We start from the raw sequence: 230,686 nt of genomic DNA, 5'->3' as shown, positions 1-230,686 counted from the left end.
TTTCACGGGCTATGCTAGGCGTGACGCTTGGTCGTGCTGATTTTGGTTTGCCCGCCATCCGTAATAATGCCGCGTTAGATGCCTTACCTTACCGTTTTAGTTCTGTTTCATTTGGGCAAGTCACCCACGTGCTTTATACCAATGTGGATAAGCCGATAACGAAGGCCATGTTATTTGATCAGCAGCAAACGGGGCGCGTATTTACCGTGGAGGCGATCCCAGATTACATGCCTATCCCTGCGGAACCTTCGATAACCATTAAACGTTCTTTGCTAAAACTTTCCCATGGCCGTATCGATGCTTTCGTTTGGGCGCAGGAAGAGGCCGATATGATGCTGAAACAGTTGAAGTTGCATAATATCCACCGTGAAGACTTTGGCGATTTTGAAGATGTGTTTGTGATTGCCAAGGGCCCCGAAGGGGATGCCGTAGATGCATATTTGACTCGCATGGTTGAATTACTGCGGCAGACTGGAGAGTTAAGCCAGATTTATCAAACTATCCATCTGTCCTACAATGACTGGCAACCTTAGTTTTAAAATCAAATAGTTAACCTGATTAACTCCCGCCGATAATGAGATATTCATAAACTTCACTTGCTAGGAGTGAAGACTGAGAATAATATATCTTCACATCAAGATACTTTTTAAAGAGTTATTATGCCTTTTGTAATCGCCTTACTCGCCCCTGTGTTTTGGGGGACGACCTATGCGTTAGTGAGTCTCTACTTACATGATATGTCGCCCTATTGGGTGGCGGTGTGGCGCGCGCTGCCTGCGGGGATACTGATGTTGATGCTGCGTCCTCGCTTGCCAACGCTGGTGTGGTCAAAGCTTGGTTTGCTGGCTTTCTGTAATATCGGCGCCTTCTTCACCTTGTTATTTATCGGCGCGTATCGTTTACCGGGCGCAGTGGCAGGGACCTTAGGGGCGACGCTGCCGTTAATTTTCTTAATTTTAGCTTGGGTGATTGATAAAAAACGTCCTGGAATGAAGTGGTTACTATTAGGCTTAATGGGCCTTGGCGGGGTGATTTTACTGCTTAACCCGTCGGCGGATCTCGATCCTATCGGCGTGTTGTGCATGTTGAGTGCCACGACGTTAATTGCTTTCTCTTCTCGCTGGATGCAAAAGTGGGATGTGGGTGACTTTTTAGTGCTCACAGCATGGCAACTGTTTTTGGGCGGCTTGATGTTAATCCCGCTGGCGTGGTTAATGGCGGGTCCACCGCAGTTACCGAGCCTGACTGTGATGCCATCGTTAATATGGTTAGTGATAGCCAACACCGCCATCGCTTATTGGGCTTGGTTGTGGTCGATGCGAAATTTAGGGCCAGAAATCATGGGCATGGTCGCTTTAGTCAATCCCGTGGTTGCCGTATCATTAGGGGTTATGATCGTGGGTGAGACCTTAGACATGCGTCAGTGGGCGGGGATAGGTGTGATATTACTGTCGCTGTTATTGATGAAATTGCCACAGAATTTAAGGTTAAACCCATTTAAAAAAGTGCAGCCCTAGTCAGTATTTTGGGGTAAATGAGGGATAGATGCTAAAACGTTTGGATCTGAATTTACTGCCCGTACTGGAAATCCTGCTTGAGGAACAAAGTGTGACCGCCGCTGCGGCGCGGTTGCATTTGAGCCAGTCGGCGGTGAGTAAACAACTGACGCGATTGAGAGAAGTGTTTGATGATCCTCTGTTTGAGCGCACCGCCTACGGCCTAAAACCGACGCCTAAAGCCTTGTCGCTCGCGCCTGAGTTGCGCCAATGTTTACAGCAATTAGCGCAATTTACCCGGCCCGATACCTTTGAGCCCGCCTTAAGTCAGCGGCAGTTTAGAATGCATTTGGTTGAGACCACATACTCGCTGACTTTTCCGCATTTTATGCCCTCGCTGCTCGCCCAAGCGCCCGGTGTGAGTCTCAATTGCCAAACTTGGCGGCTCGATACTATGGACAGATTACTGCGCTGCGACATCGACTTAGCCATAGGTTGCCGCGAGTGGGACGAGCGTTCGCCTATGCATGTGAATCATATTCCCGACGACTTGTGCCATGTCGAGTTAGTGCAGGATTATACTGTGTGCTTGATGCGCCGCGATCATCCGGCGTTAGCACAAGAGTGGAATTTAGACACCTTCTTGAGCTATCGCCATCTGCAAGTGGCTTTTGGTGGAATAGAGCATTGGTTGCTGGATGATGTGCTGCAACTTGAGGGCCGTCAGCGCGATATCGCCGTGAACATGACCGACTTTCAGAGCGCTCTGGCCCTGTGTGAACAAAGCGATTTAATTCTTTGCGCGCCGTCCCGTTATGCCTTTGCTGTGATGAAATCCTTCGAGCTTCATTCTTTACCATCTCCTATCAAGCTGATCCCCGGCGCGTATTTATTGATGTGGCATAAACACTTCGAGCACGACTTGAGCCATAAATGGCTGCGTGAACTGATCATCAGCCAAGTGCTGCAGTCGATTACGCCTCGGGTTTAGGCTCTTTTGGGGCTGCTAACCAAGCCGTTAATGCGGGTAAGACTGTTTTCCCATCCGCTAGCCCTTGTTGATAGACGGCGGTCACCTTATCGATATTGCGATCGAGCCTTGATAAATTAAGTGGCTGCGCTGGGCGGATCACAAAGGCGTTATCAGCTGCAACGGCTTGGTCTAACTCGGTTAATGCTTGATTGTAAACTCGGTGGCGTTCACTTAACGCATGGGCAACCGCGGGGTAGCGTTTGTAGGCTTTGCGGGCTAACCAATTCATTTTCATCGCGGATTTTTGGTAATACTGATCTTGAGTCAAGATCACCACTTGGCGCGCATAACCATCTTTGCGTGATTGCGCTAACGGTATCGGTTCGCCGATGCCGCCATCGAGGTAATGATGTTGGTTAATCACGCTGGGTTTAGACATAAAAGGCAGGCTAGAGGAGGCGATGAGCACGTCGAGTAATTTATCGTGGTCATTAAAATCGGCCATACCGAAGTAATCGGTTTTCCCTGTATTGCAGTTAAAGGCGCCGACCTTAAATTCGGTATGACTATTTAAAAATGTATCAAAATCAAATGGCAGTAACTCATAGACCATGCGGCGATAGGTAAAGTCTGTGTTGACATAGTTGCCTGTCGCCAGCCAGTGGCGCAGGCCCATATAGCGTTTATCGTTGAGATATTGCTGCTGAATTTGAAGATTACGACCGAATTGACGGGACACATAGGACGCGGGGTAAATGGCGCCCGCAGACACCCCAATCACATAGTTGAAGTTGAGCGACTGCTGCAAAAACGCGTCTAACACACCTGCGGTATAAATGGCTCTGAGGCCGCCACCTTCCAACACTAAGGCCACATCTTTCATCGAGTTACATCTTTTTATCGGTTCATCCCAGCAGAATACCCCAGCTTAGCGCAGAAATGAATGCGCACAGGACACGTTTAAGAAGCGTGGTTGACGTCGGCGTGATGGGACGCTTGCTTGGGCTTTATGGGTAAGATATTGGTTACGCTACCCTTTGTGCCGTCTTTTTTAACACACTGTTTAAAGTGATAGGTAGGGTTAAAATTCGCCTGACTAAAGTATTGGCTAAGCGTATTGAGTGCTTCTTTCACTTTCGCGGGCTGCTTATCCCGCGCTGAAGTGACGCTATAAACGCTGTAGGTATTGAGTGACCACTCGGGTAAGAGGGGGACAAGCTGGCCGCTTTCGAGATATTTGTGCACTTCAGGTTCGGGCAGGGCGGCAAACCCGAGACCATCGAGAGTGAGTTGGATTAATGCCTGCATATTGTTGACCGTAATGCGCTGACTTGTCAGCTCGAAGCACTCTTGGCTGCGGGTGTGGGTCAAGGTTTCACTGTTAGCGCAGGGGTGATTAATGCGATTAAAGGCAGCCAATTCAGCGGGATGCTTAAAAATTTTATGCATTGGCAAATAATCGGGTGAGGCGCACAGCAACATGCGCCAATCGGCTAAGTGGCGGGCAATTAAGTTGGAGTCTGATAAAGGACCGATGCAAATCGCCAGATCTATGCCCTCGTTGACTATATCTATCGGGCCATCCTGCAGCAGTAAATTCAAACTTATCTGCGGATGCGCCGCCAACAGGTAGTTAAAGGGCTCGCTCAACAGACCACCGCCAAAACCTATGGGCGCGGCAATCTTTAATTCCCCCGAAGGAATCCCTTTCAAGTTATTGAGTTTTTGCTCTGTGCTTTCGACTATCGCGATGACTTTTCGGCAATTCTCATAGAACAAGCTGCCCGCTTCTGTGAGGGTAAGATTGCGAGTATTGCGGTGGAATAGACTGATCCCCATGTCCATTTCGAGCTTAGTCACTTGTTGACTCACCGCCGAGGAGCTGAGGTTTAACTGCTGCGCTGCGGCGCTCATTGAGCCCTTTTCTGCGATTGCCGCAAAAACGATCATGCCTTTGATCATGTTTTTATTCATTTTTAAGTAACTCTTACAAGTGAATACCTAAAGTCTAACTTGAGCTGATTGTAACATAGAGATACATTGCCGTATTGAAAATTGTTCTCATTTACAATCTGTACCCAATGGAGACTTGTCGGTTATGTTGTTAAGTCGTAAGAAGTACCTCGCTCAAGTGATCACCGCTTTATGTTTGTTGCCCGCAGTACCTGTGACAAATGTCCTTGCGGATACCGCGCCTGATAAAGAAAAGATGATGGAAAGAATCGTAGTGACCGCATCTGGATTTGAACAACAAATTCGCGACGCACCCGCATCTATCAGTGTGATCACCCGTGAGGATCTGGATAACCGCTTCTATCGCGACTTAACCGATGCCATGTTAGAAGTCCCGGGTGTGGTGATTACCGGCGGCGCCGACCGTCAGGACATCAGCCTGCGGGGTATGGGCAGCCAATACACGTTAATTTTAGTGGATGGTAAACGCCAATCTTCGCGCGAGACACGCACTAACAGCGACGGTCCAGGTGTTGAAGGTGCTTGGACTCCACCATTAGCGGCCATTGATAGAATTGAAATCGTTCGCGGGCCTATGTCATCACTTTATGGTTCGGATGCCATTGGCGGCGTGATCAACATTATCACCCGTAAAGTGCCGAATGAGTGGCAGGGTGAAGTGCGACTCGACACGACATTGCAGGAAAAATCGACCTCGGGAAATGTGTACCAGAGTAACTTTTTCGTTAACGGTGGCTTGATTAAAGATCTGCTGGGGATGCAACTTTACGGTCAATATACTCAGCGTGAAGAAGATAATATCTATGGCGGTTACCGTGGCCGTGATGCGACGAATCTGACCGCGCGATTTGCGCTCACCCCCAATGAAAACCACGACATCATGCTCGAAGTTGGGGTGTCAAACCAAGAACTCGACAGCAGCTTAGGCAAAACCGTTACACCGCTGGCGCCGGGCGAAGCCTGCGGTCGTCGCGGTTGTCCTCAATCTTCAACGACAGAATACGAAAACAGCACCATTTCGCTGTCACACACAGGGCGTTGGGACTTTGGTACCTCGGATTCTTATATCAAGCATGAGGTTTTTGATAACAAAACCCGCAAGATGAAGATCACTAACACGGATGTGCAATCTAGCCTGATCACCACCTTAGGCCAAAGCCATACGGCGACTTTTGGTGCGGCATTTAACCATCAAGATTTAACCGACGAAACCGGCAATCAGGTTAGCGACTTAACCGATATCAGTCGCAGACAATGGTCGGTATTTTCTGAGGATGAATGGCACATAGTCGATAACTTTGCCCTGACCATGGGGCTGCGTTTGGATGACGATGAAAACTTTGGTCACCATGTCAGCCCGCGTGTTTACGGCGTGTGGGGATTAACCGACAGCACCACCTTAAAGGGCGGCGTGTCGACGGGCTTTAGGGCGCCGAGTTTGCGCCAGACAGTGCCCGATTGGGGACAAGTCAGCCGTGGCGGCAACATGTACGGTAATCCAGATTTACAACCCGAAACCTCTGTGAACTATGAGTTAGGTGTGTATTCGGATCTGACCGAGAGCATTACCGCCAGTGCGGGTGTGTTCTATAACGAGTTTAAAGATAAGATCACCCGCGTGGCCTGTCCTGCGACTCAATGTACCGATGGTCCCAATCAATTTGGTTCCGACCCAACCACTTACGTGAATATCGACGATGCTGTGACTCAAGGGATTGAGCTGAGTATCGATTATCGGATTCGCTCCAACCTGAGCTTTACGGGTAACTATACTTATACGGATTCAGAGCAAAAGACGGGTGCTTACAAAGGCAGTCCATTGAATCAATTGCCTAAGCATTTGATCCAAGCGTCGTTCAACTACGAGCCTATTGATAATTTAAGCACTTGGTTGAGAGTGAACTACCGTGGCGAAGAGAGCCAACCGACGACGGGACCGTCATCGAGCAGTTTAATCGCTCCTTCTTATACTCTGCTGGATTTAGGGGCTAACTATCAGTTGAACGATAGCCTGAAATTTAGCGCGGGCATTTACAACGCCTTCGATAAGGACATTACCCAAGAGGAATACGGTTATCTTGAAGATGGTCGCCGTTATTGGTTAGGTATGACCTACAGTTTTTAAGCCGATACCTTATTGCTAACATTTAAACGAAAGCCAGAGCATTGACTCTGGCTTTTTGTTAGTTGTATTCATCAATAGGAATGACTATTCGTTTGCTAGCGGGTGGGCGCGGGCGAGTTCGATGGCCGCACCTATGGCGTTTCGCGCTTGGGGACTGTTTTTCCAGCACGTGGTGCGCAGCATGCTGGCGACTAAGTTTGCGATATCATCCACTTCGTGTTGTGCCAGTTGTTGCAGTGAACTGATACCAATTTCTTCGAAGCGTTTAATCACAGTGGGGCCAACGCCTTTGAGTGCCAATAAGGCGTGTTTTTCTTGTTCATTAAAACCCATAACCCATACTCCTTTATGACTGGGATCGCGCTCAAGCTAGCATTAAGGCAAGACTACCTTTAAACCAAGTTAACAAAAAGGCCCTCGAAGGGCCTGTTTAGTCTTTATGGATCAACAATCATCCGTAAGTGTTACATATCACAGGGTTTGAGCGGTTTACGCAACTGGGCGCGCACGTTGTCCATGCCTGAATAAAACTCTTTCATCATCAAGAGACCCATCATCTTGCCGTTGTCGGTCACGATCAGATTGTCGGGATCCCTTGGGTCATTCTTGATCGCGCCAATTAACTTCATCGACGTCATTTCTTTAAACAAGGCGGTATCTAAGTTGACGCCAAAGGTGTCGCGGAAATATTTACGTGATAAACGGCCTGAGAACATGCCCAGCAAGAAGCGGTATTGCATCACGTCTTTTTTGCTGTAGTTCTTTTGCTGCTCGACACCCATGTGGCCGGCTGCAATGCGTTCTTGGTACTTGCGCAGCGAGAAAGTGTTCACATATAGGGTGTCATTCAAGAAGCTGAATGAGCCTGAACCTACGCCTAAATACTCGTCGTAATCGATAACGTATTCGTCAAATCCTTCGTCATCGGTTTTACCAAATGCCCATGCAGATAATTGATTATATTGGCCATTCAGGCTGTTTAAGATCTGGCGATATTGGTTAGCCATATCCGCCTGCGGCGCCGCTAACTTGCCTTTCACGCTTTTGCGAGTCTGGTGGGTGATCATCAGCGGATAAGTAGTAATTTGTCTTGGATCTAAACGCGATGCCATGTCGAGATCGTGTTGGATCACTTCATCGGTTTGGCCGCGGAAACCAAAAATAAGATCGACATTGATAATGGGGAACAGCTCTTTGGCGCCCATGATCTTGTCGAAGGTTTGTTGACCCGTACCGAACTTATCGAGTCGGTCGGTCATTTTTAAAATATCGTCATTAAAGCTTTGCACGCCGATAGACATGCGATCCACTAGGCCTTTGAGTTGCTTAAAGCCAGGGCTGTCTAAATGCTGCGGATCGGACTCGCAGGAGACTTCTTTAATGCTCGGGAATAGGGTTTTCGCGTGTTCGATAGTACGAGCTAATTCATCTTCTAATACTGTGGTGGTGCCGCCGCCAATGTACATAGATTCAAAGTCATAGCCGAGGGCTTTGACCATTTCCATTTCTTTACGCAATGAGATGAAATAGGCGCGTGCCTTGTCTTCCTTGAACATAAAACGGTGGAAGGTGCAGTAAGAACACAGGGTATGGCAGAAGGGGATATGCGCGTACAGCATATACTTTTTGCCTTCTACGGGCGCTGGCATCATTTCTGCGGAAAGGGTATCGAGGCGAAGATTCTTATCGACGTAGTACTGCATGACTCGTTCCATCGAGCCGAGCATCCAGTTAGGGACGGTAATATTCGCTTGATAAGGCGTTGCGATAGCGCCGCTGAGCGTTTGGATAACTGAAGACATAACGATTCCTATCTGTGAGTGCTAACCGTAAACACCGAAATTGCTTTAGGTAATTCACGACCACCTAGCGCAATAAGACTACATCGTATGTAATTGTTAAAACGTGAACTGGTTATAAGTTACGGTTTCCTAACAAGGAAATCACGGGCTTTTTGTTAAGCAGATCATGTTTTAGCGATCAAGAATGCATTTTTATCATACATTTTTTAGCGGAATTTATTGTAGATTTGCGGGGTTAGCTTACCGCGTCAGTCTAAATGCTGAGATTGAAAATCACCATTCTAGGCATTTTGTTGCTGGCGGATTAGCGCTTGTCTATCCAAGGGACGGCTGTCATCATCCGAACGATAAAAATAACCTCTTGATGTAAAGGGCCCGCTATGTTGGTAAACGTAAACCGCTTCTTCCCGCTGTTGGCACTCATAGGCGCGGTGACCGCTTATTTGATGCCGAGTTGGTTTACTGAGCTTAAATCCGCCATAGTGCCGCTGTTAGTGATCATCATGCTCTCTATGGGACTCACCTTAGATCTGCAGGATTTTGCTAATGCATTCAAACAAAAACGCGCTGTGCTGACTGGACTGATACTGCAATTTTCGGTCATGCCGCTCAGCGCATTATTGATCAGCCAGTTATTAGGATTAGATAGAGATCTCACCATAGGCATGGTGTTGGTGGGCAGTGTTGCAGGCGGCACCGCCTCAAACGTGGTCTGTTATTTGGCAAAAGGCGACGTGGCTTTATCGATAACCATGACGGCACTGTCGACCTTAGCGGGCGTAGTATTAACACCACTGATTATTAAGCTGTTGATTGGCGAAATGATCGATATCCCCTTCGTTGACATGCTACTGAGCTTAGTGAAAATCGTGCTGTTCCCTGTCAGCGCAGGCGTGATCATCAATCATTTCTTTAAATCGCTGGTGGCCAAAGTCGCTCCCGCATTGCCGTTGATTTCAATCTTGGCAATCGTGATGGCGATTACCATTATCGTGGCATTAAATGCCAATCAGTTTGATAAAGTTGGCCCCATTATTTTGCTGGCAGTGTTCTTACATAATGGTTTCGGCCTCGCTTTAGGCTACTTTTGCTGCCGTTTATTAGGCTTTAACCATACCGTCTGCAAAACCATTTCCATCGAAGTCGGCCTACAAAACTCTGGCCTCGCTACGGGTTTGTGCATCAAGTTTTTTAGCCCTATTTCTGCCATTCCCAGCGCGATATTCTCGATATGGCATAACCTATCAGGCGCCATCTTGGCGGGATATTGGGCGAGGGAAGCGCAAGATTAATAAGATGTTGCTATCGAAAATAGACAATACCTGTGACCCGAGCAAGCGCGGCCACAGGGTTAAATTGCTGTGACTAATTAACCGGTAATGGGGTCTCGACGGGCATGAGTGTTAGCTGCAAGATATTTTCTTGCCGGCTTAATGCCAGTGGCAGGGTGTAGTTGGGAAAGCGCAATCCGAATATGGCACCTTGTTGTAACAAGCGATACAGCTGATCTGTCATGGCAATCGTTAAGCTGGCACAGCCATGTTCGTCGACTCTGCCTTCAAGTGGTAAAGCGATTTTGTCGGCTAAGGTCAGATACGCCGCCATACGCCAGTGCGAGTTTTCTCCAATATTGTATGTGCTGCCATGCAATTGGTTGTAGCCTAAACCACAGGCCTGCAAGCTTAATTGGGTTTTGGCCGCTGTGGGTAGCGAAAGAGTCTGTTGCCGCTGCTGTGCCAGAAACGTGCCCCATGCCAGCCGATTTATAACTGAGTCCAGTGAGATGGGAACATACTGATCTTGCTGTTTTAGCGCATTAAAGCGGGCAATGCCTTGTTTCAATTTAGTGAGATCGTCTTCATATTCCAGTTGTGCCTTAAGCAGCTCATAAGCGGGAGCCTTCGCTTGTTCCATGCCCGCTAACGCCGCTTTCTCGTAGTATGCCAGTGCTTGCACTTTATTGGCCTCTGCGCCCAAACCACGCTCTTCCATGCTGCCTAAATGATAGTTAGCGATGGCAACTTGACGTTTAGCACCTTGTAAAAATGCGGCTTTCGCACCGCTGTAGTCATTTTCGTTCAACAGTAGGGCGCCGTAGTTTGTCCACGCCGTACCGTCATCTGCTGCCATACCCAATTCCAGCCACTTTATGGCTTGCTGGCGTAACTGCGGGAGGTCGAGACTTTCTCTTTCGCTGCCGACACTTTGCATCGCTATTAAGTAAGCGCGCAGATACTCGCGTGAGGCATTATCCAGATAGAGGTTATCGAGTTGAAGTTCAAAGGCTTGCCCAAAGTAACTCCCCGCTCGCTGCGCCGCTGCGATTGCTTTCGTTAGATAGAACCTTGAACTGGGATCTGCCGGACTGTGTGCTCGCCCTAGGTTATATAAGGTCGGTAGTTTAAGACCCCGCGCCAGTGCTTCTTCTAACAAGGGGATGGCCTGCGTTTTTCGATCATTATCCAGCGCCATGCTGCCTAGATTATGGCTGGCACGGGCCGAACCTAAGGCTCTGGCTTGTTCATAGTATTGGCTGGCGGTGGCATTGTCTTGCGTGACGCCACGGCCGAGATGGTAGGCTTTACCCAGTAGAAATAACGCATCAGCATTGTTTTCTGCGGCTTGCTGCTGCGCTTGTTGTAAGAAAGCGTCGTATTGTTGTTGCTCAAATAACTGTTCCAGCGCGGATTTTTCCGCTGTTGCTGCAAAGCTTAGGGTCAACAGTAATAGGAGAGTCGCAATCGTGAATATCTTCATAACATCCTTGTAGTTAAGCTGGGTACTTGCAAGTGGTAGTGCTAGTGAAGTTGGCTAACATAGTGGCTTGTTATGCTACAAGCAAGTCTTGCTGTTTGCCACTGTGTTATGACTGGCGGATGAGTTGCAGCGATAGCACTGCCGTGACTATTGTGTGGCATTGCCAGTTTGAAGGGGCTACCGACATTTTCCTTGTTACCTAGTTTACCTACCAAAATAGCCGTTTTGCGGCTTTATGCCTCAACGCTGATTTGTGTCACTATTGACTGCAAAAATTGGGTGTTGCTGCATAGATAAAAGCAGTTTTAGTCAGTGAACTCGTTGAGTTCCACGCACTCATTTGCGCCATAGCGTCTAAAGCCAGCTTAGCTCTTTGCACGACTTTGGCAGTGTAATTGCCAGTGGGATCTTTATACTTAAAGGACACTTCGGCAATCACGGGTTGCTGCGAGGCACTTGGGGAGCTGGTGTACCACAGCGTGAGTTCGAGTGAGGCATCTATGCTACCTAAATCGATTTCACAGCCTTCAAACACATATTCGTTAATCGTAAGGCCACCGACTTTGGCGAGTGTGAGATTGCTACTTAAACCGTAAGCGTCGGCAAAGCCTGAAAAGTGACTATTTACATCGGCCATATCATTTAAGGTGCGAGTGTTTGGCGTGGTGGTTGAATGGCTATATACAATGCGGATGCCATTATTGATATCGGTACTGATGTCGGCTTCGAGTTTAGTGTCGGCTTGATTATCGGGTGAGCTGAGATCTTCAAAGTCAGCAATAAATCGATCAGGGCTGCGAAATTTCAGGGTTACTTCACTTTTGCCATCGCTCGTTCGGTCACGAAAGATATAACCTAACTGCTTTAGCTGACAACTGGTTGGGGTGTCATAGAAGGCTACTTGACGTGTTTTGGTTAATGCCCAAGAGCCTGTGACATTGCGACTAATTGCGTTGCTAATGGTTTGTTTAGCATCCGTTAGATAGCTATTGGCGGTTGTACTTTGAGTGGCGTAATTAAAGTGGCTTGGGTCGAGCAGTAACTTATATTCCCTTGATGTTTCAACAGGATTTGCTTGTGCTGCATATGAGGCGAGCAGGGCACTTGAGACTAACGTGAATGACATCATCGCCTGTGAAGCAGTTTTCATCGGTTAATCCTTAAGTGATGTGCTGATGCAAGGTTGTTTATGTTTTCGCGATAACGACTTCTATTACAACTTGAGTGTGTTATGAGCCACCACTATAAGACAGTGATGGCTCATGTGGCTGAATACTTAATGGTTATTTATCAGCCGATAAGGATAAGTCGTCAACTATATACAAAGTGTTGCCGTCGATATCACTTTGCGCACTATCGAGATATTTCTGTTCTAAGGTGTTGTTATTGCTCCAAGTGGCAAAGTCATCGTCATTTAGCACACCCAAACGCTTATTATCAATGAGCCACAAACCTTCCATTTTGTCATGGGGATATTGTGTTTTGGCGGCCATATCTAGCACCAGTGATTTTGTCGCGGGTATGATGCCATTGGCTGCAAGTGCCTCCCAGCCATCGCTTAGAGCTACCTGTTCTAAGGTTTTACCTTTAAGGGTTAAACCTAACGCCGCATCTTGGGCGATATCAGCTTGTGCAGCGACGGTCTCTAGATCTGTCGCGCCGCTTATATCTATCTTGTATACATGCTTCATCACATCAGTGTCGATATTAAAAAACTTGCCATCACGTTCTAACACTAAAAATTGGCTGTTACTTAAGGCAACGATCGCTGAGTTAGAGTTCTGGGCAATTTCTTGCTGATACAAATATTGGCCAATAGCGCCGGTCGCTAAGTTGATCGTCACGATTCGAGTGAGGGTATTGTTGTTAACACTCTTATCGGGATTGGAAATGGTCGATTGCATTATGCCCACAAGTGTCGACTGATCGGGCGTGATAGTCAGGCCTTCCATTCCTCGGTTGGCGCGGCGATGAGCAAACTCTGCTGGTAGGCTATATAAGTTGCGTGCATCGTCTGCGAAAGGATTAATACGCGCTATTTCTACGCCTTCAGCCGAGTAATGCACTATATGTGGACCATACTCGTCGCTGACCCAAAAACTGCCATCATCCATGGCGGCAAGACCTTCGGAATCTAACCCATAATCATCGAGTTTGATGGGGTTGGTCTGTGCATTGTAAGGTTGGCTCATGTTTTGACGAATGACTTCACCTGCTGCGTCATAGGGGATTTCTCCTGTGCCGCCAAGGCTGCTGCTATTGGGAAGTCCGGTGATCAAGCTGCCATCTGGGCGTTTAAATAAGATGTCTTTGACTTTAGTGATGGTGCCATTGGTTTGGAGTTCAAACAAACCGATACGTGGTGTGTAGTCCGGCGTTGGAAACATCTTACCTTTGCCTAAACTACCGGTGTAATCCGCATTCGGGCCGCGATCGGTGAGGGCATAAAATTGAATAGGATTATTGGGATTGGGCGCAGCATCAGAGCCATAACCGCCGTTACGAATTTCAAATTTAGTACCAGGCATAGCGCCATTGTCTAAATCATCGCGCAGCACAGTGAAAGGTAGATGCACCGCTTTATTCGTAAACAGGTCGGCATTACATGAATAGCTGCTATCAACCACTTCATTACTGTCGAGCTTGCCGTTATCGTTGCTATCAAGACCTGAATCCGTGCGAGTGCCGCCCATCCAGCAGTGGCTATCACCGCCAATTAAGGTGGTTTGTGTGGTCAGGCTACTGATGTCTGTATCATCCGAATTACAAGCACTCAGTAGCAAAACTGACAGGCACAAGCCTGAGGTGACGAGCACATTTTTCATCTTAATATATCCCGATTCTTAAAGTGATTAGCTATGTTGTTGGCAGGTAATATAAAGTTAGGCTGTGAACTAAATGTGACAAGTGTGCCGCTTTACGTATCGAGTACGAATACGGTGCTCACGAGTAATACAGTGTGTTGGTTTTGGATGGAAGCCGACGATGGCGTGGTTGATTGGCTGAGTCCGCAGTTTTTTAGTGGTATTTAATATTGTGGGAGTGAGTGGTGGACAAACTTCATTTCTGAACTATAGGCTTCACGCTCTTATTATTGGTTTAGTACTTTTGGCACTAAATCAATTTAATCATTTTTGGTAAATAATTTTTATAGAAATACAGTATGAATAATAGGTTAGTTTTCTTGGCTGCGATTTATATTGCAGGTACGTGACTCGCTTTATATCTGATCTAAAAATCTGCGGCCTAATAATTTTTGTTCTTAGGCCGCAGATTTAAAAGCTTTTTTCAGTGAACCTAAACTTAAAGCTTAAAATGCGATACCACGCCGACGAGTTGTTCCTTCGTCGCGGCTAAAGCTGTAGCGCTGTTAAGGGTGGCTTTACCGCTTTGATTCAGTTCATCGACCATTTCACGAATGGTGGTCAGATTACGGTTTATTTCTTCGGTCACGGCGCTTTGCTCTTCGGCGGCGGTGGCGATTTGAGTGCTGAGCCCATTAATATCGAACACATAAGCGGTCAGGGTATCGAGGTTTTCCGTTACCAGAGTGGTTGTGTCGGCGGCTTGTTGGCAACTGTGTTTGGTTTGCTCCATTGCGGTCACGGCTGCATCGGCACCGCGGCGTAAACGTTCAAGCATCTGATTAATCTCGGATGTACTGGCTTGAGTACGAGCGGCCAGTGTACGCACTTCATCGGCGACAACAGCAAAGCCTCGACCTTGTTCACCTGCACGGGCGGCTTCGATGGCTGCATTAAGCGCGAGCAGATTGGTCTGATCGGCAATTTCACCTATTACATTCAAAATCGCGGCGATATGACGAGTGTTTTCGTTCATATCATTAATCGCATCGGCTGCTACATCGACTTTAGTCACCAAGGCAATCACAGTGTTGGCGGCCTGTTCAACGGCTTTCTTCGATTTATCAGCTTGTTCATTGGCTTGCTGAGTAAACTGGGCTGCAGACGCGGCATCACCTGCAACGTTATGGGCAGTCGCGCTCATTTCTGTCATGGCCGTTACGACTTGGTCGGTTTCAACTGCGTGAGTTTGTAGCGCACCACTATTAGTATTGGATTGCACATTCAGTTGGCCAATTTGGTCAGACATGTGATCTGAGGCTTGGGTAATATCTGAGATGATATGGCGTAGATTATCGATAACGCGATCGAGATCTGTGGCGAGTGAGCAGAGTTCGTTGTCACCCTTTATGTTTGTCTTATGTGTCAGGTCGCCATTGGCTAGGCGTTCCATTACCAGCTTAATGTCATTGACGATTCGGACTAAGCGTTTGCTCATAAAGAGCGCGCTGAGAAGTGAGGCGACGATGGCAAATAAGATCAGGCCTAGTAACAAGCTTTCTGCGATAGCAATCTTACTTCCTGCCTGAGTTCCTAACTCATGGTTACGGATAGTGATTAGTGAAACGAGTTGATTAATTTGATCGCTGACTTTAGGACCAAGTTCACGACGTTCCTCAGTTAATTCCGCTTCTGTGGCGGTGCGCTCAGCAAGCGTAACTTCTTGTCGGTAAAGACGGACATATTGCTCTATCTGTGGCTGTAAAGTCTGAATGTTACGCGCATTTTGGCCCATGAAATTGGTATCAAACTCAGAGAGTTTAGCGACTAGCTGGCCAATGTTCTGTTGATGTTCGGTAATGCCTTTCTCATTATGGACTAGCGTCGCTAAACGAATTTCAAAGAATTCAGCACGTATATTGGTAAAGGTTTCTGCCAGTTGGGTATTGTTGACTAAGCGACGGCTAGTTTCACCGAGATCGGTAAAGCTACGATAGGATGAGATACCTATGATGATGAGGAGAATACTCGCGATCACCGAGGGCAAAGCCGTCAGAGTGCTGGTTTTAGCATTATTAAACATAGTGACCTTAAGGATGTAGAACGGATAGAAGAGGTGATGTAATAAAATTACACAATATGGTCATTTTACAGCCCGAAATAAGAGGGTGCAAATTGATGGTTGTTTAAATTACGCCGTAAGGCATTGTTTATTAATACTTGTTTTCATATTGTTGCATGTAATCAAACGCTGGGTTGATTATATATTGAGTTGCAAAATAACGTTGAATTCTAACTTATTGTTTTTAATTTATAATTTGTCAAATCTCCTAAATTTCGAAACATAGAAACAACACAGGTATTGCCGCTTGTGAGCGACATCACAGATTGAGTAAATGTTTTAAAATGTATCAATATTGGCATGAAGAAAAACACCTCGACGCTGCGAGGTGTTTTTAGTTAAACCGACGGTTTCTTTTATGCGTTGAGACGAGTCAATGGCAGTTAGTCTTTGTATTTCAAGGTGCCGTTAGCTTTGATTTCGTCAAACCACAGGTTGTGATGTTGGCTTGCCCAGTTTTCATCGCAGTAGCCAGATATCATACATTCCATACCGCCTTCTGACATTACGGTTGCCATGAAGATGTGTACGATAGAAAAAGCACAGATCACGATAGCGCTCACTGAGTGCAGCACGAGTGCGATCAAGCTTAATGTACGGCTTGGTTCGAATAGGTTAGGGAAGAGTAACAACATGCCTGAGGCCGAAATCACTAATCCAAATAGGGCAAAGGCCCAGAACCACATTTTCTCACCGGCGTTCGCAAAACCTGCGTCTGGGTGCTTACCTTTAAACGGGCCAAAGTTAATGTAACCGCCCACGACTAAGAACCACTTTACGTCGTACATTTTTGGCAGCTGGTTTTTCGCCCAGAGGGTGGTCATTAATGCCCAACCTATCATGAAGGGAATCGCCATCACGTCATGGATTTGCTTCGCACCGTAGACGATGGCTTCCCAGATACCTTCGCCCAACCAAGGTTGGAAGAAGAAGCGACCTGCCAGCAAGGTTAAGCCGGTTAAAATCAACAGTAAGCACGGGATCGCGCCTAACCAGTGGATTGAAACATCAAACTTAGACCAGCGATGCACTAACTTGCCTGAAAAACCATGGTGCAGCTTAGAGATGCCGTTCACCTTGATAAATAAAACAAAGATAATGATCATGCCGAATAGTGCTGCCATTAAGGCCGGCGCTAACCAGTCGCTACGTAGCTCTAATACCCGTAAATCATAGGTATTGATGGGTTGAGCATGAAACTTACTTTGGGAGGTAGTGTATCCCGTGGCACCATCCTTCAGTTGTGCCCAAATTTGGGCATCAGACTGTTGAACTTGATTCGCCAGTTCATCACCACCATTGGCTATACACACGGCACTAAATAACAGTGCTATGGCTAAACCTATGTGTTTGAACCATTTGTTCATCATACATCCTCTCTCACCTAGTCGCGCCTACCTAGATAGGCGCTAAGCTAAGTCTGTGGACAGATCCTGTTGACCTGAATTAATTCCAAGCCGCGTTTTTAGCACCACGATAAGCCACACGCTCACGGAAGATGCTTGAAACCACTTCGGCATCACCCGCTAACAGGGCCTTTGTCGCACACAGTTCTGCACACATAGGCAGTTTGCCTTCGGCAATACGGTTTGAACCGTATTTTTGGCGCTCTGCCTCTGAGTGGTTTTCTTCTGGGCCGCCGGCGCAGAAGGTACATTTGTCCATCTTGCCACGGCTACCAAAGGCACCTTTTTTCGGGAACTGTGGTGCGCCAAACGGACAGGCGTACAAGCAGTAACCGCAACCAATACAGGCATCTTTGTCGTGTAGCACTATGCCGTCGTCGGTTCTGTAGAAGCAGTTTGCTGGGCAAACTGCCATACAAGGTGCATCTGAGCAATGCATACAGGCGACAGAGATAGAGGCTTCTCCACGTTGACCATCGTTAATGGTCACTACGCGGCGGCGTTGGATCCCCCACTCGAGAGCGGAGTCGTTTTCGTTTTTACAGGCAGTGACACAACCGTTACATTCGATGCAGCGCTTGGTATCACACAAAAATTTCATTGTAGCCATAATGGCAATTCTCCTAGCTTAAGCTGCACTTACGCTTTAACGATCTGACACAGTGATGCCTTGGTTTCCTGCATTTGTGTCACAGGGTCATAACCATAGGTCAGCGCAGTGTTAGCGGATTCACCGATAACGTAAGGTACTGTGCCCTCTGGATAATTAGGCGCTAAACTTTCACCGTGCATCACACCCGCAAAGTGATATGGCATAAAAGTCACGCCAGGTTTAACGCGTGGCGTCACCATAGCTTGTACCTTAATACGGCCACCTTCGGCGCCTTCTAGCCAGACGTCTTCACCGTTACGAATGCCGCGATCGGCAGCATCGGCAGGGCTTATCTCAACAAACATTTCCTGTTGAAGTTCAGCTAGCCAAGGGTTACAACGAGATTCTTCACCACCACCTTCGTATTCAACCAGACGGCCTGAGGTCAGTACCAGTGGGTACTTGCCGCTCATGTCTTTATCTTGGATTGACTTATACAGCGTAGGCAGACGGTGCACTTGCATGTCGGCATAGGTGGGGTATTTGGCCACTAAGTCACGACGCGGCGTGTATAAAGGTTCGCGGTGAACTGGCGCTTGGTCTGGGAAAGTCCAAACAATACAACGGGCTTTAGCGTTACCGAAAGGAATACAGCCATGCTTGATTGCTACGCGCACTATGCCGCCTGACAAGTCTGTCTTCCAGTTTCTGCCTTCGGCTTCGGCTTTTTCTGCCGCCGTCAGATCATCCCACCAACCGAGTTGCTTGAGCAGCTTGTCGGAGAACTCTGGATAACCGTCTTGGATTTCAGCACCTTTAGAGAAAGAGCCTTCGGCCAATAGATTTTTGCCATTGTATTCAACGCCGTAACGGGCACGGAAGTTACCGCCACCGTCTTTAACGTGTTTGGATTGATCGTACAGAATTTGGGTGCCGGGGTGTTTCGCTTCTGGCGTGCCCCAACATGGCCAAGGTAAACCGTAGGTTTCGCCTTTCGCTGGGCCGCCTGCGGCTTCCAGCGTCTTGTTGCTGAAGGTGCCCCAGTTTTGGGTGTGTAGTTTCAGGCGTTCAGGGCTTTGGCCCGTCATACCTATGGTCCACATACCGCGGTTGATTTCGCGGGTGATGTCTTCAATCACAGGCAAATCATTTTCTTTAGCGATGCGTTTAGTGTACTGCTCAGCAAACCCGAGTTTTTGCGCTAAGCGATACATGATTTCGATATCGGTTTTAGATTCAAACAATGGCTCTATGACTTTTTCGCGCCATTGCTGACTGCGGCCAGAGTTAGAAACTGAGCCTTCAGTTTCAAACTGTGTCGCTGCTGGTAGCAAGTAAACACCATTCTTACGGCGATGCATCACACCCGCCATAGTTGGGAATGGATCGACTACCACCACAGTGTCCATCTTGTCTAAAGCATCACGTACATCACGTTGGCGGGTTTCGGTGTTCACCGATTGTCCCCAGAAAAACGCCATGCGAATGTTATCTTGCTGCGCGAGTTTGCCTTTTTCTTCTAACACACCATCGTGCCAGCGAGAGCAAGGGATACCCGGTGTAGTCATAGGTTCACGGCCAAGATAAGTGCCTTGATCGAAACGGCCTTTCATCCATTCCATGTCTAGATCCCACACGTGGGTCCAGTGGGTCCAAGCACCTGTTGTTAAGCCGTAGTAACCCGGTAAGTTATCGAACAACAAACCTAAGTCAGTCGCGCCTTGTACGTTATCGTGACCACGGAAAATGTTCGTTCCGCCGCCTGACACGCCCATGTTACCTAGCGCTAATTGCAGAATACAGTAAGCGCGGGTGTTGGCATTACCTACGTGGTGTTGAGTACCACCCATACACCAGATCACAGTACCTGGGCGGTTATCAGCCATGAGTTTCGCGGCTTGATAAACCTCGGCTTCGCTCACGCCTGTGATGTTTTCCACTTCTTTAGGTGGGAACTTTTTCGCTTCGGCGCGAATGGTGTCCATCTCGAAAACACGTTGTTGGATAAAGGTTTTATCTTCCCAACCGTTTTCAAAAATGTGCCATAACATACCGTAGATAAAAGGAATATCAGTACCTGGACGCAATGCACAGTGCAGATCTGAATGCGCCGCGGTACGAGAGAAGCGTGGATCAACTACGATCAACTTAGCGTTGTTTCTTTCTTTAGCGATCAGAATATGTTGCATCGCCACTGGGTGGGCTTCTGCAGGGTTAGCACCGATAAAGAAAATCGCATTCGCGTTTTGGATATCGTTAAAGGAGTTAGTTTGCGCACCGTAGCCCCAAGTGTTAGCAACACCGGCTACCGTGGTAGAGTGACAAATACGAGCTGAATGGTCGACGTTGTTTGTGCCCCACATGGCCGCCAGTTTGCGGTACATGTAGCAACCTTCGTTTGAGAATTTAGCGCTACCCATGAAGTACACTGAGTCTGGGCCGGATTCTTTACGAATGTTGAGCATTTGGTCGCCCACTTCGTTAATCGCATCTTCCCAAGAGATTTTTTTCCACTTGCCATCAACCAATTTCATTGGGTATTTCAGGCGTTTTTCGCCATGGCCATGCTCACGCAGTGCCGCACCTTTAGCGCAGTGACCACCGGCGTTGAAGGGATGATCGAATGCAGGTTCTTGACCCGTCCATACGCCATTTTGTACTTCGGCATACAGACCACAACCGACGGCGCAGGCACTACAAATAGTACGTTTGACTTCGATAGGGGCATCATGTGGCACTTCTTTGGCTTCGACGCGACGCATCATGCCTGTGCCCATTAGTGATGCCGCCGCAATACCACCGGTGGCGATACCTGCGTGCTTCATAAATTGACGACGGCTAATGCCTAACGCTGGTTTGTCTGCCACTGGGGCGACACTAGACTTGCGAGTTAACTTCATCGCTGACTTCTCCTAGATTAGCTGCGCAAGCTATTGTAATAGCTGCTGATGTGCGCAGTTTCGTGGTAACCCTTTGACGCTTTGGTGGTTACCTTGCTGCTCTCGCTGGCCTGTGCCACGCTCATGCCGGTTGCGGCAATCGTGGCACCCGCTACGCTGCCGACGGTGAGCGCTTTGAGCAAAGATCGGCGAGATAAATCGCTGGGTTGCTGCTTCATGCTGACTCCTGAAATTAGGGTTTAGTTTTGAGATCGCACGGCTTTTTGTGGGGTTTATCTTGTTATCAAAAAGTGAAGATTAGCGGTGGGAAAGATAATGAAATCATCTTGTTTGCCATCAATCATCGCGCGTGACGGCAATATAGTAGGAAAGGGTTGAGTAGGAATTGATCTAGGACAGTTTGCAGTGTTGAAATCGGCTGCCGTTCTCTTAAAGCGTTAACTCGCTCATAGTTTCGCAACTCCCTTGGGAGCAGGGAGTTGGCGGCTTTTTGTATCACTGAGTTTCAGGTGTTAAGTTTTTGTATTATCTAATGAAGTGCTGATAAAAGAACACCCCGCATGGCGGGGTGTTTTAAGGACCTAAAAGCTGCGGTTTAACTTAGTCTTTATACTTTAAGTTGCCGTTGGCTTTGATTTCGTCATACCAGAGATTGTGGTGCTGGATTGCCCAGTTTTCATCACAATAGCCTGACTTCATACACTCCATACCGCCTTCGCTGAGTACGGTCGCCATCCAAATATGCACTATGGTAAAGGCAATCAGAATAATGGCGCTGATAGAGTGGATCAGTAGCGCGCCCATGGAGGCTTCACGCGGCAAGTCTAAGCCAGGTAATACCAACATGATGCCTGAAACACTGATGAATAAACCAAATAACATCAGGGTCCAGAACCACATTTTTTCACCAGCGTTAGCAAAACCACTGTCAGGGTGTTTACCTTTGAATGGACCAAAGTTGATATAACCACCGACCACTAAAAACCATTTCAAATCATACATCTTGAAGGTTTGTAGCGGCATCCATTTCACCACACAGACAGCCCAAGCCGCGATAAAGATGGGACCTGCCCAATCGTGGATGGTTTTGCTGCCGTAGATCAATGGTGCCCACAGATCAGGCCCTAACATTGGCTGAACAACATGCTTACCTAACATTATGGTTAAACCGGTAAACATCAGTGTCAGGCAGCTGCTCGCCATGATCCAGTGGATCCACAGATCCGCCTTAGACCAACGCGCCACTAACTTGCCTGAAAAGCCCTTGCTGAGTTTTGATGGACCATTCACCAGATAAAACAATAAAAAAGCCCCGAACACACCGACAACGGCCAACGCCATAATCGGGGTTAGATATTGGTTTCTCAGTTCTTTACCTTGGTTACCGGCAACGTTAATCAACACCCCAGTATCTATCCCTTTGGCAGTGGTATAGCCGGCATCGCCTGCTTTTACCGCCCGCCAAAGATCGGCATCGCTGGTTTGCGCTTTCGCCTGTTGTTGACTCGATTGCTGATCACTTGCGTGTACTGGGCTTGCGCTCATTACTGAACCTAATCCCAATCCCATGACGAGCACCAACAGAGCAAACAGACTGCGCAGTGATTTGTTTAACTGTTTGTTTAACATTTTCACTCCTTGCCAGAGGTTAGGGATGACTCCCTAACCCTCGCTCTGCTTAGTTAATCTCACCTGTCTTGGGGTTGTAACCCCAAATCACGTTAGGATTGCCACGAGAGGCCATACGTTGACGGTAGATATTGGATACTACTTCCGCATCACCCGCGAGCAGGGCTTTTGTCGAACAAAGCTCAGCACACATAGGTAACTTGCCTTCAGCAATACGGTTGGCGCCGTATTTTTTACGCTCGGCTTCGGAGAAGGTTTCTTCTGGGCCACCGGCGCAGAAAGTACACTTGTCCATCTTGCCACGACTACCAAAGGCAGTCTTTTTCGGGAATTGCGGTGCACCAAATGGACAAGCATAGAAGCAATAACCACAACCGATACAGGTATCTTTGTTGTGTAGCACTATGCCGTCTTCGGTACGGTAGAAACAATCTGCCGGACATACGGCCATGCAGGGAGCGTCAGTACAGTGCATACATGCCACTGAAATAGAGGCTTCGCCAGGTAGACCATCGTTAATCGTCACCACGCGGCGACGTTGGATTCCCCACTCGAGAGCGGAGTCGTTTTCGTTCTTACATGCAGTGACACAACCGTTACACTCGATGCAGCGCTTGGTGTCACACAGAAATTTCATGACTGCCATAATGGCTTATCTCCTCATCAAGTAGGTTAGGCTTTGCTGATCTGGCACAAGCTGGACTTAGTTTCTTGCATCTGAGTCACAACGTCGTAGCCATAAGTTAAAATGGTGTTTGCCGATTCGCCTATCACGTAAGGCACTGTGCCTTCAGGATAGTTTTTCGCTAGGCTTTCGCCTTCAAACACACCAGCAAAGTGGTATGGCATAAAACATTCACCGGCAATAACGCGCGGTGTCACCATAGCCTTAACCGTGATCTTGGCGCCTTCTGGGCCATGTACAAAGACATTGTCACCGTCACGCACGCCGCGATCCGCAGCATCCGCAGGGTTCATCTCGATGAACATTTCTTGTTGCAGCTCAGCAAGCCAAGGGTTAGAACGGGATTCTTCACCGCCGCCTTCGTATTCCACTAGACGACCAGAGGTCAGCGTCAGCGGGAAGCCTTGGGTAAAGTCCTTATCTTGGATTGACTTATACAAGGTCGGCAGACGCGCAACCATACGGTCTTCGTAGGTTGGGTACTTGGCGACTAAGTCACGACGAGGAGTGTAAAGTGGTTCGCGATGTTTCGGGATATCATCTGGGAAAGTCCAAACGATACAACGGGCTTTAGCGTTGCCATAGGGAATACAGCCATGCTTGATCGCAACACGTTGGATGCCACCAGAAATGTCAGTCTTCCAGTTTTTGCCTTCGGCGCGTTTTTTCTCTGCATCTGTGAGTTCATCCCACCAACCCAATTGCTTGAGCATGTCGGCGGAGAATTCAGGATAACCATCTTGAATTTCACTGCCTTTAGAGAAAGAACCTTCGGCAAGAATGTTGACGCCATCGTGCTCAACACCGTAACGGGCACGGAAGTTACCGCCACCGTCTTTCACGTGTTTTGATTGATCGTACAGGATCTGGGTACCAGGATGTTTCATCTCTGGTGTACCCCAACATGGCCAAGGTAAACCGTAGACTTCACCCTTAGCTGGGCCGCCGGGTGCTGTTAGATTATTGACATCGAAAGTGCCCCAGTTTTCTTGGTGCATTTTCAAACGCTCAGGGCTTTGACCTGTATAACCCACAGTCCACATACCGGTATTGAATTCGCGGGTCACATCTTCAATCAAAGGCTCTTCGCCATTCACTTGAATGTGCTTACAGAATTCTTTTTCAACGCCCCATTTTTTAGCGAACTTATACATGATGATGTGATCGGGCAGAGACTCAAACAGTGGCTCGATGACTTTAGTACGCCATTGGAGCGAACGGTTTGAGGCCGATACTGAACCATAGGTTTCGAATTGCGTCGCCGCAGGCAATAGATACACACCGTCTTTACGTTGGTGCATAACACCTGCCATGGTTGGAAAAGGATCGACCACAACCACAGTATCCATCTTGTTCAATGCTTCACGCACTTCACGACCACGGGTTTCAGTGTTAACCGATTGTCCCCAGAAGAACGCCAGACGGATATTGTCTTTCTGCGCAATTTTGGTTTTATCTTCTAACACCCCATCGTGCCAGCGAGAGCAAGGAATACCGGCTGAGGTTTGTGGTGTTTGGCCTAGGTATTCACCTTGGTCGAAACGGCTGGCAATCCATTTAGGATCGAGATCCCATACATTTGACCAGTGAGCCCACGCGCCAGTCGTTAAGCCGTAGTAACCGGGTAAGTTGTCGAATAACAAACCAAAGTCAGTCGCGCCTTGCACGTTATCGTGACCACGGAAGATGTTAGTACCGCCACCAGAAACACCCATGTTGCCAAGGGCTAACTGTAAAATACAGTATGAACGGGTGTTGGCATTACCGACGTGGTGCTGAGTACCGCCCATACACCAAACGATAGTGCCGGGTTTCGTTTCGGCCAGCATTTTAGCCACACGGTACATTTGCGCCTTAGGCACGCCTGCAACCAGTTCAACTTCTTCTGGGGTGTATTTTTTGGCTTCTTCACGGATACGCTCGATGCCGTATACGCGTTGTTTGATAAACTCTTTATCTTCCCAGCCGTTTTCAAAAATGTGCCATAACAGGCCATAAATGAAGGGGATATCTGTACCTGGGCGGATATGCACGTACTCGTCAGATTTCGCTGCAGTACGGGTGAAACGTGGATCAACAACAATCACTTTCGCGCCGCGTTCTTTGGCGACTAGAATATGTTGCATTGCCACTGGGTGCGCTTCACTTGGGTTTGAACCCACAAACATGATGCACTTAGTGTGGCGGATATCGTTAATCGAGTTGGTTTGCGCACCGTAGCCCCAAGTGTTAGCAACACCGGCTACCGTGGTAGAGTGACAAATACGGGCTGAATGGTCGACGTTGTTCGTGCCCCACAGTGCCGCTAATTTGCGATATAAATAAGCTTGTTCGTTCGAAAACTTGGCGCTGCCCATAAAGTAAACGGAATCTGGACCTGACTCTTGACGAATCGCTTCCATCTTGTCGCCGACTTCATTAATCGCTTGATCCCAAGAGATCTTTTTCCACTTGCCGCCTTCTAACTTCATTGGGTATTTCAGGCGTTTTTCACCGTGGCCGTGCTCACGCAGTGCCGCACCTTTCGCGCAGTGTCCGCCTTGGTTAAAGGGATGGTCAAATGCCGGTTCTTGACCTGTCCACACGCCGTTTTGTACTTCTGCATATACACCACAACCGACGGCACAGTGAGAACAGATGGTACGTTTAACTTCGGTGGGAACATTGTGGCCTATGTCTTCTTGGGCTTGTGCTTTACGCATCATGCCTGTGCCCAGCATGGACGCCGCAGCGATGCCACCTGTGGCAAGACCTGCCGATTTTAAGAACTGACGACGATTGAGACCCAGTGCTGGCGCTTTAGATTCGACAACCTGGTCTGTTTTGCGGGTTAATCGCATCACACACTCTCCTCTGGTTAGTTGTTCAACGACGCATAATAGTTACGGATATGGTCGGTTTCGCGGTAGTTCTCACTCTTAGGCTCTGTGGTTGCTGCCGTTTTTGTCGAGGCTAACGCCTGACTGCTCACGGTTACCACTGCGCCTGCCGCACTGCCGAGTGCCAATGCTTTGAGCAATTGACGACGGCCCATGTCGGAAGCTGGCTTCTTCATAGTGTCTCCTTGTGTTGCGGGATAAGGTGGCACAAACGGCGACCACCTCGGTTATTGTGAAAGCCTAAGCTTTCGTTATTGTTGCTAAGGTGCGTGTGATTTCACCTTCGCTGTTTCAATCCATTTAGCACTGATATCTAGCGCGCACATGTCGCGCTATTATTAAGCTTAGTCTTAGTTCATTAATTCCACTGGTTTTGCTAAATCGCTGGTGGCCGGTTGTAGGTCGGCGCTGCCTGGGCAATTGACAGGAATATCTAAGCTCAATTGTTCAAAGGCACTGGCTTCCATTTCAAAGAAGGCTTTTGCTAGCTGGGCGACAGTCGCGTAAAACGCAGCGCTGGGCGCCTTAGCTAAGTTGTCGCAGAAGCGGCCAATCCAACTGCCGATATGGCGTTGGTAAAAAGCCAGTTGGCGATAGCTCGGCGCTTCTAGAATCAGGGTTCCCATCACTTCACACAGGGCGGCTACATGATCTTCGGGTTCTTTGACGTTGTCTTCGCGTTCAAATCCAAGTTGCATTAGGTCTTGGCGCAGTAATGCCAGCGGTTTGTCCATTAAGGAGCCTGTCATAAACCAGCTGCCATAGGGCAGGATTTCACCAGAGCCTACGCCGAGGAATAGCGCAAAATACTCGTCTTCAAGCTGTTCATCGCTGAACTGCTGGGCGGCAAGTTGGAGTGATAACCAAGCTTTGGTCATCTCGTTGTCTTCATTGGCATCGATTTCAAGATTGGCCAAAAATTGCAGCAGTTCAGGACTCGGCTGACGGCGCAATAGGGCGGCTAACAGTTGATAGATATCGGCTCTCAACTGATCGTTTTCTGAAACTTGTCTTACTGATTCGGTCATAGCGGATCTCTTATCGCAGTTGCTTTTCAGGATCTTGAAGAATGTCTTCAAACATGTCTTTTACCCGGCAGTCGCCACACATTTTCAAGCGCTCAATATTGGCAGAAAATGCGCTGTGCGCGCCGACCATATCCAGCATCCGATGCACCATAGATTGGGTCGCAAAAGGAGAGCCGCAGCGAATACATTCGAAGGGAGCTTCTTCTTTCAGGGTGTGTTGTTGCTGACGAGCAGCTTTATCAAAATTAATTTGTGGCGTTAGGCTTATCACTTTTTCAGGACAGGCCGCTTCACATAAGCCGCATTGCACGCAGTTTTGCTCAATAAAGTGTAGTGCAGGTTTGTCGCCGCCATCTTGCAATGCCACGGTTGGACAAATCGCCACGCAGGACATACACATAGTGCACTTTTCGACATTCACGCTGACTTTGCCAAAGGGAATGTTGTTGAGGCTAAGGCAAGTATCGATTTCACCCGCTTGGCTATTGAGATGATCTATCGCTTCAAATAGTGTGTTGCGTTTAGTGGTCGAGGCAAATGCAGCGGGCACGATCACGGGCCAATCTAAGCTGATATCGAGCATCGCATCTAAATCGGCAAGCATGCTTGGGTCGATGAGGCTGATACGTTGCGGCTGACCCATCTCATCTAAAATACTGTTGGCTAAAGAAAGTTCGCCTTTAAGCATTTGCGTAAGAGTTGGCGCCGTGGCGTCGGTATTAAGGAGCAGCACTTGGCGCGCGCCCCATGCGAGTACCGACAGCCAGTGATCTAAGCTGGCAACGGTAATTTCTTCTAAGGCGACGGGGATAATATCACCCGCTAGATCGTCGGTAATAAAGTCGGCGCCGACGGCATTATCGTGGAACAATATCACCGGTGCGGTTTGGGCTTGCTCGCGGAAACGACTAACGACTTTGTTCAGATATGAATGTAAGGCCTGCGGCGTCGGTAAATCGTAACTGATGGCACCCGTTGGACAAGCGCTGGTACAACTGCCCGCGCCGTGGCAAAGGTATGGGTCGATTTCAATTTTCTTCGCCACGCTACTAATCGCATCGGCTGGGCAAAAGTTAAGGCAACGATTACAACCATTGATGCCATTGCGGTCATGGGCACAAATATCTGGGTTGATTTTGACGTAGCGAGGCTTATCGAATTGGCCGACGAGATCGGGAATTTGCGCGAGGGCATCTTCGAGTTTCTCAGTGTCTTGGCCGACATAGAAATAACCGGGTGGCAGCATTTCTAAGTTCAAACAAGCTGTGCTGCTCAAATCGAGCACGATATCGAAATGGGGTTTACGAATCGACACTAAACTGAGTTCGGCCGCGCCATCTTGATGTTCAACACTGACTTGAAATTGGCCTAAAAAGCCTTTTACGCCAATGAGTTTGTTGTAGTAACTTTCGACATCGGTTGCCGCCGCCATCACGCGCTCAAGATGCGCTTCATCTTGGCTGGTAATGGCTTCATTGGCTAAAATCACGCGATGAGCCATAGTGGACAATTTGTCTGCGGCAAGGCGAGCCAGATCTTCTGGGCCGATAATGAGGACATTGCCTTCGGTGGTGTAGCTGACGGTCGGCGGGATCAGATTCTGCAGCATCTGAGTTTGCGCTAACACCTGTTGCCGCGCTTGTTTTAACGCTTCTTGGGTTTGATTGGTCATCAAATGAGTGCTCACATTGCGTTCCTGAACAGTACTTTGGCTGTTTCTTGTTTTACTGTATCTGGGCAGATTTAGGCGGCTGGTGATAAGTAAGTCATTGCCTTTTCTGCTTTTATCTAAGCTTTTTTATGTCTTAGTACAGCAATTCACATACCAAAGTTACGGACATTAAAATTAGCTAAACTGACGTTAAACAACTCGGGTTTGAACCTGAGCCGAGGGCTCTGGTGCATTTTGGGGTAGGTCATCAGTCTCCCCATCCAAATTGTCCGCTATCGGCTCTGCTGCCAATTCGGTTTCGACTGCTTGAGTCGTGGTTTCGCTTACATCAAGACTAGCGGATGGATTAGTTTCTGCAGCTTGTTTGGCTAAGGCTGACTCTTCATCCGGCGTTTCGCTGTCTTTGGTGATGTAGCGGAAGACTTTTTGCGCTAATTCTGCTGAAACTTCGGCGCTGAGTTTGGGCTGATTACTGTAATCGAGCGCATATTCTAAAAGCCCATCTATCTCGTTGAAATGTGGTTGTTTCCACAGTGCTCGCAGCGCCGCAGATTTCGCCGCCGGATCGACATTCGCGCCCATAAAACTCGCAAAGCTGCCGCCAATTTCAATTTCGTCGGGATTGGGTAAATCCGCCGCCGTGAGCATGCGATTCGGATCGTCATGTTCGGCAGTATTGGACTCTACTGCGGGTTCTGTGGGATTAAGCGACTCAACTGCCACAGTGGCTTCGGTCGCGATCGGCGCTTGAGGCGCGGCTTCTTCTTGAGTTTCTCGCGCTTGTTCAGCGGCGACTTGTTCGCGACGCTGGTTCCAGCGACTCAGTAGCCCAGCCGTTTTTTGCGTGGATTCAGCCATTAGTCCCTCCGAAGTGGATCGTGACTCGGGCCTTGATTCTTACGGCCATCGACATGCTTACGGCGATGGGCGGCGATTTCGACTTCGCCATGCTGGGTAATAAAGGCTTCAATCCAGCAAGCTATTGCTTCTGGCATCAGTAGGTTGATAACAGGGGTATTGCCCTCAAGACAACCAGCGGCGACGTTTTGGTCTGCCGACAGTGCTGCGGGTATCCAAGTGCCATCGGCCGTTTCATCGCACACTAAATACAGCATAGCGTTGTCTACATCGAGATTGAGGCGATAGCTGGCGCGTTCGTCTTTGTGCAGTTCGAGGAGCACTAAGGTTGCGTCGTCTGGGGCTTGATGGGTGGCGGGAAGTAAGTGTTCAATTTCCCATTGTACTGAGGTCCAGCGGCCAACTTGTTTCTCTACTTTTTTAAGTGAAACGTACATGGGCCAAACATTCGTTGTATGTTGCATTGTCTCTCCGTCTCAGCCGTGTTGATGGACGAACCGTAGATCGAACGGATCGGTTTTACCAACAAATTGCGATAAAAGGTCACTGCAATATTGGTGCCAGTAAACATGGGGTATTAGTTTGAACTAGATCATCAAAAACCCCCTCAAAAGTGGACATTTTGTCCAATGCTGGGTTTTGTTTGGGACATAAAAGGGCTAATGAAAAATCAGCATTGCGGCAGATCACGCATTTAAACCCGAGTTTTATACCTAGGTATAAATATTGCTATGCTCAGGCCATGACTCGTTAAGCGGTAGCATTATGATTTCGGAAAACAGCATGGGCACAGATAAAGAAGTAGCGGCAGCTAACCCCACTCAGAAGCCTCATCATCAGTGTTCTTTTGTGAGAACCCAAGCGGAAGTACCGTTAACCATTGCCGTAAAAGCAGTGAATGAAGCTGGGGAAGTGCTGGATAAATTTGTCGCCTGCGAACGTCCACTTACCGTTTATTTAAACTGGCGTCCGATAGTGACGCTGATGACACTAGGGGCAAAACCTGAGTCTCTGGCGTTAGGTTATCTTAAGAACCAAGGCTTTATTTCGGATGTGAGCCTGCTGGACTCTGTCATCGTCGATTGGGATGTGAGTTCTGCGGCTGTGGTTACCCGTGAACAAACTGCCGATCTCGACGAGAAACTCTCCGAAAAAACCGTGACGTCAGGCTGTGGTCAAGGCACGGTTTATGGCAGTTTCATGCAGGATCTAGATAACATCAATTTACCCACTCCGAGTTTGAAGCAAAGTACGCTGTATAGCTTATTGAAAAATATCAACGAATATAACGAAACCTATAAGAATGCCGGCGCTGTGCATGGCTGTGGTTTGTGCGAAGACGATAAGATTATGGCCTTCGTTGAAGATGTCGGCCGCCATAATGCCGTTGATACCTTGGCAGGGGATATGTGGCTGACGCAGGATCGTGGTGATAACAAGATATTCTATACCACAGGCCGCTTAACCTCTGAAATGGTGATTAAAGTCGCCAAGATGGGGATCCCCATTTTGCTATCACGTAGCGGCGTGACTCAGATGGGCTTAGCACTGGCGCAGCAGTTAGGCATTACTATTATCGCCCGCGCTAAAGGTCGACACTTTTTGGTGTATCACGGCAGTGAAAATCTGCAATTTGATGCCAATACCGCTCCTTAGCCCCAAGTGAGCTAAGACAGTAATGCTTAGACTTGCATGCAGTAATAAAGAATAAGACAAGGAAACAAGATGACGTCTGCCAGTGAATTGGTTTACATGAGCGCGAAGCAAGTGGCCGAGTATTTAGATCTTAACGAGAAAAAAGTCTACGCCATGGCCAACGACAGAATTCTCCCCGCCACTAAAATCACCGGTAAATGGCTATTCCCGAAAGTGTTAATCGACCGCTGGGTGATGGATTCGTGCCACAGTGGTATGCTCACCGACCGTTTGTTGATCACCGGCAGTGACGATCCACTCTTATCTATGCTGGTGGCGCGCTTGATGGCACAAGTTGGTAGTCGTGAGTTGATAAGCTACAGCGCGACAGGTTCACGCTTAGGATTAGAGTTACTCGCTAAAGGTTATGCCGATGTGTGTACCTTACACTGGGGCAGCATGGAGGATCGCAATATCCGTCATCCAGCCTTACTTAAAGGGTATAACAATCATCAACAATGGATCATGGTGCACGGTTACTCCCGTCAACAAGGGTTGATCATGCGTGCCGATATGCACCACAGATGCCAAGAGGAAGATAAAGTCGTGAACTTACCTTGGCGTTGGGTGAGTCGTCAGGGCGGCGCGGGTAGCCAGCAACATTTAGAACATTGGTTGTTAAAGCAAGGCGCTCGCTTAGATCAACTTAATGTCGTGCTGACGGCCTATAGTGAACGCGAGCTGGCAGGTTATATCGCCCGTGGTGATGCCGATATAGGTTTTGGCTGTCAATCTGTGGCATTGGAGAGTGGTTTGAGTTTCGTGCCACTGATAAAAGAGTCCTTCGATTTCGTTATGCCGCAAAGCATTTACTTCCGTCGTCAGCTTCAACAACTCTTTACTATGTTGGCGAGCGGCCACTCGAGGCAAATGGCGGCGCTACTGGGTGGCTATGATCTTACCGACTGTGGACAGTTACTCTGGAGTGCGAGCTAATCCGCTCTCTCGGTAATGGATCAAGCTGAATAGAGTCGAATGATCTCTGCCATACTTATGACAGTTACTTACACTGCTACTTATATAGCTAGTTACCTAATAAGTATTAAAGAGATCTCTCCCTGTCCCTGATTAAGTCATTTTGTAGTGGCACACTAATTTTGGCCACCTAAATAGAGGTGATATTATTACCTCGTAGATGACTTTAGGTGAACACATGAGATCGACAACCAGAAAAACATTTAGTGCTGAATTCAAACTTGAAGCAGCCCAATTAGTCCTCGATAAAAACCATAGCATCATCGAAGCTGCAAAGGCGATGAACGTAGGTAAATCCACTATGGATAAATGGGTGAGACAGTTAAAACTAGAACGCCAGGGTGGCATACCAAAAGCATCTCCGATTACCCCTGAACAAATTGAAATCCGTGAGCTGAAGAAGCAAATAGCTCGTCTTGAGGAGCACAATCTTATCCTAAAAAAGGCTACCGCTCTCTTGATGTCAGACTCGATGAACAATTTACGCTAATCAGCGCACTCAAGCAGAGCCACTCTATTCTCACAATTTGTAATGCATTCAAAGTGCATCGAAGTAGCTATAAGTATTGGCTAAAAAGAAAAGAACATATTGATGCAGACTTTACTATTTTATGCAGTGAAGTGAAGGCCGCACATCGTATTAGTCATGGCTCTGCCGGTGCGCGAACGATAGCGCAATTAGTGACTAACAAAGGGATTGGCCTCAGTCGTTATCGAGCCCGTAATCTAATGAAAAAGCTTGGGTTATTAAGCTGTCAGCAGCCTAAGCATTCTTATCGGAAAGCGACACAAGAGCATGTTGCAATCCCCAATACGCTTAATCGACAATTTGCAGTAACTCAACCAGATCAAGTGTGGTGTGGCGACGTGACGTATGTTTGGGTCGGTAATCGTTGGGCCTATCTAGCCGTTGTTTTAGACTTATTTTCCCGCAAACCTGTTGGATGGGCTTTGTCATTATCACCAGATAGTGAGCTGACCTGTAAAGCTTTGAAAATGGCATTTGAGTTAAGGGGTAAGCCTGAGAATGTGATATATCACAGCGATCAAGGTTCACATTACACGAGCTTGAAATTCAGACAATTAATATGGCGTCTTCAGATTGAGCAAAGTATGAGTCGTCGCGGGAATTGTTGGGATAACGCACCAATGGAGCGTTTCTTTAGAAGTTTGAAATCTGAGTGGATACCCGCCAGTGGTTATGGGAATTTTACAGAAGCAGATAAAGAGATCACAAATTACATCACTGGATATTACAGTGAGACCAGACCCCATCAATATAATGGTGGGTTAACGCCAAATGAGTCAGAACGTTTATATTGGAATGACTCTAAAACCGTGGCCAATTTTACTTGACCATATATGGACGCCTCAGCTTTTACAACACTTTTGAATGATTGGTTCACTACCATATATTCGGCGTCTAAATAGGCTTTTTACCCGCGCCATGATGTAAATCCGAAACCTATTACCTTATCACTACATCGGCATTTAATGCCTTGGTCAAGTCAGGCTCTAATAGGTACGGTTGACCGTTTATTCATCAGTGCATGTAAACTTTTACGTGATGCTTAACGTCTTACGCAAACGCTTTATTAACGTCGAAATTATCGTTACTCGTGAGGATCCGCCATCCTATACGCGCTATTTTATTGGCCAATGCGACAACGGCTTTGTGTCGACCTTGCCTTAACGCAAGTGCATTAAACCATCGCCCAAGTCTATCATCACGTTTGCTCGCAAATCGGCCAACGGCTCTGGCGCCATGGATGAGTAAAACACGTAGTTCTGAGCTGCCATTTTTCGTGATCGATCCTAGTCGAACTTTTCCACCAGAACTCGATTGCGATGGCACTAAGCCACACCATGCAGATAATTGCCGGCCATTTTTAAATTGATGACCCGAACCTAATTCACTCATAAAGCTTGCTGTGACTAATGGTCCAAAGCCAGGGATCGACAGCAATGCATTGTAGCGAGGTTGGATTTGACATAGCGCTTTAATGTCGCGCTCGATTTGATTAATTCTCTCATTTAAAACACATAAATCTTCATATAAAAGTTTTAACAGGTAATGAAGCGTATGAGACAGTTCATGCTCATTATTTGCTAAAATACGGCTAAGTGACGCTTGTAATTGCAACCTGCCGACAGAGAAGATCACACCAGACTCGCTCGCTAGGCTTCGAATTTGATTGACCATGGCGGTTCGATTTTGAACGAGACGACTACGTACACAACGTAATGCTTTAATGTCTTGTTGCTCAACAGTTTTAACTGGAACCATGTGGATATTAGGTCTGAAAACCGCTTCGCATATAGCGAGGGCATCGTTGGCATCATTCTTTTGGTTTGCAACAAATGGCTTAACATGTTGAGCAGGGATCAATTGCACTTGATAACCAAGAGCTTGAAATTGTCTTCCCCAGTAATGCGCCGTACCACAGGCCTCCATAGCAATAAGACTACCTTCGGAGAATTGTCTAATTTTATCGAGCAGCTTGTTTCTGTTAACCTTTTTGTTAGTCATGACTGAGTTATCCATAAGACAAACACAAACTTGAAAAACATTTTTGGCTAAATCGATACCAATAACTTTAATATCCATGATGGAAACCTCCAGAACTATTTGTCAGCTTCAAGCTTGGCATAATACTGCAAGCTTAGGTGCTGAGGCGTCCATCACATCACTACATTTCGGCTTTACTATGGCGATGGGATGAAGGCGCGACTATGACTATATAGCTAAAGTATCTTTATCGCCGAATGTGTTAGCGCGTCATCTATATTGCTCCCCGTTATATTCCATTTATGGCTCTATATAAGAGTTGGGAGGAGATATTCCGGTTCGAGCAGTCGTTATCCTTATCTAAAATTTATAGAATCTATGCGTAAATCTCTTCGCCTTAATGCAGTACATCCCCAAAATATGAGGTAGAACTGCAGAGAAAACGCTATTTTGTGGATAACTTTGGGGGTAAGTAGTTAGTATCATGTGGCTAGCTTGAAGAATATGAATTAACTGCAAATTTCCTTAAAATAGGGGTTGCACAAAATCTCCTGCTCCCTATAATGCGCATCCACTGACACGGCAGACAGCGAAAGCAAGCTGGCGAGTTAGGTTGAATTGAATGGCTTACTCTCTGTTGAGAATGGCACTTAATTCAATCGCAGCAAGAAGTTGAAAAAACTCCTTGACGCGAAACGGGAAATGCGTAGAATACGCAGCCCTAGCCAGCTGGAAGCGTTCGGCGCTCAGTGTGGTACTCAAGTCCTCTTACGGATATTGAGTTGCTCTTTAACAAGATAAAACAAGAAATCTGTGTGGACACTCACAGGTGTTGAGTTAATCGAAACTGCTTAACCTTCGGGTTGGCAGTCAAAAATTTAAATCAATGTAACAATGAGTGTTCATAGCAATATGTACAGTTTGTTTCTTTTAGCGAGAAACAAAAAATCAGAATTCATTGAGCCGCTGAAGTCGCAAGACGGAAGCAACAAAACTTTAATTGAAGAGTTTGATCATGGCTCAGATTGAACGCTGGCGGCAGGCCTAACACATGCAAGTCGAGCGGCAGCGGGAAGGTAGTTTACTATCTTTGCCGGCGAGCGGCGGACGGGTGAGTAATGCCTAGGGATCTGCCCAGTCGAGGGGGATAACAGTTGGAAACGACTGCTAATACCGCATACGCCCTACGGGGGAAAGGAGGGGACCTTCGGGCCTTCCGCGATTGGATGAACCTAGGTGGGATTAGCTAGTTGGTGAGGTAATGGCTCACCAAGGCGACGATCCCTAGCTGTTCTGAGAGGATGATCAGCCACACTGGGACTGAGACACGGCCCAGACTCCTACGGGAGGCAGCAGTGGGGAATATTGCACAATGGGGGAAACCCTGATGCAGCCATGCCGCGTGTGTGAAGAAGGCCTTCGGGTTGTAAAGCACTTTCAGTAGGGAGGAAAGGTAATAGTTTAATACGCTATTACTGTGACGTTACCTACAGAAGAAGGACCGGCTAACTCCGTGCCAGCAGCCGCGGTAATACGGAGGGTCCGAGCGTTAATCGGAATTACTGGGCGTAAAGCGTGCGCAGGCGGTTTGTTAAGCGAGATGTGAAAGCCCCGGGCTCAACCTGGGAATTGCATTTCGAACTGGCGAACTAGAGTCTTGTAGAGGGGGGTAGAATTCCAGGTGTAGCGGTGAAATGCGTAGAGATCTGGAGGAATACCGGTGGCGAAGGCGGCCCCCTGGACAAAGACTGACGCTCAGGCACGAAAGCGTGGGGAGCAAACAGGATTAGATACCCTGGTAGTCCACGCCGTAAACGATGTCTACTCGGAGTTTGGTGTCTTGAACACTGGGCTCTCAAGCTAACGCATTAAGTAGACCGCCTGGGGAGTACGGCCGCAAGGTTAAAACTCAAATGAATTGACGGGGGCCCGCACAAGCGGTGGAGCATGTGGTTTAATTCGATGCAACGCGAAGAACCTTACCTACTCTTGACATCCACAGAAGCCAGTAGAGATACAGGTGTGCCTTCGGGAACTGTGAGACAGGTGCTGCATGGCTGTCGTCAGCTCGTGTTGTGAAATGTTGGGTTAAGTCCCGCAACGAGCGCAACCCCTATCCTTATTTGCCAGCACGTAATGGTGGGAACTCTAGGGAGACTGCCGGTGATAAACCGGAGGAAGGTGGGGACGACGTCAAGTCATCATGGCCCTTACGAGTAGGGCTACACACGTGCTACAATGGCGAGTACAGAGGGTTGCAAAGCCGCGAGGTGGAGCTAATCTCACAAAGCTCGTCGTAGTCCGGATTGGAGTCTGCAACTCGACTCCATGAAGTCGGAATCGCTAGTAATCGTGGATCAGAATGCCACGGTGAATACGTTCCCGGGCCTTGTACACACCGCCCGTCACACCATGGGAGTGGGCTGCAAAAGAAGTGGGTAGCTTAACCTTCGGGGGGGCGCTCACCACTTTGTGGTTCATGACTGGGGTGAAGTCGTAACAAGGTAGCCCTAGGGGAACCTGGGGCTGGATCACCTCCTTACCTATACGACTAACTTAATTCTTGGTCGAAAAATGCTCCTGCATTTTCGACATTCGGTACATCCGTGTACCTTTTGAGTGTTCACACAGATTGCTTGTTTATCTTCTCTTAGGAGAAGTCAGAGCTGAATGCGCCGCTAGCCGGTACGCATTGTTCTTTAACAATTTGGAAAGCTGATAGTATGTAACGTGATGATGTCTGTCGTCATGTTACTTACAAACCGATGTAAACGTGGAAACGTTTGCATCATGAGTTCTCAAACACTTTATTAAGTGTCTTGAATATTCAAAAGTAAATTATTCTTTATTGAATAGTTTACGTCTAAGGCGCGTCCACTTCTTTGGTCAGAAGTGAGACAAGTAAAACCAAGCTGGTCGCAATGCGACCCAGGTGAGTGAAACTCATTTGGGTTGTATGGTTAAGCGACTAAGCGTATACGGTGGATGCCTTGGCAGTCAGAGGCGATGAAGGACGTAGTAACTTGCGAAAAGCGTTGGCGAGCTAGTAACAAGCATTTGAGCTAACGATGTCCGAATGGGGGAACCCAGCAGCATAAGCTGTTATCGCAACATGAATACATAGTGTTGCGAGGCGAACCCGGGGAACTGAAACATCTAAGTACCCGGAGGAAAAGAAATCAACCGAGATTCCCCTAGTAGCGGCGAGCGAACGGGGATTAGCCCTTAAGTCAGTGGGGTGTTAGTGGAATGTGTTGGAAAGCACAGCGGCACAGGGTGATAGCCCCGTACATGAAAACTAACCATTGATGAAAACGAGTAAGGCGGGACACGTGACATCCTGTTTGAATATGGGGGGACCATCCTCCAAGGCTAAATACTCCTGACTGACCGATAGTGAACCAGTACCGTGAGGGAAAGGCGAAAAGAACCCCTGTGAGGGGAGTGAAATAGAACCTGAAACCGTATACGTACAAGCAGTGGGAGCGGTTCTTGAGACCGTGACTGCGTACCTTTTGTATAATGGGTCAGCGACTTACATTTTGTAGCGAGGTTAAGCGAATAGCGGAGCCGTAGGGAAACCGAGTGTTAACTGCGCGTTTAGTTGCAAGGTGTAGACCCGAAACCCGGTGATCTAGCCATGGGCAGGTTGAAGGTTGAGTAACATCAACTGGAGGACCGAACCGACTAATGTTGAAAAATTAGCGGATGACTTGTGGCTGGGGGTGAAAGGCCAATCAAACCGGGAGATATCTGGTTCTCCTCGAAAGCTATTTAGGTAGCGCCTCGAGCGAATACCATTGGGGGTAGAGCACTGTTAAGGCTAGGGGGTCATCCCGACTTACCAACCCTTTGCAAACTCCGAATACCAATGAGTACTACTCGGGAGACAGACGGCGGGTGCTAACGTCCGTCGTCAAAAGGGAAACAACCCAGACCGTCAGCTAAGGTCCCAAAGTACTAGCTAAGTGGGAAACGATGTGGGAAGGCTTAGACAGCTAGGATGTTGGCTTAGAAGCAGCCATCATTTAAAGAAAGCGTAATAGCTCACTAGTCGAGTCGGCCTGCGCGGAAGATGTAACGGGGCTAAGCTAGTCACCGAAGCTACGGGTGCATTTCATTAGAGATGCGCGGTAGAGGAGCGTTCTGTAAGCCGTTGAAGGTGAAGGGGTAACCCACGCTGGAGGTATCAGAAGTGCGAATGCTGACATGAGTAACGATAAAGGGGGTGAAAAACCCCCTCGCCGAAAGACCAAGGGTTCCTGTCCAACGTTAATCGGGGCAGGGTGAGTCGACCCCTAAGGTGAGGCCGAAAGGCGTAATCGATGGGAAACAGATTAATATTTCTGTACTTCCGCTAACTGCGATGGAGAGACGGAGAAGGCTAGGCTAGCGCGGCGTTGGTAGTCCGCGTTTAAGGTGGTAGGTTGATTTCTTAGGCAAATCCGGGGAATCGCACTTTAGTGTGCAGACTGAGAGCTGATGACGAGGTCCTAAGGGACTGAAGTAGTTGATGCCATGCTTCCAGGAAAATCTTCTAAGCTTCAGGTTAGTGGGAATCGTACCCCAAACCGACACAGGTGGTCGGGTAGAGAATACCAAGGCGCTTGAGAGAACTCGGCTGAAGGAACTAGGCAAAATGGTACCGTAACTTCGGGAGAAGGTACGCTCCTGTTGGTGATGAGACTTGCTCTCTAAGCTGACGGGAGTCGCAGATACCAGGTGGCTGCAACTGTTTATCAAAAACACAGCACTGTGCAAACTCGCAAGAGGAAGTATACGGTGTGACGCCTGCCCGGTGCCGGAAGGTTAATTGATTGGGTTATCGCAAGAGAAGCTCATGATCGAAGCCCCGGTAAACGGCGGCCGTAACTATAACGGTCCTAAGGTAGCGAAATTCCTTGTCGGGTAAGTTCCGACCTGCACGAATGGCGTAATGATGGCCACGCTGTCTCCAGCCGAGACTCAGTGAAGTTGAAATTGCGGTGAAGATGCCGTATACCCGCGGCTAGACGGAAAGACCCCGTGAACCTTTACTATAGCTTGGCACTGAACATTGAACCTACATGTGTAGGATAGGTGGGAGACTTTGAAGTTGTGACGCTAGTCATGATGGAGTCGTCCTTGAAATACCACCCTTGTAGTTTTGATGTTCTAACCTAGGTCCCTTATCGGGATTAGGGACAGTGCCTGGTGGGTAGTTTGACTGGGGCGGTCTCCTCCCAAAGAGTAACGGAGGAGCACGAAGGTTGGCTAAGTACGGTCGGACATCGTACGGTTAGTGCAATGGCATAAGCCAGCTTAACTGCGAGACATACACGTCGAGCAGGTACGAAAGTAGGTCATAGTGATCCGGTGGTTCTGAATGGAAGGGCCATCGCTCAACGGATAAAAGGTACTCCGGGGATAACAGGCTGATACCGCCCAAGAGTTCATATCGACGGCGGTGTTTGGCACCTCGATGTCGGCTCATCACATCCTGGGGCTGAAGTCGGTCCCAAGGGTATGGCTGTTCGCCATTTAAAGTGGTACGCGAGCTGGGTTCAGAACGTCGTGAGACAGTTCGGTCCCTATCTGCCGTGGGCGTTGGATGATTGAAGGGAGCTGCTCCTAGTACGAGAGGACCGGAGTGGACGAACCGCTGGTGTTCGGGTTGTCATGCCAATGGCATTGCCCGGTAGCTACGTTCGGAATCGATAACCGCTGAAAGCATCTAAGCGGGAAGCGAGCCCTAAGATGAGTCATCCCTAGGAATTTAATTCCTCTAAAGAGCCGTTCGAGACTAGGACGTTGATAGGCATGGTGTGTAAGCGTTGTGAGGCGTTGAGCTAACATGTACTAATGACTCGAGAGGCTTAACCATACAACCCAGATGGGTTTTACTGAAAGCCTTAGACAGAATATAGACACTTGATAAAGTTAAAGACTCAAAAAAAAATCAGCTTTCCGAATTATTATTAGCGTGAGCCAGCGATGGACACGGTAATAAGCAGAATTTGCTTGGTGACAATAGCCTTGTGGAACCACCTGATCCCATCCCGAACTCAGAAGTGAAACGCAAACGCGCCGATGGTAGTGTGGGGTCTCCCCATGTGAGAGTAGGTCATTGCCAAGCGCCTAATTTAGGTTAACGTGCAAACGTTAGACTAAAGGAGCGGTAGTTCAGTTGGTTAGAATACCGGCCTGTCACGCCGGGGGTCGCGGGTTCGAGTCCCGTCCGCTCCGCCAACATTTCGATAAGCCCTAACAGCAATGTTAGGGCTTTTTCGTATCTGGAATTTATCTATTTCAATCGTCGCGGCCGTCCCGTCCAACAGCATCCCTGCTTAACAGCCCAGCTCGGCATATATGGACCCATCCGGTTTGCAAGACATTCGATAGCGATTTTGAGAAGAGTTCATTGCACCCATATATTCGGCCTGTTATTGAGGTATGCCTCTGGCCCTGATGGATATCTGCTTCTACTGTCCTTATCATCCTTGCGGCTTCATTATGAGCCTATACCGAGCTAAGGTTTTCAGTAGATCAGTCTGACTGTCTCATCATCAATTCAAGTGTCTTAGCAACTTGCTGGTTGGTTAATTATTAACGTTTATTGAATCTATTCAGCACTATACTGGAAGTCGATATTCTTCGTCATGCGCCGCGATAACCCATGCCATTCTCGCGAGTTTATTGGCGACGGCTACACAGGCTCGGTTAAAACCTCGGCGTTCTGCTAACTGGATTGCCCAGCAACTAAATTTATCCTGTTTATGACAACTGTGCTGTAACACAGCTCTGGCGCCGTGGATGAACAGGGTACGTAAGTAAGCATTTCCCCGCTTGCTTATTCCAAGGAGGTTATCTTTACCTCCACTGCTGTGTTGCTTGGGAACCAAGCCACACCAAGCTGAAAAGTGTCTACCATTACTGAAATCTTTACCATCACCTGCGGCGGCATAAAAGGCGGTAGCGGTGACTGGACCAATACCTGGGATAGTTTCTAAACGCTGGCAAATCACATTGTTCTTAGTTTCAGTGAGCACTTGAACGTCACAACCCTTAAGCCGTTTTTCTATATCACTAAACTCTTCATATAACTGATAAAAAATGGCCCGACCTTTGGTAGTCAGCGCATTGGTTTCATCCGCTAAAATATCTGGAAACTGTACTTTAAAAGCCGATTTACTTTTGGTTATCACAATGCCGTATTCCGCTAACATCCCTCTGACTTGATTGATTAAGGCGGTTGATTGTTTAGTTAATCGTTCGCGCATGCGGTGGAGCAGTTGCACATCTTGCTGCTCAACGCTTTTGGGTTTTACAAACCGCATGTTGGGTCGCTGCGCAGCTTCAGCGATGGCTAGCGCATCGTTGTAGTCATTTTTATTACCTTGCCGAAAAGGCACCACAAATTGAGGTGCGATTAGCTTGACGTTATGGCCCAACAGCTCAAATTCTCTGGCCCAGTAATTTGCTCCACCACAGGCTTCCATCACAATCAGACACGGCTCAATTTGAGCAAGAAAGGAAAGTAAGTCCTTGCGTCTAAGCATTTTCTTTTTGATTAACTTGCCTGCTTTATCGACACCAACAGCATGAAAAACAGACTTTGCGATATCTAAACCAATTGTAGTAATCTTCATAAGTGGACCCGTCCTCTTTCTGATGAGTTTTAGCGACTACATCGTGGCCCACTGTGAGGCCGATTAAAAGTGGATGGGTCCATTCCATTATCCATGCCTCTCGTTCATGAGCTCATCGCTGCGCGATATTTCACCCGCCAACATAAAGATGAAAGCCTCTACAGCAATGTAGAGGCTTTTTTCGTTGTGGAGAAATTAACATTATTGGTGATATCTCAAGCTGTTATTCGTTAAATTGTCCAAATTTTGTACCGTCTACTACTGTTTCTCTGATTGAATATTAACCTCTTTCGCTTAATAAATGCTTTTCCTCACAAGGTTCCACCTGTTTCTTGTCATTTTTAGCTGCTTAATAGGGCTTATTTAGGTGTGTTTATTGTTAAGCAAATACTTAAATTCCAAGAATGATTGAAATTGAGTTATTTGCCCCAAGATAGTCTTAAGTGCTGCAGTTTTGTAGCGTCCATCACTGAGGTCAATGCCATGCTTTATGATTTAACGGTTGTACAATTTAGCAAGATGCTGAAAAATTTAAGCGTTATTCTTGAAAAGGGCGAATGCTTCGCAAACCTCAAGAAAGTCGATATGGCGGTGCTATTAAACTCACGTTTAGCGCCGGATCAATTTAACCTTATTCGCCAAGTTCAAATTGCCTGTGATACTGCCAAAATTGGCGTGGCACGTTTGACCGATAACTTAGATACAGTGCCAAAGCACGATGATAGCGAAACGACTTTAGCTGATTTGCAAGCGCGTATTAGCTCAGTATTAGATTACTTAGCGACGTTCAAAGCGGATGATTTTGCTAATGCGGCCACGATCCATGTCTCACAACCGCGTTGGGAAGGAAAATATCTGACGGGTTATGAGTTTGCTATTGAGCATGCGATTCCGAACATTTACTTCCATGTAACAACAGCCTACGCGATTTTGCGCCACAACGGTGTTGAAATTGGCAAGAAAGATTACCTTGGCGCTATGCCATATAAGTCGTAAATCTAGGCTAGATGTAGTACTGTTGCGCAGCCTAATTGTTGCGCAGCAGCGCTTTGCCGCTTGAGCTTACCAACCTTTCTGCATTACCACCTGTTCTTTCTCTACCTATGTTATGCCGCTTTGTCGCTGGAAATTTAGGGCTCGTTAGGGTTCTGTTACGCCGATGAAGTCAATCAATACTCAGTTTTTCATTTCGACCTTACGTCTCGATTATTTTTATCCTGTTAGCATGTGATTTAATTTTGTTGGCTTAGGTAAATAATATGAGCCGTAAGTTTATGAGTCGCCAAATTATCTATTACTTAAATAGTGAATGGCGAATTGACTCATTATAAAGATGACCTGTTTGTTCGTTTTGAGCAGGGATTTACTGGAAGAGCCTATTTAAGGTTCTAATTAAAGGAGTTAGCTATGTCTATCGAATCTCAAGCCGTCGAGAGTCCAACGGATGCAACGACAACTAAGAGCAAGAAAGCAAAAAAAGCCGCCATTACTAGTGGTTTGCGCCTCAAAGACAAGTTGACCCAAGACACTCGCCGCCGAATTGAAATTCTGCACGAGCAACGCCAACTATCCAATCGTTTCGGCGTGGATATAGAAATTGACTAAAGCCTTTGGCTTGTCGCTAAGTATTGGATATCACATCTAGATATTTAGCCAGCATGTACAGCTTCACGACGCCCGTCGTGGAGCTTGCTCACTCTCCTTAAACATTCACTTCTTAAATTCAAATTCCATTATCGTGACCATCTCGCCCATATAATCTTCCCGTGAAATCGTTGACCAACCAAGCGTTTGATAAAAGTCTGCTTTGTCTGCGGTAAACAAATAGATTTTTTGTAATCCGAGTGCTTTGGCATAATCAACGACGGCATTGACTAATAATTTCCCCAAGCCTTTATTTCGATAGTGTGGATTAACATACACATTGGCCAGCCAAGGGCTTAGGTCGGTTCGGGTATCCATATCTGCTGCGGTTAATGAGGAGGAGCCCATGACTTGGTTAGCTTCTTCACAGATAAACATCTTAGGAATGGCGGCATCAGAGAGGTACTCGCTCATTTGCTCAATGAGTGTGGTGACTGTGGCGTCCGCAGAACTTAAATGTGCCCATTCGTGATGATGCCATTGTGCCAGTTGTGGAACGTGCTGCGGGGCCGATTTTAGGTCGATAACTTTCATATAAATCTCTGGGCTTGTGTTATGCAAAGGGCTTCATGGTGCGACATTATGGCGCGAATACTTAAGTCAGTTCGCTGATCTACATTATGTGGCGGCAGGTTTGATTGAGCATGGTTTGGCTGAGTATACCGCTTAACTCGGGATCGGCAGAAATACGCTGGCTTCGAGTCCACCTTGTTGCGCGTGGCTAAAGCTGAGTTCGCCCTGATAACTGTCGACGATATCTTTACAGATTGATAATCCTAAGCCATGGCCTTGGATGCTTTCATCTAGTCGAATGCCGCGCTCGATGATAATCGACAATGCGGCATCGGAGACGCCTTCGCCATCATCGCTGACTATGATCCCATAACCTGCGGTGGGAGCCGTTTGATGCACTATACGGATCTCAATGTCCTTGCGGCTATGTTTGCAGGCGTTATCCAGTAAATTACCTAAGAGTTCGAGTAAGTCATCGCGGTCAAATGGCATCACTAAGCCACTCGCGTAATGGCTATGAATAATGCGGTCTGGGTAGATACGCTGCATCACTTGAATCAGCGGCGCGAGGTCGTCATCGAGCACGGTATAACGCCCCGGAGTGGACAGGCCGACAATCTTAGTGCGCTTAAGCTCTCTCTCAATAATGTGGTGCAGGTTTGCGAGCACCTTGCTGCCCTCACTCATCTGTTCTGGTGGAAGGCTTTCTAGGTAGGACTGCAGCCCTTGTAGCGGACGTTTCATTTCATGGGCTAAGTTACCCAAGGCATTGCGGGAGCGTTGCACTCTTTGGCCCAATTGATTGACTAAACGATCTATCTCCTCAATCAGCGGGATGATTTCGCTCGGCATTTGGTCTGGATTAATTTCTTGCCCTTGGGTGCGCATCTGCCGTATGGCTTCAGGCATCTGCTCTAAGGGTTTAAAGCCGCGTTTAAGTAATTGATACTGTGCCATTAATAGAATAACAATCGTGAGCAACACCGCCGCGCTGGCAAAGGCTAAAAACTGTACTTGAGTTTGTTCGAGCTCGCTGATGTCTTCTGTCACCCACAGGGTAACTAATTGATCATCTTTGATTACGGCCTGACTGAACATCAGCCAATGTTCTTTGCCGACAAACTCAGTGGCTTGGTGGTGCTCACCGGCGGTCAGTTTTGGCATGTTCACGTTATGGTCGAATAGGGAGCGTGAGCGCAGGGTTTGCTCGCCGATTTGAATCGCAAAATAATGCCCAGAATTAACCCTGTGGTACACATTGGGCAAGCGGTCGGTGGTGATCGCCCAGGTGCCATCGGGATGGTTATTCAGGGCGGAGATCAGGCTGTCGGCATCGTGTTGCAATCGCGAGGCAACAAAATCTTGGGTTAATATTTGAATACCTTGGTACAGAAAATACAGTAGCAGCACCATGGCAAAGGTGAGCGTGATCAGCAGATTGCGCGTCAGATAACCCTTGAGTGAATACACGCCTTTTACTCCTTGAGTCGATAACCTTGGCCGCGACGGGTTTCGATATAATCCTTGCCTAAGCGTTGGCGCAGGCGGTTGACGTACACTTCGATGACATTGCTGTCCTTGATTTGATCTTCTTCGTAAATGCGTTCACTGAGCTCTGACTTAGAGACGATTTTACTGGGATTGACCATTAAATAATGCAGTAGGCGATATTCAATCTTAGTCAGCTCTATCACTTCACCGTCGACATTGGTGACGGCTTGTTTGTCGACATCGAGGGAGACGCCCGCATGTTGCAACACATTGTCGGCGCGGCCAAAGTGGCGGCGGATCAACACTTCGAGCCTTGCGAGTAGTTCTTCAATATGAAAAGGCTTGCCAAGGTAATCATCGGCACCCGCCTTGAGGCCGTCGACCCGCTCATGCCAAGCATCGCGGGCGGTGAGGATCAGCACTGGCATGGCTAAGCCTTTTTGTCGCCATTGGCCGAGGACTTGTAAACCGGGTTTGCCGGGTAAACCGAGATCGAGGATCACGGCTTCGAAGTTTTCTTCTTCGCCTAAAAAGGCGCCATCAATACCGTTATCGGCGTGCTCGACGGTATAACCCGCCTTGTTTAGGGCGGGAATGAGGCGCGCGACCAGATCAGTATCATCTTCAATCAATAGCAAACGCATCAGTCGACCTTTTCCTTTAGCCACTCGCCAGTTTTGGCGTCAATCTTGATTTCATACACTATGCCATCGTCACGGAGGATTTCGAGCTCGTAGATGATCCTGCCATGTTTTTGCTCGACTTCGAGATCGAGCAACCGTCCTTTTAGCCGTGATTCATAGCGTTGCATTATGGTGTCGAAGGGCAAAACCTTGCCCTCCTTAACCCACTCGACCACCTTGTTTGAAAGATCATCGTCGTGGGCATTGCAGCTGGGGCTGCTAATCATCCCAACGGCCAAAGCCAGGAATATTAACGGTATCTTCATCGAATATGCCCTTCTCTGCGAGGTTGTGACAATTGCTGCATTGACTGAATGAGCCGACTTTGGGGTTATCTTGCACCATACGTCTTGGGATCTCATCGTGTTTGCGAATAAAAAATGCCTGTTCTGTGATCTTCTGCGGCCCAGCGCCTGCAAGCAGTGGCTTGCTGTTTTTCATCACCTTACCATTTTGCGCCGCATGTTGAACAAGATATTCCTCAATTCTAGCAGTGACTTGAGGATCTAGGCTGGCGTTATCACCAAAGTGATTCTCAAGATTTGCGGTAATGGCGCGCCACTTGTCGGCGGGGAGTAAGTTCGCGGGGTAAGCCATGTGGCAGCTGCCACATTCTGCCGTATATTCTGCATTTTGTGGAATGGCGCGGCTGAGCCCGCGGCCATCGTCCGCATAGCCTGTGCCGGTTAAGGTTAGGCTGATACCGATAACGCCAATGGCTAATGCCGCAGCTGTGAGTGATGAACCTAAGAACCAGCTAATAGGGTGTGCTTGTTTAGTCATGACATCTTCCTTTTTGTGCCGTTACCTTCTGTGGAAGGTATTGAAATTAATTGATCTAATTGAATGAGTTATAAGGTCGAAATTTGGCGGTTATTGGAGGCTTAACCAGAGTAAGGCATCGCCTTTTTCCTGCGGCGTGCAGTCGCGTTTAAAGGTCCAGTTACAGTTACGGGTAAACCATTTCTCGATTTTGGCTGAGTCGGTTAACCGATCTGCGGTAATCGACGGCGCCATAGGGTCAATGGATTTTCGGGTGTTTTGGTGCATCCCCATGTCGGTGACTTTGGCGGTATGGCAACTGGCGCAGCTACGACCGTCCATGTCCTGTAGCCAAAGCTTTTGTCCTGCGGCGGCGGTAAAGGGTCCTGCGCCTTGGGCTTGATAGCTTTGCAGCTGCGTGCCAATGCGCTCAGCGCTAAGTGGCAGGCTTTGCACTTTACTGTTGGCGGCGCTAACGCTAAGGCTAGTCAGCAGCAAGGTTGAAATTGCGACAATGGTAAGGCGACTTTTATTCGTGTATCTGGTGAATCTGTTCATAGGGCATTCCTTTTGGGCTGGATGTCTTGTTGCTAAGCAAAATGGCTAATGGATTAATCTTCTTGTTCCACTGGGCGTTGTTTCTTGCCCGTGACCATGGCTCTGACTAAGTTTTCTTTGTGTAGCAGGCTGCTGACGATGACGCCGCCAACATGGATGATCACAAGAAACACGGTGAAGTTGGCAAAGAATTCATGGACTTCTTTTATGGCGCCTTCGGGCCAAGTGGCGAAAAAGCTTGTGGCTAATGGGCCGTGTCCGTCGGTGGCGTACAGTGCCATGCCTGAGAATCCCGTGATGGCGATGCTGGCAATCAAGGCTACTATCATCATTGCTCCAGCGGGGTTATGGCCTATGTAGTCTTTGGCTTTGCCTGTGATGAGCCCTTTGAGGTACACCAGCACTTCTTTAGGGTGAGTGATAAAGTTGCTAAATCGCGCATTGTGGGTACCAATCACGCCCCAGAGCAGACGAAACACCAGTAAAATTAAGATGCTGTAACCTGCGTAACTGTGGATGGTCATCCACTCGTCTTCGCCTTCAGTGAGGTAGGCTAAGGTGAAAAAGCCGACGAGAGACCAATGGAATATGCGGATCAACAGGTCCCAGACTTTGATGGTTTGCAGTGTGTTTGATGACATGGTGTGACGCTCCTAAGTTGGTTTAGGTGTAGGCTACTTAACCCAAACTTAAACCTCGCTTAAATTTTGAGGCGCGAACATTCATTGAGTTGATGGGGTTAAGTGGCGCGCTTGCCTGGGTGACGAGTCTTAAATGTCAACGAAACTCGCTTGTTAACCTCTTGGTATTACGGTAAATTCTGCCACCTCAACCGAGTGAAGTTAGGGACTAACTTATCTATGTCTACCGCCGTTATTCGCGCTTTCATCAGCCGTAATCCGAGTCGTAAATCCTTTTTTATTTATACGGTTTTATTATTTTTGACTGAAGTCTTAATCGCTTTATATGCGCCTGCGGGTTTTATCCGTGGTTTTGTGGGCGATGTATTGGTGGTGATCTTGCTGTTTTGCATGGCGCGCGTTGTCGTTCCTTTTACCCATCAAGTAGAAAATACCGCAGCAAAAAACACCTGCGATGGTATTAAGCGCTTATTTCAAACTCCTTGGCTGGCGTTTGCGGTATTGCTGTTTGCCTTTGCTATCGAGTTTGGCCAGTATTGGGGTTTAGTCGACAAGCTAGGCTTGGGCGGAAATCGCTTGGCGCGGATAGTGATAGGTAGCCATTTTGATCCACTCGATCTCGTGGCATATTTTGTCGGTTACTTGATCTTATTGGGCTGTTATTGGAAAAGCCGCCAGCCCTAGTGATTTGAATCCGCAAGAGCCGCGTGACATGTGTTTTCGCGGATAGGCGAGATAAGTGGGGTAAGGGGATGCAACCGATAACGGCATTTTCACTGCTAACAGCACGTACCGATGGATTTGAGCTTAATCCACTGAAAATACCTTTGTATTTCAATGGCCAATATACTCATACCTTTATTGCTGGCCTAGTGATTGAAGGCCAATATCGCTGCGTTTTACCCAATAAAACCTCGGGGTATCTGGTCATCACTTCTTTTGATTGTCCCTTCGAAGAATCAACCGAGTTTAGCCTGCTTGATGAAGCGTTTAAGCTCATTGCGACGACATCTTTGGCGCAAATGTATGATTCATTTTTACTGCACTCACACTGGCCCATAGCCGATAACCGCTTGCGACTGCACTATTACGGTCAGTTTGTGCTGGATTTAGTCATTACTGCGGGCAGCTCTTGGTTAACGGCGCGGCCGAAACTTAAGCTGATTGAAGTTGTTAATCCCCAAAGCGATCCGCAAACGGCCGCCGCTATGGCCGAATTGGCTCAGCGTTTAGCGGCCATCGAAAAGTCTCTAATGTGGGACTAAAAACGGCGTCATCTGCTGATTTAACCATGCCATAAAGACTTGCAGGCGTTTAGATAGGTGCCGCCTGTGGGGATACAGCAAGCTTACAGGCATAGGTGGCGCGGGGTAATTTGGCAGGATCTCGACCAACTCTCCAGTGTGTAAATACTTCGCCACCCCTATGCTAGGGACTTGAATGATCCCCAGCCCCGCCAAGCAGGCTGAGCTATAGGCATCGGCATTATTTACCGTAATCAATTTAGGCAGTTGGATAGTTAGGTTCCCTTGATGAGTGTGGGGATCTTGATATTCAAAGCCTGAGTCAGAGCCGCCTAATTGGCTTACGTAGTGGACGAGTTTGTGGTTTTGTTGGGTCAAATCTTCAAGGCTTTCGGGTTTACCGTATTTGGCAATATAGGCTGGGCTGACACAGTTCAGCATCTTAAAATGCCCCAGCTTTTTCGCTATCAGTCCTTCTTGCTGCACACTGCCGACCCTAATCACACAATCGAACCCTTCGGCAATGACATCCACCTTACGATCTGTGCTGCTTAGTTCAAGCTCGATATGCGGATATTGCTCAATAAATTCAGCCAGTTTAGGGAGCACTAAGTTGCGGGCAATGCCTGTCGACATATCGACTCTGAGCCGCCCCGACACTTGCTCGGCTTGCAGTTGGAACAGGCCTTCTAATTCTTGAAATTCCGCCAGTAAACTTTTACAGCGCTCATAACAACTCTGGCCATCTTGGGTTAAGCGTACCGTCCGCGTGGTGCGTTGCAACAAGCGCGCACCCAGAAATGTTTCGAACTGCGCCACCACATTCGACACATGGGTTTTCGATAGACCTAAGCTGACGCTTGCTTGGGTAAAGCTTTGTAATTCAGCGACCCGCATAAAAATTTGCATGGCTTGCAGTCTATCTTGCACAGCGATTGTCCTTTATTGGTTAACAGTCTTAGCATTTATAGTGTGTTTATCTCGTTAATTGCAAGTAATAAGCTGTGTGCAGTTAATTAGGCCTCAAGGCTTAGGTTCCACTTCCAGCGACGATTATAAGGACTGACCATGAACACGACTCCAATTGCACTTATCACTGGCGCTAGCCGCGGTTTAGGTAAAAACACTGCCCAGAAATTAGCGGCTCAGGGGATAGATATTATCCTGACCTATCAAACGAATGCTGCAGCGGCCGCTGAAGTGGTTGCCGAGATTGAATGGCTGGGACGCAAAGCGGTAGCACTGCCGCTGGATGTGAGCGATAGCGGCTCATTTGCCGAGTTTGCCACCCAAGTTAGCACTGTATTAGCTCAGGCTTGGCAGCGGGAGTCGTTTAACTATTTGATTAACAATGCTGGTATCGGGATTCATGTGCCTATGGCGGAAACCAGTATCAAACAGTTCGATACCTTGATGAACATCCACGTCAAAGGACCGTTCTTTTTGACTCAAACCTTATTGCCACAGCTGATGGATGGGGGAAGCATTGTCAATATTTCCACCGGCTTGACGCGTTTTGCGATTCCCGGATTTGGCGCGTATGCCACTATGAAGGGTGCGGTCGAAACTATGACTAAGTATTGGGCGAAGGAGTTAGGCCCACGGGGTATTCGGGTAAATGTGCTTGCCCCTGGGGCGATTGAAACAGATTTTGGCGGCGGTGCTGCACGGGATAATGAACAGATGAATCAGTTTTTAGCGCAGCAAACTGCGTTAGGACGTGTGGGCTTGCCGGACGATATCGGCGGCGCGATTAGTGCCTTGTTATCGCCAGCGGCCGCTTGGATTAATGCCCAGCGTATCGAAGCCTCAGGTGGTATGTTTCTGTAAGTTTTTTGTGTAAACATCTGATTTATTAATATGTGAGGCAGAAACAAAGAAAGGGCGAGTCGCCCTTTCTTATTTATGTGATTGCTGTGCAGCAATCACTGCGAATGCACCATCTTCAACAACGCTTAGCTGCAACCGCTAAGGACAACTGCTGTAGCAGGTTAGAGACGTCCTTTATAAAAAGTATCTTAGATAAAGCCTCTTAGATAAATCTCCTAACAAAGTCCCTTAGAAGAAACCCAGTGGATTCACATCGTAACTCACCAAGAGATTCTTCGTATTTTGATAATGGTTGAGCATCATCTTATGAGTTTCGCGGCCAATACCGGATTTTTTGTATCCGCCAAAAGCGGCATGGGCAGGATAGGCGTGGTAACAGTTAATCCACACGCGGCCCGCTTGAATGCCACGTCCCATACGTTGTGCCGTGTTCATATCCCGCGTCCACACTCCAGCGCCTAAGCCATACTCAGTATCGTTAGCGATCGCTAAGGCTTCGGCTTCATCTTTGAAGGTGGTGACCGAAATCACAGGGCCGAAGATTTCCTCTTGGAAGATACGCATCTTATTGTGGCCTTTCATAATGGTTGGGCTGATGTAATAACCTTCGCTTTGGCCGCCATCGAGTTGGCAAAGTGTGCCGCCCAGTAGCACTTCTGCACCTTCAGCCTTACCTATGGCTAAGTAGCTTAAGATTTTATCGAACTGTTCTTTAGAGGCTTGAGCGCCAACTTGAGTGTCGGTATCTAAGGGATCGCCTTGCTTAATGGTTTGCGCACGGGCGAGCACTTTCTCGATAAAGCGATCGAAAATCGATTCTTGGACTAGCACCCGAGATGGGCAAGTACAGACTTCACCTTGGTTAAAGAAGGCCAGTAACATGCCTTCGACGGCCTTATTTAAATATTCGTCTTCATGGTCCATCACATCGGCAAAAAACACGTTAGGCGATTTGCCGCCAAGCTCAACAGTTGATGGGATTAAGGATTCGGCGGCGCATTTTAAAATGTGATAACCAATTTCTGTAGAGCCCGTAAACGCAAGCTTAGCAATGCGTTTGCTGGTGGCCAGAGCTTGTCCCGCCTCAGCGCCAAAGCCGTTGACTACGTTAAGAATGCCCGCGGGTAATAGGTCTTCAATCAGCTCGAGTAATACCAGAATCGATACTGGTGTTTGCTCCGCAGGCTTGAGTACCACACAGTTACCCGCCGCCAGCGCAGGAGCGATTTTCCATGCCGCCATCAAGAGCGGGAAGTTCCAAGGAATGATCTGGCCGACTACGCCCAAAGGCTCTGGGAAATGATAGCTGACTGTGTTGCCGTCGATATCGGCGGCGCTGCCTTCCTGTGCGCGGATACAACCAGCAAAGTAGCGGAAGTGATCGACAAATAAGGGCAAGTCGGCGTTTAAGGTTTCACGCACCGCTTTACCGTTTTCCCAGGTTTCGGCGACGGCTAAATATTCGAGATTTTGTTCGACCCGATCGGCAATGCGCAGTAACAGGTTTGAGCGTTCGGTGACTGAAGTTTTACCCCATGCTTCTTTGGCTGCGTGGGCTGCATCTAACGCTAATTCAATATCTTGTGCATCGGATCGCGGGATTTGGCAAAAGTTTTGGCCATTCACGGGTGAGCGATTGTCGAAGTATTTGCCATTGACTGGGGCGACCCATTTACCGCCGATGAAGTTTGCGTATTTTTCTTTGAAGTTAACGATTGCGCCTGCGGTTCCGGGTTGAGCATAAATCATAGAATCATTCCTTCTTGTGGATGGCATGCTGGGCGTTGGCGCTTTTTACGCTCTGAGCTTCAGCAAGGGAGTCTTGTTGATGCATCTCTAATGGATGCCTTTTTATATATTTTTCGTTTTGCTTTAAGCCAATCCTATTGATTGGCTTAGTGTTCTCTTATGCAACACCTAAGGCTTGCATACTAAGAGTGCATCGCAAGGAGAGTGCCAAACTGGCAAGAGTTGTACACTTGTTGCGCTAACAGTATGATGAAAAGCTAATTTTGCAGATTTGAAACAGTGTGGGCACTCAGGGAGAGAGGTGTGTCCTGTGGTCACTTTGTCATCGAACGGCACACTGCAACTGTGCCGAAACGGAACACAGCTCGGGGGAGCACGGCTATGGCAGTTAAACCGCATTTACCATCGACACAGGCGTGGTTGGCCGATTCGTGGCAACGCAGCATTGGCGCTGGCTTGTCAGAATTTCAGTTACCCCAAGAGCTTAGACTTGATGCCAGCGAACTAAAGCAGAAACATGAGCAATATCAAATGCTCATTGCATTAGTGCAATCCCATGCTTTGCCCTTGTTCAATCAGCTGATGGCGCATTCTAATAGCCGACTCTTGCTCTCCGATGCCGAGGGTTATGTGCTTAGGCATTGGGGCGTGAGCCGTTACTCCACAAAACTGGCAGACGTGGCTTTGGATATCGGGGTGAATTGGCTTGAGCAGCACAAAGGCACCAATGCAATAGGGACGGCACTCACCGCCAAGCAAGCTGTATCTGTGGTGGGTGAGCAGCATTTTATTCGCCAGAATCGTTTTATGAGTTGCACCGCCTGCCCAATCTTTTCCCCCCAAGGTGAGATGCTCGGGGTGATCGATATCACCAGCGAGCAGCAAAGACACACTCAGCAGACGCTGATGTTAGTGTCGAGTTTGGCGCAGCAGGTCGAGACCGCGCTCTTGTGTCATCTGCCCGATAGCCGTTATCGAATCGATTTAGCGGCGCAGCCAAATCTGTTGAATTCGGGTTGGCAGGGCATAGTGATTGCCGATAGTGATGGTCGCATTGTGGGGTGCAATCCTATGGCGAAACAATTGCTTAATCATGCCAAGGTTGGCGATGCCGTCGAGCAGTACTTAGGCGATAATTGGAGCCGTGCGGGTGGCTTTAATCAGCATTTAGATTTGCATCTACAGACTCAGCCCTTAAATATTCCCAGCATCAAGAGTCGGGTAGCGACTAGTAATAAATCGCTTAATCAACTGGGCGTGCGGTTTCGCGACCCTCAACTTGAGCGCGCATGGCAACATGCCAATAAGGTGATCACCAAGCAAATTCCGCTGTTAGTGCTCGGTGAAACCGGCGTCGGTAAAGAGCAGTTTGTTAAAAAACTCCACGCCCAGAGCGCGCGTCGCACCGAGCATTTAGTGGCGGTGAACTGCGCGGCATTGCCTGCCGAGTTAGTCGAATCTGAACTCTTTGGTTATCAGGCGGGCGCGTTTACTGGGGCAAATCGTACTGGATTTATCGGCAAAATTCGCCAAGCCCACGGCGGCTTCTTGTTTTTAGATGAAATTGGCGAAATGCCGCTGGCGGCCCAGAGTCGTTTACTTAGGGTATTGCAAGAGCGCGAAGTGGTGCCCGTTGGCAGTAATCAAAGTTTTAAAGTTGATATTCAAATCATTGCCGCGACCCATATGGATTTGGAGCAACAAGTGGCGCAGGGTCTTTTTCGGCAGGATTTATTCTATCGATTGAATGGTCTACAAGTGCGCTTACCTGCGCTACGCGAGCGGCAGGATATCGAGCGCATTATCCATAAATTGCATCGTAAACATCGCATTGCGCCGCAGGCGATCTGCCCTGAGTTGTTAGGGCAGCTGATGCAACACGACTGGCCCGGCAATTTGCGCGAGCTTGATAATCTTATGCAAGTGGCTTGTTTGATGGCTGAAGGGGATGACACCTTAACTTGGCAGCATTTACCCGATTATCTTGCACAAAAATTAGCGTGCGAGCCGTTAAAAGTGGATCCGTTAAATGCACAGCTGTTAAACACACAGCAGTTAAATGAAGAGCTGCCATTAGGTGATGAGGTTAAAACCGGTCAAAACTCTGCATCACATCCGCTGGCTGGCAAAGTTGTGAGTGGCAAAGTTACGAGTGGCAACACTGCGACGCTGCCAACTGCCACCGCGGTTCAATCGGATTCTCTCCACGAGGCGATTTATAGCAATGTGCTACAGGCATACCAAGCCTCTGATGGCAATGTGAGCCAATGCGCCAAGCGTTTGGGGATCAGCCGTAATGCCTTGTATCGTCGATTAAAACAGATGGGACTTAAGGGTTAATGTTAGCTTGCGACGCTTGTCGCGAAGCTCAATCAATCCCCCAACTCTCGCTTATCTCATCAATAACTTTCATCTTGCAGCAGGTTAGAACTTATAGGATTTAGCCTGCAGCTCTTGCATAGTGACAAGTTAACCAGAGTAACGCTTTGCAGCAGGCGAGTTTAAAGCCATAAAGACATCATTTTTGCCATTTTTGCGCTCGATCACTCTGGGTCATTCTCTTTAATCTGTTTAGATCTCAGCGTTTACTATTAGCCATAAGTCTGCTTGTTAATGGCATCGATGCCTTTTATGGTAACTTTTGGAATATCATTTAATGCGATTTTCATGGCCTTCGGAGAGCAATTTATGTTTGATGCCTTACTACTGACGCAAGAAGATAAACGCACGTTTACTCAAGTTTCACAGATCACAGAAGCTGATTTACCAGAAGGGGAAGTCTTAGTTGAGGTTGCCTATTCCTCGCTGAATTATAAAGATGGTTTAGCTGTGACGGGTGCTGGCAAAATCATTCGCCAGTTTCCTATGGTGCCAGGCATTGATTTTGCGGGGGTCGTGCGCGAATCGACTGATGCAAGATACCAAGTCGGCGATCAGGTGATTTTGACCGGTTGGGGCGTGGGTGAAAATCACTGGGGTGGTATGGCGCAAAAAGCGCGGGTTAAAGCCGACTTTCTGGTGCCCATGCCGCAAGGTTGTGATGCCGCTAAAGCCATGATGATAGGCACGGCCGGGCTTACGGCTATGTTGTGCGTGCAAGCGCTGCAACAGGCTGGGATAACACCGCAAAGTGGGGATATTCTTGTCACAGGTGCCAGTGGTGGTGTGGGGTCGGTGGCGGTGACTTTACTCGCCAATGCTGGCTATCGTGTGGTCGCCTGCAGTGGTCGGGTTGAACAAAATGCACCTTTACTGCGGGAGCTTGGCGCCGCAGAAGTGATTGATCGCAGTGAGCTTGAACAAGATGCAAAGCCGCTTGAGGCGCAGCGCTGGGCGGGTGTGGTCGATACCGTTGGCAACAAGATCCTCGCTAAAGCATTGGCGCAAATGCAATACGGTGGCGCCGCCGCTATTTGTGGTTTAGCGGGCGGTTTTACATTACCCACAACCGTTATGCCGTTTATTTTACGGGGTGTGAGTTTACTGGGAATCGACTCTGTTTCTTGTCCATTTGAGAAACGAAAAGCCGCGTGGGAAGCTGTGATTAAAGCACTACCTGCACATTTCTATCAGCAAGCTTGCCAGCAGATCTCATTGGCAGAGGTTCCTGATTTCGCGAATAAAATTATCCAAGGCCAAGTCACAGGGCGTGTATTAGTTAAGCTGTAATCTAGCTTCTTATACTTTAAAATGATGGCAACACTGAGGTGTTGCCATCTACGACTATGCCATCCGTTTTACCAAGTTTACTTGTCTTCATATTGGCTATTTCGGCAGTGTAATCGTCACTTCAAGACCGGTTGGTACACGGTTCTCGGCTTTAATCTTACCTTTGTGGGCGGTAATCGCCGCTTCAGTGATTGCCAGCCCAAGTCCCCAGCCACCGCTTTCTCTTTGCCGTGCAGAGTCAGGGCGATAGAAGGGTTTGAAAATGGCATCGAGTTCGGCGGCATCTATGCCTGGTCCATCGTCTTTTATCGTGATTTTTACTTGATCAGCTGTTGCACTCGCCTGCAGGTGAATGTCGCTTGCGGCATAGCGAATTGCATTACGCAGCAGATTTTCAATCGCGCGGGAAAGTGATTTAGGAAAATGCGCTAACTCAATTTCTTCATCGATATCGATAGTAATGCTTTTACCTTGCTGTTCTGCTTCAAATTCTGCATCGTCCAATACCTGGCTCAGGGATTCGGCCAAGCCTAAATGCACCTTGGTTTCGTTAGTGCTGAGCTTGACCCGCGAGAGTTCTAACAATTCACTGATAAGCTTTTCGAGTTGCTCGGCTTCATAGCCGATACGATCCGTTTCTGCCGTTTGCTGGCCCTTTTTACGGGCGAGGGCTAACGACAATTGTAAACGGGTGAGCGGGGTACGTAGCTCATGGGAAATATCGCCCATCAATCTCTGTTGATTGTTCATCATAGATTCGATGGAGTCGGCCATGCTATTGAAGGCCTTAGCTAATTGGCCTATTTCATCTTTACGCTGTGTAGTGGACTTATCGACACGATGACTTAAGTCACCCTCTGCGAGGGCATTGGCACTCTTTTTAAGTGAATTTAATGCCTTACCTAGATGCCAAGCGAGCAGGCCACATAATAGTCCCGATAGGAAAATAGCTAGGCTTAAAGTTAATAACTTATTTTCGGCGAAGAAGAAGAACCAAGGCCGCGGATGGTTATCCGGCAGACGGCCGTAGAGTGAATACGTCTCGGCGCCCAGATTGAATTGAAAGGGACCAAACACCAACTCATCTTTAAACTGATGGCTAATAGGTTGTTTTTCTTCATCGGCCATCAACATAAAGCTACGTACGCCACGACTCACTCTGTGGGTGTTGACGACTTGGCCTTGGCTGTTGACGAGATAAACCCGTAGCGGCTTGCCTTCCATGTCTCTGTGCCTTTCCCAGCGACGAAGAAAGTCGGATTCCAGTAAGGCAGGATTTTCTTGAATGCGCTGCGCTATGGTCGATAGGACTTTTTCAAGGTGAGGTGGCAGCGGTGCACGGTCGTGACTCTGTTGCAGCAATGGCAACAGACCGACCAAGGCAATGATCAGCGAGCTGCAGAGCCAGAATCCGAGCAATAATTTGATAAATAAACGATTAGGCACAGTCGATACCGCCGTTATGGAAGCCAAATATAACCTTTGCCACGGATGGTTTTCACCCTTGGCCGCCCATCGCTACGCTCGGGGAGTTTTTTACGTAGATTCGATAGATGCATGTCTAAGCTGCGATCGAAGGGCATGAGTTTTTTGCCGAGCACTTTCTCGTTTAACTCTTCCTTATTCATTAATTCTCCCGCGTGCAGCGCGAGGGTGTGCAGCAGAGTGAATTCTGTGCCTGTAAGTATGATTAACTGCTCGTTACAGTAAGCCTCTTGGCGCGATGGATCTAAGCGCAGATCGCCAAACTCTTGTGCGGGCGCGGCATGGATTTCTTGGGTTGTTAAGTTCGAGCGACGAATAATAGCGCGGATACGGGCGATTAACTCTCTGTCATTAAACGGCTTTGGCAGATAATCATCGGCGCCGATTTCAAGCCCAACTACGCGATCGATTTCATCGCCGCGAGCGGTCAGCATTAATACTGGCGTTTGCTTGTGCTGACGCAGTGCACGCAGGACTTCGAAGCCGTTCAATTTAGGCAGCATGACATCGAGTAAGATCAGATCGTAATCCGCACTCAGTGCCAGATCTAAACCCTGTTTACCGTCGTAGGCCAAGGTTAATTGAAACCCTTCTAACTCGAGCAGTTGCCCTAGTAGCTCCGATAAACCCAGATCGTCATCGATTAATAATATCCGACTCATACTGTTCCTTAATCTCTGTAATGTGGCCTTGCGTACCCGTTTACACAGGCACTTTTAGCGCTTTGGCTGAGTATACCTGTTTTGATGTCAATTGCTGTGTAGCAATGTAAGCCAAAGTAAAGAATAGAGAATCAGCCGTTTGCTGTTGCAACTTTACAGTGATTTACTCAGGCAACGTCCTCACTTACATATAGGGGTTTAGACTGGAAGGGTCGAAAGTGACTCGGCTTAAAAGGGTCGTCACTGTGTCTTATTACTTGCAATATTAAAGTTGAACCACTGAGGTTAACACTATGAAAACATTATCACCTTTGAAAGCGAGCCTGTTTGCAATTCTAGCGAGTTCTGCGGTTTTCGCGACGACAGTCAATGCTGAACCTATGGACGGTGGCTGTGATTTCTCCCGTTCTGAATTCCACAAAGGCGACCGCATGATGGGCGATCGTATGGAACATGGCGGCCGACATATGGATCAGGGCGGTATGCATCGTATGTTTGAAGGGCTGGATTTAACGGATGCTCAAAGAGCTGACATCAAAAAGCTATTCGCCGATCAGAAAGCTGCGCGAGCCGATAGCCGCCCAACGAAAGAACAGCGTTTGGCCCATCGCACTGAGATGCAGGCTTTGATGACGGCACCTAATTTTGATGAAGTACAAGCCAAGGCGCTGATGAGCGCGCAGCAAGAGCAGCGTCAAGCTCAAGCCATTGAACGCATGAAGTTACATAATCAAATATACAATCTGTTGACGCCAGAGCAGCAAGCTAAGTTTAAAGCGCGATTTGAAGCACAAGCTGGTAAAGAACCTCGCGGTTAAGTGTCTTAGCTGATATACAATAGGGTCATAGCTTCCCAATATAGATCCCTTATGACTCAGACTTCCCAATACGATTTTTGGGTCAAACTGGCTAGCCGCGCTTCCGTGGCTACCGCTTTGATCCTTATTCTTATCAAGATGTTCGCTTGGCTTTATTCCGGCTCTGCCAGTATGTTGGCATCTTTGACGGATTCCTTTGCCGACGCACTCGCTTCCATCATCAACTTTATTGCAATTCGTTACGCGCTTGTGCCGCCGGATCATGACCACAGATATGGCCATGGCAAGGCTGAGCCGTTAGCGTCTTTAGCGCAATCCGCTTTTATTATGGGCTCCGCCTTCTTATTGCTTTTTTATGGTGGCGAGCGGTTATTAACGCCCGTTCCCGTCGAAAATGCCACCATAGGAGTGGTGGTTTCTGTCATCGCGATTATTATGACTTTAGCTTTAGTGACGTTGCAAAAACGCGCATTAGCGGCGACAAAAAGCACTGTGGTCGAAGCTGATTCACTGCATTACAAGTCAGACTTATTCCTCAATGGTGCGGTACTGTTAGCACTCGTCCTATCCCAATATGGTTGGTGGTGGGCTGACGGTTTGTTTGCAGTAATGATTGCATTCTATATTGGTCATCAAGCCTTTGGCTTGGGCTATCGCTCAATTCAAGCCTTGCTAGATAGGGAGTTAGACGAAGAAACTCGCCAGCAAATCACGCAAATCGCAATGGAAGATCCACGGGTACAAGGGCTGCATGACTTACGTACTCGTCAGGCTGGCAAAACCGTTTTTATCCAATTCCATTTAGAGCTTGATGGCAATCTGAGTTTGAATGAAGCCCACAGTATTGCCGATACGACAGGGATAAAGGTCAAGGCCGCCTTTGAAGATGCCGAGGTGATTATTCACCAAGATCCAGTCAAACCTGAAGTCAACGAAACATAAAGTAAGAGCAAGCGATGGCATGGATGCAGAAGCAAGGTCACAGATGGGATCATTCCACTCGATTGATATGTCGCTATCAGAGGCTATCGACTCGCTTTGAGTTGATAGTCGAATCTGAGATTCGTGATGTTAGCGTTCCAGCAGATGCGGAAATTACGGTTTCAACTCAAGCGCAGTCCTCGAGAGTGAATCAAGCAGATAGTACAGTCACTCCTGTGATAGCGGGGGCTTGGAGTCAGTTAGTCCTGCGTAAACATTACCGCAGAAAATTGATTTCGAAATATCTAACCAAACTTATCGAGTCCATATCTGGCCATTATTCCTTTGGCGCACCCGTATTATTTGTGTCGCGACTGGCCGAGTTGTCGTATCCGAATGTTTGGATGTCAGAAGGCGTCGCTCCCTCATCCGTTGGCTATATGCAAGTTTTATAGGATTGTTGCGGGTTCTAAGTTAAAACCGTTAATTGTTTCAATTTAAAAAATAATACTTACAGTAAATATAGTTTTGTTACATAACGAATAACTATAACTTCCATTTTTCGACTTAAGCTGAATCAATGCTGTATGGTTTGTACTTTGATAATTTAAACAATGACACTTATTCATCGCTTATTGTAATATCCGCGCCATCTAATACTTACGTTAAATCATTATGGAAATATGATGAATAAATTATCAATTGTTGCTATCTCTATACTATCAGCATTCGCGGCTACTCAAGTATCTGCTGCAACCGACACTACTGGATTTTATGTGGGTGGCGCATTAAATAGAGTCACAGCTGATGCTTTTGATGGTTCAGAAACCGGTACTGGTGTGGGCGTATACGGTGGCTATAACTTCAATGAGTGGTTTGGTTTAGAAGCTAACCTGTTCGCCACTGGCGACTTAGGCGATAAGGATGTTGATATTAGTGCTGGCGCATTAAGCTTCACACCTAAATTTACTGCACAAATCAATGATATTTTCTCTGCCTATGCCAAAGTGGGTATCGCATCTATGGCTGTGAATGTTGATGGCTATGGTTACGATGAAGACTTTACTGGTTTTGGTTGGACTTACGGTGTAGGCGTTAATGCCGCCGTAACAGAACACTTAAATATCCGTGTAAGCTATGATGTCACTACGGGCGATTTAGATGCAGACCGTAGCTATTTAGGGTTAAACGATATTGACACCGATATTAAGCAATTCGCTGTAGGTGTGCATTATCAATTCTAATTTCTTTATATTTGGCATATTTAATTAATGCCAATGAAAAGAATTTAAAATAAAAAGGGATATGAAAATATCCCTTTTTACTTTTTTATTATTAATAATCTTGTGTCGGGATTACGAGTGATAACGTTATTTTATTTACTCAATCCATCGACAGCTCTTTGAGTTTTCGCGTTAAGGTATTTCGTCCCCAGCCTAAACGTTTCGCCGCTTCCTGTTTATGGCCTTGAGTATGGCGCAGCGCAGTTTCTAACAGTATGCGTTCGAAAGCGGGTTGTACCTCAGTTAATAGATCGCTGTTTCCTTCCGAGAGTTTTTGATCTATCCACTCAGTCAGTGCCGATTGCCAATCTTGGCTGCCTTTCGCCGTGTGGGTGACACTCACAGGATCTTTCAGTAATTCTGGCGGTAAATCTTGGGGTAAAATTTCTTGCCCCGATGCCATTACGGTTAACCAGCGGCAGGTGTTTTCGAGTTGTCTGACATTACCGGGCCAAGGCAATTGGGAGAGCTTTACCGCGGTCTCCTTGGTCATTATCTTAGTTTCCACGCCAATTTCCTTCGCTGCCGAGGCGAGGAAATGGGTGGCGAGTTGGGGAATGTCTTCCCGTCTTTGTGACAGTGGCGGCAAATGCACGCGGATCACGTTGAGACGATGGAACAAGTCTTCCCTAAAGCCGCCTTTTTGCACTAATAATTCAAGATCTTGGTGGGTCGCCGCTATGATACGCACATCCACTTGCACCGCATTATGGCCACCGACGCGGTAGAATTGACCGTCGGCAAGCACTCTGAGTAATCGTGTTTGTACATCTAGCGGCATGTCGCCGATTTCATCTAAAAAGAGCGTGCCGCCGTTCGCTTGTTCGAAGCGACCTTGGCGGACATTGGCTGCGCCAGTGAAGGCACCTTTTTCGTGGCCGAATAGCTCAGATTCGATCAAATCCTTAGGGATCGCAGCCATGTTCAGCGCGATAAATGGCTTATCTTTACGTGGGCTGTGTTTGTGTAATGCACCCGCCACGAGTTCTTTACCTGTCCCAGATTGGCCATTGATTAGCACGCTGATGGATGAGCGTGAAAGCCTGCCTATGGCGCGAAACACTTCCTGCATCGCTGGCGCTTCACCTATGATTTCGGGTGTTTTGACTTGGGCTTCCTGCGCGGGTGCGGGGCTCTGTTCAGTGGCATGGGTGAGTGCGCGCTCGACCAGTGAGATCGCTTCATCGATGTCGAAGGGTTTAGGCAGATACTCAAATGCGCCCGCTTGATAGGCACTGACTGCGCTGTCTAAGTCCGAGTGGGCCGTCATAATGATCACGGGAATATGGGGGTAATGTACTTGCAATCGTTCGAGCAGGCTTAAACCGTCTGTGCCTGGCATACGGATGTCCGACACTATCACGTGCGGTTGCGATATTTCTAAGGCCTGCCACAGGGATTCGGCGGCGGCAAAGCTGGCGGTACTGAGCTTGGCACCTTGAAGTGCCTTTTCGAGTACCCAACGTATCGAGCTGTCATCGTCGAGGATCCACACTTGTTCACTAATTCGCATCTTGCTTCCTCATACGGTATGGGTAGGTACTGTCGAAATTATTTAGCGCCTAAAATCGGTAATGAAATGATGAATTCGGTGTGCCCAGCGCTGGAGAGGCAATCGATTCTTCCCGAGTGTAAACGGGCAATATTATGGGCAATTGAGAGGCCTAAACCTGAACCTTGCTCACGACCTGTCACCATTGGATAAAATAATGTGTCCATTAGCTCAGGCGGTATACCGGGGCCGTTGTCGATAATCGATAGGGTTAACACTAGCTTGTGACGCTGTGAACCTATGGTGACTTGGTGTTGAGTGCGAGTGCGGATCAAAATTTCGCCGCCAGAATGCTCAAGCGCCTGCACCGCATTTTGTAAAATGTTGAGCACGGCTTGCTGCATTTGGTCTGGGTCCATCTCGATATCGGGAATGGATGGATCATAATCCCGTTTGAGTTGGATGTTGGCGGGCAGCGCCATTTCAACTAATTTATAGACCTTTTGCACCACTTGATGGATGTTGTGCAGACTGTGCTGTGTTGGCCTTTGGGGGCCGAGCAGGCGATCCACTAAATTACGCAGTCGATCGGCCTGCTCAATGATGAGAGTAGTGAATTCCTTCAGCGCCGGATCATCCAGCTCCCGCGATAACAATTGCGCCGCACCGCGCAGGCCGCCTAAAGGATTTTTGATTTCATGGGCTAAGTTGCGCACTAAAAACTGTGCCGCTTGCTGCTGGGCATCTTGACTCAGTTGCTGATGAATGCGTCTTTGTTGGTCGACTTGGCGCAGTTCGAGCAGGCTGAGTTCAGCCTCATCATCGAGGGGAATAAGGGTTAAATCAACGGTATGGTGCTGACCATCGAGCGTGACTAGGGCCGCTGTATTGACCGTTAAGCCTTGGCCAGCCTTTACCGCATCCCTCAATAACTGGGCTTCGACACCGAGGATTTGATAATGCTCAGGTAAAGTTTGTTCAACGAGTCTATGGCTGCCAACACCTAATAATTGCTCTGCTGCTGCGTTGGCATAACAAGGTTTAAGATCCTTATCTATGACAAGTACAGCGGTAACTAAATGATTGAGCAGTGTCTCTTTATCCATCGACCGTTCCTAGAAATAGGGTTGCACCACTATGGTGCACCAATCTGGTGCAAGCTGCAACTTGTCTTCATCAAACGGTTTAGTCTTGGGCGTTTAATCTAACTCTATGTATTTAAAGTTTTTATACTAACTTTATCTATGCATTGAGTGGCATTAACGCTTAGCTGCTTGATGAAGAAATATCTTTCTTGGTGAACTTGATGCAAAGACTTTGCCGTTTTGAGTCAAAGCGTCAACGACTATGGTATGTTCACCCCGGTCGATGTTTTTGAGTTTGAAGGTACCGCCAATTTGCGGCTGACCGACGGGGGTGCCATCGAGTTTGAGGACCATTAAATACTGGCTTTTTAGCTCAGGGGTGATAGTCGAAACGACGTCGAAATCGCCATTATTATCTCTGACGGTTTCTTCTTCTGCTGGGGAAGTGATATTAACTTGATATTGAATAGATTCAATTGCTTGGTTTGCGTTATTTGAGTCTGTTTTGGGCAGAGGAAGGGCAATTTGATTTAAGGTCTTCTCTTTTAGCTCAACGACTTGGGCATTTGGCTGCGGCTCATCTGAGTAATGGACTTTGCCATCTTTATCGACCCATTTATAAACCGTCGCTTGCGCTAACATGCTAAATAGCACTAAGCCGATGAGTGTGAGTGAACGCATGCTAAAGTCCCTGTAGCCTTGAGAGAGAGTTAATCAAGATTAGTCTCTTTTACATCAAAAATCATGGTGTTTGTTATGCGGCGTCGCTACATGGAAGGCGTAAAACGCGACAGTAAAGGGGAGCTAGAAATCGGACTGGGTTGAACGAACTGAAGTTCGGGCATACTCATGTACCCGAACTCGAGTTGTAAATTACACGCTTGCGTCGAGTTGTTTCTCGATCTCACTCGCTTTAACCCAAGCGGCATGCTGGGATAATTGAGTAGCATAGCGTTGAATGTGTTCAAATTTTTCGAGGTCGCCACTATTAGCCAGTAGCTCCACCACGAAGGACATCATGATATCCGCACCTGTGAGCTTGTCTGCAACCAAGTAGGTTTTACCAGCCAACATATCATTGAAGTAGTGGCTTATCTTACTGACTTCTATCGCGGCATAACCTTCAAGGAAGTTGGTTTTACAGCCATCCTTTTGCACGAACATGCGCAGTAACAAAGGCAGCATGGCTGAGCTTTCGGCAAAGTGTAGCCATTGCAGATAACTGACATAGTCTGCGCTGTCTCTGGCGGGGGCTAAGGTATCCGCCGCATATTTTTCAATAAGATATTCGGTGATCGCACCCGATTCGGCTATCACTTGACCGTCCATTTCGATAACGGGTGATTTGCCCAACGGATGAATTTGCTTAAGTTCGGGTGGCGCGAGAAAAGTCTGGCTATCACGTTGATAACTCTTAATTTCATAGGGTTGACCGAGTTCTTCTAGCAACCAGATGATACGTTTAGAACGTGATTTATTGAGATGGTGCAAGGTGATCATTGGCTTCCCTTTTGCTGTGAGAGTACATTTTTAGCTATCGCACCATTATGGTGCGAGAACTATTTCTACCGTATTTAGCACACTCGCGCTTGTCATTATGTACTTCAAGCTGAGTATGTTACGTCATTTATCGCTTAGCCTCTGGCGTTCAATTGCGCGACTATGGCCTGCGCAACGGCTTCGGATGATCCTGGGTTTTGACCTGTGATCAAATGGCCATCTGCGACAACAAAGCTTGTCCAATCATCACCTTTGACATAAGTGCCGCCGTTTTTCTGCAGCATGTCTTCGACTAGAAATGGCACGACATGAGTGAGTTGCACGGCTTCTTCTTCAGAATTACTGAAACCGGTAACGCGCTTGCCGCTGACCAATGGCTTACCATCACTGGCTTTAGGGTGCAGCAGTGCCGCAGGCGCATGACAGACGAGCCCTAGGGGTTTATTCGCTTGATAGAACTGTTCAATCAAGGCGATAGAATGTTTATCTTCGGCAAGATCCCACAGTGGGCCGTGGCCGCCAGGATAGAAAACCGCATCATAATCTGCTGCGTTAATTTCACTTAAGCGAGTGGTATTTGCTAGCAGTGCTTGTGCCTCAGGATCTTTACTGAAGCGCGCAGTGGCTTCAGTTTGAAAGTCTGGCTCATCACTTTTTGGATCGAGCGGTGGTTGACCGCCCAATGGCGAGGCTAAGGTAATGTCAAAACCTTTATCTTTAAACTCATAAAAAGGTGAGGCGAATTCTTCGAGCCAAAAGCCGGTTTTTAAACCTGTGTCGCCGAGTTTATCGTGTGAAGTTAGTACCATTAATATATTCATTTTCATACCTTTACCTTAGTTGCTCACATCTATACGTGTGAGCTTTGGGTTTAGTTCAATCAGGATACGGTTTGGCGTTATAGGGCTAAGGTCAAAATGTCACGACTCATTGCTGGGTCAATATTGCCGTGTTCGCCAAGAGCCACCATGCCGTGCAGTTCAAGCTGTTTTACTAGGATATCAACGTGGCTGGCATCGAGATCATAGGCAGATAAATGTGTCGGTATGCCCATGGCTTCGAAGAAAGCCTTAGTTTTTGCAATAGCGGCATCGATGCGCTCGTCATCGGTACCTGTGTTGATGTGCCACACTCGGTCTGCGTACTGGAGTAACTTTTCGCGCTTAGCCTCTTTGGTACATTGCAGCAGGGCAGGCAATACGATTGCCAATGTACGCGCATGGTCGATGTCGTAAAGCGCAGTCAGTTCATGGCCTATCATGTGGGTTGCCCAATCGTGCGGAACGCCTACGCCAATCGTGCCGTTGAGTGCCATAGTGGCGACCCACATTAAGTTAGCGCGAATGTCGTAATCTTCGGGTTGAACTAGTACCTGTGGACCAAGCTCAATCAAGGTTTGTAACAGACCTTCGGCAAATCTGTCCTGTACGGCGGCGTTGACTGGGTAAGTGAGGTATTGCTCTGTGATATGCACAAAAGCATCGACTACACCGTTGGCCACTTGGCGTTCTGGCAGGGTGAAGGTTTTCGTCGGATCGAGTATTGAGAATTGTGGATAAACCAAGTCATTACGGAATGGCAGCTTAGCTTGCAGTGATTTTCTGGTCACTACGCTGGCGTTGTTCATTTCTGAACCCGTCGCAGGCAAGGTTAATACTGAGCCAAAAGGCATAGCTTGAGTTACTTTTGCGCCCCAGCTAGTAAGAATATCCCAAGGTTCACCTTCGAATACTGCTGCAGCGGCAACAAATTTAGTGCCATCGATAACAGAGCCACCACCCACTGCAAGGAGGAAGTCGATCTTCTGTTCGCGCACTTGGGCGACGGCTTTCATTAAGGTTTCATAGGTTGGGTTTGGCTCAATGCCATCGAACTCGACGATGAAACGATTGCCCAATGATTGTTTAACTTCATCTAGCGTGCCGGTTTTTCTGGCGCTGCTGCCGCCAAATAGGATCATGACTTTAGCATCGCTCGGTACTAAAGCATCAATTTCGGCGATAGTGTCTTTACCAAAACGGATACGGGTTGGGTTGTAATAGTTAAAATTTAGCATGGATGATTTATCCCTTATTACTTTAAGTGAGCTACTTTAAATTAGCAGTGTTAAATGCGCTGCGTTAATTAATCGCCCGTTAAATTAGTAGACCAGTCGTCTAATTCTAGGGCGTAAAAATGTATTCTTTAAAAATCTAGGCTGACTGATATCAGCAAATATTGGTCTTGAATCGGTATTAAGTTAAAGAGCCGTTTTAGGCGTTAAAATAGCTTTAGTCGTCACGATCGCACGTTCGAGTGCCGCGGGGCTGTGGCCTAACTTGTTCATTAAGCTGGCACCTAACCACATGTGATACAACATTTCAGCGGTCGATTGCGGATCTTGCTCGGCGATTGAACCGTCGTTTATGCCAACTTGAACACAAGTGGTTAACCTGTCTATGATGCCGGCGGAACCTTTAAGTAAGGCAACTCGCATGGCTTCGGATAAATCGGCCACTTCAGCACTGAGTTTCACGACGAGGCATTTTTGATCTACGCAGCCATCAGCTTGTACGTGCAACCATTGTTGCCAGTACTGCATCAAGCGTTGATAGCCCGTCAGTGTTGAGTTATTGAATAATGCGTCTAAATCTAACTGATATTTTTCGAAATAATCAGTTATGAGCGCTTCACCAAATTGTTCTTTGGATTTGAAGTAATGATAAAACGAGCCTTTAGGCACTTCGGCCGCTTGCAGCAGTAGTGATAAGCCGACGCTGGAGAAGCCTTTTCGTACGATCAGCTTATAGCCGATGTCGAGAATGTGCTGGCGAGTGGATTGAGTTTCAATTTTCATGTGGTATAGGATAAATCAAAATAGACCGGTCGTCTAGTATTGTTTTTATCGGCGATATCAACACGCCCGATTTAGTCTTCTTTAAGTCGCGAGGTTTAAGCTGTCTTGGGTCTGCCTAATAAAGCTATCAAATTGATAAAAAGCCAGACGGATAAAGCATGCAGAGGGTGAAATTGTGGCAAGGAGAAATGGTTCGGTAGGACAAAATACCCACAGTGCTGAGATAAACCGTCACTGTGAGCATTAGATTCATAATTGATATTGAAACTTTTACTCAATCAAGATGGTTACAGGTAGCTGCAACAGTACTCTGCAATGGCTGTGTTACGAATTTTAAAGCTGACATTTGCAGCCAGTTCAAACTGAGTTCCTTCGTTAAATTCTTGCCAAGTGGTCGTTTCTGGTAGTAACACCTCAAAACGGCCGCTAATCACTTCCATTATTTCGCCTTGTGAAGTCGAGAACTCATACTCTCCAGGCTGTACTACGCCTAAGGTTTGCTTACTACCATCGGCAAAAAATACGCTACGACTGGCAACTTTACCATCAAAGTAAATATTGGCTTTTTTAGATACAGACACTTGCTCGAGTAAACTCATTTTTCATCCTCTATAAATTGGCTTGAGATGAATTTATATGCATATTTAATAAATTTCAATGCATTATTTGCCGCATGGATGTGCGTATTGAATATAAGCTGATGCTAACGTTCGGTTTATAAAGTGTTTTCCACTATATCATTTTGTTTGAAATGGTCGTTATGGCTTGGCTGTCATTTAAAGTTATTAATCATTTTTCTATTTAAAAAGAATGAGCTGGCAGCATTTAGGTGAACTTTTGATGAAAATAGTCTGCGCCGCTTTGTTTAGCTGAGATTCTTCTCCTATAGTTTTAGGGCAGATTTAATTTTGCAAAAAGTGAATGAATGGAATTAGAAGCGCGACAAGGAGTCTCACCATGGGTTTTACTCGTAAAATTCAGCTGATCAGTTTATTGATTGTCCTATTACCCCTCATATTTGCTACCGCGATAGTGACTTACATTGCTCGGGATGAGTTATTTGCCGAGGCTCAGTCTCGTTTAGTGGCGGTGCGCGAGATCAAGCAGCGACAGATTGTCGGTATGTTTCAGGACTTTTCAGATAACCTGCAGGCCGTCAGTGCGGTGATCGCCAGCCAAAAAAGCCTCGATACTATCTCCGATCTGGATGAGACCTTAAAGTCGTTAAATAAGTCTTTAGGGTTCTATGATCTGTTCATCATTCGGGATGACGGCACTGTGTTTTACACCGCCGCGAAGGAGTCGGATTTCGGCACAAATCTTCGCACTGGGCCTTATCATGATTCGGGATTAGCGCAGTTATTCAATAAGGCTTTGGGGGCTACTGGTACTGTATTATTGCAAGACTTCTCCGCATACGCCCCTTCAAATGGCCAACCCGCGGCATTTATTGGTCAGTCGATTCAATTCAATCAGCAAAGATTGGTGGTGGCAGCCCAAGTATCAATTGACCGCATCAACCGAGTTATGCAGATCCGCGAAGGTATGGGGCAAAGTGGCGAGACCTATTTAATTGGCCCCAATAAGCGCATGCGTTCCGATTCTTTTCTTGACCCGAACAATCGCACTGTGACCGCTTCCTTCGCTGGAACGGTTGCCCAGAATGGTGTTGACACACTTGCGGTGAAAGAGGCGCTGGCGGGTAAGACTGGTGTGATGCAAGTGAATGACTACAATCATAATCCGGTGTTATCTGCCTATTCTCCCGTTGTTGAACTTGGCTTACGTTGGGGTTTAATGGCTGAAATTGATGTGAGCGAAATCGCGGCGCCGGCTTATCGAATGTTGTTTATTGGCTTATTTGTTTGCGTGGCGGCCTTAGTGCTGGCATTCGCTGCTGCTAAGTTAGTCACAGGATTTGTGTTGAAGCCACTCGGCGGTGAGCCTGAGGACATGTGCAATTTGACCAGCATGATCGCCTCTGGCGATCTCACCCATAATCTACCCCATGTTCAAACGGATAATCATCTGATGAGCTGGTTGGCCCGGATGCAAACAAAGCTCAAAGAAATCATTAGTCAGCTGGTGGGCGTTGGACATGAACTCGAATCCGCCGCTGAACAAAATTCTGCCGCTATGACCCAAGCCGATTGCAGTATTCAGATGCAGGCGAAAGAGACCGATATGTTAGCAACCGCAGTCGAAGAAATGAGTTATGCCGCCGCTGAAATCAGCACTAATACGCTTAAATCCTCCGATGAAGTGTCAGCCTGTACCCATTCGAGTGAAATTCTTTCGCAAAATTTAGCCAGTACACGTAAAAGCTTGAAAGTGACCTTGAGCAGTTTTGCGACCATTCATCAACAGGTGGGCAGCCTTGAAGCCGACAGTCAGAAAATCGGTTCGGTATTGGCTGTGATTAATGCGATTGCTGAACAAACGAATCTGCTGTCACTTAATGCGGCGATTGAAGCGGCGAGAGCTGGTGAACATGGTCGTGGCTTTGCCGTAGTTGCCGATGAGGTGCGCCAGTTAGCGGTTAAGGTTCAGTTGGCGACTCAGGATATTGGCCAAGTGTTAAAAGGCATTCAACAGCAATCTGGCGTGTTGGCGCTGCATAGTGTGACTTGTACTACTGAAGCCTCTAAAACAGCAGAAGATGCCGATGGCATGCAAGCCGCAGTGGATGACATCGCTTTACGTTTGGAAACCTTAAAGGCATTAATGATCCAAACCGCCACCGCCGCGGAGGAGCAAACAACGGTTTCGGCAACGATTGCGCAGGGGATTGCGGGCTTGAGCGTGGCGGCGGAAGAAAATAGCGCGGCGATCAGCCAAGTGGCAGCGAGTACGCGTAGTTTGTTAGGGTTAGCGAATCAGCTTGGTTTAACAACGGCACAGTTTAAGGTGTAGGTATTTGCGCTGTATTTGCCGTGTTCAACCTTAGTTGATGCTGCAAAGATGACTGAGCTGGATGTTACACATCCGCCAGAAATGGATTTCTGGCGGATATTTTTATTGAGACTTCAGTTGTTTATTCCATGAGTGAGCATTAACGCTTACGCCAAATTGTCATTTCTGAGACAGAATGTTGGAATTTGCGTTTAGTCTCGCGGATGACGAAGGGGATTTCCTTCACTGCGACCAGCTCAAATTGGCCGATCAAGGTTTCGGTCAAGCCATCTAAGGTGGTGAAGTTCTCTCCTTTGACTTTAGCACCACCGAGCCATTTATCCTTGGGCGTATAATCCTCCAGCCAAGTGTACGGCGAAGTAATAACAAGGTATCCACCTTGATTAATCCGCTGGGCAATACTGGTTAAAAAGTGCTTAGGATCGTTCAGTCTGTCAATAAGGTTCGAGGCATAAACCAAGTCATAACCTGTATACATTGGCTTTAAATTACAGGCATCACCTTGCATAAAGTTGACTTTTTTCGCCTCAAGGCCATAGCCAAGTTTAGCTAGGCTCGCGCTCTTAAATTCCTGTAAGTCGCCCTCGGTACGTATGGTGTAACGTTTTTCACCTTGTTCGGTCAGCGCATAGGCCTGTTGAATAAAGCGCGCCGAAAAGTCGATACCATCAACATGATCAAACACTTTTGCCAGTTCAAAACTCGCTCGGCCTACGGAGCAGCCGATGTCGAGGGCTTTAGCCGTATGGGTGAGTTGAATTTCACTTAGCGCTTGCTGTACGCCATTGACGCAGAAGTTAGCAACCCCGAAATATTCGGCGCCATAGTGGAATTCAAGGTATTGGGAAATTAGTTCATCAGTTTCGTACACATTGACCTCGGCCATTTGGGCGGGATTTTGCGTGGATTCCACATAGCGGAAGCCAGCGTGTTGATAAAAATGTCGACGAAACGCATAGCGTGACGAAGCAATGGCTTCATTACCTGTGGAGATCCACGAGCCACCTTTGATGAGATTATGCTTACCATCGAAGGTTGGAGTCGAAAAATCATCGTAGAGCGGATGCACGGCAAAACCATTAAAGCCATCGATTGCGGTTTCTGTCCATTGCCAAACATTACCGACAATATCGAAAAAGCCATTATGTTCGAAGCGATTCACTGGGCAAGAAGAGGCGTAATAAGCCAAAGCAATATTGCCCGGCACTTCGTGCCAATCGGGCGCATCGGCGGGCACATTCTCGCGTAAGATGTACCATTCGGCTTCCGTCAGTAGGCGAATGTTGCTTTGCTTTTGCTCGGTTTTCCAATTGCAGAAGGCCTTAGCTTCGAGTTGATTCACTTCTACAGGCCAGTTTAATGGAAGCGGGATTTCTTCCGCTAAGTTACGTTGCCACCATTTATCTTGTTTTAAGCGCCAAAAACGCGGCATTTGAGCTTGGGTGTAAGCGAGCCAAGCTTGACCTTCTTCATTCCAAAATTGTGGTGAGCGATAGCCGCCAGCTTCGACGAATGCGAGATACTCTTGATTCGAGACTAAGAATTTAGAGGCCTTAAAGTCGGCAACATTAAAGATTTCATGGCCGTATTCGTTGTCCCAGCCGTAGGTTTGATCTTGTTCAGTTTTACCTAAGGTCACTCTCTGCCCTTTTACTGCCAGTAAACGGTTGGTTTCGGCGGCGGCGAAGTCTTGGCACGCAGCCCAGAGGCTGTTGGGCGCGACATGTTCCAATGGCAGTTGGCGGATGATCACCGATGAGGTTTCTAAATGAATACGCTCATGTTCAATGCCCATCAAAATGATCCAAGCTGGGCTGTCTTGAGTGATCGGCAGCGCCAGCGGCATTTCATCAATCACGCGATTGACGACAGCATTAACTTGTTGGCGATAGCTGCGCACTTCTGCCACGTTCGGCCATGGGTAATGTTGCTCGTTCAGATCGTCCCAAGACATCTCATCGACACCAATGGCAAACATGGATTCGAAGTTGTCGTTTACCCGTTCGTCGAGAAATTTGCCGAGTTTGAGTTTGTTGATATAGAAAGTGGCCGTATGGCCAAAATAAAAGATCAACGGATGGCGCAGCGGCTCGGCTTTGAGGTAATAGGCGCTATCTTCTTGGATCAAATCAAACAGTGACTCGTACAGAGCCCATGTCTGATTAAAGTACTGCTTAAGCTCTAGACGCTTTCCTGCCTCAGTTTCACCAATTAGCTTAAGGGTTTGAGGGGGTTGCGTTATGGGCTTATCCATAGGCAAGTAAACTCCGTATTTATCGGCCTGCGGTGCAAGCATGGGAATATGAATCTATCGTGTGTGACTCTATACGCGATTACTGGGCTCAGGATCACTTTGTCAGCTTAATGTGTGTTCTTATCTATCGACCCCTGACAAAGTAACAGAAAGGTGGCGTGAGTTTAAAGCTTCAAATGTGGGGGAATAGCCTTCTTTAGTAAACAACATTGAGGGTATGTTTAAGTAATAGTTCGAGTTACAAAGTGATTTATTATTAACTGCTTATTAATTCTTTTTCCGCACACAGACGTGTTTGTTTTGTTGCTTAAATGTTATTTTTGGTGGATTTTGGAGATGTATGATCTATGCTTCGCTAATTTTTTAGGTATTTGATATATGCAGCAGCTATTTTTTCGATTACTAGAAGACCGTTATTTTAATCGGTTGCCCGAGGAGTGGGTTCTCCGGTCAGCTCAGGAATCGGTTGATTTCGTTAGATTTTGGCTTGTACATTGCTTTCGCAGTGCCGCATCGGAACGAGAATTAGCAACTGTGCTGTTTTTTGCCGCTGAATGGAAGTTAGAAGAGCTAACTTTCTTAAGGTCATTTTGGCAAAGTTATACGTCAGTTATGGATGAAGCTGCAGAGTTGACATTGAGGAATTTATATTTCCGGTTAATTCCTCAAATTAATCTTGATCACGACAATCATTTAGATGCGATAGCCATTTTTTCTTTTGTACTCAAGTTTGAACAACAAACGGTAGCATCTGAATTGCAACAGGGTGTAGCCTCTTCTTATCGAACTTGTCTACCCATTGAAATGCTTCAAGAGATACAAACTCTTTCATTACCTCATTTACATCCCATCACTGTTTATGGTCATCAAGGAAAAGGAAGTGTTGAATTTGATATTCGCAATAACACTCACTTCCCGACACAAATACCTAATGCTAGTTTAGTATTTGCGTGTGTTGAAAGAGTCGTTGCGCACTATTCTGGGACAAGCCTAGCATTTGCCGAGCCTATGGTCGTTTTACGCTATGAGGTTGGGCAATTTTACAAATGGCATTATGATGCAATACATGCACACACACCGGCAATTGAATCAGAGCTAAAGCAATTTGGTCAGCGTAATCGTACTGCGATACTGTACTTAAATGATGATTTCACTGGTGGGGAGACGGAGTTTAAAGCGCCATATATTCAAGTGCATCCTAAGGCTGGTTCGGTCTTAGTTTTTGATAATGTAGATTGTAATGGGCGAACTTTGATATCGTCTTTACATCGTGGCTGCGAAGTCAGTACTGGCCAAAAGTGGATATGTACACAATGGTTTAGAGATAAACCATTTTGGCTTAGGTCTGGGCTCTTAACTTAGTTTCAGCTAGATTAAATTTGAATCATTTTTTTACAAGCAAATTTTAGGCTAAATTATTTTATCCCTGAAGAGTATTTTCTCTGTCGGGGTTAAGGCAGAATGATCCCGTCCGTAAAATTATTATGCAGGATATAACGGGATGACAATTAACGCATTATGGATACCCGCCTGGTACGAACTTGATCAATCGATCGTAGTGGGTGTGACTGAGGAGTTTGTCTTTCATAAGACTGTCGCAAACGAGGCGTTAACGTTTTACAGCGGTGCAAAGGGGAGCGATGCCGTCAAGGCAACGGGAACCATTTCTGCCATTAAACATAATGTCTTGGGGGACATTGAAAGTGTCGATGCACAGGGGCTCGATTATACGCTGGTATTGCAAGATGGACGGCGTTTGTTAGTCAATGCTGAGGAAAATCCAGGATTGATTTATGAGTGGGTTGATGACAGTTGGCAGCCGTCAGATATGGTCATCATAGATTGGACGTTGGCAGTACAATTTGCGTCTTTATCACCATTGACGCCAAAAAAGTAATTGAAGATTTATCGTTAAGTGACTAAATAGGTAAGTGCAGTTAGCGCTCGGGATCCGACGTTGACTGCACTTTTACTAGATCTGCAAGTTGTTGGTATTCTTTTTTAATTTCTGCGACATACACATCGTGAAAATCTAACTCATTAAACTCATCAAGGCAGAGCTGATAACGGCGTAGCTGCTCAGCTTTTTCTTCAGCGGTATCCCATCTTTCCATTAGCATAGCGTTTGATTCCATTCATAAATTTAATTCCTTCTAAACTTCACATATTTTAACGACAGTTATTGCTATTTAACTGAGCTGGTTTGAAGTTTGTTGTATGCATTTATGCCGTTGGGCGTCATGCAATATAGAAATCTATTTTAAACAGAGGGTTGAGGTAGAATAGTTGGTTTTACCGTATGGTGATGGACTTTTTTCCTTATCTTATTCGGGACAAATGCTTACACAGGCGTCAGCCATAGCCTGATGGTGCTGCTATCTTGATGATTGGATTGTACCAGTGAGCATTTTGCTCTAGATTGATATTTCTTTGTTTTCATCTTCTGGCCTTGAGTCTTTTTTGCCCTTTGGAGCCGCGTAATGGCGAATGTTTTGTTAGTTGCCAATCTCAACTGTGATCGGATTTTACTGCTTGATAAACCTTTAAAAACAGGTGGGCGTTTCCATTATCAAGATGGTGGACAAAGGCTCGGTGGCGGCGGGGCAAATACCGGATTAGGTTTAGTTTGGGCAGGGCATAGCGTCGCCTTGGTGAGTCAAGTTGGCCGTGATGACATGGGAGATTGGCTCATTGCAGAAGCCAGCACTCAAGGACTCGATTGCCGTTTAGTGCAGCGCCGAGCTGGTAACACTTGCGAAATGCTACTCGTGATGACGCCAGACGGTGAACGGACGATTATTCGGCCACAAAGACCCATATTTGAGTTATCAGTGCCGCCGAAATGGCAGCCATGGGACGCGCTGTATTTTAATACTTCCGCTGAGGGTTCGGTCAGTTGGGCAAAGACAGCCTTGGAACATTGCCTTGTGGTCGCGCAATTAGCCAAAGATGACAGGCAGAGACCTTGTCATATTCTACTGGCATCAATGAGTGATATCCAAGGGCGTTGTGATGGCGCCTCTTGGGAATATGGTAAAAGCATTGGCGGTGAGGGTTTGCGTTACTTTATTGTCACCGATGGCATCAATGGGGCTAAGGTTTACACGCACGATCAAGTGCAGCATGTTGCTGCTATCCCTGCCACTGTTGTTGATACCACTGGCGCTGGCGATGCCTATGCGGCGGGACTTATCCATAGTCTATGCACTGGTCAGTCGATTACCGAGGCGATGGCTGAAGGCGCTGTTTGGGCGGCATTTGCGGTTGCAACCGATAGTTCTATTCCGGGTGAGGCACTGAAACAGTATTTAGAGGCCAAGCAAATAGCATGATAAATCTGCGGATGAGCAGTTTGAGTCATCTTTCTGTCATACGGTCTTGCTAGAGTATGTCTTGTGGCGCATAGCTCTTGTCCCTTAACGTTTTCTTGTGCTTTTCTCCCATTTATTGGTTAGTATGTTTTTTGCCTCGTTTCCCCAACGAGGCATTTTTTTGCTCAAAATAAAGTTATTCCATCGCAGAACATTCATAAAGCTGAAATGTTGTGCGGCCATGGCGCAATTGCGTTAACATTTATTCAACTAAAATAGTTATCGTGACATTAAAATAATAAGCCACTCAAGGTGTTCTGTAGTCTTTGGAGTTGAGAATGGGCAATAACGCTTGGAATGATAAGAATAAATTTATTTGGCTGCTCTCTGTTTTGCTTTTAGTCGCCTTCTTAGTGACCAGTGGTATCAGTTATAAGGTGGCCCATGACTCACTGAGTCAACAAATCGAGAGTAATACCCTCCCGCTCACAAGTGACAATATTTACTCAGAAATTCAACAGGACCTGCTGCGACCTATCTTTATTTCATCCTTGATGGCGCAGGATACTTTTGTTCGCGATTGGACATTAAGCCACGAGCAAGAGCCAGAAAAACTGATCCGTTACCTTAAGGAAATCCAAGAGAAATACGATACAGTTACCAGTTTTTTTGTGTCAGAGAAAAGTCGGCATTATTACCACTCCACGGGCATTTTAAAACAAATCCAAGATGTTGAGCCCGACGATGCTTGGTACTTTCGAGTGCGCTCTTTACCCGAATCTGAGCATTATGAGGTCAATATTGATGCTGATACGGCGGACCGCAGTAAAACAACCGTATTCGTAAACTATAAAGTTTTTGATTTTGAAGGCAAATTTATAGGCGTTACTGGTGTGGGTTTGGCGGTTGAAAAGGTTAAGTCCCTCATCGAGCTTTATCAAAAACGTTATAACCGTCGAGTGTTCTTTACCGATCGGCAGGGCAATGTCACTTTGCATGGCGATGAATATGATGGTGCGGATTCGCTGCAAACCAGTCCAGGGCTTGAAAATTTAGCGACGCGTATTTTAACCAGTCCAAGTGCGGCTTTTAGCTACCAGAGAAATGGTAAAACCGTTTATCTCAACAGCCGCCTAGTCCCTGAGTTTAAGTGGTATTTGATTGTTGAGCAGGAAGATGCGCCACAGGAGCGGGAGTTGCTAAATACTTTTTGGGGCAACTTGGGCTTAAGCCTAATGGTGACCCTAGGGATTTTATTCATCTCCAACATGACCTTAGGTCGTTATCAGCGCAAATTAGAAGTCATGGCGTCTACCGATAAGCTTACTGGCGCCGCTAACCGTCAGGTATTTGATGAGTACTTTAGGCAGGCGTTAGATAAGGCTAAGTTGGCACAATCGCCGATTTCAATACTCTTGCTGGATATTGACCACTTTAAAAAAGTGAACGACAGCTATGGGCATGGGATTGGTGATTTAGTATTAAAAACCATGACGAATATGCTGCGTGGCGCGCTGCAGCAACAGGATATCTTATGTCGTTGGGGCGGTGAGGAGTTCTTGATTTTACTTCCGGGGATGGATTTAACCCGAGCGGCAGAACTGGCTGAACAGATCCGTGAGCTTATTTTTCAGCGGGAAATTAAAGTGAATGGATTACATATTTCTATTACTGCCAGTATTGGCGTCGCCGAGCATCAGGCGCAAGAGCCTGCAGAAGATCTGATCAAGCGTGCCGATCTGGCCTTGTATCAGGCTAAGGAAGCCGGTCGAAATCAAGTAGTGTTGAATCATTCATAGATTCAGCCCCGTGCCTATTGGTGGCAAGATGTCGCCTACTTTTATGAGTTATTGAGCGAGTTGATTGTGTTACTGGCGTATCGCGGTTTACACTCTGGCGGTAATGCGAGATGGGTTATGGATTGGGGGTTACAGATGTCAACGTTGTTGATCAATAAGTTATCTGGGTTGTATTTAGGGACGCATCTGCAGGAAATGGCAGGTGTCGCCACAGGTATTGATGGCAAGCAAGCTGCTCAACAACTGCTAGTGCATGTCAGCCATGTTGAAGGGGATGCACAGGCCGATCCTAAACACCATGGCGGACTCGATCGCGTGTTACATCATTTTCCCCGCGAGCATTACGGCCAATATCGTCGTTGGGATTTAATTACTCAACTCGAAGATGCGCCCAGCATGGGAGAGAACATCAGTACCGTTGGGTTGAACGAAACCCAAGTTAATATTGGTGATATCTTACAAATTGGCGCCGTAACAGTGCAGGTCACTCAGCCGCGTTCACCTTGCTTTAAGTTGAATCTGCAATTTGGGCACAAAGAATTTGCCCTCGCCATGCAGCAGAGCCAGTTATGTGGTTGGTTTTATCGAGTATTAACGCCTGGGATTATTCAGTTAAACGATAAGATTGAACTGGTTGAGCGCCGTACGGACATTAGTGTCGCCGAGGCTATGGCACTCTATTTTTCACCAACGTTTAATGCCAGCGGCTATGATCGTTTAGCTTGCTGCGAGGGATTAGCGCAGAGTTGGGTGAATAGCCTACAACGGCGCTTAGCATCACAGACAGTAGAAGATTGGCAAATGCGCTTATATGGGCCGAGCGGTAAATAAGTATTTATATTCATAATGATAAAACAGGGATGACCTTATGATTGAACCCGTTACAAAAAGTGATAAAGATTTTGGCTTACTGGTATACGCCTCCAGCTTTGTTGGATACTTAGTGCCGCTGGGCTCGATTCTTGGTCCTTTGATTATCTGGCTGATGAAGCGCGAAGAGTCCGCATTTGTCGATCAATGTGGCCGTAGTTGTTTGAACTTTAAATTGAGCCTGCTGATTTATGTAATCATCAGTGGCGTACTCGCTTTGGTCGGGATAGGTTTCATCTTTTTAGCCATACTCGGCATATTCGATTTGGTGTGCACTGTGCTGGCGATTATTAAAGCCAGTGAGGGTAAGGTATATAAATATCCATTAACGATTAAATTTATTGCTATGGATTAATCGCCTCTTTGAATTAAAGAAAAACGCCTTAGATGTTTCCATCTAAGGCGTTTTTTATGGTGTAAGTTTAAGGTTTTACACCTTAAACTTGGCCACTAAGGTATCTAAGCGGTGTGACAGTTGATTCAAGGCTAAACTCGCCTGTGCTGCCGCTTGTGCAGTATTGGCTGTACGCTGAGTAATATCGTTGATTTCTGTGACGTTACGGTTGATGTCCTCCACAACTGTGGATTGCTCTTCCGTTGCCGCAGCAACTTGGATGTTCATGTCGCTGATAAGACCAATGCGATCGCTAATACCAATCAACGATTTGCTGGCTTCATCGACGGCCACAACACCTTCATGGGAGCGAGTACGACTCTGGGCCATCGCATTCACTGCGCGGCTGGCTTCCGATTGCAACTTGTCGATCATGCCTTGCACTTCATTGGTCGATGCTGCGGTACGTGATGCTAAGTTACGTACTTCATCGGCGACGACAGCAAAACCGCGTCCAGCTTCACCGGCACGTGCCGCTTCAATTGCCGCGTTGAGGGCTAACAAGTTTGTCTGTTCAGAGATAGCGCGGATCACATCTAAAATCCCACCAATGGATTTAGTGTGGGTCGCGAGGGACTCAATCACTTCACCCACTTGGCCAACGTCTTTTGACAATTGGTTAATGGTATCGCGGGCACGGGTTACCACAACTTGGCCACTGCTGGCTTCAGTGTCAGCATCTCTTGCAGCAACCGCTGCTTGGGCAGCATTACTGGCAATTTCGTTAACCGTCGCGCCCATTTCATTAATGGCTGTTACCACCATCATAGTGCGATCTTTCTGTTCGTGGCTGTCTTCTAAGGTTTGCTGTGCCTGATTCGACACATCCTTAGCGGAGAAACCGAGCTGTTCGCTGGTTTGGGCCACTTCGATGACCGAATCTTGGATCTTGCTGATAAAGCTGTTAAATCCCTTAGCGAGTTGCGCAATCTCATCTTCACCATTGACAGGTAAGCGTTGGCGTAAGTCACCTTCACCTTCGCCTATGTCGCGGAACATAGCGGCAACTTGGGCGATTGGACGACTCACAGAACCTGCAACAACGATAGCGAGGACGATAAAGCCCGCTGCAATCAACAGTGTCCAGATTAAGATCTGATAAGCCGCTTCGGTTAATAGCGCAAACACTTCGGCTTCTGGCACTTGTGCCACTAAGTACCAATCCATAGACGCGATATAACTACTGGCAACCAGCATGTTTTCGCCATTGATCTTGGTATTGATCAGATTGAAATCACCGCGGTTTAGTAAGGCGCTTGAGTTCGCATCTTTGTATAAGTTGCTTAGGTTGCTCTTACCAATTTGGCTCGTATCTGGGTGGAGTTTCACTTCACCCTTAGCATCCACTAAGTAAACAAATCCTGTTTCTTCAATCTTAAATGAACTCAGTAAACGCACCATATCATCGAGTGATTTAGCGAGCCCGACTAAGCCGCGACCATTGGGTTGCTGGTAGTTGATAAAGAGTTTGACTTCGCCGTTGGCCTCAGTGAATACGTTCAACATACGTTCTTGGCCACTGTCGCGGTAACCAAAAAACCAGCCATCCTGCGCAGGGGTGAGCACGCGCAAAAATCCATCCTGAGTGTAATAGGCGGCAGTTTGTCTGTCGGCGTAGGAGGCTTGCGCTAGTTTATATTGACGCGTGATGTCTTTCAGTTGGGCAACCACTTGGGTTTCTTGGGCCTGTGGTCTGCCATCTTCGAGCCATTGGAGTAACATGCGGCTGCTGGCCAATTGCTCTGCGGCATTCATTAAAGTGGAGATGTCGAGATCGATCTTATTGCGGATCTGCATCATCAAACTCGGCAGTTCCGAACCTAACATCCGTTGTTGTACGACATTTTTAGCGCTACGTTGGCTTAATACGCCGACGAGTATGGTCGACAGCAGTACTGCAAATGTCACTGTTAGCAGAATTTTCTGCTTAATGGTGAGGTTATTAAATATCATAAATATCAATATGCCTGTGTTGGACTGTTTTGCGTTATCGGTCAACGCACTCTTGTACGGTAAAAGATTATCGGACAGGAATGTGAAAAGTTAACCTTAGTCTAGGCCGAATGCCGAATAAAACAGCGTATAAAACATTTATTTGGCCTAACCCGTTGGTCTTGCAGTAGATCTAATTATGTAGAGTATAGATGGAAATGGGATGGTGATTGAAAACGAACTCTTTTATGTGTGGCAATTGTGGCCAATGTCGTTGATAAGGGCAAGCAAAAAAAGTGAGATGTTTGTTTCAAAGGTGAAAAAAAGGCGCTCCATTGAGCGCCGCTATTAACATTTATTGGTGACAAGTTACATATTGGGGTAGTTAGGACCACCACCGCCTTCTGGCGTAACCCAAGTGATATTTTGGCTAGGATCTTTAATGTCGCAGGTTTTGCAGTGAATGCAGTTTTGCGCATTGATCACAAATTTGGGCTGACCTGCCTCTTCGACGATTTCATACACACCGGCAGGGCAATAACGTTGTGCTGGCTCATTAAACTGAGTCAGGTTAATACCCAGTGGAATGCTGCTGTCTTTAAGACGTAAATGGCAGGGCTGATCTTCTTCATGATAAGTGCTCGACAGATACACAGAGGACAGTTTGTCGAAGCTGAGCTTGCCATCGGGTTTTGGGTAATCAATCTTGCTGTAAGCGCTCACGGAGGCCATTTGCGCATAGTCTGGGTGTTCATCACGCAGTGTGATAGGGAACTTTCCGCCAAACCAGTTTTGATCTATGTAATTGAAGGCGCCACCTAAATAGGTGCCAAACTTATGCATCGCAGGGCCAAAGTTGCGCGATTTATGCAGTTCTTCATGCAGCCAGCTTTCTTCGATATGAGTCTGGTAACAGTCGAGATCTTTACCGCCTTCAACACCCGCCATCATGGCTTTGCCTAAGGTTTCTGCCGCAACGATACCGCTCTTCATCGCAGTGTGAGTGCCTTTGATTTTCGCGAAATTCAAAGTCCCAGCGTTACAGCCGATGATCAGGCCGCCGGGGAAGCTCATCTTAGGAAGCGAGTTCAAGCCGCCTTTAGTAATCGCACGGGCGCCGTAACTGAGGCGTTCGCCGCCGGTTAAATACTTTGCAATCACAGGATGAGTTTTATAGCGCTGGAATTCGTCAAATGGACTCAGATGCGGATTCTTGTAGTTCAAATCGATAATGAGGCCGACAGCAATCTGGTTGTCTTCCATATGATAAAGGAAGCCGCCGCCCGATGCGCCCTCAGTTAATGGCCAGCCACCTGTGTGCACCACTTTACCTTGCTCGTGTTGCTCGGCGGGGACTTTCCAAATTTCTTTGAAGCCTAAGCCGTAATGCTGGGGTGTTTTACCATTATCTAAATGGTATTTTTCGATCAGTTGCTTGCCTAAGTGACCGCGGCAACCCTCTGAGAAAACAGTATATTTAGCGTGCAGTTCCATGCCGGGCATAAAGCTGTCTTTAGGCTCACCATTGGCGCCAACCCCCATATCGCCAATCAAAATACCTTTAACGCTGTTATCGGCATTAAATAGCAATTCACTGGCGGCAAAGCCGGGGAATATTTCGACACCGAGTTCTTCGGCGCGATTAGCAAGCCAGCGGGATAGATTACCGACACTGATAATAAAATTGCCGTCGTTGTGCATGGTTTTTGGCACAAAGGCATTGGGCATCACTCGGCCGTCGGTGACGGAGCTGAGTAGGTAGATTTCGTCGTGGGTGACAGCGGTTTTCACTGGAGCGTCTTTTTCACGCCAGTCGCTGAACAGTTCGTCTAGCACTCTTGGCTCGAACACTGCGCCTGACAGAATATGCGCGCCCACTTCTGAGCCTTTTTCGACCACACAGACGGTAATTTCTTTACCTGAATCCTGTGATATTTGCATTAATCGACACGCGGTGGCCAAGCCTGCTGGACCTGCGCCGACGATAACAACATCGAATTCCATTGATTCGCGTTCCATCAGTTCACCTCTTCCTTCACGTTTCCCCGATTTTTATCGAGTGTTGTAGTTTGTAAACGGGCGTTTTATTGCTTGTACCACCTTACCTGAAAATAAGATAAGGTCACAGTGGATTAAGCGGCTGTTTAGTCTAATTCAGTACAAATCTTTAGGTGAGGACTGTCACAGATTATTCACGCTAGCGTGATCTAGGTTAATAAATACCTGTTTAGGGGTATAGCTAGTGAGTACTTTCGGCCTATAATCACCGGTGACGGTTCTCCGAGCTTGCCTACCTAAGTCGAAAGATATGGAGGTGTAGCCGTGGTAATAATGCCACCGGGGTGGGATAAGAAATGCTCTCACCTCCCACACTTGGAAAGGTGATCATGTCTCAATTACAAGACAGCTTTGGTCGAAAATTTCACTATTTGCGGATGTCAGTCACTGACGTTTGTAACTTCAAATGCAGTTATTGCCTCCCCGACGGTTATCATCCTGACGGCAAGCCAAAATTCTTATCTCTCAATGAGATAGAAAACTTAGTCTCTGCATTTAGCCAAGTCGGCACCCAAAAAATCCGCATAACAGGCGGCGAACCCACCCTGCGTAAAGACTTTACCGACATCATCCGTGTCGTCGCCGATAACCCGCGCATTCACACCATAGCGACAACCACTAATGGCTATAGACTCGAAAAGCATGCCAAAGAATGGTTCGATGCGGGCTTGCGTCGTATCAATGTGTCTGTGGATAGCTTAGATCCTAAAATGTTTTACCAAATCACTGGCGAGAATAAATTCGACGAAGTGATGCGGGGGATCGATGCTGCCTTGTCGGCGGGTTTTGAGCGCGTAAAAATCAATGCCGTCCTGCTTAAAGGCCTAAACGATAAAGATTTACCGCGCTTTTTGCATTGGATTAAAAATACCCCAATCGATTTACGTTTTATCGAGTTGATGGAAACGGGTTTAGGCCGTGAGTATTTTGAAGCACATCATCTAGCGGGCGCCGACATTAAAGCGCAGTTACTGGCGGATGGTTGGCAATTAGATACGCCGAGCGCCGATGATGGTCCAGCGCAAAACTTTAGCCGCAGCGATTATCAAGGCCGTATTGGTTTGATCATGCCCTATGCGACTAACTTCTGTGCCAGCTGTAATCGTTTGCGCGTATCGGCTAAGGGTAAGTTGCACTTATGCCTCTTCACTGAATCCGGTGTCGATTTGCGTGATCTGCTGCAGCATTCTAGCCAACAAGCGGAATTAATTGAGCGTTTGCACGGTCAATTAGCCCAGAAGAAAGCAACCCATTACTTGCATCAAGGCATTACAGGTGTCACTCAGCATCTCGCCTCTATTGGTGGCTAACCCGTATTTAGGTTCTTCATCAGCGCCGATTTAGCGCGAGTATAAGCCCAATTTCCCTTGCACTTTGTTTTGTCCTCAAACGAAAGGATCGCTCCAATGAGCAATGTATTTACCCATATTAATGCCGATGGCAACGCCCATATGGTCGATGTCACCGAAAAAGCCGTTACCGAGCGCGAAGCCCGTGCCGAAGCGTTTATCGAGATGGCGAGCACGACACTTGAGATGATCATGAGCGGCAGCCATCACAAGGGTGATGTGTTTGCTACTGCACGTATTGCGGGCATTCAAGCCGCGAAAAAAACCTCAGATCTTATCCCTTTATGCCATCCACTGATGCTGACTAAAGTTGAAGTCGATTTAGAGGCGCAGCCCGAACATAACCGCGTGCGTATCACTAGCCTGTGCAAATTGTCCGGCAAAACAGGTGTTGAGATGGAAGCCTTAACTGCGGCCTCAGTGGCGGCATTAACTATCTACGATATGTGCAAAGCCGTGCAAAAAGATATGGTGATCTCCCAAGTCCGTTTGCTAGAAAAACGCGGCGGCAAGTCGGGACATTTTAAGGTTTAGCCTGACAGAATAGGCTTTAGCCACTCGGCAGATTAGCAAGTGAGCGAAGCTGTCCAAGCTTAAGTCTGACGCGCTATTTGTGAGTCAGTTTAGCGGATCAAAAACGAGAGAAGATTATGATTAACGTGTTGTTTTTTGCTCAAGTTCGAGAATTATTGGGCACTGCTAAATTAAGCCTGGAGGCGAGCGAGCAGACACAAACCGCCGAAGCGTTACGTGCGACGCTGGCGGCTACCGACGATAAATGGGCTAAAGTATTAACCTCAGAAAAATTGCTGGTGGCGGTAAATCAGACCATTAGTCAATGGGATACGCCTGTAAACGATGGTGATGAAGTCGCCTTTTTCCCACCCGTTACCGGAGGTTAATATGCGTTTATTACCCGCAGTTCGAGTGCAAGAAGTCGATTTTAGTGTGACCGACGAATATCGGCAGTTGGCTCAAGATGATAGCGATGGTGCCGTAGTCACTTTCGTCGGTAAAGTGCGTGATTTTAATGATGGCGCCGCCGTGACTGACTTAACCTTAGAGCACTATCCGGGCATGACCGAAGCCGTGCTAGAACAAATCGTTGTCGAGGCACGCAGTCGCTGGCCACTGAACAAGGTCACTGTGATTCACCGCGTGGGCACTATGGCCTTAGGTGAGCAAATTGTGTTTATCGGGGTAACCAGCGCCCATCGCAAAGCTGCTTTTGCTGCCTGTGAATTTTTAATCGACTTTTTAAAAACCAAAGCGCCATTCTGGAAATTAGAAGCGGGCGAGCAAGGTAAAAGCTGGGTTGAGGCGAAAGATGCCGATGAACAAGCTGCCAAACTGTGGCAACACAAAGATTAGTTGCAGCAAAAATACGTGCAGTGGCAAGGCAGCTTGCTAGCTCAAAATAAACGCGAAAACGGCACTGAGGTGACCCAATGCAGAGTTTGACCCGTTTCTTCCACTCCCTTGGTTTTGTATTACTGTTTTGCTTAGCAGTTGTACCATCGACCAGTCGCGCAGTGGATAATGCGCCGATTCCTGCCATCGCCGCGGCGGCTAATATCAAGTTTGCCTTGGATGACATTGTTAAAAACTTCACCGCAGAAACGGGTCTCAAAGTACGGGTCTCTTATGGTTCATCTGGAAATTTTGTCGCGCAAATTCAACACGGTGCGCCGTTTGAAATGCTGCTGAGTGCCGATGAACGTTATATTGCCGAGCTGAACAAAGTCGGTTTTACCCAAGGCGAGGGCGTGCAGTATGCTGTTGGCCGTTTAGCCTTAGTCGCCCCTAAAAATTCGCCGCTCGCACTAGATATCGAACTCAATGGCCTAAAAGCATTATTGGCAGCGGGCCAGCTAGAGCGCTTTGCGATCGCCAATCCTGACCATGCGCCCTACGGCGAACGTGCCCGTGAGTTATTGAAAAAAATCGGGTTATGGGATGAGCTGCAAACTAAGTTGATCTTAGGCGAAAACGCCTCCCAAGCGGCACAGTTTGCGATCAGCGGCTCGACTCAAGGCGGAATTATTCCTTTATCACTGGCGATTGCGCCGCAGTTTCAGGCCCTCGGTCATTATTTAGCTCTGCCCTCAGATCTCCACGGTCCGCTGAATCAACGTATGGCGTTAATGCCTAAGGCGAGCTCAACCGCCGAGCGTTTCTACCAATACCTACAATCAGACGCCGCCCGCGCCGTATTCACTCAATACGGTTTTGGTTTGCCGGTAAGTTAAGGATTCTAATGGATTGGCAGGCGCTGTGGTTATCGGTCAAACTCAGCAGCATCACAGTCTTGGTGCTGATCCCCCTTGCGATACTCGCGGGGCGAGCCTTGGCCTACCGCCAATTTGTCGGTAAATCTTGGGTCGAGGCATTGATAATGGTGCCCTTAGTGTTACCGCCGACCGTGATTGGCTATTACTTGCTGGTGGGGCTAGGTAGTCAGAGTTGGCTCGGACAATGGATAGAGCAACTAACTGGCCAGCAGCTCGTGTTTCATTTTTCAGGCCTGGTTATCGCTTCTGTGTTCGTCAATATCCCCTTCGCGGTGCAGCCAATCCAGCGGGCCTTTGAAGCTGTACCGAATGATGTCCGCGATGCCGCAGCTTGTTGTGGCATGAGCCGACTTAAAATATTGCTTAAGATTGAATTGCCTATGGTGTGGCCGGGTGTGCTGACCGCGCTGGTGTTGTGTTTCTCCCATGTGCTCGGCGAGTTTGGCGTCGTGTTGATGATGGGCGGCAATATCGCTGGCGAGACTAAGACAATTTCGATTTCTATCTACGACAGTGTGCAAGCCTTCGATTTTAATGCCGCAGGCACTATGTCATTAGTGTTATTACTGTTTGCGGTAACGGCTTTGGCGCTCACTACCAGTTTGTCACGGCGTTTAGGAGGTCAGCGTGGCGCAAATCATCGCTGATCTGCAGTGTCAGATCCAAAACCATAAACACATTAAACTCAACGCTGATTTTCGCTGCAAGGCTGGCGAAGTGCTCGCTGTGGTGGGGCCGTCTGGCGGTGGGAAAACGACCTTGCTACGGATGATCGCTGGGTTGAATCATCCCGATACGGGACAAATCCATTTTGGCGATCGGCCTTGGTTTAATGATAAAGCGCGCATCGCCTTGAGCCCACAGCAACGCCATATCGGTTATATGCCGCAGCATTTTGGCTTATTTCCTAATCTCACTGCCTTAGAGAATGTAGTCGCTGGGCTTGATCATATCCCCAAATCTGAGCGTATTGTGCGCGCGAAAGATTGGCTTGAGCGAGTCAACCTACAAGGCCTACCCGATAGATTGCCAGCGCATTTATCTGGCGGTCAGCGCCAGCGCGTTGCCTTAGCGAGAGCGCTTGCCCGCGAACCGTCGGTTTTGTTGCTGGATGAGCCTTTTTCTGCGGTGGACAGGGAAACTCGCGAGCGTTTATACCTTGAGCTTGCGCGCCTCAAAGAACAGTTACTTTGCCCAGTGATTATGGTCACCCACGACTTAAATGAAGCCTTACTGCTGGCTGATTCGATGATTTTGATCAGCCAAGGCAAGATGCTACAGCAAGGTGCACCTTTCGAGGTGTTATCGCGGCCACGAAATGAAGCTGTGGCTAGGCAGATGGGGCTAAGGAATATTTTCGACGGTGAAGTAGTATTTCAAGACAGCACAAAAGACCTCACTTGGCTTAAGTTTGGCGAGCAGTTGATCGCCTGCGACTATGGCAAAGACCGCGCCGTTGGCAGCAAAGTGCGTTGGGTGATCCCCAACCAAGGCATTCGCTTTAACTCGATATCTAACGGACGTTTATGCCGCAGTTTTAATAAGTTAGATGTCACTATCGACGCTATGCTGGTGATGGGGGAATCGGTCCGGCTTATCTGCTATGTCACAGGTACTCAGTTACAACTTAACACCGAAGTATCGCTGCATTTTGCCCAAAAGCTTGCACTCACGAAAGGAATGCAAACCACAGTGGCACTCAAATCCGAACAAATTCATATTTTGGAATAATGTGATATCGCACTCTAATGACGTTTTTTACCCAGCAATCCAATCCAAAATGTTCCTTCCAACAGCATGCCTAAGATGATAAATGCCATGGCGCTTGTGGCGCTGCCATAGGCGTAGGGGCTTAATGCTGCGACGAGTAGCAAGCTCAAGCTTATCCATCGTGTGACTGGTTTCATATTCGCTCCGATTAAAAATGCCATTACTTGACGCTTGGTTATCAGACTGACGTTAGTGGAGTGGGGTCTATTTGCCAATCGTACTTTTTGACGACACAAATGCACTAAAATACCCGCTAAAATTCAATCAGCTTGATTTTAAATGGCTAAATTATGGGTTTTTACTGGAAATGTCATGCTTCAAAATCCCCAGATGATCAAAGCTTAATCTTGTTTCCATCGGTGTTTCAGCTGGTATTAGGTAGACTTAACACATTAGCCACAAAATGATTGAGTGTTTGGCTTAAAAGCGAATAACTTAGGTGATGTTGAAAGGGCATTTTCGTTCCATTTATGACCAAACCTGAGTTAAGGCTAACGCAGTGTAATGCTATATCCAGTGGTAGATTATGGGAGATTGGTTTGGAATCGCGCACAGGGACAATAGGTCCCATCGACTTCTAACTGATTGTCTCATAAGATACAAACTTAGCTGATTTATATGGAGGAGCCATGAGACTATGGTTGCTAGGATTCATGTTGGTATCTGGCGTCGCAACTGCGGCTCAGAGCATGTATTCGATGTTTGCGGGTGGAGACTATGTACCGCCGCTGAGCGTTATGCAGCAGATCGAAAAAGGGTTCTCCGGCGTGATTGCCGAATTTAATATGGAAGAGCAAGAGGGTGAATTAGTCTACCAATTTGAGTTGATTAATCCCTTGGCCAATTCTATAACGCGGTTTGAATATCGTGCCCGCGATGGTAAGTTGCTGAAACAAAAGGCGAGTAAAGTGAGCGCGGATGATCTCGGTGAGGTTGAGGCGACACGTTTGATCGCGGCAAAAGATCAAACATTTTCAGGCTTAATCGCTAAGGCCACTAAAGATCACAAAGCCTTCTTAACCGAGGCAAAGTTAGATCACGACTTAGGTATCAGTTATTTAGAGCTTAAGCTGCTAGACGATACGGGTAAGTTTAAATTGGCTTTTGATGTCGAAAATTTACGCCCGTTACCTTTACTCAAGTGGGATTGAAACATCTAAGTCAATCGAGTGCTCAAACGAGTATTTAGGATTGAGGAGCGCAACATACAGATGAAAATACTTTTAGTTGAAGATGATGCGACGACGATTGATTACATCGTCAAAGGATTTCTTGAGCAGGGCCACAATATCGAAACGGCGAGCGATGGCCACCAAGGTTTGTCACTCGCCACGAGTAGTCAGTACGATCTCGTGATCCTCGACCGCATGTTACCACAGCTCGATGGCTTGAAATTATTGGCCGCCTTAAGGGCAACGGGCAATCAAACCCCAGTGCTGATTTTATCTGCCTTAGCGCACGTTGATGAGCGAGTGAAAGGCCTGCGCGCGGGCGGCGACGACTATATGACTAAGCCGTTTGCCTTCTCTGAGTTATTAGTGCGCGCCGAAAAACTCATGCACCGTGGCCAATCTGTGCCAGTCACCACAGATCTCGTTGTCGGTGGTTTGAAGATGGAGTTACTGACCCGTAATGTGACCTTAGACGGGCAAGAGTTGATGCTGCAGCCGAAAGAGTTCCAGTTACTTAAGTATCTGATGGAACATGCGAATCAAGTGATTAGCCGCACCTTATTGTTCGAAGCAGTGTGGGATTATCACTTCGACCCGCGCACGAACGTCATCGATGTGCATATCGCAAAATTACGCCGTAAATTTGAAGAGTTAGGCCATGGCGAGCTTATCGAAACCGTGAGAGGAGCGGGTTATCGCTTACGACAAAGGCATTAAGCCTTACCAAAGCAGCGCCTGGCGCATCACAATCGTCTTTTCGACCTTAGTGACAGTGATCATTGGGGCGCTGCTATTTGCCCTCTATCGACAGTTGATCATCGAGCAACAGTATCAAGTGACTCAATATTTAGAGTCAGAGACCCAACGTTATCAGCAACTTGCCCTAACGGTTGACCGCCGTAGTTTTGCCGCTCAAATCCGCGCCGCCGATCCACAAACCGCTCTGATCGCTTGGCGTAATAGCTACGATATGGTCGGTGCCTTGAGCTTTATGCCCGAAGGCATGCCCATGCTGCCGCAAACGCGGGATTTCCCCATCTTAACCGGTGGCCCAGATAAGCTGCATATTCTTACCGGCGGGTTGGTAATGACCCGCTACGGCCCAGTGTTGATTGCGACCCGTACCGATAACTTAGCGACGTTAATCGATAAGTTTATCAGCGCCGCGGCGACAGCCGTGATGCTTACAATAGTGTTGACCTTAGCGCTCGGCTATCTGTTTTCTAAGGCGATTTTACGTCGATTAGTACAATACAACCGCTTGAGTGAACAGATTGAACGCGGCCACTATGATACCCGCTTGCCCTTGAGTTGGCGTCAGGATGAGTTTGATATGTTGGCGCTGCAGTTTAATAATGTGCTGGATATCCTCGAAAATAACCTGATGGCAGTGCGCGGCGCGACCGATAATATCGCCCATGATTTACGTACTCCACTGTCACATATCCGCATTGGTCTTGAAGAGCTGGCGAGTAAGCCGAGTGATGAGATTAGCGAAGGTTGCGCGATTTTGACCGAAGAGCTCGATCATTGTTTAGCGACATTTGATGCCATGTTGTCACTCACGCGTATCGAAGAAGGTCAGCAGACGCTCGATTTGCAGGAGTTAAGCCTAGCGCAACTGTGTACCGATTTGTTGGACATGGCCGATGCCGTGGCAGAATCCAATGAGCAAACCTTGAGTTTGTCGCTGTTGGCTGACCATAAGGTATTTGGTGATAAATACTTATTATTCCAAGCTTTATATAATCTCGTCGATAACGCGATGAAGTATTCTGGCCAAGGTGCGCGGATTGAAATTATTCAGTCAGGCCCACAAATTCAGATCCGCGATAATGGCCCCGGTATTCCCGACGACAGTAAAGAAAGAGTGTTCGAACGCTTAGTGCGCCTCGACCCTAGTCGGCATTTACAGGGTACAGGTTTAGGATTATCTATGGTCAAAGCGATTCTCTCACGGCACAATGCCAAAATTAATCTCACGGATAATCATCCCGGCTTAGTGGTCACTATTAAGTTTTAAGTCGATGATCCGCATTAAAGCGTCGAGAACTCCATGTATCGAATCATAGCCGATGAGGCTGACTTCCTTGTTATCTCCAAATCAGCCAAAGTGCATTTCCACAGTCAGGACGGAACAGCGGGCGTGGTGGCGCAGGCTGAGCAAGATTTAGGGATTAAGCTTTTTGCCGTGCATAGATTAGACACACCCACGTCCGGTCTGTTGATTTTGGCCAAAAGCGCCGTCGCCGCTAAGCAATTTACTGAGCTATTTACCGCCCATAAAGTGCAGAAATATTACCTCGCCCTCGCGAAAGGCAAGCCGAAGAAGAAGCAAGGCTGGGTGATTGGTGACATGGCAAAGTCGCGGCGTAGCATGTTTAAACTGCTGCGCACTAAAGAGAATCCGGCGATTACGCAGTTTTTTTCATTGAGTGTCAGTGAGGGATTGCGTTTATATTTACTGAAACCCCATTCGGGTAAAACCCATCAATTAAGAGTCGCCTTGGCAAGTTTAGGTGTGCCGATTTTAGGCGATGATTTATACGGTGGCATGGCGGCGGATCGTTGTTATCTGCACGCCTACTGTCTGCATTTTCGCTATGGCGATGAAGCGACTGGCTGGCGTGATTATGCGTATAGGGATGTGCCGACTCAAGGTGAACATTTTGCCGCTGAAGGTGTGACTGAAGCGCTGATTGAGTGGTCTGAACCCGATACTTTGGCTTGGCCGGCGAAAGTGGATTAATACTAGTCGCGTTATTCTTGCGTGAGGCTAGCAAGATTTTGCAAAAGCCTAGCAAGCTTGGCAAATACGGTCTCGGCCTTCGGATTTGGCGCGGTACATGGCTTGGTCCGCTTGAATGAGTAGCTTGTCTGGCTGGCATCCTTGATAGATAGTGGCGTAACCTAAACTGGCATGGATTTTTATCGTAACACCTTGCCAGATAAATGAATTGTCCTTAAGTACTTGATGCAATTTCTCGGCAACGGCTCTGGCAGCGGGTGCATCGGTCGTGGGCAAAATCACCAGAAACTCCTCACCACCGTGACGACATAGGGCATCATTTTCACGTAATACCGATCCAAACAGTCTCGCCGCCGTCAGCAGGGCGAGATCACCCGCATCGTGGCCGTATTGATCGTTAATCTCTTTAAAATGGTCAAGATCCAATAAAATCATACTGTAAGGCACATTATCCCTTAGCCAGCGTTGATGGATATTGTTGAGAAACTTATGCATAGCCCGGCGATTCCACAGGCCTGTGAGTTGATCCCGTTCCGCTAACATACGGATTTTGCTGACGAGTCGCGTCATGGCATTACCTATCATCACGATATTGATCAATAGGGTTAGAAATACATAAAACCACAGCACAGGTATCGCTTCGTGCGTGTGCATGGCGATAAACATCGGACTTTCTTCTGGGGAAAGCAGGGCGATAAAGATGCGAATGGTAAAAATACCCACCATAGCGACTAAAGGCATGACCATAGCGATGGCGACTCGATTCCCCGTATCGCGTTTAATGGCCTGATAGTTATCCCGCGTTAGCATGGTAAAAATCAGCGCGGCGCAGGCGGAGAAAACAACGGCTAAGGTGCGTTCGGAGCTGAAGTTGGGGGGAACCGAGAGCATCACACTGGCCGTGATTGCCAAGAGAATAAGATCGGATTTAACGCTGGGACTCAGCCTGAAAAGTGCCTTAGTACCCCAGCGTAATAGGATGAATCCAAACAAAATAGCCATATCGGAGCAGAACCAAAAAAGGTAACTGGAGGCTTCGGAGCGTTGGCTGTTGAGTATGATGCCAAGGAGGACGAACAAGTTCGCCAGAGAAAAACGCATACTGGCTTGAGTCGCAATCGCTAAAGGTTTGGCAATGAGTCCCCATGCCACGGCTGCGGTGCTGGCCAGTAGGCAAATAAATTTGATGAGTAATAGGGCTTGGGGATCAAATATCATTCTTTTAGTTCATATTTTTCTTTAACTATAGATGCTTTTAGGCATTTTCGGTTGAAGTTTATAGGATATCTTAACCTGTATTTAACGGCATGAGGCGGGCTACATCTTCCTTTGAATTTATAGCGATATTAGTGCTTTGGTTTAGAGAATCACTTGGAGTATTTATCATTCTGTAAGCTAAAAAGTTTGCAAATTCTGAGTCTTCCTGCGAAGTTAGACCCTGTTGATTCGCCTACAATCTCCGTTTTAAGGATGCCCTGTTATGGATACAAATAAATTACTCTTAGTCATTATTGCGATTCTATTGCCACCTGTTGCTGTATTTTTGAAGGCAGGAGCGGGTAAAGATCTGCTAATAAACATAGTCTTGTGTTTACTGTTCTGGTTCCCCGGTTTATTACATGCTCTCTGGGTCGTGACCAAGGCATAATTGTCTTTCTTCAGCACAATAAAAAAGCGCAATGTAATTGCGCTTTTTTATGTTTCAATGGGCTTTCACTTAGAAAGGCAAGGTGTAGCCTATTGTCGCAGTACGTCCCATGCCTTTGAAATAACGATCATTTGTACCCATGGTTTGTGAGTAATAATTGAAATAATCCTTATTAAACAGGTTTTGCAGACCTAAGCTCAGGGTGCCAGTGTAAAGCGGCATAGAGAAGGAAGCATCGACTGTGGTATAGCCATCAAATTCTGCATACTTGTTACCCACCGCATTTTTAAAGTCGCGGTCCATGTAGTAATTGGCTTGAACGCGGGTCGACATGTCATTATCGAAGTTATGGGTCCAGAACAGGTTGATACGGTTGGGTGAAATATTTGCACCATCGAGATCGGTATCGACTTGGTTATCACCATTTGAATCGTATTCGCCCTGCTGGAAGGCGATATTCATGCCGAGATCATCATTGCTGGTGAGGTAGGCGGTGACATTGGCTTCGATCCCATCGATCACACTTTTTTCCCGCTTCACGTCGTAGAAACCATCACTATTTAAGGCTAAACGTGAACCAAAATCAGTGGCCGAACGATAGTAAGCTAGCTTGGCGCTTAAGTATTTACCTTGGTAATCGGCGCCGACTTCGACGTTATCTGTGACGAGCGGCGTGAGTGCCAATGAGTCATCTATGCTGGGATTGTCGCCGGGGAAGCTTTTACCATCACGCAGAATTCGGCCGATATCCGGCATGCCAAAACCTTGGTTATAGCTGGTATAAACGCGAATGTCTGGGGTGATTTTGTAGGAGATACCGACGTTGAATAAGGTTTCATCGAAGGTGGCTGAGCCACCTGCAATTTGCTTATTACCCGCACCCCATAGGGTTTTGTAGTCGTCGACACTTAACTCGGCATGTTCGTAACGAACACCGGTCGATAAGGTTAGATTTTCAATTAAATCATAATCTAACTGCAAGTATGGCGCGACGTTGTCATAGGTGCTTTCCGGAACCCACGAAAAACCCGTTTTCACTAAATCTTGCTCTGTGGTATCACGGAAAAGGTCGATACCGTAGGCCGCATCAATCCCTGAACCCGCAATATCCTTAGCAATCAATGAGCTTTTTAACCCCCATTTAACAGAAGCATTACGCGATTGCTCGTAGTACAAGCTTTCGCCTTTGCTGCCGACACCGCACTGGATCACTTGGTCGCTACCTTCGAAGGATGGATCGTAGAAACTGTCGAAACAGCCGCCACCATAAACCGCTTTAAAATCTTGATTAAAGAGTTGCAGGTTAAGTTGTTGGCCACCAATGTTGGCGTGGGTGTAAGTCAAACTGGTGGTGGTCACTTGGTTATTGGCCGCTTCCCATGGCTGAGTTTCTTTAACTGCGCCCGTGGGCACGCCATTGGGCTTGTCGCCTGCGACTGGCATCCAATCGCCATTGTTGTCTGCGGTGTAATGGTTAACCATTAGTTCAAGGCGCGACTCGTCGAAGTTGTGGCCAAGCTTAATGAAGAAGTCGGTGCTTTGGCTGTCCATCGACTCGCCTTGAGTCGTGTCCACACCTACGACGTTATGGTTGGCATCATAATAGACGCCATTATTGCGGTAGCTAACCGAACCTATCATGTCGATAAATTCTGACTCGCCAGAAAACGCATAGCTGGCACCAAAGCTTAAACCGTTAGATTTCATCGAATCAGGAACTGTCACATCGAAACTTGCAACCTGTTCGCTGTCGCCCGTCGGTTTTTTAGTGATGTAATTGATGATGCCGCCTTGGGCACCAAGACCGTGCATTGCATTGGCACCGTGAATGATTTCGATACGCTCAATCATGGCTGGATCTATGGTTTGACCCGAGCGACCCCCACTGCGAAGTGGGTTTGATTGCGGTACGCCGTCGATCATGATCAGCGGCGGGCGACCACGCAGGGTTTCGCCTGTGTTACTCATCTTCTGGCGGCTTGGCGAAAAGCTCGGGGCTAAGTTACCGATAATGGTCGACAAATCTTTAGTGGTGCGGAACTGTTCTTCTAACTGGGCGCGGTCGATGATAGTGACGGTATTGGGGATTGAGCTGGGGGATTTATCCATCCGACTCGCGGTGACTGTGATTTTTTCTATGTCTTTATTTTTGTTGTTTGAATTGCTATCGGGGGCATCTTGAGCCACAGCGGATTGGCTTAGCGCTGCAAATACGGCTAAAGCAACAAACGAGGTTTTGAATGTCATATAACTTCCTGCTAAGAGCGAATGAGTTTGCTACACCGGCTCCTTTGGCATAAGTCCATATTCCATTAAACGGCATTACAAATGATAACGATTTTTATTCTGTCGCGATTTTAGGGGAGGAATAACGGCTTGTCTAGTCGTGTCATACAGGAAATTGCACGATTTGGCAGCAGTATTGATAAATTGCGACACAGCACTCGGTATCAAGATTTAACCCCAAGGGTTACCTAGTGCGAGTTCATGTTGTTAAGGCTGTGCCTTATTTAGCGTTTGGTATGGCTTGCGCGATCTGATGGTTTGGTCGCAGGCTTGATGACTTGGCTTGAAAACGCGGTTTGTTAACTCGGCTTGTTAATTTGGTTAGCGTTGGGCGTAGGTTTGATGGCCTGAGGCGATCTGACTTGTGCTTTCTATTGTCTGGCGTGCAGGTGCAAGGCTATAATCGCGCCCCTTTATTCCGTATCCGCATTGGTGCCTTGATGAACCGCAAAAAGAAGATAAACCAAACCTTGAAGAGCAAGGCGAAAAAGGCCAATGCCAAACTGCAATCGAGCAATAAACCTAAATACATTGCGAAGGCGGATAGGGAATCATTAGCTGCAGAGGCCGATAGCGAGTCGTATGCTGCGGCAGTTAACTCTGTGACTCTTGATAGTAAGTCTGCTGAATCATAAGTCTCCGTTCATTTCTTCGTATAATGTGTCGGCCATGCTGGCATTCAGTGAGTTTGCCGACATGGCGAGTTGCTGAACCCTCATTTGTAGTTGATATTGTCGCGAAGCCGCTATGTTACTCATCACCTAAGTCTTAGTGTGTTTCTAAGTAGGTGATGGGGTTTTGATAAAAGGCCTTTTTATATCCTTGGGTTGAAGTATCTATCAGCCAAGGTTTAGGCAATAAGCTCAAAATGGAATAATGCAAATGTGGCGGTTTACCTTGAGCATTACCCGTATCGCCGACAGTGCCCAGCGTTTCACCTTGGTGGGCAATTAATCCCGTGGCTGATTCAATTTGCGCTAAATGGGCAAAATAATGAATTTGCCATTTAGCACCTAGACCAACGACCACATTACCTCCTTTAAAGAAGTCGCCTCGATAGAAGATCAGCATAGGCGTTGGCGCAATCACGGCAGTGTTTTTGGCGGCGAAAATATCTATCCCCTTATGTACGCCCGATGGGCCCCAAGGTTCATACCAAAAGGTTTGGCTGTTCCAATCTTTACTGCTGGCGCCTTTGACTGGGATCACCGGTGACTCAGGGATCAGATAGCCGCCAAGTAGCAGTAACGATAGTGCTAATCCAACATATGTTAACTTCATTTTTTATCCTGCATTAAGCCTTAGTGCTTCTCTCAAGCTCTAATGAAAATCACTGAATTCCTGCCAATTTACGGGGTACTGCAAGCGCTCAGCTGCTGAAAGTGACAGCCAATAGGGGCGCCAAAAATAGTTGCACCAAAAATCGATATTCCCTTGAAGACTGCCGAGTGTATCGGGATCGACATGGGGAAAGCTTTCCCAAGGGTGAGGTAAAGTCGATTTGAACGCAATCAGTTGTTCTAATAGTGCTTTGTCGTTGCTGATTAAACTGACGCAGATCCCCGCAAAATCGGCATATTGGTTGAGCTGCAAGCTGGTTGCTCGGCTCCGATGGGTTATCAGGCCATTAAAGCTGGCGGCATGTTCGGGTAATGCTGTAAAACCTGCATTGCCGATTAACCTATCTAAGGTTTGCTTGCCTTCTAAGGTCAGTAAGCCGTGAACTTGATAGGCATAAATATCGGCCTGCACTATTGGTGTCACTAGCGGATAGGCTTGGTTTGTCGGCAAGTCGATGTTGGGCATTTGCGCTGGATGAAAAATGGCGGCTAAGTCAGCTTGTCGCCCTAGTGGGCTGTTGCCATGAAAGGCGCGATGAAGATACTTCTTAAGCCAAGCGAGCAAAGACATTGGCGTGACCCTTCAGGAGAATGTTAATTGATCATGGCGTTTCTAAAGATTCAAATCACCAATCTACTTCTTGTACCCGCGATTTTACTCATCTGTATACGGCCAGTCTGAAGTATTAATACCGTTAATTCAGTTGGATATTTAAAATGACAAGGTAAGTGATTTTATGCCTGTAACTAAGCTGTCGTCTAGGGTTTAGCGTTAGCAGGAAGAAGCTTAATACATAAGTTGTGAGCTTTTGAGCGCCGACGAGTGGGAATAAATCGAATGGAAAAGAGCTGTGACTCTGCAGCCTGAGTTTCTCGATGTGGCACGTTTGCATTCTGGCCTAAGCTGTTCCATATGAAAAATAATGATGAGCACCAGCAAGCGATTATCGACGCCAATATCAAGATGTTTTTGGCCATGTATCGCGCTTAAACTTATCGTTCCATGCTATTCAACATAAAGGCCGCATCGCGGCCTTTATTATTTATGTAATACAGACTAGAGCAAGGCTGTCGCCAGCAGATAACCGACGGTCGATGCGGTACCCACGCCGATAAAACCTGGAATAATAAAGCTGTGGTTAATAATGAACTTACCTATTTTAGTTGTACCTGAACGGTCAAAGCCGATACAGGCCAGATCGCTTGGATAAGTAGGGAGCACAAAATAACCGTAACTTGCAGGAAGGAAAGCGATCAAGAGTTTTGGATCGACCCCTAAGGCGAGACCCATAGGCGCAATGGCAGTCAGCGCCGCTGCTTGGCTATTAACAAGCTTAGAGATAAGAAACAGCACTAAGGCATAGGTCCAAGGCTGGCTTTGCACCACGTGGGACAGGTTTTCCTTAAGCACATCCATATGGCTGATGAAGAAAGTATCACTCATCCACGCCACCCCAAATACTGAGAAAATCGCCACCATGCCCGCTTTAAAGACGGGGCCATTAGAGATGTTTGTTGGCTTGACTTTGCAGGTCATTAGAATAAATGCCCCCGCAATTAACATCATCATCTGGATGACTAAGTTCATCGATAATAAGGTCGTTTTCCCTTTAACTTCAAAGGCAGGGCGCAGTTCACTAAAGGAACCTAACAGCACCACAGCTGCAATAGCCGCAAAGAAAATCCCCGTTGCCCAGTAAGCTTCCTTAGGAAAACGTTGGTTTAGCAGGGTTTCGCTCTTGTCGTAGATAAAAGCTCTTTGGACAGGATCTTGAATCCGTTCTTGGAACTCTTCGTCTTTATCTAAATCTTTACCGCGACGTAGACTCCAAAGCGCTGCGGCCATCACACCGCAAAGCGATGCAGGTACGGATACCATTAAAATTTCGAGCAGATTGTAGGCGCGGCCTACACCTTGCTGCGATGCGAGAATCGACACCATAGACACAACCGCTACCGACACGGGCGAAGCACAAATTGCCATTTGCGAGGCGACGGATGCCACAGCCATTGGGCGTTCTGGGCGAATATTTTTCTTCAGCGCGATATCGGAAATAATCGGAAACATGGTGTAAACCACATGGCCTGTACCGCAAAGAAAGGTCAGCGTCCAAGTGGTCAGCGGCGCCAGAATGGTGATGTATTGTGGATGGCGGCGCAGTAGGCGCTCGGCAAACTGCATCATCACATCCAAACCGCCTGCGGTTTGTAATACGGCCGCACAGCCGATCACCGCAAGAATCGTTAGCATAACTTGTACTGGCGGTTGTCCCGGCGCTAAACCGAAGACAAATATCAGTAAAAACAAACCTATGCCGCTGATGAGGCCGAGTCCCATACCGCCGTAGCGGGTACCGAGTAGTAGGCAACTAAGCACTACTATAAATTCCATTAAAATCATCCGATTTACCTCTGCGGAATCTACCGCTTAGCGATTTGTTGAGTGATGAGTGTTTTCAGGGACATTCTGCGGAGGAAAAGCGTTTGAAAAATTGCGCTGGCGCATGGTGTAAATAAAAAATGGCATGAGATTTTTCGGAAATTTGACCTAGCGCTAGAAACACGTAGCGATAAGTTGCATTCTGGTTAACGAGTTTTACGGAATGGGCTAAGACTTTGAGCTCGCTCCGTTTACAAGAACGATAACAATACTCAAGGATAAGCCCGTGAAACCAGCCACCTTTAATACCGAAGCCTTCGATGATTGGATCCGCAGTCGCTTTGTCGAACTCAACTCAGAGCTCGAACAGCTTTACTACCAACAAGCGGATCGGGCCAATGTGCTTGATATCGGCGCAGAAGCTAAGTTGGCGCTGGAGAGTGAAGGGCGAGAGTTGATTAAGGCCTTGCTCGATGAGGGCAATACCGACGAAGGGTTCGACAGTGCTTTTGATTTACTCGGCAATGTGGGCCTGTATATGGCGGCCTGTCGACGCCATGAGATTACCGAGCCTTCGCGGGAAACCACATCGCCATTAGCCGAAGCCTCCGCGCTTGCCATGCACATCGGCGCTTCAATAGGCGTCACGCCGCGCTTTGCTACCGCACATTTAACTACGCACAATCGTGCCCACAATGGCATTTATAAGCGCTTTACCGATCTTCCCGCTGAAAAGTTGTTTGTGGATTACAACACTAAAGGCATTTTGGCCTATAAACGCGCCGCCGAAGCGCTATTGAAGATCCAGCCTTTGGGTATTTCCCATCCCATCAGTCACGATTTACTGCGAGTCGCTAAACAGGCATTGCAGGATGTGATTGAGTCGAATACTCAATTATTCAATCGATTAGATACGGATCGTTTCTTTTACTGTGTTCGCCCTTACTACAAACCTTATCGGGTGGGCTCGGTCATTTATCGCGGTGCCAACGCCGGGGATTTTGCGGGGATTAATGTGATCGATTTAACACTAGGTCTTTGTTTCGCCAATGAAGCTTCCTACTCGCAAATGCTGGTGGACAAGTTTTTGTACATGATGCCAGAGGATCAGCAGATATTGCGTGAGTGCATGCGTCGACCGAATTTAATGGATGATTTCCTGCAGGCAAAAGACAGTGCGAACCAAACTTGGTATCAAGAAAATTTGCGACTCTTTATCGAAGTCTGCGAATTACATGGCGAGACTGCGATTCAGCATCATAATGAGTTAGTGACTAAATATATTGCCGAGCCTTCGATAAGTATGGAGCAGCAGCATTTAGCTAAGGTTACCGCCAGTGGTCCGCCACTGCATGTGCTACTCGGTTCATTGGAGCGACTCAGAGATAGGCGCGCCGCCGCTCAGCGCAGCGATATTCGGACGCGTTATTATGAGATTAAAAAATTAAAAGAGAGTTTGAGATAACACTATGTTTGAAGACTTTAAAAAGGACTTTTACCTCGCGGGTCCAGGATATCTATTGAACCATTCAGTCGGTCGACCGTTAAAATCGACCGAACAGGTCTTCAAAGAAGCCTTTTTTGCGCCTTGGCAGGAATCGGGGCGTGAGCCTTGGGGCCAGTGGCTGAGTGTGATTGATGATTTTACCTTTGCTTTATCCAAACTGTTTAACGGCCACCAAAAGGACTTTTGCCCTCAGGTAAATCTTTCCAGTGCACTGACTAAAATCGTGATGTCACTCGACCGATTAAATCGCGAACACGCCGTTGTGTTGATGAGTGAGATTGATTTCCCCAGCATGGGATTTGCCCTTAAAAAAGCGCTGCCAGCAAGCTGCGAAGTGCGTTTTATTCCTAAGGGGCTTGATGTCACTGACCCTAATGTGTGGGACGCGCATATCAGTCGTGATGTAGATCTGGTGTTTGTCAGCCATGCTTACTCGAATACGGGGCAGCAGGCGCCATTAGCCAATATTTTCACCATAGCCCGTGAGCGAGGCTGTTTGAGCTTAGTGGATGTGGCTCAATCGGCAGGGATTATTCCGCTAGATCTCGCGCGCCTACAACCTGATTTTTTAATCGGGTCGAGTGTGAAATGGCTCTGCGGCGGCCCTGGTGCCGCCTATCTTTGGGTTAATCCCGCTATATTGGAGAGTTGCCAGCCAAAGGATGTGGGGTGGTTTAGCCACGAGAATCCGTTCGAGTTCGATATCCATGATTTTCGTTACCAGCATTCCGCAATGCGCTTCTGGGGTGGAACGCCTTCAATCGCCCCCTATGCCATTGCCGCCCACAGCATTCATTACCTTGCTGGTCTAGGCATCCCCTTGCTGCGTAAATGTAATCAGCAGTTAATTGATGCCGTGGCGCAAGAGCTCGAACATGAGTTTGTATCGCCACGGGATGTTGAAAAACGCAGCGGTACGCTGATTTTGCAGTTTGGTGAGCAACAACATCAAATCATGACGGCATTAGCGAACGCGAACATCAGTGTCGACGCCCGCAGCATGGGGATCCGTATTTCGCCGCATATCTACAACAATATGGCCGATATCAAGCTGTTACTGGACGTGATAAAAGCCAATCGGTAGCCAATTGATAAGAGCTCTGTGGATAAATAGCTATGCCCAAACCTGAGTGTTTGGGCATTTTTTTAGAGTCGTTTACGATTTAGCCGCTCGATGATCTGGCAGGCGTTCAAGTCGTGTACCACGTTAATGACTGTCGATGGTGCATCGGTTATTGCCCCTATCACCACTAAAATCGGGATGGTTTCTATTGGCAAGCCTAATGTCGTGACGATAAAAATCTCTCCGAGGAAAGCGCCGCCCGGTACGCCGCCTATGATAAAGGCCGATAAAACCGAAATCAGTATGGTCACCATAAACACATCGACGGTGAAATCTAATCCGAGTAACGAGTAGATAAACACGATTTTTAGGGCTGTGATGATTGAGGCGCCGCCCTTATTTAAATTGACCAATAATGGCAGGCTGATGTCGGCAATTTCGGGTTTGATGCCCATCTTTAGCGCGGTTCTTAAGGTGACGGGTAAGGTGGCAAGCGATGATGTGGTGCCCAGTGCGATCACTGCGGGTTCGAGGGCGAAGCGCCAGAATTGTTTAACCCCTTGAGTGCCACCGCCAAGCCAAGCGTAAAAGGTAGAACCCACTGTTAGATAAATAAAACAGGCGACCATAAACAGACCAACGGCGCGGGCAAAGGTGATAACAAGCTGCGGATCTTGGCTTGCCATCGTTGAGGCGAAATAGGCACCCAGTCCCACGGGAGCAGCCACCATAATGATCGACACTATCTTCATGATGACGGTATTAAAACTGTCGAGTAATACCGAGACTTTTCTGCCATCCTCACCCGATTGACCTATCGCAATCCCCGCAATAACCGACATGATGATCAGGGCTAAGATATTGGATTTTGATAATAAACCTGAAAAGTCATTGGTGGTCAGCAGGCCGACAAAATCCATCGTCCCCGCAGTATCGCTGATAGTTTGATTGAGATCTAAGGTAACACCTTGGGCTGGGTCGAAAAACAAGGCCAGTCCGATAATGCCAACGGCGGGAATAATCGCCATCACAATCGACACCGCCATGATTGACACTAACAGAGCGCCGAGTTTCTTCAAATCCGTCATGCGAGCAATGGAGGAGGTCACGCTAATGGCGACCAGTGGTACGATAATCATAAACAACAGGTTTAGAAAAATTTGCCCTAAAGGTTTGAACTTGAGCGCCAGTTCTGGCAAACCTACACCGAGCAGGCCGCCCAGTAATAACGCGGTGAGCAGCACGATGGAATCTTTATACGGTTTTATCTTTTGCCACATAGGTAAGCGCCTATTTTTATGAATAAGAGCGTCCAAGTGATCAGGATTAATCGTGCTGCATGGACATTCTCAAGCTAGCGAGTCGTGTGCTATAGCGCAAGAACTGATTGGAAATGAATAGCTTTAATCTGCTAATAGGTTCAATGACGGGATTTGGGCGAGTTGAAGGGCTCCGGCTAACGAAGCAATGTACTATCTTCTAAATGATCGCGAGGCTGTTAATAGAACAAGTGCAGCGTATCGATGACTGAGGAAATTTGTGAGGTGGTGGCTCAAGCTCAATCTGTCAAACGTCTGCTAAATTTCTGCAATTTATAGACAACACCTTAAATACCTACGGCATGCGACTTTTAGCACTCCGCTAAATGTGTTTAGTCATAGTGCGAAAAGTGTTGTAGGTTATCTTGTGTTTCATGGCTGGTTTGAAATCGTTAACGTTGGATCGTTATTTAGTGAAATGAGTCGTTAAATGGAGTATTTATTGTTTTAATTTAAACGGTTGAAAGTGAATCGATATATTTAACTAAATTGTATCAATGGTTTGAAAGTGAATGGGATGAAGTTGAACCTTTAGCAGCCACAAAGGATGGTCAAGTAATCCCAAATCCAATTGTTGCCTTGAAAGGGGGAGAGTTGGTTGGTGGTTTAGTCTTTACGCGTTTTTTTGTCTCTAATGACTCAGAGGCAAGCTGTTTGGATTAATGCAGTTTTTGTTAATCCTGAAAATCGTAAACAGGGTATTAGCGCTCAATTGATCAATCATGCTGAAAAAATCGTTAAAGAAATGCTTGAACCAGAATTATTGGTTTTTACTCATATACCGGTATTGTATTCAAATCTAGAATGGAAAGTCATTGCAACGCATGATGATCATTTCGTACTTAACAGTTCATTAGTGCAATCAGCATGAACACAGCAACGGCATCAAGATGATTTACTAAATTTGGCATTCTAGGTTTAGCTTTATCTTGTGTGTAGTACAGTAAATTTCAGCGTTTACTGCATACAGTAAAAGACAATGCCGATAGCTGACCTAAGGTTTTAGCTCCTTACCTTGTAAACGCTCAAGCACGTTTATGTTCAAAAGTGTATTCGTTTTTAACGTCTAAAAACCACTAAAGCTAAGTTGAAGGGAGGCTTAGTGAAGGGGCTGTGTGGCCTAAACTATTCGTGGTATGGGATTCTAAAGTCACGTAACGTTCACATCAGTCTGCTAAATTGACACGCTAGTCGTCCGCTCAGTTCATCGCCCATGTGCATAACTTTGACGGCAACACTAAATAACATTGTTTTATTTTTTAGTGGCTTAGCTAATTTTCTATCGACATGTTCTAGTTGCCAATATTAATGTACAGATAAAAATTAAAAATCAAGGATGGTGTCACAAGGTTTTACGCTTGTGGCTAAGCGTGCATAAGGAGAATGCTCTGCACTCTAATAACAGCGTGTAATTGCGGCGTATCTCACCTGACTGTTTGTCGTAAGCATGTCAGTAAGTGATAGATGAATAGCGACAACCCTTCCAATAGATTGTTTTCATTTTTGCATTGTTATTGAAATACCACTTTTCGAATATTTTTTCGTTATAGGCTACGTATGAAAAAATCATTATTATCTTTGGCTATTATCGTTATTTTGTCAGTGGTGGGTATTCAGCTATTTATCATTCCGCTGTTTGAAAATAAAGTCAGGCATCCGACCGAGAAGTGGGCGCTGGAGTTGTTGACATCAGGTACGGCCAATATGCTTGCAGTGCAATTACAGCGGTTGCCGAAGCAAGACAGGGCTGCCTATTTACAGAATATGCAGGCTAATTTTGGCTATGAACTTGCAGTGCAAGACTATCAGCGGGATGACTTTTCAATTGTGCAGCAGCAATGGATTGATCAGAATAACGTCGTTGGCGAGCCGTTAACGGATTTAGTCTACCGAAGAATCGACGCCGATCAGCTGTTGGTGGTAATCAAACCTAATACCGTACCTAAATATTTAGTCAATGATGCTCAGCGTTGGAGTATGGGCGTATTTTATCTTATTACTCATGCGTTAAATAAGCAGCCAGAAAATAACTGGCACTCGATAATTGCTGTCATCAATGAGGATTTTGCCTACCCAGTGACATTGCAGTCACTTGGCGAGATACACGAAAATGATGAGCAGATGAGTGACTTATATGCAGGACGCATTATTGCGCTGTCTACTGCGGACTCTGATGCGATTGGCTACCCAGCAGACAGGGTGATGCAACGTATTGGCAGCAGCGACAAGGTGATTGTTCTAGGACCATTCAGCACTGAGTTAAAGCCTAAGGTGCAGTACATGTTAAGTATCTTTTATTTGATATTTGGCTTGTCGCTGTTAGTGCCGATTATCGTGTGGCTGATACCTGCGTGGCGCTCTATGTTAAGCCTGAATAAGGTCGCGATATTACTGGGGAAAGGCCATTTTGATACGCGTGCTAAATTTATTCATTTTAGCCATTTAAATCACTTGTCCAACACCATTAATATTATGGCGGAGAAAATTCAGCGATTAATTTCCTCACATAAAAATCTTGTAAATGCCGTCTCTCACGAATTACGCACACCTATCGCTCGGATAGAGTTTAATATTGAAATGCTGAGAAATAATACTCAGGATAATAATCAATTGACGCAACTAGATCGTATAGAGTTTTCATTAAATGAGTTAAATTCATTAGTGTCGGAAATGCTTGAACATGCGCGGTTTGATAGCGAAATACCGACACTGACATTTGAGTCAATTGAGCTCAACCACTGGCTAAGACAAGAGTTACTGCTGTGGCAAGAGGCTAACCCAACGATAGTCATCACTTTGCTTGGGCATGATGAATGCTTGGCAAGATTCGATAGGTTTTACATGAGCCGCGCCATCAGTAATTTAGTCCGAAATGCCATTGCCTATGGGCAAAGCCAGATCCACGTCGGCTACCAAAAAACAGCAAAAGGGTGGATGGTTTTCATTGAAGATGATGGTTATGGTGTGCCTTTGGCCTCCAGAGATAAAGTGTTTGAGCCGTTTTATCGAGACGATGAAAGCCGCAATCTGCAAAAGAGTGGGACAGGATTAGGCCTAGCCATTGTCAAGCAAATCATAGATTGGCATAGCGGTTCGGCGAGCGTTAACGCGTCAGCTTTAGGAGGCGCTCGTTTTGTCCTCAGTTGGCCAGACAAGAAGTTATGACGTATAGCAGGTTAAGGAGTAGGCGATAATGAAAACCAAAATTCTCATTGTAGAGGATGATTTGCCTTTAGCTGAGTCTATTCAGGAGTACCTTAACTATGAAGGTTGCCAAGTAGAGATAATCTCAAACGGCGTGCTAGCAGTATCGAGGATTCTTGAATGGCAGCCCGCACTGGTGATACTCGACATCATGTTACCGCAAAAAGACGGCTTGAGTGTATGCCGAGAAGTAAGGCCGCAATATAACGGCTATATTTTGATGTTTACCGCGCGAGAAGAAGAAATAGATCAAATTGTTGGGCTTGAAATTGGCGCAGATGATTACTTACTTAAACCAGTCAAACCTCGTATGTTGCTGGCTAAAATCAAAGCGTTTTTAAGGCGAGATAGATTGGCCGAATCGATTGCTGAGAACCAGCAGGTAAGCGAATATATTAGTTTTGGCCAATTAGCGATCAATACCCAAAAGCGAAGCGTAACCTTAGCAGATGTAGCGATAAAGCTTACGGATGGAGAGTATGATCTGCTGATCACTTTAGCTAAAAATGCCGGAAATATATTGTCTCGTAACGATATAGTCGAACAAGTAAAAGGCTATTATTACGACGGTATAGAGCGCGGTGTTGATAATCATATTTGTCAGCTTAGAAAAAAACTCGGCGATGACGCGCGTAATCCATTTAAGATAAAAACGATTCGTTCAAAAGGGTATTTATTTGTCTCTAGCGGCTGGTGATATTGATTTTTTTGATATTAGTTACCGAGATGGATGACCGCTATTTATCTGGTTGGCAATAGAGTTTTCTATCTTAAACCAAATTTTCATTGTTTTAAAAATAAAATATATATCTAAAATATCTTATTCCCCGAGTAACATCTGTCATCAGTCATATATGTGTAGTGCAATACTAGTGAGTATTCATCTCTCATCATCCCCACTCTGCTTGAAGACGATATCTGATAGACCATGACAATTCCTGACAATATCCGACAACTGCTGAAGGCAGTTAATAAAAGTGTGTGTTAGCATTTTTCTATAAATTGAGAGAGCCAGTAATGTCATCATTAATTATTTTTTCTAACAAAATAATAAGGTAGAGATCAATGGCGATAAAAATGTTAAACCGCAAATTAATGTTGGGACTTAGAGATATTATGAACAGAAGTAATAAAGGATTTATTATTGCGATAGCAGTCAGTTTTAGCACTATGTTGGCTGGCTGCGGCGAAAGTTCAGATGAGCTAGATGACAAGCTGACGCATACAGCAGACTTGTATTTCATCAATTCACTGCCCTATATGGCAGATTTTTATGTTGATAAACGAAATATAAGCACTGGTTACTCAGGATTGTTTGACAGTAATAATCTAGTTTCGGCGGATGTTAACACCAATGATATCGGCAGTGCCTACACCTATAGCTACAAAGCCATTAACAATATGATTAACTTAGGTGTGAAAGACAGCGTTAACGTTAATAAAGAAGAGCGTACTACGACAACCTTAAAAAATAGCGATGATCTTTGGGTCATCGCATGGGAAGCGTCAGGCGAAAGGCTACTGTCAGTTATAGACAAAAAGTCCAACAACACCGCCGATGTCTTCAATGTTCGTGTGTTTGCGAATGACAGCTACGATGTTTCTGTTGACGGTGTGAAAATATTGACCACAGAAAAAGGTAAAGTGACAGAGTATCTGAGTATAAATCATTGTGTCGATGGTCTTAAAGTTGCGGGTAGGGCGATAGATTTATGTGCTGCGAATATAGGAGGTACTTATTTATTGGTGGTCGATAACAATGGAAAACGTGTGATGGCAGAGGAATAGTTGGCAAGGATGCCATAGCTAATTGTTCACTGCATAGCCTCCTACTGATTGCTTTATTTAAGCATTCGTCAGGAGGCCGTTATGTGTCCCCACTTAATTCACATTCATCTAATGGAACTGAGATGGTTCTCTACCTTATATAGAACAAGTCTCTGTTGCTATTGGGGTCGCTGCGAGTGTAATGGCTAATGAGTGTGTGGGGATGGCTATTCAGTTAATTACATAAAATAATTCAATCGTCATAGATGCCCCGCTAGGCATAAAAAAGCCCCGACAATTCGGGGCTTAATCAATTTGCGAGTAAGGATTACAAGCTGTAGTACATTTCAAACTCAAGTGGGTGAGTTGTACGTGCTACACGCTCAGCTTCTGCTGTTTTCAGTACGATATAAGATTGGATGAAATCTTCACTGAACACGCCGCCTTTTGTCAGGAACTCATGGTCAGCTTGCAGATTTTCAAGGGCGTTTTCTAATGACGTTGCCACTTGTGGGATTTCAGCCGCTTCTTCTGGAGGCAGATCGTACAGATCTTTGTCCATCGCTTCACCTGGGTGGATCTTGTTTTGGATACCGTCAAGACCGGCCATCAGCAGCGCTGCGAAACCTAAGTATGGGTTGGCATGTGGATCTGGGAAACGCGCTTCGATACGACGGCCTTTAGGGCTTGGTACCACTGGAATACGGATTGATGCAGAGCGGTTACGGGCAGAGTAGGCCAACATAACAGGTGCTTCAAAGTGTGGCACTAAACGCTTGTAAGAGTTAGTGCTTGGGTTAGTGAAAGCGTTCAGCGCGCGAGCGTGCTTGATGATACCACCTATGTAGTACAGCGCCGTTTCACTTAAACCCGCGTATTTGTCGCCAGCGAACAAGTTAACACCGTCTTTCGCCAGAGATTGGTGAACGTGCATGCCGCTACCGTTGTCGCCAACGATGGGTTTAGGCATGAAAGTCGCCGTCTTACCGTAAGCGTGTGCCATGTTGTGCACTACGTACTTCAGAATTTGGATTTCATCCGCTTTCTTAGTTAACGTGTTGAAGCGAGTTGCGATTTCGTTTTGACCCGCAGTCGCCACTTCGTGGTGATGCGCTTCAACCACTTGACCCATTTCTTCAAGCACTAAACACATAGCGCTACGTAGGTCTTGTGATGAGTCAACCGGTGCAACTGGGAAGTAACCGCCTTTAGTGAATGGACGGTGACCTGTGTTGCCGCCTTCGTAGCTAGTGCCTGAGTTCCAAGCCGCTTCTTTAGCGTCGATCTTAACGAAACAACCTGACATGTCAGTACCGAAACGGACATCATCAAATAGGAAGAATTCTGGTTCTGGGCCAATCAAAACAGTATCAGCGATACCAGTAGAGATTAGGTAAGCTTCTGCTTTTTTAGCAATTGAACGTGGGTCACGGTCATAACCCGTCATAGTACCTGGTTCAAGAATGTCACAACGGATCAGCGCTGTGGTTTCTTCGGTGAAAGGATCCAGTACGAATGTCGTTGGATCTGGCATCAGTACCATGTCTGATTCGTTAATGCCCTTCCAACCTGCGATAGAAGAACCGTCAAACATTTTGCCGTCTTCGAAGAAATCAGCATCTACCTGATGAGAAGGAATAGATACGTGCTGCTCTTTACCTTTAGTGTCGGTAAAACGTAAATCAACGAACTTAACTTCTAATTCTTCAAGTTGCTTTAAAACTGATTCAACTGACATTCTCAAGCCTCCGGTAGGGTAAAGGGATGCCCCTTCTATAATCTTTTAACTCAAGTTATTTATCTTGAGCCAAACTTACGAGCGATAAAGCGATATCCATGCCAATAATTTAACTAGCTGATTAACAAGGTTTAAAATCTTTTCTGCACTTAATTGGATTCGTGTTTGCACCACTATGGTGCCTTCAGCTGTGGCATTTTGGTGCATCAATCCATTTTGGTGCATCAATCCATTTTGGTGCACCAATCCATTTTGGTGCGCACTGAATTGATTCATGCAAACCTAGGCTTGGATCCAAAGTAATAACATGCACTGCTTATGTGGCAGTGAGATGGCAGTGACGCCTTGGCCCACATTAGTCGCATAAGGACAGCAGCACTGAATCTAGCACATCTTTTCAGCACAGAACTGGACTATTTCTCTGGGCTATTTCGCCGCCGCATAATTGTCATAAAACCACGCTAGTCTGTCCAACTATGCCACGCATTCTCAATCCAATAGTGGTTTATTATCATATTATTAGGAAAGAGTTCGTTCTCATGTGCGAAATGTCTTTGTTGTTCACAGACCAAGTGAATAAGTAATGCGTAATAAAGGTATAGCGTGACAATGAAGTGAGTCTTAAAGACATTCAGTTTTCGCGGTCATAAACGCCAATATGAATGCTCAGTTAAATGTACGCTAGAATTTATTGCTGTTTCTCGGCGAGATGATTTCATCGCGGTGACATCAATTTTAATTGATGTTTAAATCAGCAGAAATTGTTTGCGTCTAGAGTATGAAAAATAGCAAATTCAGCTGCTTAACTCGGATTTTCCCTACTAATATGGCAATTGAACAGTGCTTTAACTGTGGCGGTAGAGGATTTCACTCAATGGAATATTGGCAGGAATTACCCAAGGATCGGCGGATTGTTTTATAAGTGTTCAAAAATAATCCTGTGCGCCAAGGCCGCTCTGGAGTAGAATGGCACGCTTTTTATTGTGGCGGATCGAGCTAGATCGCCATAACGAATTACTGAAATATCCCTATTTTTGTTTGATGGTAAGAGGTTTATCCGTGCTAGAGAATTTACGTAACATCGCCATTATTGCACACGTTGACCATGGCAAAACGACCCTGGTAGACAAGTTGCTGTCACAGTCAGGCACCCTTGCAACCCGAGGAGAAGCCACTGAGCGGGTGATGGACTCCAACGATCTTGAAAAGGAACGTGGGATCACGATTCTGGCAAAGAATACTGCCATCAAGTGGAACGACTACCGTATTAACATCGTTGATACCCCAGGCCACGCCGATTTCGGTGGTGAGGTTGAGCGTGTTCTGTCTATGGTTGACTCAGTATTATTGCTGGTTGATGCCGTTGACGGTCCAATGCCACAAACTCGCTTCGTAACGAAGAAAGCGTTTGCTCAAGGCTTAAAGCCAATCGTTGTTATCAACAAGATTGACCGTCCAGGTGCACGCCCAGATTGGGTTATCGACCAAGTATTCGACCTGTTCGACAACTTAGGCGCAACTGACGAGCAATTAGATTTCCCAATCGTTTACGCTTCTGCGTTAAACGGTTTTGCAACTTTAGATCCGGATGTAGCGAGCGATGATATGACGCCGCTGTTCCAAACTATCGTTGAAAAAGTATCTTTCCCAGATGCTGACGCCGAAGGTTCGTTCCAGATGCAAATTTCGCAAATCGACTACAACTCATACGTGGGTGTTATCGGTATCGGCCGCATCAAGCGTGGTAGCGTTAAAACTAACCAACAAGTGACCATTATTGGCGCTGATGGCAAAACTCGTAACGGTAAAATGGGCCAAGTATTAGGTTACATGGGTCTAGACCGTACTGAAGTTGAAATTGCTAACGCGGGCGACATCGTTGCTATCACAGGTTTAGGCGAGCTGAAAATTTCTGACACTATCTGTGCCGTTGGCGCAGTAGAAGCAATGCCTGCTTTGACTGTTGATGAACCCACTCTGACCATGACTTTCCAAGTTAACACTTCACCTTTTGCTGGTAAAGAAGGTAAGTATGTGACTTCACGTAACATTCTGGAACGTCTGCAAACAGAATTAGTCCACAACGTGGCACTGCGTGTTGAAGAAACAGAAAGTCCAGATCGCTTCCGCGTATCTGGTCGTGGTGAATTGCATTTATCAATCCTGATTGAAAACATGCGTCGTGAAGGTTACGAGTTAGCCGTATCACGTCCAGAAGTAATTCTGAAAACCATCGACGGTGAACTGTGTGAACCATACGAGACGTTGACTGTTGACGTTGAAGAAGAAGATCAAGGTACAGTGATCGAGAAGTTAGGTACCCGTAAAGCTGAAATGAAAGACATGCAGCTTGATGGTAAAGGTCGTGTACGTATCGACTTCATCATCCCAAGCCGTGGTTTAATCGGTTTCCAAACTGAATTCTTAACTGCGACTTCTGGTACTGGTCTAATCTACCACTCGTTCGACCATTACGGTCCACACAAAGGTGGCGATATCGGTCAACGCGCTAACGGCGTATTGATCTCTAACGCTACTGGTAAGGCTCTGACCTTCGCACTGTTCGGTCTACAAGATCGCGGTCGTCTCTTTATCGGCCATGCCGCTGAAGTATACGAAGGCCAAGTAGTTGGTATCCACGCTCGCTCAAACGATCTGACAGTTAACTGTCTGAAAGGTAAGCAGCTGACCAACATGCGTGCTTCTGGTACTGACGAAGCTCAAGTACTGACTACGCCAATCACAATGACACTTGAGCAAGCGCTTGAGTTCATCGATGATGACGAATTAGTTGAAGTAACGCCTAAGAACATTCGTGTTCGTAAGAGACACTTGACTGAAAACGATCGTAAGCGCTTTAACCGCGCTTAATGATCGTCTGACTCGCCATTAAGGTGGGTCAATCGGTTTAAAAAGCCCTGCATAGGAAACTATGCGGGGCTTTTTGTTGGGAGTTATTTGGTCATGGGCATGTCGATACTTTGCGCTATGGAGCTGATGTGAAGTTTTATTCGTTATATCGCTAAAAGCTTAGTGCTTGCAGCATATATTCTCTGAAGCACTGCGGGCTCTGCTAAACGTTGTAACTCTGTTATTCTGTGACGAGAAGATTGGGTATGCCGGCGATTAGTTAAAAATGCTGAATCTTGAGATCCTGTATTGCTCCTCATTCATCACCCGTATGCAATTGCGGCAAGATCTTGTAAGGAGAGATCTAACATTTCGATATGGATCCGCTCAGGCACTTGTGCAAAGTCCTGCAGAGTGATCCGCACCCATTCTTCCCTGTCGGTCACAAGCTGGTCACTACTGCCAGCATAGCCGCTAAAGTTCTCACTAAAGCGGTGGGTTAGCCTGTCATCACGGGAGGAATACATCTCAATATATTCGTCAAATAACGAACGGATCAGTTGCTGTCGGTTGGGTCGCATAGGCTAGCTCCGTTATGGAACATAAAACCACTTATCTGGTATTCGCATAGGAATAGTATCAGCGATAAAATCGAGTGGTTGCCTGATTGTAGTCAATGTTATGACTTATATATTAAAAATACTGCAAATAGTGATGTAAGCCATTATCTGCAGTGTGCTTTTTTGGGGATTAGCTAATGCCCCACTCTATCTATCACTTGGATCAGTTCCATGCGGATATTGTCGGGTGTTTGGCTATGCCAGAAACCCGCTAAGTACGCGCCAAGCGGCAGAATAAATAAGGTAATGAGTACTAATGCGAGTAATCCCTTGTGGCCGAGTCTGTGGCCGAATTTAAGTCCTAGGCCAAGGGCGGCAGATTTTGGGCAAGCGGCGACGCAGCGCATACAGGCTTGGCATTCGTCACTGCGAACCGTGGTTTTGGTGTGCACTATGATGTTTGCTGGGCAGGCGCGGGTGCACTTGTCACATTTCATCCCTTTTGCTTCGATAAGGCAGTGCTGAGTATCACGGCGGATTTTTAAGGGACTCGCAAAACTTAAGATCCCGAGCATGGCACCATAGGGGCACAAGTAACGGCAGAATCCCTGACGGCGCCATGCGGCTAAGGCAAGGATCAGCGTAAACACTAATAAAGTAATTAGACTAGGTGTTAGGAAGAACAGTGCCATCTTCAAGTCGGCAATCTTATGGTAATTGCCATCGAGATAATTAGGAATCGATTGCGCTGGCATGCCAATCACTATGTAACAGAGGCCAAGCAGCAATAGATACTTGAGCATACGCAGTGGCCAATCGAGCCAAGCGGGTGGCGTCAGTTCTGATTTAATAAAGCGTTTTCTAAAGGCATACAGATATTCCCCTGCCAAACCTAATGGGCAAGCCCAACCACAAAATGCTCGCTTGCAGAGTAATCCTGTGAGTAATACCGCAGCTAACATCACTGCCGCTGCAGGATGGGTTTGATCCCATAAATTCAGACTGACAATAGCCTTAAGCTCAATGCCGCCAGCAATTGGCAGGAAAGCATCGACCACATCTGGGCGCATGAGCCAAGGTGTAATACCTTGCTTAAGCAGTATGGTATTGATTGTGTATTGCACGGCAACCAGTAAAAGCGATAGCGCCAAGACATGCTGAGTGCCTTCCCGCAGGGTGTTTATCTTAATCTCACCCTTGAAGGAATCAGGTGCAAATTTATGCCCCAATAATGCCAACGGCAGCGCAATAATCAGTCCGAGTGCCAATGGCCAGTAAAGGCTAATCGCGACGGCGCCGACGCTGAGTAACAGTGTGGCGGCAGCGCCCCATTTCTGGCCGCTCCAATAGCTGAGGGAGGCGAGATACATGAGTGCCAACATCAGGGTGAGTGATTCGATAAAAGTCATAGTGATGAATACAGCGAATGAGTAACGAGTACAGTGTCTGAGTGATGAACTGATGATAAGTTTTTGAGTACTAAGTGAAATTGTGCGACAGGTCTAAGATTGGTGCTATCAATCCATTAAAGCGCGCCATAGCTCACAAAGCCAAGTGTTTTGGGCTTGCACAAAAAAAGAAGGGATTGCAGGGAGGCGAGATGAGTAACGTTACGACTCATCGACAAGTGAAAGGGAAGTATGGAAGCCTAGATGTCTATATATCTAAATGATCTAATATTCTTGTTTGATATATCAAATAGTTATTAATTCGTTATCCATTAACCTATAAAGGCATAGAATCCGACTCAAATCATGCGTTGAATTGGAGTCATTGATGGAACAATTACCGATATTGAATTTAAGCGATTGGCATGCGGGTGGGCAAAGTCGTCACGCCTTCATTAATAAACTTGCCGATGCAGCTAGAAGGATAGGTTTTTTCTATTTAACTGGCCATGGCATTGAGCTCGCGAGACAGCAGCAAGTACTTCAGTTAGCTAGGGATTTCTTTGCGCTCCCTCTCGCCGATAAGCTCGCTGTGAAAATGACGAACACGCCTCATTTTCGTGGTTATACCCGTTTACAAGGTGAATTGACTTTAGGGAAGCCTGATTTGCGTGAGCAATTTGACATAATGCAAGAGGAAACCGCTAATCCTCCGCGTTCGGATGTGCCCAAATGGTCGCAATTACAAGGACCTAATCAATGGCCGTCCCAATTACCGCAGATGAAAACGATTTTATTGGAATGGCAACAGGACTTAGCCGATACCAGTGTTACGCTATTGAAGGCGCTCGCTGTCGCATTAGAGCAATCAGAGACCGCATTCGATGCCACGATTGATACTGGCCCATATCAACACATGAAGCTTATCCGCTATCCAAGTGCGAATGGAGAGACTTCTGGCCAAGGGGTGGGAGCGCACAAAGATCCTGGTTACCTCACCTTAGTGCTGCAAGATAAGCAATCGGGTTTAGAAGTTCAGACTGACGACGGCTGGGTAAGCATTCCGCCCTTGGAGGGCGCCTTTGTTGTTAATATAGGTGAGTTACTTGAGTTAGCCTCTAACGGGTATTTAAAAGCCACTTATCACAGGGTCACTAGCCCGCCTGCTGGAGTTGAGCGCTACTCTTGCGCCTTTTTTATGGCGGCACAGTTGAACGCTACGGTTCCCTTGTTACCCTTGCCTGAATATTTGGCACGCCAAGCCCAAGGGCCTGCAAGCGATCCATTAAATCCACTCTTTCACCAAGTTGGCCAAAACGTATTAAAAGGACGTTTACGCTCACATCCTGATGTTGCGAAAGCGCATTACGCCTCATTTTCCAATGCTATTTAATTGTTATTAGGATCTATTATGCAGTTTAAAACCAAATTACTTCACACCCATCATACCGCTGAAAACTCAACGGGTGCGCTCACGACACCTATCTATCAAAGTAGCACTTTTGCCTATGGCAGTGCCGAAGATGGTCGAGCGCGTTTTGCCGGTGAACAGCCGGGGTTTATCTACAGTCGTATGGCGAACCCCACTGTACAGGCACTCGAACACCAATTGGCCCAGCTAGAGGGGGCTGATGACGCGCTTGTGGTTGCGAGTGGTATGGCGGCAATCAGCAGTATTTTCTATGCCTTGGCCAGTCAAGGTGATGAAATCGCATTTATCGATCCTGTATATGGTGGTACTGCGGCATTTCTAATACAAACGCTGACCCGCGCGGGCATTACAGTGCGCCGTTATCAAGATGATGACCACTTATTGTCTGAGATAAGCCCCGAGACAAAAATTATCTTATTTGAGCCTATTACCAATCCGACCTTAAAAGTCAGTGATTATCGTAAGGTAAAGCTCGCCGCTGAGCGGGTTGGGGCAATCACCATTTGTGATAATACGTTTTTAACGCCGTATTTATTCAAACCGCTGGAACATGGCATAGATATCGTGATGCACAGTGCCACTAAATATTTAAGTGGGCATGGTGATTTAATCGCGGGTGTAGTCGCGGGCCGTAAAGCATTAATGCAGCCAATTCGCACCTTAGCACTTAAGCATATTGGGGCTGCTATTGGGCCACAGGAAGCCTATTTACTGCAGCGCGGTTTACGTACTTTAGCGTTGCGAATGGATGCCCATCTTGCGGGAGCCGCTAAAGTCGCTGCTTTTTTAGCATCACATCCGAGCGTCGAAAAAGTCTATTATCCAGGGCTTTCACAGGATCCAGGGCATCAAGTTTTGAGTGAAACGATAAATGCCTTTGGCGGTATGGTGAGTATTGAGCTTGAAGGCGGGTTTAGCCGAGCGGCGCAGTTTTTAGATAATTTAAACCTATTTACTCAAGCGGTCAGTTTAGGCGATCTAGAAAGCTTAGCTTGCCACCCAGCAAGTACTACTCATGCGGCAATGGATGTCGCGAGCAGGCTAGCTTCTGGGGTGAACGATAACCTTATCAGACTGAGTATTGGCGTTGAAGATCCTCAAGATTTAATTGCCGATCTTGAACAAGCATTAGCGATCTAAGACGGATAATTTGAATCCGGCCTGTCGCTTGGATCGTGTGTACAACTCGCGGTAGATTTTTCCTGCGGGATAATTTGATGAATGGTCAATCACTTAGTGTGATGTGCCATGTCAGCAACTCACTAACAATGACTCATATTAAGCGGCGATGAGTTAGCCCAAGCTGTTAGTTCTATTTTCTTTAATTGAAACTAACAGCTTGCGCCTCGAATGAGTCAATTGTATTCAAGCTAACTTTTTGATTTTTCGAGTGACTCGATAAATTTGTTCGACTCGTTAATCGATTTGTTCATCTCTTTAATCAGGCCCGAAATATCGGTTTGCAGGCTGGCAAATTCGCCTTTGATCGCACCAATGGCTTGGGCGTTCAAGTTATGCTTGAGATACAGCATGTTGTCTTTCATGGCGGTAAGGATAGGTGGCATTTTTGATTCGGCGCGGTGCATGCTTTTGATCAATTGTTCGTAGGCGCGGCGGGTTTCTTTGAGCTTAGCTTCACTGTTACGGCGCAGGCTGGCTTTGCTGATCTCGCCAATTTCACCTTGCCACTCATCGAATAACGCTTCGGCCACATCTTCAACTTTCTTGATGCGGTTGCTGACGTTATCTGCGGCGCTTTGGGCCGATTCGTATTCATCCTTAGCCTTGTTATAGGCTTTTTCTAGGTTGCCGCCATCGTGATTGAGCAGGGCTTGCATCTCTTCGAGGGCCGAGCTGAACTCTTTTTGGGCGTCCTCTTGGGATTCTTTCGCGTCTTTAACTCTGTCGACCATAATATCGCGTTTATGGTAACCGACCTTTTCCATCGCGCCATAATAGGCACTTTGGCAACCACTGAGCAGGAGGCTTGCGGCAATCAGGCCTGAAGTTATCAGTCTTTTCATTGGGTATTCCGTCACTGAGTGAATTGAAATTAATCGGCCTTAAATCGAGCCGCATCGATAATGCTCCACAGATGAAAGATAGCACCTATTACCGCGGGCACAATTAGCCACCAGAGTGCATAACCCACCACTGTGATAATGAAAAATAACAGTGCGGCCATAATGCGGCCTTGTAATAGTTGGCCTAACCCAGGGAAAAATAGGCTAGCAATAGCGGAAATAACGTTACCCGCAGATCCTTGTTGAGACATCAATTCACTCCTTAGACTTGTAAATTAAGTGTTTATTGTACGAAGATAACGAGTCTATACCAACAGAATCAAGAGAAACCCGTGACTAAGAAGATAGAACTGGCACAAATTCGCGTCTTATTCCTCGGGATCTGGCACTTCCTGCTGCATTTAAGGCGGCGTTTAGTGGAAGATCAGATCAATATCCGCGCCGGACATTTGGCCTATGTCACGCTATTGTCACTCGTGCCTATGGTGGCAGTGACTATGTCTATGCTGTCGGCTTTTCCGGTGTTTAAAGGCATTCGTGGGCAGATAGAAGGCTTTGTTTACGAAAACTTTTTACCCGCTGCTGGCGACACAGTGCAAGTGTATATCAATGAATTTGTGGGCAATGCGTCTAAGGGGACAGCCGTCGGGATCGCGGCCTTAGTGGTGGTTGCCATTATGCTGATTTCCGCCATCGACAAATCACTGAATAACATTTGGCGCACTAAAGAGAAGCGTTCCGTGGTGGTCGCATTTTCAATGTATTGGATGGTGCTGACGTTAGGGCCGGTATTGGTCGGGGCGAGTTTGGTCGCATCCTCCTATGTGATTTCACTGAAGGTGTTTGAAGCTGAAGCTTTATCGGGCATGTTGCCTATTTTTATTGCGCGCTTGCCCATGTTGTTTTCGGTTGCCGCATTCCTGCTGTTATACATGGTGGTGCCGAATCAGAAGGTGAAGTTTTTACATGCGTTATTGGGGGCGATTGTGGCCGCGCTCTTATTTGAGTTAGGTAAAAAAGGCTTTGCCTTGTACGTGACTCAGTTTCCAAGTTATGAAGCCATCTACGGCGCGCTCGCGACGATTCCCATAGTGTTTGTCTGGGTGTATTTATCGTGGATGATAGTGTTGCTCGGCGCGGAAATTACCGCGGCTATGCCAGAATATTTAGATTATGAATCGAGCTCAGATGACGAAACGGCCCTGAATGCCAAGCCATTAGCAGATGCCAGCCAAGGTGATTCGTCGTCAGTATTAACGTCGGCAGAGGTGACGGCACTCAAGGCCGTGGCGAAATCGGAATGACATCCCTAAACGGTTAAGTAATGGCGATAACACTTAATGCCTGAATCAGTGCCCGAATCCTTTCCCCCTTTTATCCGCCGCGACTGGTTTAGCGTTGGCAATGGTCAGCAATTACATCTGGCGCAATACGGTAATCCTCAAGGTATCCCGCTGTTGTATTTGCACGGTGGTCCGGGAGCGGGTTGTGATATCGGTGATTTAGCTTTATTTAATGGCGAACAATATTGGATTTTGCTGTTAGATCAACGAGGTTCTGGACAATCCTTGCCCTTTGGCGATTTAGCCCATAATCATCTTAATGGTTTGATCTGCGATATGGAGGCGATTCGCCTTGCGTTAGGTATTGAGCGCTGGTGTTTAGCGGGTGGCTCCTTTGGGGCCACATTAGGCTTAATTTACAGCGGATTATTCCCCGAACGGGTGATAGCGCAAGTGCTGTGGGCGTTATTTATTCCGTCTAAAGAAGGCATAGATTGGCTCTATGGCGCTGATGGCGCGGCAAAATTACAACCTGCGGCTTATCGACTCTTCAGTGGTAATACGCCCGTTGCGCCATCGCTGGCTGAACTGCTGGATTCATACCATCAAGGTTTGGCATCGGCCGATGAAAACCTGCGGCACCATTTTGCGCGGCGTTGGGTTCAGTGGGAGCTAAAGCTCGCGGGGGCGAGATTGGTGTTGCCAAGACAGTTACCCGACCCAGTATTAGCGTTAGCGGATATCGAATTGCACTTTGCTCGGCATGCTTACTTCAATGCCATGAGTGTGTTGCAGCGCGTGACGTCTAGAGTGAAGGCGCGTAGTGTGCTATTGCAAGGAATGCAGGATGCGATTTGCCCAGCGGCGTTATTGCGCGATTTTTTGGCTGGGTTAGAGCATGCTATTACGATTCAATCTGTTGCCGACGGCGGACATATGCTCAATAGCGAGCCGTTGTTTTTGGCGGTCACAGCAGAAATCCATGCTATGTGGTCGTGGATACATCAAAGGGAAATACAATGAAAACATTGCTCATCAGTGCCAGTTTACTCGGATTAACTGCCTGTGCCGCCACGGCGCCCTCGCAAACCAGCGCGATTGACCCAGTGGTGGCTCAGGAGAACGTGAGTGCGCCCGTCGCGCCCAAAGTCGTTGAACTGGGTGGATTGACCAATGACGCTGCCGCTGAGCGCTTGTATCAAGCGTTGATTAACGCGAACTACTTGGCCACCAAAGTTGCGCCAACTAAAGTCGCGGTGCAGTTTGGCGATAACCAGTTTTTGCTTGAGCCGAGTATTAATTCTGCGGGCATTGACCGTATTTTAATGAATCGTTTCTATGCCGTGCATCCGCAATTACAGGCTAGCCAAGAGCTGCCTGTGGTGATTGGCACTTTGAATCAGAAGCTTAATTTTGCCAAGTTCGTGTTGCTGGACCAAGGCGCTGTGATCCAAATACAAGGCACAGTCACCTTTGCCGACCGTGTTGAAATCGAAGAGTTACGTCGTTTTATGCTGTGGACCAATGGCGGTTTGGCACAAGTCGCGCAATCCTTGCCCGATGGTATCGACCAATATATTCGTCCTATCCCGCTCATGCAGCAAATGGTTCCCGTTAAGCCTTAATCTAAAAAGGAAAAGTTGTGATTGCGTTAATTCAAAGAGTGAGCCGCGCCAGTGTGGTTGTCGATAATCAAACCATAGGCGCAATCGATAAGGGCCTGTTGGTTCTGCTGGGCGTCGAGCAGGAAGATACCCGCGAGAAGATGGAAAAACTGGCAACTAAAGTGATGAGTTATCGCGTGTTTTCCGATGAGAATGGCAAGATGAATCTCAACCTAGAGCAAGTCGGTGGCTCTTTGTTAGTGGTGTCGCAATTTACCTTGGCCGCCGATACGGGCCGTGGCTTGAGGCCGAGTTTTTCGGGCGCAGGTACGCCGGATCAAGCCTTGGCACTGTATGAAGAGTTTGTCGCATTTTGCCGCGCTAAGGGCGTGACCACAGAAACCGGACAATTCGGCGCCGATATGCAAGTGTCCTTAGTCAATGATGGCCCTGTGACTTTTAATCTGCAGGTGTAGCTTCTTATCGCGCGAGTGATTGCGTTAGTTATTGTGTTAGCAATTACGTTAGCTATTACATTAGCTATTAAATTAGTCATCGCGTGGTTTTTCTGGGGGATAGAGTGTTTAACTTATTCGGTGTTAGCTGTGAAGAGGGTTGTATCAAGGTAAATGCACATGGATGAATTACTTACTCAACTACTCATTCAATTACGCCAGACGTGGCACAGTACTATTCCTGTTAGCGAGTTTATGCAGATTGCGCCACTCGATTACAGCGAGGGTGAGTTTCGAGTCACAGCGCCGATAGCGCCTAATATTAATCTGCATCAGACCATGTTTGCCGGCAGCATTTATACCTTGATGACCTTAACTGGCTGGGGCGCTGTGTGGCTGAACCAGCAGTTAGCAGGCGTTGCGGGTGACATTGTGCTCGCCGATGCCCATATTCGTTATCTCGCTCCAGTGACTTGTGATCCTGTGGTAACAGTGCAATGGCCAACTGTGGATCTTAGTCCGTTGCAAAGAGGTCGCAGAGTGAAAGTGAAGTTAGCAGTGCAATTGTATTGTGATGCTAAGCTTTGTGCGGTATTCGAAGGTCTGTATGTCAGTGCGCCGAAAGCGAGTTAATTTATAGCGCGTCGCAACAACCTATAACCTTTCTAAAAAATCGAAGTGAATCTCAAATTTTATCCACTTTATTTCTTTTTTATGGGCGAATACACTAGCGTCATAGAGTTGAGATATTCCATCTGACTCTGAGTCATTTACCTATTTTCGGAGCAGATTATGTCTAAAGTCTTAATTTTAAAATCAAGCATTCTTGGCGGTTATTCACAATCTGCCGTGTTAATTGACCACTTAGCTAGCCACTGGGAAACCCAAGGCGCCGCTATCACAGTACGTGATTTAGGCGGTAAAGACGTGCTGCCTATGGTAGACGGTGAAATCGCTTCTGGTTTACGTGGTGGTGCAGAATTATCGGCACGTCAGCAAGAAATGCTCGCATTATCAGATACCTTAGTTGCTGAATTAAAAGCGAATGACACTATTGTTATCGCAGCGCCTATGTATAACTTCACTATTCCGACTCAACTTAAAAACTGGATCGATTTCATTGCCCGCGCTGGTGTGACTTTTACTTACACTGAAACAGGTCCAAAAGGATTAGTGGAAGGTAAACGCGCTGTGTTAGTGACGACCCGTGGCGGCGCTCACAAAGATGGCCCAACGGATCACGTTGTACCTTACTTGAAAACGGTTTTAGGCTTTATTGGTATCACTAATGTTGAAGTGGTTTACGCCGAAGCGCTGAACATGGGTCCTGAAGCACACGACAAAGGCATGAGCGAAGCGAAACACAGTATCGATCAGCTGAAGGCTTAATTGGCCCATTGATTAGCTGAGTCATTTGATTTAGCTGAATAAATAATGCCAGCCTTTAATAGGCTGGCATTTTTGTATGTTCATTTAAGCTAAGCACGCTTGGCTTAAGTGGTTAGGTTTGAGCTACTAGGTTTAAGTCGCAGACTTAGCCGTTTATTCGCAAAGGCTGCAGCCTTTAGCAAGGGCGCTAGTCTCAACATAACGCACCTTAGTGCTGGCTTGGTCGCGATTACGACTGATGCTAAAGCGTGCAGGGCGTTCAGTTTCATGCGGCTTTTCAGCAGGGTTAACCTGTGCGGTTTCAAGCTGTAACGCTTTGGCATGATTCGTTTTATGCATACATCACCTCGCAGATATCTAAACCATCACAACATACAGATTGGTAAGATTGGCGCCGAACAACCAAGGCTTAAATTAGCTCGGTTGGCAGCAGACTAAATCTTTAAGTGAGCCACCATTCACCACGCAGCCAAAACCATTGGCCTTGAGGATATCGCAGCCTTTTTGCGCTCGAATACCCGCGCCACAGTAGAGCACGAAGGGATGTTGTTTATTGTCGACTTGATGCAACCACTGGTCGAGTGTTGGCAATGGCACATTAATGGCTTGGGGCAAATGACCGGAGGCAAATTCCTCCGGTGAACGCACATCAATCACCCGTGCGCCTTGCTCAATCAATTGCCAACACTTTTCGCCCGATTGACTGCCGGATAACTTAGCCAGTAAAGATTGAAACATAGCATTGCTCCTACCATTAGAAAATTTTCAATAAGTTTATTCTAATGAATTGGCGAGTGCAAGCGTTGCAAATTATCATAGTGAAGGGTTTGGTCTTTGGCCGTGCAAGAGCCCGAACTCGGCATTACTGGCGTTAGATAAGCTGCTACAAGCTAGATTCACAGCTTCGTTGATAGTGAATGATGTCGTGGAAGACCACGGCTTGGTCGTTGAGATTTCGATAGCCATGGGGTTTGTCGGCCGCAAATCGTACCGCTTCACCTTGTTTGAGCGTTTGCCACTGTCCATCGACTAACACTTCCATCGTGCCGCTTAATACAATGACATGCTCAGTGACGCCAGCTTCATGGGGCTCAGAAAGCCGCTCATAGTTTGGCAGCAGGGTGAGTTCAAACATCTCAAAACCAAAGCGGTCTTCAAAGGGAAACAGTGAGGCGACTAACATGCCGTCGGTGGCGGGTTGTTGGCGTAATTCGTCGGGTTTACGGAATACTGCGCCTTGGCTCTGGGGCGTGGGCTCGAGAAAGGTCGACAGCGAGATATTGAATCCACTGGCAATTTTCCACAGCGTCGCAATGGTTGGGCTAGATTCGCCGCGCTCGATTTGTCCTATCATGGCCTTGCTGACGCCTGTCTCTTGAGCGGCTTTATCTAAACTCCATCCTTTTTGGTTACGAAGTGCTTTGAGTGTGGTGGCGAGATAGCTGTTTATCGTCTGCACAATGGCCCCATCATTTTTATAAAAATTTAGTTTGTACGTTATAACGTACAAATGCTATCTTGTCCATATCGTGCGTTATAGCGCACGAAGGCTATCTTGTTCATTTGATAAGTGATAGCGCACAACGTGGTGGCGACATCAATTGCAGAGGAAGGGAGTGAATATGTGGCGAGATGCATGGAGTTTGTCAAAAATATCAGCGGGTTTTATTGCGGTATTAGTGGGTTATAGCAGCTCTGCTGTGATTATCTTTCAAGCGGCGGAGGCCGTGGGGGCGACATCTGCACAGATTAGTTCATGGCTGTGGGCTTTAGGTGTGGGCATGGGCGTGACCAGCATAGGGTTATCGCTTTACTACAAGAATCCTATTCTAACGGCTTGGTCGACACCGGGCGCGGCGCTAATGGTGACCAGCCTAGCGGGATTGAGCGTCAACCAAGCCATAGGCGCGTTTCTGGTGAGTTCGATTTTAATCACCCTTTGTGGGGTGGCGGGCTGGATGGATAAACTTATTCGCATCATGCCGCAGTCAGTCGCTTCAGCCATGTTGGCGGGGATTCTGCTGCAATTTGGCCTAGGGCTATTTCAGGCGATGCAAACCCAGTTGAGCCTCATATTAATCATGCTGTTGGTGTTTGTCGTCGTTAAGCCTTTTGCGCCGCGCTACATCATCTTGCTGACCTTGCTGGTGGGCATCGGCATGAGCTTTCAATTAGATTTACTCAAGTTAGATGCCGTTCAGTTGCAACTGGCGATGCCGGTGTGGACCACGCCTGAGTTTTCGCTGGCGAGTGTGATTGGCGTGGCGTTACCGCTGTTTGTGGTCACTATGGCCTCGCAAAATATGCCGGGCGTTGCTGCGCTGCACGGTAATGGCTACAGGCCGCCTATTTCACCTTTGATCACGAGCACAGGGCTAATCGGGTTAATTCTGGCGCCCTTTGGCGGTTTTGCCTTTAACTTATCCGCCATCACAGCGGCTATTTGCATGGGTAAAGAAGCTGACCCGAATCCCGCGACCCGTTACTGGGCGGCAGTGTGGGGCGGCGTATTTTACTTTATCACTGGGTTACTCGGCGCCACTGTTGTTGGTCTGTTTTCCGCTTTCCCGAAGGAATTAGTACTGGCCATCGCCGGATTAGCGCTGCTTGGCACTATCGCCAATAGCCTGACTGCCGCATTAGCTAAAACCGAAGATCGCGAAGTAGCGGTGATCACTTTTTTGGTCACCGCATCGGGTTTTAGTGTGCTGGGTATTGGTAGTGCATTCTGGGGGTTATTACTTGGGTTTATCATCCATTGGTGGAACGGGCACAGAACTGCATCAGTAGTTAAGCGAGCGAATACTTAACTGCAGCAAAGCGCCTTAGATATGAATTTCAAAGACTAAGGCGCATGTGTTTTAGATTCTCTTCGTCATAAACACGCTATTGGGATCGAGTTGATAGGTGTCGAAGGGGCCGCAGATTTCAAAACCAAATTTGCAGTAGAGTAAGCGAGCGGGGTTAAAGAAGTCCATCGAACCTGTCTCTAGACTCAGGCGTTTGACGCCAGCGCTTTTGGCATCGTTAATCAAGTGCTGCAATATCTTAGACGCTATACCTTGCTGCTTATAGGGCGCGGCGGTGCGCATCGATTTGATCTCGGCGTGCTCGGCATCTAACCATTTTAGTGCACCGCAACCCGCTAAATTATTGCCATCCCAGAGGGTCCAAAAGCGAATATTGGGTTGACGCAGGCCATCAAGATCTAATGCGTGGACGCTTTCAGGCGGTGAAGTTGCTCGCATATCGTCGAGGTGTTCTGTTAAAAGTGCTGCAATTTCAGGCCCTTTTAGATCATCTAGTATAATTTTCATCGTCTTTCTCAAGATTGAAACTCCCTCTGTTGTTGCTTGTCCATCATAGTGTTATCGCGTTTAGTTGTTTTTAGGGGTAAACGCTGCGGTGGATAAGCAAAGGGTAGGCCAAGAGTTCTTGCTAAAGAGATGACGTTTCATCCCTTGGTTTTGATCGATAGGGCAAGCAAGGAAGGTTGTCCTTACTTTTGGACTTTTAAATAAAAATCAAAGTCGTGGGGCTTCGCCCCACACCCGACCAAAAGGGGAAAAGCGCCTGTTCCCCTTTTGGATATCCCCCGGCGTCCCCAACGGAGTTGAAAGCCCCTTGGGCAATTAGCACCCTTATGCTATCGCGTCAGACGCTCGTCCCTGATTCGACTGACGCTATCTCGGCATCTGATAGGCAGGACGCCTGAATGTCGTGAAGTGCATGGATGCACGAGAACGACCATGCCTCGATCACGCAACGAACGCAAATGCCCTGCGGCAACTCCGAGGGGATGGTGTATCCCTTAGGCTCTTACGTAATTGATCAATCTTTAAGAAGCAAAAATTATGACTGTCCGATCTTTTTGATCTTTTTGATCTTTTTGATCTTTTTGATCTTTTTGTTGTTATCTGTTTGCCAATGCGCCGTGGTGGATAAGCAAAGGGTAAGCTAACACTAAGTCGATTTTTGCCTCAGATACAGTCATGCCACTTTTGATTACTCTCATTCAAGCCATTTTAGCCAAAGCAGGTTGTTGACAAAACGAAAGTGCATTATGTTATTGATTTGAAATGGATGGTTTTATTTATTTTTTAAACTCAAAAATACGTCCTTCGTTGTCAAAAGCAATTATTGCAGACCTTGATGGGTTATGTAGCGCAGATATGTTTCCTTCTAGACGCAATGATAAGCTCTGATTTCTTGCTAAAAATCATCGTATCTGAGGTTTTTTTAGCGCAAGTTAGAGCTGCATAAAATAGAATAAAAATGCCAAAATTAAATGTGGATAGTTTATCTAACATTCTTGTGCCAGTATGTCCGGAGTCTGAGATGAACAAAATAACGTCAAAGCTTACGGATTTAGTTCTGTTTTGCGACCAACTAAAATCTCGCCTACAAACTAGCCAGCAGTCCCAGCTTGCCCTGGCTGAGTCGCTGGTGGAAGGAGCCCTTGCCTGATGCCCTACGCTCGCCCCTGGCTTAGCTATCAACAGCAACTGGATCAGCTGATTGAGCGTGGTATTACGGTCACCGACCAAGATGCCGCTCTGAACTATCTGGAGCGGATCGGTTATTACCGTTTAAGCGGTTACTGGTATCCATTTCGCCGCTTTGAGCCAGCAGCTGAGGGTGAGGGAAAACGGGATACCCGGGCAACTGACCAGTTTTGTACCGCTACACATTTGCTGGATGCGGTCGAGCTCTATCTGTTCGACAAGAAATTGCGCCTGCTGGTACTGGATGCGTTAGAGCGGATCGAGGTTGCCTTACGGGTCGATCTTGCCTATCACCTTGGCAAGCGAGATACCTTTGCTCACCTCGATTGTAGCTACTTCCATCCCAGCTTTATCCGGCAGCCCGCATTCAGGGGAAGTCACCAGACTCGATTTGAAGCGTGGATGGAGAAATACCGGGGGTTGATAAAGCGTTCCAAAGAGGATTTTGTTCGCCACTACCATCAGCGCCATGGTGACGAGCTGCCGATCTGGGTGGCGGTAGAGGTGTTTGATTTTGGCGCTATCTCGCAGCTGATCTGCATGATGAAAGTGTCAGAACAGCAGCATATCGCCAGCAAATACGGTTTGGACTGGCAGGTGTTTGCCAGCTGGATCTACGGTCTCAGTTACCTGCGCAATATCTGTGCCCATCATAGCCGCCTTTGGAATCGCAACGTTACCACTCAGGTGAAGTTGCCCAAGCCGGGAGCTGTGCTGTGGTGCGATTTCTTGGCAAAAGATGATGAGAGGCTGGCCAAGCCATTCGTGTTGCTGGCCATCACGCGCCATCTACTCAAGGTGATTTGCCCAAATACCCAGTGGCATATTCGCCTACGGGATCACCTGCTGACGTTCCCCGCACAGCAGTCGGTGCGCAAGCTGGGATTGGCAAACATGGGGTACATAGAGAACTGGCAGGAGTGGTGGTAACGCCGCTAAATAAGAACCCCAGCGTAAGTTGCAAAGCAACCAAGAGGCCAGGGTCGTGTTGCGGTAGATATTAGACTGAGTTGACGTCGCTGTCAAAACCTTTGTCGCTGCCATTTTAGTCTGGTAAGTATGTTTTAAAGGGCTTGTGGTAGGATTTTTATTTTTTATAAAACAAATAGTTGCGTTTCAGAAAGCAGAAAAACAGAACAGTCGAATATTTACGTTATCTTGTTTACGCCTAAGGTATGTCTGCTGAGATGGCTAGCTTGGTTTAGGTATTGCACTGTTGGCAACATTGAGTGCATGTTCAGGCTAACAGAATACAGTTTAGCTAACGGAATTAAGCACTGTCATGGAAGTGACCGTTGGCGGCATGGATAATGGAATGGACCCATCCACTTTTAATCGGCCTCACAATGGGCCACGATGTAGTCGCTAAAACTCATCAGAAAGAGGACGGGTCCACTTATGAAGATTACTACAATTGGTTTAGATATCGCAAAGTCTGTTTTTCATGCTGTTGGTGTCGATAAAGCAGGCAAGTTAATCAAAAAGAAAATGCTTAGACGCAAGGACTTACTTCCCTTTCTTGCTCAAATTGAGCCGTGTCTGATTGTGATGGAAGCCTGTAGTGGGGCAAATTATTGGGCCAGAGAATTTGAGCTGTTGGGCCATAATGTCAAGCTAATCGCACCTCAATTTGTGGTGCCTTTTCGGCAAGGTAATAAAAATGACTACAACGATGCGCTAGCCATCGCTGAAGCTGCGCAGCGACCCAACATGCGGTTTGTAAAACCCAAAAGCGTCGAGCAGCAAGATGTGCAACTGCTCCACCGAATGCGCGAAAGATTAACTAAGCAATCAACTGCCTTAATCAACCAAGTGCGAGGCATGTTAGCAGAATACGGCATCGTGATAGCCAAGAGTAAATCGGCTTTTAAAGTACAGTTCCCAGATATTTTAGCGGATGAAACCAATGCGCTAACCACCAAAGGTCGGACGATTTTTTATCAGTTATATGAAGAGTTTAGTGATATAGAAAAACGGCTTAAGGGTTGTGACGTTCAAGTGCTCACTGAAACTAAGAACAATGTGATTTGCCAGCGTTTAGAAACTATCCCAGGTATTGGTCCAGTCACCGCTACCGCCTTTTATGCCGCCGCAGGTGACGGTAAAGACTTCACTAATGGCAGGCACTTTTCAGCTTGGTGTGGCTTAGTTCCCAAGCAACACAGCAGTGGAGGTAAAGATAACCTCCTTGGGATAAGCAAACGGGGAAATGCGTATTTACGCACCCTGTTCATCCACGGCGCCAGAGCCGTGTTGCAACACAGTTGTCATAAACAGGATAAATTTAGCTGCTGGGCAATCCAGTTAGCAGAGCGCCGAGGTTTTAACCGAGCCTGTGTGGCCGTCGCCAATAAGCTCGCGAGAATGGCATGGGTTATCGCGGCGCGTAACGAAGAGTATCGGCTTCCAGTATAGAACTGAATTTATTTTTAATGATTAACCAACCAGCAAGTTGCTATGACACTTGATTTGATGATGAGACAGTCAGACTGATCTACTGAAAACCTTACGGAGGCATAGGCTCATTACGAAGCCGCAAGGATGATAAGGACAGTAGAAGCAGATATCCATCAGGGCCAGAGGCATACCTCAATAACAGGCCGAATATATGGGTGCAATGAACTCTTCTCAAAATCGCTATCGAATGTCTTGCAAACCGGATGGGTCCATATATGCCGCCGTCGAGCCCTCAAGGACGAGTTCATGGCGTGTCACTGTAATGAGAGTGCTTAATCTCAATCGCTGAAGGTTTTATAGCCCCGAATATCAGTTTCTGAAACGAACTCTGCAATGCAGAGATTGAACTAATTGTGGCTGAGCTAACCTACTCAGTTTATAGCGTTTATTATTCATGTAAGTTGCTACAGGGCGTTAAGAAAATCTTCACCATCAACCACATTGCCCTTCGCTAAATCTTCTTTGGCTGCGATGAAACAGTGCTTCAGATAGTCGGCTTTCATCGCCTCAAGCTGTTCGTAATCGCGGATAGACATAACCACAACCGCATCTTTACTGTTTTTGCTGATTTTGATGGGTTCACGTTGAGCGTTTAGTAGCAATTCACCAAAATTTCGTTTGGCGTCATTGGCGGTTAATGTTTGCACGATTAAGCCCTCTTATTTGGAAATACAGTAGCAGTATAGTGTATTGTGCGAAACGCTCAAAACGATTAAATCGTGCGATCTTTTCGAAAACAAGCGGGTTATAAATCTTTATCGCCAGTAAAAGGCACTGGCTACAAGGTCAACCGCGCTGTGCGGCATTCTGCGGGGAGATCTCTAAGCCACCCACTATAAATTTTTCCTTCCCATACTCAACATTATCCAAACGGATATAAAAATGGCCGAGGATAAGCTCGGCCATGATTTGTTCTATTCAGCGTAAAACGGGCTGGTTTAGTAGAATTTCTTCAGGTAGCTAGCCGCGTATTTTTGCAGTTTTCGGTTCGAACTTGTGGTCGCAATATTCTCAATCACATCGCGGTAATCGGCATTGCCTGAACTGGCTAGGGCTTTTGCCATGTTGGCATAGGTATCGATGGCTAGTTTGTCATCAGCCATTAAGCGTGGCGTTTTCAATTCGTTACTGAGGATGGCTAGGATAAAGTCATCGTACTGACGATCATCCATAATGCGTTTAGCCGCTAGGCGCATTAACTCTAAATCATCGCTGCGTAGTGCATTGGCAAAGGCATTATTTTGCTGACTTTGGTCGGCAGCATATTGGCTTTTATCCCCAAGAATGGTATTCCACTTTTTATATTGCGCTAGATTTTCATTGGCTTGAGATGCGTATTTTTTGAGTTTTTTGTGATAGTTGCCATTCACAATGCTGTTGATGGTTTCGCTGTACTTGTCGTTACCCGAATAGGCTAAGCCTTTGACTAACCAAGCACTGTAGTCGATGGCATTTTTTTCAGTCGCTTGGGGTAAAGAGGCAAGCAGTTTAGCTTCGAGCACATCGTAAATCGCAGGATCGGATAAGCCTGCAAGGGTTAAGGATTCGATGGCTTGTTTCTGCTTAAATTCGTTGTCGCCATTAAAGACTTCTTGGTAGGTTTCTACCGTGTATTCTTTGGCAAACAGTGGCGCGGTTAATAAACTGATGCTCAGCAGCATCCCTGCAAACAGTGGTTTCATTGTTATGTCCTTATGTGGGTTTTAGGTGTTATCTGGTCCAGCGTTTAAAAATCAGCGAGGTATTAATGCCGCCAAAGGCGAAATTATTACTCATCACATAATCTGTGTCGATTGGGCGCAGTTCGTTGCGGATATAGTCCAAATCGGCGCACTGTGGGTCGATATTCTCAAGATTGAGTGTTGGCGCAAACCAGCCCGCATTCATCATCTCAATACTCACCCAAGCTTCTAACGCGCCGCATGCGCCTAAGGTGTGGCCTGTGTAGCTTTTAAGGGATGATATTGGCGTCTCAGCGCCAAACACTGCTTGAGTCGCGTGACTCTCGGCAATGTCACCACGGTCGGTGGCTGTGCCGTGGGCGTTCACATAACCTATGACGCTAGGCTCAAGCTGCGCATCTTTGAGGGCTAATCTGATGGCGATTTCCATGGTCTGCGCATTCGGTTGGGTGACGTGTTGACCGTCGGAATTTGTGCCAAAACCGACTAACTCAGCATAAATTTTTGCACCACGCGCCTTGGCGTGTTCGAGCTCTTCGAGCACCAGCGTACAAGCCCCTTCGCCAATGACGAGGCCATCACGATCCGCATCAAAGGGGCGCGGCGTGAGTTCGGGTGTGGAGTTTTTGGTGCTAGTGGCAAACAGGGTGTCAAACACCACAGCTTCGGTGGGGCAGAGTTCTTCGCCGCCGCCTGCCAACATTAAGGTTTGCTGACCGTATTTGATGGCCTCATAGGCGTAACCTATGCCTTGGCTACCCGAAGTGCATGCGCTGCTGGTGGTGTGAATTCGGCCCTTTAAGCCGAAGAAGACGCCAACGTTCACCGCTGTGGTGTGCGCCATCATGCGGATATAGCTAGTGGCGGTGATGCCCGACATATCGCCCGTTTTCAGCATATCGCCAAAGGCGGTAATAGGATCGGTACTGCCCGTGGATGAACCATAGGCGATGCCCATTTCACCCGAGGACACGATAGGGTCATCCAGTAATCCCGCATCGAGTAAAGCCAGTTCACTGGCCCGGGTTGCCATAATGGAAACCTTGCCCATGGAACGAATTTTCTTGCGCGAATAATGGCTTGGCACTTCAAAGTCTGTAATTGGTGCGGCTAAACGGGTATTGAGTCCGTCGTATCTATCCCAGTCACTCATAGTGACGACGCAGTTTTTCTGCGCCTTAAGGTTCGCCGCAATGGTCGGCCAATCATGACCTAGGGCGGTAATCCCGCCAATGCCTGTGATGACCACTCGTTTACAGCGTGTTTGATTTGTCGCCTCGCTCATTTAGATCATACCTCCATTGACCGATATCACTTGGCGAGTGATATAGGCGGCATCGTCAGACATTAAAAATGCGGCTAAGGCTGCGATTTCATTGGGTTTACCCATACGGCGCATCGGCACTAATTGCTCGACCATGTCCTTAGGGATATTGGCCACCATGTCGGTTTCAATCAAGCCCGGGGCGATACAGTTGACGGTGATTTTGCGTTTTGCCAGTTCTAATGACAGTGCCTTAGTCGCGCCGATAATACCCGCTTTGGAGGCGCTGTAATTCACTTGGCCACGGTTGCCCGCGATCCCAGATACCGAGGCTAAAGTGATGATACGTCCACCTTTTCGGCCTTGTACCATAGGCATCACGCAGGGATGGATCACATTATAAAAACCGTCCAAGTTAGTGTGAATGACGCTGTCCCATTCGCTTTCTGTCATGGCGGGAAAGGCGGTATCGCGGTTGATACCGGCATTGAGGATCACGCCGTAATAGGCACCATTGGCCTCGATATCGGCTTCGATGGCGGCTTTGACTGTCGCGCGGTCGGCAACATCAAATTTCAGCAGGCTCACATTGACTCCAAGCGCGCGGATTTGCGTGGCACTGTCATCGGCCGCCGTTTGATTGCTGTGGTAATGCAGGGCGATATCGAAGCCTGCTGCGGCCAGTTTTAGGGCGATGGCTTTACCTATACCGCGGCTCGAACCTGTGACTAATACTCTGTTATTCATCTATTTTCTCCACCCCATTTTATCTTTAGGAGTCGGTATGGGGTTTCATGTATTTATGGTAAAAGGCTGCTTGCTAAGGCGCTTAATCTAACGCTTTTTATCGACAGGCTAATTCAGTTTGCTGCGATTACCTGGTCTCAGCATTGCCTCGATATTAGTGTCCAAGGCTTCTATTGCCCGCGTCTTGATTTCCATCAAGGTAGGCTTGCGTGTCTTGGGGTTGGAACACATTCACATTCGCTGTGGCGACTAAGATTTTCTCTTGTTCGCTTCCGGCTTCGGGCAGCAGATAAATCTGGCAATCGAATACCGCTAATCCCGACTCCTCTTGATAGAGGCGGTTTACCTGGGTGCGATAGGTGCGCCCGAGTTCATATTGCTTGGCATGTAGCGCTAATTTGCGCGACCCCAACAGAAAACCCACGCGGATTTTATCATTGCGCAGCTTAGCTTCTACTCCGGCCAGTGCGGCAATACTTTGGGCCATATATTCGATACCCACATAATTGGGTACGGCTTGATGTTTATCGTCGAAATAGGGGCTTTTCGGCGTGATCGTGACTTCGGTAACTAAGGTATCGCGTTGATAAGAGATGATCTTATCGACCAAGATCATCGGCGCCCTGTGGGGGATGAAATCGGCAATATCCTGCTCGGCAAAGGGTAAATTGAATTGAATAAAGGGCATCATTTTAGGCCTCGTTACGGCAAAAAATCAGGCTGGCATTGCTGCCGCCAAAGGCGAAGGAATTACTCATCACATAATTAAGTGTGCCTTTTGCGGCGACTTGATGGCGTTCGACTAAGGTAATGGACGGGTCCTGTGGATCGACTTGTCCGTCCCATTGATGGGGCGGCAGGGCTTGGCCGTGATTATGTGCCGAAAGCAATAAATAGCAGAAGGCGGCTTCGATTGCGCCAGCGGCACCTAAGGTATGGCCGACTAAGGGTTTGGTCGAGCTGCAGGGCGGGGTGTTGACGCCAAAGACTTTAACCACAGCGCGGCTTTCCATCGCATCATTTTTGGGTGTCGCTGTGCCGTGTAAGTTAATGTAACCAATATCTTGTGCCGCAATATTCGCATCTTGCAAAGCCGCTTGCATGGCGGTGATTGCGCCAGCGCCTTCGGGGTGTGGCGCCGAAATATGATGGGCATCGCTCGACTCGCCAATGCCAGCCAGCATCACATCGGACTCGCCCGCCGTCAGCACGAATAAGGCCGCGCCTTCGCCGATATTGATGCCATCACGGTTGATACTAAAGGGATTGCAGTGGCCTTTTGACACAGATTCCAAAGCATTAAAACCATTGACTGTCAGTTGGCACAAACTGTCGACACCGCCAACAATCACCATGTCGCAGAGGTTAGCGCTGAGTAAACGCTTGGCACTGGCAAAGACTTTTGCGCTGGAGGAACAGGCGGTTGAAATCGTATAGCAAGGGCCATCTAGCTCAAAATATTGGCGCAAAAAGTCGCTAGTGCTGCCGAGCTCCTGCTGGAAATAGTGGTAATCCGCCGGAAAGTGGCCGTGTTGATTGCGATAGCTCAGGGCCGCTTCACCTTTAGAAATCCCCGAGGTGCTCGTGCCTAGCACAACGCCAATGCGAGCATGGCCCAAATCCCGTTTCGCTTGTTCAATCGTGGCGGTAATTTGCTGCGCCGCGCATAGGAGTAACTGGTTATTGCGGCAATCGAACTGAATGAGCTTTGCAGGAATCGCCGGCAGCGCAGCCGTTACTGGCGCAACTAAGGTTGGGTGCTCGAACAGGAGTGTGTCACTGCGCTGCATCGCGCTGGTATCACCCGCGATCAGGCGGTCTAAAACCTGCTGGGGATCTTGCCCTAGCGGGGTACACAATCCAATCTGTGTAATGGCTACTCTGTTCATCATAGCGTATCGTTTTTTTACCATGGCACAGCGAAGTGCGGGTGTTAAAAGGTTAAATAGGTTCGATTTCTAGCTCAAACTTGGCCTGTGGCATAGTTAAGCTGATGTGGGCTTGCCATAGGGCGTCGCCGACATTTTGTTGATAACGGATTTGCACCACATGGGTTTGCAGGGCGCTTTTACTGATCAAGGTATCTTGGCTATAGATCTGGCGACAGGGGATTGTAATTACTCGGGTATCGACAAGCGTGTCGCTCTGATTTCCCCCAACCGTATCGCAAAGACCAGTCACTAAATGGCCACCTTCCAAATGGGCGCGAATACTCTGCTCAGGCCAATAGATCAGTTGCATCATCGCCATTAAATACTCGGCTTTAAAATTGTCGCCCAGCAGCACGCTTTGCTCACTGCTGAGTGTATTCCCATCATAAACCAAGGTAAACAAAGCCTGTCCGAGTGGCGCTAAACCCACGAGCGTCATGCGCTCGCCCTCTAACTCCAATTGAGTGAGCAGTTCGTGGGACTCTTTCCCCACTTTAATACTGACTTTTTGGCTAAAGGACTGGGGTGAAGATACGCCAGTATTGCTGTCGGTTTGCTGACTCGCCATGATGGCGGGCTTAGTTGTAGACTCAGTCGCGGGCTGTATCCTAGGCTGAGTCAACGGCTTATCGGTCGCGGGAGCAAAGTCATGGGGCAGTGGAGCCAAACAATAACGCATATCCTTAGTGAGCCCGACACAGGTCTGCCTGAACAGCAGTTCACTACAGCCCGTCAGCCCAAGGCTTGCGAGCAGCAGGGCGGTGATCACTAACCATTTAGCGTTAAGGTTTAGCGGCATGCGGTTAGACCTCTGCGAATGCTGGAGTGGCGGCTGGGTTTCTGCACAGTTCGACTATCATGTTCAGGCGGCGCTCCGAGTCTTTAACGAAGGGATTATTCGTATCCCAAGCATAGCCCGCCAGAATAGAACAAATCATCTGCTTGATACGCTCGTTCGGTTCTTCATAGAAGATCACGTCCTGAAAGCGGCCATCATACCAAGCTTGCACATAGGTACGAAAGGCATTCACGCCCTGCATCAAAGGCGTTGAGTAATCGGCTTGCCAGTCAACCGTTTCGCCATTGAGTTGTTTCGTCAGGCATTTTGCTGCCATAGACGCCGATTGCATGGCGATAGTCACACCGGAGGAAAACACAGGATCGAGGAACTCGCCCGCATTACCCAGTAGGGCGAACTTGTCGGTCGCAAGGCGTGACACATTGGCGGAATAACCTTTGAGCGTGGCGCATTCCTGCACCACTTTAGCGTTTGCCAGCAGGGCTTTTAGCCCTGGTTCTTCATTGACTATGCTCATCAATTGTTGCTCAAGCGAACCTTGTAAACGCTCAAGTAACTGCGGCTCAGCCACCACGCCGAGTGAACAGCGGCCATTGCTAAAGGGAATGAGCCAATACCAAATATCTTTATGTTCAGGGTGGACGCTGATCAAAATCTTATTACGATCGAAGCTAGCATCGCTGATGTTGTCTTCCACATGCGTAAAGATGGCGCTGCGCGGAGGCAGGCAAGATGGACTTTCTAAGTTGAGCAAGCGGGGTAATACGCGACCAAAACCGCTGGCGTCGAGCACATATTGGGCATTGATTTGATAAAGCTCGCCCTGTTCATTGCGCACCGTTAAGCGTGGGTTCTCGGTTAAATCGATCGCCTCGACCGTTTCGCCGTAGCGGATGTCGACCCCTTGGCTTTGGGCGGTATCGGCTAACAGTTTATCAAAACTGGCGCGCTGCACTTGAAACGTGGTGCCCGGCCCAGGAGTAAATTTATCGGTAAAATCGAAGGTGGTGTAAGTTCCATTGCGACGAAAGGCGGCGCCATTTTTATGTTGGAATCCAGCGGCATTGAGCGCATCTAACATGCCCGCTTCTTCGATAAACTGCATGCAGCAGGGCAGTAAACTTTCGCCGATGGAGAAGCGAGGAAAATGCTGTTTCTCTAACACAAGCACGCGCTTGCCTTGCTGGTGTAGCAGGCTGGCAGCGATGGCGCCCGAAGGCCCTGCGCCGATAATGGCCACATCGACATCAAGTGAATTTGGTATAGCTGATAAATCGTGAACCTGTGTAGACATGTAAAATACGTTCCTTGTAGTCATCAGGACTTTTTTGTCGTTAGAAGCTGATTGGTGGTTAAAGCCAGTGTTGTGGTCAAAATCAACGGCGAAAGTAAAAAGGTAAACCCTATGCCCAGCGACAGGGTTAAACCAAAGTAGTGAATCGCTTGGGTCTGGCTAAAGGCAAGTAAACCAAAGGCCAATAGGGTCGAGCAGGCGGACATAAACACCGCCATCATCACTGCCTTGCCGTGGTTCTGGGCTGAGGCAAAAAACAAGCTATAGTCTATCCCAATCCCGAAAACTAAAATGAGCGCGAGTGCATGGAACAGACTCAGTGGTGAGCCCGTTAAGCCTAAGGTTGCAAGCGTGAGCAAGGCCGCAAGGGCCGGCACGGCAACCACAACCGCCGCTTTTTTAAAGCCGAAATTCAGGCTAAACAACAAGAGTGCGATGCCAAGTGCAAGGGCTAACAGCTTTAGGGTTAACAATCGGTAATGGCCCATGACGGCTGAAATGTCCGCCACCTTGTCGATAAGCTGCACGCTTTCATCATGGGCAAAACGCGCCTTAAGGGCATCGATTTGCTGAATGCCGCCAAGGAGGACTATGGCTCCATAATCGGCACCCTGATCCGCGCTCGCCCTACCATCATTTAGCGCGCCATTGCTGACTGGACTATTAGCCTCATTCGGCGCGAGCCACAGCGGCGCGAGTTGCTTGCCGGCCCCTAGCGTCAAGAATGCTGCTGGCGTGATGTAATCTGTTTTCGCGGCCAAATAGGCGGCTTGCAGTTCTGGCTTTAGATTTTCATCCAAACCAAGGCTTGTGAGCACAGTATCTATCTGAGTTTGATAGATTTCGCCCTGTAAGTGGTAAGCCGTGTCTTGTTTTCGATGGCTGGGCAGATAACGGCTGAGGCTCACATAGTTGCCTAACTCTTGGTTTGTTATGGCGGTATCAAGCATGGGTGACACTCGCTCAAGCTGCTGCAGCAACGCTTCTTCGCTCGGTGCGCGTACCAATAAGAATTGATTGTCTGTGCCGCCACTGAGTAACTGGCGTAGCTGGTTTTCTGGCTCAGTCACGCTTGCAGGGCTTTGCTGTAAATGACGAATATCGTCATCGACGGTTAACTTTGTTACGCCGCTTAAACACCAGATTAGTATCACCAAAGCAAACATGCCCATGCCTAACGGCGTGGTAAATCGTTTCGATAACTGAGTGAGACTGGCAAGGTAAGTCCCCGCGAGCGCTAACGGGCGGGAGCCTGCGGGTAAGCGACTGCCGGCTAACAGTGGATAGGCGAGAATGAGGGTGAGATAGGCCCCAAGTAAACCTGCGGCGCAGAAAATCGCGACTTGCTGCATGCCGGGAAACGGTGCTAAACCTATGCCGACATAAGCCAAAGCGCTAGTGATAAAGGCGAGTGTCACCGTTGGGAAGATATACGCCACTGTGGCCTTTGCGCTCCGCTCTGTATTGCTTAAGCGCTCGCAGTAAAAATGAAAACTATAGTCGATGGCAATGCCTATCAAGCTAGTGCCAAACACTAAGGTGAGTAAATGCAGCTCGCCAAATACGCTTAAGGTAAAAGTCACGGCCAGCAACAGCCCGCTGGAAATAGTCACGATTGCTAGCAGTAGCGGCATCACTGAGCGAAACGCCAACCAAACTAAGGCTATCACCCCAAGTAAGGATGCTAGGCCGAGGATCGATATTTCACTCTTAGCCGTTTGCGTTGCCGCAAGGGCATGAAACAGGGCGCCAGCTTTGAGCACGGTAATATCTGGGTAGCTTTGTTTAACGGCATCCAATCCTTGGGTTAATGCCGTCATCTGCGCTAATTGCGCATTGGGATTAAAAGCGCTTTCTCGCCCCTTTGCCATGACGACCGCGGCAACATTATCGCCTTGATTCGCGAGCAGTATCCCCTGGCTGGCCCTGACTTTTGAACTCGGTGCGAGGGTGAGTAAATTGGCTGGGAATAACAGCAGCGGATCTTGGGCGAGCAAGTTGCTATTGGCGTAACTAAAGGCGTTGTAAAGCTGCGCTGTGGCTGCCTCAATCAGACTTTCAATATTTTGGCTGGCTAACGCTTCGGCTTGCGGCGCTGTCAGTAATTTAAATCTGTGGGGGAAATAGAATTGCCCTAGCGCTTCACCGAGCTGTATATCGGCGCTGCGGATATCGGTTAGCGCGCCTTGCTTACCCCTTGCAACAAGGTCAGCTTCAAGCTTTTGCATCAACAGTTTTGCCGCAGTGATTGCTGTGGTTTCATCCTTGGCGACAAGCGCAATATAGACTTGATCGGCGAGCGTGGCTTCAACTTGGTTAAGGGCGCGCTCTGTGAGTTTATCCTGTTGTAAATGCGGCAGCATGGCAAGGATATCGCTTTGTACACGTGCGCCGTTTTGCCAAAGTTGTAGCGTCCACAAACTTGCTGACAGCATCAATAGCAACCAAATGGCGAGGCGCCACTGGGGGGAAGATTGCATCAAAGCTTGATTGGCGCGCGCGGCGAAGTTGGAGGCCATGGCTAAGGTTTGCTCGCCTCGCCAGCCAACGCATACTGCGCTAATTCGGCTTCGCTGAGTGTGCCTTGGGAAAGCGCACTAAAGTCGATGCGGGTCATATCCTGTGGGCTCACATTCGGCGCGGCGCTCAGCAGCACTAAGGACTGCAACACATCGCTACCTTCTAACACCATATTGGCGATAGCTTTTTTCATTAAGGGATCTTTGGGCGTCAGGCCTAATTGCCATTGGCCGTCTGGGCTCAAGCTTTCTATTTTTAACCTTTCTGTTCCTAAAAAGTGTAATTCGAAGTTTTCGCTTAAACCGGAAATATCCCCGCCGAGCATAGCGCGCACTAGGCTGGGCAATAAATCGCCCATAACGGCGGCGCTTGCCGAGGTGTCGGCCTTGCTGATCTGCACTCGACCTTGGCTATCGCGCTGGATCAGTTGCTTATCTTTTAAAATCAGCAGGGATTCGAAGGGCTTTATCTGCTGCCAAATCAGCCCTTGGGTTTGATCGAAGATAAACTGACCTTGGCTGATTAACGGCTTTTTGAGCACCTTTAGCTGCCGAGATTGCACAAACTGACCTCTCACCGTTTCGCCCAAGTTAAGTTTTTGGCTTAAGGCGACAAGCTGCGCGGTATCCGCACTTTGGCTAAAGAGTGCTTGATAATCGCCGGGTGCAGCTAAGGTTTCAGCCTTGAGTGGCAGGCTTATCAAAGCACAAGCCAAACTACAGGCAATGCAGAGGAATAATGCACACTTAGCCAGCACAGGGTTCTTCGTCAGCGCAGAGCTCTTGGCGAGTACTGAGTTCATTAGTCTTCCACCTTAGCGAGCAGGGTGGCGATTTTGTCACGGAACACATCTGGGGTAACAAAGCACAATTCTTGGGTGCTCATATCGACCGCCGCTTGAATGGTATAACCCTTAGTGATGCGCGCACCGGTTTCGACATCGCGAATTTGATAATTGATCTTTAAGCGGTTTTCCCACTCAACTAACTCGGCGCGCACTGTGATTTTTTGCTCGAAAGTGCTGGCTTTGACGTACTTAATCTGCAAATCGATAATCGGCCACGCATAGTTAGATGCTTGCATTTGGCGGTAGTTGTAGCCCAACTCATCGAGCAGTTTACAGCGGGCTATTTCGAAATAACGCAGGTAATTGCCATGCCAAGTAATCCCCATAGAATCCACATCGTGGAAGGGGATTTGCATTTCCATATCGATAGTGAGCAATGATTTCATCGGCACACTTCCCATTCGCCCGCTTGGATTTTAGCTATGGTTTGGCGCAGCACAGTTTCGAGCGGCCTATCTTCAATTAAGGTTTCAAAATCGGCGCGCACTTGAGCGAGGGTTTTCGCCAATGAGGGTGTGAGCGAGGCTTCGCTCAGTTCATTTTGGGCGATACGCAGACCAATACCTTGGGTCATGGCAAGTAATGCAGCCGCTGCGACTTGTTCGGTCAATTGCAGCACGCGCATACAGTCGCGGGCGGCGATAGTGCCCATGCTCACCTTGTCTTGGTTGTGGCATTCGGTCGAGCGTGAAAACACGCTGGCCGGCATAGTGTGCTTGAGCGCTTCTGCCGTCCAAGCCGACACGCCAATTTGTACCGCTTTAAAACCATGATTAATCGCGCGGCGTGGACCGGTTGAGCCAGATAAGTTGGCAGGTAAGCCATTGTTAAACTTAGGGTCCATTACTAGCGCCATTTGGCGGTCGATAAGATCGGCTAAGTTGGCCACAGTATTTTTCAGTGAATCCATCGCAAAGGCGATATGGCCGCCGTAGAAATGGCCACCGTGGAGAATATGCTCGCCTTCGCCGTCGACAATCGGGTTGTCGTTGGCGCTGTTGACTTCGGTTTCGATAAACTGACGCATAAACGGCAGCGCATCCTGCAACACGCCGATAATGTGCGGCGCGCAGCGGATGGAATATCTGTCCTGCAGACGATCTGAATTACGTGGATGTTCGTGGTGATTCAAATCTTCCCGTATCCAAGTGGCGATTTGGTTTTGCCCCGGATGCGGTTTGGCGGCAAATAAGATTTCATCAAAATGGTTCGAGTTGCCTTTTAGCGTTAACGAGGCCATGGCGGTAATGCGACTACTCAAGCGAGCAAGATATTGTGCGCGATCAAAGGCTAAACAGGCCAAGGCCGTCATCACGGCGGTGCCGTTCATCAGGGCTAAGCCTTCTTTTGGCCGCAGGACATGCTGGGTGATGTTGAGTTTAGCGTACACGGCTTGAGTCGCTTGGCGCTCACCTTGGTAAATCACTTCGCGCTCACCGACTAACACGGCGGCTAAATACGACAACGGCGTTAAATCACCACTGGCGCCGACCGAACCTTCCTCTGGGATGACTGGCACTATGTTGAGATTCAGCAAGGTTTCGATGCGCTTTAATAGCTCATAGGTCACGCCAGATTTGCCAATGGCTAAGGAGTTTAAACGGCAAGCCATCACAGCGCGGGCCTGCATTATGCTTAAGGTCTCGCCTAAACCGCAGCCGTGGAAGCGGGTTAAATGCAGTGGTAATTCGTGGACCAGATCTAAGCTCACATTGACTGTGCAAGAGTCGCCATAACCTGTGGTTACGCCATAGACCACGCCTTCTTCGTGCAGCAGGCTATCGATAAAGCGCGCACCTTTTTGAATATATTCTTGATAATCCGCATCGTCACAGAGCTTGACTGGCGCGCCTTTGGCGACGGCAACCACTTGTTCTAAGGTAAGAAATTGACGGCCGAACTCAACAGTCTGTAGGTCTGATTGACTCTCGGAGTCGGCTGCTTTGGTGTGGCTCATGAATGCTGTGTCCTGTCTGTCTTATGATCCTGCTCTGGGATCGGCGATGATGCTGAAGTTGTCGGTAACGGATTGGGCTGTACTAAAGGCGATGGGGTGCGTTGTAGCTCGTTGTCTTTGCGCCAAAAATCGAAGAAGTTAAACCATTGCAAAGGCTCGCGTCTGGCGAAGTATTCTAAACGTTCGCTGTAGCGGTTGACGGCCTGCTGTAATCTGTCCATTCTGCCCGCTCTTGGGCCTTTCAGTGTTTCGGCGAAGCGTTCTAAATGCACCCGATAACGACCTTGTTCCCGCAGGCAAAACATTAAAAACACGGGGCAATCGAGTAACCCTGCTAAAATAAACGGCCCCTGTGGGAATGGCGCATCTTGACCCATAAACGGCGCGTACATGACGCGGCCTTGGGTATTCGATGAGGTTCTATCGCCCGCAATGACCACCAGTTCACCGTCCTCTATTTTTTGCTGCAATAGCATAGACGTTGCAGGATTTAGCTCGGTCACTTGAATAAGATTGAGCGTGCTATCTGGGTTTAACTGTTTGAGCACCTTATTGAAGTTTTCCGCATGGCTAGTTAGCACCATGACGTTTACTTTGACTTTGCGCTGGTGGATTGAAATGGCGCGGCAAAGTTCTAAATTACCCAGGTGCGACACTAATAACACCGCGCCTTTGCCGCTTTCGAGCTGGTCGGCCAGCACTTGGCGGTCGGGAAAATCCACTTGGCTCAATTGGATACGATCGCACCAGGCATCGATTCTATCGAGTGCGGCATTGCCAAAGGCTAAAAAGTGATTCAGGCTATCGCGCCAGCCTACAGGCTGATTGAGCTTAGGGTGTTGCGGCTCAAGTTTTTGCACGCGGCGCAGAAAATCTAACGAGGCTTCACGGGTGACTTTGCCTGTGAGGAAAAAATAGCAAATCACCGGATACATAATGGCGCGGCATAACCAATGGCCGCCAAAGCGATAGCTCTCGGCTAACAGTTTGATGCCCCAGTAACTGCCGCGCTCCTTCATGCCAGACCAATGGGTGGCTGAAGTTGATGATGTTGCTGGAGTCGATTGTGTTGCTGACGAGCAATCGGAAGTTTGCACGACTTGGTGCTGCGATTTACGCTGTGATTTACGCTTCAATAGCCAAGGCAGGCGTTTGAGCATGCCGAAAAATAACTTAGTGTGCAGCTTAGTGATGCGCACATTATCTGCTATAGCTTGAAAGTGACTGACGCCGCCTTCGGGATAAATCACCTTAGTCGGCTGGAATAGAATCTCCACCCCTTGCCAGTAAAGTTTAACTAGGATTTCGATATCAAAATCCATTCGTTCCGTTAAGGCTTGCTGGCACAGTAATCGCTCGGTGGCGGCCAGCGGATAAACGCGAAAGCCACACATAGAATCTTGAATATCAAAGCTTAAGGTTTCGACCCATACCCAAAAATGGGTTAGGTAACGGCCATAAAGCCTGCCCTTAGGTACAGATTCATCGTACTCAGGCTTACCCGAAATCAGCGCATCGGGTTTAGCTTGTGCCCTTGCTAACATAGCCGGAATATCAGCGAGATTATGTTGACCATCGGCATCGACCTGTAGCGCATGACTAAAGCCATCGCGGTAGGCACGGCGCAGCCCTGTCATCACAGCGGCGCCCTTACCACGATTGTACGGATGCAGCAGCAAAGTCACCCAAGGATAGGTTTGGGCTAAGGATTGCAATAGATAACGGGTTTCATCATTGCTGCCATCATCAATCAAATAACAGTGCAGATTAAACTGGGCGAGTTCGGCCAAGGTCTGGGCAATCGCGGCGCTGTGATTGTAATTGGGGATCACTAAGGCGAGTTTGATGGGTGCCGACTCAACGAGGTCGCTGGGAGGCGTTAGCACTGACTTGCCTCATCGCTAATGTTGGTAGCAGATTTGCTGTTAACGGGCGTGCTATCAAAGGCGATACGGCCTGAAGCGTAACGGTTTTCACCATCAATATAGGCGAAGGTGAGTTTTGCCTTAGCGGCATTGTTGCTAATGCTTAAGGTGACTTCTTGGCCAGGCAGTATGAGTTGCTGAAACTTAAGCACTTCTAAGTTAGCGACCGCCTCTGAATAACCGAAATGTTGGCAGCCTAAACGCACCGCCCAATCTAATTGCGTCACGCCCGGCAACACGGCTTGTTCGGGGAAATGGCCGTTAAAATACTCAAGGTCGGCCGCCACTAACAGACGTAATTCAATGTTATCAATGCCGATATCGGAATACAGGATCGGCGGTAAACTCGATTTAATCATGATCAAATAACTCGACTAACTGGGCAGTGACACGCTTACCCTGAGTGTTAAGCGGTAAAATATCGGGATAACGCCAGCGGCGTGGCAGCGTGACGCGCTCAAATTGGGTCAGTAAATGTGCTTTTAGGGCATTGTTAATACTGAGTTTGCCCTGTTCTTGCAGCACGTTTTTACCGAGTTCTGACAAGGTCACCACTGCGCCAAGTTGGGATTTAAACTGTGGCAGCACGACTAGTGCAGCTTGCTCAACGTAGGCGTGGCTGCACATGAGGGTTTCCATTTGCGCTAGCGACAGACGCTTCTCTTCAATCTTAACGATGCGATCGAGTCGGCCCTTGAGTCTAAACTGGCCATTTTCGGTTGGTTCGATTTTATCTTCGCAGCGCAGCCATTCATCGTCAGCCAAATAGGGCGATTTTAGCAGCAGGGCGCCGTCGGTCGGATCTTGATCTATTGAGATGCGGTCAAACACTTGCCAAGGTTCATCGGCCTCATGCTGACGGCGATAGGCGATGCCGCCCGTTTCTGTGCTACCAAAAATTTCGATGGGCAGGTGACCATAGCACTGGTTGACGCCTTTGGCCGCGGCAAAACTTAATGGCCCGCCAGAGCTAAATACTAAGCTCGGTGAGCGCAGTTGCCGCTCGTGCTCTAGCGCTTTAGGCAGGCGCGATAACTGGGCTGGGCTACTGATCAAACACAGGTTTGGCAGCAAGGCCGTGTAATAACTTAGGGTTTCTGGATATTCAATCTGCTCGCTTAAAAACGGTCGACTGGCGGCGAGCGGCCACAAAATCTTGAATAACAGACCGTAAATATGCTGGTGGGAAACCGTGGATACTACGCTGCAATGGGGCAAATGCTCGGCAAAAGTATGTTCGAGCACAGACACTTCGATATCTAACTGTTCAAGTGTTTTACGGATCGCCTTAGGTTCGCCGCTGCTGCCAGAGGTAAAGAGCACTAACTCACCGATAGCCTCGCTCGCGGGCCAAGGTTTGTTGGGCAGGCTCAGCTCCTTTTTCAGCAGCACAAAAGCTTGGCATTCGCACAAAGGCTTGTCTGACAATATGCCATCAAACTGGTGCGTTAACTCGCTCAAGGTGCCGGTTTGGGTGTTGGGAGGCAGGATAATTTCTTTGCCCGCTAACAGCGCGGCACATAATCCGACGGCAAACAGATCGCTGGTATCACTCGCGAGCAGCCATTTTTTCTCGGGCGCGGCGAGCAGTTGCTCGTAAAAATACGCCACCTGATTGGTAAATAATGCACCTGTGACTATGTCGTGGTGATTAAAGCTGATCAGTTGTTGGGCAAAGGGCCCTTGGGTTAACCAGTTTTTGAGTAGCTGTGTCATGTTTTCTTCAACCAAAAGCTGCGATATAACCACTCCCCACCGAGGAGCAGTCCCATGAGTACGTATGCAATCAAACCGTTATACAAGGTCCAGGTTGCTAAGCTAGTAAAGCCAGCGGTATAAGCCGCCATCGAGCCATTTAAGATAAATAAGCCGCACCAAAGTAGGGTGACTTTTTTAAGATACGGAATGGCTTCATCCGGTAAATCGGGTTCTTTCAAGCGGGCTAAACGCTCTATCATGCATGGGCCAGTGTGCAGTGAATAACTGAACAGAGCCAGCATAGTCAGATTTATTACCACTGGGTAATACAAAAGCCAGTCGCTTCGCTTGGCAAGATAACTGCCTGCCGTAAGCGCAATCCCCACCAACAGGGGCAATACTAACGTCTTAACCTTTTGCTTTTGTAGCATTAACCGCACAATCAGCAATAAACACAGCACGAGCGCTATGGTGCCAGCAGGCAAATAATTCAGCCCGAAATACACGGCAACCGGATAGGCCAGCAATGTGAGGGCGGTTAAGACTTGTAGCAAGGCGCGCATTAGTCTTTAACTAAACCTTCGATGGCATTAACCACATCGTTGACTGTGCGAACGGATTTAAATTCATCGGGTTGGATCTTTCTACCCGTCAGTTGCTGCAGCTTGATCACTAAGTCGACGGCATCAATACTGTCGAGATCGAGCTCTTCATACAGGTTGGCCTCAGGCGTAATCGCCTCGGCCTCAATTTCGAATTCATCCACTAAAATAGTGGTCAGCATAGCGAGGATTTGTTCACGATTTTGCATATTCCTCTCCTATGGACGCTGTGATTCGATAAAGCTAGCTAAGCTGGCAACACTGTGGAAATGGGCCTTAGTGGCATCCGAATTAGCTTCGATTTTGACATCAAATTTTTTCTTGATGGCTAAGCCGAGTTCGAGGGCGTCGATTGAATCTAAGCCTAGACCTTCGCCAAAGAGCGGCGCATCGGTTTCAATATCATCAATACTGACGTCTTCAAGATCGAGACAGTCGATGATTAACTGCTTTATTTCATTATTTAAGTTCATAATTATTTTCGAGTTGTTGTTTATAGTAGTGTTCAAGATCCCGCGTCAGCTGCCGGGCCATTTTTGCATGCTCACCTAAAGCCGCTTGGTACTTCTGGTAAGAAACTGTTGCGCCGATTTCAACGGCCATCCCCATGGTTTGCCTTGGGATCTCATACCAAGGTTGCTCCTTTGTCAAACCACGGACATTGGTACGCAGCACCACAGGTAAAATATCGGCTTCGGCTCTTAAGGCAATGTTGGCTGCGCCGCGGGCAAAGTCGTTAATGGTCGCGCCGACAACCGTGCGTGTGCCCTCGGGGAAGATAATTAAATTGGTGCCTCTCGCGAGCACTTCGCGGCAATCCTCTAGCATAAGTTCGGCGCCGCGATTGGGAATATAACCCGCGCAGGACACGACACCACGCAAAAACGGATTACGCCATAAACCTTGTTTGACTATGCAGCCCGCATTGGGCATGAGGCTTATCAACACGACCACATCCACTAAACTGGGATGATTGGCGATCACGATAACGCCTCTGGCGTCATGCAGTTGTTGTGCTCTATGGGTACTAACGTGGATCACGCCCGCCCAAGTGAGCATGGCGACAAAACCTTTGAACATCAAATGTACGGCCTTTTGGACTCGAATAATCCGCGCCTCGGGTGTACCAGGCCAGAAACGTAGCAAAGGTAAAATGGTCAAGGAGCTTAACAAGCCGCCTAAGCCAAAGGCGATATAACAACTCACGCCGCCTAGCCAACGTGACACATAATTCAGCCCTGCGCGGCGAGTTTCCGGCGGGCTATAAGCGGCATTGTGCATTGAATCTTCATAACCCTTGGTGGCGTCATGGCTGTGGGCAGTATTAAACATGCTCTAGCTTCCAATGCCATTGGGATAAGCAGCCTGAAATATTTTGCGCTGTCGCGAGTGCGTGGAGCAAGGCGCCATAGGTCAAAGGATTTAATGCTGTCGACTCTGAGATGCGGCTCACTGTGAGCTTGACCGAAGCGGGCGCATCGAAGGGCGCGAGCTGTAGACCTAGGGCCAAAGGCAATTCAAATTCTTGGGTAAACTCGTCGTACACAGGTGGCACAGGATCATCACCGAAGACTAACAGCAAGGGCTCTGGCGACTGGTGTAACTGGGCGAAGGCTTCAACCATAGCTTGTGATAGGGTTTCGGTACCTGCGGCAACTGAGGTCGACGGCGCGGTATTGGCCGCCACTATGCCAAAAATGCCGCTGGCGGTGTTGTGCACCGACTGACTAAACCCTAAGGGCGATAAGGGCTGTTTGGCGATAATGTCTTCGAGCAGTCCGATAGTGCGCTGCAACTCACCGTGGCGCGAGGCAAAAATAGAGCGGCAGTTTGCCGGCATATCGCACTGAAAGCTCACCTCTAGCATCATCTTAGTTAAGCGACTAAAGCGGCGGCGTTGCATGGCGGGAACGTGTTTGAGTGCGGGAGCTATGGTATCAGACTGTAGTGTGTCGAGATTTAATTCAGCCGAATTTTTGCACCAAGTTTGCCAACTTTGCGGGTGCTGATATTGGGGGGCCCAAGCGCCCCAAGAGAGAATGCTGAATGTTAGTTGCACTACTTTGCCTCGACACTAAATTTAAGCTGTCTTAGTTATCCCTAACTAAGTTAGAACATTGATGGATTGTCATACCATAGTGAGGTGTAAACGCGTTTGATGAATGACGATGACGCTAGGAATGCCCTCTACAGCGGGGCCATTCTACACTATGCCCCGCGTTTTTATGAAGCCATTTGCATTATGTGGGTTAACGTAATGGGATCAAGTGCTGTAATTTTCAGCGGTTAGATCGAATTTCTGTAACAAATATCGCAATAGCAGTCTCATTCGATAGGCTTTTTTATCCAAGCGATTTGCGCTCAAAATGAAAAAAGGCGCACTGAGCGCCTTTTGTCTTAACCACGGCAAGGTTTTACTGCGCCAGTTGGTTCTCGAGTTTGCGTAGAGCGACTTTTAGCTTGCGGGTATTTTCTGGACCCATACGGATCAGCAGTTTTTGCGCGCTAGGTAGTGCCTCTAAGTTAGGGTCAACAAATTGATAGTTAACGCTAATAGAGCTCAGCTCAATCGGATCTTCAATGATAGGCGCCGCGAGCAGTATTTTAATCGCTTGCAGCATTCTGTCGTTGAATTTAGCGTTGCTGTAGCCGAGTTCGGTAAAGGCTTCCTCTAGCATAGGCGTCATTTGCTTATAGGTGACCATTAACGTCTGTTCGTCCATTTTGGCAATCGAGTCAACATAGGCATCGTATCTGTGGAAACCCTCAGGATTTAAATACACTTTGTTGGTGATTTCAGAAACCGAGAAATGCTTCTCTGGGCCTTTGAGTGGACTCACTTTACGGGTCAATTCGCCCTGAGCTAAGTTATCGACAAACACCACAAATTGGCGCGCGAGATCTTGCTGCACTAATGCAGAACCCAGCACATTGTTATCGATAATGGCGAGGGCTTTTTGTTGTACGAATGCATCACTTTCAGCCAGCGCGGGTACAGGTTCAGCAATAACTTCCGGCTCAGTTACCGCAGGGGTTTCTGTGCTGTTGGTGTTTGTTTCTGTAACAGCAGGCGTCGTCTCAGTGGTTTCTGGCTCTGGCGCACTTTCGAGCGTCATTGGCTTAGATGGCGGTGTTTCAGGCAATACAATTGGCGCGTTAGGGATGAGTTTAGGTGAATCTGAGTCACCGCTGTAGTAATAATATCCTCCGGCAGAAAGTAGCACGACGAGCACTATCGCAAAAAGCGCAAAGCGATTACTGCTAGAAGAAGTCTCTTGAGGTGTTATTCTATCATCTTGATTAACTTGCATTTTACATCCTTCGCTTGAGTGTCAAGGTAACTTGGTGAATACATGCAGCTAACATTAAAGTGCAAGAGCGGACTATTGGAATACCGCTGGTTCATTTTGCAAGTTTCCATGCGCTTGTCTATAGCGCTTAGCTGAACATAAACAATTTATTTTGAGTATCGAGGCAGATGTCACTCCTCGGCCTTTACCCTTTACTGCCTAAGCCTGCACATAGTGCTGCTTGTGCCCGAGCCAACGTAAGATAATCGCATCGACTTTTTCGGGGGCCTGCGCCATCACATGATTTGCCAGTTTTTGAATATGCGGGATCAAAGCTTGATCGCGCACCAGATCGGCAATTTTCAGCTCGGCCAGTCCCGTTTGCTTAGTGCCAAGCACTTCACCTGGGCCACGAATTTCTAAATCTTTCTGCGCTATGATGAAACCGTCATTACTTTGCCTGAGTACACTCAGTCTTTGGGTGGCGGTATGGCTCAGTGGCGCCTTGTAGAGTAACACACAATGGCTTGCGATGGCGCCTCGACCGACTCGTCCGCGCAGTTGGTGTAGTTGTGCCAAACCTAAACGTTCAGGGTTTTCAATGATCATCAGGCTGGAATTAGGCACATCAACGCCTACTTCAATCACGGTTGTCGCCACCAGTAAATGAATTATGCCCGCCTTAAAATCGGCCATAATTTGCTGTTTTTCGGCACTCTTCAATCTGCCATGCACGAGACCGATATTGAGCTCGGGCAGGGCGAGACGCAGTTCTTCGGCGGTGTCTTCGGCGGCTTGGCATTCGAGCACTTCGGATTCTTCAATCAGAGTGCACACCCAATAGGCCTGACGTTTATCTGTGATGACGGCGTTACGCACCCGTTCAAGCACTTCGTTGCGGCGAGAATCGGCAATCGCCACTGTGGTCACGGGTGTCCGTCCCGGCGGCAGTTCATCGATAATTGATGTGTCGAGATCCGCATAGGCTGTCATCGCTAGCGTGCGCGGGATCGGCGTTGCCGTCATGATCAATTGATGCGGGTGGAAACCTTGGCTCACGCCTTTTTCCCGCAGACCTAAGCGTTGGTGTACGCCGAATCTGTGCTGCTCATCTATGATAATTAACGCAAGTTTGTTAAAGACCACATGCTGTTGGAAGATGGCATGGGTACCAATCACCATCTGGGCGGCGCCGGATTCAATATCCGCAAGGGATTGCGCTCTGACCTTACCTTTGAGTTTACCCGCCAGCCAACCGACCTTAAGTCCGAGTGGCTCAAACCAAGCGGCAAAGTTAGTTGCATGTTGCTCGGCCAATAGTTCAGTCGGTGCCATCATGGCAACTTGATAGCCGTTTTCAATCGCTTGAAGAGCTGCCATCGCCGCGACTAAGGTTTTACCTGAACCTACATCCCCTTGCACTAAGCGCATCATAGGGTGCGGTTGTTCTAAATCTTTGCCTATATCGGCCACCACTCTTTGCTGGGCGCCTGTGGGCTTAAAAGGCAAAGCGGCAAGGAAGGGATTGAGCAACTGCCCCGTGGCCTGCATGGTGACGGCAGCGTCTAAATTACTGCGCTGTCTTAGGCGTAACATGCTGAGATTATGGGCGAGTAATTCTTCCTGCACGAGTCGCTGCTGGGCTGGGTGTTGGCCTAACTCTAAATCAAACTGTGAGATCCCCGCAGGAGGTCGATGCAGCGTTTGCAACGCTTGTTTAAGGCTGATGTTGTTTGGTTGCAACTGCGGTGGCAGCAGCTCAGTTAAGCCGCCATCTTCCAGTAATACCAAAGCTTGCTCGGTCAGCTTGAGCCAACTTGCCTGTTTTAATCCCTCAGTTGTGGGATAAATCGGCGTTAGGGTATCACTCAGATGAACATCTTCACCGGGATACACGACTTTATATTCTGGATGCACTATCTCAGCTTGATGGCCGCCACGGCGCACTTCACCGTAGGCGCGGATCATCAAACCGTTTTGCATGGCATTACGCTGGGCGATAGAGAAGTTAAAAAAGCGCAGGCTCAAGCTGCCCGTATCGTCGCGCACATTGCAGACCAGCATACGCTTGCGGCCTTGAATGATTTGCGTCGATTGGATTTCAGCTTCTATGGTGCCGTAACTGCCGGGCATGAGGGCGGCAATCGGATAGATTTGGGTTCTGTCTTCGTAGCGCAGGGGTAAGTGAAACAGCAGATCTTGTACTGTTGTGATGCCGAGCTTTGCGAGTTTCTCCGCGACCTTTTTGGCGACGCCTTTGAGGTCGGTGATCGGAACAAGATCCAATTGCTGCAAGTCGTTAGCACTCAATCACTGTGAATTTATACATATATTAACAGAGAATAAGCGTAAGGCAATCTCAAGCAGAATGAGGGACTTATTTGCCAGCATAACTAACGTCAGTTTGCGGTCCTTAGGTTTCGGCTAAGGCCGCAGAAATTGTCGATATGAACGAAAGAGTGGTTAACCGTGAGCGTGTTTATAGCCAGCCCTTTTGTTTGGCGATGCGTGCTGCGTCGATTCGGTTGCTGGCATTGAGTTTAGCTATGGCTTCGGAGAGGTAGTTACGCACTGTGCCTTCGGCGATGTCGGCGGTGGATTTGCCTTCACTGGCGAGGCGTAGGGCGCGGCGCTCTTTATCGTTGAGTGGGTCAACGTCACCAATTGCCATCATGGCAAGTTCAGGATCGATAACCCGTTTACCCGCCATAACTTGTTGAATCGCGTTGACTAAGGTTTCTGAGGGCGCATCTTTTAGTAGAAAACCGCCGACTCCAGCTTCGATAGCACGTTTGATATAGCCCGCGCGGCCGAAGGTGGTGATGACCACTACCTTAGTTTGACTATGTTGATCCTTTAACCAAGCTGCCAGCTCAAGGCCTGTGCGGCCGGGCATTTCGATGTCGGTTAGCAAGAGATCAAAGCTTTGCTGTTTGAGTAGGCTTAGGGCCTCGTCGCCGTCACTCGCTTGGGTGATATTAAATCCTCCCGCAAGCGTGAGGAGTGCGGCAAGCGCGCCTCGCACCATGGCTTGGTCTTCCGCCAATAAAATCTTCATTAATCTGTTGCTCCCTGCAAAGGTAAACTGACGGTAAATGCATATCCCTGTTCGAGATTATAGCTCAAGCTGCCGCCTAAGCTGTCAAGACGTTCGCGTATCCCCGTGAGGCCATTGCCTTCAGCGATAGGTTTACTTGTGCCATTATCTTTGACCTCAACGACTAGCCTATCTGCTTGCTGAATAAAGTCGATAATACATTGGCTTGCGCCGCTATGGCGTAAAATATTATTCACTAGTTCAGTGACAATTAATCCCAGCTGGCTCTCCATTCTGGCGGGCAGTTTAGGGATATTGCCTGTCAGCTCGACACTGACTCCTTTTTCCCTCAATAGTTTACACAGTTGCGTCACGCTATCCGCGAGACCCTTATGTTTGTAGTCAGATACGGTGTGACGAATTTGGCTGAGGCTCTCACGGGCAATTTGGCCGAGTTCATTAAGCTGGATTGTGGCCAGTTGGTATTCTTGTTTTGCCAGCAGTTTTTCGGCCAGTTATGCCTTAAGCGCAATCGAAGACAAGCTGTGGCCCATGATGTCGTGTAGATCGCGGGCAATGCGTTCTCGCTCAACCATAGCCGCTAAGGTACTAATTTCTTGGGTGCTTTGCTGTTCTTTCAATTTATGTTGATGACGCCTGCGTTCGGCTACGCCAAACATGCCTACACCGAGTACCAATCCTGAGCCGTAAAGCGGAAAGTAGTAACTGTTAAAGTCGTAAATCTCATTGAGGGCAAACAACAGGCCGATTAAGGCGGCAATAGCCAACAGACAGGTTCTGAGTGGATAAAAAAAACCAATGAAAAAAGCGGCAAAGGTGAATAACGAGATAGATCCTGGGTTGATTGGGGTGATTGCTGTGGCGATGGCCACCATCATCAGAATGGGGCGATAGGCGCTATTCTGATTGCACTTATAGGCCCAAAAATAACTAGCAATAAAAGGAATCAGCACGGCAAAGCTAAGGGCGATTTTCCATGCTGGATACGCATTGATGGCAAGCGGAATAAGATAAAACACTAAGTTTATCAAATACACCCAAGCGAGTTTTCGTTCGAGCTGAAGATGCGTGCTTATCATAATGCCTCCGTGAAACTGTGTTGACTGTTAATCGTTGTTCGTTGAATGCCCGAAGCTGACATCTGTGTTGATTTATTCTGTTTAGGGATTGGCGCTGGGGTCAGCGCCATCAGTCCCTGTTAACAACTTGGTCTAGTTTGCACTTAATTGCTGATTTTGTTGAAGCAAAAATTTTGCCCAACCGTAATCTGCTTGCACTTTTATAGCCTGTTGCCAATCTTCACTCGCGCCTTGGTTATCGCCTAATTCCTGTTTAGCGAGCCCGCGCCACGTGTAAGCTTCGGCTTCCCCCCAACAAATGTCGTCGCAAGGTTGGGCGAATCTTTCTATGGCCGTAGTGGCGAGCGTCTTAGCATTTTGCATGCTGCCGCCAAACATAGCTGGCGTGTTATAGGCGGCGATCGCCTTAACCAAGGCGACCCGTGGATTTTGGGATTCTAACTGTTCGGCGTTGGCAATGGCTTTGGCAGATTTCATCCCGAGAGTTGCGCCTTTGCTATTATCTAAGGCGATTTGCATGCCATAAACCGACGATAACAGCGCGAGGGATTCCGCGTCAGCTTGGCTGGTTTCTAAGGCTTCTAATGCCGTTTGCGCATTAGTCAGTGCACTGCTGGCGAGGGCTTTTTGTCCCATGACATTGGCACTGATGGCTAAGCGATAGTTCGCATAGGCTTTATCGTAATCTTGGGTGCTGGCACTCAGTTGTTGCAGCTGCGCTAGGTTCATCGAGTTTGAGGCCGCATCTATGCTGGTGATGTTGGCGTTAGAGGGCGACGCTGCAAACGCGTGGCTGCTGATAAGCGCTAAGCTTGAGACGATTAATAATGTTTTCATGGTATTTCCTTATTGAGTAAGTTTCCCCGTGTTTGGGTACGGACTCATTATCAGAAATTCGACAGGAAAAATGCAGACACAAAGGTCATGGCTTTAGCATGACAAATGTCATCAGTTTAAGGGTGTTAAATTTGTCTTTTTTTAAAAGTGCGAAACCCAGATAGCAAAACACCGGAGAGGCTCCGGTGTTCTAAGTGGATATTACCGCTGAGTATTATACCAAAGCTTGAGCGCTCGCTTGGTTGATCAGGTAACCCATGTAACCTAAATAGGTCAGTAGCAGCACAGAACCTTCGCGGCGGCCGATGCGTAATCCCGTCCATGCAAAAGGCAGAATCACTATGGCTAAAGCTAACATCACCATAAAGTCGAAGGGTTGGAAACCGAGTGACGATACTGGATGAACTATGGCGGTAACGCCTAAAATACCCAAAATATTGAACAGGTTAGAACCAACAACGTTACCGATAGCGATATCGCTTTGACCTTTTAGTGCCGCAATTACTGAGGTCACTAACTCTGGCATACTGGTGCCAATCGCCACGATCGTTAAGCCGATAATGACTTCACTCACGCCGAAGGTTTTCGCTAAATCTACCGCGCCGTTCACAAATAGAATACCGCCGCCAACTAACATGCTAATGCCGACTAGGATGAACAGGCCAGAAAGCAGTGGGTTATTGGGACCCGCTTCAATCTCTTCTTCATTCTTGCTGTTTTTCGAGCTGATATAGCTAAAGGTTAAATATCCGAACAGTAGAGACAGCAGTACCACACCGTCAATAAGGCTGAGTTCGCCGTCTAACAAGAGCCCCCAGAACAGCATAGAAGCCAAGATCATCAAAGGGATATCTCGCTTAACCACTTGGGATTGCACTTGGATAGGGCGGATTAAAGCCGTGATCGCTAAGATCAAACCTATGTTGGCAATGTTGGAGCCGATAACGTTACCTAAGGCGATACCACTGTTTCCGGCGAGGGCAGATTTGACACTCACGGCCAGTTCTGGTGCGCTAGTACCAAAGGCAACAATAGTTAAACCTATGATAAGTGGCGTAATACCTAAGCGTAGGGCGATAGCACTCGCGCCACGCACTAGGGCTTCGGCGCCTAAGGTTAAAATAATAAAACCGCCAATAATCGAGAGTGTAATGAGCATCACGGGACTTTGTTAAACCTATATTGAATGAGAAAGTACAAGGGAATCATCCCTTAGCCGACTGGCGCACATGATACGTGGTTTTATCGAAATTTGACAGAATATGTCATAAAAAAGCACGCCGAGGCGTGCTTGATTTGTGCCGATAACCATATTGGCCATCTCTCTGTTTAGTCGAGTTATTTTTGCGTTAACTCATCTTCCCAGCGAACTTGGGCGCCACGAATGCCATCAACTCGTTCGCTAAAGGCTTTTTCAAGCACATGGCGTTTGATCTTAAGCGTCGGTGTCAGTACATCGTTCTCAATCGTCCAAGGGTCGTTAACCACGATAATGGCATCGACGTGTTCGTGTGATTCTAAGTGCGGATTCACGCTATCGAGTGTCGCCTTGAGTGAAGCGCGGACTTCTTCGCGGGCCTGCAAACTAGCGCCTTCGGATAATTGCACTAATGCGACCGGATGCGGCAGGCCAGAGCCAATCACGCAGATCAGTTCAACATGCGGGTCCTGCGCCAATTTACGTTCGATAGGCACAGGCGCGACATATTTTCCCTTGGCGGTTTTGAAGTTGTCCTTCACTCGGCCAGTAATGGTCACGCAACCATCGGCATCAATAGAGCACAAATCGCCAGTGTGGAAGAAACCATCGGCGTCGAAGGCCGCTGCAGTGGCTTCGGGCTGTAGATAATAAGCCGTCATTAACCCAGGACTCTTAAGCAGCAACTCCCCATCTTCACCTTGGCGGATCTGACAATCCTCAACCGGGCGACCCACAGTGCCAATTTTACGGGCATCGAAGGGGTAGTTGATAATCGAGTAGGCGCAGTTTTCTGTCATGCCCCAAGCTTCACAAATGTTCAGACCAATGCTGTGATACCAGTGGATCAGCGACGGCGGAATGGGCGCAGAGCCAGAGCCGAGCAAACGACAATGGTTCAAACCTAAGCCTTTATGGATTTTGTGCTTCACTAAGCTGCTGATTAACGGGATCTTCAGCAATAGATTCAGTTTACTAACACCAATTTTGTCTATGATGTTTTTCTGGAACAGGCTCCACAAACGCGGCACTGAGAAAAATACCGTCGGTTTTGCCCTTTGCACGTCGGCGACGAAGGAGTCGAGACTCTCGACGAAGGCGACCACGCTGCCGGAATAGAAGGATGAACCTTCAATCGCGACGCGCTCTGTGATGTGCGCTAAAGGTAAATAGGATAACAATCTGTCATTGCCGTCGGTGCGCAAATCACGCACTACCGCTTGGCAGGTCCAGCCATAGCTGGCGAAGGTTTGAATCGCGCCCTTAGGTTGACCCGTCGAGCCAGAGGTATAGATAAGTGTCATCACTTGATCAGGCAGCGGCAGCGGCGCATCAACTAGTGGATAACCTAGTTTAAGTAATTGTTCCCATTGATATTGGGCTGGCATTGTATCGTAGGGCATAGCAAGGCGTAGCAGCTCGCCGCCGACACCGGCTTCTTGGTCGGCCCAATGGTCGAGCTTGCCGAGGAAAATGGCTTTTGCACCGCTGTGTTGCAGCACATAGCGAATGGTATCTGTGTTGGCCGTTGGGTAAATCGGCACGCTAACATAGCCGCCGTGCATTAACGCGAGGTCGGTGATAAACCATTCGGCGCAGTTTTTAGAGAGTACGGCAATCTTATCACCGCGCTCTAGGCCTAGATGCTGTAAGGCACCGGCCAGTTGTTGCACTTTTTCTTGAACTTCGGCCCAAGTAAAATCAAGGAATTGACCCTTGATAGGTTGGCGTAAATAGACTTGATCCCCCTGAGTCTTAGCCCAGTGCGCCAGCATTTCAATTGGCGTCTTAATCGCTGTATCCATTGGCAATTCCCTGTTCTTTATTGTTATTTTGGCTGCACCCAGTATGGCGAGTTTTGTGAGCCCGCGCAAATAGTTTACAGGATTGTAAAATATGAGAATGGAGCCCAAAGCCTACAAGCTGAGTATGAAAATAAGATGAAGAGAATAGTAAGCGGAAACGAGGATTGTGGCGGCAACAAAAAAGGCGCCGCAGCACCTTTTTGTTGGTTGAAGTGGAATGCCAGAGCTTACAGCTCCATCACGCCATCCATTTCAACTTGAGAATCCTTCGGCAATTGCTTCACGCCGATAGCTGCACGGGCAGGGTATGGCTGGCTGAAGTAACGGCTCATGATTTCATTCACTTTTACAAAGTGGCTTAAATCAATCAGGAAGATGTTGAGCTTAACGATATCGTTGATTGAACCACCCGCAGCAGTACAAACCGCCGTTAGGTTTTCAAATACTTGCACCACTTGCGCTTCAAAATCATCGCTGACAATTTGCATTGTGCTTGGCACAAGCGGAATTTGGCCGGATAAATACACTGTGCTGCCGACTTTGACGGCCTGTGAATAAGTGCCGATGGCCGCAGGGGCGTTTTCGGTCGCTATGATGATTTTTTCTGCCATGACGCTCTCTCTAATGTTGAGTTAATTAACGATTACGGGACGTACGCAGCACTTCGGGCAGTACCCTAATTCGGCGCATCACGTTGGCTAAATGGATCCTGTCTTTCACCGAAATCCGCAGGTTGATCAAATACACGCGGCCATCTCGTTCCTCTGTACTGAGGTTGTGAATGTTCGAGCCTTCGGCGGCAATGATCGAGGTGATCTTCGCCAGTGCGCCTTGGTGGTTAACGATTTCGACCCGCAGGTTGGCTTGGTAATCAACGCCTTCGACATTATCCCATTGCACAGGAATATACTTGTCAGGCTCGCCTTGATAACCACGAATGTTGGCGCAGTTTTCCATGTGTACCACTAAGCCCTTACCTTGGCTCACGTGGGCAATTACGGCATCACCAGGGATTGGGCGACAACAGTTGGCGAAGGTAACGAGCATACCTTCGGCGCCACGAATTGGCATCATGTGGCCGTCGCGGCTTTCTTGATTCTCAAGATTATCGCCAATCAAACGCTGTGCGATAACAATGCTCATGGCATTGCCAAGGCCGATGTCGGCGAGCAGTGAATCGAGCGTGGTATGTTTAGTATCGCGAATGACTTTTTCAATCTGCTCAGGCGGAATACTGTCGAGCTTAGTCTTGCCGAGCGCATGGTTGAGCAGACGGCGACCGAGTGCAATCGCGTCATCACCCTTAAGGCTTTTCAGCACTTGGCGGATTTTGGCGCGGGCCTTACCTGTTACTACAAAGTTCAGCCAAGCGGCATTCGGACGGGCGCCTTTGGCGGTAATGATTTCAACAGTTTGGCCTGAAATTAACGGCTGGCTGAGCGGATACGCTTGACGGTTAACGCGGGCACCGACGCAGGTATTACCCACATCTGTATGCACTTCGTAGGCAAAGTCTACCGCGGTGGCATTCACGGGTAATTCCAGAATGCGACCTTCAGGGGTGAACACATAAATCTCTTCTGGGAAGAGTTCAGTCTTCACGTTTTCAACGAATTCGAATGAGGTGCTGGCGCTTTGTTGTAATTCCAACAAGCTTTGCATCCACTTACGGGCACGCACTTGAGTCGTCGTGCCTTGGCCTGTTTGCGCACCGCCTTTGTAGGCCCAGTGTGCGGCAACCCCTTTGTCGGCCATCTGGTCCATATCTTCGGTACGAATTTGGATCTCAACGGGCACGCCGTGTGGACCAAACAAAGAGGTATGGAGTGATTGATAACCGTTGGCTTTAGGGATAGCGATATAATCTTTGAAACGGCCGGGACGAGGTTTGTACAGTCCGTGCATGGCGCCGAGTACGCGATAACAAGTGTCGATGGAATCGACTATCACCCTAAAGGCGTAGATATCCATCACTTCTTGGAATTGCAGCTCTTTACTCTGCATCTTGTTATAGATGGAGTAGAGATTTTTCTCGCGGCCTTTAACTTTCCCTGGAATACCTGCATCGTTTAAGCGCGTATAAACAGCGGCTTCAATGCCTTGGATCAATTCTTTGCGATTGCCACGGGCGGCTTTAACGACTTCTTTGAGCACCCGATATCGCATGGGGTAATACGCTTGGAAACCTAAGTCTTCTAACTCTGTCTTGATGTTATGGATACCGAGACGGTTAGCGATGGGCGCGTAGATTTCTAAGGTTTCGCGGGCGATACGGCGACGTTTGTCGGGACGCAGGGCGCCTAAGGTACGCATGTTGTGGGTTCTATCGGCAAGCTTGATGAGGATAACGCGGATATCCTGCGTCATCGCCATCATCATTTTACGGAAGTTTTCAGCCTGAGCTTCTTTCTTGTCGCGAAATTTAAGCTTATCGAGTTTTGACACGCCTTCGACGAGCTCGGCCACCGCGACACCGAATAGTTCGGCTAAATCGTCTTTGGTGACATGAGTATCTTCGATAGTGTCGTGGAGCAGTGCTGCCATCAGCGTCTCATGATCAAGACGCATGTCAGCAAGGATGCGGGCAACCGCAACCGGATGAGTAATATAAGGTTCGCCACTCGTGCGCATTTGCCCTTCGTGGGCATCGCGCGCAATCTGGTACGCCTGCTTGAGCAATTCTACCTGTTCGGGTTCTAAGTAACCGGAAGCAGACTCCTTTAGACCTTCAAACAGATACAAGTGGCAGCTCTCCTTTTACCTAAACAGGTGTTTACTCAACAACTCTTATAATGAACGGCCTTCAGCAATGGCTGAAACCGCTGCAATTTCAGCGGCTTCACGTTCACGTACCGTTTGACGCTCATCGGCATCTAAGGTGTGAGCGTTAACTAAACCTAGTTCGATTTCACGCAGGGCGATAACCGTTGGTTTGTCGTTCATCTCTTCAACCATAGGGTCTTTACCCTGCACGGCGATTTGGCGAGCACGACGCGCCGCAACCAAGATCATATCAAAACGGTTGCCGATTTGTTCTACGGCGTCTTCTACAGTTACGCGAGCCATGTGTTGAAACTCCAGTTTATCTAGGGAAAAAATGACGCAAAATTGTACACTATGACAGTTGGCCTGCCAACAGATCGTTAAGCATATCATTTTGCGCGTGGATCTGACTAGCACAGGTTAAGCGCTGACTGCGAATGATGGCACGCAAATCAGCTAACGCAGTGTCAAAATCGTCGTTGACGATAATAAAATCATATTCTTTATAGTGGGACATTTCCGATACGGCTTGTGCCATACGGCTGGCGATCACATCGCTACTGTCTTGTCCACGGCCAGTGAGGCGGCGTTCTAGCTCGGCTTTCGAGGGGGGCAGAATAAACACACCAACGGCATCGGGCATCACAGCTTTAACTTGCTCGGCACCTTGCCAGTCGATATCGAGGAAAACATCGATACCTTGGGTGAGCGTATGCTCAATCACATGGCGCGAGGTACCATAGTAATTGCCGAACACTTCTGCCCATTCAAAAAAGGCATTTTCAGCAATTAACGCTTTGAATTGTTCAACATTAACGAAGTGATAGTGCTGACCATCTACTTCACCTGGGCGTGGCGCGCGGGTGGTATGTGATACCGAAACTTGCATGTCAGCGGGCTTGTCTTTAAGCAAGGCCGAGATCAGCGAGGATTTACCTGCGCCACTTGGCGCCGACACAATAAATAAATTTCCGCGTGCGGTCATGAGCTAAATATCCAATTGGTTAACGCAAGAAGGGCCCAGAAAGCCGAGCATTATACCGATTTTGACCATAGAAATACTAGGGCTTGTAGGCCAGCAATTTAAGCCTATTTTAGATTTACTTCGATATTATGCGCATTTTTATCCGACTAGGGTCGTAGGCACTGACAATTGCGGGTAAATTGGTTACGCTCGTGCGAATAAGGCAATGAGTGTCTTTTTGTATCTCGTTTTTACAACAATAAAGGAAGGGTCGTGCTGTTAAAATCTCTTTTCTGCCTTCACGGGCGTGATTCTCGTCCCCGCTTTGTCGCAATCAGTGTTGGCGTTTACGTCTGTATTGCACTTGCCGCCGCTGCTTTTGGGGCTAATTTCCTGATGTATTTACTGGCATTGTTGGGCTTACCTTTATTAGGGCTCGCCAGTTTGCGTCGTTTGGCTGATGCCGATAAATCAAAAGGCTTGATTGGCGTATTCCTATTACCATTATTTATTTTCATCGGGCTGTTAACGGCCGATGTGCATATTGCCTTGATCGGCTTGAGTTTAGTGTTAGCCGCTGGACTGACGTTTTGGGGCTGGCGTTTACCGGCACCAACCATAGTCGATTATCGCTACGGTTATTTTGGCCCTGAGCTGGATGCGCCCACATCACAAGCTATGCCTAGGCGCCGTGTGGAGCCGACGATCGTTCCAAAGGCGGCGGCTAAAGAGATAGAAACTCAAGATGTTGCCGCAAGACAGGCAGCCAAATCGACCGCCCATATTCAAGCGCAGCCTCAAGTTGAGCGACATGAACCGCATGTTGAGCTGTCGCATGCGCAGGCCATTAGCGCCGCAACGGCCTCTGAGCCAGTGGTGGATTTATCTGCCCATGTTGAACCCATTGCCGCTAAACCAATAGTCGCTGAATCTACAGTCGCTGAACCTATAGTCGCCTCGACGATAAGCGCAGCGGATGCCGAACTTGAAGCCCAGCGCCAAGATGAACTGCGCTTCGATGCTTTAACTCGGATGACGCAAAATCCTGCCGATTTTGTGGTGCCCGACAGTCATGCGGATTTTCGCCCCGCTAACGCCAGTCGTATTGAACAGACCAACATTGATTTAGTCGACGTTGATGTCGCCAATGTAGATTTAAAACATGTCGACTTTAACGCGGCCCAATTAGATCCTGCCGAACGTAGTACAGAACCCGGTTGGCGTTTTGCCGCCGAAGAAGATGACGAACTAGATAGCTTTAACGATCGAGATCATGCCGAAGAAGTACGTCAACGCCGCGCCGAAGCGAAAGATTCTGGCTCGATGACCGAGCTGTTTCGCGGTTTGTTCGAGTTTTTAGCGCCGCTAAAGCGGTTCTTCGTACTACCTAAGATTAAGCTGCCTAAACTGGAACGCCGTTATTGGCGTCCTGCGGGGATAGGTTGTGGCGTTGTGGTCTTGCTCGCCTTAGGGTGGGGCCTTTGGCCAAGTGGCGATGCTGAGACGGGCGACGGCGCAGACGTGGTAACGGTTAACGCGATTGCGCCCTATGCGGGTGAGCGGGTGACGCTCGCGCTACCGGACGGGTTTTCTGTGGCGCTGGAGGATGACATCTTGATCATGCGTTGGCTCGGTGAGAAAGGTAAAGCGCAAAACCTGTGGTCCTTAGCGACGGCAAAGGGCGATAAAACCTGTAGCCTGTTGTCCTTTAATAATGGCACTGACTACCGCCCTGTGACTGTGGATTTGAAAGCCGACTCAGCAACCGAGGCGCGATTCACGCCACTCGACACCCAAGCCATCATAGTGGACCTTGCGCGCCGTGGCAGTATCAGCCTGTGTGGTTATAAGTTCAGCCTTAAGGGCAGCCAAGCGATATTGGAACAGAATCGCACTTTTGGTGATTACATAGCGCGTTGATTTAGACTGCAAGTTAGGTCGCAGCTTAGGCCTGCAACTTAAGTCGATAAAATTTCTGCTTAAATGCTAGTCACAATTAGAGGGGTAGATTACACTTTTGCTCCTCTTTTTCTCAAACCGCGTTTTAAATGCGTTTTGCCTTGGTATTGGGCGCGGCGGTTTGGGGAAACATCTTTAAATTTGAACTGAATATATCAATCCAGCATGAATACAGAATTGACCTTAGTCATTATGGCTGCAGGGCTAGGTAGTCGTTTCGGCGGCGATAAGCAATTGGCAGCGCTCGGTCCCGCTGGCGAACCCATGTTGGTGTTATCGATCATGTCGGCCATTCGCAGTGGCTTTCAGCGTGCTGTGCTGGTGATCCGCCCTGAGTTAGAAACTGAGTTAACTGAGATACTGACACGGTTTTTGCCCGCCGATTTTGCCTATCATTTTTGCTATCAAGCCCTAACGGATTTACCCGAAGCGGCGCAGCTGGTTGATCTCAGCCACAGGCTTAAACCTTGGGGCACGGCCCATGCACTGTGGAGTGCGCGCCATCTCGTTAAAGGACCAATGGCCGTTATCAATGCCGATGATTTTTATGGTGATAGCGCTTTTGCCTCGTTAGCCAAAGGCTTAAGCATGAGACCGACAGAGTGGATGATGGTGGCCTATCCCATAGAACTCACATTGTCGGAGCACGGCGGTGTTAACCGGGGTCTGTGTCAGGTAGAAAATGGTCAGCTTAAATCGGTTGCCGAATGGCTCAATATCGCCGGTCAAGGTGGGCAATTGGTGGGGGATGGCCCGCAGGGACATGCGAGTTTGCCGCCCGAGTCCTTGGTCTCTATGACTTGCTGGGGCTTCTCCCCAAGCATATTTGATGTTATTAAACGTGAATTAACCGAATTTATCGGGCAACATGGTCAACAACCTAAGTCTGAATGTTACTTGCCCGCCATAGTACAAGCGGGCATTGAGCAAGGTTTGCCTGTCTATGTCGATGTTGCCTGTGAGCCTTGGCTCGGCGTGACTTATCCGCAGGACACTGTCTGGGTAAAACAAAAATTAACGGAGTTATTGAGTGATTAAACTCATCAGGCAGTCAGTGTTGCCTCATTTTGGTATTGAAGCCGCCGAGGCAAAAATTTCTGCCCTCGGTAATGGCCACATCAATGACACCCTTTTGGTGCGCTGGCCTGCGGGCGAATTAGTATTGCAGCGAATTAATACTGAGGTATTTAAAACGCCCAACGCTTTGGTTAGCAATGCCGATAAAATTAGCCATCATTTATGCGCTAAGTCGTTGCAGCAACAATACGGCCTCAAAGTCGTTAGCCCTTGTTTAACCCAAGAGGGTGAATTGGCTATCGATTTAGGCGAACAAGGATTTTGGCGCGCGATCAGTTATTTGCCCCACAGTCTCAGCATCGAAGTGGTTAAGTCAGAGCAAGAAGCAGAAATGGCGGCCAAGGCTTTTGGTCATTTTGCCTCAGCCTTGAGTGACTTTGATGCAACTCAGCTCGAAGATGTGATCCCCCAGTTTCACCATTTACCGGGACGCATGGCTTTGTTGCAACAGGCCGCCGAACTCGATAGCCAACACCGCTTAGATCTTTGCCGTCATTGGGTCGATTACGCGTTATCTCAGCAGGCGTTGCTGGATGAACTTGCAGAAATATCGCCAAAGCTGCCGCTGCGAATTTGTCATAATGACACTAAAATCAATAACATGCTTTTCGATAAACGCGACATGTCCAGTATGGCGATTATCGATTTAGATACCTGCATGAAAGGTCATCTGATGTATGACTTTGGCGATATGGTCCGCACCTTCTGCTCGCCAGAGGAAGAAGACTCTACGGCCTTGGATAAAGTTCAAGTGCGCCAAGATATCTTCGCTGCGATTTGCCGTGGCTACTTGAGCGAGTTGGGTGATGTCTTAACGGAAGACGAAAAACGCAGTCTGTGGCTCGGTGCGCGGGTGATTTGTTTGATGATAGGTGTGCGTTTTTTAACGGATTACCTTAACGGTGATGTGTATTTCCATATTCACCGCGAAGGCCACAATCTGGACCGCGCCGCCAATCAGTTTACCTTGTACCAAAGTTTGCTCGACCAAGAAACGGTACTTAAAGCCCATTTCTAAGTCAGGATATGGATCTTGGTGATTGCGCCAGTTTATAGTTCCAATGCACTGAGAAACAAAACGCCCAAGGCTTTGCTTTGGGCGTTTTGCTTTAATACGATTGCTTTAAGCCCTAGGCAGATGGCATTTCATCCGACATAATCGAGCAATATCCCTTAATATTATATGGATTTGTGCTTGGTATGGATTCACCTGTGGCGCAGCCGTTAGTCACTTGTTCACGGCGCAGCGAACGTAACTCTTGGTTAAGATGTACCCTGCGTCGCTCGCAGCAGGAGGCGGTTGCCTCGTCTATGATGACGGCGACCAGCGATAACTTCTTCAATGCCTACGCAATTTTTCTCGGTGCCAGCCTAGCGCAGATGGGCTTTGTCACGGGTTTACCTCAGCTTTTTGGCGCTATCTCCCAGCTTTTATCTGTCTGGCTCGCCAGCCATTTCTCCCGCCGAACTTTTATCGTCTTTTGTGCCGCCTTTCAGGCCTGTGTTGTGCTGGCTATGGGCGCGTTAGCCGCTTTCGGCCCTGAACATGCGGTGTGGATCTTTATCGTTTTAGCCGTTGGTTACCATGGCTTTATCAATCTAATTCAACCCCATTGGCGGGCGTGGATGGGCTCTATTGTTCCCGAACGGCGCCGTGGCACTTTTTTCGCCGCGCGCACTCGGCTCACTATGGGCGCATCTTTGAGTGTGTTCTTTATTGGCGGCGGCATACTTACCTTAACCGACTCGATGCAGATGGCGTGGCTGGGCTTTAGTCTGTTGTTTTCTATCGCGGCGATGGGGCGGTTTGTGTCGGCTTGGCTACTGCTGCAGATGCACGATCCCGATCCGCGCGAGCCCAAACAGCGCGGCGTATTTCTGCAGACGATTAGTCATTTTCGCGAGGCGTGGAAGGATAAAACTTTTCGTCAGTACAGTTTGTTTGTCGCCAGTATGCAGGGAATGGTGGCGATCTCTGCGCCATTTTTTGCCGTTTATATGTTGGAAGGCTTGAAGTTTACTTATCTCGAATTTGTGTTCGCCAGCGTGGCTTCGATAGCGACTCAATTTGTCACCTTGCGATTTTGGGGTCGCTTTAGCGATCAATTCGGCAATCGTTTAGTGATGATCATCACCAGTTGTATGATCCCAAGCTTGCCGCTGATGTGGCTATTCTCGGATAACTATCTGTATATCTTAGCTATCCAAGCTTTCTCTGGCTTGGCGTGGAGCGGCTTCACCTTAAGCACGGCAAATTACCTTTATGATATCCGCCCCTTTCGCAGTGACTTTGCGACCTACGCCGCTTTGCAAGCAGCCTTGAGTGCGGCCTGTGTATTTGTTGGCGCGATATTGGGCGGCACTATTGCCTCCCATGCGGCGGACTTTTTAGTTTGGTCGGGTGGGGATAGCGTGTTATCTAGCCCTATCTTCGTGGTGTTTTTAGTCTCGACCGTGCTGCGAGCCTTAGTGACACTCTGGTTTATTCCGCGCTCGGTCGAACCTAAAGTGCGTCCAAGGCCGCAGTTACTGCAACTTATCTTCCGTATCCGCGGCTTTAATGCGATTTCGGGCGTGAGCCTCGATTGGCTCACTGTGGTAAAACGCCGCAAGCAATAGGGCGTACAGCTAAAGCGTATAGTCGAAAAACTTACGGCTTTGCGGGCCAGCGCTATTACTGTTCACCTTATTGGGATGTTTATATTCATGCCAAGCCGCGACGTGTGTACCAGCGTTTAATTTAGGGAAATCCAGTCCATGCTCGCTGGTGTTGACTCTCTGTGACTGAATGTTTCCCTTTGCCTGACTTGTTCCTTCCTGTGATATCTGGGTTGGTGCACTTTTTATTTGAGAGTCCGAGAATGCCCTATCTGTCACTTGGCCTAAGGTTGGGCAATCCGTGGTTAACCCTAAAAATTGCAACAAGCGACTCAAGCTCCCCGCATGGCTTATGTCGAGTGAGATAAAATCTGCTCGGCCATGAAAGTAAGCGAGCACTTCGTTTTGATGCCTTTGATAACAAGCAATAAGATGTGCCTCGTCTGCGGGATCCGCCACTTTATCGATTGCAAACGTGTGCCGAAAGCTGCGTTTCATAATCGGGTGGAATCGCCCCGATTTTGCTTCTAAATGCGGCAGCATTTTACCCAGCAGCATTTGCATTGAAGGCACCCACTTCGCCATATCACGCTCGAGGTAGACAAATTTGGCCTGCGGGAATAGGCCATCAAGCTGCCGATAATCACTAAAACAGGGCACATCAGAAATCGCATCGGCCAGCATAAACGCCTGTTTAGTAAAGGCCATGTGCGCCACTTTAAGCCCTTGCTCCAACAACGCCACACTCACACTCGTCGTGCCCGTACGCGGCAAACCTATGATAAAGACCTTCTGTTTTTCTACACTTGTCTGTTCACTACTGAGCGTATTCGAATTTGCAGGATTCATCTCAGCTGGCTTAGCAACCTGTGAATGGCCAGTGTGCTTTGCATTGCCAGTAGGTTGAACATGAGTAGTGATAGGTGAATTGTTGGCATTATCAGGCATAGATTGGGCTCAGAATGTGTGTGCAAGTGGTGCGGTGTAAGCAATGAGTTTTCACATCGGCGTTTCGCATTGGCGTGTCAAATCAGCGGCGACAGTATATCTCAGCGCGAAGGCTTTGTCGGTAGTATACCCAAACAACCTGAAGAAGCAGGATTCAGCGGGAGTTTAACGCACTTTAGGCAAGGCCATTTATTGCTCCTGCATAAATGGCATTCACGCCATCCATGGCGATTGCGGTTATTTGCGGACCTAGTGGACTAAGTTAAAAATAACCAACGCAGCATAAAGTGCGTTACCCCGTGGTTAACATCAGCCGCCGGGACGGAGCGCCTAGGGCACTCCACTTCCGTGTTGCATCAATTCAAAAGGTGGCCGACATTCTGTCATTGATGCGCCTTGAATTGAATCACCCTAGACGCTCTGAAACTCGTATATTCAGGTAGCTTGGGTATATACATAAAAGTCACGCACCACGGCAATGCGCCACAGTATTGTATGGCCGCTGTACGATAAAAATGGATGACCACAAGGCTTAGAAACGAGATCCCAGATTACCAACAAGGCTCATTTCCCTGCATTGGATAGCATGTTGGTATTAATGAGGCGATTAGTAGCGCTATTCGACTCATAAAGTGAGGCGAATAGGTTTGTTAATCGCCTCATTATGTGAGTAGAATAGACTTGTTATTTGACTCGTGGGGTAAGATATGTGGATTTGGCAGCAAGCTGATTGGCCTAAGTTTCATTGGAATACCAGCAGCATTGATGCCTTGCTGCGTCAGGTCTATTTCAATCAGGGCCAGCTGCTTGGCAAGCAAATGCTAAGTCACGACGACAGCCTGTTAACGTCAGACGCTGCACTCGACACCTTACTCGCTAATATTATCCATTCCAGTGCCATCGAAGGTGAAAAGCTCAATGCTGCTTCGGTACGCTCATCCTTAGCTAAAAAACTCGGCGTGACTGAGGACAAACCGTATCCGACCACAGCGCAAACCGATGGTTTAGCTGACATTATGCTCGATGCCTTAAAAAATTTAGAGATTGAATTAACCCTCGAACGGATATTGGGCTGGCATCAGCAGTTATTTCCGCAGGGTTATACATTGTTTGACCCCGTTATTGGTGGAACGCTACGTGGCGATACGCCTATGCAAGTTGTCTCAGGCCGCATTGATAAACCAACGGTGCATTTTGAGGCCCCCTCTCGAGCGACTTTGGACGCTGAACTCTCGCAGTTTATTGAATGGTTTAATGTTTCACGGCAAGCGCAGGGTTTAGATCCGCTTATCCGTGCGGCGATAACACATCTTTGGTTTGTGACTCTTCATCCACTTGATGATGGTAATGGGCGCATCACGCGTTTATTGACTGATTTAGCTTTGGCGCAAGCGGAGAAACGCTCGATTCGTTTTTACGCTATGTCGGTCAGTATTCTTGCCCGTCGCCAAGCCTACTATGACATTTTAGAGTCCACTCAAAGGGGCGATGTAGATATTACTCCTTGGTTAGTCTGGTTTTTTGAAACCCTCAATGACTGCTTACTCAATGCGATGGCAGATGTGAGCAGAACGCTGTCGAAAACTCAGTATTGGCAAAGTGTCGACCAATCTTTATTGAGTCAGGAGCAAGCCAAAGTACTCAATCGGATGTTAGACGGCGATTTTGAACTAGGGATTAATAGTAGCCAGTACCAAAAGGTCGCTAAGGTGAGCCGCGCCACCGCCACCCGTCATCTTGCGCAAATGGTTGAACAGCGGTTTTTAGTTAAAGCCGACGCCGGCGGCCGAAGTACGAGATACTTATTGCCACTCAGTATGAAACGATAAAGGTTAGGTATGTTATCAAGCACTTACATTCCAGTGACTCGGTGAATAGAAACCTAGGGTTTCTAAGTTTATGAACGAGAGCCATGGAAGGCGAACTGGCAGTTAAATAGGGAAGTTGTTCAAGTCCCTGGATACTCAGCCGTGACGTCCTGTCACGGATGGTCACTTCCATGCTAGTGCCTAATCCTGTTAGCCTTAGCGCATATCTGTTAGCCAGTAGAACCAATCGCTTAATAGACATTTGAGATAGATACTGGCCCAAAATGCTGGCGACCTCAGTCAGTACCAGATACTTATTGCCGAGTGGGAAATAGCGGCAAGTTTACCTTGGAGTTGGATGCTCAATTATCAATAGCCTAAAGCGCTTTTGAAAGTGTTGCTGCTGAGTCAGTCATAGGTAATTAGTTCCACTAAAGCCAAGCAGTATGAACACCCTATCGAAAAAGACAAAACCATTCTACAAATCGCAATTTGAATCAAATTGTTATGTGATATATTCGCTACAACTTTGATTGTTAGTCTTGGGGCATATCTGGCTATGGAACAGGTCGGGATTTACGAAAAGCTTATTACTCAACTCGTTGAGCAGCGCTTAGATAAGGACATATTTTTTGTTGGAGAAAGGAAGCTAGAGGTTGCTGAAGCAAGTATTTGGCTCTCACGTTTTCTGACTAAAGTAATTGAATATGTGATTAATTCTGTTCCAGCAGATGAAAACCAAGTTATCAATCAAATCAGTTTGGCTAATCGGTTAGTGATGTGGCTAAAAGAGCACATCAACGATGATGACTTTATTGATGAAAATCTCATCGATAGCCAAGGTCGGATACTCACGGCTCTTTTTAACAAACAAAATCCGATAGCGACTGATTTACCTAAATATACGGCCGCCATATTTCCATTAACGGGGCTCACTCAGAGTGAGCTTTTTTGCGGTAGTAATGCGGGATTATCACTTGAAAGTGAGCTTAAACGTGAGATCCGATCATCAGATAAAATCTATTGGCTGGTGTCATTTATCAAGTGGGCGGGGATTCGCATCTTCAAAAATGAACTTGAGGAATTTACACGCAGTGGTAAAGAGTTACGCATCATTACTACATCTTATATGGGCGAGACTGATGCTAAAGCCGTCGAGTTTCTAGCCAGTTTACCCAATACCCAAGTTAAATTAAGTTACAACACTAAGCGTGAAAGGCTGCATGCAAAGTCCTATTTATTTCTACGAAATACGGGTTTTCATACCGGTTATATCGGTTCTTCAAATTTATCGCATTCTGCATTGACCAGCGGGCTTGAGTGGAACCTTAAGATCACCACCCAAGAAATTCCCCACATCATTGAGAAATCACTCAGTACCTTTGAAACTTACTGGGAATCGAACGAATTTGAGCTTTTTAGCGGTGATGCGAACAGTAAAGAAAAGTTAAACAATGCGTTGAAAGAAGCGAAAGGCAGTGGCACTGAATCGAGCTTATTTCATTTTGACATTAAGCCATTTGCGCATCAGCGAGAAATCCTCGAACAGCTTGCAGTAGAGCGAAGCGTTCATGGCCGTTTTAAAAATCTCATCGTCGCGGCAACAGGCACGGGTAAGACTATTATTTCCGCGTTCGATTTCGCGCGGTTTTATAAACTGCATCCAGAAGCCAATTTTCTATTTGTTGCCCACAGGCAAGAAATTTTACAGCAAGCCCTCAGTGCTTATCGCGGTGTGTTAAAGAATAATCAATTTGGCGAGCTATGGGTGGCAGAGCATAAACCTAATAGTTACAAACACTTATTCGCATCTGTCCAAAGCTTGAATCTGCAACTTGATAACCTGCCATTAGCGGCTGATTTTTATGATTATATTGTGATTGATGAAGTCCATCATGTTGCTGCGAGCAGTTACCGTGGGCTATTAGCTCATTTTGAACCTAAGGTTTTATTGGGGCTTACGGCTACACCAGAGCGTCATGATGGTGTCGATATTTTGGCTGACTTCTGCGGTGTCATTGCCGCTGAAATACGTTTACCCGAAGCTATTAATCAAAGGCATTTATGTCCATTTCAATATTTTGCGATCGATGATGAGACTGATCTTCGCAAGTTAAATTGGCGCCGTGGTCGTTATGATGTCGCTGAGCTGAGCAATTTATACACTCACAATGAACAACGCGTGACGCGCATTATTCGCAGCCTAGTTGAAACTGTAACAGATATAAATAATATCAAGGCGTTAGCCTTTTGTGTAACCAAGGAACACGCCGAGTTTATGGCGAAGAAGTTCAATTTGGCTGGGATCAGCGCCGATGTGCTGACCAGTGATAATAGCGCTGAACGGCAACAAAAGCGGCAGAGCTTGGTCAGTGGCAAATTATCCATTTTGTGTGTGGTGGATATTTTTAACGAAGGTGTCGACATTCCAGAAGTGGACACCTTGTTGTTTTTACGGCCAACGGAAAGCTTGACCATATTCCTGCAGCAACTTGGCCGTGGCTTGCGTCTCACCGATGATAAGCAGTGCTGCACAATATTAGATTTTGTCGGAAATTCACGTGATGAATATGATTTCTCGCAAAAATTTAGAGCATTAGTCGGTAAAACTAATCAGTCGATAAAAGATGAAATTCTCAATGACTTTCCGCATCTACCGCTAGGGTGTCGAATTGAGCTTGAGGAAAAAGCGCAGTCAATGATTTTGCGTAATATTAGCCGCGCAACGCTCAATGCCAATCGATTAACCAGTCTAATAGCAAGCTTTAAACATCAAACTGACTTGCCGCTCACGCTAAGCAATTTTTTACGCCTTAACCCGCAAGTGACCTTGGAAGATGTTTATCGAATAAAGATTAATGGCCAATGTGGATGGATTTTATTAGTCGAGGCTGTTCAGGGGAATCAAATTGCTGAACCTACTGCGCAGTCCGATTTAGCCAAAGCCTATTATCGCGCGATTAACTTCCACTTACTCAATTGTACTTCACTATCCTATTTAATCTTTATCAAACAGTTATGCCAAAATAATTTTGTATTTGACGGGCTAGATCCTATTCAAAATCAGTTTGCTTTGATGTGCCACTACAACTTTTGGGATAAATCAGGTACGGCTTTAAACGTTAAAAGTTTAACAGCTAGCTTGTTGATGCTACGCAACAAGCCATTACAGGAAGAGTTATTGGCTGTATTGGCGATACTGATCAACCGGATACACCATCAAGAAATGGATTTGGAATTGGCGCTGCCCAGCGCATTGAAAGTGCACTCTCGTTATACCCGTGAGCAAATTTTAGCGGCGATAGGAGCAAGTACATTTACAGCTAAATCGCCTTCTAGGGAGGGTGTGCTTGCGATTAATGAGCAAAATCTTGAATGTTTATTTGTGACGTTAAACAAATCAGAGAAGCAGTTTTCACCGACAACCATGTATCATGACTATGCCATTAGCGAATATCTATTCCACTGGCAATCGCAAAATAGCGCACGGCCAGAACGAGGTAGGGGTTTAAGTTATATTGAGCAACAAAAGCTGGGGAAAACCGTGCTGTTGTTTGTTCGAGAGCAATCAAAAGATGAAAATGGCCGCACTATGGGATTCGTGAATTTTGGCAAAGTGCATTATGTCAGCCATAACGGTTCACAACCCATGAATGTCACATGGCGATTAGAACAGCCAATCCCTGATGTAATGTGGCATGACGCGGCTAAACTGGCAGTGGGCTAAGTACTACTTCCCCAGTCTTTCTGCTAACTGCTCCATCAAAAATTCAATCAATACACTCACCTTAGTCGGCAAATATTTTCGCTGCGGGTAAACCGCGTAGATACCATGTTCTGGGAGGGGATGGTCTGCGAGCAAGGCTTGTAGGCGGCCTGCTTGTAAGTCGGCGTCGACCATGAAACGGGGCAGGTTGGCTATGCCTAAACCATCGAGTGTGGCTTGGTGGATGGCATCACTATTATTGACTTGGTAGTTACCGTTCGGCTGGATACGAGTGGGGCCCTGTGGGCTTAAGAAGGTCCATTCAACACCATCACGAAAATATGAGTAGAACAAACAGTTATGTTGGCTGAGTTGCTGTGGCGTTTGTGGCGCAGCGTGGCGAGCAAGATACTCGGGTGACGCGCAAATCACACTTAAACAAGGGGCAATTTTACGGGCAATAAGACTTGAATCTGGCAGTTCGCCGATGCGAATCGCCAGATCGAATCCGCCAGCAATTAAATCGGTGGTCTTATCATCCATCTGCATTTGCAGCTGTATTTTCGGGTAACGACGCAGAAACTCGGGGATTAAAGGGGCGATATGCAAGCGGCCAAATACCATAGGGACAGCGATGCGCAAATTGCCCTGAGGCGCTTGCTGTAGCTCTGAAATAGCGTCCAATCCTTCCTCTGCGAGTTTAACTGCAGGGCGAACATAGTCGAAGTAGCGGGCGCCCGCTTCGGTAAGACTCAAGCTGCGAGTGGTACGGTGCAAAAGTTGAATACCCAGACTTTGTTCTAATAGGGTAATGCGTTTACTCACCGCCGATTTACTCAGCCCAAGCTTTTGACTTGCCAGTGAAAAGCTACCGCATTCCACGACAGTGACAAAGATAGGTAGTGCCGAAAAGTGCTCCATGGTGTCCTTAGATTATCGCGTTCCCCTGCCATTATTGTTGATGATACCTCAACAGTCAGTTTTTATTATCGTGGTTATCATTGCCCTTGATGCAAGGTAGACTAATGCACTTGCTGATTGCGGGTGTCGACTGTGAAGCCTAGTTATTTTCGGGCTCATCGCTCATGTTTATCGCTTATCTTGATTACTGCTAGCCAGCTAGCCACAGCATTGCCGCAATCGCCGATGTACCATTCTCGATGCCACTGAACGGCATGGGGATGGGTTTTAGCTATTTTGTCAGAAAGAGAGTTCCTATGTCCTTGCCTTACCAATGGATTTTGTTCGATGCCGATGAAACCCTATTTTATTTTGATGCCTTAAAAGGGCTTAAGTTGATGTTTAGTGAGTTTGGGGTCGATTTTACCCAAGCCGATTTTGATGAGTATCAGTTGGTTAACAAACCGCTTTGGGTCGATTATCAAGATGGCAAAATAACTGCCGCCGAGTTGCAGACCATACGTTTCGAGCCTTGGGCAGCCAAATTATCTGTCACGGCCATGACGCTCAATAGTGCCTTTTTATCTGCAATGGCCGAAATTTGTTCGCCGCTACCCGGTGCTCGCGAGTTATTAGCCGCGCTGCAAGGTAAAGCTAAACTAGGCATCATCACCAACGGTTTCACTGAGCTGCAAACCGTGCGATTAGAACGTACAGGCTTGCAGCATCATTTTGATATTTTAGTGATTTCAGAAAAAGTCGGCATAGCTAAACCCGATGTGGGCATCTTCGATCACGCCTTCGAACTCATGGGCCATCCTGAGCGCGATACTGTGTTGATGGTCGGTGATAACCCGCATTCAGATATCCAAGGCGGCATCAATGCCGGTATTCATACATGCTGGTATAACGTCCACGGCCATGATGTACCTACCGGTATCACCCCGCACTATCAAGTGAGCTCGCACCAAGAGCTATATAGTTTATTGTTCGGGTAAGTCAACAGGCACTCAGCTTATGCTGTGAAGTCACTTAGCGAGTCAGCACTTCACGGATCTTACTTGCTTTATTTTTACCTATACCACCCACTTGCATCAATGCCTCTTCAGATGCTGTTACGACTGCCTCGACACTGGCGAAATGGCATAAAAGTTTATTGGCGAGTTTAGGGCCTACCTCGGGTAGGCTTTGCAAGATGAATAATTGCTGATTTTTCTTGCGTTTGGGCTTACGTCCCGTGAGGGTTAATTCATGTTCTCTACGGTTTAACTGAGTGGCGCAAAAATACAGAATTTTGGCTGTTTCAGTTTGCGATAAACTGCGCAGTATTGGGATGTGGAAATTGATTGAAATCGAGCACAGCGCCCCGATTAACGCTTCTCTGCGTATCTGGTAACATGCGATATCTTGTGTATAACCTTCGATAAGCAGGGCGGTATGATTTGGGCTCTGGGCTAATCTGGCCACCTGTGAGAATAGGCGCTCATCGCATAATGATTGCACGAGATCGGGCAACGTTTTACGTTCAATCAGCCAACCATTGAGTTGATAATCACCCAATTTTAGGTGTTTTTTGATGAGTGAGAGATCTTCGTGCAGTGACAGCTCATAGATGATTTTTTCTGCATGTTCTCTATCGTCATAAAAGAGAGGGATTTTAGCCGCTGCCAATTTTAGTGACCTCAACCGAGTGACATATTCAGGATTGTTTATGAGTGTAGTCAGGCTGAACAACAAGCACAAAAGTTGTCTTCAGCTTTCTGAGTCGCCTAGTTAAAATTTAGTTATACCTATATCTGTTCGTTTGGCCAGCTGCATTAAGACAGCGCTAGAAAATCAATGTGAGTTAGCTATGAGTGAATATCAGTATTATCGATTCGAATGTGTTAACAGTAGCTTGTCGGTCCCGCAGCGGAATAGATTAAGGAATATTTCTAGCCGAGCAGAGATCACCAGCCACTCCTTTTGTGTTCAATATCATTACGGTGATTTAAGTGCCGATCCAGAAGCCTTAATGATGGATTTTTTTGATATTGGCTTTTATTACACCAATTGGGGGCAAGTGAATGCGTATCTTAAATTGCCAGCCGGTACAATCCCCTGTGATTTCAAGGTAATAAATGCTGACTTTTATGTGTCTTTTGTCGAGAATAAGCAGAGCCAATTACTGATATTTACTTTAGAAGATGATTATCGCTACCGCGACGATGAGAGTGCCGAATCCTTTATGCTGCATTTGGTGGCACTAAGGACAGAACTATTAACTGGCGATTATCGTGCTTTGTATTTTCATTGGTTAAGCCAAGCCAACGATGATATGGCCTTAGAACCCTTGCCGCTTATAGCCTTTGATTTTCACCAGTTAACCCAGGCGCAATTGGCATTTACCACACTCTTTGACATCCCTTTACCATCGATACGTGCTTTACATCTTTTGCTGCAGTCAATGCCTGCACATGTTCCTCAACCCACAGTATTAACGGCACAGCAGCAGGTGGCTAAGCTAACGGATGCCGAGAAGGACGCGTTGCTTTGTTGCTTATTTGATGAAGGGAAAATATTTGCGGCGGATGCGTATGCGCTCCTCAGAACGCAAGAAACACCAATAGAGTACTCCGACTGGGTAACAGTTGCATCGTTGCATCCCTTCTGGCATGTAGCAGAAAAAGAAGTGATGCAAGAAGAGCGCATGGCAGAGGCCGAGCGTCTTGCCCGTGAGACGTTATTGCGTAATGAACATCTTGAAGCGGTTTATAAAGCGCATCAAAGCCATTGGGATAGTGCTTTTGAGGAGGCTGCTCGTGGGTGTGCCAGTGGCTATGATAATGCCGGCCGTACCTTGCAAGTGTTGTTCGATGCTTATCAACTAAAACAATCTTCCAGCGAGTTTAAACAAAATTTTGATGTTTTTATTAGCAAAAATAAACAGCGTAAAGCACTGATTAAGCGGTTAGAACCGTTACAGAAAATTATGCTATCGCTTTGATTTAGTTATTTTAATGCCAATAGCTATGGCGCTGTGATCGAGTGATGTGTTTTGCTTTATTAAAAGTGAATTAGATTGAGTCGCCAAGATAAGTTCATGATAAATAAGGTTTTTGTTTATTGGATTGTAGTTGAACACGACAACACACTATTCGACATTTGAAACTGAATGTCGGTTCTGCATTTCAATTAAATTCAGCGCTCCTTGGCAATGACTCCCCCCATTTCTTTTGTCTTTTATGGTCAGGCTACCCGCCGTAGCGGGTGAACTATGTTTAACGCCTATAGCGTGTGAATGTGTTTTTAACGGTTTAGGCGTGTAAACTTTGACTTACCTGCTTAGCGTGTACAGTAAGAGTTAAGAACAGTTTAAAGGTAAAGCTATCATGAAGGTGACCAACGCAAAGCAGTTGAGTACGTATCTAAAAGATGCGCGGCTGAACGCGCAGCTCTCGCAAAGCAAGGTGGCGAGCAAGGTAGGTATTCGCCAGGATACCGTTTCAAGCTTTGAGTTGAACCCGGATTCGACCAAATTAGAAACGCTGTTTAAGATCCTTTCTGCATTAAACCTAGAGCTAGATATAAAGGTTCGGAATCCACAGCTGGTGGATGAGCGCCGCCATGATAACGCCACAGTGCCTGAGCAAGAATGGAAGGAGGAGTGGTAATGGCAGTGCTTGATGTTTATATGAATGGCTACCTTGTGCGTGAATTGACCAAATCATCCACAGGCTCTCATCAGTTTGCGTATGCCCAGCAATGGCTAGCTATACCCGGTAGTCGCCCAATTTCTTTGTCTATGCTGCTACGCAAGCAAGCTTGTAAAGGTTTTTTTCCTGCGCCATAAAATACAAAAAGCCCTTACATTAAGGGCTTTTTGGTATCTAAAACGCGTTAACTATCATTACTCAACGTTTTGGATCTGCTCACGCATTTGCTCAATCAGTACCTTAAGCTCCACTGCGGCTGAGGTGATTTCAGTGCTGATGGATTTAGAGGCGAGAGTGTTCGATTCGCGGTTGAACTCTTGCATCATAAAATCTAAACGACGACCTTCGCTGCCGCCTTTTTTGAGGATGCGGCGCGCTTCGGCGACATGAGCTTCGAGGCGATCCATTTCTTCGGCCACATCTTGTTTTTGTGCCAGTAGCACCATTTCTTGCTCGATGCGGGCTGGGTCGAGTTCACCTTTGATTTCCGCAAGGCGGTTGGTGAGCTTTTCGCGTTGATACAACATCACAGTTGGCATGTGCTCGCGTACGACGGCGATTTGCTCGCTGACGCCGTCTAAGCGGCTTAGCAGCATGTCTTTGATAGCTTCGCCTTCACGGCCACGGGCTTCGATGAATTGATCTATGGCTGAATCGAAGGCTGTCATCAGATCGGCGCCGATGGCATCCATATCTTGTTCACCGCTTGCTAGCACGCCCGGCCAGCGCAGGATGTCGGTCAGATTGACATCGCCTTGTCCCGCTTCTTGCTTGAGCCAAGTGGCGGCGCCTAATAGCTGTTTTGCTAGCGCTTGATTCAACTGCAGCTCGTTATTGCTGTTGTCTGCCAGTTCGTAGCGCAGATTGACTTCGACTTTACCGCGGCTTAAGCGTTTACGTAGGCGGTCGCGCAGTACGGGTTCGAAACTGCGGAATTGCTCGGGTAAACGTAGGTAAGTTTCGAGATAGCGTTGATTGACTGAGCGAATTTCCCAGGAGGCAGTGCCCCATTGTGCTTTGTGCTCGATGCGAGCGTAGGCTGTCATGCTTTGGATCATGGGTTGTCCTAATGGTTTAATCGTCATAATGAGAGGCGATTATAGAGTCAATGGCTTTAGGATTAAAGGCATACAGCAAATATACCCAAGCTGCTCCGTCCCAGCGGCTGATGTTAACCACGGGGTAACGCACTTTATGCTGCGTTGGTTATTTTTAACTTAGTCCACTAGGTCCGCAAATAACCGCAATCGCCATGGATGGCGTGAATGCCATTTATGCAGGAGCAATAACCGCCTTGCCTAAAGTGCGTTAAACTCCCGCTGAATTCTGCATCTTCAGGTTGTTTGGGTATAAGGACACGGATTTGGCGTTTGAGTGTGACGAGTTTGCCAGAGAATCACCCTAAGCATGGCATCCTAAGGCTCAAGCCCTTATAATATGCAGCCAAAATCGGTCAATGACTCAGAATACAGGAATCTCGCATGCGTCCAAGTAACAGAACGCCAGCACAAACTCGTCCCATCACTATCACTCGCCAGTTTACGGCCCATGCAGAAGGTTCTGTGTTAGTGGAATTTGGCGAAACGAAAGTGCTTTGTACCGCCAGTTTTACTGAAGGTGTGCCACGTTTCCTTAAAGGTCAGGGTCAAGGCTGGGTGACGGCGGAATACGGCATGTTGCCACGTTCGACCCATAGCCGTATGGATCGTGAAGCCGCTCGCGGTAAGCAATCTGGCCGTACACAAGAAATTCAACGTCTTATCGGCCGTGCTCTGCGCGCTTGTGTGGATATGAAAGCTCTAGGCGAAAACACTATCGTGATCGATTGTGATGTGATCCAAGCTGACGGTGGCACGCGCACTGCTTCTATCACTGGCGCTTGTGTGGCCTTAGTGGATGCGCTGAACTGGGCACGTGGTAAAGGTATCATTAAATCTAACCCGCTGAAATTCCTTATCGCTGCAGTCAGCGTAGGTATTTATAAGGGTGAAGCGATAAGCGATCTAGAATATATCGAAGACAGCGCCGCTGAAACTGACATGAACGTGGTGATGACGGAAACGGGCAAGATCATCGAAATTCAAGGCACCGCCGAAGGCGAGCCATTCAGCCATGAAGAATTACTCGAACTGTTGGCATTGGCGAAGAACAGTATTCGTGAAATCGTCGATGTGCAGAAAGCCGCACTGAACTAATAGTGTGGTGATGAAAAAGCCCCGTCATGTTATAGAGTGCGGGGCTTTTTATTAGCTGCAACTTTTTATCTGCAGCAAGATGCTAGTGTTAGACAAGCCCTGTACCGAATTAAATGTTACCCAATAAAACATTACCTAATAAAAACCAATAAAATACAAAGACGTAAGGAGATATTGTGAAAGCCTATCAACGTGAGTTTATTGAATTTGCCCTAGAACGTCAGGTGTTGCGATTTGGCGAATTTACCCTTAAATCGGGTCGTATCAGTCCTTATTTCTTCAATGCGGGTTTGTTCAATACTGGCCGTGACTTGGCGCGTTTAGGCCGTTTCTATGCCGCTGCGTTAGTGGATTCAGGCATTGATTACGATTTGCTGTTTGGCCCAGCTTACAAAGGCATTCCGATTGCGACCACTACGGCGGTTGCCCTGTGTGAACACCACGATATCGATATCCCTTACTGCTTTAACCGCAAAGAGAAAAAAGATCACGGCGAAGGTGGCAGCTTAGTCGGAAGCGAGCTGAAAGGCCGCGTTATGTTGGTAGACGACGTGATCACTGCCGGTACGGCAATTCGTGAGTCGATGGAAATCATCGAAGCCCATAAGGCACAATTAGCCGGTGTGTTGATCGCCTTAGATAGACAAGAGAAAGGCAAGGGCGAGTTATCGGCTATTCAAGAGGTTGAGCGTGATTTTGGCTGTGGCATAGTGGCGATCATTAAACTTGCCGACCTCATTAGCTATTTATCAGAAAAGCCTGGAATGGAAGTGCAACTTGCCGCTGTAAGCCAGTACCGCGAGCAATACGGCATTTAAATCGAGTGCTTAGCCGCTGGTATTGATCAAGTGGCTATCACTAACTTTGTGAAATCAGTTAATCAGCTGGTAATGACCTTAGCTAGGCCGAGAAAGGTTTGATTGAGTGGGTATGAAAACAAAAAACGCTGCGATTCTATAGAAGGAATCGCAGCGTTTTTTGTTGAGTTATATTGATTGCTATTGATTTAGGCACGCTTTAAATAACGTTACGCTTCAATACACTTATTTCGACTGATGCAAAAACTCGGCGCGGGTCGCAGGGTTAGACTTGAAAATACCGCCCAGCGCTGTGGTAGTGGTCGAACTGGTTGAGTCCATCACGCCACGGGATTTGACGCAGTAATGCACAGCATCCATTTTAACCGCAACGTCTTTGGTTTCGAGCAAGGTCTGCAGCGCGACTAACACTTGCTGAGTCAAACGCTCTTGCACTTGTGGACGTTGGGCAAAGAAACGCACGATACGATTAATCTTTGATAAACCAATGATTTTTTTGCGTGGTAGATAAGCTATGGTCGCTGTGCCATCGATCGTCACTAAATGGTGTTCGCAGGTGCTGGTGAGGCTAATGTCTTGCACTCGCACCATTTCATCGAAGCCCATCTTATTGTCGATAACCGTGATCTTAGGGAAGTTCGCATAATCTAAGCCGGAGAAGATTTCATCGACGTACATTTTAGCAATGCGGCGCGGCGTATCGGCAAGGCTATCGTCTGACAGATCCAATGACATTAATGTCAGGATTTCTTTCATATGATGTTCAATCTTGTCTTTACGTTCTTCACTGCTGTAAACGCTTGGGAGCATTGGGGTTTCAAGTCCACGTTCTAATAACGCGGCTTGTACTTTTACTGCTGCTTCACTTAATGCCATCTTATCCTCCACTACGTCGTAGCGGCTATAACAGAAAACCTATGCTGAGCATCGAGTGGTACTTGGGCTGTTCAGCATCAGATACAAATTATTGTTATTCTCGCTAGGGCAAGAATAGGGGGAGGAGGATAACGCGAATTGCAGATAATTCATACCGAAAAACGCTCATGAGCCACATGAAAAAGCCGATAGTCCTTATCGGATATCGGCTTTAAATCAGCCACTGCCAATCGAGTTTAGACTGGCAGTGACGGCAAGTTTGAGTCAATCCTAAAGTTTTAGATTAGTTTTTAGGAAGCTGAGCATTTGTTCATAATATTTCGCTCTATGCTCATCGTTATAAAAACCGTGCCCTTCATTGTCCATTACCAGTTTTTGGTAAGGATAATTGTGAGCTTTTAGGCCTTTTTCGAGGGATTCGAGTTGCTCAATTGGCGCTCGATCATCTTCACCACCATGCACCAATAGTATGTTTGCTTTGAGTTTATCGACATTTTCAGAAGGAGACATTGCTTTGAGTACCGCTTTATCTTGGCCAAGAACTTCTTTGAGGTAGCTAGTGCCTGAGCGTCTACTGGCAACATCGCCTTCATTAAACATCAATTCAAGATCATATACGCCAGCTACACCTATGGCGCATTTAAACATATCTGGAGAAAGTACGGCGCTCTGCAAGGCGCTGTAACCACCAAAACTGCCGCCAACGATACAGATACGCTCCTTATCGGCGAAACCTTGGTCAATGACATATTGGGTACCGTCGATGATATCGTGTTGTATATCTGAGCCCCATTTTTGATAACCTGCACGTTCAAATTGATCGCCATACCCGCCAGAACCACGGAAGTTGACTTGTAGAACTGCTATGCCTTGGCTCGCTAGATATTGGTTTTGCGGGTCAAAGCCCCACCAGTCACGGATACCGTGTGGACCACCGTGCGGATTGACAACTAAGGGCAGATTTTTAGCTTCTTTACCGAAAGGTAGCGTTAAATAACCGTTGATTGTTTTACCATCACGACTGGTGAAACTGATGGGTTTTACCTCCGCCATTTGCTCTGGGTCGAGCCATTTTTTAGCGGCTGCTAGATATTCAAGTTTCAGTTTTTTCGTATCAAATATGTAGTAATCACCAGGATTACGATCGTTAAATGCAACTACAACGAGTTTTTCAGCATCTCGGGTTTCGCTAACAATTCGGACTTGATGGCCTGGGAGGGCACCAAGCAGATCTTTTAGTAATTTAGCGTGCGAATCTTCATTATCGACGAAGGCATAACTTGGGTAGCCATTTTCAAACTCGACGGCGTAAAGTTGTTTATTGGTGCCGTTAATCCAAAAATTGCTGGGATCAACGTTTTTATCTTGAATAATCTCGCTCTTATCGCCCGTTTCTAGATTAATCTTGTAAACCCCTAAGGTTTCGCCTTGAGAGCGACCAGCGGCATAAATCGCATTTTTATCATCGGCGAAGGAAAGTGGCTGAAAGTCGGTTAGGCCTAGGTTTAGCTTGTCGGTATTTATCCAGTCACCGTCTTTGCGGTAGAACACTTTAGTGATGTTTTTACTGTCCTCACCTGCAACGAAGCGGACTTCACCCTCATGATCTGTCATAAAACGTGCTTGACCTATCGGGGCTCCTGTTATGCGTTTACGAACCCCAGTAAACAGGTCGACTCGATATACATCTTGTTTTAATTCAATATTCAGGCTGCTCTCGTTATTCCATGGAATAGCGTTGACCAGCATATAGCGCTCATCATCTGGCAGAGGATCGAGAATAAATGCTGTGGCATTTATTGCAGTATTTTTCTTAATATTTGAACCTGTTTGTTGTTCGCCACTTTCGAAGCCAAATAGATAAGCCTTTCGTGAACCATCGGCATTCACGGCCAATAATTCTCCGTAGTACTGCGGAACATCTCTCCAGCCTTTTAGGTATTCTTTCGCCAGTACCAGTCGCTCATTATTGGCCCATTCATAGTCGCCGACTTGAGCGTTACTGGGAAAGCGTATCGCATTAAGGAGTTTTTTGGTTTGAGCATCTAAGACTAAGAGAACATTTTTCCCCTCGACACTCGTGATTGCACTTAAGTATTTACCAGTAGGAGATATTTTAACATTTGAATATTCATCACCTTTACTGAACTGCTGTGCAAGCAATAAGGTATTGCTTGCAGTGGTATCGGCTGCAAAAGTATGTAGGGACAGCATAGGCAAGCAAAGCGTAGCTAAAGTCGCTAATCGGAAGAGTTTCATCTGACATCCTTGTAAATTTATTGTGTTTTTTGTTCTGAAAATGTTTTTTCGAGGATAAAACAAAAGTGCTAGTGAGACAAGAAGGGAAGGTTAAAAATAAAGGACGATAGTTACCGTCCTTTATGTTGAAAAATCATTAGCTTTGTAAAAGCTGATGTTGGATAAAACGCCACTGTTCATCGAAGTGTGTGGTAGGTTTGAGTTTGAATTCACTTCGTACAAATTGAGCGATTCGCCCTTCGGCAAAGGCTAACAGTAAATTGGCTAATATGGCTTCGTCTAAGTTGAAGCCTTTGCCTTCCCGCAGGGTTTTTTCCCGTAGAATTTGCTTTAACTGGGTTTCAATTTTGGCAAATAAGTTACTAATACGGCTCCGCAGGCGTTCGTTTTCTCCTAGCAGCGCATCACCATTGAGGACGCGGGAAATACCCGGGTTACGCTCGGCAAAGATCAGTAACAGTTGCAGCACGAGTTGGCAGCGCTTCATGGTGTCTTTTTCGTCATCCATGATTAAATTGATGCGCGACAATAACGACTCTTCGATAAATTCGATTAAGCCTTCGAACATCCGTGCTTTACTCGGGAAGTGACGGTATAGGGCGGCTTCCGATACACCGACTTCTGAGGCCAGTTTCGCTGTGGTGATCCTTTGTCCTGGGTTGGTTTCTAGCATTTGCGCTAGGCATTGCAAAATATGTTCACGACGATTAATTTTTGGGCTTACAGCCATTGCAGTATCCTTGGCTCAATAACGACTTAGGGGATTATTTAGTGCCTGAATGGCCAAATCCGCCTTCACCACGATCTGAGCTGTCGAACTCATCAACGAGTTTGAATTGTGCTTGTACTACAGGAACAAACACCAGTTGTGCGAGACGATCGCCAATTTCTAAGGCAAAAGGACTGTCGCTACGATTCCAGCAAGACACCATTAAGGGTCCTTGGTAATCTGAATCTATGAGTCCGACCAGATTCCCCAGTACGATACCGTGTTTATGGCCAAGACCTGAGCGCGGCAAAATCACTGCAGCCAGTCCTTGATCGGCAACATGAATGGCAATCCCCGTTGGAATAAGCACGGTTTCACCCGGTGCTATAGTCAAAGTCGTGTCGATCATGGCACGAAGATCCATGCCTGCACTGCCAGGTGTAGCGTAGGCAGGTAAAGGAAATTCTGAGCCGATACGGGAGTCGAGAATTTTTAATTCAATCGGTGTTTTCATGTATTTGTTTTTTCTTTCACTATCAACGAAAGTAATTGCCGCGCCAGCGTGAGTTTGTCAGTGGCAGGCAAGTCTTGACTGCCGTGCGGCCAGAACACTCGCAGGGCATTGGCATCGGCATTAAAGCCTAGACCAGCAACGGAAACGTCGTTCGCGGCGATCATATTCAAGTTTTTACGTTTGAGTTTATCGCGCGCATAGGCTTCTACATCATGGGTTTCTGCGGCGAATCCCACCACAAAAGGACGGTTAGGTAAGCTCGCAACCGTGGCTAAGATATCAGGATTCCTCACCAGCGCAAGTTGCATTTCTTCTGCCGATTTTTTGATCTTACAGGCTGCGATGTCGCTAATGCGATAATCAGCAACGGCGGCGCAGCCAATAAAAATATCTTTTTTATCAACGTGTTCCATCACAGCGTCAAGCATATTTTGCGCCGATTCAACATCAATGCGGGTCACGCCTTCTGGGGTGCTTAGATTCACTGGGCCAGAGACTAAGGTGACTGTTGCGCCCATATCTGCCGCGGCTTTGGCTAAGGCAAAGCCCATTTTTCCAGAACTGTGATTCGAAATGTATCTGACGGGATCAATTGCCTCACGGGTTGGCCCTGCGGTAATCAGTATTGACTGTCCTGCGAGTGGCTTAAGTTCAACGGCGTCATGAGTGGCAAAAAACTGCGTAGCCCGTTCGGCGATGTCTAATGGCTCTAGCATACGACCAGGGCCGACTTCACCACAGGCCTGACTGCCACTTGCAGGTCCCCAAAGGGTAAAGCCGCGGGATGCCAGGCTGGTTAAATTCGCCTGCGTTGCCAGATTACGGTACATCTGCTGATTCATTGCCGGACACAGGGCGATAGGCGCCTCAGTGGCAAGACAAGTGGTGGTGATCAGCTCATCGGCCATGCCGGCATTAATCCGCGCCAATAGGTTTGCGGTTGCAGGGGCGATGATGACGAGATCTGCCCAACGAGCGAGTTCGATGTGGCCCATGGCTGCTTCTGCCGCAGGATCGAGTAGGCTTGAGGCAACGGGATGTCCAGATAACGCTTGCAGCGTCAAAGGCGTGATAAATTCCATCGCACTTTGGCTCATCACCACGCGCACATCAAAGCCACGCTCTTTTAAGCGACGGACTAAATCAGCACTTTTATAGGCCGCAATACCGCCGCCAATGCCCAGCAGGACGTTTTTATTTGTCAGACTCACAGACATCATCCGAGATAGAAATAATGCCGCCAACAATATCACAAAGCGGTGAATTTTAGTGACTCTCCCAGTTCAAAAAATCTCGTCCATACTCAGTAAAGTGAAAATATGTGAGATGACAGGGAGGTCGCATGGGCATTAAAGATTGGCCCGAGGGGGAAGGTCCCAGAGATAAACTGTTACAAAAAGGGGCGGGGCAGCTGTCGGATGCGGAGTTATTGGCGGTATTATTGCGGAACGGTTTGGCGGGATTAAACGCGGTTGATCTTGCAAGGTCGCTTATTAGCGAGTTTGGCGGCCTCAGAAACCTGCTTTGTGCTCCTCGAAATCAGGTGTGTCGACTTCCGGGCGTAGGACCTGTAAAATACGCCCAGCTTCAAGCTGCGGCCGAATTAGCGCGGCGTGTAGCGCAGGAAAATCTGCAAAGAGGTCAAGTTTTAACAAATCCCGATTTAACTCGGGACTATTTAATGAGACAATTGGCAGATCGCTCCTATGAAGTGTTCGCAGTTTTACTGCTGGATAGCCAGCATAGAGTGATTCAATTTGTCGAATTATTCCGCGGTACAATAGACTCAGCCTCAGTGTACCCACGTGAAGTGGTGAGCTTAGTGCTGGAGAAAAAGGCCGCAGCAGTTATAGTTTGTCATAATCATCCGTCTGGTATTGCCGAGCCCAGTCAGGCTGACCGACGAATAACTGAGCGATTAAAAAATGCGTTAGCAACCATAGACGTATCCTTATTGGACCATATGGTTGTAGGTGATCGAGAGATAGTTTCTTTTGCAGAACGAGGCTGGATTAATTAATCTAACACTTGATCTTCACTCTGTGATCGTGTATAAAATGCGCCCTCTTTGTGCCTCGGGCGACGGCCATACGAGGCACATTAATGCTCGAGCGTTAAAATTGTTTTTGGAGAAGATTGACATGTCAAGAGTATGCCAAGTTACTGGCAAGAAGCCGATGGTTGGTAACAACCGTTCGCACGCAAAAAACGCGACCCGTCGTCGTTTTTTACCTAACCTACAAAACCACCGTTTTTGGTTAGAAGAAGAAAAGCGTTTCGTACAGTTACGTGTATCTACTAAAGGTATTCGTCTGATCGACAAAAAAGGTATCGAAGTTGTTGTTGCTGAACTTCGTGCTCGTGGCGAGAAGGTATAATAGATCATGGCTAAAGCTAAAGGTAATCGTGAGAAGATCAAATTAGTTTCTACAGCTAAAACTGGTCACTTCTACACAACTGAAAAAAACAAGCGTAACATGCCTGAAAAAATGGAAATCAAAAAATTTGATCCAGTTATTCGTCAGCACGTTATCTACAAAGAAGCAAAAATCAAGTAATCCTTGGTTACTGTTTCGAGAAAAGCCCCTTATTTAAGGGGCTTTTTTTTGCGCTTTTTTTAGTAGTTAGTCATCAAGTTGAGATAATTGCCTCGCAAACTTAAGCCGCTGAATCATCCCCTGTGAAGTTAAAAAAGTGTGAACACTTGCTGAAAATATAAAATAGTGCAGTTCTAAGCACTTTAAATCATTAAAACTGCGCTTTAGTGAGAATAAATTCTTTATATGTGAATTAAAATGCAATAACATACGCGAAAGTTAGCGATTCATTCCTGGCATGTCATCGTGACGCTGCCAGCTCAAAAATGAGGTGTAAATAACGCGTGCGTACCACTGAACTGGTTGATGGATTTCGTCACTCTGCCCCCTATGTTAATGCTCACAGAGGTAAAACTTTTGTGGTCATGCTGGGTGGTGAAGCTTTGGCTCAGAATCACTTCCGCGCCATCTTAAATGATGTCGCCCTGCTGCACAGTTTAGGGATTAAAGTGGTGTTGGTATATGGCGCTAGGCCGCAGATTGATGCTGCATTAGCCGTCAATGGTATCGAACCTGCCTACCACGAAGGCGTGCGTATTACGGATGAAGACTCGCTCAAAGTGATCAAGCAAGTTGCGGGTGCACTGCAATTTGATATCACAGCGCGTTTATCCATGAGCTTAAGCAATACGCCGATGCAAGGTGCGCAAATTAACTTAGTGAGCGGCAACTTTGTGATTGCCCAGCCATTAGGCGTGGATAACGGCATCGATTTTTGCTTAAGCGGCAGAGTGCGTCGTATCGATGTGCAAGGCTTAAAACGTCAGTTAGATAATCACTGCATCGTGTTGATGGGGCCGATTGCAGCTTCTGTGACCGGTGAAAGCTTTAATTTAACCGCCGAGGAAATCGCGACCCAAGTGGCGATCAAGCTCAAAGCCGACAAGATGATCGGTTTTAGCTCACAGAACGGTATTCTCGATCGCAATGGCGACGTGATTGCCGAATTGATGCCAAACGATGCGCAAAACATCATGAGCAAGCTGGCCGAGCAAGGTTCTGCCTGCGTAGGCACTATGGCTTTTTTGAAAGCCAGTATCGATGCTTGCCGTAATGGCGTACCGCGTTGTCACTTAGTCAGCTACCTCGAAGATGGCGCTTTGCTGCAGGAACTGTTTTCTCGCGAAGGGATAGGCACGCAAATCGTGACTGAGAGTGCCGAGCGTTTACGCTGTGCGTCGATCGCTGATATTGGCGGTGTACTGAACCTTATTCGTCCATTGGAGGAACAAGGCATTCTGGTGCGTCGTAGTCGTGAGCAGCTTGAGATCGAAATCGAACAGTTCATGCTGATTGAGCGTGATGGTTTAGTGATTGGTTGCGCTGCGCTCTATCCTTTTGAAGAGGACAATGCGGGCGAGTTTGCCTGTTTGGTGGTGCATCCCGATTATCGCGATGCCGACAGAGGGAGCTTACTGCTGAAGAACATTATCAATCAGGCCAGAAACCGCGGTTATTCACGCTTGTTTGCGCTGACAACTCGGAGCATTCACTGGTTCCTCGAGCATGGTTTTGTGATTGAAGATGTTGAAGCGCTGCCACAGAAGAAAAAGCAGTTGTATAACTATCAACGTCGTTCAAAAATTCTCGCGCTCGATCTCTAAGCCGTTCTAAATCAATCCACTCAATGCCAGCCTAGTACTCATATTAGCGCTGGCATTTTTGTTGACATAATATGTCTTTGTTGGCAGATTAAGGCTTCACTGCACGGGAGATGCTGCCAATGAGTCCTCAATACTTCGAACTCGCCCCTTTCACCCAGACCTCTATCTTCAGTTTTATCGTCTTATTGCTCGGTTTAGCGGGTATCTTGCTGATGTTATGGCTAAAAAATATGCCAAAGATAGCGAAGTCGGCGAGTTTAGGCATATTGCTGGTGATGATGGGCGGATTTTCATGGGTTTTTTATCAATCCAATAGTGCCGAGTTAGTGTTAACCGATGCTGAACTCACAGTGGATGTGCCCTTCTATAAAGTGCAGTTATCCCGCGCGGATTTATTGCCCGCCGAGGCGCGCATAGTCGATTTGCAGCAAGAGGCAGATTTAACGCCGAGCTTTAAAACCAACGGCATAGGCATGCCAGGGTTTCAATTAGGCTGGTTTAATTTGCAGGGAAAAGGTAGAGCATTTCTGGCGATAACAGATAAATCGCAGTTAGTGTTAGTGCCAACGACTAAAGGCTACAGTTTATTACTGACAGTGCCGCAAGGGAGTGAATTTTTAGCACAGTTACAGAAGTCATCATCACTTCTGTAACTGTGTATCGGCGTGATAATGATCACGCCGCTTTGCGTTTATAGGCCATATCTAAGGTAAAAACGAGCAGCGCGCTCCAGATAAAGCCGAAGGTCACGCCTTTTTCTGCATCGAAGGGCTCATTAAACAGACTCACTGCTAGGATGAACATAATACTTGGGCCGATATATTGGAAAAATCCAAGCATAGACAATGGAATCCGTACCGCCGCCCCTGCAAAACAGAGTAAAGGAATCGTGGTCACTATTCCCGCTGCCATTAACATCAGATTCAGTTGCCAATCGTTTGTCAGCATGCTTGCTGTCGCTGTGTCTAAGGTCGCGACCAGGTAAATTAGCGCGACTGGTAATAACACTGCGGTTTCGACCAATAAGCCAGCCTTAGCATCCACATTGACCTTTTTTCGCAGCAGCGCATAGAAACCAAAGGTGCCCGCGAGTGCCAGTGAGACAATTGGAATAGAGCCAAAAGAGATTAATTGGATCAACACACCAGCACTGGCGAGTGCGACCGCAAACCATTGCAGCTTACGTAACCTTTCGCCTAGAAATAACATACCAAGCAAGACGTTGAGCAGAGGGTTAATAAAGTAACCTAGGCTGGCATCGAGCATGTGATCGTTATTCACCGCCCAGATAAATAGCAGCCAGTTTCCCGCGATCAGTATGGAAGTAATGGTGAGAACCATCAGCTGTTTAGGTTGTTTAAACAGTAAGCGTAAGCGTGAGAACCCGCCGATAAACTGCATGATGATCAGCATAAACACGAATGACCAAATCACCCGATGGAGCAAAATTTCGGTGGCGGAGACATGATTGAGTAATTTGAAATATAAAGGCGCAAAACCCCACATGCAGTAAGCACTGACGGCGAGTAGGATCCCTTTGCGGTATTCAAGATCTTGCATGAGACATCTTCGAAGGACAACAAGACGGCGATTGTAGGTGTGTCTGACCGCTGACTCAAGGGCATCGCCGCGTTCTTTTGGTTACAGAATATCTCGATAAGAGATTGAATGGCCGATCAACGCCAGTAAACATCTTACTAATCAAGATGTTTACTGGCTTTGAACTTTAAGACGGTAAATGAGTGTTCTGCGGTGAAGCGGCTAGCCCACCATATAAGTGCCTGTCCCAAAAGCGATATGTGTGCCTTGCTCATTATGCAATTCCATGCGGCACACAGACACCCGATTGCCCGCACGGATCACGCTGCCCGTCCCGGTAAAGGTGAGGCCGCGCCCCGGCCGCAGATAATCGACGCGCATGTCGATAGTGCCTAGGGTTTGCAGGCGTTGCTGCAGCTCTTCGACCGTCCAATCATCACGACTGGCAACCAGTCCTGCAAAGGCGGTGAGTCCGCCAACCACATCGAGTACCGTTGCTGTCACACCGCCGTGGAGGATTTGCTGGTGGATATTGCCAATTAGCTCAGGCTTCATGTTGATCACGACTTCAACGCCATCAATGTCATAACGCTTGATATCGAGTCCGAGTAGATTATGGAAAGGGACATGTTGATCAAATACTGCTGCGACTCTTCTCAAAGCTTCGGCTTGGATTGGGCTGGTCATTATTGGGTCCTTGTCACTGAGTGACTGCATTAGGCGTAATTGGATTTGTTATCAACACTGAGATGAACCAAGTGCGGCTTAGAGCAATTAATCTACAGTGAAGCTCACCGCGAATGCAACTCTGTCGCTGAAATGAAGGTACTGTAACGAAATAACCTAGACGGATGATCTCATATTGACGCAAGACAGAAGCGGTTTAGGCCTCTATACACAAGTTAGCGCAACCTGTGAGTTTCAGAGTGCCCTAGGCGCTCCGTCTCGGCGGGTTTTAAAGTACTTTACCCCGCGTTCGTTATTTTTGGCTTAGTCCACTAGGGGTTAAAATAGCTACAATCGCGATGAATGGCCTCGTCTAAAGTACTTTAAATTACCGCTGAATCCTGCATTTTGAGCTAGTTTGGGTATAGAATAGGCCCCCTCACTTTTGACATAGAAGATCCATGGAAAAGCTCGTACTCGACACGCATGATGATCCGCTCTCGCAACGCCTCGCACAGGTATTTGGTTACCGTGACTTTAGGGACGGTCAGCGGGAGGTGATAGAACGTGTCTGCGGCGGGCAAGATTGCTTAGTGATCATGCCAACGGGCGGCGGTAAGAGTCTTTGCTATCAACTCCCCGCGTTGCTGATGGATGGCATTACGATTGTTGTATCTCCATTGATTTCTTTGATGAAAGATCAAGTCGATAGCTTGTTGCAAACCGGTGTTGCAGCGGCTTATCTCAATTCTTCATTGCCGCGAGAGCAGAGCGCCGAAGTATTAAGGCAGCTGCGCCACGGTGAGTTAAAACTGCTTTATGTGTCACCAGAGCGCTTATTAAGCGCAGATTTTATTGAGCGAATGCAGTCGTTGCAGCTAGCGATGTTTGCCATCGACGAGGCGCACTGTATTAGTCAATGGGGTCATGATTTTCGCCCTGAATATGCGGCGCTTGGCCAGCTAAAACAACTCTTTCCCTATGTGCCTATGATGGCGCTGACGGCAACGGCGGATCAGGCGACACGGCAGAGTATTTGCGAGCGACTTGGGATTGACCCGTTCCGTTTACTCTCGAGTTTCGACAGGCCTAATATTCGCTACACAGTGGCGGAAAAGCTCAATGCTGCGAATCAGTTACGGCATTTTTTAACCCAGCAAAATGGCACCAACGGGATTATTTACTGTAGTAGTCGTCGCCGTGTCGACGAAGTAGCCGATCGTTTATGTCTGCAAGGTTTTAATGCTAAGGCCTATCATGCGGGAATGACGCAGGAAGATCGTGGCGCAGTGCAGGACAGTTTCCTTAAGGATCAAATCGATATCGTGGTCGCCACTGTGGCTTTCGGTATGGGGATCAACAAGTCGAATGTGCGCTTTGTGGTGCATTACGATATTCCTAAAAGTATCGAAGCCTATTATCAGGAAACGGGCCGAGCGGGCCGTGATGGCCTTGATGCCGAGGCCTTTATGTTGTTTGATCCTGCCGATATTGGCCGGGTGCGACATTTGATTGAACAGTCTGAGCCCGGGCCGCAGCAGCAAGTCGAATTTCATAAACTTAATACCATGGCGGCGTTTGCTGAGGCGCAAACCTGCCGTCGCCAAGTGCTATTGCATTACTTTGATGAGAGCGCACTAGAGCCCTGTGGTAACTGCGATATTTGCCTCGATCCACCCAAGCGTTATAACGGCACCGAAGATGCGCAAAAGGTGTTGTCATGTATTTTCCGTTTAGGCCAGCGTTTTGGTATTAATCACTTAATTGAAGTGTTGCGCGGCTCGAAAGGCGCCCCGATTGTTGACCGAGGCCATGATAAACTTACGACTTGGGGAATTGGCAAAGATAAGAGTCATGAGTATTGGTTGAGCGTGATCCGTCAGTTAATCCATTTGGGACTGGCGAGTCAAGATGTGACGCGAGGTTCATCTATAACCTTAAACCCATCGGCACGACCTGTACTCAAAGGTGAGGTGGCGTTAATGCTCGCGGAACCGCGTATTCAGTTAACGACCGCAAAACGTAAGGTGAGCCAGTCTAAGGCGCCGCTGAACTACGACCGTAAGCTGTTCGCGCGACTCAAGTTACTGCGAAGAACCATAGCTGAGCAGCAAGATGTGCCGCCGTATTTAGTGTTTAACGATGCGACGCTGGCGGAAATGGCGGCCATGATGCCGACCAGTGCAGGGGAAATGCTCGCCGTTAACGGAGTGGGCGAGCGTAAACTGAGTCGTTTCGGCGACGCTTTTCTCGATGAGATCGCGGCTTATTTAGCGGGAGAATAATGGTTTGGATTATTCTCACTGATTTTAACCTTGCCTAATTGATTGATACTGGCGCGCTTAATTAAAGACTCTAACGTATCAAACTGCTGCATTGCCGCGATACCAATATTGACCTTGCTTGACCCCTGCCAAGGTTGAATACAGGCCACTAATTGATTGACTACTTTCTTAGCACCAGCTGCAGAGGTGTGCGGTAGAATAATCACAATTTCATCCATCGAATATCGGATCAACTTATCTTGCTCTCGCAGTCTGTGCTGTAGCTCATCTTGCAGAGGCGGCAAGTCAACTTGCCGTATTTGACTCGCATTAAAAAGTAATAAAGACAGCGGATAATTACCTTGTTTGGCAATGTTTAAGGCCGATGTGACTTGTTGGAGCAGAGTTTCCGCAGGCTCCTCGCCTTCGATACGGGGCACGCGATTATTTTGCTTATCAATCAAATACCAAATAGCCCCGCCGAGTAACGTCATCGCAATTAAGAACAAAGTGCTATAGGCCCAATCTAGATTTAACTCTTGGAGGATCGATGCCTTTTCTGGCGCAGGACTATTCTGATCCTGTTGCAAATCTTGTTGATTCAGGCGGGCTTTAAATTGCAATATCCGTGCAGTGTTCATCCCTTGATTGGCGAGTTCGGCAGCTCGATAGCGTTTGAGTAAGAAAGAATAGGCCTGCTTAAAATCTCCTTGCACTAAGTAGTGATCGCTCATGATCCCGTAAAATCCTTTGAGATCAGAATACTGCTTTAGATTTTCAGCTTGTTCAATGGCGTGATTCATTAGGATTAATGCGGCATCGTCTTGATGTTGGGCAAAGCGTATTTGTGCCAGCAGACGGGTCGAGCGCATCATAGCCAATTGCTGATTGTGCTTCTTGAAGGTATTGATGGCGATAGAAAGGTATTCTTCGGCTGTGTCGATGCGGCCTTTATCGAGCGCGATCGATGCCAAAATGGCATAGCTGTAGGCAAGCTCAAGTGGCGAACCGAGTTCAGGTAGTAGTGCCTTTGCTTGTTTTTCGAGTTTATCACTGTAATCGAATTCTTGATTATCGAGCGCTATTCTGGCCGCATTTCGTAGAATGATATGTAACACTTTGCCCTTGGCATCTGAGCTCTGTATTCCTAAGTTGGTGTAATACATGGCCTGAGGGAAATCATGGGTTGCGTAGAGTAAATTACCCATGGCCGCATAAATATAAGCCTGTGGTGGCCAAACCCAATTCTGGGTCTGAGTATGAATGTCTGGATAAATATCGATGGCCAGACGTAAATCTTCGATGGCAGAGGAAAAGTTATCTGTGTCGGTATCGAGCTGACCACGTAAACGCAAGGCATCGACTAAGGCTTGGGGTTGTTGATAGCGTCGCGCTAAGGTAATGGCTGAATCCAGCAAGGGCAGCGCATTCTGAATATTGTTGTAGTTGAGATTGGCGTCGGCTTGGCAAATCAAAAAGTAGGGGCGAACTTGATCGAGCTTAAGCTGCTTAGCATTGGCCTCGCCTAGCTGAGCCACGTTGATCGCAGCTTCGTTCTCACCCAGTTGCAGCAGATTTTGGCATTTCAATACACTCAATCTGAGTCGATTAATGTCAGAAGTGGCACTGGTTGTAAATTGTTTTTCTAAGGCAGTGATTTGAGTCAGGGCTTTACTGGGATATTGGTAGACGAGTTCTGTGAGCTCATCTAACTGGTCTATAGCACTCGCCCCAAAGGGGATCAGCCATAACAACAGGCTCAGTACCAAGACGCGAAAATCCATTTTGTGCTCCATAAAATGCGTAAGCTCTAATATCCGTAATCACTAAGGCGAGATTATAACTTTTCTTAATCGTTTTTTGCATAAAAAACTATTATTTTCTAAGGGGAATAAGTTAACACATCCCAGTGCTTTCTGAATCCAAACAGCGAGTTAATTCTGTGGAATCGATCACTTATTTGGGGATAAAACTCATAGTTATTGGCCTTAAGAGAGGTCGAATGAGTGGAACATGAAAAAATTAGGGTTGACACTCTCGGCTAGGCAAGTTAAATATTAACCGTCCCAGATTATTTGAACAGAATAAATATTTAAATAAAATGAATATAATTAGTAGCAAACTCGACCTCCTACTCTCTCTCCTCGCGGTTTATACGCGGAGGTCTTAGTGTTGCACGCTCGATAAATAGGCAAAGCATTCACAAACCCCGCACAAATGTTGCGGGGTTTTTTGTATCTGAATACGGCAAAAGTTAAATAATGAACGGTGACGTTCCATGGAGAAGCGAGATGTCTAACAGAGTAATTATATTTGATACGACCTTACGTGATGGTGAGCAGGCGTTAGCCGCAAGCCTTTCGGTCAAAGAAAAGTTACAGATCGCCATGGCGCTGGAACGTCTAGGTGTTGATGTAATGGAAGTGGGTTTTCCAGTCTCATCACCCGGTGATTTTGAGTCAGTGCAAACCATAGCGCGCACCATCAAAAATAGCCGCGTTTGTGCGTTATCCCGCGCACTTGAAAAGGACATCGATGCTGCGGCGCAGGCCTTGTCTGTTGCAGATCAATTCCGTATCCATACGTTTATCTCGACATCGACGATTCATGTGGAAAGCAAGTTGAAGCGCTCGTTTGATCAAGTGTTAGAGATGGCGGTCAGTGCAGTGAAATACGCCCGTCGCTTCACCGACGATGTGGAGTTTTCCTGTGAGGATGCGGGACGCACGCCAATTGATAATCTGTGCCGTATGGTGGAGGCCGCCATTCTTGCTGGCGCGCGTACCATTAACATTCCCGATACGGTCGGTTACACAGTGCCAAGCGAGTTTGGCACTATTATTCAAACCCTGTTTAACCGCGTGCCGAACATCGACCAAGCGGTGATCTCAGTGCATTGCCACGATGACTTAGGTTTATCTGTGGCGAACTCTATAACCGCAGTGCAACACGGTGCACGTCAAATCGAATGTACGATCAATGGTATAGGTGAGCGTGCGGGTAACTGTTCATTGGAAGAGATCGCTATGATTTTAGCGACGCGTAAGGGCATGTTGGGTTTGGAAACGGGCATTAACGCCAAGGAAATCCACCGTACTTCTAATTTAGTCAGCCAGTTATGCAACATGCCAGTGCAGGCGAACAAGGCGATTGTCGGTGCCAATGCCTTTACCCATTCGTCGGGTATCCATCAGGATGGCATGTTAAAAGCGCAAAATACCTATGAAATCATGACGCCAGAAAGCATAGGTTTGAATCGCAATAACTTAAATATGACCTCGCGTTCTGGTCGCCATGTGATCAAGCATCGCATGGAGGAAATGGGTTATAGCGAGCACGATTACAATATGGATGCGCTGTACGAAGAGTTCCTAAAATTGGCAGATAAAAAGGGACAAGTATTTGATTATGATTTAGAAGCCTTAGCCTTTATGGAAGCACAGGCTGAAGAAGACAATCACTATCAATTGCAGCAATTAGTGGTGCAGTCTGACTCTACCGAAGGCGTTGCCACAGCTACCGTTCGTATTGAAGTGGGCGGTGAAATTAAAACCGAAGCCGCAACCGGTAATGGTCCCGTTGATGCCGCCTATAACGCCATTGCCCGTGCTACTGATCGTCGTATCGACATCATCAGCTACAAGTTAGGCGCTAAGGGCGTAGGCCAAAATGCCTTAGGTCAAGTGGACATTACCGCCGTTTACCACGAGCAAAACTTCCACGGTGTAGGTTTAGCGACCGATGTCGTTGAAGCTTCGGCGCGTGCTTTAGTGCATGTGATGAACTTAACGTGCCGCGCAGACAAGGTCGCCGATTACAAACAAAGCATGCAAAAGAATCGAGAGCTAGGCGGCGTCTAGTCGCTAAAAGCTTCCAAAGAATAGCAAGGTCGAGCATAAAGCATTCACATTTAAAGGAGTTGGCTGGCGTATGAGTTATCAAGTAGCAGTATTAGCAGGGGACGGGATCGGCCCAGAAGTGATGGCAGAGGCGCGCAAAGTGCTGCGTGAAGTGGAAGTTCGATTCGATTTAAATATCGAGTATACGCAATACGATGTCGGCGGTATTGCCATTGATAACCACGGTTGTCCACTACCCGATGCCACGCTAAAAGGGTGTGAAGCGGCTGATGCGATTCTATTCGGTTCAGTCGGCGGTCCTAAGTGGGAAAAACTGCCACCAAATGAACAACCTGAGCGCGGCGCACTATTGCCTCTGCGTGGACATTTTGAACTGTTTTGCAATCTACGCCCAGCCAAATTGCACGATGGCTTAGAACATATGTCACCGCTGCGTAGCGATATCTCTGCCCGTGGTTTTGATGTTTTATGTGTGCGCGAGTTAACCGGCGGTATTTACTTTGGTAAACCAAAGGGCCGCCAAGGCGAAGGCGAGAATGAAGAAGCCTTCGATACCATGCGTTATAGCCGCCGCGAAATTAGTCGTATCGCCCGCATCGCCTTTGAAGCCGCCCGTGGTCGCCGTAAAAAAGTCACCTCAGTGGATAAAGCCAACGTACTGGCTTGTTCAGTGTTGTGGCGCCAAGTGGTTGAAGAAGTGGCGGTGGATTTCCCCGATGTCGAGCTGGAACATATCTATATCGATAATGCGACCATGCAGTTGCTACGTCGTCCCGATGAGTTCGATGTGATGTTATGTTCTAACCTGTTCGGCGATATTTTATCCGACGAAATCGCCATGTTAACGGGCTCTATGGGCTTGCTGTCCTCGGCGAGCATGAACAGCACTGGCTTTGGTTTGTTCGAACCCGCGGGTGGCAGCGCGCCGGATATCGCGGGCAAAGGGATAGCTAACCCAGTCGCGCAAATTCTGTCGGCAGCATTGATGTTACGCCACAGCTTGAAACAAGAAGAAGCGGCGAGTGCGATTGAGCGCGCCGTGAGCAAAGCCTTGAACTCTGGCTATTTAACTGGCGAGCTGTTGAGCAGCGACAAGCGTAGCGAGGCTAAATCGACGGCAGAAATGGGTGACTTTATCGCCAATGCTATAAAGGAAGGTGTGTAATGACGAACGCAAAGACCTTGTACCAAAAAGTATGGGATGCACATATCGTTGCTTCTCCCGAGGGCGAAGCGCCGGTCATTTATGTCGACAGACATTTAGTCCATGAAGTGACGTCACCTCAAGCATTCAGCGGTTTGAAGGTCGCGGGCCGCAAGCTGCGCGCGCCGGAAAAAACCTTTGCCACTATGGATCATAATACTTCTACTCGCAGCGCCAGCTTAGATGCCCTAAGTCCGATGGCGCGCACTCAGGTGGAAACCTTAGCGCAAAACTGTAAAGATTTTGGCGTGCGTTTATATGATATTCACCATCCTAATCAAGGGATTGTGCATGTAATGGGCCCAGAGTTAGGGATTACCTTACCTGGCACTGTGATTGTCTGTGGCGATTCCCATACCGCCACCCACGGCGCCTTTGGCGCATTGGCGTTTGGGATTGGCACATCGGAAGTTGAGCACGTGTTAGCAACGCAAACGCTGCGTCAGTTAAAAGCTAAAACCATGAAGATTGAAGTGCGTGGTCATGTCACCGATGGCGTGACCGCCAAAGATATCGTCCTCGCTATTATTGGTAAAATCGGCATGGATGGTGGCACGGGTTACGTGGTGGAGTTCTGCGGGGAGGCGATCGAAGCCCTGTCGATGGAAGGCCGCATGACAGTGTGCAACATGGCGATTGAGATGGGCGCGAAGGCGGGCATGGTCGCGCCGGATCAAACCACTTTCGAGTATTTAGCAGGCCGCGAGTTTGCGCCAAAGGGCGAAGATTGGACTGAGGCTGTCGCTTACTGGAAAGCCATTAAAACCGATGACGGCGCGGTGTTTGATGCTGTCGTTGAGTTAGATGCTGCCGATATTGCGCCGCAATTGACTTGGGGTACTAACCCAGGCCAAGTAGTGGCAATCGATGGCAAAGTACCAGATCCCATTCATGAAGCTAATCCAAGCACCCGAGCTAGTATGGAAAAGGCTTTAGAATACATTGGCCTGAGTGCGGGTACGCCGATGACAGACATCAGTATCAACAAGGTGTTTATCGGTTCATGTACTAACTCACGGATTGAAGATTTACGCAGCGCTGCTGTGCATGCCAAAGGTCGTAAAGTGGCGAGTGGCGTCACCGCGATTGTCGTTCCAGGTTCTGGCCAAGTGAAAGCACAAGCCGAAGCCGAAGGCTTAGATAAAATCTTTATCGAAGCGGGATTTGAGTGGCGTTTACCGGGTTGCTCTATGTGTTTGGCGATGAACGATGACAGATTAGAAGCGGGCGATCGCTGCGCGTCGACCAGTAATCGTAACTTCGAAGGTCGCCAAGGTCGCGGCAGTCGTACCCATTTGGTGAGTCCTGCAATGGCTGCAGCCGCTGCGGTGGCGGGGCATTTTGTCGATATTCGTAAACCTTACTAATTACCGTAAACCCAAGAGGAGAAGTTAATGCAACCTTTTACGACCCATACCGGGCTTGCGGTCATGATCGACAGCACCAATATCGATACGGATCAGATCATTCCGAAACAGTTTTTGTCTAAGGTGACGCGCGATGGTTTTGGCGTGCACTTATTCCACGACTGGCGTTATTTAGATGATGCGGGCGATCAGCCTAATCCAGAGTTTTCATTGAATCAAAGCCGCTATAAAGGCGCGTCGATTTTATTGGCGCAGGAAAACTTTGGTTGTGGTTCAAGCCGCGAACATGCGCCTTGGGCGCTGGCAGACTTTGGTCTGCGTGCGATTATTGCGCCGAGTTTTGCTGATATTTTTTACGGTAACTCAATCAATAATGGCCTGTTACCTGTGGCGTTAACTCACGCGCAGGTGCGCCAATTAATGGATGAAGTGACGGCAGAAGCAGGCGCACAAATTACGGTTGATCTCACAAGCTGCAAAGTAATTTCACCGTCGGGCGCCGAGTTTAGTTTTACGCTGGCAGAATCGGCGAGACATAAGCTGCTAAACGGTTTAGATGCGATTGGCTTGACCTTGTCCCATGCTGCGCAAATCAGTCAGTACGAAACTCAAATCCAAGGCTGGCGCCGTTAGTTTTTCAGCGCACATTTGTACTGGTGTTGAGTCCATATTTAAGCGCCTAGGTTACCACCTAGGCGCTTTTGTTTTAAATCATCATCTGCTCATGGTTTAACTAATTGTATTTGAAGTGATAAATTTTTACTGCTGTTTGTGTGTCATAGAATTTTTGTATCGATAGTGATTTATGCTGAATTTGTTACATCTGAATGATTTACACGTGTTTCTGAGATTTTTTATTTTATTTTGTTGTTTATTATGGTTATTTTTTTATTTAACCATGTTGAGTTAATCAGCGTTGCGAATAGTAACTGGGCGAATATAGGCTGAGTTTTGTTTAAATAGTGATATTGGTCACTAAATCTGTTTTAAAGTCATCGTTAGCTAGAGTTTTTGTCTGTTTTATCTCCTTTGGTTGCAAACATCTTCTGCATAAGTAAACTGCTTCGCATTCAATATGGAGTGTTTGCTCTATTTTGCCTGAACGCCGCAGTACTAATTTAAGTAGTACAGATAACAATAATATTATTAGAGAATAACGATGCAAAAACGTCTTCTGACTTTGGCTGTCACTGCAGCCTTGTTAAGTTCAACGACTCAACTCCATGCCGCTGGTTTTCAATTAGCCGAATATTCTGCCACAGGCTTAGGCCGCGCCTTTGCCGGTGAAGCGGCTATGGCGGATAACGCTTCGGCTCAAGCACGTAATCCAGCCATGTTGACTTATCTCGAAGGTCGTCAGTTATCGACGGGTGGTATTTATGTCATGCCAAACGTCGATGTGACTGGCGATGTCAGCATTAGCTCGCCGTTGCTTGGCCCAGATCCTGTTGTTATGAAAGGTGGCGATGCACTGGATGTGGCCGATGACGCACTGGTGCCAAACTTTTATTACTCAAATCAGTTAAATGATCAATGGACTTGGGGCCTAGCGGTAAATTCTAACTATGGTCTAGCCACTGAATTACCTGCGACTCACGCCGCGGCTATTTTTGGTAACAAGACTTCGGTTACAACCGTTGAGTTTAATCCAAATATTGCGTACCGCATCAATGATGCTGTTAGCGTCGGTGCTGGTGTACGTATCGTTTATGGTGAAGGCGAAATTGGTGCGTCATTGCCCGGTTGGGTCGATGGCATCAAACCGGCTCTGCCGGCTCCTGTGCAGGCAATGTTACCTCCTGGTGGCACTGAGCTGAAAAGCATGAAGGGTGATGATGTGGGTTACGGCTGGCAGTTAGGTGCAAGCTGGCAGATCAATCCGGCTCACCGTTTAGGCTTTGCGTATCACAGCGGCGTGCAATTGGACTTAGATGGTCATGCTTCTGGCGTCTTGTATACCGGCGGCCAAGATGTGTCTATCGAAGGTTATTTACCCCTTGAATTGCCCGCCTTTGCAGAAATTGCTTCCCATCATCAATTGACCGATAACTGGGCCATGCACGCGAGCGTGAACTGGACAGATTGGAGTGTATTTGATCAGCTGGTGGCTTATTTCCCTGGTGACGTTAAACCTAAGGGCGATTTAGAGTCTGATTTAGTTAAAGAAGAACACTTTGAAGATAACTGGCGTTTCGCGCTGGGAACCACTTATCAAGTGAATAATGACTGGTTAGTGCGTGCCGGTGTCGCTTTAGATAAAACGGCAGCAAATGACGAGTGGCGCACAACTACAATTCCAGACTCTGACCGTCTGTGGTTCTCTGTCGGCGCCGGTTATCAGGCGACTAAGAATCTGAATGTTGATTTTGCGGTGACGTATATCAAAGCAACAGGCGATGCGCCAATCAACGAACAGCAAAATCTACTGGGCTTAGCGGCCGTTAACTTTAACGGTGAAGCGAGCGGCGATGTGTGGCTTGCGGGTATCCAGATGAGCTACAAGATGTAAGTTCTACGTAGTTTAAAAAAGCCCTGAATCTTCAGGGCTTTTTTATGGCTATAGCATGGTGGCGTTATTTTGTTTTTCGGCTTGCTTGCTGGTCACGGCAGAAAATTGCGAATATATTCATTGCATAAGTAGTGGATCATGTTAACTCTCACCGGCATAAAAAGGCGGCGGAGAGTTCAGATAGGATAGTAGCGTGCAGAAAAAATACGTGGTGGCCTTAGATCAAGGCACGACCAGCTCAAGGGCGATAGTGTTCGATCACGACGCAAACATTGTCAGCGTGTCCCAGCGGGAATTCACCCAGTTGTATCCAAATCCGGGTTGGGTCGAGCATGATCCCATGGAGATCTGGGCAAGCCAAAGTTCAGTGTTAGTTGAAGTGCTGGCGCGCGCGGGGATCCACAGCGATGAAGTGGCCGCGATTGGCATTACCAATCAGCGGGAAACTACAGTCATTTGGGAGAAAGCCACAGGTAAACCTATCTATAACGCGATTGTGTGGCAGTGCCGTCGTAGCTCTGAAATTTGTGAGCAACTCAAAGCTCAAGGATTAGAAGAGTATGTCCGTGAAAACACAGGCCTGTTACTCGACCCTTATTTTTCAGGCACTAAGATCAAGTGGATTCTAGATAATGTGCCCAATGCCCGTGCGCAAGCCGAGCGCGGTGAGTTGTTGTTCGGCACTATCGATACTTGGCTAGTGTGGAAGTTAACCGAGGGCAAAGTGCATGTCACCGATCCCACCAATGCCGCCCGTACTATGCTGTTTAATATCCATAGCCTGACTTGGGATAACAAGTTACTTGAAGCTTTAGACATTCCCTTGTCTTTGTTGCCCGAAGTTAAGCCTTCCTGCAGCGTGTATGGCACTACGCGGATTGCCGGTGAAGGCAGTGAAATTCAAGTCGCAGGGATGGCAGGCGACCAACAAGCGGCGCTTTTTGGCCAGCTGTGTGTCGAGCCCGGCATGGCGAAGAATACCTATGGCACTGGTTGTTTTTTATTGATGAATACCGGGACCAAAGCGGTGCGCTCTAACCATGGGTTACTGACCACAGTTGCCGTGGGACCGAAGGGCGAAGTGAACTATGCCCTCGAAGGTTCAGTCTTCATGGGTGGCGCGACTATTCAATGGCTGCGGGATGAACTGGGGCTTATTCGTGACGCCAGTGATACTGAGTATTTTGCCTCTAAGGTTGCTGATACCAATGGCGTATATCTGGTGCCAGCCTTTGTGGGACTCGGTGCGCCCTATTGGGATCCCAATGCCCGTGGCGCACTCTTTGGTTTAACCCGTGGCGCCAACCGTAATCATATTATTCGGGCGGCGTTAGAATCCATTGCTTATCAGAGTAAAGATTTACTCGATGCCATGACCAAAGACAGTGGCGTTAGCCTTAAGCGTTTGAAGGTGGATGGCGGCGCGGTCGCCAATGATTTTTTGATGCAGTTTCAAGCCGATATCACCGATGTCGAAGTACTAAGGCCGAGTGTTTGTGAGACAACGGCTTTGGGCGCGGCATTTTTAGCTGGGTTGGCGGTGGGCTTTTGGGAGAGTGTCATAGAGCTTGAACATAAAGCTTGTATCGATAAGCATTTTATCCCCAATATTGATGCCGAGACTCGGGTGCGGTTATACGCAGGTTGGCAGGATGCCGTTGCCAGAACTCGCGCCTAAGCTATTCGACTTAAGCTACTCAATTTGAGTTCTTTGACTTGAGGCATGCTTAAATTTGATATGTAAGTTTGAGTTTGAGTTGGTTTGAAATATGACTCGATTGTGGTGAATAAAAAGGCGCTAATCCAATAGGATTGCGCCTTTTCCGTTTATATCAATACGGATTTATACTTCAACATCAATAATATGTTGGCTCGGTGGCTTTTTGATTTCCGCGGTATCGTCGGTGACTTCAAGCACGACACCTTCTTTTAATTCTTCAGGCTCATCCGATGCACGGCGTTTCTTATTCTTATTGTTATCAGCATCTTTGCGTCTCTCCCTGACTTTCGCGTCGCGCCCTTCTAACGTTGGGGGTAACTGTGACTGCGGTGTTTCATGGCTATCGGGGGCATTTGCGGTGGCACTACTCACTTGGTCGACGACCCGTTTAGGGTGCAACACGGCTTTCACTGGCTGCGCCAGCATGGCATAAATGCTATCCAATCCACTCATAACGCCTCCTTGTTATTACACCTCTTAACATGTTATCGGCAGGAGTCGGTCAATATTTAGACTATACGCGGTTTAAGTCGTTAAGGCGAATGAGGTGGGTTAAGATCTAAGCACGAGCAATCGATGCTAACCAAAGCGGCACTTATTGTGAAGGAACTACAGTGCTTGAGAAGGAATCAATAGTGGTTGAGAAGGAACAATAGTAGCGAATGCAAAATTGAGGTGAATTGTTGGATTCGCGTGGTGCTTTTACGGGATTTGGAGTGGGAAAGTTGAGCTTTCTCGCAATCGTGACATTAATATTCAATCATCTGCAAAAAGATGATCGTCTTTATTTCGGATAATTATTTAGATTTTCGTGCTAAATCCAACTCTTTTTTGACTGTCTAATAAGGTTGAATTTAAGTTTATTTTGTTACTTTTTTGGGTTTAAGGTTATTCCTCGACCCGTAAAATCCCACAAATACAGAATTAATCCCCTATTTTTTTCATCGCAAGCGCCTGAAAGCAAAAGGTTGCTGAATATTTCGGCGCATTTTATTCCTGTAGTTTCTTCTGTTTAGTCGATCTCTCGTGGTCTTTCATGTCAAAAGTTTGTCGCTAGGTTAAGTGCTCAACATGCTGCTAACCCGCTTGCCGACTGGATTTATAAAAGGATCCCATCCCTTGACATTGCTTGTCGACTGTCCCTAAACTTAGCAGTTGTGGGAAATAGTGGATATTTGTGGATCAAGAATCACAGGAAAGGATGAATTAGCGTGTTTCGTGGAGCCAGTGCTATCAACTTAGATACAAAGGGACGGATCGCTATTCCAGTGCGATACCGCGAACCTTTGCAGCTTGAGCACCAAGGCCGCATCGTGATTACCGTCGACATCCAATCCGCCTGTTTACTCTTGTATCCAATCCATGAATGGGAATTGATCGAAGCTAAGTTGTTAAAGCTTTCCGATACCGATAAAACCCAGAGATCGTTAAAACGTCTGTTACTCGGTTACGCCCACGAAGTGGAGCTTGACGGTAATGGGCGCATATTACTGCCGCCACCGCTAAGGCAATATGCCAATTTAGATAAGCGCATCATGCTGGTGGGGCAATTGAACAAATTTGAGCTGTGGGATGAGCAATCTTGGCTGCAGCAAATCGATGAGTGTCAGGAAACGATTCGAAGTGAGGAGCTTGCTAGTAACGAGCGTCTCGCGGATTTTTCACTTTAACGAGTCGCGATAACTAAATAAGAAGAGAGTAATGAGTCAGGAATTTGCCCATTTATCCGTGCTGCTAGCAGAAACGGTTGGCGGTTTAAACATCAAAGACGATGGCATCTATATCGATGGCACGTTCGGCCGCGGTGGTCATTCAAGACAAGTGTTGCAGCAACTCGGTGAAAACGGCCGATTGATCGCAATCGACCGTGACCCTCAAGCGATTGAAGCGGCAAAACAATTTGCTGACGATCCACGCTTTCAAATCGTGCATGGTGGTTTTGGCCAATTAGCCGATTATGTCGAAGAGCTTGGGCTTGTGGGCAAAATTGATGGCGTATTACTCGATTTAGGTGTGTCTTCACCTCAGCTTGACGATGCCGAACGTGGTTTTAGTTTTATGCGTGATGGCCCGCTCGATATGCGGATGGATAACAGCCAAGGCCAAACAGCTGCTCAGTGGTTAGCACGCGCAGAAATTGAGGATATGGCTTGGGTATTTAAGACCTATGGCGAAGAGAAAAACGCCCGTCATATTGCTCGTTGTATCGCTGCGGATCGTGATAAAACGCCGTTTTTACGAACTAAAGATTTAGCCGATTTGATCGCGCGTATCACTAAAAGTAAAGAACGCAATAAGCACCCTGCGACTCGGGTGTTTCAGGCCATACGTATTTATATCAACAGTGAATTAGATCAAATTGATCAAGCGCTTGAAGGTGCCGTCAATGTACTGGCTCCCCAAGGGCGCTTGTCGGTCATCAGTTTCCACTCTTTAGAAGATCGTATCGTGAAGCGCTTTATTCGCCGCCATAGCCAAGGCGAAAGTGTGCCGCACGGTTTTCCGGTCACTGAAGATCAAATTAACAAGTCGCGTAAGTTACGCGCCGTGGGCAAGGCGATTATGCCATCCGACGAAGAAATCGAACGCAATGCCAGAGCTCGCAGCTCAGTGTTACGCATTGCCGAGCGTTTAGATTACTAAGGGGCGCACTGTGAGTAAGCCCTCGATCAATCTGCCACGGATCGTCTTACACGATTTATGGCTGCACAAATGGATCTTGTTATTAGCTCTGCTCGTGCTCTGCAATGCGGTCGCGGTTGTTTATGGCAGCCATATTAGCCGCCAACTAACGACCCAGTGGGACCAGTTACTGCAAGAGCGAGACAGATTAGATATTGAGTGGCGCAATTTATTATTAGAAGAGCAATCGCAGACTGAACACAGTCGTATTACGCGCATTGCCTCTAAGGAACTCAACATGAGTCGTCCGTTACCCAGCGAAGAAGTTGTGGTAAAGGTGCCGTGAGTATAGGGAAGATATGACTAGGCAAGCGAAAATCAAACGGGTAAGCAAACCGCAGAAACCACAACTAATCCATTGGCGTTTATACGTAGTGGTGGGGTTTGTGTGTACGCTATTTTGCAGCCTAGTGGGACGCGCAGCCTACATTCAAATTATCGAACCTGACAAATTACGCCATGAAAGCGATATGCGTACTTTACGGACCACGAGCCGTGAGGTGCAGCGTGGTTTGATCACCGATCGCAATGGCGACATGTTGGCCGTCAGTGTGCCAGTGCGTGCCGTTTGGGCCGATCCTAAACAAGTTAACGATAACAATGGCTTTGCGGATATGCGCCGCTGGCAAGCTTTAGCTGATGTGTTGCATGAACCCGTAGAAGACATATTAGATCGGGTGCGCAGTAATCCCACCAAACGCTTTACCTACTTAAAACGCCAAATTACTCCCGCGGTCGCGGACTACATCACTCAGCTGAAATTACCCGGTGTTTTCCTTAAATCTGAATCCCGCCGCTATTACCCTGGTGGTGAAATCACTGCTCAGCTTATCGGTATCACAAACATTGATGATGTTGGGATTGAAGGCGTAGAAAATGCTTATAACAGCTGGCTAACGGGCACGCCTTCAAAACAGAAAGTGCGTAAATCCCGCGACGGTCATGTGGTTGAGCGCCTCGATATTATCCAAGAAGGCGAAAGCCCGAATGATCTTGTGCTCAGCATAGATCAACGGATTCAGCAGTTAGCGTACCGCGAGCTGAAACGCACCACAGAAATGAACCAAGCGACCTCAGGTTCCATCGTCGTACTCGATATTCACACTGGTGAAGTCTTGGCTATGGTGAATACGCCATCGTACAACCCCAATGCGCGCGACAATCTGCAAACCTTCAGAATGCGTAACCGCGCGATGACAGATACCTTCGAGCCAGGTTCGACCATTAAGCCCTTTGTAGTGGCTGCGGCGCTTGAAGCGGGCACAGTTAAATCGACCGACATTATTGCCACTTCACCGGGTTGGATGCGTTTAGGCGGCCGCCAAGTGCGCGACCCTGCCAACTACGGCGACATGAGTTTGGCGCGTATTCTGGCTAAATCCAGTAACGTCGGCATCAGTAAATTGGCCTTATCTATTCCGGTGCAGCAGTTACTCGGCACCTATCAATCTATGGGGCTTGGGAGCTTCTCAGGGATCAACCTTACGGGTGAAAGCGCGGGGGTTATTCAAGACCGCCACCGTTGGTCTGACTTTGAGCGCGCCACCTTGTCCTTCGGTTACGGTTTAACGGCAACCACACTGCAACTTGCGCGCATGTATGCCACTTTAGGCAATGGCGGCACCTTATTCCCCGTCTCAATTATGAAACTGAAAAAGCCCCCCGTCGGTGAGCGAGTCATTTCTGAAGATGTGGCCCACGATGTGATGCAAATGCTGGTCGGCGTGACAGAAAAAGGTGGCACCGGCACCTTGGCGCATATTGACGGTTATCCGGTTGCGGGCAAGTCAGGCACCAGTCGTAAGGCGGTTGCTGGCGGTTATGGTGATGATTATGTTGCTTTATTTGCAGGTGTTGCACCGGCGAATAATCCTAAGTTAGCGATAGTGGTGGTCGTGAACGAGCCTAAGGGCGATCTCTATTATGGTGGTTCAGTGGCGGGGCCGGCATTTGCCAAAGTCATGTCTGGCGCACTGCAAATGTTAAACGTTGAACCCATTACCGATAAAGAACAAGTGCAATTGGCGGGTATTGCCGCCGGGAGAGCAGAATGATGTTATTACGGGATCTGCTTGCGCCTTGGCTGCATTATGCCGGCGCGCAGTCCTTCAACGATTTGACCTTAGATAGCCGCGCAATACGTCGCGGCGATGTGTTTTTGGCGCTGCCAGGACATAAGGTCGATGGCAGACAGTTTATTGAAAAAGCCTTAGATTTAGGTGCCGCAGCCGTATTAGTCCACACGGATGATGCTGATCAGCATGGCAAAGTGTTGCACAGCGATAATGCCGAGCACGGCGTGCAGATTTATTTCTTCCAGTTGAGTCGCCAAGTATCAGCCATCGCAGCCCAGCGTTATCCCTTAGCGCATCAGTCTGCGACAACATCCCTTGGGGTGATTGGTATTACTGGCACCAATGGTAAAACCTCGACAAGTCAACTGATTGCCCAGCTGATAACGTCGCTCGGCCGCAAAGCCGCCGTGATGGGCACCCTTGGCAATGGTCTCTGGGGCGAGCTCGTCGATAGCGGCAATACCACAGCCGATGCTATTACCCTAATGCGTCAGTTGCATGACTTTGAAGCCATAGGCGCGAGTGTCTGCGCCATGGAAGTGTCGAGCCACGGCTTAGTGCAAGGCCGCGTCGATGCAGTCCCCTTCGATGTTGCCGTGTTTACCAATCTGACGCGGGATCACCTCGATTACCACGGCGACATGGAAAGCTATGCCGCCGCTAAGCAAAGCCTATTTCGTTTCAGCACCTTAGGTCACGGTTTATTGAATCTCGACGACGCAGTTGGCGCATCTTGGTTGACTGAACTTAAATCTGTGCCTGCGCAAATGTGGGGCTTTAGTATTGAAGATCATCAAGGTGCGGCTTTTTATAGTAAAAATGCCAAGTTTGACGATCAAGGCGTCAGTACAACCTTAGTCTGGCCCGAGGGCGAAACTCAAATTCACTCCCCACTACTTGGTGCCTTTAATCTTTCTAATTTACTTGCGGCGCTCTCAGCCTTGTATCTGCAAGGTTTTGATATGAAAGCGTTAGCCGAGCAAGTGCAATACCTAACGCCCGTTGCAGGTCGTATGGAGCGTTTCACAACTGCTAATAACATCACCTTAGTGGTCGATTATGCCCATACGCCAGATGCGATTGAACAAGCGTTAAACGCGCTACGTCGACATTGTGTCGGTGATTTATGGTGCGTATTTGGGTGTGGTGGCGACCGTGATAAGGGCAAGCGTCCTTTGATGGGCCAAGCTGCAGAACAGTATGCTGACCGCATTATGGTGACGAGCGACAATGCGCGTAGTGAAGACCCCGCGCAAATTATTACCGATATTATCCAAGGGCTAACCCACCCTCAGCAGGCATTGACTCAGGTTGACCGTATCGCAGCAATTAAAGAGGTTGTGGCATTGGCGAAACCTGGCGATGTGATCTTGCTGGCGGGCAAAGGCCACGAAACTTACCAAGAGGCGGCAGGTGTGCGTCATGACTATGATGAACGCGCCCTGGCACGCCAGTTATCGGAGCAATCAAGATGATCCCTCTTTCTCTCGAGACCCTAAGTCAACACTTAGGTACGTTTCGAGTCGGTGACGACGTCACCATCGAAGATTTAAGCAGTGATAGCCGCAAAATCGGCGCTGCAACCCTGTTTGTAGCCTTAAAGGGTGAGCGTTTTGATGGCCATGATTTTGCTGCTACCGCTATTGAGAACGGCGCCGCGGCGTTAATGGTCGAGCGCGAGTTAGCCTTTGATATTCCGCAGCTGATTGTGCCCGATTGCCAAAAAGCCATGGGCGCGATAGGGGCTTATGTCCGTGACCAAATCAATCCCATTTGCGTGGCGTTAACAGGCTCAAACGGCAAGACTAGCGTGAAGGAAATGATCGCGACCATTCTGTCGGCAAAGCATCAAATCCTCTATACCGCTGGTAACTTCAATAATGAAATCGGTGTGCCGCTTACCTTGCTGCGTTTAACGCCAGCGGATGAGTTTGGGATATTCGAGCTCGGGGCTAACCATAAAGGTGAAATTGATTACACCTCAGGACTCGTGCGTCCGAACGTGGCGCTGGTGAATAACGTCGGCAGTGCCCATTTAGAAGGATTTGGATCGCAGGCGGGTGTCGCGCAGGCTAAGTCGGAAATTTTTAATCATCTGCAGGCCGATGGCACCGCCATCATCAACGCCGATGATGCCTTCGCCGATTTTATGAGCGTTAAGGCAAGACCTTATAAGCAACTGAGCTTCTCCCAGCAAGATGGCGCCGCTAAACGTCATATCGACGTCATCGCTACAGGTCATAAGACCAATGCCGATGGTTGCTATCGTTTTATGCTCAATTACTCAGGTGAATCTTGCCAAGTGGTACTACCGCTGGCGGGTCGCCATCAGGTGAGTAATGCACTCGCCGCTGCAAGTGTTTGTATTGCCTTGGGATTAAGTTTGACAGAGATCGCCGAAGGCTTAAGCCAACTAACGCCAGTGAAAGGGCGTATGCAGCCGAGTCAATTGGGACGCGTACGTCTAATCGACGATAGCTATAACGCGAATCCTGTGTCCGTTGGGGCGGCAATCGCTTGGTTAAAGGAAATTTCTGAAAATCGCTGTCTGGTACTGGGAGATTTAGGAGAATTAGGCGACAATGCGCCCCTTTTACACGCTGAACTAGGGCAACTGGCCAAGCAACAGGGGATAGATGCCTTGTTTTGCACCGGAACGTTAAGTCAGCATACGAGCCAAGCTTTCGGTGCGGAGCACTATGACAGTGTGGCGACGTTAGTAGAAAAACTCATAAAGCATATTAACCAGTTACCGGGACAGGTAACGGTTCTCGTTAAAGGTTCACGTAGCGCCGCCATGGAGCGGGTCGTGGATGGACTAACAGTAGCCTTCGGGCGTGGGGAGTTAGTGTAAATGCTGGTATATCTGGCCGAGTATTTAACCCGTTTTCATACCGGGTTTAACGTGTTTTCCTATGTAACGTTTCGAGCCATTTTAGGCTTATTAACCGCATTGGTTTTTAGCTTATGGTTTGGCCCTAAACTGATCGAGCGTTTGCAATTACTGCAAATTGGTCAGGTCGTGCGTAACGATGGTCCAGAATCACATTTTAGTAAGCGTGGCACGCCGACTATGGGTGGCTTGCTGATATTAGCCGCCATCTTCATCAGCGTATTGCTGTGGGGCGATCTCGGTAGCCGCTATGTGTGGGTGATGTTGTTTGTGCTCGGCAGTTTCGGTTTGATCGGCTTTATCGACGATTACCGCAAAGTGGTGCGTAAAGACACTAAAGGTTTGATCGCGCGCTGGAAGTACATTCTGCAATCTTTAGCTGCGCTGCTCATTGCTTTTTTCCTGTATGCCACAGCGGCAAATCCAGGTGAAACCCAGTTAGTGGTGCCTTTCTTTAAAGACGTGATGCCGCAACTTGGCGCCGTCTTTATCGTATTGGCGTACTTCACGATTGTGGGTTCGAGCAATGCGGTGAACTTAACCGACGGCCTCGACGGTTTGGCCATTATGCCGACGGTAATGGTCGCGGCGGCGTTTGCCTTGATTGCTTATTTATCGGGTCACGCGCAGTTTGCGAACTACTTACATATTCCGCATTTACCTGGCTCGGGTGAGCTTGTGATTGTCTGTACCGCCATTGTCGGTGCGGGTCTGGGCTTTTTGTGGTTCAACACTTACCCCGCGCAAGTCTTCATGGGCGATGTGGGTTCACTGTCATTAGGTGCTGCACTGGGCACAATTGCAGTGCTCGTTCGCCAAGAAATTTTGTTAGTGATCATGGGCGGTGTGTTCGTGATGGAAACCCTGTCAGTCATCCTGCAGGTGGGTTCGTACAAGTTACGCGGCCAGCGTATTTTCCGCATGGCGCCGATACACCATCACTATGAGTTAAAAGGCTGGCCTGAACCTCGAGTGATAGTGCGTTTTTGGATTATCTCGATATTCCTCGTCTTACTTGGCTTAGCCACGTTGAAGTTAAGGTAATTGGTTATGCAAAATCAGTATTCACACATAGTGTTAGGTTTAGGAGCAACGGGTTTGTCCGTCGTGCGCTATTTGTGTGGAAAGGGCATTACGCCATTGGTGATGGACAGTCGTCGGCAGCCTCCGGGCGCCGAAACATTAGCGACGTCTTTTCCTGATGTGAAGCTGATTTCTGGCGGATTCGATTGCCGTTATCTCGTGCAAGCGACGCAGATCATTATCAGTCCCGGCATTGCCACTTATACCCCAGAGGTGCGTGCCGCTGTGGATATGGGCATCGAAGTGATTGGCGATGTGGAGCTATTTGCCCGTGAGATTGCTGACCGTAAACCTTGCGTTATCGGTATTACTGGCTCTAACGGTAAATCAACTGTCACTACGCTTGTGGGCGAAATGGCAAGGGAAGCGGGTATTGCCGTTGCCGTTGGTGGCAATATCGGTGTGCCTGCGCTGGATTTACTGCATGAAAATGCCGACTTATTTGTGCTTGAGTTGTCGAGCTTTCAATTGGAAACCACCCATAGCCTTAAGTGTGTGGTGGCGACCTGTTTGAATATCAGCGAAGACCACATGGACAGATACAGCGATATCGCTGCCTACCGCGAAGCTAAATTACGTTTATACAAACAAAGCCGCGCCGTGCTGTTTAATCGCGACGATAAACTGACCGTACCGCCAGAGCCAATGAACCAAAACAGTTTTGGTTTAGCTGCGCCAGAAGCGGACGAATGGGGTATCAGCGACAGCAAGATTTATCACGGCAGCAGCGAAATCATGCCGATCACTGAAGTCTCCCTGATTGGTAGCCATAACCATGCCAACCTACTCGCAGCAATGGCGCTTGTGGATGTTGTCGGTGTTGATAAGCAGGTGATGGCAAAAGTGGCGCGTAGCTTTACCGGCTTATCCCATCGCTGTGAAGTGGTTGGGATTAAGAATGGCGTGACCTATGTCAATGACTCGAAAGCGACGAACGTCGGTGCCACAGTTGCCGCGCTCGATGGTTTGAGTGATCACTTAGGCGATATTATTTTGATTGCTGGCGGTGACGGTAAAGGTGCTGATTTTAAACCTTTAGGCGTGGCGTTAGCGAAAGTAACACATCTCATTACCTTAGGTCGTGATGGCAAAAAGATTGCCGCCTTAAAAGACGGCGCGGTCAGAGTCGAGACTATGGCGGCTGCGGTGGCTAAAGCCGCTGAATTGGCGACCTCTGGCGATATCGTTTTATTGTCGCCAGCCTGCGCCAGTTTAGATATGTACAGTAACTTTATGGCTCGAGGTGACGATTTTAGAAACCTTGTGGAGCAACTCAATGGCGAGTGATGTAAGACAACTCAGCCTATTTGGGCGTTTGCGTTCTGCAATGCCCAATTGGCAACGTGATACCGAAGTGCCGGGCGTGCAATTGTACGACCGTGCTTTGCTCGCGGCTGTGTTGTCTTTGATTGGCTTTGGCTTTGTGATGGTGATGTCGGCCTCAATGCCAGAAGCGCAAACGCTCACGGGTAACCCGTTTTATTTTATGACTCGCCATGTGGGTTATTTAGTGGGTTGCTTAGTCATTGCGGCATTTGTATTAAGAGTTGAAATGCAAACTTGGCAGCGCTGGAGCCCCATGTTGCTATTGGTTGTGGGCTTGATGTTGCTGGCGGTTTTAGTGGTCGGTACTACGGTAAACGGCGCGACGCGTTGGTTATCGATCGGCCCAATTCGCATCCAAGTGGCGGAAGTCGCTAAGTTTGCTTTTGCCATCTACATGGCGGGCTATTTAGTGCGTCGTCATCAGGAAGTGCGCGAGAACGCTAAGGGTTTCTATAAACCGATTGCGGTATTTGCCATTTACGCTGTGCTGATTTTGATGCAGCCCGACTTAGGGACGGTTGTGGTGTTGTTCGTCGGTACCGTTGGGCTGCTGTTTTTAGCGGGTGCACGTTTGCTCGACTTCTTCGCCCTGATTTTTGCCGGTGTGTTGGCGTTTGTGGCTTTGGTGTTGTTAGAACCTTACCGTATGCGACGAGTGACATCGTTTATGGATCCTTGGCAAGATCCCTTCGGTAGCGGTTACCAGTTGACGCAATCTTTGATGGCCTATGGCCGTGGCGATTGGTTCGGCCAAGGGCTGGGCAACAGTATTCAGAAATTAGAATATCTGCCCGAAGCGCACACTGACTTTATCTTCGCCGTGATCGGCGAAGAATTAGGTTTTATCGGTATTATCGCCGTGTTATCTGTGCTGCTGTTTGTGGCACTGAGATCGATTCGTTTGGGCAATTTGTGCTTAGCCATGGATAAGCCCTTCGAAGGTTATTTAGGTTACGCCATTGGTATTTGGGTATGTTTCCAGACTGTGGTTAATGTCGGCGCGAGTATCGGCATGTTACCGACCAAAGGACTGACATTGCCTTTTATCAGCTACGGCGGCAGTAGTTTATGGGTCATGACGGCGGCAGCCATGATGTTGCTACGCATTGATTACGAACGGCGCATGACATTAGTTCAGGCCGTGCAAGGGAGATTGAAGTGATGACCCCAGCAGGAAAACGTATTTTAGTCATGGCGGGTGGTACGGGAGGACATGTGTTCCCGGCGCTGGCAGTGGCTAAGTATCTAGCTCAACAGGGTTGGCAAGTGCGTTGGTTAGGCACGGCCGATCGTATGGAGGCGCGTTTAGTGCCCCAGTATGGATTTGATATTGATTTCATCGATATCAAAGGTGTGCGCGGCAATGGTTTGATACGTAAACTCGCGGCGCCCTTTAAAGTGGTGCGCTCAATATTGCAGGCTAAGGCCGTTATTGCTGAGTTTAAACCCGATGTCGTGCTTGGCATGGGCGGATTCGCCAGTGGCCCAGGTGGTGTGGCGGCAAGATTAGCCGGTATTCCATTGGTACTACATGAGCAAAATGCCATCCCAGGGATGACGAACAAGTTGTTGTCGCGGATTGCGACGCAAGTGTTATGTGCCTTTAAAAATACCTTTACCACAGTGAAGGCCAAGGTTGTTGGTAATCCGATTCGCCAAGAATTGATTGCCTTAGGCGCAGAACCAAAGCCAGAGGCTGATGAAGCCTTAAAAGTATTAGTTGTCGGTGGCAGCCTTGGCGCCAAAGTCTTTAACGATCTGATGCCTGAAGCGGTTGCGATTCTGAGTCAGCAGCAGTCCGTTACGGTATGGCATCAAGTGGGTAAAGATAATCTTGCGGGCGTGAAGGCGGCTTATCAGCAACATGGGCAAGATGGCGGCGTGAATATCGCCGAGTTTATCGACGACATGGAAGCCGCTTATCGCTGGGCTGATGTGGTATTGTGCCGCTCCGGAGCGCTGACGGTGTCTGAGTTAGCGGCGGTGGGGCTACCGAGTATTCTGGTGCCTTATCCCCATGCGGTGGATGATCACCAAACCCGTAACGGTCAAGTATTGGTTGAGGCTGGCGCAGCTTTCCTATTGCCACAGGCCATCTTGGACGTGAATAAACTGGCGGGCAAATTACAACTGCTTGCCAATGACAGAACAGAATTAGCCCGTATGGGCCAAAGAGCGAGAGACGTTGCCGTACTGGATGCGACTGAACAAGTTGCCGCAGTGTGCATCAGCCTTGCTGAGAAAGGATAAGCATGACTAAGACAGAAAGATATGCACAACTGAGAAGCATGATCCCAGAAATGCGCCGTATTAAGCGTATTCACTTCGTCGGCATTGGCGGCGCGGGCATGGGCGGGATCGCCGAAGTGTTAGTGAACGAAGGCTATCAGGTGAGTGGTTCGGATATCGCGCAAAATGCTGTGACCGACCGATTGTGTTTGCTCGGTGCCAAGATCCAAATTGGTCATGCTGCCGAAAACGTGCAGCAAGTGGATGTGGTCGTGGTCTCCACGGCGATTAATCTGGAAAACCCAGAAATCCTTGCTGCCAAAGAATTACGTATTCCTATCGTGCGTCGCGCCGAAATGCTAGCCGAGTTGATGCGCTACCGTCATGGGGTCGCGATTGCCGGCACCCATGGTAAAACGACGACAACGAGCCTTATCGCCAGCGTGTACGGTCAAGCGGGACGGGATCCTACCTTCGTGATTGGTGGCTTGCTCAATAGTGCCGGTACTAATGCCAGATTAGGCACCAGCCGTTACTTGATTGCCGAGGCCGATGAGAGCGATGCGAGCTTCCTGCATTTGCAGCCTATGGTCAGTGTGGTAACTAACATTGAAGCCGATCACATGGATACCTATGGCGGTGATTTCGAAAAATTGAAATCGACCTTCGTGGATTTCCTACATAACTTGCCGTTCTACGGTGTCGCAGTTGTGTGTATCGACGATGCTGTAGTGCGTGAAATCATGCCGCGGATTGGTCGTCAACTCGTGACCTACGGTTTTAGTGACGATGCGGACGTGCAAGCGCTGAATTTCAGTCAGCAAGGGCATCAGTGTCGTTTCACTGTAAGACGTAAAGGTAAAGCGGATCTCGATCTGGTGCTTAACTTGCCGGGTCAACATAACGTGCTTAATGCCTTGGCTGCGATTGCGGTCGCGACCGAAGATGAAATCGACGACAGCGCCATTACTCAGGCGTTAGTGGAGTTCCAAGGTATAGGTCGTCGTTTCCAGCATTTGGGCAAGTTTGCTACGCCTAAGGGCGAAGTTATGTTAGTCGATGATTATGGCCATCACCCCAGTGAAGTCGCCGCGACCATTAAAGCCGCCCGTGCAGGTTGGCCCGACAAGCGTCTGGTTATGGCGTATCAGCCACACAGATACACACGTACCCGTGATTTGTATGAAGACTTTGTTGAAGTGTTATCCCAAGTGGATTGTTTACTGTTGCTCGATGTTTATAGTGCGGGTGAAGCGCCGATCACTGGTGCCGATGGCCGAGCCTTATGTCGCTCAATTCGCCTGCGTGGCCAGTTAGATCCGATCTTTATCGCCAGTCCTGATCAGCTCGCAGAGGTATTGCCCGATGTATTGCAAGAGGGGGATTTATTACTCACCCAAGGTGCAGGTAATATTGGCGCCCTGTCGCGATTGTTAGCGACGACAGAATTGGGCTTTGCCGTTGCGGAATTACCTGCGCAAGCAAGCTGATCTTTAGCGCTTGATCTGCGAGGAAAAGGAAATTTTGACCAAAGGATTTTGGTCTATATAATGGCCGGTTTTCTGTGGTTTTTAATGAGTGTCGTTAAAGGTGGAATGAAGCGTGTCTTGGAGTGATAAGAGGCGGCACTGGCGGGCAAGAATGTCACGGGTTAATTGGTATCTGTGGAGCGGGGCTGGCTTTTTATTCTTCATCGTGGCCAGTTTTGTATTTGGTGGATACCAGTTACATAAGTTTTTAAATGATGCCAGCACCTTGCCGATAGAGGCCGTTGCCATCAAAGGTGAGCGGGCTTACACCACAGATAAAGATATACAAGTGGCACTACAGGATTTAATGCAGCGGAGTTTTTTTAGTGCTGACATCACCTTAGTGCAACAGGCGTTAGAAGACTTACCTTGGGTGTATCGCGCGTCGGTAAGACGTGAGTGGCCAGCGAAACTCAGGGTGTATTTGCAAGAGCAGCAACCGGCGGCCCATTGGAATGGCGACTCCTGGTTGAATGTGCATGGTGAAGTGTTTGAAGCGCCATCGCATCCAGAGCTGGAACATTTACCGCAGTTATCAGGGCCAGACGATATGGGCCTTGAGGTGTTGACTGTCTATGCACAGATCAACTCCCTGTTAAAGATTAATGGCTTTACCTTAGCCAGTTTGTATTTGACGCCACGACATGCGTGGCACGCGACCTTAGGAAACGGCATCGTTTTAGATTTAGGTCGAGAAGATAAAATTGCACGGATACAGCGATTTATTACTGTTTATCCGGTTTTGGCGAAACAAGAGAAATCCGTTGCCAGAGTAGATTTGCGCTACGACACAGGGTTGGCCGTAGGCTGGGGCGATGCACAAACAAGAGAGCCGATAATTAATGATCAAAAACCAAGATAGAAACCTTATCGTCGGATTGGACATAGGAACCTCTAAGGTCGCAGTGATCATAGGCGAAGTTCTGCCCGATGGCGAAATCAGCATAGTCGGCCTTGGTAACCATCCCTCAAGGGGCATGGATAAAGGTGGCGTTAACGATTTAGATTCGATCGTTCGCAGTGTACAACGTGCGCTCGATCAAGCGGAATTAATGGCCGATTGCCAAGTGTCATCGGTTTACCTGAGCATCTCTGGTAAACACATCGCCTGCCAAAACGAAAACGGCATGGTCTCGATCAACGATGAAGAAGTGACACAGGAAGACGTTGATAACGTGATCCACACGGCTCGCTCGGTGAAGATCCCGACTGAACGTCGCATCTTGCATGTGCTGCCACAGGAATATGCGATCGACGTGCAAGACGGCATTCGCAGCCCTATCGGTATGTCCGGTATGCGTATGGAAGCCAAGGTACACATAGTGACCTGCGCCAATGATATGGCGAAGAACATTACTAAGAGCGTTGAGCGTTGTGGCCTTAAGGTCGACGACTTAGTGTTCTCTGGGATTGCTTCGGCCGATGCCGTGCTGACCTTCGATGAGAAAGACTTAGGTGTGTGTATCGTCGATATTGGCGGTGGCACCACAGATATTGCGGTATATACCAACGGCGCTTTGCGTCATTGTGCGGTTGTGCCAGTCGCAGGCAACCAAGTGACTAACGACATTGCGAAGATTTTCCGCACACCGTCGTCACATGCAGAACAAATTAAGGTGCAATTTGCCTGTGCGCGCAGCTCTATGGTGAGCCGCGAAGACAGTATCGAAGTACCGTCGGTAGGTGGTCGTCCATCACGTAGCATGTCACGTCACACGCTCGCCGAAGTAGTAGAACCAAGATACCAAGAGCTGTTTGAGTTAGTACTTAAAGAGTTGAAAGATAGTGGATTAGAAGATCAAATCGCCGCAGGTATTGTGCTCACAGGTGGCACAGCGTCGATTCAAGGTGTGGTCGATATCGCGGAAGCGACGTTCGGCATGCCTGTTCGTGTAGCGTCACCGCTACCGATCAAAGGTTTATATGAATACGTGGACCAGTCTATTTACTCCACTGGAGTCGGACTGCTTCATTACGGTGCACGACGGGTGATCGAACGTCAGTTCGAACGTCCTGAGCGCCAAGGGGTAACTAGCGCTTGGAATCGGGTCCAAAGCTGGTTTAAGGGCGAATTTTAATTTTCATAACGCAGGCAACACGGAGATCAGACAATGTTTGAGATCATGGATACTCACTCAGACGACGCGGTGATTAAAGTCATCGGCGTTGGCGGCGGCGGCGGTAACGCTGTCGAACATATGGTCAAACACAACATTGAAGGTGTTGAGTTTATCGTTACCAATACAGACGCTCAGGCCCTGAGAAAATCAGGCGCAGGCTCAACGATTCAATTAGGACGCGATGTCACTAAAGGTCTCGGAGCAGGGGCAAACCCAGATGTGGGTCGTGCAGCAGCTGAAGAAGACCGCGAAAACATTCGCGCGGCGATCAAAGGCTCAGATATGATCTTTATCGCTGCCGGTATGGGCGGTGGTACAGGTACTGGTGCTGCACCTGTTGTCGCTCAAATCGCTCGCGAAGAAGGTATTCTGACCGTTGCGGTTGTGACTAAGCCTTTCCCATTCGAAGGGAAAAAGCGTATGGCTTATGCTGAGCAAGGTATTGCTGAGCTGGCTAAGCATGTGGATTCGTTAATCACGATTCCAAATGAAAAATTATTAAAAGTATTGGGCCGTGGCACTTCTTTACTCGATGCGTTCGCCGCAGCGAATAACGTGTTACTTGGCGCGGTACAAGGCATTGCCGAGCTTATCACTCGTCCAGGTCTGATTAACGTCGACTTCGCCGACGTGAAGACTGTGATGTCTGAAATGGGTAATGCCATGATGGGTACAGGCGTCGCTCGCGGTGAAGACCGTGCAGAAGAAGCGGCTGAAGCTGCTGTTGCCAGCCCATTATTAGAAGACATCGACTTAGCCGGTGCGCGTGGTGTGTTAGTTAACATCACTGCGGGTATGGACATGAGTATCGAAGAATTCGAAACCGTGGGTAATCACGTTAAGGCTTATGCCTCTGACAACGCGACTGTGGTTGTTGGTGCTGTCATCGACCCAGAAATGAGTGATGAGCTGCGTGTAACGGTTGTTGCTACGGGTATTGGTGCTGAAAAGCGTCCAGATATTCAATTGGTGTCTAAGCCTGCGCCTCGTCCAGAGCCAGTGGTTGTGGAACCAAAAGTCGAAGCCTATGTCGAAGAAGCGGTACATGTGAACTACGCTGCGCCAAAAGGCAACGTATTGCCAGCGGCACCACAGCCAGCTCCACAGCCTGCACCATCGACAAAGCATGAGTTGGATTATCTTGATATTCCAGCATTTTTGCGTAAGCAAGCCGACTAGCGATAGCGTTTGAGTCCAGCGTATATGTGAGGTGTTGTTCGTTTTGGGCAATACCACAGCATAGCTGCATTTGTGTGACATAATAAAGTTATGTTATTATGTTGAACCAGTGCGGCCAATTTGCCGACGCTGAGTGTACAAATATTAGGCTTTATAATTGGCATATAAACGGGTAACTGAATGATATTTCAAAGAACTGTTCAGAAAATGGTGAAAACTACTGGTGTCGGATTGCATTCTGGCAACAAGGTCACTTTGAGCATAATGCCCGCGCCCGTTAATTCAGGGATCGTACTCGTGCGCACTGATTTGAGTCCTGCCGTCGCCATTCCAGCGAAGGCGGAGCAAGTTCGTGAAACCACTATGTGTACGGCACTTGTCAATGACGAAGGTATTCGTATCTCGACCATTGAGCATTTATTTGCAGCACTTGCGGGTTTAGGCATAGATAACGCCGTAATCGAAGTGGACGCGCCTGAAATTCCTATTATGGATGGCAGTGCGAGCCCATTTGTCTTCTTATTGCAGTCTGCGGGTATTAAAGAGCAGGCCGCACCTAAGAAGTACTTAAAGATTAAGCGCCCTGTGCGTGTTGAAGATGGCGACAAATGGGCCGAGCTGAAACCCTTTAAAGGTTTTAGAGTCAATTTTAAAATTGACTTCGCGCACCCAGAAATCGCTCGTAGCCAACAGCATGTGGTGATGGACTTTTCAACGTCTGCTTTCGTGAAAGATATCAGCCGCGCCCGTACTTTTGGGTTTATGCGTGATATCGAATATCTGCGAGCCAACAACCTAGCGTTGGGCGGCAGCATGGAAAACGCAGTTGTACTTGATGAATATCGCGTCCTTAATCCCGACGGCCTGCGTTATGAGGACGAATTTGTTAAGCACAAAATTCTAGATGCGTTTGGTGATTTATATGTGGCAGGACACGCTATTTTAGGTGAGTTCACTGCGTATAAAACCGGTCATGCACTGAACAACCAATTGGTGCGTGCTTTACTGGCGCAACAGGATGCGTGGGAGTTGGTCAGCTTTGAAAAAGAAGCCGATGTTCCCGTTAGCTTTACCGTGCCAGGTGGCGCTGTATTTGCTTAAAAAGCGGTGAGATTATTTATTACGGCTGGCCAATGAGGCCAGCCGTTTTAGTTTTTCGCCCAGTGAACCGCCAATATTTTCCGCTAATGCCGCAATATGCTCCGCTGCCGCAGGGCTTAATTCTTTGTGTCCCTGTTTAGGCTTTGCGTCATACATTGCTAATCTCGGGTTGACTTTAACTTCGATTGCGGTAAGGATTGGGAGCGTTTCTGCTTGAAGCTGCGCTAGTAGCTTCGGCTTTTGGAAATTAATTCGTGCAGCCCAGGCCGCCGAAGTGGTTTCAACCACAAGAACACCCTGGCGGAAATTAGCGACTTTTAGCTGCTCCGCAACAGGACCTGCGATAATCTGCTTCACATGATGATTCAGATACATAAGTAGTTCCGCTTTCTCAGCAAGGTCGGGTAATTTGCCCGATTGATGCAGTAATTGGCTGAGATCTTGAGGGGGCTTTTTCATATGATAATAAGATGGCTGAATTAGGCTATGAGTGTAACAGTATTTATTCAAGGTCGGAATGGCGTCACACGCTGGCAGCCCAGTAAACGCTGGTTGCTACTTCCAATACTATTGTTGGCCACTGGGTCCGGTATTTATCAACACAACTCAGCTCGATTTCAAGATCAGCAAGCCAGTGTCGATAACGATCGTCTCGTGCGCGAACAACAAAAGAAACAAGTCTTAGAGCTAAAAAGTGCTACCGAGTCTCAACTGGCTATGCTAGTGACTCATGTTGCACGTATGCAAGCCAAGATCACCCGTCTCGAAGCCTTAGGTCAACAGGTCGCCCAGCAGAACAAATTGGATGAAGATTTTGATTTCTCATCCGAAGTTGGTGTGGGTGGTTTGAGCGAATTAGGCACTAACATCGAGCTCGGACAGCTTATCGACGATATGGATAAGTTGGCATCACGAATTGACAATAATAATGTTCAGCTTTCACTACTTGAAACAGTGTCATCTAACCACCATATAGATGATGAACGTTATATATCAGGGATCCCACTCGATAAAGGTTGGTTATCGTCGCCCTACGGATTACGTAATGACCCTTTCAACGGTCGCAGGACTGTGCATAAGGGGATTGATTTTACCGGCCGAGAAGGGGCCAAAGTTGTTGCGACTGCTGCAGGCGTAGTAACTTGGGCTGGGAACATGTTCGGTTATGGCGAGTTGGTCGAAATAGACCATGGTAACGGTTTACATACGCGTTATGGCCATAATAAAGCTTTGTCAGTGACTGTAGGTGATGTGGTCGCAAAAGGCGATGCAATCGCCAGTATGGGAAGCACTGGGCGCTCAACTGGGGCTCATGTGCATTATGAAGTGTTGCGCGGCGGACAGCAGATAGATCCACAAAAGTTTGTCTACCGCAAAGCAAGTTAATTGAAACATTGGCTTCTAGTTTCCATCATGGACTTGGCCTACAGAGAATAAGTGATTCAGATGTTTGGTAAATTACTGACAAAAGTATTTGGTAGTCGCAACGACCGCACCCTTAAAGGGCTTCAAAAGATCGTTATTAGCATTAACGCACTAGAAGCTGATTATGAAAAATTAACCGATGAAGCTTTAAAAGCGAAAACCGCTGAGTTCCGTGAGCGTTTAGCTGCCGGCGCTTCATTAGATAGCATCATGGCTGAAGCGTTTGCTACAGTACGTGAAGCGTCTAAGCGCGTATTTGACATGCGCCACTTCGACGTACAGTTACTCGGTGGTATGGTACTCGACAGTAACCGTATTGCTGAGATGCGTACGGGTGAAGGTAAAACCTTAACGGCAACCTTGCCCGCTTACTTAAACGCATTGACGGGCAAAGGCGTTCACGTGATTACAGTGAACGATTACTTAGCACGTCGTGATGCCGAGAATAACCGCCCACTGTTTGAGTTCCTCGGTTTAACCGTCGGCATCAACGTGGCAGGTCTCGGTCAGCATGAAAAGAAAGCTGCTTACAACGCCGATATCACTTACGGTACCAACAACGAGTTTGGTTTCGATTATCTGCGCGATAACATGGCGTTTTCACCGCAAGAACGAGTACAACGCCCGTTGCACTACGCCCTAATCGATGAAGTGGATTCAATCTTAATCGACGAAGCGCGTACGCCGCTGATCATCTCTGGCGCCGCTGAAGATAGCTCTGAGCTATACATCAAGATCAACACCTTGATCCCAAATCTTATCCGTCAAGATAAAGAAGATACGGAAGAGTATGTGGGTGAGGGTGACTACAGCATCGATGAAAAAGCCAAACAAGTGCATTTCACCGAGCGTGGTCAAGAAAAAGTAGAAAACCTGTTGATCGAGCGCGGCATGTTAGCCGAAGGCGACTCACTCTATTCTGCTGCAAATATTTCCCTATTACACCACGTCAACGCGGCGCTCCGTGCGCACACGCTGTTTGAGCGTGATGTGGATTACATAGTACAAGACAACGAAGTCATCATAGTCGATGAACACACAGGTCGTACTATGCCGGGTCGTCGTTGGTCAGAAGGCTTACATCAAGCTGTCGAAGCCAAAGAAGGCGTGCATATTCAAAACGAAAACCAAACATTGGCTTCAATTACCTTCCAGAACTACTTCCGTCAATATGAGAAGCTGGCAGGTATGACAGGTACAGCCGACACTGAAGCGTTCGAATTCCAACACATCTATGGATTAGACACAGTCGTTGTGCCGACTAACCGTCCAATGGTGCGTAAGGATATGGCGGATTTGGTTTACCTTACCGCCGATGAAAAATATCAAGCTATCATCAAAGACATTAAAGATTGCCGCGAACGTGGTCAGCCAGTATTGGTGGGTACAGTCTCAATCGAACAGTCTGAACTGTTAGCGCGCTTAATGGTGCAGGAAAAGATCCCGCACGAAGTCTTAAATGCTAAATTCCACGAACGAGAAGCTGAAATCGTCGCGCAAGCTGGCCGTACTGGTTCAGTGACCATTGCCACTAACATGGCAGGTCGTGGTACCGATATAGTGCTTGGCGGCAACTGGAACATGGAAATCGATGAACTCGATAATCCAACAGCTGAGCAAAAAGCTAAGATCAAAGCCGATTGGCAAATTCGTCATGATGAAGTCGTCGCCGCGGGTGGTTTGCACATCCTAGGTACCGAACGTCACGAATCACGCCGTATCGATAACCAGTTACGTGGTCGTGCGGGTCGTCAAGGTGACGCGGGTTCATCACGCTTCTACCTGTCGATGGAAGATAGCTTAATGCGTATCTTCGCCTCAGATCGTGTCTCTGGCATGATGAAAAAGCTGGGTATGGAAGAAGGCGAAGCTATCGAGCATCCATGGGTGTCTCGTGCAATCGAAAACGCTCAACGTAAAGTTGAAGCACGTAACTTCGATATCCGTAAGCAATTACTCGAATTTGATGACGTAGCTAACGATCAACGCCAAGTGGTTTACGCTCAGCGCAACGAGTTGATGGATGCGGAAAGTATTGAAGATACTATCCAAAACATTCAAGACGATGTGATTGGCGCGGTCATCGATCAGTATATTCCACCACAATCAGTAGAAGAGCTGTGGGATATCCCAGGTTTAGAGCAACGTCTACACCAAGAGTTTATGCTCAAACTACCTATCCAGGAATGGTTAGATAAAGAAGACGATCTGCATGAAGAGAGTCTGCGTGAGCGTATTATCACTGCTTGGGGCGATGCGTATAAGGCAAAAGAAGAAATGGTTGGCGCGCAAGTGCTACGCCAGTTCGAGAAAGCCGTTATGCTACAAACGCTCGATGGTCTGTGGAAAGAACACTTAGCGGCGATGGACCATCTGCGTCAAGGTATCCACTTACGTGGTTACGCACAGAAAAATCCAAAGCAAGAATATAAGCGTGAGTCGTTTGAGTTATTCCAACAACTATTGAATACCTTGAAACACGACGTCATCAGTGTGCTGTCGAAAGTACAAGTTCAAGCTCAGTCAGATGTGGAAGAAATGGAAGCGCGTCGTCGTGAAGAAGATGCCAAGATCCAGCGCGACTATCAACACGCAGCGGCAGAGTCGCTTGTTGGCGGTGGTGATGAGCATGAAGCTGTCACTGCGCAAGCACCGATGATCCGTGATGGTGAGAAAGTGGGTCGTAACGATCCTTGTCCTTGTGGCTCAGGTCGCAAGTACAAACAATGTCACGGCAAGTTAAGTTAATCTGCTGACAGATTAAGCCTACTGAATAAGTAGAATAGAACGCACACTAAAGGCAACTTATCTAAGTTGCCTTTTTATTTCTTCTTTATATAGCTAATCGTCGTTATTCCCCATTGAACATCATTTCACTCTCATCGATAGCCATTAAAGCAAAGCCATCGCTGTAGAAAATTTAACCGTTAAAACCCATTTTGTGGATAAGTCTGAG

202 protein-coding genes, 1 tRNA gene, 3 rRNA genes, 4 pseudogenes and 1 riboswitch (1 of these 211 cut by a window edge) are annotated in these 230,686 nt (G+C 47.6%); of the genes and pseudogenes, 104 read left to right on the top strand and 106 right to left on the bottom strand.

All coding sequences use genetic code 11. From position 1 onward, the window contains the following. From DYH48_RS20380 to DYH48_RS20370, 3 genes are all read left to right on the top strand, one after another. Positions 1–533: the 3' portion of a type 2 periplasmic-binding domain-containing protein gene (locus DYH48_RS20380; protein WP_115335764.1), read on the top strand. Its footprint begins 241 nt before the window's first position; only the last 533 of its 774 coding nucleotides appear in the window; the start codon falls outside the window, past its left edge; its stop codon occupies positions 531–533. A gap of 126 nt (positions 534–659) precedes the next feature. Then, positions 660–1,517 (top strand): DMT family transporter, encoded by an 858-nt coding sequence (locus tag DYH48_RS20375; protein ID WP_115335763.1) that lies wholly within the window; start codon positions 660–662, stop codon positions 1,515–1,517. A 28-nt stretch (positions 1,518–1,545) separates the two neighbouring features. Continuing rightward, complete coding sequence (locus DYH48_RS20370) at positions 1,546–2,487, top strand: LysR family transcriptional regulator (RefSeq protein ID WP_115335762.1); 942 nt, start codon at positions 1,546–1,548, stop codon at positions 2,485–2,487. Here DYH48_RS20370 and DYH48_RS20365 read toward each other — a convergent pair. Both DYH48_RS20365 and DYH48_RS20360 read right to left on the bottom strand, forming a co-directional pair. After that, entirely contained in the window at positions 2,471–3,352 is an 882-nt protein-coding gene (locus tag DYH48_RS20365; RefSeq protein WP_115335761.1) for a patatin-like phospholipase family protein, read from the bottom strand. The genes DYH48_RS20370 and DYH48_RS20365 overlap by 17 nt on opposite strands. Before the next feature lie 77 nt (positions 3,353–3,429). After that, positions 3,430–4,443: a LysR family transcriptional regulator gene (locus DYH48_RS20360; RefSeq protein ID WP_071940367.1), complete on the bottom strand. Its 1,014-nt coding sequence runs from the start codon at positions 4,441–4,443 to the stop codon at positions 3,430–3,432. 124 nt (positions 4,444–4,567) lie between these two features. Here DYH48_RS20360 and DYH48_RS20355 point away from each other — a divergent pair, with 124 nt between their 5' ends. Then, positions 4,568–6,568 (top strand): ligand-gated channel protein, encoded by a 2,001-nt coding sequence (locus DYH48_RS20355; protein ID WP_115335760.1) that lies wholly within the window; start codon positions 4,568–4,570, stop codon positions 6,566–6,568. A gap of 84 nt (positions 6,569–6,652) precedes the next feature. Here DYH48_RS20355 and DYH48_RS20350 read toward each other — a convergent pair whose 3' ends face one another. Further along, entirely contained in the window at positions 6,653–6,901 is a 249-nt protein-coding gene (locus DYH48_RS20350) for a hypothetical protein (protein WP_012090508.1), read from the bottom strand. Positions 6,902–7,032: 131 nt separating this feature from the next. Beyond that, the gene (locus tag DYH48_RS20345) at positions 7,033–8,370 is read right to left on the bottom strand and encodes a coproporphyrinogen III oxidase family protein (RefSeq protein WP_006084542.1); all 1,338 of its coding nucleotides are present in this window, start codon (positions 8,368–8,370) and stop codon (positions 7,033–7,035) included. Between the two features lie 380 nt (positions 8,371–8,750). Between DYH48_RS20345 and DYH48_RS20340 the strand changes: the two genes are divergently transcribed. After that, positions 8,751–9,662: a bile acid:sodium symporter family protein gene (locus DYH48_RS20340; protein ID WP_172481220.1), complete on the top strand. Its 912-nt coding sequence runs from the start codon at positions 8,751–8,753 to the stop codon at positions 9,660–9,662. Between the two features lie 73 nt (positions 9,663–9,735). Here the strand turns inward: DYH48_RS20340 and DYH48_RS20335 are convergent, their stop codons facing one another. The 3 genes from DYH48_RS20335 to DYH48_RS20325 form a co-directional block, all read right to left on the bottom strand. Next, a complete protein-coding gene (locus tag DYH48_RS20335; protein WP_115335759.1) occupies positions 9,736–11,127 on the bottom strand; it encodes a tetratricopeptide repeat protein in 1,392 nt (463 codons plus the stop codon). A 259-nt stretch (positions 11,128–11,386) separates the two neighbouring features. Beyond that, positions 11,387–12,277, bottom strand: a complete 891-nt coding sequence (locus DYH48_RS20330) for a hypothetical protein (protein WP_115335758.1) — start codon at positions 12,275–12,277, stop codon at positions 11,387–11,389. A gap of 133 nt (positions 12,278–12,410) precedes the next feature. Continuing rightward, positions 12,411–13,952 (bottom strand): esterase-like activity of phytase family protein, encoded by a 1,542-nt coding sequence (locus tag DYH48_RS20325; protein WP_115335757.1) that lies wholly within the window; start codon positions 13,950–13,952, stop codon positions 12,411–12,413. Positions 13,953–13,985: 33 nt separating this feature from the next. On the opposite strand from DYH48_RS20325, the gene DYH48_RS23840 reads away from it, so the two are divergent. Further along, a complete protein-coding gene (locus tag DYH48_RS23840) occupies positions 13,986–14,159 on the top strand; it encodes a hypothetical protein (protein WP_218565657.1) in 174 nt (57 codons plus the stop codon). A 271-nt stretch (positions 14,160–14,430) separates the two neighbouring features. Here DYH48_RS23840 and DYH48_RS20320 read toward each other — a convergent pair whose 3' ends face one another. The 13 genes from DYH48_RS20320 to DYH48_RS20260 all read right to left on the bottom strand — a co-directional run bounded on the left by DYH48_RS20320 (position 14,431) and on the right by DYH48_RS20260 (position 30,166). Beyond that, positions 14,431–16,014: a methyl-accepting chemotaxis protein gene (locus DYH48_RS20320; RefSeq protein ID WP_012586478.1), complete on the bottom strand. Its 1,584-nt coding sequence runs from the start codon at positions 16,012–16,014 to the stop codon at positions 14,431–14,433. 422 nt (positions 16,015–16,436) lie between these two features. Continuing rightward, entirely contained in the window at positions 16,437–17,420 is a 984-nt protein-coding gene (locus DYH48_RS20315) for a formate dehydrogenase subunit gamma (RefSeq protein ID WP_115335756.1), read from the bottom strand. Positions 17,421–17,499: 79 nt separating this feature from the next. Then, positions 17,500–18,069 carry a formate dehydrogenase FDH3 subunit beta gene (gene fdh3B, locus DYH48_RS20310; protein ID WP_115335755.1) on the bottom strand — a complete coding sequence of 190 codons (570 nt, stop codon included), beginning with the start codon at positions 18,067–18,069 and terminating at the stop codon, positions 17,500–17,502. A 29-nt stretch (positions 18,070–18,098) separates the two neighbouring features. After that, a complete protein-coding gene (locus DYH48_RS20305; protein WP_006084533.1) occupies positions 18,099–20,951 on the bottom strand; it encodes a molybdopterin-dependent oxidoreductase in 2,853 nt (950 codons plus the stop codon). 17 nt (positions 20,952–20,968) lie between these two features. Further along, positions 20,969–21,169, bottom strand: a complete 201-nt coding sequence (locus DYH48_RS20300) for a twin-arginine translocation signal domain-containing protein (protein ID WP_012090499.1) — start codon at positions 21,167–21,169, stop codon at positions 20,969–20,971. A gap of 382 nt (positions 21,170–21,551) precedes the next feature. Beyond that, positions 21,552–22,580, bottom strand: coding sequence for a formate dehydrogenase subunit gamma (locus DYH48_RS20295; RefSeq protein WP_006083567.1), 1,029 nt, complete (start codon positions 22,578–22,580; stop codon positions 21,552–21,554). Between the two features lie 49 nt (positions 22,581–22,629). Continuing rightward, the gene (gene fdh3B / locus DYH48_RS20290) at positions 22,630–23,226 is read right to left on the bottom strand and encodes a formate dehydrogenase FDH3 subunit beta (RefSeq protein WP_006083566.1); all 597 of its coding nucleotides are present in this window, start codon (positions 23,224–23,226) and stop codon (positions 22,630–22,632) included. A 26-nt stretch (positions 23,227–23,252) separates the two neighbouring features. Next, complete coding sequence (locus DYH48_RS20285) at positions 23,253–26,105, bottom strand: molybdopterin-dependent oxidoreductase (RefSeq protein ID WP_012090497.1); 2,853 nt, start codon at positions 26,103–26,105, stop codon at positions 23,253–23,255. 17 nt (positions 26,106–26,122) lie between these two features. Next, positions 26,123–26,320 (bottom strand): twin-arginine translocation signal domain-containing protein, encoded by a 198-nt coding sequence (locus DYH48_RS20280; protein ID WP_006083564.1) that lies wholly within the window; start codon positions 26,318–26,320, stop codon positions 26,123–26,125. Between the two features lie 174 nt (positions 26,321–26,494). Next, complete coding sequence (locus DYH48_RS20275) at positions 26,495–27,172, bottom strand: TorD/DmsD family molecular chaperone (RefSeq protein ID WP_012090496.1); 678 nt, start codon at positions 27,170–27,172, stop codon at positions 26,495–26,497. Positions 27,173–27,182: 10 nt separating this feature from the next. Continuing rightward, entirely contained in the window at positions 27,183–28,844 is a 1,662-nt protein-coding gene (locus DYH48_RS20270) for a 4Fe-4S binding protein (protein ID WP_172481253.1), read from the bottom strand. 189 nt (positions 28,845–29,033) lie between these two features. Continuing rightward, entirely contained in the window at positions 29,034–29,702 is a 669-nt protein-coding gene (locus DYH48_RS20265) for a DUF3306 domain-containing protein (protein ID WP_115335753.1), read from the bottom strand. Further along, complete coding sequence (locus DYH48_RS20260) at positions 29,702–30,166, bottom strand: DUF3305 domain-containing protein (RefSeq protein WP_006083560.1); 465 nt, start codon at positions 30,164–30,166, stop codon at positions 29,702–29,704. Before DYH48_RS20260 ends, DYH48_RS20265 begins: the two co-directional genes overlap by 1 nt. A 319-nt stretch (positions 30,167–30,485) precedes the next feature. On the opposite strand from DYH48_RS20260, the gene DYH48_RS20255 reads away from it, so the two are divergent. The 3 genes from DYH48_RS20255 to DYH48_RS20245 all read left to right on the top strand — a co-directional run bounded on the left by DYH48_RS20255 (position 30,486) and on the right by DYH48_RS20245 (position 33,728). Then, positions 30,486–31,358, top strand: coding sequence for a formate dehydrogenase accessory sulfurtransferase FdhD (locus tag DYH48_RS20255; RefSeq protein ID WP_081248409.1), 873 nt, complete (start codon positions 30,486–30,488; stop codon positions 31,356–31,358). Positions 31,359–31,427: 69 nt separating this feature from the next. Next, entirely contained in the window at positions 31,428–32,333 is a 906-nt protein-coding gene (locus DYH48_RS20250; protein WP_006083558.1) for a substrate-binding domain-containing protein, read from the top strand. A 217-nt stretch (positions 32,334–32,550) separates the two neighbouring features. Next, positions 32,551–33,728 (top strand): IS3-like element ISSba5 family transposase gene (locus tag DYH48_RS20245; protein WP_086012033.1). Its coding sequence is split into 2 segments (ribosomal slippage): positions 32,551–32,809 and positions 32,809–33,728, totalling 1,179 coding nucleotides; the frame shifts between segments, so codons are not numbered across the junction. Between the two features lie 223 nt (positions 33,729–33,951). On the opposite strand, the gene DYH48_RS20240 is transcribed toward DYH48_RS20245, so the two are convergent. Beyond that, positions 33,952–34,980, bottom strand: coding sequence for an IS110 family RNA-guided transposase (locus DYH48_RS20240; RefSeq protein ID WP_115334145.1), 1,029 nt, complete (start codon positions 34,978–34,980; stop codon positions 33,952–33,954). Between the two features lie 898 nt (positions 34,981–35,878). On the opposite strand from DYH48_RS20240, the gene DYH48_RS20235 reads away from it, so the two are divergent. From DYH48_RS20235 to DYH48_RS20220, 4 genes are all read left to right on the top strand, one after another. Next, positions 35,879–37,423 (top strand): 16S ribosomal RNA (locus tag DYH48_RS20235). A gap of 416 nt (positions 37,424–37,839) precedes the next feature. Next, positions 37,840–40,744 (top strand): 23S ribosomal RNA (locus tag DYH48_RS20230). A 136-nt stretch (positions 40,745–40,880) separates the two neighbouring features. After that, positions 40,881–40,996 (top strand): 5S ribosomal RNA (rrf, locus tag DYH48_RS20225). The 16S, 23S and 5S rRNA genes sit together here with 1 tRNA gene alongside, the layout of an rRNA operon. Before the next feature lie 36 nt (positions 40,997–41,032). Beyond that, positions 41,033–41,109: transfer RNA gene (locus tag DYH48_RS20220), tRNA-Asp, on the top strand. A gap of 383 nt (positions 41,110–41,492) precedes the next feature. Here DYH48_RS20220 and DYH48_RS20215 read toward each other — a convergent pair. After that, positions 41,493–42,509 (bottom strand): IS110-like element ISSba19 family transposase, encoded by a 1,017-nt coding sequence (locus DYH48_RS20215; protein WP_115333859.1) that lies wholly within the window; start codon positions 42,507–42,509, stop codon positions 41,493–41,495. A gap of 483 nt (positions 42,510–42,992) precedes the next feature. Here DYH48_RS20215 and DYH48_RS20210 point away from each other — a divergent pair, with 483 nt between their 5' ends. Together DYH48_RS20210 and DYH48_RS20205 are read left to right on the top strand one after the other, a co-directional pair. Further along, on the top strand, positions 42,993–43,505 hold the full coding sequence (locus DYH48_RS20210) for a DUF1993 domain-containing protein (RefSeq protein WP_011845500.1): 513 nt from the start codon (positions 42,993–42,995) through the stop codon (positions 43,503–43,505). Positions 43,506–43,916: 411 nt separating this feature from the next. Then, positions 43,917–44,114 carry a hypothetical protein gene (locus tag DYH48_RS20205; protein WP_006079715.1) on the top strand — a complete coding sequence of 66 codons (198 nt, stop codon included), beginning with the start codon at positions 43,917–43,919 and terminating at the stop codon, positions 44,112–44,114. Between the two features lie 105 nt (positions 44,115–44,219). Here the strand turns inward: DYH48_RS20205 and DYH48_RS20200 are convergent, their stop codons facing one another. The 7 genes from DYH48_RS20200 to DYH48_RS20170 all read right to left on the bottom strand — a co-directional run bounded on the left by DYH48_RS20200 (position 44,220) and on the right by DYH48_RS20170 (position 48,801). Then, a complete protein-coding gene (locus DYH48_RS20200; RefSeq protein ID WP_115335752.1) occupies positions 44,220–44,687 on the bottom strand; it encodes a GNAT family N-acetyltransferase in 468 nt (155 codons plus the stop codon). A 132-nt stretch (positions 44,688–44,819) separates the two neighbouring features. Further along, positions 44,820–46,136, bottom strand: a complete 1,317-nt coding sequence (locus DYH48_RS20195; RefSeq protein WP_115335751.1) for a sensor histidine kinase — start codon at positions 46,134–46,136, stop codon at positions 44,820–44,822. 5 nt (positions 46,137–46,141) lie between these two features. Continuing rightward, complete coding sequence (locus tag DYH48_RS20190; protein ID WP_006079718.1) at positions 46,142–46,801, bottom strand: winged helix-turn-helix domain-containing protein; 660 nt, start codon at positions 46,799–46,801, stop codon at positions 46,142–46,144. After that, entirely contained in the window at positions 46,801–47,067 is a 267-nt protein-coding gene (locus DYH48_RS20185) for a PepSY domain-containing protein (RefSeq protein WP_012196525.1), read from the bottom strand. Before DYH48_RS20185 ends, DYH48_RS20190 begins: the two co-directional genes overlap by 1 nt. Continuing rightward, entirely contained in the window at positions 47,060–47,623 is a 564-nt protein-coding gene (locus DYH48_RS20180) for a diheme cytochrome c (protein ID WP_115335750.1), read from the bottom strand. Before DYH48_RS20180 ends, DYH48_RS20185 begins: the two co-directional genes overlap by 8 nt. 90 nt (positions 47,624–47,713) lie before the next feature. Next, positions 47,714–48,160 (bottom strand): DUF1924 domain-containing protein, encoded by a 447-nt coding sequence (locus DYH48_RS20175; RefSeq protein WP_115335749.1) that lies wholly within the window; start codon positions 48,158–48,160, stop codon positions 47,714–47,716. Between the two features lie 53 nt (positions 48,161–48,213). Beyond that, positions 48,214–48,801 carry a cytochrome b/b6 domain-containing protein gene (locus tag DYH48_RS20170; RefSeq protein ID WP_115335748.1) on the bottom strand — a complete coding sequence of 196 codons (588 nt, stop codon included), beginning with the start codon at positions 48,799–48,801 and terminating at the stop codon, positions 48,214–48,216. 219 nt (positions 48,802–49,020) lie between these two features. On the opposite strand from DYH48_RS20170, the gene DYH48_RS20165 reads away from it, so the two are divergent. Further along, positions 49,021–49,485, top strand: a complete 465-nt coding sequence (locus DYH48_RS20165; RefSeq protein ID WP_115335747.1) for a ribosomal maturation YjgA family protein — start codon at positions 49,021–49,023, stop codon at positions 49,483–49,485. Positions 49,486–49,553: 68 nt separating this feature from the next. Beyond that, on the top strand, positions 49,554–50,066 hold the full coding sequence (locus DYH48_RS20160) for a hypothetical protein (RefSeq protein WP_115335746.1): 513 nt from the start codon (positions 49,554–49,556) through the stop codon (positions 50,064–50,066). On the opposite strand, the gene DYH48_RS20155 is transcribed toward DYH48_RS20160, so the two are convergent. Continuing rightward, positions 50,052–50,975, bottom strand: coding sequence for a LysR family transcriptional regulator (locus DYH48_RS20155; protein WP_115335745.1), 924 nt, complete (start codon positions 50,973–50,975; stop codon positions 50,052–50,054). The two genes, DYH48_RS20160 and DYH48_RS20155, sit on opposite strands and share 15 nt — an antisense overlap. 138 nt (positions 50,976–51,113) lie before the next feature. Between DYH48_RS20155 and DYH48_RS20150 the strand changes: the two genes are divergently transcribed. Beyond that, positions 51,114–51,875, top strand: coding sequence for an SDR family NAD(P)-dependent oxidoreductase (locus DYH48_RS20150; protein WP_115335744.1), 762 nt, complete (start codon positions 51,114–51,116; stop codon positions 51,873–51,875). A gap of 228 nt (positions 51,876–52,103) precedes the next feature. On the opposite strand, the gene exaC is transcribed toward DYH48_RS20150, so the two are convergent. Then, complete coding sequence (gene exaC / locus DYH48_RS20145; protein ID WP_006079725.1) at positions 52,104–53,624, bottom strand: acetaldehyde dehydrogenase ExaC; 1,521 nt, start codon at positions 53,622–53,624, stop codon at positions 52,104–52,106. A 381-nt stretch (positions 53,625–54,005) separates the two neighbouring features. Here exaC and DYH48_RS20140 point away from each other — a divergent pair, with 381 nt between their 5' ends. Further along, a complete protein-coding gene (locus DYH48_RS20140; RefSeq protein WP_115335743.1) occupies positions 54,006–55,964 on the top strand; it encodes a sigma-54-dependent Fis family transcriptional regulator in 1,959 nt (652 codons plus the stop codon). Positions 55,965–56,312: 348 nt separating this feature from the next. Beyond that, the gene (gene acuI, locus DYH48_RS20135) at positions 56,313–57,293 is read left to right on the top strand and encodes an acrylyl-CoA reductase (NADPH) (protein ID WP_115336176.1); all 981 of its coding nucleotides are present in this window, start codon (positions 56,313–56,315) and stop codon (positions 57,291–57,293) included. A gap of 96 nt (positions 57,294–57,389) precedes the next feature. On the opposite strand, the gene DYH48_RS20130 is transcribed toward acuI, so the two are convergent. Further along, positions 57,390–58,766, bottom strand: a complete 1,377-nt coding sequence (locus DYH48_RS20130) for an ATP-binding protein (protein WP_256613111.1) — start codon at positions 58,764–58,766, stop codon at positions 57,390–57,392. Continuing rightward, positions 58,754–59,440, bottom strand: a complete 687-nt coding sequence (locus DYH48_RS20125) for a response regulator (RefSeq protein WP_006079731.1) — start codon at positions 59,438–59,440, stop codon at positions 58,754–58,756. The genes DYH48_RS20130 and DYH48_RS20125 overlap by 13 nt, the downstream gene beginning before the upstream one ends. 293 nt (positions 59,441–59,733) lie before the next feature. Between DYH48_RS20125 and DYH48_RS20120 the strand changes: the two genes are divergently transcribed. The 4 genes and pseudogenes from DYH48_RS20120 (at position 59,734) to DYH48_RS20105 (ending at position 62,423) form a co-directional block, all read left to right on the top strand. Then, complete coding sequence (locus DYH48_RS20120; RefSeq protein WP_115335741.1) at positions 59,734–60,258, top strand: Spy/CpxP family protein refolding chaperone; 525 nt, start codon at positions 59,734–59,736, stop codon at positions 60,256–60,258. A 51-nt stretch (positions 60,259–60,309) separates the two neighbouring features. Beyond that, entirely contained in the window at positions 60,310–61,200 is an 891-nt protein-coding gene (gene fieF, locus DYH48_RS20115) for a cation efflux pump FieF (protein WP_006086520.1), read from the top strand. A 14-nt stretch (positions 61,201–61,214) separates the two neighbouring features. After that, positions 61,215–61,657, top strand: a pseudogene (locus DYH48_RS20110) (hypothetical protein). A 208-nt stretch (positions 61,658–61,865) separates the two neighbouring features. After that, the gene (locus tag DYH48_RS20105) at positions 61,866–62,423 is read left to right on the top strand and encodes a porin family protein (RefSeq protein WP_115335740.1); all 558 of its coding nucleotides are present in this window, start codon (positions 61,866–61,868) and stop codon (positions 62,421–62,423) included. Positions 62,424–62,562: 139 nt separating this feature from the next. Here the strand turns inward: DYH48_RS20105 and glnG are convergent, their stop codons facing one another. The 8 genes from glnG to ppnP form a co-directional block, all read right to left on the bottom strand. After that, positions 62,563–63,975 (bottom strand): nitrogen regulation protein NR(I), encoded by a 1,413-nt coding sequence (glnG, locus tag DYH48_RS20100; RefSeq protein ID WP_006079736.1) that lies wholly within the window; start codon positions 63,973–63,975, stop codon positions 62,563–62,565. A gap of 38 nt (positions 63,976–64,013) precedes the next feature. Continuing rightward, positions 64,014–65,060: a nitrogen regulation protein NR(II) gene (glnL, locus tag DYH48_RS20095; RefSeq protein WP_115335739.1), complete on the bottom strand. Its 1,047-nt coding sequence runs from the start codon at positions 65,058–65,060 to the stop codon at positions 64,014–64,016. A gap of 153 nt (positions 65,061–65,213) precedes the next feature. Continuing rightward, complete coding sequence (locus DYH48_RS20090; protein WP_115335738.1) at positions 65,214–65,720, bottom strand: DUF4124 domain-containing protein; 507 nt, start codon at positions 65,718–65,720, stop codon at positions 65,214–65,216. A gap of 192 nt (positions 65,721–65,912) precedes the next feature. Further along, a complete protein-coding gene (locus DYH48_RS20085; RefSeq protein WP_115335737.1) occupies positions 65,913–66,539 on the bottom strand; it encodes a glutathione S-transferase family protein in 627 nt (208 codons plus the stop codon). Between the two features lie 134 nt (positions 66,540–66,673). After that, entirely contained in the window at positions 66,674–67,366 is a 693-nt protein-coding gene (locus DYH48_RS20080; protein WP_115335736.1) for a type 1 glutamine amidotransferase domain-containing protein, read from the bottom strand. Positions 67,367–67,437: 71 nt separating this feature from the next. Further along, the gene (locus DYH48_RS20075; RefSeq protein WP_115335735.1) at positions 67,438–68,595 is read right to left on the bottom strand and encodes an iron-containing alcohol dehydrogenase; all 1,158 of its coding nucleotides are present in this window, start codon (positions 68,593–68,595) and stop codon (positions 67,438–67,440) included. Positions 68,596–68,778: 183 nt separating this feature from the next. Further along, positions 68,779–69,375: a TetR/AcrR family transcriptional regulator gene (locus tag DYH48_RS20070; RefSeq protein WP_006079742.1), complete on the bottom strand. Its 597-nt coding sequence runs from the start codon at positions 69,373–69,375 to the stop codon at positions 68,779–68,781. A gap of 287 nt (positions 69,376–69,662) precedes the next feature. After that, positions 69,663–69,974: a pyrimidine/purine nucleoside phosphorylase gene (ppnP, locus tag DYH48_RS20065; RefSeq protein WP_006079743.1), complete on the bottom strand. Its 312-nt coding sequence runs from the start codon at positions 69,972–69,974 to the stop codon at positions 69,663–69,665. Positions 69,975–70,332: 358 nt separating this feature from the next. On the opposite strand from ppnP, the gene DYH48_RS20060 reads away from it, so the two are divergent. Continuing rightward, positions 70,333–72,288 (top strand): methyl-accepting chemotaxis protein, encoded by a 1,956-nt coding sequence (locus DYH48_RS20060; RefSeq protein WP_115335734.1) that lies wholly within the window; start codon positions 70,333–70,335, stop codon positions 72,286–72,288. 139 nt (positions 72,289–72,427) lie between these two features. Here the strand turns inward: DYH48_RS20060 and ovoA are convergent, their stop codons facing one another. Further along, entirely contained in the window at positions 72,428–74,542 is a 2,115-nt protein-coding gene (gene ovoA, locus DYH48_RS20055) for a 5-histidylcysteine sulfoxide synthase (RefSeq protein ID WP_115335733.1), read from the bottom strand. Positions 74,543–74,920: 378 nt separating this feature from the next. Between ovoA and DYH48_RS20050 the strand changes: the two genes are divergently transcribed. Further along, the gene (locus DYH48_RS20050; protein WP_115335732.1) at positions 74,921–75,904 is read left to right on the top strand and encodes a prolyl hydroxylase family protein; all 984 of its coding nucleotides are present in this window, start codon (positions 74,921–74,923) and stop codon (positions 75,902–75,904) included. 139 nt (positions 75,905–76,043) lie between these two features. Continuing rightward, positions 76,044–76,439, top strand: coding sequence for a hypothetical protein (locus tag DYH48_RS20045; protein ID WP_006086537.1), 396 nt, complete (start codon positions 76,044–76,046; stop codon positions 76,437–76,439). A gap of 40 nt (positions 76,440–76,479) precedes the next feature. On the opposite strand, the gene DYH48_RS20040 is transcribed toward DYH48_RS20045, so the two are convergent. Next, positions 76,480–76,662: a hypothetical protein gene (locus DYH48_RS20040; protein WP_006086539.1), complete on the bottom strand. Its 183-nt coding sequence runs from the start codon at positions 76,660–76,662 to the stop codon at positions 76,480–76,482. Positions 76,663–77,022: 360 nt separating this feature from the next. On the opposite strand from DYH48_RS20040, the gene DYH48_RS20035 reads away from it, so the two are divergent. The 4 genes from DYH48_RS20035 to DYH48_RS20020 all read left to right on the top strand — a co-directional run bounded on the left by DYH48_RS20035 (position 77,023) and on the right by DYH48_RS20020 (position 80,877). Beyond that, a complete protein-coding gene (locus DYH48_RS20035) occupies positions 77,023–77,874 on the top strand; it encodes a PfkB family carbohydrate kinase (protein WP_115335731.1) in 852 nt (283 codons plus the stop codon). Positions 77,875–78,191: 317 nt separating this feature from the next. Continuing rightward, positions 78,192–79,652, top strand: coding sequence for a sensor domain-containing diguanylate cyclase (locus tag DYH48_RS20030; protein WP_006079749.1), 1,461 nt, complete (start codon positions 78,192–78,194; stop codon positions 79,650–79,652). Between the two features lie 135 nt (positions 79,653–79,787). Continuing rightward, positions 79,788–80,483 (top strand): MOSC domain-containing protein, encoded by a 696-nt coding sequence (locus DYH48_RS20025; protein WP_115336175.1) that lies wholly within the window; start codon positions 79,788–79,790, stop codon positions 80,481–80,483. A gap of 37 nt (positions 80,484–80,520) precedes the next feature. Beyond that, positions 80,521–80,877 (top strand): DUF4870 domain-containing protein, encoded by a 357-nt coding sequence (locus DYH48_RS20020; protein WP_006079751.1) that lies wholly within the window; start codon positions 80,521–80,523, stop codon positions 80,875–80,877. 75 nt (positions 80,878–80,952) lie between these two features. On the opposite strand, the gene DYH48_RS20015 is transcribed toward DYH48_RS20020, so the two are convergent. Both DYH48_RS20015 and DYH48_RS20010 read right to left on the bottom strand, forming a co-directional pair. Further along, entirely contained in the window at positions 80,953–82,869 is a 1,917-nt protein-coding gene (locus tag DYH48_RS20015) for a methyl-accepting chemotaxis protein (protein WP_006086544.1), read from the bottom strand. 348 nt (positions 82,870–83,217) lie between these two features. Further along, positions 83,218–84,867, bottom strand: coding sequence for an electron transfer flavoprotein-ubiquinone oxidoreductase (locus tag DYH48_RS20010; RefSeq protein ID WP_115335730.1), 1,650 nt, complete (start codon positions 84,865–84,867; stop codon positions 83,218–83,220). Positions 84,868–85,114: 247 nt separating this feature from the next. Further along, positions 85,115–85,248: riboswitch (molybdenum cofactor riboswitch) on the top strand. Here DYH48_RS20010 and moaA point away from each other — a divergent pair. From moaA to DYH48_RS19975, 7 genes are all read left to right on the top strand, one after another. Continuing rightward, complete coding sequence (gene moaA, locus DYH48_RS20005; RefSeq protein WP_037392248.1) at positions 85,236–86,216, top strand: GTP 3',8-cyclase MoaA; 981 nt, start codon at positions 85,236–85,238, stop codon at positions 86,214–86,216. It overlaps the preceding riboswitch by 13 nt. Positions 86,217–86,312: 96 nt before the next feature. After that, entirely contained in the window at positions 86,313–86,789 is a 477-nt protein-coding gene (gene moaC / locus DYH48_RS20000) for a cyclic pyranopterin monophosphate synthase MoaC (RefSeq protein WP_006079755.1), read from the top strand. A gap of 116 nt (positions 86,790–86,905) precedes the next feature. Further along, positions 86,906–87,157: a molybdopterin synthase sulfur carrier subunit gene (moaD, locus tag DYH48_RS19995; RefSeq protein ID WP_115335729.1), complete on the top strand. Its 252-nt coding sequence runs from the start codon at positions 86,906–86,908 to the stop codon at positions 87,155–87,157. Between the two features lies 1 nt (position 87,158). Further along, positions 87,159–87,626, top strand: coding sequence for a molybdopterin synthase catalytic subunit MoaE (gene moaE / locus DYH48_RS19990; RefSeq protein WP_006079757.1), 468 nt, complete (start codon positions 87,159–87,161; stop codon positions 87,624–87,626). Positions 87,627–87,703: 77 nt separating this feature from the next. Further along, positions 87,704–88,504, top strand: coding sequence for a molybdate ABC transporter substrate-binding protein (gene modA, locus DYH48_RS19985; RefSeq protein ID WP_006079758.1), 801 nt, complete (start codon positions 87,704–87,706; stop codon positions 88,502–88,504). Positions 88,505–88,512: 8 nt separating this feature from the next. Beyond that, on the top strand, positions 88,513–89,193 hold the full coding sequence (modB, locus tag DYH48_RS19980; protein ID WP_011845539.1) for a molybdate ABC transporter permease subunit: 681 nt from the start codon (positions 88,513–88,515) through the stop codon (positions 89,191–89,193). Next, positions 89,174–90,277, top strand: coding sequence for an ABC transporter ATP-binding protein (locus tag DYH48_RS19975; protein ID WP_115335728.1), 1,104 nt, complete (start codon positions 89,174–89,176; stop codon positions 90,275–90,277). Before modB ends, DYH48_RS19975 begins: the two co-directional genes overlap by 20 nt. A 14-nt stretch (positions 90,278–90,291) precedes the next feature. Here DYH48_RS19975 and DYH48_RS19970 read toward each other — a convergent pair whose 3' ends face one another. Beyond that, a complete protein-coding gene (locus DYH48_RS19970) occupies positions 90,292–90,453 on the bottom strand; it encodes a hypothetical protein (protein ID WP_115335727.1) in 162 nt (53 codons plus the stop codon). Between the two features lie 492 nt (positions 90,454–90,945). On the opposite strand from DYH48_RS19970, the gene DYH48_RS19965 reads away from it, so the two are divergent. The 4 genes from DYH48_RS19965 to DYH48_RS19950 are packed head-to-tail and all read left to right on the top strand — an operon-like array spanning position 90,946 to position 94,237. Continuing rightward, the gene (locus tag DYH48_RS19965; RefSeq protein WP_006079762.1) at positions 90,946–91,467 is read left to right on the top strand and encodes a hypothetical protein; all 522 of its coding nucleotides are present in this window, start codon (positions 90,946–90,948) and stop codon (positions 91,465–91,467) included. A gap of 60 nt (positions 91,468–91,527) precedes the next feature. Then, complete coding sequence (locus DYH48_RS19960; protein WP_006079763.1) at positions 91,528–92,205, top strand: response regulator transcription factor; 678 nt, start codon at positions 91,528–91,530, stop codon at positions 92,203–92,205. A gap of 49 nt (positions 92,206–92,254) precedes the next feature. Continuing rightward, positions 92,255–93,511 carry a sensor histidine kinase gene (locus tag DYH48_RS19955; protein ID WP_006079764.1) on the top strand — a complete coding sequence of 419 codons (1,257 nt, stop codon included), beginning with the start codon at positions 92,255–92,257 and terminating at the stop codon, positions 93,509–93,511. Between the two features lie 33 nt (positions 93,512–93,544). Beyond that, positions 93,545–94,237, top strand: a complete 693-nt coding sequence (locus DYH48_RS19950; protein WP_115335726.1) for a TIGR01621 family pseudouridine synthase — start codon at positions 93,545–93,547, stop codon at positions 94,235–94,237. A gap of 48 nt (positions 94,238–94,285) precedes the next feature. On the opposite strand, the gene DYH48_RS19945 is transcribed toward DYH48_RS19950, so the two are convergent. Then, entirely contained in the window at positions 94,286–95,455 is a 1,170-nt protein-coding gene (locus DYH48_RS19945) for a GGDEF domain-containing protein (protein ID WP_115335725.1), read from the bottom strand. A gap of 262 nt (positions 95,456–95,717) precedes the next feature. Between DYH48_RS19945 and DYH48_RS19940 the strand changes: the two genes are divergently transcribed. Further along, positions 95,718–95,885: a YqaE/Pmp3 family membrane protein gene (locus tag DYH48_RS19940; RefSeq protein WP_006079767.1), complete on the top strand. Its 168-nt coding sequence runs from the start codon at positions 95,718–95,720 to the stop codon at positions 95,883–95,885. Positions 95,886–95,954: 69 nt separating this feature from the next. Here DYH48_RS19940 and DYH48_RS19935 read toward each other — a convergent pair whose 3' ends face one another. Next, the gene (locus DYH48_RS19935) at positions 95,955–98,132 is read right to left on the bottom strand and encodes a TonB-dependent receptor (protein ID WP_115335724.1); all 2,178 of its coding nucleotides are present in this window, start codon (positions 98,130–98,132) and stop codon (positions 95,955–95,957) included. A 413-nt stretch (positions 98,133–98,545) separates the two neighbouring features. Between DYH48_RS19935 and DYH48_RS19930 the strand changes: the two genes are divergently transcribed. Next, a complete protein-coding gene (locus DYH48_RS19930) occupies positions 98,546–98,806 on the top strand; it encodes a DUF2986 domain-containing protein (protein ID WP_366945742.1) in 261 nt (86 codons plus the stop codon). Positions 98,807–98,939: 133 nt separating this feature from the next. Here the strand turns inward: DYH48_RS19930 and DYH48_RS19925 are convergent, their stop codons facing one another. Together DYH48_RS19925 and DYH48_RS19920 are read right to left on the bottom strand one after the other, a co-directional pair. Further along, positions 98,940–99,452 (bottom strand): M23 family metallopeptidase, encoded by a 513-nt coding sequence (locus DYH48_RS19925; RefSeq protein ID WP_115335723.1) that lies wholly within the window; start codon positions 99,450–99,452, stop codon positions 98,940–98,942. Positions 99,453–99,491: 39 nt separating this feature from the next. Further along, positions 99,492–100,082, bottom strand: a complete 591-nt coding sequence (locus DYH48_RS19920) for a hypothetical protein (RefSeq protein ID WP_006086567.1) — start codon at positions 100,080–100,082, stop codon at positions 99,492–99,494. Between the two features lie 318 nt (positions 100,083–100,400). Here DYH48_RS19920 and DYH48_RS19915 point away from each other — a divergent pair. Then, a pseudogene (locus tag DYH48_RS19915) lies at positions 100,401–100,502 on the top strand (TetR/AcrR family transcriptional regulator); the annotation flags it as partial. 66 nt (positions 100,503–100,568) lie between these two features. On the opposite strand, the gene DYH48_RS19910 reads toward DYH48_RS19915, so the two are convergent. Continuing rightward, positions 100,569–101,912, bottom strand: coding sequence for an anaerobic C4-dicarboxylate transporter (locus DYH48_RS19910; RefSeq protein ID WP_006086569.1), 1,344 nt, complete (start codon positions 101,910–101,912; stop codon positions 100,569–100,571). A gap of 265 nt (positions 101,913–102,177) precedes the next feature. Between DYH48_RS19910 and DYH48_RS19905 the strand changes: the two genes are divergently transcribed. Together DYH48_RS19905 and DYH48_RS19900 are read left to right on the top strand one after the other, a co-directional pair. Continuing rightward, on the top strand, positions 102,178–103,356 hold the full coding sequence (locus DYH48_RS19905) for a PrnB family protein (RefSeq protein ID WP_006086570.1): 1,179 nt from the start codon (positions 102,178–102,180) through the stop codon (positions 103,354–103,356). A gap of 4 nt (positions 103,357–103,360) precedes the next feature. Next, positions 103,361–104,482, top strand: coding sequence for an aminotransferase class V-fold PLP-dependent enzyme (locus DYH48_RS19900; RefSeq protein WP_012586527.1), 1,122 nt, complete (start codon positions 103,361–103,363; stop codon positions 104,480–104,482). A 62-nt stretch (positions 104,483–104,544) separates the two neighbouring features. Here the strand turns inward: DYH48_RS19900 and DYH48_RS19895 are convergent, their stop codons facing one another. Beyond that, complete coding sequence (locus tag DYH48_RS19895; protein WP_115335722.1) at positions 104,545–105,741, bottom strand: dicarboxylate/amino acid:cation symporter; 1,197 nt, start codon at positions 105,739–105,741, stop codon at positions 104,545–104,547. 673 nt (positions 105,742–106,414) lie between these two features. On the opposite strand from DYH48_RS19895, the gene DYH48_RS23835 reads away from it, so the two are divergent. From DYH48_RS23835 to DYH48_RS19875, 4 genes are all read left to right on the top strand, one after another. After that, positions 106,415–106,651: a GNAT family N-acetyltransferase gene (locus DYH48_RS23835; protein ID WP_006086573.1), complete on the top strand. Its 237-nt coding sequence runs from the start codon at positions 106,415–106,417 to the stop codon at positions 106,649–106,651. 686 nt (positions 106,652–107,337) lie between these two features. After that, on the top strand, positions 107,338–108,945 hold the full coding sequence (locus tag DYH48_RS19885; RefSeq protein WP_006086574.1) for an ATP-binding protein: 1,608 nt from the start codon (positions 107,338–107,340) through the stop codon (positions 108,943–108,945). 28 nt (positions 108,946–108,973) lie between these two features. Continuing rightward, positions 108,974–109,681, top strand: a complete 708-nt coding sequence (locus DYH48_RS19880; RefSeq protein WP_115335721.1) for a response regulator — start codon at positions 108,974–108,976, stop codon at positions 109,679–109,681. Positions 109,682–110,049: 368 nt separating this feature from the next. After that, complete coding sequence (locus tag DYH48_RS19875) at positions 110,050–110,772, top strand: hypothetical protein (protein ID WP_006086576.1); 723 nt, start codon at positions 110,050–110,052, stop codon at positions 110,770–110,772. A 307-nt stretch (positions 110,773–111,079) separates the two neighbouring features. Here the strand turns inward: DYH48_RS19875 and glnA are convergent, their stop codons facing one another. Next, positions 111,080–112,489 (bottom strand): glutamate--ammonia ligase, encoded by a 1,410-nt coding sequence (gene glnA / locus DYH48_RS19870; RefSeq protein WP_006079778.1) that lies wholly within the window; start codon positions 112,487–112,489, stop codon positions 111,080–111,082. Positions 112,490–113,548: 1,059 nt separating this feature from the next. Between glnA and typA the strand changes: the two genes are divergently transcribed. Continuing rightward, a complete protein-coding gene (gene typA, locus DYH48_RS19860; protein WP_012196535.1) occupies positions 113,549–115,360 on the top strand; it encodes a translational GTPase TypA in 1,812 nt (603 codons plus the stop codon). 320 nt (positions 115,361–115,680) lie between these two features. Here the strand turns inward: typA and DYH48_RS19855 are convergent. Together DYH48_RS19855 and DYH48_RS19850 are read right to left on the bottom strand one after the other, a co-directional pair. Further along, a pseudogene (locus DYH48_RS19855) lies at positions 115,681–115,920 on the bottom strand (nuclear transport factor 2 family protein); the annotation flags it as partial. Positions 115,921–116,093: 173 nt separating this feature from the next. After that, complete coding sequence (locus tag DYH48_RS19850) at positions 116,094–117,308, bottom strand: 4Fe-4S binding protein (RefSeq protein WP_115335719.1); 1,215 nt, start codon at positions 117,306–117,308, stop codon at positions 116,094–116,096. Between the two features lie 367 nt (positions 117,309–117,675). On the opposite strand from DYH48_RS19850, the gene DYH48_RS19840 reads away from it, so the two are divergent. Both DYH48_RS19840 and DYH48_RS19835 read left to right on the top strand, forming a co-directional pair. Then, positions 117,676–118,680, top strand: coding sequence for an isopenicillin N synthase family dioxygenase (locus DYH48_RS19840; RefSeq protein WP_115335718.1), 1,005 nt, complete (start codon positions 117,676–117,678; stop codon positions 118,678–118,680). An 18-nt stretch (positions 118,681–118,698) separates the two neighbouring features. After that, positions 118,699–119,859: a trans-sulfuration enzyme family protein gene (locus DYH48_RS19835; RefSeq protein ID WP_115335717.1), complete on the top strand. Its 1,161-nt coding sequence runs from the start codon at positions 118,699–118,701 to the stop codon at positions 119,857–119,859. Positions 119,860–120,089: 230 nt separating this feature from the next. On the opposite strand, the gene DYH48_RS19830 is transcribed toward DYH48_RS19835, so the two are convergent. Together DYH48_RS19830 and DYH48_RS19825 are read right to left on the bottom strand one after the other, a co-directional pair. Next, positions 120,090–120,743: a DUF2959 domain-containing protein gene (locus DYH48_RS19830; RefSeq protein ID WP_115335716.1), complete on the bottom strand. Its 654-nt coding sequence runs from the start codon at positions 120,741–120,743 to the stop codon at positions 120,090–120,092. A 29-nt stretch (positions 120,744–120,772) separates the two neighbouring features. Further along, the gene (locus DYH48_RS19825; RefSeq protein WP_006079786.1) at positions 120,773–120,994 is read right to left on the bottom strand and encodes a hypothetical protein; all 222 of its coding nucleotides are present in this window, start codon (positions 120,992–120,994) and stop codon (positions 120,773–120,775) included. An 81-nt stretch (positions 120,995–121,075) separates the two neighbouring features. Between DYH48_RS19825 and DYH48_RS19820 the strand changes: the two genes are divergently transcribed. The 6 genes from DYH48_RS19820 to azoR all read left to right on the top strand — a co-directional run bounded on the left by DYH48_RS19820 (position 121,076) and on the right by azoR (position 125,474). Further along, positions 121,076–122,047, top strand: a complete 972-nt coding sequence (locus DYH48_RS19820) for a virulence factor BrkB family protein (protein ID WP_006086585.1) — start codon at positions 121,076–121,078, stop codon at positions 122,045–122,047. A 36-nt stretch (positions 122,048–122,083) separates the two neighbouring features. Further along, the gene (locus DYH48_RS19815) at positions 122,084–123,049 is read left to right on the top strand and encodes an alpha/beta fold hydrolase (protein WP_172481219.1); all 966 of its coding nucleotides are present in this window, start codon (positions 122,084–122,086) and stop codon (positions 123,047–123,049) included. Further along, positions 123,046–123,651 (top strand): hypothetical protein, encoded by a 606-nt coding sequence (locus DYH48_RS19810; protein WP_115335715.1) that lies wholly within the window; start codon positions 123,046–123,048, stop codon positions 123,649–123,651. Before DYH48_RS19815 ends, DYH48_RS19810 begins: the two co-directional genes overlap by 4 nt. 17 nt (positions 123,652–123,668) lie before the next feature. After that, a complete protein-coding gene (dtd, locus tag DYH48_RS19805; protein ID WP_006079790.1) occupies positions 123,669–124,106 on the top strand; it encodes a D-aminoacyl-tRNA deacylase in 438 nt (145 codons plus the stop codon). Positions 124,107–124,265: 159 nt separating this feature from the next. Continuing rightward, on the top strand, positions 124,266–124,718 hold the full coding sequence (locus DYH48_RS19800; RefSeq protein WP_006086590.1) for a thioesterase domain-containing protein: 453 nt from the start codon (positions 124,266–124,268) through the stop codon (positions 124,716–124,718). A gap of 159 nt (positions 124,719–124,877) precedes the next feature. Then, complete coding sequence (gene azoR / locus DYH48_RS19795) at positions 124,878–125,474, top strand: FMN-dependent NADH-azoreductase (RefSeq protein WP_063884975.1); 597 nt, start codon at positions 124,878–124,880, stop codon at positions 125,472–125,474. Positions 125,475–125,627: 153 nt separating this feature from the next. Here the strand turns inward: azoR and DYH48_RS19790 are convergent, their stop codons facing one another. From DYH48_RS19790 to DYH48_RS19780, 3 genes are all read right to left on the bottom strand, one after another. Further along, positions 125,628–125,813 carry a hypothetical protein gene (locus DYH48_RS19790; protein ID WP_115335714.1) on the bottom strand — a complete coding sequence of 62 codons (186 nt, stop codon included), beginning with the start codon at positions 125,811–125,813 and terminating at the stop codon, positions 125,628–125,630. A 75-nt stretch (positions 125,814–125,888) separates the two neighbouring features. After that, positions 125,889–126,212, bottom strand: a complete 324-nt coding sequence (locus tag DYH48_RS19785; RefSeq protein WP_011845563.1) for a rhodanese-like domain-containing protein — start codon at positions 126,210–126,212, stop codon at positions 125,889–125,891. A gap of 145 nt (positions 126,213–126,357) precedes the next feature. After that, a complete protein-coding gene (locus DYH48_RS19780) occupies positions 126,358–126,933 on the bottom strand; it encodes a helix-turn-helix domain-containing protein (protein ID WP_006079795.1) in 576 nt (191 codons plus the stop codon). Positions 126,934–127,096: 163 nt separating this feature from the next. Here DYH48_RS19780 and DYH48_RS19775 point away from each other — a divergent pair, with 163 nt between their 5' ends. Beyond that, positions 127,097–128,284 (top strand): benzoate/H(+) symporter BenE family transporter, encoded by a 1,188-nt coding sequence (locus DYH48_RS19775; RefSeq protein ID WP_115335713.1) that lies wholly within the window; start codon positions 127,097–127,099, stop codon positions 128,282–128,284. A 51-nt stretch (positions 128,285–128,335) separates the two neighbouring features. Here DYH48_RS19775 and DYH48_RS19770 read toward each other — a convergent pair whose 3' ends face one another. Further along, positions 128,336–128,791, bottom strand: a complete 456-nt coding sequence (locus DYH48_RS19770) for a GNAT family N-acetyltransferase (protein ID WP_115335712.1) — start codon at positions 128,789–128,791, stop codon at positions 128,336–128,338. Between the two features lie 1,149 nt (positions 128,792–129,940). Between DYH48_RS19770 and DYH48_RS19755 the strand changes: the two genes are divergently transcribed. Both DYH48_RS19755 and DYH48_RS19750 read left to right on the top strand, forming a co-directional pair. Then, complete coding sequence (locus DYH48_RS19755; protein WP_107949616.1) at positions 129,941–130,909, top strand: Abi family protein; 969 nt, start codon at positions 129,941–129,943, stop codon at positions 130,907–130,909. 468 nt (positions 130,910–131,377) lie between these two features. After that, a complete protein-coding gene (locus DYH48_RS19750) occupies positions 131,378–132,394 on the top strand; it encodes an IS110 family RNA-guided transposase (protein ID WP_115335711.1) in 1,017 nt (338 codons plus the stop codon). Positions 132,395–132,840: 446 nt separating this feature from the next. On the opposite strand, the gene DYH48_RS19745 is transcribed toward DYH48_RS19750, so the two are convergent. The 31 genes and pseudogenes from DYH48_RS19745 to gmk all read right to left on the bottom strand — a co-directional run bounded on the left by DYH48_RS19745 (position 132,841) and on the right by gmk (position 164,717). Beyond that, positions 132,841–133,083, bottom strand: coding sequence for a type II toxin-antitoxin system Phd/YefM family antitoxin (locus DYH48_RS19745; protein WP_115335710.1), 243 nt, complete (start codon positions 133,081–133,083; stop codon positions 132,841–132,843). A 291-nt stretch (positions 133,084–133,374) separates the two neighbouring features. Continuing rightward, positions 133,375–134,118: a hypothetical protein gene (locus tag DYH48_RS19740; protein ID WP_115335709.1), complete on the bottom strand. Its 744-nt coding sequence runs from the start codon at positions 134,116–134,118 to the stop codon at positions 133,375–133,377. Positions 134,119–134,146: 28 nt separating this feature from the next. Then, complete coding sequence (locus DYH48_RS19735) at positions 134,147–135,403, bottom strand: beta-ketoacyl-ACP synthase (RefSeq protein WP_115335708.1); 1,257 nt, start codon at positions 135,401–135,403, stop codon at positions 134,147–134,149. Further along, positions 135,404–136,129 (bottom strand): 3-ketoacyl-ACP reductase FabG2, encoded by a 726-nt coding sequence (locus tag DYH48_RS19730; protein ID WP_115335707.1) that lies wholly within the window; start codon positions 136,127–136,129, stop codon positions 135,404–135,406. A 154-nt stretch (positions 136,130–136,283) separates the two neighbouring features. Further along, positions 136,284–136,820 (bottom strand): hotdog family protein, encoded by a 537-nt coding sequence (locus tag DYH48_RS19725; protein WP_370452680.1) that lies wholly within the window; start codon positions 136,818–136,820, stop codon positions 136,284–136,286. Position 136,821: 1 nt separating this feature from the next. Then, positions 136,822–138,021, bottom strand: a complete 1,200-nt coding sequence (locus DYH48_RS19720) for a beta-ketoacyl-[acyl-carrier-protein] synthase family protein (protein WP_115335706.1) — start codon at positions 138,019–138,021, stop codon at positions 136,822–136,824. Between the two features lie 49 nt (positions 138,022–138,070). Then, positions 138,071–138,859, bottom strand: coding sequence for a DUF3261 domain-containing protein (locus DYH48_RS19715; RefSeq protein ID WP_115335705.1), 789 nt, complete (start codon positions 138,857–138,859; stop codon positions 138,071–138,073). A 4-nt stretch (positions 138,860–138,863) separates the two neighbouring features. Next, positions 138,864–140,153 (bottom strand): NAD(P)/FAD-dependent oxidoreductase, encoded by a 1,290-nt coding sequence (locus DYH48_RS19710; RefSeq protein WP_012586551.1) that lies wholly within the window; start codon positions 140,151–140,153, stop codon positions 138,864–138,866. Positions 140,154–140,176: 23 nt separating this feature from the next. After that, the gene (locus DYH48_RS19705; protein ID WP_115335704.1) at positions 140,177–142,672 is read right to left on the bottom strand and encodes an MMPL family transporter; all 2,496 of its coding nucleotides are present in this window, start codon (positions 142,670–142,672) and stop codon (positions 140,177–140,179) included. Positions 142,673–142,674: 2 nt separating this feature from the next. Next, positions 142,675–143,475: an outer membrane lipoprotein carrier protein LolA gene (locus tag DYH48_RS19700; protein WP_115335703.1), complete on the bottom strand. Its 801-nt coding sequence runs from the start codon at positions 143,473–143,475 to the stop codon at positions 142,675–142,677. Continuing rightward, positions 143,475–143,906 (bottom strand): acyl-CoA thioesterase, encoded by a 432-nt coding sequence (locus tag DYH48_RS19695; RefSeq protein WP_063884990.1) that lies wholly within the window; start codon positions 143,904–143,906, stop codon positions 143,475–143,477. The genes DYH48_RS19700 and DYH48_RS19695 overlap by 1 nt, the downstream gene beginning before the upstream one ends. Continuing rightward, positions 143,903–145,477: an HAL/PAL/TAL family ammonia-lyase gene (locus DYH48_RS19690; protein WP_115335702.1), complete on the bottom strand. Its 1,575-nt coding sequence runs from the start codon at positions 145,475–145,477 to the stop codon at positions 143,903–143,905. The genes DYH48_RS19695 and DYH48_RS19690 overlap by 4 nt, the downstream gene beginning before the upstream one ends. Continuing rightward, a complete protein-coding gene (locus tag DYH48_RS19685) occupies positions 145,474–147,363 on the bottom strand; it encodes a glycosyltransferase family 2 protein (RefSeq protein WP_115335701.1) in 1,890 nt (629 codons plus the stop codon). The genes DYH48_RS19690 and DYH48_RS19685 overlap by 4 nt, the downstream gene beginning before the upstream one ends. After that, a complete protein-coding gene (locus tag DYH48_RS19680) occupies positions 147,357–147,761 on the bottom strand; it encodes an ApeI family dehydratase (RefSeq protein ID WP_115335700.1) in 405 nt (134 codons plus the stop codon). Before DYH48_RS19680 ends, DYH48_RS19685 begins: the two co-directional genes overlap by 7 nt. Further along, positions 147,754–149,118 carry an AMP-binding protein gene (locus DYH48_RS19675; protein WP_115335699.1) on the bottom strand — a complete coding sequence of 455 codons (1,365 nt, stop codon included), beginning with the start codon at positions 149,116–149,118 and terminating at the stop codon, positions 147,754–147,756. Before DYH48_RS19675 ends, DYH48_RS19680 begins: the two co-directional genes overlap by 8 nt. Next, positions 149,115–149,663 carry a COG4648 family protein gene (locus tag DYH48_RS19670; protein WP_115335698.1) on the bottom strand — a complete coding sequence of 183 codons (549 nt, stop codon included), beginning with the start codon at positions 149,661–149,663 and terminating at the stop codon, positions 149,115–149,117. Before DYH48_RS19670 ends, DYH48_RS19675 begins: the two co-directional genes overlap by 4 nt. Further along, positions 149,663–149,911 (bottom strand): acyl carrier protein, encoded by a 249-nt coding sequence (locus DYH48_RS19665; RefSeq protein WP_115335697.1) that lies wholly within the window; start codon positions 149,909–149,911, stop codon positions 149,663–149,665. The genes DYH48_RS19670 and DYH48_RS19665 overlap by 1 nt, the downstream gene beginning before the upstream one ends. Before the next feature lie 9 nt (positions 149,912–149,920). Further along, on the bottom strand, positions 149,921–150,175 hold the full coding sequence (locus DYH48_RS19660) for a phosphopantetheine-binding protein (RefSeq protein ID WP_006079824.1): 255 nt from the start codon (positions 150,173–150,175) through the stop codon (positions 149,921–149,923). Further along, a complete protein-coding gene (locus tag DYH48_RS19655) occupies positions 150,162–151,034 on the bottom strand; it encodes a lysophospholipid acyltransferase family protein (protein WP_172481217.1) in 873 nt (290 codons plus the stop codon). The genes DYH48_RS19660 and DYH48_RS19655 overlap by 14 nt, the downstream gene beginning before the upstream one ends. After that, a complete protein-coding gene (locus tag DYH48_RS19650) occupies positions 151,027–151,761 on the bottom strand; it encodes a beta-ketoacyl synthase chain length factor (RefSeq protein ID WP_115335696.1) in 735 nt (244 codons plus the stop codon). Before DYH48_RS19650 ends, DYH48_RS19655 begins: the two co-directional genes overlap by 8 nt. 355 nt (positions 151,762–152,116) lie before the next feature. Then, the gene (locus DYH48_RS19645; RefSeq protein ID WP_115335695.1) at positions 152,117–153,013 is read right to left on the bottom strand and encodes a DUF3014 domain-containing protein; all 897 of its coding nucleotides are present in this window, start codon (positions 153,011–153,013) and stop codon (positions 152,117–152,119) included. Between the two features lie 198 nt (positions 153,014–153,211). Beyond that, a complete protein-coding gene (gene recG / locus DYH48_RS19640) occupies positions 153,212–155,287 on the bottom strand; it encodes an ATP-dependent DNA helicase RecG (protein ID WP_115335694.1) in 2,076 nt (691 codons plus the stop codon). Positions 155,288–155,471: 184 nt separating this feature from the next. Further along, positions 155,472–156,050, bottom strand: a complete 579-nt coding sequence (locus DYH48_RS19635) for a response regulator transcription factor (protein WP_115335693.1) — start codon at positions 156,048–156,050, stop codon at positions 155,472–155,474. After that, positions 156,050–157,129: pseudogene (locus tag DYH48_RS19630) on the bottom strand (sensor histidine kinase). The gene DYH48_RS19635 and the pseudogene DYH48_RS19630 overlap by 1 nt, the downstream one beginning before the upstream one ends. 132 nt (positions 157,130–157,261) lie before the next feature. Continuing rightward, positions 157,262–157,966 (bottom strand): hypothetical protein, encoded by a 705-nt coding sequence (locus DYH48_RS19625; protein WP_115335692.1) that lies wholly within the window; start codon positions 157,964–157,966, stop codon positions 157,262–157,264. Between the two features lie 214 nt (positions 157,967–158,180). After that, a complete protein-coding gene (locus DYH48_RS19620; RefSeq protein WP_071940439.1) occupies positions 158,181–159,125 on the bottom strand; it encodes a calcium/sodium antiporter in 945 nt (314 codons plus the stop codon). 179 nt (positions 159,126–159,304) lie between these two features. Further along, positions 159,305–160,969, bottom strand: coding sequence for an AMP-binding protein (locus DYH48_RS19615; RefSeq protein WP_006079836.1), 1,665 nt, complete (start codon positions 160,967–160,969; stop codon positions 159,305–159,307). A gap of 227 nt (positions 160,970–161,196) precedes the next feature. After that, a complete protein-coding gene (gene ridA, locus DYH48_RS19610; RefSeq protein WP_115335691.1) occupies positions 161,197–161,580 on the bottom strand; it encodes a RidA family protein in 384 nt (127 codons plus the stop codon). Between the two features lie 25 nt (positions 161,581–161,605). Continuing rightward, positions 161,606–163,711 carry a bifunctional GTP diphosphokinase/guanosine-3',5'-bis pyrophosphate 3'-pyrophosphohydrolase gene (spoT, locus tag DYH48_RS19605; RefSeq protein WP_006079840.1) on the bottom strand — a complete coding sequence of 702 codons (2,106 nt, stop codon included), beginning with the start codon at positions 163,709–163,711 and terminating at the stop codon, positions 161,606–161,608. A gap of 45 nt (positions 163,712–163,756) precedes the next feature. Next, a complete protein-coding gene (rpoZ, locus tag DYH48_RS19600; RefSeq protein WP_006079841.1) occupies positions 163,757–164,035 on the bottom strand; it encodes a DNA-directed RNA polymerase subunit omega in 279 nt (92 codons plus the stop codon). 49 nt (positions 164,036–164,084) lie between these two features. Further along, positions 164,085–164,717 carry a guanylate kinase gene (gene gmk, locus DYH48_RS19595; RefSeq protein ID WP_006079843.1) on the bottom strand — a complete coding sequence of 211 codons (633 nt, stop codon included), beginning with the start codon at positions 164,715–164,717 and terminating at the stop codon, positions 164,085–164,087. 252 nt (positions 164,718–164,969) lie between these two features. On the opposite strand from gmk, the gene DYH48_RS19590 reads away from it, so the two are divergent. From DYH48_RS19590 to DYH48_RS19575, 4 genes are all read left to right on the top strand, one after another. Further along, on the top strand, positions 164,970–166,616 hold the full coding sequence (locus DYH48_RS19590; RefSeq protein ID WP_115335690.1) for a hypothetical protein: 1,647 nt from the start codon (positions 164,970–164,972) through the stop codon (positions 166,614–166,616). A 204-nt stretch (positions 166,617–166,820) separates the two neighbouring features. After that, positions 166,821–167,693 carry an NTP transferase domain-containing protein gene (locus tag DYH48_RS19585; RefSeq protein ID WP_115335689.1) on the top strand — a complete coding sequence of 291 codons (873 nt, stop codon included), beginning with the start codon at positions 166,821–166,823 and terminating at the stop codon, positions 167,691–167,693. Further along, positions 167,686–168,750, top strand: a complete 1,065-nt coding sequence (locus tag DYH48_RS19580; RefSeq protein ID WP_006086635.1) for a phosphotransferase enzyme family protein — start codon at positions 167,686–167,688, stop codon at positions 168,748–168,750. The genes DYH48_RS19585 and DYH48_RS19580 overlap by 8 nt, the downstream gene beginning before the upstream one ends. A gap of 182 nt (positions 168,751–168,932) precedes the next feature. Next, positions 168,933–170,351 (top strand): MFS transporter, encoded by a 1,419-nt coding sequence (locus DYH48_RS19575; RefSeq protein ID WP_115335688.1) that lies wholly within the window; start codon positions 168,933–168,935, stop codon positions 170,349–170,351. Between the two features lie 9 nt (positions 170,352–170,360). Here DYH48_RS19575 and DYH48_RS19570 read toward each other — a convergent pair whose 3' ends face one another. Further along, positions 170,361–171,278: a sulfotransferase family protein gene (locus DYH48_RS19570; RefSeq protein ID WP_115335687.1), complete on the bottom strand. Its 918-nt coding sequence runs from the start codon at positions 171,276–171,278 to the stop codon at positions 170,361–170,363. Positions 171,279–171,985: 707 nt separating this feature from the next. On the opposite strand from DYH48_RS19570, the gene DYH48_RS19565 reads away from it, so the two are divergent. Together DYH48_RS19565 and DYH48_RS19560 are read left to right on the top strand one after the other, a co-directional pair. Further along, positions 171,986–173,107, top strand: a complete 1,122-nt coding sequence (locus DYH48_RS19565; protein WP_115335686.1) for a Fic family protein — start codon at positions 171,986–171,988, stop codon at positions 173,105–173,107. A gap of 538 nt (positions 173,108–173,645) precedes the next feature. Further along, the gene (locus DYH48_RS19560; protein ID WP_115335685.1) at positions 173,646–176,813 is read left to right on the top strand and encodes a DUF3427 domain-containing protein; all 3,168 of its coding nucleotides are present in this window, start codon (positions 173,646–173,648) and stop codon (positions 176,811–176,813) included. A gap of 3 nt (positions 176,814–176,816) precedes the next feature. On the opposite strand, the gene DYH48_RS19555 is transcribed toward DYH48_RS19560, so the two are convergent. Beyond that, a complete protein-coding gene (locus tag DYH48_RS19555) occupies positions 176,817–177,713 on the bottom strand; it encodes a LysR family transcriptional regulator (protein ID WP_115335684.1) in 897 nt (298 codons plus the stop codon). Between the two features lie 296 nt (positions 177,714–178,009). On the opposite strand from DYH48_RS19555, the gene yjjG reads away from it, so the two are divergent. Then, positions 178,010–178,690 carry a pyrimidine 5'-nucleotidase gene (gene yjjG, locus DYH48_RS19550; protein ID WP_115335683.1) on the top strand — a complete coding sequence of 227 codons (681 nt, stop codon included), beginning with the start codon at positions 178,010–178,012 and terminating at the stop codon, positions 178,688–178,690. A 34-nt stretch (positions 178,691–178,724) separates the two neighbouring features. Here the strand turns inward: yjjG and DYH48_RS19545 are convergent, their stop codons facing one another. Next, positions 178,725–179,363, bottom strand: coding sequence for an ERCC4 domain-containing protein (locus DYH48_RS19545; protein WP_115335682.1), 639 nt, complete (start codon positions 179,361–179,363; stop codon positions 178,725–178,727). Positions 179,364–179,706: 343 nt separating this feature from the next. On the opposite strand from DYH48_RS19545, the gene DYH48_RS19540 reads away from it, so the two are divergent. The 3 genes from DYH48_RS19540 (at position 179,707) to DYH48_RS19530 (ending at position 181,524) form a co-directional block, all read left to right on the top strand. Then, a complete protein-coding gene (locus DYH48_RS19540) occupies positions 179,707–180,678 on the top strand; it encodes a hypothetical protein (RefSeq protein ID WP_256613102.1) in 972 nt (323 codons plus the stop codon). Between the two features lie 385 nt (positions 180,679–181,063). Continuing rightward, positions 181,064–181,345 carry a helix-turn-helix domain-containing protein gene (locus DYH48_RS19535; RefSeq protein WP_006079858.1) on the top strand — a complete coding sequence of 94 codons (282 nt, stop codon included), beginning with the start codon at positions 181,064–181,066 and terminating at the stop codon, positions 181,343–181,345. Beyond that, positions 181,345–181,524: a HipA N-terminal domain-containing protein gene (locus DYH48_RS19530; RefSeq protein WP_011982214.1), complete on the top strand. Its 180-nt coding sequence runs from the start codon at positions 181,345–181,347 to the stop codon at positions 181,522–181,524. Before DYH48_RS19535 ends, DYH48_RS19530 begins: the two co-directional genes overlap by 1 nt. A gap of 57 nt (positions 181,525–181,581) precedes the next feature. On the opposite strand, the gene DYH48_RS19525 is transcribed toward DYH48_RS19530, so the two are convergent. Beyond that, on the bottom strand, positions 181,582–182,445 hold the full coding sequence (locus tag DYH48_RS19525; protein ID WP_006086670.1) for a YicC/YloC family endoribonuclease: 864 nt from the start codon (positions 182,443–182,445) through the stop codon (positions 181,582–181,584). A 423-nt stretch (positions 182,446–182,868) separates the two neighbouring features. Here DYH48_RS19525 and rph point away from each other — a divergent pair, with 423 nt between their 5' ends. Continuing rightward, positions 182,869–183,582 (top strand): ribonuclease PH, encoded by a 714-nt coding sequence (gene rph, locus DYH48_RS19520; RefSeq protein WP_006079862.1) that lies wholly within the window; start codon positions 182,869–182,871, stop codon positions 183,580–183,582. Between the two features lie 176 nt (positions 183,583–183,758). Continuing rightward, positions 183,759–184,400 (top strand): orotate phosphoribosyltransferase, encoded by a 642-nt coding sequence (gene pyrE, locus DYH48_RS19515; RefSeq protein ID WP_006079863.1) that lies wholly within the window; start codon positions 183,759–183,761, stop codon positions 184,398–184,400. A 225-nt stretch (positions 184,401–184,625) separates the two neighbouring features. Here pyrE and folE read toward each other — a convergent pair whose 3' ends face one another. The 5 genes from folE to coaBC form a co-directional block, all read right to left on the bottom strand. Continuing rightward, positions 184,626–185,276, bottom strand: a complete 651-nt coding sequence (gene folE, locus DYH48_RS19510; protein ID WP_006079864.1) for a GTP cyclohydrolase I FolE — start codon at positions 185,274–185,276, stop codon at positions 184,626–184,628. Positions 185,277–185,546: 270 nt separating this feature from the next. After that, positions 185,547–187,535, bottom strand: coding sequence for an alpha/beta hydrolase family protein (locus DYH48_RS19505; protein WP_115335680.1), 1,989 nt, complete (start codon positions 187,533–187,535; stop codon positions 185,547–185,549). Between the two features lie 136 nt (positions 187,536–187,671). After that, positions 187,672–188,265, bottom strand: a complete 594-nt coding sequence (gene slmA, locus DYH48_RS19500; protein ID WP_006079866.1) for a nucleoid occlusion factor SlmA — start codon at positions 188,263–188,265, stop codon at positions 187,672–187,674. A gap of 34 nt (positions 188,266–188,299) precedes the next feature. Further along, complete coding sequence (gene dut, locus DYH48_RS19495) at positions 188,300–188,758, bottom strand: dUTP diphosphatase (RefSeq protein WP_006079867.1); 459 nt, start codon at positions 188,756–188,758, stop codon at positions 188,300–188,302. Then, positions 188,755–189,978: a bifunctional phosphopantothenoylcysteine decarboxylase/phosphopantothenate--cysteine ligase CoaBC gene (gene coaBC / locus DYH48_RS19490; protein WP_115335679.1), complete on the bottom strand. Its 1,224-nt coding sequence runs from the start codon at positions 189,976–189,978 to the stop codon at positions 188,755–188,757. The genes dut and coaBC overlap by 4 nt, the downstream gene beginning before the upstream one ends. 122 nt (positions 189,979–190,100) lie before the next feature. On the opposite strand from coaBC, the gene radC reads away from it, so the two are divergent. The 5 genes from radC to DYH48_RS19465 all read left to right on the top strand — a co-directional run bounded on the left by radC (position 190,101) and on the right by DYH48_RS19465 (position 193,612). After that, on the top strand, positions 190,101–190,778 hold the full coding sequence (gene radC, locus DYH48_RS19485) for a RadC family protein (RefSeq protein ID WP_006079869.1): 678 nt from the start codon (positions 190,101–190,103) through the stop codon (positions 190,776–190,778). 121 nt (positions 190,779–190,899) lie between these two features. After that, positions 190,900–191,136, top strand: coding sequence for a 50S ribosomal protein L28 (rpmB, locus tag DYH48_RS19480; protein ID WP_006079870.1), 237 nt, complete (start codon positions 190,900–190,902; stop codon positions 191,134–191,136). A 6-nt stretch (positions 191,137–191,142) separates the two neighbouring features. Then, positions 191,143–191,316 carry a 50S ribosomal protein L33 gene (rpmG, locus tag DYH48_RS19475; protein WP_006079871.1) on the top strand — a complete coding sequence of 58 codons (174 nt, stop codon included), beginning with the start codon at positions 191,143–191,145 and terminating at the stop codon, positions 191,314–191,316. A gap of 323 nt (positions 191,317–191,639) precedes the next feature. Continuing rightward, complete coding sequence (gene argA / locus DYH48_RS19470; protein ID WP_006079872.1) at positions 191,640–192,959, top strand: amino-acid N-acetyltransferase; 1,320 nt, start codon at positions 191,640–191,642, stop codon at positions 192,957–192,959. 119 nt (positions 192,960–193,078) lie between these two features. After that, positions 193,079–193,612: a PH domain-containing protein gene (locus tag DYH48_RS19465; protein ID WP_115336170.1), complete on the top strand. Its 534-nt coding sequence runs from the start codon at positions 193,079–193,081 to the stop codon at positions 193,610–193,612. Between the two features lie 22 nt (positions 193,613–193,634). Here DYH48_RS19465 and rarD read toward each other — a convergent pair whose 3' ends face one another. Beyond that, on the bottom strand, positions 193,635–194,519 hold the full coding sequence (gene rarD, locus DYH48_RS19460) for an EamA family transporter RarD (protein ID WP_006079874.1): 885 nt from the start codon (positions 194,517–194,519) through the stop codon (positions 193,635–193,637). Between the two features lie 201 nt (positions 194,520–194,720). Further along, positions 194,721–195,185, bottom strand: coding sequence for a thioesterase family protein (locus DYH48_RS19455; RefSeq protein ID WP_006079875.1), 465 nt, complete (start codon positions 195,183–195,185; stop codon positions 194,721–194,723). A 440-nt stretch (positions 195,186–195,625) separates the two neighbouring features. Between DYH48_RS19455 and recQ the strand changes: the two genes are divergently transcribed. Further along, the gene (gene recQ / locus DYH48_RS19450; protein ID WP_115335678.1) at positions 195,626–197,449 is read left to right on the top strand and encodes a DNA helicase RecQ; all 1,824 of its coding nucleotides are present in this window, start codon (positions 195,626–195,628) and stop codon (positions 197,447–197,449) included. Here recQ and DYH48_RS19445 read toward each other — a convergent pair. Then, positions 197,431–199,212, bottom strand: coding sequence for a tetratricopeptide repeat-containing diguanylate cyclase (locus DYH48_RS19445; RefSeq protein ID WP_115335677.1), 1,782 nt, complete (start codon positions 199,210–199,212; stop codon positions 197,431–197,433). The genes recQ and DYH48_RS19445 overlap by 19 nt on opposite strands. Positions 199,213–199,719: 507 nt before the next feature. Here DYH48_RS19445 and leuA point away from each other — a divergent pair. From leuA to glpK, 6 genes are all read left to right on the top strand, one after another. Next, positions 199,720–201,288, top strand: coding sequence for a 2-isopropylmalate synthase (leuA, locus tag DYH48_RS19440; protein WP_011845607.1), 1,569 nt, complete (start codon positions 199,720–199,722; stop codon positions 201,286–201,288). A gap of 70 nt (positions 201,289–201,358) precedes the next feature. After that, positions 201,359–202,453, top strand: a complete 1,095-nt coding sequence (gene leuB, locus DYH48_RS19435; protein WP_115335676.1) for a 3-isopropylmalate dehydrogenase — start codon at positions 201,359–201,361, stop codon at positions 202,451–202,453. After that, positions 202,453–203,859, top strand: coding sequence for a 3-isopropylmalate dehydratase large subunit (gene leuC / locus DYH48_RS19430; RefSeq protein ID WP_115335675.1), 1,407 nt, complete (start codon positions 202,453–202,455; stop codon positions 203,857–203,859). Before leuB ends, leuC begins: the two co-directional genes overlap by 1 nt. Positions 203,860–203,886: 27 nt before the next feature. After that, positions 203,887–204,492 carry a 3-isopropylmalate dehydratase small subunit gene (leuD, locus tag DYH48_RS19425; RefSeq protein ID WP_115335674.1) on the top strand — a complete coding sequence of 202 codons (606 nt, stop codon included), beginning with the start codon at positions 203,887–203,889 and terminating at the stop codon, positions 204,490–204,492. 526 nt (positions 204,493–205,018) lie between these two features. Next, positions 205,019–206,368: an outer membrane protein transport protein gene (locus DYH48_RS19420; RefSeq protein ID WP_006079882.1), complete on the top strand. Its 1,350-nt coding sequence runs from the start codon at positions 205,019–205,021 to the stop codon at positions 206,366–206,368. 193 nt (positions 206,369–206,561) lie between these two features. Next, positions 206,562–208,046, top strand: coding sequence for a glycerol kinase GlpK (gene glpK, locus DYH48_RS19415; RefSeq protein ID WP_011982221.1), 1,485 nt, complete (start codon positions 206,562–206,564; stop codon positions 208,044–208,046). A gap of 165 nt (positions 208,047–208,211) precedes the next feature. Here glpK and DYH48_RS19410 read toward each other — a convergent pair whose 3' ends face one another. After that, entirely contained in the window at positions 208,212–208,541 is a 330-nt protein-coding gene (locus DYH48_RS19410; protein WP_006079884.1) for a hypothetical protein, read from the bottom strand. Positions 208,542–209,299: 758 nt separating this feature from the next. On the opposite strand from DYH48_RS19410, the gene mraZ reads away from it, so the two are divergent. The 15 genes from mraZ (at position 209,300) to lpxC (ending at position 226,305) form a co-directional block, all read left to right on the top strand. Beyond that, positions 209,300–209,758 carry a division/cell wall cluster transcriptional repressor MraZ gene (mraZ, locus tag DYH48_RS19405; RefSeq protein ID WP_011982222.1) on the top strand — a complete coding sequence of 153 codons (459 nt, stop codon included), beginning with the start codon at positions 209,300–209,302 and terminating at the stop codon, positions 209,756–209,758. 31 nt (positions 209,759–209,789) lie between these two features. After that, complete coding sequence (rsmH, locus tag DYH48_RS19400) at positions 209,790–210,731, top strand: 16S rRNA (cytosine(1402)-N(4))-methyltransferase RsmH (RefSeq protein ID WP_006079886.1); 942 nt, start codon at positions 209,790–209,792, stop codon at positions 210,729–210,731. Positions 210,732–210,741: 10 nt separating this feature from the next. Next, positions 210,742–211,056 (top strand): cell division protein FtsL, encoded by a 315-nt coding sequence (gene ftsL, locus DYH48_RS19395; protein WP_006079887.1) that lies wholly within the window; start codon positions 210,742–210,744, stop codon positions 211,054–211,056. A gap of 13 nt (positions 211,057–211,069) precedes the next feature. Continuing rightward, a complete protein-coding gene (locus DYH48_RS19390; protein WP_006079888.1) occupies positions 211,070–212,824 on the top strand; it encodes a peptidoglycan glycosyltransferase FtsI in 1,755 nt (584 codons plus the stop codon). Further along, positions 212,821–214,320 carry a UDP-N-acetylmuramoyl-L-alanyl-D-glutamate--2,6-diaminopimelate ligase gene (murE, locus tag DYH48_RS19385; RefSeq protein ID WP_115335673.1) on the top strand — a complete coding sequence of 500 codons (1,500 nt, stop codon included), beginning with the start codon at positions 212,821–212,823 and terminating at the stop codon, positions 214,318–214,320. The genes DYH48_RS19390 and murE overlap by 4 nt, the downstream gene beginning before the upstream one ends. Continuing rightward, positions 214,317–215,699: a UDP-N-acetylmuramoyl-tripeptide--D-alanyl-D-alanine ligase gene (locus DYH48_RS19380; protein WP_107949491.1), complete on the top strand. Its 1,383-nt coding sequence runs from the start codon at positions 214,317–214,319 to the stop codon at positions 215,697–215,699. Before murE ends, DYH48_RS19380 begins: the two co-directional genes overlap by 4 nt. Continuing rightward, a complete protein-coding gene (gene mraY, locus DYH48_RS19375; protein ID WP_006079891.1) occupies positions 215,700–216,782 on the top strand; it encodes a phospho-N-acetylmuramoyl-pentapeptide-transferase in 1,083 nt (360 codons plus the stop codon). 6 nt (positions 216,783–216,788) lie between these two features. Further along, on the top strand, positions 216,789–218,108 hold the full coding sequence (murD, locus tag DYH48_RS19370; RefSeq protein ID WP_006086698.1) for a UDP-N-acetylmuramoyl-L-alanine--D-glutamate ligase: 1,320 nt from the start codon (positions 216,789–216,791) through the stop codon (positions 218,106–218,108). Then, positions 218,098–219,309, top strand: coding sequence for a cell division protein FtsW (ftsW, locus tag DYH48_RS19365; RefSeq protein ID WP_012586607.1), 1,212 nt, complete (start codon positions 218,098–218,100; stop codon positions 219,307–219,309). The genes murD and ftsW overlap by 11 nt, the downstream gene beginning before the upstream one ends. Next, entirely contained in the window at positions 219,309–220,397 is a 1,089-nt protein-coding gene (gene murG, locus DYH48_RS19360) for an undecaprenyldiphospho-muramoylpentapeptide beta-N-acetylglucosaminyltransferase (protein WP_115335672.1), read from the top strand. The genes ftsW and murG overlap by 1 nt, the downstream gene beginning before the upstream one ends. A gap of 2 nt (positions 220,398–220,399) precedes the next feature. Next, positions 220,400–221,866 carry a UDP-N-acetylmuramate--L-alanine ligase gene (gene murC / locus DYH48_RS19355; RefSeq protein ID WP_006079895.1) on the top strand — a complete coding sequence of 489 codons (1,467 nt, stop codon included), beginning with the start codon at positions 220,400–220,402 and terminating at the stop codon, positions 221,864–221,866. 151 nt (positions 221,867–222,017) lie between these two features. Further along, positions 222,018–222,767: a cell division protein FtsQ/DivIB gene (locus DYH48_RS19350; RefSeq protein WP_012586608.1), complete on the top strand. Its 750-nt coding sequence runs from the start codon at positions 222,018–222,020 to the stop codon at positions 222,765–222,767. After that, a complete protein-coding gene (gene ftsA, locus DYH48_RS19345; protein WP_006079897.1) occupies positions 222,748–223,983 on the top strand; it encodes a cell division protein FtsA in 1,236 nt (411 codons plus the stop codon). The genes DYH48_RS19350 and ftsA overlap by 20 nt, the downstream gene beginning before the upstream one ends. Before the next feature lie 33 nt (positions 223,984–224,016). Further along, on the top strand, positions 224,017–225,204 hold the full coding sequence (ftsZ, locus tag DYH48_RS19340) for a cell division protein FtsZ (RefSeq protein WP_006079898.1): 1,188 nt from the start codon (positions 224,017–224,019) through the stop codon (positions 225,202–225,204). Between the two features lie 180 nt (positions 225,205–225,384). Next, on the top strand, positions 225,385–226,305 hold the full coding sequence (lpxC, locus tag DYH48_RS19335) for a UDP-3-O-acyl-N-acetylglucosamine deacetylase (protein WP_011845621.1): 921 nt from the start codon (positions 225,385–225,387) through the stop codon (positions 226,303–226,305). Positions 226,306–226,317: 12 nt separating this feature from the next. Here the strand turns inward: lpxC and DYH48_RS19330 are convergent, their stop codons facing one another. After that, complete coding sequence (locus tag DYH48_RS19330) at positions 226,318–226,764, bottom strand: DUF721 domain-containing protein (protein ID WP_006086703.1); 447 nt, start codon at positions 226,762–226,764, stop codon at positions 226,318–226,320. 27 nt (positions 226,765–226,791) lie between these two features. On the opposite strand from DYH48_RS19330, the gene DYH48_RS19325 reads away from it, so the two are divergent. Next, a complete protein-coding gene (locus DYH48_RS19325) occupies positions 226,792–227,691 on the top strand; it encodes a M23 family metallopeptidase (RefSeq protein ID WP_006079901.1) in 900 nt (299 codons plus the stop codon). A gap of 60 nt (positions 227,692–227,751) precedes the next feature. Then, positions 227,752–230,478 (top strand): preprotein translocase subunit SecA, encoded by a 2,727-nt coding sequence (gene secA / locus DYH48_RS19320; RefSeq protein WP_011982229.1) that lies wholly within the window; start codon positions 227,752–227,754, stop codon positions 230,476–230,478. Positions 230,479–230,686 lie beyond the last annotated feature (208 nt).

It is taken from the genome of Shewanella baltica (genome assembly GCF_900456975.1).
GTDB lineage: Bacteria > Pseudomonadota > Gammaproteobacteria > Enterobacterales > Shewanellaceae > Shewanella > Shewanella baltica.
Note: the sequence above shows the minus strand (reverse complement) of the source record. Positions and strands in the feature narration are given on the sequence as shown.

Coding starts and splice junctions, on each gene's coding strand:
- DYH48_RS19750 (WP_115335711.1), top strand. CDS start 131,378: ATGAAGATTACTACAATTGGTTTAGATATCGCAAAGTCTGTTTTTCAT.
- DYH48_RS20150 (WP_115335744.1), top strand. CDS start 51,114: ATGAACACGACTCCAATTGCACTTATCACTGGCGCTAGCCGCGGTTTA.
- rpmB (WP_006079870.1), top strand. CDS start 190,900: ATGTCAAGAGTATGCCAAGTTACTGGCAAGAAGCCGATGGTTGGTAAC.
- DYH48_RS20090 (WP_115335738.1), bottom strand. CDS start 65,720: ATGCGTTCACTCACACTCATCGGCTTAGTGCTATTTAGCATGTTAGCG.
- DYH48_RS19885 (WP_006086574.1), top strand. CDS start 107,338: ATGAAAAAATCATTATTATCTTTGGCTATTATCGTTATTTTGTCAGTG.
- leuB (WP_115335676.1), top strand. CDS start 201,359: ATGAGTTATCAAGTAGCAGTATTAGCAGGGGACGGGATCGGCCCAGAA.
- DYH48_RS19945 (WP_115335725.1), bottom strand. CDS start 95,455: ATGATATTTGATCCCCAAGCCCTATTACTCATCAAATTTATTTGCCTA.
- DYH48_RS19935 (WP_115335724.1), bottom strand. CDS start 98,132: ATGACATTCAAAACCTCGTTTGTTGCTTTAGCCGTATTTGCAGCGCTA.
- DYH48_RS20355 (WP_115335760.1), top strand. CDS start 4,568: ATGTTGTTAAGTCGTAAGAAGTACCTCGCTCAAGTGATCACCGCTTTA.
- DYH48_RS19445 (WP_115335677.1), bottom strand. CDS start 199,212: ATGGATTTTCGCGTCTTGGTACTGAGCCTGTTGTTATGGCTGATCCCC.
- DYH48_RS19925 (WP_115335723.1), bottom strand. CDS start 99,452: ATGAAGTTAACATATGTTGGATTAGCACTATCGTTACTGCTACTTGGC.
- acuI (WP_115336176.1), top strand. CDS start 56,313: ATGTTTGATGCCTTACTACTGACGCAAGAAGATAAACGCACGTTTACT.
- leuA (WP_011845607.1), top strand. CDS start 199,720: ATGTCTAACAGAGTAATTATATTTGATACGACCTTACGTGATGGTGAG.
- DYH48_RS19390 (WP_006079888.1), top strand. CDS start 211,070: ATGACTAGGCAAGCGAAAATCAAACGGGTAAGCAAACCGCAGAAACCA.
- moaE (WP_006079757.1), top strand. CDS start 87,159: ATGCGTTTATTACCCGCAGTTCGAGTGCAAGAAGTCGATTTTAGTGTG.
- DYH48_RS20305 (WP_006084533.1), bottom strand. CDS start 20,951: ATGAAGTTAACTCGCAAGTCTAGTGTCGCCCCAGTGGCAGACAAACCA.
- glnA (WP_006079778.1), bottom strand. CDS start 112,489: ATGTCAGTTGAATCAGTTTTAAAGCAACTTGAAGAATTAGAAGTTAAG.
- DYH48_RS19965 (WP_006079762.1), top strand. CDS start 90,946: ATGAGACTATGGTTGCTAGGATTCATGTTGGTATCTGGCGTCGCAACT.
- murC (WP_006079895.1), top strand. CDS start 220,400: ATGACTAAGACAGAAAGATATGCACAACTGAGAAGCATGATCCCAGAA.
- DYH48_RS19770 (WP_115335712.1), bottom strand. CDS start 128,791: ATGAAAATTATACTAGATGATCTAAAAGGGCCTGAAATTGCAGCACTT.
- DYH48_RS19720 (WP_115335706.1), bottom strand. CDS start 138,021: ATGATGAACAGAGTAGCCATTACACAGATTGGATTGTGTACCCCGCTA.
- DYH48_RS20170 (WP_115335748.1), bottom strand. CDS start 48,801: ATGTCATCAAACACACTGCAAACCATCAAAGTCTGGGACCTGTTGATC.
- DYH48_RS20240 (WP_115334145.1), bottom strand. CDS start 34,980: ATGGATATTAAAGTTATTGGTATCGATTTAGCCAAAAATGTTTTTCAA.
- fdh3B (WP_006083566.1), bottom strand. CDS start 23,226: ATGGCAGTCATGAAATTTCTGTGTGACACCAAGCGCTGCATCGAGTGT.
- DYH48_RS20085 (WP_115335737.1), bottom strand. CDS start 66,539: ATGATCACCTTGCACCATCTCAATAAATCACGTTCTAAACGTATCATC.
- ovoA (WP_115335733.1), bottom strand. CDS start 74,542: ATGGATAAGCCCATAACGCAACCCCCTCAAACCCTTAAGCTAATTGGT.
- azoR (WP_063884975.1), top strand. CDS start 124,878: ATGTCTAAAGTCTTAATTTTAAAATCAAGCATTCTTGGCGGTTATTCA.
- DYH48_RS19810 (WP_115335715.1), top strand. CDS start 123,046: ATGAAAACATTGCTCATCAGTGCCAGTTTACTCGGATTAACTGCCTGT.
- DYH48_RS20345 (WP_006084542.1), bottom strand. CDS start 8,370: ATGTCTTCAGTTATCCAAACGCTCAGCGGCGCTATCGCAACGCCTTAT.
- DYH48_RS20215 (WP_115333859.1), bottom strand. CDS start 42,509: ATGAAGATTACTACAATTGGTTTAGATATCGCAAAGTCTGTTTTTCAT.
- DYH48_RS19535 (WP_006079858.1), top strand. CDS start 181,064: ATGAAGGTGACCAACGCAAAGCAGTTGAGTACGTATCTAAAAGATGCG.
- DYH48_RS19735 (WP_115335708.1), bottom strand. CDS start 135,403: ATGAGCGAGGCGACAAATCAAACACGCTGTAAACGAGTGGTCATCACA.
- DYH48_RS19825 (WP_006079786.1), bottom strand. CDS start 120,994: ATGTCTCAACAAGGATCTGCGGGTAACGTTATTTCCGCTATTGCTAGC.
- coaBC (WP_115335679.1), bottom strand. CDS start 189,978: ATGATGTCTGTGAGTCTGACAAATAAAAACGTCCTGCTGGGCATTGGC.
- rsmH (WP_006079886.1), top strand. CDS start 209,790: ATGAGTCAGGAATTTGCCCATTTATCCGTGCTGCTAGCAGAAACGGTT.
- DYH48_RS23835 (WP_006086573.1), top strand. CDS start 106,415: ATGACTCAGAGGCAAGCTGTTTGGATTAATGCAGTTTTTGTTAATCCT.
- DYH48_RS19705 (WP_115335704.1), bottom strand. CDS start 142,672: ATGGCCTCCAACTTCGCCGCGCGCGCCAATCAAGCTTTGATGCAATCT.
- secA (WP_011982229.1), top strand. CDS start 227,752: ATGTTTGGTAAATTACTGACAAAAGTATTTGGTAGTCGCAACGACCGC.
- DYH48_RS20105 (WP_115335740.1), top strand. CDS start 61,866: ATGAATAAATTATCAATTGTTGCTATCTCTATACTATCAGCATTCGCG.
- DYH48_RS19675 (WP_115335699.1), bottom strand. CDS start 149,118: ATGACACAGCTACTCAAAAACTGGTTAACCCAAGGGCCCTTTGCCCAA.
- DYH48_RS20010 (WP_115335730.1), bottom strand. CDS start 84,867: ATGGAACGCGAATCAATGGAATTCGATGTTGTTATCGTCGGCGCAGGT.
- DYH48_RS19790 (WP_115335714.1), bottom strand. CDS start 125,813: ATGCATAAAACGAATCATGCCAAAGCGTTACAGCTTGAAACCGCACAG.
- DYH48_RS19730 (WP_115335707.1), bottom strand. CDS start 136,129: ATGAATAACAGAGTATTAGTCACAGGTTCGAGCCGCGGTATAGGTAAA.
- mraY (WP_006079891.1), top strand. CDS start 215,700: ATGCTGGTATATCTGGCCGAGTATTTAACCCGTTTTCATACCGGGTTT.
- DYH48_RS19635 (WP_115335693.1), bottom strand. CDS start 156,050: ATGAAGATTTTATTGGCGGAAGACCAAGCCATGGTGCGAGGCGCGCTT.
- DYH48_RS20275 (WP_012090496.1), bottom strand. CDS start 27,172: ATGACCGAATCAGTAAGACAAGTTTCAGAAAACGATCAGTTGAGAGCC.
- glnG (WP_006079736.1), bottom strand. CDS start 63,975: ATGCGAATTAGTGAACAAGTGTGGATCCTCGACGATGACAGCTCGATA.
- DYH48_RS19410 (WP_006079884.1), bottom strand. CDS start 208,541: ATGAGTGGATTGGATAGCATTTATGCCATGCTGGCGCAGCCAGTGAAA.
- rph (WP_006079862.1), top strand. CDS start 182,869: ATGCGTCCAAGTAACAGAACGCCAGCACAAACTCGTCCCATCACTATC.
- ppnP (WP_006079743.1), bottom strand. CDS start 69,974: ATGAGTTTACTCGAGCAAGTGTCTGTATCTAAAAAAGCCAATATTTAC.
- DYH48_RS20045 (WP_006086537.1), top strand. CDS start 76,044: ATGACAATTAACGCATTATGGATACCCGCCTGGTACGAACTTGATCAA.
- DYH48_RS19655 (WP_172481217.1), bottom strand. CDS start 151,034: ATGTTTAATACTGCCCACAGCCATGACGCCACCAAGGGTTATGAAGAT.
- DYH48_RS20125 (WP_006079731.1), bottom strand. CDS start 59,440: ATGAGTCGGATATTATTAATCGATGACGATCTGGGTTTATCGGAGCTA.
- folE (WP_006079864.1), bottom strand. CDS start 185,276: ATGGCATTAAGTGAAGCAGCAGTAAAAGTACAAGCCGCGTTATTAGAA.
- DYH48_RS20265 (WP_115335753.1), bottom strand. CDS start 29,702: ATGGCTGAATCCACGCAAAAAACGGCTGGGCTACTGAGTCGCTGGAAC.
- glnL (WP_115335739.1), bottom strand. CDS start 65,060: ATGGATAAAGAGACACTGCTCAATCATTTAGTTACCGCTGTACTTGTC.
- DYH48_RS20180 (WP_115335750.1), bottom strand. CDS start 47,623: ATGACTAAACAAGCACACCCTATTAGCTGGTTCTTAGGTTCATCACTC.
- DYH48_RS20030 (WP_006079749.1), top strand. CDS start 78,192: ATGGGCAATAACGCTTGGAATGATAAGAATAAATTTATTTGGCTGCTC.
- DYH48_RS20160 (WP_115335746.1), top strand. CDS start 49,554: ATGCAACCGATAACGGCATTTTCACTGCTAACAGCACGTACCGATGGA.
- leuC (WP_115335675.1), top strand. CDS start 202,453: ATGACGAACGCAAAGACCTTGTACCAAAAAGTATGGGATGCACATATC.
- DYH48_RS20260 (WP_006083560.1), bottom strand. CDS start 30,166: ATGCAACATACAACGAATGTTTGGCCCATGTACGTTTCACTTAAAAAA.
- DYH48_RS19740 (WP_115335709.1), bottom strand. CDS start 134,118: ATGAAACCACTGTTTGCAGGGATGCTGCTGAGCATCAGTTTATTAACC.
- DYH48_RS19670 (WP_115335698.1), bottom strand. CDS start 149,663: ATGCGCGCCTTGCTACAAGTCTTAACCGCCCTCACATTGCTGGCCTAT.
- yjjG (WP_115335683.1), top strand. CDS start 178,010: ATGTCCTTGCCTTACCAATGGATTTTGTTCGATGCCGATGAAACCCTA.
- DYH48_RS19880 (WP_115335721.1), top strand. CDS start 108,974: ATGAAAACCAAAATTCTCATTGTAGAGGATGATTTGCCTTTAGCTGAG.
- DYH48_RS19680 (WP_115335700.1), bottom strand. CDS start 147,761: ATGATTAAATCGAGTTTACCGCCGATCCTGTATTCCGATATCGGCATT.
- slmA (WP_006079866.1), bottom strand. CDS start 188,265: ATGGCTGTAAGCCCAAAAATTAATCGTCGTGAACATATTTTGCAATGC.
- DYH48_RS19625 (WP_115335692.1), bottom strand. CDS start 157,966: ATGAAAACATTATTAATCGTCTCAAGCTTAGCGCTTATCAGCAGCCAC.
- DYH48_RS19970 (WP_115335727.1), bottom strand. CDS start 90,453: ATGAAACCAGTCACACGATGGATAAGCTTGAGCTTGCTACTCGTCGCA.
- DYH48_RS19555 (WP_115335684.1), bottom strand. CDS start 177,713: ATGGAGCACTTTTCGGCACTACCTATCTTTGTCACTGTCGTGGAATGC.
- DYH48_RS20255 (WP_081248409.1), top strand. CDS start 30,486: ATGGGCACAGATAAAGAAGTAGCGGCAGCTAACCCCACTCAGAAGCCT.
- DYH48_RS20120 (WP_115335741.1), top strand. CDS start 59,734: ATGAAAACATTATCACCTTTGAAAGCGAGCCTGTTTGCAATTCTAGCG.
- DYH48_RS20200 (WP_115335752.1), bottom strand. CDS start 44,687: ATGAAAGTTATCGACCTAAAATCGGCCCCGCAGCACGTTCCACAACTG.
- DYH48_RS19420 (WP_006079882.1), top strand. CDS start 205,019: ATGCAAAAACGTCTTCTGACTTTGGCTGTCACTGCAGCCTTGTTAAGT.
- DYH48_RS20185 (WP_012196525.1), bottom strand. CDS start 47,067: ATGATTAGCAGCCCCAGCTGCAATGCCCACGACGATGATCTTTCAAAC.
- DYH48_RS20025 (WP_115336175.1), top strand. CDS start 79,788: ATGTCAACGTTGTTGATCAATAAGTTATCTGGGTTGTATTTAGGGACG.
- DYH48_RS19715 (WP_115335705.1), bottom strand. CDS start 138,859: ATGCCGCTAAACCTTAACGCTAAATGGTTAGTGATCACCGCCCTGCTG.
- DYH48_RS19525 (WP_006086670.1), bottom strand. CDS start 182,445: ATGATCCAAAGCATGACAGCCTACGCTCGCATCGAGCACAAAGCACAA.
- DYH48_RS19660 (WP_006079824.1), bottom strand. CDS start 150,175: ATGAACTTAAATAATGAAATAAAGCAGTTAATCATCGACTGTCTCGAT.
- DYH48_RS20250 (WP_006083558.1), top strand. CDS start 31,428: ATGACGTCTGCCAGTGAATTGGTTTACATGAGCGCGAAGCAAGTGGCC.
- rpoZ (WP_006079841.1), bottom strand. CDS start 164,035: ATGGCTCGCGTAACTGTAGAAGACGCCGTAGAACAAATCGGCAACCGT.
- DYH48_RS19565 (WP_115335686.1), top strand. CDS start 171,986: ATGTGGATTTGGCAGCAAGCTGATTGGCCTAAGTTTCATTGGAATACC.
- DYH48_RS19940 (WP_006079767.1), top strand. CDS start 95,718: ATGGATACAAATAAATTACTCTTAGTCATTATTGCGATTCTATTGCCA.
- DYH48_RS19725 (WP_370452680.1), bottom strand. CDS start 136,820: ATGATGCCCTTTATTCAATTCAATTTACCCTTTGCCGAGCAGGATATT.
- DYH48_RS20175 (WP_115335749.1), bottom strand. CDS start 48,160: ATGAACAGATTCACCAGATACACGAATAAAAGTCGCCTTACCATTGTC.
- rpmG (WP_006079871.1), top strand. CDS start 191,143: ATGGCTAAAGCTAAAGGTAATCGTGAGAAGATCAAATTAGTTTCTACA.
- DYH48_RS19700 (WP_115335703.1), bottom strand. CDS start 143,475: ATGAACTCAGTACTCGCCAAGAGCTCTGCGCTGACGAAGAACCCTGTG.
- DYH48_RS20060 (WP_115335734.1), top strand. CDS start 70,333: ATGGGTTTTACTCGTAAAATTCAGCTGATCAGTTTATTGATTGTCCTA.
- DYH48_RS19585 (WP_115335689.1), top strand. CDS start 166,821: ATGAATACAGAATTGACCTTAGTCATTATGGCTGCAGGGCTAGGTAGT.
- dut (WP_006079867.1), bottom strand. CDS start 188,758: ATGAAAACACCGATTGAATTAAAAATTCTCGACTCCCGTATCGGCTCA.
- DYH48_RS19505 (WP_115335680.1), bottom strand. CDS start 187,535: ATGAAACTCTTCCGATTAGCGACTTTAGCTACGCTTTGCTTGCCTATG.
- DYH48_RS20205 (WP_006079715.1), top strand. CDS start 43,917: ATGTCTATCGAATCTCAAGCCGTCGAGAGTCCAACGGATGCAACGACA.
- DYH48_RS20335 (WP_115335759.1), bottom strand. CDS start 11,127: ATGAAGATATTCACGATTGCGACTCTCCTATTACTGTTGACCCTAAGC.
- DYH48_RS19350 (WP_012586608.1), top strand. CDS start 222,018: ATGTCACGGGTTAATTGGTATCTGTGGAGCGGGGCTGGCTTTTTATTC.
- DYH48_RS19560 (WP_115335685.1), top strand. CDS start 173,646: ATGGAACAGGTCGGGATTTACGAAAAGCTTATTACTCAACTCGTTGAG.
- DYH48_RS20320 (WP_012586478.1), bottom strand. CDS start 16,014: ATGTTTAATAATGCTAAAACCAGCACTCTGACGGCTTTGCCCTCGGTG.
- DYH48_RS20140 (WP_115335743.1), top strand. CDS start 54,006: ATGGCAGTTAAACCGCATTTACCATCGACACAGGCGTGGTTGGCCGAT.
- DYH48_RS19615 (WP_006079836.1), bottom strand. CDS start 160,969: ATGGATACAGCGATTAAGACGCCAATTGAAATGCTGGCGCACTGGGCT.
- DYH48_RS20315 (WP_115335756.1), bottom strand. CDS start 17,420: ATGAACAAATGGTTCAAACACATAGGTTTAGCCATAGCACTGTTATTT.
- DYH48_RS19900 (WP_012586527.1), top strand. CDS start 103,361: ATGTTTGAAGACTTTAAAAAGGACTTTTACCTCGCGGGTCCAGGATAT.
- DYH48_RS20165 (WP_115335747.1), top strand. CDS start 49,021: ATGTCTACCGCCGTTATTCGCGCTTTCATCAGCCGTAATCCGAGTCGT.
- fdh3B (WP_115335755.1), bottom strand. CDS start 18,069: ATGGCTACAATGAAATTTTTGTGTGATACCAAGCGCTGCATCGAATGT.
- DYH48_RS19695 (WP_063884990.1), bottom strand. CDS start 143,906: ATGAAATCATTGCTCACTATCGATATGGAAATGCAAATCCCCTTCCAC.
- moaD (WP_115335729.1), top strand. CDS start 86,906: ATGATTAACGTGTTGTTTTTTGCTCAAGTTCGAGAATTATTGGGCACT.
- DYH48_RS20210 (WP_011845500.1), top strand. CDS start 42,993: ATGCTTTATGATTTAACGGTTGTACAATTTAGCAAGATGCTGAAAAAT.
- DYH48_RS19570 (WP_115335687.1), bottom strand. CDS start 171,278: ATGCCTGATAATGCCAACAATTCACCTATCACTACTCATGTTCAACCT.
- DYH48_RS20040 (WP_006086539.1), bottom strand. CDS start 76,662: ATGCTAATGGAAAGATGGGATACCGCTGAAGAAAAAGCTGAGCAGCTA.
- DYH48_RS20015 (WP_006086544.1), bottom strand. CDS start 82,869: ATGATATTTAATAACCTCACCATTAAGCAGAAAATTCTGCTAACAGTG.
- DYH48_RS19815 (WP_172481219.1), top strand. CDS start 122,084: ATGCCTGAATCAGTGCCCGAATCCTTTCCCCCTTTTATCCGCCGCGAC.
- murD (WP_006086698.1), top strand. CDS start 216,789: ATGCAAAATCAGTATTCACACATAGTGTTAGGTTTAGGAGCAACGGGT.
- fieF (WP_006086520.1), top strand. CDS start 60,310: ATGACTCAGACTTCCCAATACGATTTTTGGGTCAAACTGGCTAGCCGC.
- DYH48_RS19830 (WP_115335716.1), bottom strand. CDS start 120,743: ATGAAAAGACTGATAACTTCAGGCCTGATTGCCGCAAGCCTCCTGCTC.
- DYH48_RS19960 (WP_006079763.1), top strand. CDS start 91,528: ATGAAAATACTTTTAGTTGAAGATGATGCGACGACGATTGATTACATC.
- DYH48_RS20280 (WP_006083564.1), bottom strand. CDS start 26,320: ATGAAGAAGCCAGCTTCCGACATGGGCCGTCGTCAATTGCTCAAAGCA.
- DYH48_RS20020 (WP_006079751.1), top strand. CDS start 80,521: ATGATTGAACCCGTTACAAAAAGTGATAAAGATTTTGGCTTACTGGTA.
- ftsA (WP_006079897.1), top strand. CDS start 222,748: ATGATCAAAAACCAAGATAGAAACCTTATCGTCGGATTGGACATAGGA.
- DYH48_RS20375 (WP_115335763.1), top strand. CDS start 660: ATGCCTTTTGTAATCGCCTTACTCGCCCCTGTGTTTTGGGGGACGACC.
- DYH48_RS19785 (WP_011845563.1), bottom strand. CDS start 126,212: ATGTTTCAATCTTTACTGGCTAAGTTATCCGGCAGTCAATCGGGCGAA.
- DYH48_RS19465 (WP_115336170.1), top strand. CDS start 193,079: ATGAGTCCTCAATACTTCGAACTCGCCCCTTTCACCCAGACCTCTATC.
- DYH48_RS19665 (WP_115335697.1), bottom strand. CDS start 149,911: ATGCAAAATCGTGAACAAATCCTCGCTATGCTGACCACTATTTTAGTG.
- DYH48_RS19455 (WP_006079875.1), bottom strand. CDS start 195,185: ATGACCAGCCCAATCCAAGCCGAAGCTTTGAGAAGAGTCGCAGCAGTA.
- lpxC (WP_011845621.1), top strand. CDS start 225,385: ATGATATTTCAAAGAACTGTTCAGAAAATGGTGAAAACTACTGGTGTC.
- ridA (WP_115335691.1), bottom strand. CDS start 161,580: ATGGCAGAAAAAATCATCATAGCGACCGAAAACGCCCCTGCGGCCATC.
- DYH48_RS19690 (WP_115335702.1), bottom strand. CDS start 145,477: ATGAGCCACACCAAAGCAGCCGACTCCGAGAGTCAATCAGACCTACAG.
- DYH48_RS20295 (WP_006083567.1), bottom strand. CDS start 22,580: ATGTTAAACAAACAGTTAAACAAATCACTGCGCAGTCTGTTTGCTCTG.
- DYH48_RS19620 (WP_071940439.1), bottom strand. CDS start 159,125: ATGCTCATTACACTCTCGATTATTGGCGGTTTTATTATTTTAACCTTA.
- DYH48_RS19645 (WP_115335695.1), bottom strand. CDS start 153,013: ATGCAAGTTAATCAAGATGATAGAATAACACCTCAAGAGACTTCTTCT.
- radC (WP_006079869.1), top strand. CDS start 190,101: ATGGGCATTAAAGATTGGCCCGAGGGGGAAGGTCCCAGAGATAAACTG.
- modA (WP_006079758.1), top strand. CDS start 87,704: ATGCAGAGTTTGACCCGTTTCTTCCACTCCCTTGGTTTTGTATTACTG.
- DYH48_RS20270 (WP_172481253.1), bottom strand. CDS start 28,844: ATGACCAATCAAACCCAAGAAGCGTTAAAACAAGCGCGGCAACAGGTG.
- DYH48_RS19920 (WP_006086567.1), bottom strand. CDS start 100,082: ATGTCTTTGCTCGCTTGGCTTAAGAAGTATCTTCATCGCGCCTTTCAT.
- DYH48_RS19755 (WP_107949616.1), top strand. CDS start 129,941: ATGCCCTACGCTCGCCCCTGGCTTAGCTATCAACAGCAACTGGATCAG.
- DYH48_RS19575 (WP_115335688.1), top strand. CDS start 168,933: ATGGATTCACCTGTGGCGCAGCCGTTAGTCACTTGTTCACGGCGCAGC.
- moaA (WP_037392248.1), top strand. CDS start 85,236: ATGTCTCAATTACAAGACAGCTTTGGTCGAAAATTTCACTATTTGCGG.
- leuD (WP_115335674.1), top strand. CDS start 203,887: ATGCAACCTTTTACGACCCATACCGGGCTTGCGGTCATGATCGACAGC.
- ftsZ (WP_006079898.1), top strand. CDS start 224,017: ATGTTTGAGATCATGGATACTCACTCAGACGACGCGGTGATTAAAGTC.
- DYH48_RS20190 (WP_006079718.1), bottom strand. CDS start 46,801: ATGCGTTTGCTATTGATTGAAGATGATACTGATCTGGTCGCGCGCCTC.
- DYH48_RS20325 (WP_115335757.1), bottom strand. CDS start 13,952: ATGAAAAATGTGCTCGTCACCTCAGGCTTGTGCCTGTCAGTTTTGCTA.
- murE (WP_115335673.1), top strand. CDS start 212,821: ATGATGTTATTACGGGATCTGCTTGCGCCTTGGCTGCATTATGCCGGC.
- exaC (WP_006079725.1), bottom strand. CDS start 53,624: ATGATTTATGCTCAACCCGGAACCGCAGGCGCAATCGTTAACTTCAAA.
- DYH48_RS19840 (WP_115335718.1), top strand. CDS start 117,676: ATGGAACAATTACCGATATTGAATTTAAGCGATTGGCATGCGGGTGGG.
- rarD (WP_006079874.1), bottom strand. CDS start 194,519: ATGCAAGATCTTGAATACCGCAAAGGGATCCTACTCGCCGTCAGTGCT.
- DYH48_RS19800 (WP_006086590.1), top strand. CDS start 124,266: ATGGATGAATTACTTACTCAACTACTCATTCAATTACGCCAGACGTGG.
- DYH48_RS19380 (WP_107949491.1), top strand. CDS start 214,317: ATGATCCCTCTTTCTCTCGAGACCCTAAGTCAACACTTAGGTACGTTT.
- modB (WP_011845539.1), top strand. CDS start 88,513: ATGGATTGGCAGGCGCTGTGGTTATCGGTCAAACTCAGCAGCATCACA.
- DYH48_RS20075 (WP_115335735.1), bottom strand. CDS start 68,595: ATGCTAAATTTTAACTATTACAACCCAACCCGTATCCGTTTTGGTAAA.
- DYH48_RS19895 (WP_115335722.1), bottom strand. CDS start 105,741: ATGTGGCAAAAGATAAAACCGTATAAAGATTCCATCGTGCTGCTCACC.
- DYH48_RS19875 (WP_006086576.1), top strand. CDS start 110,050: ATGGCGATAAAAATGTTAAACCGCAAATTAATGTTGGGACTTAGAGAT.
- DYH48_RS23840 (WP_218565657.1), top strand. CDS start 13,986: ATGTTGTTGGCAGGTAATATAAAGTTAGGCTGTGAACTAAATGTGACA.
- DYH48_RS20330 (WP_115335758.1), bottom strand. CDS start 12,277: ATGAAAACTGCTTCACAGGCGATGATGTCATTCACGTTAGTCTCAAGT.
- moaC (WP_006079755.1), top strand. CDS start 86,313: ATGAGCAATGTATTTACCCATATTAATGCCGATGGCAACGCCCATATG.
- DYH48_RS19330 (WP_006086703.1), bottom strand. CDS start 226,764: ATGAAAAAGCCCCCTCAAGATCTCAGCCAATTACTGCATCAATCGGGC.
- DYH48_RS20370 (WP_115335762.1), top strand. CDS start 1,546: ATGCTAAAACGTTTGGATCTGAATTTACTGCCCGTACTGGAAATCCTG.
- DYH48_RS20285 (WP_012090497.1), bottom strand. CDS start 26,105: ATGCGATTAACCCGCAAAACAGACCAGGTTGTCGAATCTAAAGCGCCA.
- DYH48_RS19530 (WP_011982214.1), top strand. CDS start 181,345: ATGGCAGTGCTTGATGTTTATATGAATGGCTACCTTGTGCGTGAATTG.
- DYH48_RS20300 (WP_012090499.1), bottom strand. CDS start 21,169: ATGAAGCAGCAACCCAGCGATTTATCTCGCCGATCTTTGCTCAAAGCG.
- recQ (WP_115335678.1), top strand. CDS start 195,626: ATGGAAAAGCTCGTACTCGACACGCATGATGATCCGCTCTCGCAACGC.
- DYH48_RS19910 (WP_006086569.1), bottom strand. CDS start 101,912: ATGATTTTAATGGAATTTATAGTAGTGCTTAGTTGCCTACTACTCGGT.
- DYH48_RS19950 (WP_115335726.1), top strand. CDS start 93,545: ATGTATCGAATCATAGCCGATGAGGCTGACTTCCTTGTTATCTCCAAA.
- DYH48_RS20050 (WP_115335732.1), top strand. CDS start 74,921: ATGCAGCAGCTATTTTTTCGATTACTAGAAGACCGTTATTTTAATCGG.
- gmk (WP_006079843.1), bottom strand. CDS start 164,717: ATGACCGCACGCGGAAATTTATTTATTGTGTCGGCGCCAAGTGGCGCA.
- DYH48_RS20365 (WP_115335761.1), bottom strand. CDS start 3,352: ATGAAAGATGTGGCCTTAGTGTTGGAAGGTGGCGGCCTCAGAGCCATT.
- DYH48_RS19710 (WP_012586551.1), bottom strand. CDS start 140,153: ATGTCTACACAGGTTCACGATTTATCAGCTATACCAAATTCACTTGAT.
- DYH48_RS20360 (WP_071940367.1), bottom strand. CDS start 4,443: ATGAATAAAAACATGATCAAAGGCATGATCGTTTTTGCGGCAATCGCA.
- DYH48_RS20035 (WP_115335731.1), top strand. CDS start 77,023: ATGGCGAATGTTTTGTTAGTTGCCAATCTCAACTGTGATCGGATTTTA.
- DYH48_RS20080 (WP_115335736.1), bottom strand. CDS start 67,366: ATGAAAATGAATATATTAATGGTACTAACTTCACACGATAAACTCGGC.
- DYH48_RS19540 (WP_256613102.1), top strand. CDS start 179,707: ATGATGGATTTTTTTGATATTGGCTTTTATTACACCAATTGGGGGCAA.
- DYH48_RS20340 (WP_172481220.1), top strand. CDS start 8,751: ATGTTGGTAAACGTAAACCGCTTCTTCCCGCTGTTGGCACTCATAGGC.
- DYH48_RS19835 (WP_115335717.1), top strand. CDS start 118,699: ATGCAGTTTAAAACCAAATTACTTCACACCCATCATACCGCTGAAAAC.
- DYH48_RS19775 (WP_115335713.1), top strand. CDS start 127,097: ATGTGGCGAGATGCATGGAGTTTGTCAAAAATATCAGCGGGTTTTATT.
- DYH48_RS20070 (WP_006079742.1), bottom strand. CDS start 69,375: ATGAAAATTGAAACTCAATCCACTCGCCAGCACATTCTCGACATCGGC.
- DYH48_RS19325 (WP_006079901.1), top strand. CDS start 226,792: ATGAGTGTAACAGTATTTATTCAAGGTCGGAATGGCGTCACACGCTGG.
- ftsW (WP_012586607.1), top strand. CDS start 218,098: ATGGCGAGTGATGTAAGACAACTCAGCCTATTTGGGCGTTTGCGTTCT.
- DYH48_RS20350 (WP_012090508.1), bottom strand. CDS start 6,901: ATGGGTTTTAATGAACAAGAAAAACACGCCTTATTGGCACTCAAAGGC.
- DYH48_RS19850 (WP_115335719.1), bottom strand. CDS start 117,308: ATGACTTTTATCGAATCACTCACCCTGATGTTGGCACTCATGTATCTC.
- murG (WP_115335672.1), top strand. CDS start 219,309: ATGACCCCAGCAGGAAAACGTATTTTAGTCATGGCGGGTGGTACGGGA.